Below are 213,850 nucleotides of genomic sequence, written 5' to 3'. Positions count from 1 at the left end.
GAGATTGGAGTGTGGCCTGACTCAAGCGACGGAAGAAATTCGTCTCGCTGGTCGGCCGTGAGAGATCTTGTTTGCGGCTATCGTGGCCGCTTGTGAGATATAAGATACCTGCCTGTGTGTACTCATGTATAGGCTTGTTGGCGTGATTTTGGGAAGTTTTTATTTAGAGGAAAACGGGCGAGAAAGTCGGTTTGTAACTAGAAAAGAGGACGCGCGATGAGGAAGGAATTTAACCGCGTAATCCGCGGTTCACTTCTCTTGGAATGTGAGAGAGCGGGTACCTGATTCGCACGCCCAAGCGGACTTGGGCGTGGCACCCGTTGGATTGGGGTTGTTGGTGAGTGTTGGGCGTGGGGAACGGAATTGGTTGGTGGTTTGTTGTTGTCTGGTCTGCGTTCTTATTCTGTGTGTCGCCCAAACGGTAGATTTGTCTTGCGATGAGCAATCGGCCTTACCGGAAGACCCCTCACATTCGGTCGCAGGTCGCTAGCGGTGTAGTCAGTGGAAGCAGGATGCCGAATCGATAACTGTTGGGCCGCTACCCGCGGCGCATTGGGACCACCCATTGCCAGCTAACGCCGATCTCCCCCATGTCCTGCTGAGGTTCCGTCGTGAAGAAGTCGCTAAGTATTGTCATTCCGGTTCACAATGTTCAGTCGAGCATCGGTGCCGAGGTGGATCGTTTGTTAGAGATCGTGTCCGATCTGACGACCGATTTCGAATTGATGATCGTCGACGACGGTTCGACTGACGGCACCGAAGAAGTGCTGTACGAGATTTCGTGCCGTTTTCCGCAGGTCCGTTCGCGCCGCTACACCCCGCAGCGTGGCAAAGCGACTGCGATTGATCTGGGCGTGGCCGCGGCTGCCGGCGAGGTGGTGATGATTCAGGATATGGATCGCAAGCTGACGACCGAAGACATTCAATCGCTGTGGGCGATGCACATCGACGCTTCGATCGCTCACGGCGCTGCCGTCCCGCAACGGCCTGCACGTCAGGTGCTGCCACCGACGCTGGTTGTGCCCAAGCAAACCAAGCCAGCTAAACCGCTGCTGCCTAACGATCCGCAGCCGCTGCCGCAAGACCTGCTCTCGCGACTCTCGGACTGGGGTGCGGATATCGCCGAGCTGGAATCGCTTACGGAAGTTTCGCTTCCCGCAGAAGAAGTCACCGCGGCCACGCAGGAAGTGGTTCAGCCCCCTGCACCGCGTTTGAAAATGCCACGATTCCTGCGACGAATTCAAGAATTCGCGACCGGCGAATAACAGGCAATCTGAGAAAGGTTTTCCGCTTGTCCAGATCCTGTCCCTTACAGGTGGAGTTGCGGCGAATTATTTTCCGATAAATGTGGTAAAGTCTTGATTCGATCGGAACCATTCGATAGAATCAGCCAGTGCCTTCAAAATGTTTCAGGCGATATTTTCCTCATTTTCCCACCATGGCGAACTTTCCGGCATTGAGTGCTGAAGAGGTAGCCCGGGCAGCTTCGGAATCATTCCGATGCTTGAAGCGTTTTCAGGCATACTTATCACGAAGTTCGGTCACGTCCTGTTTCTCCTCGAGGGCGTAACTAGACTTCCAAACTAGGCTTGGCAGACGGGACTAGGCACCCCAGCCAAACGGCCTTGGTTCGCAGTAAACGGAACAGACAAGAAGCATTCCAACAACCCTTGCACTTAGCGCCCGCGCGCTGATTGGTAAGATTGCTGTTGTGTAGTCTTTGCGTTGCTACTGACTTTGGCCCTGCGGCAGTCGGTCAAGCCTCCGGAACAAGGGAGGACTTCTCATGGCAACGGTTCCATTTACTATGGATCCCGCGGTATACGCGTTCGCGCCTTCCGAGATGGGCAACAGGTCCCCTCGTAAGCTGCATCGCATCCGCGAACTTCGCAAACAACAAGGTGTTTCGCTTCGCACGGCCTCCAGAAAGTTGGGCATGCCCGCTTCTCAGGTGCGTGAAGAAGAGAAGCCTGACACCGATCTATTGGTCTCGCAACTCTCGCAATGGGCTGACATCTTGGATGTGCCGATCGCGGACCTTCTGGAAGAACCCCAGAACAATCTTTCGTCGCCGATTCGTGAACGTGCCAAGCTGGTGCGGATCATGAAAACGGTCAAGGCAATTTCCGAGCGGACTCAGGAAGCCAACATCGGAATTCTGGCCGAGGTGCTGGTCGATCAACTGGTCGACTTGATGCCGGAACTGGCCGAAATCAATGCCTGGAACAATGTCGGCCAGCGTCGTTCGTTGAACGATCTTGGTCAGATAGCCGAACGGCGTATTTCCTGCGATTCCATTATCAGCGCGATGCGAGACTAACGCTTCTGTCGCGCTTCGATTAATGAACTTTCCCCTGGTACCCAGGCTGCTCGGATGCGGCCTGGGTTCAATTATTTCTTGCAAGCGGCGGGCGCTACACCAGGTCTTTCAGATGGAAGTGAAACTTGCCGAGCTTCCCCCCGTAGTTGCCGGCCGAAATGACCAGCACTCCTTCGGTGGCGGCGGCATACATGGCCGTTTTCATTCCCAGGGCGACGGCCTCTTCGCTGGTACCATCCAAGACAATCTCCAGCACGCAGTTGGCACCTTCGACCACTTGGGATTCGACCCGCCCCCGTAGCGTGGGGCAGTTGGTGTCGGAGGTCGAAGCCCTCAGACTCTTATACTTCGAGCCCACTTTGCTGCCGCTGCGAGCCACGCCGCCGGGAAACGGCGCGATAATATCGGCCAGCGGAGCAAGGGCCTCGATCGCCTGGCGAGCGGCGGTTAGCGCCAACTTTTGATCGACGGCCTGAAAGATGATGTTGCCGCCGGCGACCCCTTTCTCGATGCCGAGCGACTCGACGCAGAAGAATTCGCCATCCATGACGGGAATCCGCCAGTAACGTGTGCCGGCGATGACTTTGCTTTTCTGGAAGCCGTCGCCAAAGTAGCGAAGGGATTTGCCCAGCGGCATCCTTTTTTCAGCCGCAGGTAGACCATCGAAGACGGCCGTCGACGCGCAGGTCATCACGCACTGGCCGACCCGTTTGGTGATGGCTTTGGCCAACGCATCGGCCGAGAAACCAAAGGCCAGCACCGAAGCGCCGGGGCGGCCATCAGGCGATTCGTCTGGGGAAAGGAGTCGTTCGACACCCACTTCGGCGTCGCAGGCTATCACGCTGCTGCCGTAGCCGCAAGCTTCGTGGGTGGCGGCCTGCAGCCAGTGGTCGTCGAAGGCGGTGATAATCAGCCGCGTGTAGACCATGCCGAACGCTTCAGCGAAGGTGTCAACGATCTGCGTGTTGCCAATCTGCACAGGTGCATTCCCCGGGATCTGGATGAATTCGAGACGTTCTATCTTCCCCCGCCTTGCAGGCATTGCCAACCCCGCACCGCCGGCGGGCTGGGTAACCAAATCGTCGCTGGCGATCTACAATAGGGTAACCCATAGCATCTTTCCCTCGCAGAATCTCCGACCTTGATGACGAACGAACAAACGCCCAGGCCCCGCGCCGCCGTGATTGGTGGTGGTATTTCCGGACTTGCCGCCGCGCATCGCCTGATGGAACTCAACGGTTCGCTGGACATTCATGTCTTTGAAGCCGATAGCCGTCTGGGTGGCGTTCTGCAGACGACCCACACCGACGACGGTTACCTGCTGGAAAACAGCGCCGATAACTTCATCACCAACATTCCGTACGCGCTCGATTTGTGCCGCCGCCTGGGAATGGAAGAAGAACTGCTGCCAACCAACGAATCGCTGCGCAAAGCATATGTCGTGCGGCGCGGCAAGCTGTACCCTGTGCCGGAAGGATTCGTCCTGATGGCCCCGAGCAAGATGTGGTCGGTGATTACGACCCCGATTTTAAGTTGGGCAGGCAAGTTGCGGCTGGCCAGAGAGTACTTCGTTCCCAAGCGAGAAGATACTTCCGACGAATGCCTGGAGTCGTTCGTCACGCGTCGCTTGGGGAAGGAAGCGTACGAACGTCTCGTGCAGCCACTGATTGGCGGGATCTATACGGCCGATCCGACGAAGCTCAGTATTCAGGCCACGCTACGGCAATTTGTGGAGATGGAGCGAAAGCATGGGAGCCTGATCAAAGCGGCCCAGCACAATAGCAGCGAGAACGGTAAGAAGAACGAAAGTGGCGCGCGGTACTCGATGTTTGTCGCGCCCAAGCAGGGGATGGGGCGTTTGATCGAGCGGCTGACGCAGCGACTGGCCGGTCAGACGATTCATTTGAACACGCCGGTCTTGGCCGTCGAGAAAACGGACGACCATTGGACCGTGCGAACACCGGATGAAGCGTACACATTCGATGCCGTCGTCATGGCGCTGCCAGCTCCGGCGGCGTCGAAAGTTCTTCATGCGTTTCCCATGTTGGGTGAGAACCTGGAAGCGATTCCGTACGCCGGTTGCAGCGTGGCGATCCTGGCCGTGGATGAGAAGCAGATCGCTCGTCCGATTTCAGGCTTTGGGTTTGTTGTGCCTGAGATCGAACAGCGGAAGATCCTGGCCGGCAGTTTTTCCAGCGCCAAGTTCCCTGGGCGTGCGCCGGACGGAAAGGTGATCATCCGCGTTTTCGTCGGGGGGGCGTGTCATCCGGAACTGGCCGACCTTTCGGACGACGAGATGAAGCAGGTCGTGCTGAAGGAACTGGGGGAACTGATTGGCTTGAGCGGAGAGCCTGAGAAGTTTCTCGTGACGCGGTGGATGGGGAAGATGCCGCAGTATCACCTGGGGCATCTCGACCGGGTAGCGATGCTCGAGGCGGAAGCGGCTCGGCTGCCTGGCTTCCAACTGGCCGGCAATGCGTACCGTGGCGTGGGGGTTCCGCAGTGTATTCAAAGCGGCGAGCAAGCGGCTCAGCGCGTGTGCGATTACCTAAGCGGACGCTAGGTTGATGCTCGATACCTGGCCGTCGAAGAAGTTGATGTCGAGGCCGGCATGTTCGTCTTTGGCTTTCTGCAGTGCGTTGAGCGCTGCTTCGGGGTCGTCGTTGTATTGCCGGGCGAACTCTTGCTGATTGGTAGCGGATTGGATTGCGGCGGTCTGAGCGGCGATTTCGGCGAGCAGGCGTTGGGCTTCTTCCGATTGCTGGAGCAAACCTTTGGCTTGTTGGGCAAACGCGTCAGCGCCGTCGACAGCGATTTCGCCGTTGGGATTGATTCGCAGCTGGAACGAATCAGGCAGCTCTTGTCCTGCTTGATGGAACGTGCGGCGAAGAAGGTCTTCGAGCTCTTCCAGCGAACGGCCGAGCTGGTCCTGGAGTTCGCCTGTGTTGCTGCCCAGCAGACCGCTGGCGGCTAGAAACGATTCAAGCGAGGACTCAGCAGGGGCGGCCGTTTCGGGGTTGGTTTCCCCTTCCCCTTGAAACAGCGAGAAGACCCCAGCGGAAAGTTGCTTCGCCGCTCCGGCCGCCATTGATGCGGCGCCAATTCCTAGTGGTAAAGCGGTCGCAATATTCATCCGCGCATCCCTGCAGTAATGACAGCCCCCCGTCATTCATGATATCGGCCATGCTGGCATGCCGACTTTAACGATTAGTGGGTTTACAAAGGGGGTAGGCTACGGCTGCGGACCAGCGTGGTCAAGAAAAAGAAAAAGTTCCCATTACCTACGATTGCCAGGCAATCCAACCTCTCGCTGGTATCTCAGGATACCCTGCCCCAGAATGAGGTGACTCTTAGGTAATGGGAACAAATTCTATGATTGATAAGCGAATTCCGGAGTTAATGATTGGCGAACCCAATGGTTACTACTACGGGAAGTCGCAATTTTTTTTCTGATAACTTGGTTTATCGAGCAGATTACCCCCCAACTTGAACAGCGTCAAGAAAAATCCCCCAAAAATGGTGTGCTAAGGATGGCCCAAGCGGCACTGCGCTTGGATTAGGGGCCACTAGACTTAGGCTGCTACGAGCGAAGGGTGGAAAGCTTCCACTTCGCGTAGTTGCAGAATATTTCGGTAAAGGTCGACATATTGTCGCGCGGCGTCGTGCCAGCAGAAGCGCGAAGCCGCTTGCTGAAGCAGGCTGGCGTACTCAGGCGACGCGTTATACGTTGTCATGCCGCGATGATAGACGTCGAGCATGTGCTGAGTGTTGAAGTCGTCCCAGTAGAACGCTCGCTGGCCGCCGATCTCTGGCAGGCTCGTACGCCGCGCCAGGAACACAGGCTTGCCGACCGTCATCGCTTCAATCGGCGGCAGGCCGAAACCTTCGGTCAGTGAAGGGAAGACAAATGACTCGCAGTTCTCGTACAGCCACTGACGCTGCTGGTCACTGATAGGTCCCGGAAGCATCACGCGATCCGAGAGTTGTAGCCGCTCGATCGTGCGTCGCATTTCAGCGGCGTATTCGGAATCGTTCTGTCCGGCGATGACCAACTGATGATTGGGTAATTGCTGAATGAGGTCGAGCAGGACGTGGAAGTTCTTTTTCCGGTCGATGATCCCGATGCTGAACAAGTACGGACGGCTGGCGTTGATCCATGCCGGCTGCTCGGCGGGCAGCTTCGATACATCGGGCCGGCCGTTATAGATGACCTGCAGTGGCTTGCCTTGCAGGTCGAAATAAGACTTCACTTCACCGGCGACAAACTTCGAGATGACCGTGACAGCATCGGCGCGTCGAATCAAGCGAGCGATACGACGATGCTCACGCTCGATTTTCGGGCCCTTTTTCTCGCGTAGGTAGTTCAGATCGTGAATCGTCAGCAAGACGCGGGTCTTGGGATTCAATGGAAGGTACTTGGCTTGCTGATGCGTGGCATGCCACAGAGCGTATTCGGGCGCACGCCCTATCTGCGTCCAGCGATACCAACGTTGGAAGATCTCTTTTCGCCAAGGCTTCGCTTCCAAGACATCCGGCGTCCCGAAATCATTCATTTGGGCCGCGGTGACGAAGGGGATTGGTCGCAGGCCGCGGTTGCACATTTCCGTGGTCAACGCATGTCCGAGATTGCGGGCAAATTGCCCCAGCCCGGAACAACAGTTCCGAGACTTCTCGAGATCGAGGACGATACGTGGTGGTGGATTGAGCATGAAGTCGCGTTACCAAGAACGACAGCCTGCGTCGTTCGCCTTTTTCATGAGATAGCAGTGCTGGTGATTTCTTGCAGCTGGCCACCTCGTTGTCTGGAAAAAGGAGGTGCAACATCAATAAATGTTGATGAAATCGCATCTCCCAGACGACGAGAGAGTACCTGTTTCATCGGCGATGTGGAATAGCGATATGAGTCAAGTAATGGGCGACGGTAAGATCCGCAGTATCGGACTGCAATCACAATAACTGTAAGAAGTTAACAACCTGGGCCGGCGAACACCCCCGCACGCTTGGTTCTGCTCTGAAAATAGGGCAGAATAAGACCTTCTACTCGTCCTAGTTCTCTGATTAACCCCCCCTGACATCAACGCTCTCCTGAGGATTTGCCCCTGTGAATATCTACCTGGGAATCGATATTGGTACTTCCGGCACCAAAACTATCGCCATGGCGGAAGATGGATCGATCTTGGCCGATGCCTCTGCTAGCTACCCGGCATCGCATCCCAAACCCCTCTGGAGCGAGCAAGACCCCGAACTGTGGTGGAAAGCAACGGTCAAAACGGTCAAGAAGGTCGTCCAGCTAGCAAAAGCCAAGCCTGAAGATGTCAAAGCGATTGGTCTTTCGGGGCAGATGCACGGATCGGTCTTTCTCGATAAGAACGACCAGGTCATTCGCCCAGCCCTGCTGTGGAACGATCAGCGCACGGCAGCCGAGTGCGCGGAAATCGAATCCCGCGCCGGCGGTCGTAAGAAGCTGATCAAGATGGTGGCCAACCCGGCTCTGACCGGCTTCACCGCTCCCAAGGTGCTCTGGCTGCGGAACAACGAGCCCAAGAACTTCGACCGTCTCAAGAAAGTGCTGCTGCCCAAAGACGAGATCCGCCGCCGCTTGACCGGCGAGTACGCCACCGAGGTGAGCGATGCCAGCGGCATGCTGCTTTTGGATGTCTCGAAGCGGGCCTGGTCGACCGAACTGCTCTCTAAGTTGGAACTCGACCCCGATCTGTTGGGCAAGGTTTACGAATCGGAAGACGTGACCGGCAACCTGACCAAAGAGGCTGCCAGGCAGTTGGGGCTGACAACCGATTGCGTGGTGGTTGGCGGGGCAGGGGACTGTGCGGCCAACGCGCTGGGCAACGGCGTGGTCAAGAAGGGGATCCTGGCCAGCAGCCTGGGAACCAGCGGCGTAATGTTCGTGCATAGCGACGAAATGGCCGCCGATCCGGAAGGACGTTTGCATACGTTCTGCCATGCCGTTCGTGGCAAATGGCACATGATGGGGGTCACGCTATGTGCCGCCGGAACACTGGAATGGTTCGTGCAGAAGTTATGTGCCGAGATGCGCGGGCCACGCGGCAAGAGCGATCCTTACTCGGCGCTGATGAAGGAAGCTGAAGCGATTCCTGCCGGCAGCGAAGGATTGATGATTCTACCGTACCTGGCCGGCGAGCGGACGCCACATGCCGATCCGGATGCCCGCGGATGCTTTATCGGGATCACGCTGAAGCACGAGCGAGCGCACCTCGTCAGGGCCATCATGGAAGGGGTGACTTACTCGCTTCGCGAAAGCCTGGAAGTGCTGGACCAGATGAAGATCCCTGTTCGCCAGGTCCGCGCCGGTGGTGGTGGTGCCAAGAGTGCGTTCTGGCGACAGATGCAGGCCGATGTATTTGGCAAAAAGGTTGTTAAGCTGAATGCAGAGCAAGGGCCTGCGTTTGGTGTCGCCTTGTTGGCGGCGACCGGTGCCGGTGCTTATAAGAACATTCAAGAGGCCTGTGCGGCGACGATCAGCGAAGTGGCGGAAACGACGCCTGATCGCGCGGCGAAGAAATACTACGATAAGGCGTTCCCGGTGTATCAAGATCTGTATCGGTCGCTGAAAGCGGACTTCAAGAAGCTGGGGAGCCTCGGCGACTGATCTCGTTTGAAATGAGGTGGCGACATGACGTGCCGATTTTACCGCGAGCAGGAGGTAAGCCAACTGCTCGACATGGCCACGGCCATTGAAGTGGTTGACGAAAGTTTTCGACAACTCGGTACCGGTGGAGCCGAAAACATTCCGCGGCATCGCGCACGCGCCCCAGGTTTCGTCCTGCATGGTATGCACGCGGCGGCTGAATACCTGGGGACCGCCGGGTGGAAGATGTACACCACCACGCGGATCGGGGCGAAGTTCATGGTCGGTATCTACGATATCGACAGTGGTCAGATGATCGCACTGCTCGAGGCCGACAAACTCGGCCAGATGCGCACCGCCGCTTCATCCGCGGTCGGGGCTCGTTATCTGGCCAGGAAGCCGGTAACGCAGCTGGGCCTGTTCGGTACCGGTTGGCAGGCCGAGTCGCAGTTGGAAGCGATGGCGACCGAGTTTCCCCTGACGCAGGCCTTCGTCTACTCGCGCGATCAAGAGAAACGCGAGTCGTTCGCCGATCGCATGTCGGAAAAGTGCAAAATCGAAATCGTACCGGTGCATGACCCACGCGATGCGGTGGAAGATCTACCGCTGGTCATCACCGCCACCACCAGCAAGCATCCCGTCTTCGATGGCAACCAGTTGGCCGAAGGGGCTTTGGTGTGCGCGATGGGGGGCAACTGGGCCTACAAGCGAGAGGTGGATGTCGTCACGATCCGCCGCGCCGACAACTGGGTGTGCGACTCGATCGAGGCCTGTCAGGGAGAGGCTGGCGATTACCTGCTGGCTCAGGAAGAAGGCTACTTCGACTGGGACGCTGCCGTTTCGCTCTCGGACGTAATCGCCGGGACGGTCATCGGCAGAAACAATGCCGACAGCATTGTGGTGTATAAGACGGTGGGCCTGGCCGTTCAGGACGTGGCGCTGGGAACGAAGTTTCTGCAGCGCGCAGCGGAAGTGCCGGGATTGGGAACCGACTTGCCGTTCTAGCGAATCTCTTTCGCGGGGTTTTGGGGGACTTCCGCGACCGATTCTTTGGGCTGAGCTGGCTCGGGAGGCGTCTGCTCGGTTTCCGCCGAAATCGATTCTGCTGCCGCGACGCGCAGTTGAACTTCCGATGCGTAGCGTGTCGCTGGCCGGCTGCATTGCAGCTCGGGGCGAATCAGGAACTGGCCTGCTTCTTTGGTCTCGACCGTGACCGTCAAGCGAACGCTTTGGCCGGCTTCGATGGTCAATGGATCGAACAACGCTTGCCCCGGGGCGATGCGTCCGGTGTGCCCTTCGACTTGGATTGGCTCGATCCCTTCCGACATGTTGACTACGGCCTGAACCAGGTCGCTCGGCTTGTCGCTCAGGTTGGTGATCTCGATGCCGTATTGGACGGGCTTACCTTGGATGACGGTAGCTGATGGGGTGAAGATCTCCATCTTCAACGCGTCGACGGGATGCTGCATCTTCTCGGAGGCGAATTGCGACTTCACTTCTCGCTTGACCGGTTCGGTAGCCGCGACCTGTGGGGCGGGCGGCGCGGGGAGCGCGGTCCAGGTCACTTCAACCGAGTCGCTGGCGATCGATTGCAGCAGCTTCCAGTCTTCAGCCGTCACCAACAGCGAGTTGGCGGCCGGGACCTGGTTTTCGGTATCGATCACGACGGCAACCTCGCCGAGCGAGAGCTTGGTGACACCTTCGATGGTTTCAGCGTTCAGCTTGGCGTTTTCAGGAATGGTGATCGAATGCTGTCCGATGGCCATGTGTCCGGCGTAAAGCTGGCCGACAGCCACGCGAATCGATTTCGAAGGCAAGTCAACATGCAGGGTGATGGGGCCTTCGAGCACTTTGATCGAGTCCCCAGGCGTTGGGTTGTAGTCGTCGGCCCACTGGTTGATCGATCGCAGGAAGCTTTCGGGGATGTTGTGCTCTTGGGAAACTTCTTCCAGGCTCATGCCTGGGCGAAAGGTCAACGCTGGCTTGGCCAGATGCTTGTTGGGAGCGAAGATCACGGTCTTGGCGAGTTCGTTTCCTTTGGCCAGGACTTGTTCGCGCTGAGGATCGGTGAGATCTTCGCGATAGGCCAGGCGTTGAATCTGAGCGAGTGCGGTAGCCCAGGTGAATCCGGCTTCCGATGCTTCGATTTCGGCCCAGGCATCTTCAAAGGAAAGGGCCTGTGGCGTGATGTCTTGGGGTGCTGGGGCTTCCGCTTCAGGGGCCGGCGTGCTGACGGTTTGGGTAGCGGCATCCGCCGAGAAGCGACTGCCCGGATTGGTAGCCGGGGTGTTGGCAGAAACGGGGATCACCGGAAGCGAGTCAGGCTGCTTTTCGAGCACGGGGTTCGCAACGAACTGGTCGGCCGGCTTGGCTTGTTCGGTCGTCAGGACCGTCGGCACTTCCTGGACGCTTATCTGGCTGCGATTCTCGGCGAGTTCCGCAAATGCTTCTTCCGAGAACAGCGGTGCCGTGTCGGGACCTTTGGCTTCACCTGAAGGAGATGAGGCCATTTGATTGCGGTAGATCACGTAACCGTTGTACGCAACACAGACTAAAAGTCCCACGATCAATAGATTACGAAGTACGGACACGGCATCCTCGGCTGGAGCGAGTTTTATCGAAATAATTGCGCAAGTTGGTGTGCTGTATCAAATTCTCAAAAGTGCATCCAGACCAATTGGGGGAGAAATTGCCGGCAAATTCGGACGAGCCTGCCCCAGGCCGATAAAATCCATGGCAGGAAATGGCATCTTCTTCTAGGATTAAGGTGTTAACGATCACTTCTCCTTCCTTGCCAACCGGTGAGCATGCACCGACCTGCCCCTACCGCCGACTGGTCTTCGCCAAAGTTGCCTGACGGAGAAGGTGCGCTAGCAGAGCCAGCACATCACGAAAGTTCCTCGGGGTGGCTTCGCTTTGAAACGATCCAAAACTCGGCTTCGTTTCTGGTGTCGCTGATTTTTCATTTCTCGCTGGTCATGCTGTTGGCCATGTTCACGATCATCGATCCGCCGACCAAGCAGATTGAACTGGTGATGGTCGAGCCTGAGGTGGAAGACCGCGAGCGTCCGCTGGAGATCGAGCTTGACGAGTCAGAGAAGATCGCCAAGGAAATGACCCTTGCCAATCTGACCACCCCCGAGCAAGGGATGGAAGGAATGGTCGAGGCATCGCTCAAAGCACCTCAACTGGAATTGCCACCGACTGAGTTCGCCAACGCCCCCCTGGTGGCGCTGCAAGCCGAGGCCTTTCTGACCAAGGATGTCGATTCGCTCATCGAAGACATGCCGGTTGGGACGGTCGGCTCGGTGCAGGCCGTCGTTGGTGACTACCAGGAAGCGATGGATCAGATCTCGCAAGAGTTGATCTGGATGCTCTCCAAGAACAAGGTTCTGGTCGTCTGGCTGTTCGATCAGTCGGAAAGCATGAAGGATGACCAGGCGAAGATTCGTCAGCGAATTCATCGTATCTACGCGGAAGTGGGACTCAGCGAACATGCCAAAGGGGATGCGTTGACCACCGGCGTGGCGAGTTTCGGGCAAGGTTTCCAGCTGCATACCAGGGCCCCCACGGCCGATCCTGAGGAAGTGGACGAGGCGATTGCCGCGGTGCCGATCGATCCGTCGGGCGAAGAGATGTTCAGCTCGGCCGTGGCCGAAGTGCTGACGCTGCATCGCCGCTATGCCAAGATCGCCGATCGCAAGATCGCGCTGATTGTCGTGACTGACGAAAGTGGCAACAGCGATGACAATGAAGGCCGCCTGGAGAAGGCGATCTCGATTGCCCGGGCGACTGACACGCGGGTATTTATCCTGGGACGCGAAGCGGTCTTCGGGTATCCGTTTGCCCACGTGCAGTGGATGCATCCCGAAGAAGGAACGATCCATCTATTGCCGGTCGATCGCGGACCGGAAGCGGCATTGATTGAACAGCTACAGACCGATGGTTTCGGCAAGCGGACCGATGCGCTGACCAGCGGTTTTGGCCCGTTCGAGCAGGTCCGCATGGCCAAAGAAACCGGCGGTATCTTTTTCATGCTGCCTGGCGAAGAAGCCAACATCAACAACGCGATCGATCGTCGCTACGAACCTAAGACGATGGACATGTATCGTCCGAACCTGAGTTCACGGATGGAGCAGGTCGGCGAGGTGAAAAACGATCCCTTGAAAACGCTGGTTACCAAGATCATCTACGACCTGAATCCGTATCAGGAAAGCGTGGCGGACGTGATCGAGATTCAGCAGGTTTTCAGTGGTGACTTGCAGCGGTTTCGCCAACAGGTACGTCAGCAGCAAGCCAAGATGATCACCTATATCACGTACCTGGACCGAGCGATCGAAGCGGCGGAGAACAATCGTAACCTGCGAGACGACTCGACCTCGCTGCGTTGGAATGCCAACTACGATTTGCTATATGGTCAGCTGTTGGCCTATCGAGCACGCGCGTTTGAATATGGTGCCTACCTGACGAAGTTCGCGGATAACCCGCCGGCTCCGCCGCAAATGCCGGCGTACATGGAGTTCCGCGGTTGGCGATTGGCCACGACCGACGAGCTATCGGCCCCAGACAAGACGGAAGCGGACATCTCTCTCTCGCGAGATGTGCTGCAGTTTGTCATGCAAGAGCACGCAGGAACCCCGTGGTCTACACGCGCCAGCTGGGAGATCAAACGTGGTTTTGGTGTGAAGCTGGAACCGATCTTCTTCGATACCCGCCGCATCAATCGCCCGCGGCCCGGCCCTCCGGGCGGACCACCACGGATGCCGGTGCAGATCCCGAAGCTCTAATTCGAACTGCACCCGAATTTGTTAGCTGAGCTGCGAGATGGCTTTCCAAAGTTTCGGCGGAGACATGGGCAGCTTGAACATGCGTGCCCCGCACGCGTGATAGATGGCCGATTGCACGGCTGCCGGGGGAGGCACGATCGGCGTTTCCCCTACACCGCGCACACCGTAAGGATGATCGGGGTTGGGGACCTCGACGATGATCGTATCGATCATTGGCAGGTCGTAGCACGTGGGCATGCGATAGTCTAGCAGCGAGGCGTTGGCCATCGTGGCGTCGTCGCGATAGAAGTATTCTTCATTGAGAGCCCAGCCGATGCCCTGTACGGCTCCCCCTTGAAGCTGTCCTTCGACGTAGCTGGGATGAATGGCCTTGCCGGCGTCTTGAATGGCCGTGTAACGAAGGACACGCACCTTGCCGGTCTCGGGATCGACTTCGACGTCGCAGATATGCACGCCGAAACCGTTGGTCGAGACATCCTTCGAGATCGAAGCCCTGCCGACGACCGGCTCGCCGATCTCGGGTAGTTGCTCGGCAAGTTCGCGGAAGGTGATCTTCTTGTTATCGCAGCCGACAAAAGTGCCACTGTCGAAGCGAACGTCTTCCACGTCGCATTCCCAGAGCGTGGCCGCTCGCTGGCAAAGCTGTTTGCGTAGATCGAGTCCCACTTCATAGGCAGCCAGCCCGGTGGCAAATGTGGTGCGGCTTCCGCCGGTGACGTCGGTGTAGCCGACGCTATCGGTGTCGACCACCTTGGGGTGAACGTCTTCCGCGGCAATGCCCAGCGTTTCGGCTAGCTGCATGGCGATCGACGTGCGCGTGCCGCCGATGTCGGTTGAACCTTCCAGCAGGTTGACGGTGCCGTCGGAGTTGACCGTGGCCGAGACACTCGACTTCAGGCCGATGTTGAACCAGAAGCCGGCGGCGATGCCACGGCCGCGGTGTTTGCCTTCCAGCGGTGTGTTCCAGTGGTCGCTGTTCTTGGCAGCTTCCAGGCACTCGATCAGGCCGACTCGCGGATAGATCGGGCCATCGACTCGGCGTGTTCCTTCCTTGGCGGCGTTCTTCAGACGCAGCTCAAGAGGGCAGATGCAAAGCGTATCGGCCAGTTCGTTCATGACCGACTCGAACGCGAACGCGGCCTGCGTGGCACCCGGCGCGCGGTAGGCCTGGGTCTTGGGTTTATTCAAGCAGACGTCGTAGCCATGCACCCGGGCATTGGGCAGCTCGACGCAGCTGAAGACGCACATGCAGCCAGGTCCGATCACGCCGCCAGGGTAGGCTCCGGCGTCGTAGGCCAGGTAAGCATCGCCAGCAACAAGCTTGCCCTCTTTAGTCGCACCGATCTTGATTTTCATGTACGAACCCGGCGTGGGGCCGGTGGCTTCCAGAACCTCGTCCCGCTGCATGACCATCTTCACCGGTCGACCACACTTGCGGCTCAGCAGTGCCGCCACGGGTTCCAGGTAAACGGCGATCTTGCCGCCGAATCCGCCACCAATTTCGCACGGGGTGACGGTGACGCGGGAAAGAGGGATTTGCAGAAGCTCGGCGACCTGCTGGCGACAGGTAAAGGAACCTTGTGTGGAGGTCCAGATCTTGAGTTTGCCATCTTCGTTCCAGAGAGCGATCGAATTGTGAGGTTCGATGTAGCCTTGGTGGACCGTGGCCGTTTTGAACTCGCGCTCGATGACAACATCTGCCGATGCCAACGCGGCTTCGACGTCCCCTTGCTCGAACTGAAGATGCGTGGCGATGTTGGTTGGTTTGTCTCCCTTGGCACCCATGTAATCGGTGCGCAGGTCTTCGTGCAGAATCGGCGCGTCGTCCTGCATCGCATCCTGCACCCACAGCACGGACGGAAGCGTTTCGTACTCGACCTTGATCAGCGACAACGCCTCTTCGGCGATGTGAACATTGCGAGCAGCGACGGCCGCGATGGCATGCCCTTTGTACAGGGCCTTGTCGATGGCCATGCAGTTCTCGCTCAGGTCGGCCAGGTTGACTGCCCCTTCGCCGAGGTGGGCGATCTTGTCCTTCAAGTGCGGCCAATCTTCGCCCGTGATGACAGCGAGAACACCATCGAGGGCCTGGGCGGCAGAGGTATCGATCGACAAGATCTTGGCGTGCGCGTGAGGGCTACGCAGGATCTTGCCGTGTACCATGTCCGGAAAATGGACGTCGTTGGTATAGATGGCCCGGCCGGTGACCTTGTCGGTTCCGTCATGGCGGATTGGTCGCGTGCCCAGAACCTTGTACTTCTTGTCGCTATAGGAAATCGGAGATCCGTTCATGGTGGGCTTTCCTATTGTTGCTGCTGGGCTTGCTGTTGATTGGTTTGGTTTGGCTGCGGGTTCTGCTTGGGCGTACTGCCTGCCTGAATGCGTTCAGAGGCAGCTTGAACGCTGCGGACGATCTTGTCGTATCCGGTACAGCGGCAAAGGTTGCCGGCCAGGGCAAAGCGAATTTCTTCTTCGCTGGGATTGGGCTTCTTATCGAGTAAGGCCTTGGCCGCCACGATGAAACCCGGCGTGCAGATACCACATTGCAACGCCGCTCCTTCCAAGAAGCATTGCTGAATGGGATGTAGTTCGCCCCGGTTGGCGATCCCTTCGATGGTGGTCAGCTCGCGACCTTGTACTTCGACCGCCAGCACAATGCAGCTGTTGACCGGCTCGCCGTCGAGCAGCACAGTACACGCGCCGCAGTTGCCGTTGTTGCAGCCTTCCTTGGCACCGGTCAGTTGCAGCGAGTCTCGCAGCACTTCCAGCAAGCTCTGCCGCGGCTCGCAGAGGAAATCGTAGTTCTGGCCATTGATCGTGGTCGAGATGGCCATTTTCGCAGGGGCTTTACCTGGCATGGTGGGACTTTCCCGTAGAGGTGGATCAGCGTGGATGATGGGAGACGACCTGGCCAGCGGCGCGAAGCAGGGCCGTGTGAAGGGTTCGTTTAACAAGCACGTAGGTCAGCTGCTGGCGGAATTCAATCGTGCCACGCATGTCATTGATAGGGGTTGCCAAGGTGGCTGCCTGGCGAGCAACGTCTTCGATTAACTCGTCGCTCGGAGTCTGGCCGATCAAGGCATCTGCCGGCTGAGTGGCCAAGATCGCTTTGGGGCCAACGGCACCCAGCGCGATACGAGCGGTGGCGATCGTGCCGTCGTCGGCAAGTTCGATGTAAGCGCCGGCACTGGCAACGGCGATGTCCATTTCGTAGCGCGGAATGAAACGTTCGTAGGCGGAACCAGACGTTGGCCCCAGCGGCAGAAGCTTCAGCGAAACGAGTAGTCCTTGGCCATTCATGACATTCTTGCCAGGTCCGGTGCAGAACTCGCTGACGCAGCAGGTTTGCGTGCCGGTGGGTGTCGCGTACTCGACTTCGGCCCCTAAGGCCAATAGGGCCGGTACGCTGTCGGCAGCCGGGGAAGAGTTGCACAGGTTACCGCCAATGGTCGCGCGAGATTGGATCTGCCAGCCACCAATGATTTGGGCCGCATCCAGCAGTGCCACGTAAGGGGCCGCTGGCTCGCTATGCAGCAGCTGCGAGCAGGTTACGGCGGAACCCAGGCTAAGACCACCGTCAGCGGTCGTTTTCAACTGGGTAAGTTCCGGGATCTGTTTGATATCGATTACATGATCGGCATGTCGCAGGTTCTCGCGCAGTTGAACCAGCACATCGGTTCCACCGGCCAACAGCACCGACTTTCCATCGGTGGAAGCGAGAAGCTCAACTGCTTCGTTGACACTACGGGGCGCATGGTACGTGAAAGCTTGCACGCGAACTCCGTTTCTTGACAGAGAAGGTTGGGGCGAAGGAGCAGGGCAGGGGCCACCGCTGGTCATGGTTCGCCCTCAATATCGAGGGTTCCCGATCGAGTGTCAAGCAAACGAACTGGCCGTGAGAAAGATCGAGCGACTACTCGTCGTCGTTGATCAGGAAGCGGGCCGAAGAAAGACCGTAACGCTTTTGATTGGCTTCTTCCCGTGATATGTCCGAGGCGGCGATCTCGTCTTGCTGGATGGGGAGCTCGATCATCGTGGCGTTGGCGGTTGTATAGTCGTCTGCGTAGCCCATCTGCTGCCGGTAGTACTGGTCGGTCATGGGAATCGGATCGCTTTGGGTCACACCCAAAAGACACGCGACATCGAGCATGGTGCCGGCAATGAAGCGGCCAGGGCCGAGAACCGCATTGAAAAACATGAGCGAGCGATTCCAGTCGTCGGAGATATGAAAGGGATCGTCGACCATTCCACCCACCCAGCCGAGGTTGTCGGTGTTGGCCTCAGGAATAAAAAAGAAGGCCAGGCCGACATAGATCAATGCTATTCCCGCAGCGACCACTACGCTGTGCCAGCCAGTCAGGGGCAAAAAGTGGAAGGGGAGCCAAAACAGCCCGGCGGCCATCAACGAGGCAGCAATCAGCTTGAAGAAGACAACCCACTCGTTTCGCTGGGCGACGTGCTCGGTATTGAGCTCGACATTGCCAACGGGCTGGGGATCGTACTGTTCGCACCAATATTCGTAAAAGCTCATTGCGTACCGGTCATCTGAGGGGGCACTGGGCTTGGCGGTCGGACGGCAATGTAAACCTATCCCACAAATGGCGGAGAGGTGGAGAATTGATCGTTTTTGAGAAGGAATCTCAATCCGGCCAAAAGTTGTTTTTTTCGGCCTGGAGGAGGGGAATTTTGATTTCGGGAAGATTACCATGGTGCGGATCGGGCGGAATCGATCGATTTTGCCAATTGCATGTTTAGCCTGCTTGTGCTGGAGTTTGTTGAAATGAAGCGATTTATGCTCGTGATGATTGGGTTGTTGTCGGTGACCCTGCTCAGTGGTGTTGCCGTAGCGGATAAGGGCAAAGATTCCAAGTACAGCACCGAAGAGATCATGAAGAAGGGCTTCAAGGGTGGTCTGGTCGCTAAGGTCGCCAAGGGCGAAGCCAGCGAAGAAGACCAGAAGCTTGTGATCGAGATGCTGGAATCGTTGGCGAAGAATCCTCCTCACAAGGGAAGCGAAGAAAGCTGGAAGGAAAAGACCTCCGCTTTGTTGGCAGCCGCCAAAGACACCGTCGAAGGTAAAGAAGGCGCTGACGCCAAGTTGAAGAAGACGATGAATTGCAAGGCTTGTCACGACGAGCACAAATAAGCAATCAGCAACAAGTTTATTGAGATTCGGGATAGGGCCCTGGGCGATGTTTGCCGAGGGCCCTATTTCATTGGTTGCGAATCTTTGCGGTGTGCTGTAGCCTAAACGGATTACCTCGCTTCTATTCCCCCCGCTATAGCCTAAGGAAATTGTTCTCCATGAATCGTTTTTGGATTCTCGGTATTGTTCTGCTTGCCCTTCCGCTTTGTGTCGGATGCCCGACGAGCACTCCTACCGATGTCCCCGAAGGGAATGGGGGAGCGGCCGCCGCACCTAAGCCAGAAGCAGACGATCCGGAAGCGGTGGCAACGCTGGAGAAATTGGGGGGCAAGCTGACCAAAGATGGCAACGGCAATGTCACCCGCGCTGACTTCTCGGCCGTGGTGGTCGAGGATGACAACGTCTTTCAGCCGATCGAGAAGCTCAAGCAGCTTCAGGTCGTTAAGTTCTACGGCGCTGAAATCACGGACAAAGTCACTTCGTTCATGAAGGAACTGACCGAGCTTCGCGACGTCGATTTCTCGAACTGCGTGATCACGGACGACGGCATTGCCAACCTGACCAACTCGAAGAACCTGAGCGTGTTTGGTCTTCGCCGAAACAATATTTCCGATAAGTCGTTGGAGATCATCGCGACTAGCTTCCCCAAGGTTCGTAACCTGGACGTGCGTTACTGCAATGTTGGTGACGAAGGGATGAAGTTTGTCGCCCAGATGAAGGACTTGGAAGTTCTGCGTACCGAAGGCGCTTTTATCAGCGACGAAGGAATGGCCCACCTGGCTGGCCTGACCAAGATGCGTTTCTTGAACTTGCGTGACAAGAAGATCACCGATAAGGGGATGGCGTACCTGTCCGGCATGAAAAACCTGGAAACGCTGGAACTGAACGAAGTGGCTTGCTCGAACGAAGGGCTGTCTTACATCAAAGATTGCGTGAAGCTGAAGAAGCTGCACCTGTTCCGCACTAAGGTCACCGACGACGGTATGCAGTACCTGACCGAGATGAAGGACATGGAAGATCTGAAGTTCCGTCAATCGCAGGTTCGTGGCGAGCAGATGGAAAAGCTTAAAGGGATGACCAAGCTGAAGGACCTGGACGTCAGCGAAACCCCGTTTACTGACGACGGCGTGGCCGTGGTTGCGACGTTTGAAAATCTGGAGTCGCTCAATCTCTGGAACACATTCATCACCGATGACGGGCTCGCTCCGATCAACAACCTGAAGAAGCTGAAAGATCTGGATCTGCAAAACTGTGCCCTCAGCGATGCCGGCGTGAAGCACCTGGAAGGGATGACTTCGCTGACCAGCTTGTCGCTGAAAGAGAACAGTTCGATCTCGGACGAATCGATTCCAGTCATCAATACGCTCACCAACTTGAAGACGTTGACTCTGAACTTCACAGGCATCTACGACGACGGCGTCGACAAGCTGAAAGAAGCCAATCCGAAGCTGGAAGTGAGCTTCTAAGCTTTAGGGCATCGCCAACAGAAAAGCCTCTGTGGTATTGGTTCACAGAGGCTTTTTTTATGCGCTAAGCGTCTGCTTTCTTTCTCAGCGTTCGCAGGGCGCGGTGCGTGATCCGCTGGGTGTGCTTCGAGTTGGTCTCAGAGAGCCAGCGATCGCAAAGGTTTTCGACAAAGTCTGGCCGCGTCTTGCTGGCATCGTTCAGCCAGTTCGCGACCGAGTCTTGCACGTACTTGGTTTCATCTTCACGGCAATACTCGAGCAGCGGCTCGGCGATCTCCGGCTGCTGTTTCAGTGCCGAGATATGCTTCGTCCAAACGCCGCACGGCCGAGAGAGCTCGATGGCGAATCGCCGCATGAGGTAGTTCTTGTGCTTGGCAAATGGATGCAGCTTCTCGATCTGCGAGACGATGCCATCGGCCGCTGGGACGCGAACAGACATCCACGCAATTTCTCGCACGCCCATGTTCGCATCGGTGGCAAACAGCTTGGCTCGCTTCAGCCGCTGGGCGAACGTTAACTTCGCGTTGGCGGCATCCATGTAGGCAGCCCAGTTGCGAAGGATATCGCTGGGGTGCTTGGCCAATTGCTCGTAGACGGTTTCCCGGTGGGCGTTACCTTCAAGCGAGGCGTGAAAGACTTTGCCCGTCTCAGCGAGTCGCTGCATGACTCCTTCGCCGGATAACTTTTTGATCGCGGCAGCGATCTGTTTCGCCGGCGCGTCATCGAGAGCGAGCTGCGACCTGGTGTGGCGAAACAGCTTGGAGTGATCGACAACGAGAAACTCGACCAGGTTGACCGTTTCGATCTCGCCCCGGTTGAGCGCCGCCACGACGTTCGACGGAATCTCGCTCCGTCGAACGGCACCTTTGCGGGCTTTTAAGACTTCGAGATCAGCCACAGCATGGCCTCTTTCGCTTAGCTACCGACGGTCGAATCGAACACGCGGACCGATTCCCAGTTCTCTTTGTTTTCTTCAATGAACTGGAGATGACGCTCGGCGACCTGGTAGGCGTTTTGCGATTCGAGCGAATCGAAAATCACGTGAAGCGCTACCTGGAAGGCGCGGTCGTTGACGGGACGATTCAGTTCTTCGGTCAAGACGCCAGCGGCAAAGAAGACGCAGCCAGGGTGACCGGAAAGGTATTTCTGGCAAGCCTTGACCAGCTTCAGTTGGGCCTCCGGCGACTTGTCTTTCAGCGTGAAGTAAACGTTGTGGGCGATCTGCGTCAAATTTTCCATGGCAGGCAATCGTCTTCTCTAGCGAACATTAGGGGGATTTCGTCAAGCAGTGCAATGTACCTAGCCGTCTGGCCGATCACAACGCAGGCGCATGAAAAAGGCCGTGGTCATGACCACGGCCTCGGTTGTTTGTCAAACGCTGGGCGAATTGAAACTAGTCATTCCCACGGCGGCGTGAAGTGCCGATCCCGGCACGTTCCAGCAGCGACTTGCCGAGGATCTCTTCGGCAACGTTCACTTCTTCTGGTGGTGGTCCGGTAGCACCCAGTTCGATCGGATCGTATTGCAGTTCGTACTCGTGCTTGGCAATCGAGATCGTGCTGCCTGGATCGATTCGCTTGTCGGTGTCGCGTACCCGCTTTCCGTTTACTTTCGTGCCGTTGCGGCTGTTTTGGTCTTCGACGAACCAATAGCCTTGTTTGATATAGAGCTGACAGTGATTGCTGGAGACATTGGCGAAGCGTAACACGACGTCGTTCGACTCGCGGCGGCCCACCAAAAGGGTCTTCTTGAGCAGAGGAATCGGATCTCCCCCGCCAACGGGGATTAGCTCCCCATATTTCTGGGACATTCAGGTGCCTCGTTCCGGTTGTGGCTAGATGATATGCCTAAAATTGATAAGAATGGCCACTCTCACTTTATCAGTTCCTTAACATGAGTCAATATTCATCAACAAGGTTTGATGTGTCTGTTTCGGTAGAACACGGGTGGCGCGAGGCGGGGCTTCGTTACTATGCCTACAGTTGGTATCTTCGGCAGCGTTTTGGCGAGCGCATCCAGAAGGTAAGTCTCGACGCGAAGTTCACCTGCCCGAATGTTGACGGCACAGTGGCCAAGGGGGGGTGCACGTTTTGTGACAACCGCAGCTTCAGCCCCAGCCGCCGCGAGCCCATCCGCGATATTACCGATCAGCTGGCCAACGGCATGACTCGGCTCAAGCGGCGGTATAAGGTCGATAAGTTCATCGCCTACTTCCAGCCAGCCACCAACACGTACGCATCGGTAGATCGACTCCGTCCGCTGTACGAACAGTCGATCGATCACGAAAAAGTGGTCGGTCTCAGCATCGGGACGCGGCCTGACTGTGTCGGGCCAGACGTGATGGACCTGCTGGAGGAGTTTGCCGGGCGAACCTATCTGACGGTCGAGTACGGCATGCAAACGATTCACGATCGCTCGCTCGATTGGATGAATCGCGGCCATCATCACGACGCCACCGTCGATGCGATCGAGCGTAGCCGCGGGCGTGGTTTCGAGATCTGTTTGCACGTGATTCTGGGCCTGCCGCACGAATCGCATGAAGACATGATGGCAACCGCCGCGGAGGTTGCCCGGCTCGATATTGATGCCGTAAAGATCCACAATCTGTACTGCGTGAAGAACACGAAGATGGCCGACCAGGTTGCTTACGGCGAAGTGAAGCTGATGGAGCGGCAAGACTACATCACCACGCTGGTTGACTTTCTGGAACGCATTCCGGCCAACGTGTTGGTCGAGCGAACCATCGGTGACGCGCCGCCTGACTATTTTGTGGGACCGAGTTGGTGCCTGGACAAGTCGGCCGTGCTGCGAGCGATCGATGACGAGCTAGTCCGCCGCGATACGTGGCAAGGAAAGCTGTGCGAATCGAGTTAGAGTATCGATCACGCTTCGCGAGTCATCGCGCATAAAAAAGACCCGAGTGGATCGGTAAGCCGGGTTCTGTCCTGTAGCGAACTACAGGGATAGTCATTCCTCTACGGCGTGAATTGCTCCACGTCTCTAGCAGCGTACCCGGCGGTAGATGACGGGCCGGACGAGCCCGTGTCGTGCTGCAAGCAACACGAATTCCGCCTGTTTGCCTTGCTCCGGGTGGGGTTTACCAAGCCAACTGAGTCACCTCAGCTGCTGGTGCGCTCTTACCGCACCATTTCACCCTTACCGTTCCCCGAGGGGACTTAGGCGGTATCTTTTCTGCGGCACTTTCCCTGATCTCACGACCGGTCGACGTTATCGACCACCCTGTCCTGTGGAGCCCGGACTTTCCTCCCGCTGGCGGCCAAAATGACGTCAGCCGGCGACTATCTGATCCACTTGAGTCAATGCTTAGCATAGGTGAGCGGCCTGAAATTGGCCACGTACCTGGCCTCAAAGTGATCCTATAACGACGGAAGTCGGGGGAAAAAGTTCGTTCATCTATGGAAATTTCCCGCGAAAACATCCTCTGAATTCATTAGAATATCAACTCGGACCCTCCTCATACTCCTCCTTTTCTCGGGACAACTTGCATGATGCGCGCGATGCACCTTTCTGTTGGGCTGGCTGGCCTTCTCGTTGGTATGGCTTTGGTTTCTGCGGCCGATGCGCAACAGCGCGTGTACGAGCTACGCACCTATACGACCAACGAAGGAAAGCTAGAGAACCTGCATGCCCGGTTCCGCGATCACACGATGGAACTGTTCGAGAAGCAGGGCATGCAAAACCACATTTATTGGGTTCCCACCGAAGGGGAAGGGGCTGATAACACGCTCGTTTACATCATTTCGCACGAAAACCGCGATGCCGCCAAAAAGAGCTGGCAGGGCTTTCTGAGTGACCCAGACTGGAAGAAGGTCGCCGCCGAATCGGAAAAGGATGGTAAAATCCTGGCGAAGAAGCCGGATGCCGTTTACATGGAACCGACCGACTTCTCGCCGCAAAATTTTGAATCGGCCGACGAGCCAAGGCTGTTCGAGCTACGTAAATACACCACGGCAGAGGGTCGTTTGCCAGCTTTGCTGCAGCGGTTCCGCGATGGTGAGTTGAAGCTGTTCGAAAAACAGGGGATGACCAACGTTGCTTATTTCACCCCGGTCGAAATGCCGAATACATTGATTTATGTCGTTGCCCACAAGGATGCAGCGGCGATGAAGAAGGCCTGGGACGGTTTTCGCAACGATCAAGAGTGGCAACAATTATGGGAGCAATCGACTAAGGACGGAAAGATTGTGATCAAGGTTGATCGCCAGGTCTTACGTCCCGTGGATTACTCGCCTATGAAATAATTAGCAGAAGATGCCCCCCCAGAATATCGGGAAAAGGGGGTGGCAGAAATCTCGTTCTCAGGCAGAATTAAACCAGTAGCGTCTTTTCTCCGGGATTGTCAGACTTGGTCTGGCGACCACTAGCGAAGGTTCACGAGCAGATGAAGATAGGATTTCGCTGCCGTCATTGCCATCAAAAGCTGACTATCTCGGTATCCGCCGCAGGGAGTCGTCAAAAGTGTCCCCGCTGCCTGGAAGAAATCGTCGTTCCTGCCCCTCCTTCGCAGCCATCGAACGATCACCCCGGAGCCACACAGCACCGGGGAGATCCGCTCAGCGAAGCGACGTCGACTGAAACGTGGAAGTCCACGCCACAGCGTACGCTACGGCTCCCTACGCAGCGTGCCGAGCACTTCGAGAAGTGTTCGCCCCTGAGCGTTCCGAGCTTTCCCGAAGACGGTTTGCGGATTCTTAAGTCGTTCGGGCCACCGGTCGAAAAGACCAAGCCCACATGGACCTACAAGCTGGGCGTGGCGGTGGTGGCGCTGGTGATGATCACGTTGCCGCTGATCTATTTCACGTTTGTCGGCAGCATCTGTTACGCGACTTATTGGTACTTCTCCCAAGGTCAGTACTGGCTGTTTCCTGGCATGGTGGGGCCGCTCCCTTACTTCGTGGGAACAGCGATCGCGACGATTAGTAGCGTAGTGGTTTTCTTTCTGCTCAAGCCAATCCTCGCGCGTCCTGCGAACGTGGCCCGAACGCGGAGCATTACCTCGCAAAGCGATCCAATGCTGTTCGCGTTTGTCTCGCGCGTGTGCGATGTGGTCGGCGCGCCGTTTCCCTCGCGAATCGATGTCACGTACGACGTCAACGCATCGGCCAGTTTTCGCTCGGGCCTGGGAAGCATCCTCAAAGGGAACGACCTGGTTCTGACCATCGGTGTGCCGCTTGTCGGCTCGTTGACCATGCGGCAGTTCGCTGGTGTACTGGCCCACGAGTTCGGGCACTTCGGCCAGGGAACCGGGATGCGGCTGACCTATATCATTCGTTCGATCAACGAATGGTTTGCGCGGGTTGTCTTTCAACGCGATGAATGGGACAGGTGCCTGGACATGCTGTGCGGGCCCGAGTTCCTGCCGTTGTCGGTCATTACCTGGCCAGCGCGTTCGTGCGTGTGGTTGTCGCGGCAGTTGCTGCGATTGCTGATGAATATCGGCCTTCTCGTGGGCGGATTTCTGCTGCGAGAAATGGAATTCGATGCCGATCGGTACGAAGCACGCGTTGCCGGAAGTAACGAGTTCGCCGAGACCAGCTGGCGGATTCAGTTGGCCAGCTATGCCTGGCTGCATGCTCAGTCGCAGATTTCGCAGCTTGCCGAACGCGACATCCTGATCAATGACGTGGCGCTGCTGGTGCGGCACCATATTGCGAGCATGTCGGACGCGATCAAAGAGCAGATCCACCGCGACATCAAGTCAGGCAAAAGCGGGCTGTTCGATTCCCATCCGTGCGAAGCGGCTCGTTTTCAAAACGCCCAACGCGAGAACGCCCCTGGTATTTTCACGCTGGACGAAGACGCCACGAAACTGTTTGCCGACTTTGAGTCGATGGCCAAAAACGTGACGTGGGATCTGTACTGCCAATATCTGCGCCGCAGCGTGAAAAAGAAGACTTTGCAGGATACGCAAACGGTGCTGATGCGGTATCGAATTGGTGTGGGCACGGTCCGCCCATGGAATGAACCCGACTACTATTAGGCATCTTTCTGGCCTACAATCCTTATCAACGTGAGGTGACTAGAGCCTGTTTCGAAGCGGAAATATGGTTTCGAGACCGGAATTGAAAAACGCTCCTCTTGATTGACGACTGAGATCTATTCCGCGAGTCAGGCATGCCTTCGAAAGCACAACCGGTCAAGCTGCCGATCATCGGATGGCGCGAGTGGGTACAACTTCCCCAGCTCGGGATTGCCAAGGTGAAGGCCAAGATCGACACCGGTGCCCGATCTTCCTCGCTGCATGCTTACGATCTGAAGTATGAAGAGCGGGAAGGCAAGCAGTGGGTGCGATTCAAAGTCCACACACGTCAGCGCAGCACAAGCGAAAAGGTCGAGGCCGAAAGCCAGGTACTTGAGTTTCGCAAGGTCCGCAGCTCGAACGGCCAGGTAACCAAAAGACCGGTGATTCTGACGAAGGTCGAGATTCTGGGGCAATTGTTCGAGATTGAACTGACCCTGGCCAATCGCGATTCCATGGGCTTTCGCATGCTGTTGGGTCGTGAAGCAATCCGAGGACGCATTCTGGTCGATTCGGGGGCCTCGTATCTGTCAGGCGTCCCCAAACGGCTCAAAGGGAAGGGGGGGACAAAGGCCAAGGGCACAAAGCGACCATCTGTTAAGACTGAAAACGATGCCACCTAGCATTTCGGTTGCCTCACGTCAAAATGTCTCTACCATGACGTTAAAGGGGAGCCACCTTTCCCGGCGTCAAGTCGCCCCTATGGGCGGCCCAGAATCAAACTCCTGTCGAGATGGAAGCGCGACGCGATGAAGTTAGGAATTCTTTCCTGCAACCGGTTTTGTTACAGCACGCGCCGCTTGCGTGAAGCCGCTGAAGAGCGGGGACACGAAGTCAAGGTCCTCAATACACTTAAGTTTGCCATCGACCTTGAAAAGGGTGAACCGGACCTCTATTTTCGCTCGAAGCAGCTCAGCTCGTACGATGCCGTTCTGCCGCGGATTGGGGCTTCGATTACCTACTTCGGTACCGCCGTCGTGCGGCAGTTCGAACAGATGGATGTCTTCCCGGCAAACAGCTCGTGGGGGATTACCAACTCGCGCGATAAACTGCGCAGCCTGCAGATCCTCAGCCGCCACCACATCGGGATTCCGCAAACAACCTTCGTGCGCGACCGGGCCGACATTCTACCGGCGATCGATCGCGTGGGTGGGGCTCCGGTGGTGATCAAGCTGATCGAAGGAACTCAGGGGGTTGGCGTGATTCTGGCCGACTCGGTGAAGATTGCCGAGGCCATTATCGAAACGCTTCACAGCACCCGGCAGAACGTCCTGGTGCAGAAGTTTGTGAAGGAAAGTCGCGGCCGTGACGTTCGTGCTTTCGTGGTGGGAGACCAGGTGGTGGCCGCCATGCGGCGGATTGCCCAGGGAAGCGAATTCCGCAGCAACGTTCACCGAGGGGGCCTGACCGAAACGGTCGAGCTAGACGAACGCTACCGCGAAACGGCCGTGCGTGCCGCTCAGATTATGGGCCTGCGTATCGCTGGTGTCGATATGCTGGAGAGCGACTCGGGGCCTCAAGTGATGGAGGTGAACTCGTCGCCTGGCCTGGAAGGGATCGAACGCTGTACCAAGCTCGACATCGCCGGTGCCATTGTGGATTACATCGCCGCTCAGGTCGATTTCCCTGAGATCGATATCCGCCAACGCCTGACCGTTAGCCGCGGCTATGGCGTGACCGAGATCCACATCCCCGAAGGCTCGGAATACTGTGGCAAAACGATCGACGAGTCGGGCCTGCCTGACCACGACATCAACGTGCTGACCCTCTATCGCGGCACGTCGGTAATCCCGAACCCACGCCTGAAGCGAGTGCTGGAACCAGGAGACCGCCTGCTGTGCTTTGGCAAGCTGGATGCGATGCGAGGTCTGATCCCTGAGAAGATCATCAAGCAGCGACGACCGAAAATCAAGAAGCTGTCGAAGGCTGCCTTAGAAGGCAGTTAATTCAAAGCAGTCTGATCTGTCTGCTACACCTATGCCACTGCCGAGTGCGGCAGTGGCATGGCTGTGCTCTGCTATCAAGCGTTGTTTTTCTCGCCTGGCTCATTGCTCTGACTTGGTAAACGCGATGTCGTCTAGATAGAACATCACCGGTTTGCCTTGTCCGCCGAGAGTCCAGTAGAAGCCTGTTTTGATTCTTCCGGCGTTGTAGCGAACGAGGGGGATTTTGAACGATTGCCACTCTTTTTTCAGCGTGACTTCGATCTCGCCTTTAGCGGTATCGTAGAACGGCTTGTCGCGATCGATCAGACCGAAGCCGAACTTGACCTTCTCGCCACCTTGCTCGCCGCGGGCCCAAAACTCAAGCGTATCTGCGGCGCTCAGATCGAAGCCGCCAGGTCGATCGCCCCAATCATTGGCGGGACTTTGCCACACAACGCCACCCCAGCCATCCCCTTTATTGTAGGTGACTTGGAGACACGTTTTGCCGGAGTGAGGCTCGCTCGTCGATTGCTCGTTCAGGTGGATCGCGGACGCTTCTCCCATATAACCAGCAGGAACATAGGGAGAACCATTCATGTCGTCGGCGTAGATGATGAAGGGAACCGGAACCTTGCGGCCTCGGGCCAGGTCTTCCATTGAGACCTCTCCTGCGACTTTCAGCGGTACGTTCGCGACCGCACCGCCACCGTCCCCATCGTGAACGTAAGCGAACAGTCGATACCTGCCCGGAACTTGCGGCATCTTCACGGTCGCGCCGGTTGAGCTGGCCTTGGTGATCGCTTCCGGGAAAGTGGGTGGCGCTGGGCGATAGTCTCCCATCGTGTTGAACTCGTCCATCTCGCGGAATAAAACCCATTTGACTTGCGGCTGCTTTCCTTCCGGATCGACAACTTTCAGGCGGGCCTCGATGGTCGTGTTCGGCTCGGCGATTGGCTTGCCCACGACTTCCAACTGATCAATCCGCGGGCACAAATTCGCCGGTGGCTGGCCGGACCAGGCCTCGGTCATGGCATCGACGGCAGCCACCTTCGTTCCATCGGGTAGGAACATGCCGAACCACGTTGCGGTGGCTTCCTGTTTAAAACCCCATGTGAACGCGAACGATCCGAGGCAATGGGGATCGGCTGCCAGCTTCTGGTAGGCTGCGCGATAGATGTTCGCTTTCTCGGTACTGCTTAATTCCGGCGGAACGCCCCACTCGTTGTTTTGAATCTCCCACGTACCCGGCGGGCCGAATTCCGTGACGACATACGGCTTTTCGAGTCTGGCCTTGGCAAACCGCTCGGGAATCGATTGCACGCCGCCGTAACTGTTGATTCCGACGATGTCGATGTCAGGGCAGTATTTCTTGATCGACGGCAACTTGTCGCCACCGATCTCGGCAATCACGGTCATCGTGGGATGGTGCGGGTCGATTTCGCCGATCATCTTGGCGATATCGTTCACGGCTTGCCAGACTTGCGGATCGGTGGTGGCTTCGAAGCCTTCCATTTCGTTGCCGACACCCCACAAAAGCAGAGCCGGATGGTCTTTGAACTTCAAAACGGCTGCCTTCGTGTCGGCCAACTGCTTGGCTACCTGGGCAGGGTCTTCGTAGTTGAATCCATGTCGGGCATGCCCTAGCCAGATTCCCAGGGCCACTTTCAGGCCATTTTTCTGGGCTTCGTCCAACCGGGCCTCAGTATCGTTGCCGATGCCCCAGGTACGCAACGAGTTCGCACCTGATGCGGCGAGTAGCGCTTGGTCGCCATCCCCACCGGCTCCTTTGATAGAGAACGGCTTTTGATCGACGAGAAGCTGAAACCCATTCTTGGTCTCGGCAATCTTCACCTCGGCAGCACTCAAACGTTGGGTTGCCGTAAAGGTTAGTAGGAATGAGAGAATCCAAAGCCACTTCATCAAAACTTGCCTTCCGCGAAAGCTTAACTCCAGGACAGACAGCCTGGGATGGGACGAGATGTGTCGGATTATTCTCGTTAGGGCAGCTTGCCAATGTCAAGAAATGGGGCAATTTTGGCCCGTTTCGGGGGTGATAAGGCGAGTTGCCAGACCGGGGATGCGCTAATCGTTAGCGTCTTGGTCGATCGCACGAATAACCCGGCAAGGATTGCCAGCGGCGAAGACATCCGGCGGCAAGTCTTTCGTCACGACACTTCCCGCGCCAATGACGGTTCGGTCGCCGATTGTTATGCCTGGACACAGGATCGCTCCGCCGCCGATCCAGACGTCGGAGCCAATCGTGATGGGTTGGCCAAACTCTTCCTTACGGCGAAGCTCTGCATTCATTGGGTGCGTAGCGGTGTAGATCTGCACCGATGGCCCAATCAGCGTGTGGTCGCCGATGGTGACCCGGCAGACGTCCAGCACGACGCAGTTAAAGTTGAAATAGACCTCCTCGCCCAGGTAGATGTGACTGCCGTAGTCGCATCGAAACGGGGGCTCGATGTGGGCCGAGTCTCCTCCGGAACCGAGGAGGTCGGTAAGAAGCTGCTTGCGGGCGTTGGTATCGGTGCGGAGATCGTGATTGAGCTGATAACAAAGGGCACGAGCCCTGGTGCGGGCCGCGACCAGTTCGGGATCGTCTGCCCGATACATCGCGCCGCGGAGCATCTTTTCACGTTCGGTCGGCATGGGGAGTTCTCGATATCAGATCCATCGGCGCATAAAAAAAGCTCGCAAATCAAACTGATCTGCGAGCTTTTGAAGGTGGAGGATAACGGGATCGAACCGATGACCTCTTGCATGCCATTGTCGGCGACCTTGGCTGATTCCCGAGGATTTTGCATTTCTTGTACCTAATTGGGGTGCTGGTTTTGATCGAATTAGGTACAACTCATTAGGTACCGACCTCTTCCACTGTACCAAATGTACCTAATTTGTTGGCCGGGATTGTCCCATGAATTACGCCGAATACTGCAAAGCCAATGGCATTCCCCTTGACCTGACACCACACACTCCACGCAACTGCTGGAAAAAGTACAAGGGAGGAGATACCTTCTATTTCAAGCATCCGCTGACGAAGGAGGGATACCGTGCGGCATTGGAGGAATGGATTCTGACCAAGGCCAAATTTAGTGGTGAACGACCGAATGCTCAGGTGTATCAACACCATCAAGAACTGTTCGGAAAGGTCGTTCAATACTACGAGGCTTTTGGAACACCAGCCGATGAGCGTGCATTACACAAGGATGTTACATCGTTCCTAGAGTTTCTGGCCGAATGTCTGACCCAGCCATATCTGTCAGACACCGTTACGGTAATGCAGTTCTTCAAGGATCATCCAGCGTTCAAGGCAGAATTCATGGAACTGCCTTATTCCTCACTTGGAATGCCAATCTACGATCTGCCAGAGAAATGGAAGGATCGTATTGCACGAATGGAACCCATCAAGTTGGACAAGGTTCCTCAAACCGTCAGTCATTGGGTGGATGCTTATTTGGATCGTGTCAAGGATCGTTTAGCCCGCAAACGATCAGGTTCGAACCGAGGACATAAACTAGCCAACTTCAAAAACTATGCCGACCTGCAAGCACACATTTCGATCATAAATAACGACTACGTGGAGGCATACCATCGGCATTTGGAGAAAAGTGCATTGGCGACGGATTCCAAAAAGGGATATTTCGCCACCTTCAAGATGATGGTTCGCTGGTGTGGTCGCCAAACACAATGTGACCTGACAACACCAAGCAACCTCGACAGCAAAGAGTTTGGGTTTCACGAACCCAAGGGCGTTGGTCGCAAACGAATGGAAAAGAAGAAGCTCCTTTGGAGCAAACAAGAATTCGATTTGGCTTTGATGCTTCCCGAGCCATATCGCTGTTATTGTTTGTTGATGCTCAACTGCGGTTTTCGACATGTTGATATCTCCGAATTGCAGCATGGAGATATCCACTGGGAGGAAAGTCGAATCGTCATCCAACGAAATAAGCTGAACCAATTGGCAACGGCACCGGTGATCTCGTATCCACTGTGGGAGAAGACAATCGAAGCTATCCACGCAGCACGTGAGAACATGCCAGATGATCCAACCTACGTGTTTCGCAATGAAAGCGGCGGACCTATCGAAGGTGCATTAAAAACGTGGTGGACCCGCAATAAGCATGATCGCCATCTTGGACAGAAACGTTTGGATATGCTTCGCAAAACTGGCAGCACAATTATTGCCAAGTGGGATCGAATGTTGGACGAGCTATATCTCGGTGAAGCCCTTGGCACGACAGCCAGAATTCACTACAGCTTCACTGATGGAGAGCCATGCCAGTCGTTGGACAAAGCTATCGCACACCTCGGAGCACAATTTGGTCTTGCCGAAGAACCAACGCAGACCGTTGAGCTTTCTGCCGCAGCATTGGAAGTGCTCAAGCAAATTCAAAAGACTGGCAAAGCCACTAAGAAGGCAATCGCCTCACTTCAGCAATTGGACCTCTAACACCCGCAAGTCTCCTGTAACCGAATTCAACGATTGCAGGAGGGCGCTATGTGCTACCAGAATTTTGATGTCACGATCATCGAAATCTTATCGCTCGTTCCGGCTCGGATTTCCGGCGAAGACAAGGATGAATTTTCTGAGGACCAGCCGGTCGGTATCATGACGATCCGACTTGCTCCGCAGCATCGATGGGATTCCGCCAATGTGGCCATCACTCAGAGCCAATTGGTTCGTCTTCGAGACGACATCAATGATTTGCTGAATCATCCTGAAAGTTGGCTCTATTTGCCGTCTGACGACGAGCAAGGCTGCCCGTAAAATAGGCAATTCTTCTGTAGAAATCCTGAATAACAACAGAAGACTTTTCAGTTAATACAGATGCAAAAATAGGGTATTTCGGAGAATTTTCCGAAATATTTTCACCCGGCGTTTGCAGTCTCAACCGCCGATTTAAGGGGGTGTTTTCTGTTGTTATGTCTGTTGTTAATCGATTTAACAAATAGACATTCTCGAATGTTTCGCTCCAATAAAGCCTGATTTGGTAACGAATTACGGTTATTTTGTAGTGCGGAGTACGAGAAGTGATATCGACATCTAAGGGGAAGATGCCCCCAGTCAGGAAACAGTCCAGTGGAGAGCCGTTAGGGGATGTAGAGGATGTTAACCCTCAACCTGACAAGGCGCAAGTTGCTCGCATTGAGTGGATTGTCGAAAAGGGAGCGGCATCCAACTACCGGCAACTCGCAAAGCGGCTCTCCGAGTCCGGCGATCTTTATCGCAACCAGCAGGATGGGCATGGGCTTATTCACGTCCTTCCTTCCGGCTCGACTCGACTATTGAGTAAGGCGGCGGAACTTGGTCCAGTGATAGTAGACCGAGTTCGGATGCGGGTCGTCAAAGAGGGCAAAGTCGTTAGTGAGTTACCCACGTCGGCCCACCTTAATGGGATGCTACGATCCGAGGAGTTCCTTCGGCAATTCCTGCCCGTGGATGAGGTAACTCAAACGCCATTCTACTTGGATGACTTCTCATTGGTGCAACCGGGCTATAACGATGGCGGATTAGACAATCGAGTTCTCTTTGTCGGGGAGACAAATTCCGTTGCTGAATCCACCGAGACAATTCAACGGTTTCTCGATGTGATGGCGTTCGCAACGAATGCCGACAGGACGAATGCCGTCGCCGCAGGCCTGACCGTGCTTCTTCGACGGCATTGGCGAGGGGAAAAGCCGTTGGTCCTTCTGACAGCGACCAAGAGCCATTCTGGCAAAGGAACGGTCACTGATTTCATTAGAGGCAGTGTTCCCAAGACGGACATCCTCTACGAATCAATCGACTGGCCAATGCAGTCTCAACTTCAACGGCAGATCGGCATCACTCCTGACGTTGGCATGATCGTCATCGACAACGTTCGACTAGACAGTTCAGGTGGCAAAGCGAAATTCATTCGCTCTGGTTTTCTGGAGAGCTTCGTCACGAATCCCGAGGTAATCTTGTCCTGTCCCGGAGCAGGGGAGCCACTACGACTGGACAACAAGTTCGTCCTGACGATCAACACGAATGACGGTTCACTCAGCCCTGACCTCATGAACCGCTGCCTGCCAATTCATCTCGACCCACAGGGTGACGTTCATGACCGACCAACTCCCATCGGAAATCCGAAGCTTGAGTTCCTTCCGCAGAACCGAGATCAGATCGAAGCGGAATTCCGAGGAATGATCGAGCGTTGGAAGAAGGCTGGCTGCCCCGAGGATGTCACTGCAAAGCACCCCATGTCTCGCTGGGCGAGAACCATTGGCGGCATCTTAAAGGTAAATGGATTCACTGATTTTCTCACCAACTACGGCACTCGCAAAACTGCCGACGATCCACTGAGAGAAGCATTGGCGATTCTTGGCACAGCGAAGCCGGGTAAATCACTTCGTCCCAGAGAATGGGCGAAACTTGCCGTCAACGAAGGCTTAGCTCGAACTTTGTTCTCTCCTACAGAACGGGATACGGATCGTGGCCGTGAAAGAGCGATTGGCGTTCTGTTGAAGCGACATCTCGACGTGACCTTCGAGATCGAGACAGAGCAAAAGTTGTATCACCTTCAAGTCGAGGGTGGATTTCGTCGCTGGCAGCGAGGCAAGAATCCTCACACTCGTTATGTGTTCACCGTGTTGGACGAAGCCGAAAAGCCCGTTGAGGGTGAGTGAATGCCATAGGGGTCGCTCCGCGACCCCTATGGCTAACAACTCATGATCCAATTCTAAATTTTCCCGAAATCACTTCGCTGTCACGGCATAGACGGTGACTGCTGGCGAGCAAAGTCGAGGCTACTTCGCAATGACTGCAAATGACGATCCGTACCGAATATTCCCCAAGGCAACACCAGAACAGCGAGCCGAACTGGCATCGTCCATTGAGGCGGTTGGGTTACGAAATCCTGTCGTCATCGACGAACACAAGCAGGTGATTGATGGCCATGAGCGTCGAGACATTTGCATAGAGCTGAAACTTGATTGGCTGGCCGGCGCAGATGTACGAATTGGGCTTAGTGATCCTCAAAAGAAAGCACTCGCCATCGACTTAAACATGTGGCGACGACCACTCAATTTGAGTCAAAAGCTTCGCGCAGAACTAATTGAGGTGTATCTGATTGCCAATCCGCATCTTTCGGAAACGGTAGTTGCAGAGATATTCGCGGTGAACCAATCGACCGTTCATCGAATAAAGAAGCGACTTATGCAATTGCATAAGTTGTCACCGGTAACCTCGACAATTGGGAAAGACGGGGTTGAGCGAAAGGTTGGCAATCGTGACGCGCGTTTGATCCTAAAAAGCGAAAGAGAGTTCGATAATTTGGGGCCAAGCCTCCAAGAACTTGCTGGTGATCTGCACGGACTCGTTCGCCGTCCGATGAAGCTCCATAGCATGGCGAATCGAAAACGGAAGTTGCAGGAAGTGACGGAGGTTTCTGCGCTACCTCCAAGCATTGACCTGAGACACTGCGATTTTCGGGACTTGGAAATCGAAGAAGGAAGTGCTGATCTCGTACTAACCGATGTCGTGTGGTCAGCAGAATGCACCAAGGATTGGCGTGATTTAGCGAGACTTGCGACACGCTGGTTAAAGCCAGAATCACTCTTTGTAACGATCATCGGTCAGGCCGGAATGTACAAATTCGTGGATGCAGTGCGGGACCACCTTAAGCCTCGCTGGACCATCGCTATTAGGTTTAAGGAGGCTCGACGGTCTCGCACCAACGGAATCATCGAACATTGGCGTCCTGCGTTAGTAATGGGCAGAACCGGCAACGAACCACTGTATTGCTGCGACCTGATCGAGATGCCCAGCTTTGCGAAGGACTACCACGATTGGCAGCAATCTCTCGATGTCGCCATGGAATTAATAAGACGATTATCAAGACCGGGAGCGACAATCGTTGACCCTCACCTTGGCACCGGGACTAATGCCGTGGCAGTCTCATTGGCTGGGGAAGGTCGCACGTTTATTGGCTGCGACATCGACGAGAACCAAGTGCGAACTGCAAGATACCGGGTGGCAACTGAGGGAAACGTGGGCGTTGGCGACAGCATTACTGAGACAGAACCAGACGTAATTGTTGGTTAATCGCATTCAGTTAGGAGGTTCAAAATTGGGAACACGGTCAATGATCGATTTGCCACGGCGGAATTCAGAGCCAGTTGATACAGCGCAGGACCTGCGCAGGCATGGCGTTGAAATGAAGGCGGATGGCTCACCAAGTCAGTCTGCTTTTCAGAGCATTAGTTCTGCGGCACACGGAACAAAGCAGGACAGAGAGAATCAAGACAAATTGATGCACAGAACAAACAACGAAATGCAGGACTTCAGAAGAACAACGAAGAGCAGCACAGGACTCGGTTGCTGGTATCGAGTCAGGATCGCACGACATAGCTCAAACAGAGAGGACTGAATCAGAAGTGAAACATACGACGGGAACGTTCTGGAGAAAGTGCCAGTACCACCACAGTGAGACAAGGTAGCAATGGAAACTACTGGATTACTTCCGGGGGCGAAGCCCCCAAATCGCCGCAGGCGAAAAACCTCGTCACCGTTAAGAGGTTTCTTAAAAGAAGGTCTTTCTTATATGTTCCTTACATTTACTTAAAGTGTTACATCTTTGTGCGGTTTTGGGAAAACTTTGGTCACTCAGCGGAAAAGTGTTGTCACGCTCAATGGGAAAACTTTTGTCACTTGTTGGAAAACTTTACGCAGTGCAAATAGATACCAATGCACCTCAGAGAAAGGAGAACAATGAAAGCACTGAAGAAGTTGGCTTATCTCAAACTGCTGAATATCCCCAAGGACAGTCTGTTCTGGGACTGCCTCATCAAGGCAAAGCAATCTGCGATGTTTCAGGAGCGGTTGGTATTTAGTGGTTTGGTCTCATGTGACCGAAACGAGATTCCCGCATCAATTCGGAGACTTGCCAAGGAAACCTGCCTGTCTCCACAAACCGTCAAGGCCTCACTGAGGAGTCTTGGTGACTTGGTGATTAATAAGGACGGAGTGTGGTCCCCGATTGAGCCAGATCACTCGTGGTTTCGAAAACTGAGCGATCCCAACGTCCAACATTGGAGCGACCATTTCAGCTACGTCAAGCTCTTTCTGCCTATCAAAGGAGCCGTGGTCGATTATCAAGATGCGAAGCGAAGGTTCGGAGTTTATCACGCAGCGGTCTATTCACAGATTGTTAGCCTCGCTCGGGGAGGCGACTCGGCCACTGTGCCGGAAACTGCATTGAGTACCCAGCTAAGTGGGATCAATCGTAAGACCATTGCCAGCGTTCTGAACGATCTCGACTATCTGGGCCTTATTAGCCGAGAGCGTTTCGGACGAAACCTTAAGTTCTATCTGCTTCCGCTTGCTACGGAGCATCTCAGTTTATTCCAACAAGCCCCGCAGGGAGAAAAGCTCGCCGTCAAGAAACCCAAGCCACCCGCTGACCCCAACGTTTACGAGTTAAAGGGAGATGGTCTCGATGAGTACCGTGAGCAATGTCGTGGACTCATGACGCAGAGTTACGCCGAGAAGGCAATTGATATGTCCTACAAGATCGGTGAAAGCTTTGGTGACTTCTGCGGATTTCTGAGCGAAACCAAGAAATGGCACGAGGACAATCGGCTCAAAGGCAAGATTACGGTGGGCCATATCGGTCGGTTTCTTGTGGCTCGATATAACGCACGCTTCAAAGAATTCGCACGGCGTAAATCTGAGGCAGAAGCCTTGGAATACCTCCGTTCAGATGAATTTCAAGAGAAGGTGCAAGCTGATGAAAAAGCTGCTGCCGCCGATCCTCTACACGAGAGGCACATTTTTCAAATCGAAAGCATCACGTCGAGAGTGCAGTTTGATCCAAATCCGGTTACCAACTATCGAGCGGCACAGCGTGTGATTGTAGAGCTTGAACGCCATTTTGAGCCGTTCGTCAAAGAGGAATACGAAGCTGTCGAACTAAAGTCTGCGTTGACGAGAATTGTCCGGCTCCATCTTTGCCACGCACTGGCGAAAGTAAATAGGCATTATCAGTCAGATTCGTTCGCATCCCTAGAGGAATTCATTGAAATCATTAATCGAGGATTGCGATCTCTCAAGGTACGGATGATCCCGGAATTTACGTTCGATTTGTCGAACCACGAGACTTCAAAGGAACCGAAGAATGAAGCTCCAGTGCATAAATAGGATATGCAGTGGAGAGACCTTTACGACACGGAAGAATGGCAACGAACAAGAGAATTCGTCTACGAAAGGCATGGTGGCAAGTGTCACATCTGCGGCAATCCCGGACGTGACACTCACCACCTTCGCTATGACCAAGGCTTCTACAATCCAGACTATCTGATCCTCGTGTGCCGTCCTTGCCATCGGATTTGGCAAGGTGATCCACCAAACCATTTGCCTGATTCCAATCACAAAAAGCCAGCCCTGATTCGCGTCGCCGAAATTGCCAGAGCTTTGAAGAGCTTGGTACAGGTCTACAATCCCAATCGCGGCCTTTGGGAATGGGTGCCGAAGACTTGGCTAGAGGATTCTCCTTGTTAGGTTTCCTGATGGAAACGGCGTCCAACGCAAGTTCCGCTTACTCACTCCGAAGCGGTCTCTAAGTGCAGGACCAACTCTGCCAATTTCTGGAGTTTGTCAGTTTCAACTTTCGGCCCGAAAGTTGAAACTGCAATTTGCTTTTTCTTAGGTGCCCGCTGCACAACGCCGAATTTTGAGTCTGAAAATCAGAATCAAATCGCGTCCCTATCTTGCTTACGAGCCAATTTGACCGTGGTTACCGCACTCATCCTCAAGACAAAACGAACTTGTCTTGGCACCATTGATGAATCGCACCATATTCATAACTACTGCACGACATTACATGTAATTTGTCAGTAATAAATGAGGCACCATATATGAACAGTGCAGTAAAGTGTCCTGACTGTGGCGTGTTGCCGGGACAGTTCCATCGCGAAGACTGTGACATCGAACGATGTACGGCTTGTGGTACACAGCGAATATCCTGCGATTGTGATGAAAGTATTCGCAGTCCATGGAGCAGTGACGCAGTTGAGAATCTTTCTGATCTTAAGGAGGCCCCAAACAATGAGTAGCACCACAAGCAAAGACAAGTCGCGACACGGTGTCGTTGAAGGAGTTCACCATACAGTTAAAAGACGGCTGGTCAGAGGGAAGGAATGTGCCACCGCTGACATCCTTTTGCGGCCATCGCAACTGGAAGCCTATGCCGCGTTAAAGCAGTCTGATTACGGTATCCTAAACGCTCCAACTGGATGGGGAAAGAGTGCCGTTCTCTGTACGCTCGCAGGGGACGACCTGCTAACGAATCCAGAACGCAAAGTGGTCTTCTGTATTCCGCAGAGAGTCATTGCGAAAGGGTTTGTCGGTGAAACTCGCATCGAGGTTCCCGGCCATGGCAAGCTCAACTGGAAGGTTGATCATGATCTCTGTGGCGACTCAACGAATAAGATTCAACAGATTCATCGTTTCCTGTTGGAGCCCGCCATGGCGTCGGTCTCTGGCAGAATACTCGTCACAACTCATCAAGGGCTGGCGATTGCATTTGGAAAGTTGCCACCAGACCAGTTCGTCGAGGCTATTTTCAATACAACTTTTGTAATTGATGAAGCCCATCATGTTCAGGCTGCGGAGCGAACCGGCAATCAGCTTGGCGAACTGGTCACCAAGATTGTGGACTGCGATGAACCGTCAACACGTATTCTGTTAACCACTGCCTATTTCTTTCGTGGCGACAAACTGCCGATCTTGCAAGATCGGCAGTTTGAATTGTTCCAACGTCATCTGGTACCGTTCGACGATCACTGGCGTAATTTGAAATATCTGTCGTCTTATCGGTATGATTTTGTCGCCTTCAAAGGAACCGTCTGGAAATCGTTGGATGGTCTGCTCTCAGAGAGCCAAGAGCCGACAATTATCTATTGTCCCCAAGAAGGACACCGTCTGTTGTTGGGCAGTTCCAAAGAAACGTTCACGAAGCGAGTTATCGATCTGATAAGGCGAAAGTTCGGAGCGACATTATGGACTCCGAAATGGAAACCGAGTCGTCCAATTATTCTCGATCTTGTCGACACCCAGAATCGCGCCGAAAAAGTGAAGTTTGCGATGGAGCATGGAGATAAGATCGCCGTAATTCTTACGGTCGGTATGTTTCGCGAAGGTGCCGACTGGCGACAAGCCCAGCGCGTCATTGACTTGATTCCTACCGGATCAGACCAAGATCGCAATCAGCGATTCGGCCGCCTCATTCGTGACCATCCCGAGAAGCAGTCCGTGAGCTACTTTTCATTCTTCCCACAGGTAACCAGTCACAAGGATGGAAAGCAACGCGAAGAGTTGACCAGACTCTATGCACATTTTCATGCATCACTCGTGCTTGAGAATGCTTTGGCTCCGATCAATGTGATGCCAAAGACCCAGCACAAAGGAACGAAGAAGAGTGAAAAGGAAAGGCCGACCAACCTGTTGGGGCAGTTCAATGAGCAAACCCAAGAGGCAATTATCAGTGATTGTCACGAGGCATTGCTACAACTGCATACCGAGGCCGACTCGTCAGGTGCAACCGTACCGTATGGAGATGCTAGAGAGGCAATGATTCAGGTGCTTAGACGCCACGGAGTCACTCAAAATGAGGAACCGCTCGCCAAGCAGGTGGTCCTCATGCTTCGGCGACGCGTGAACCTCAAACTGCCGGTTGCTGAACTCGTTAAGGCAGGTTTCGATAAGGTATGGTCAACGGAAGCTCTTGATGGCATCCGACTTTATTCTGCCGGGTTTGGTGGTCCTGATTCATTCGACGAAATTCGACGGGTCATTCTCGATGTCTTCAACTCCCAGTGGCTGGATATGTACCAGCAGATCAGAAAGCTTGTCGCCCTGCCAACTCCCCAGCATCACGCCTACTGGTGGATTCAAAACAACAAGAGCTTCTATCGCGATGGTCGACTCTCCGAGGAACGCGTCCGCCTTCTTGAAGAAATTCCATGGTGGGAATGGCAACGCACCGTTCGTGATCGCTGGAATGAACAATTCAAGCAATTGAAAGGGCTTGAAAATTGTCCGCCAGCCGGAACCAAAGAATACGACTGGGTACGGCATCAGCGACGAATGCAAGAGAAGAACTCGCTTCCAGCAGAGCGAAAACAAAAGCTGGAATCTATTCCATGGTGGACGTGGAACAATTATTCGCGGCAGTTTGATGTCCGATTGGCTCAGCTACGACGACTTCGTCGCTTCCCAAAGTCCCGCACGCCTGAGTACGAGTTCGCCAAGTATTTCCGCAGGCGAAAGCAGCAGGGGAAACTTGAACAAGAGCGGATCAAGGAGTTGGAAGCGATTCCGTGGTGGTCATGGTAAGTGCAGTATCTGCCTACTGATTCAGGCCGCAAACAGCAGCACTTACGAAAAAGTTCCGAGAACGATACTACGTTAAGACACAAAAACAACAGCATAAAACATCAGAAAGATTCACGATGGATAAAGCATTACAGCCAAACCAACACCAAGAAGAAAACATCGTTAACCAAAACAAAGACACCCCTAGCAGCCCATATATTCAGCCATTTGAATGTGCGGAATGTGGTGCTTATGGAGAACGAAAAATCGAAAACGCAGAGCCTTGGCAGATCAAACAAGCCAAGAATGGAAGACTGCCCTTCAAGGACGAGACATTTGGGGAACTATGTGAATCCTGTTTGGATTTGAGAGAACCAACAGGCTGTACCGTTTGGGAGGAGGTTCGTTGCGAGATATGCGGCGTGCGGGAAAGAGTAACTATTGAGAATGCCCCTAAGCAACTCGTTCAGGAAGCAACACCTGATGGGCAGATCGAAAACTCCGGTATCTATCACTGCAACTCTTGTCAGGAAGTGGAGCGATTGTGGAATGCATGGGAAGATGCCATTTGTATTTTTCCCTACTGTGATATGTCGGATGTCGCGAATCTTCTTCCAAACCTTAAATCTGAAGACAAGGATGAAGACACCGCCCACGCAGATCGCGTTACCCACGCCATGCATATTGTTTTGGAGCAATGCAGTCACGTTGTATCGCGATGCCTCGGTGTAGATGATCCTTTGGTGGAGCATTTTCCCCGCGTGTCAGGTGTGGAGAACATCCCACCGAACCCCAAAAAGATAGGTGGGATCGAAGGTGAAGCAACGAACTGTCTTGGCGATGTACTCGTCGCACTCCAACTCTTGAAGAAGATGATATTGCAGAAAGAAAAAGTACCATCGGAGTTCAAGTGACTGCTCAGGAAAGCAAGCCCTGATACAGCATGGAACTATACGTGACGGCAGTTAGTGAACTAGAGTTACAGCCCTCTGATTCCTAATCCCTTTCTTTGAATCAGGCCACGCGGAGATTCTTGAACACCGTTTTATTGGAATGGGGCATTCAAGACTGATTTCGTGCGTTTTGACGACAAACAGATAATGCCATGCTTATGTATTGTTGTGTCCCGATAATATGTTTGGTCTACGCAGTTTAGTTGGTACGTCAATATGCGCTCAACGAGAAATTTTCAACGTCTTACACGAAATACCTTGGAAAACATTTGACTACCCCACAATTGGCCGGTCAAATACCTCTTCGTAAGGGTCGCTACAGCAGTGTCGGCAACTCCCGCAGGCAACACTCACTGAAAAATTGATTGAAGGGTTGCTCTTCTCGTGCCTCGTCCAACTTGTCAACGCGAATCTGAGTCGAACATGTTGAATAGCTTTACATGGTTATTCACGTTCTTCACTCTCTTGCAAGCTTTCGGCTGTGCTAAGCAGGATGAATCGCTGACGCAACGCGGTTTCGTTGAAACCGAGTTCACCGACAAAAATGGACAGAGCCACACTTATCTTGTTTTCGTCCCTTACGACTATGAGCCTGACCAGAACCGTCCATTGATTCTTTTCTTAAACGGAAAAGGGGAAAATGGAGACGATGGATACTGGACAATCCACAACAACTTTGGGATCGAGGTTTGGGAGATGAAACGTCATTTCCCATTCGTTTGTGCGATTCCCCAATGCCCAGATGAAGCGGGCTGGACCCGAGAAAATCTCCTGCGTGCTTTTGACTTTGCAGATGAAGTCGAAGAAACGTACGGAACCGACAAAGATCGGGTCTACATCACTGGTGTTTCTCAAGGAGGTCAAGGAGTCTGGAATGCCCTCGGAATAGCTCCAGAGCGTTTCGCCGCAGCAATTCCTCTTTGCGGAAGCCCAAGTGTTGATGCCGAGACCATCGCAAAATCAGGAATTCCGATTTGGAATCATTGCAATGAACAAGACAAACCAGCCTTGGTTGAGGCCAACCAGCAAATGCACATGAACTTGCTGAAGTTAGGGGTAAGTCCTCTCTATTCAGAATACAAAGCATCGGGACACAACTGCTGGGATCGTGTCTATCGCTCTGCTCCAGTTTACGAATGGATGCTAGAGCAAAGACGGACAGATAATCGCAGTAGTAAAATGTTTCGATTGTTCTCTCCAAGCGAAATTGCTTCCAATTGGGTGCCCCTTGGGAATACACCGTGGAGGATTGCTGACGAGCGAGTTCATCCGCCTGAGGACATTGATTTCAAAGCTCAGGACATGTTAGTTAGCGATAAGGCGTATAGCCAGTTTGAACTTCATTTGGACGCTTGCCTTGGAACTGAAAGCAAGGGATGTCGTTTGGGGTTAACGAGCCATGCGTCAGAAGACCGCGACACGCCAACGCTCGAAGTGGTTTTGCCTCTGGTTGACCAAGGAGTCGGCGAGGTGCGATCAAGCGATGGAATGTGGAAAGCTGCTATTGAGCCGATGGCCCAGCGACAACTTTTGAGCGACTATGCCAATGATATTCGTTTGTCATGGCAAGAAAAACGATTGAAGCTGTACATCAACGGATGTCTGGCTGCTGACGTCTCAGTGCCAGACGAAATCATCCACGAAGGATCAGTGACTCATCCAACGTTAATGTCCGACCACGACGTAGGTTGGCAAAACATACGTTTGAAGACGCTGGATTCGATTTAGTACGCAGACGCTTGTTGGGATCAATTGATGCTTGCATCAACGGTATTACTGTTATCTCTTTTCGCCGCTGATGCGGAAGAAGGCACTGATCTGACCCGGCCTGAAGGCCGTGTTGAGCAGGTAGTGGACGTTTGGCGTCGTCGTTCCGAGGCGTTTGCAGCAGGAGAAGTGGAATGGGAATACAGCCATAACTCGTTTGGGAGATTCGAATCCTATTGGGTTCCTTTCAATGTCGAGGCAGATTCTCCTCTTCATGCCACCTTTCAGTTTTTTGAAGGTACTACACAGTACCGCAGTCAAAGCACTGATTATCCCTTGCTGGGAAATAGGTTTTCAAAGACAAACGAGCGAGAATATTATCGATCAGCATTACTATCTCAATTCTCTGAGAAAGACACAGATGCTCTCAAGCAGTTGGATTATTCCATCACGTTGACTTCGGATGGGCTACGGCATTCATGGAAGGATTCTGAAACGGAGCAGTCTGAATATCCTCGAACCATTGTTTTGCCCCAGAGTGCGATTTCGTCGATTGATTCGTTGGCAGGCGTTAGCGGTTTTGCCTCGGATTCGCACGATCATCTGTCTGGTGTCCCTTCTTCCGTCTTGCACCAGCTAAGCACGCTTCCCTGCCTGCTTACGTTCCGGCCTTTTATGTTCGACAGTCGGCTGACGGAAATCTCGAAAAGTGTTGAACTGACGAGAGGCGACAATCCTTTCAATAGTTCATTGATTTCGCTAACGTTGGCTGCGGATAGTTCTGATGAAAACAGTCTTGATTGGAAGTTGCTCTGTGACCCTGATTTAGATTTTTCTGTAGTGCGGATGCTGGGATCAGAAAGTAGCAAAACAATCGTTCAGTGTGATGTGTCTTATGACAAGCATGCGAGCGGGTACTGGATTCCACTGGATTGGACGGTCCAGATTATTGGGGACGACCCGTCGTTTATTCGACAGATTGCAAGATCCAGCCGAACAAAGCTTGAACTTTCCAAAGCTAAGACGCAAGAGATTGATGTTGCCACCATACCGAGCACTTGGATAAACGACTTTGCTGCCAATCAACATTTCCTCGTAATGGACGATGGTAGTCATTGGCAAATTCCCGACGGCAAAGCCTCTTGGCTTTCATATGAACAGATTGTCGCCATGTCGCATGGAGAAACACCGGCAGGTGTCACGACCGATTCAGGCTGGCCAACCAAAAGACAGATTATAGCGGCACTGACGCAATGGCCTGGGCTTCTGTTTCCCTTATCGATTTTGGGTGGGGGCATGTTTATGGCCATACGATTGCTCGCCCCTAAAGCGACTGACGCACAGAATGTTACGGCCACAACAGAAGAGGATTGAAGCACGATGTCCGTTTTTTAGTGCTCGCGATGGCTTATCCCAATTCACCATCGGAACACCCCACGTACTTCGTTGACCGTGAAGCGTTGAATCGATTCGATGTAGGACTTTTCCTTTAAAGAACTAATACGACGGTATATTGGAATTCGAGCATGAATCAGCCTGATCCGAAATGGTACCTACTCGGTGTCGTCGTCTTGGCTTTCTTTGCGATCCAAATTCCGCGTTGGTTTGATGGCCCCGCCTACTCACAGGAAGAATGCCTTCAGGTTTGTAAAGATGCGTTTGCACGGTACCAATCACTTAAAGCGGCAAAGGCTCCTGAGGCGGAATGGGAAGCATTTCATGGCGAGGTGTTGCCTCGTCTTGATGCGATTACGAAAGATCATGAAGAAAACGTCACCATGACAAGCACCCGAGACGGGGCACGGTCTCTTATTTATCAAGTTGCAAAATACAACCTGCCTGAATTAATTAGAAATAAGAATGATACAAAAACACTACAACACTCAAGTGACATTGATAAGCAGTTAGCACAAGCTGAAAAAGTCATGCTTGCCCCTACCACACCCGCAAGGCCAAACAAAAAGCCTAAAACAAATTCGAGTCAGGGTTGGGATCCCGTCATTGTGGCGATTTTAATCGGCGATCTGGCAATCGCGTTAGTTGGCGGAGGGTTTTGGCTTTGGCGGAGTTAGTCATGCCCGACTTGTTTGTCGTTGTTGGCGGCGCACTTCCGTGTCAGCGAGATCGATTCGCATTTTCTCGCCAAGCCGGAAAGACAATGCAAAAACGACCAATGGAAACTTAAATAATGGATTCACGAGCAACCACAAATCGAAAGGTGAGGGTTCACTTTGCTCTCCAACTGGCAATCGTGATTGCTTGCTGGACGGGAGCGAACGTGGTTGCCCTTGCTGCGATTGATGCCTATGAATTCCATCAGGTGTGCCGAGAAATTGGACTGTCACCTGACATTGCGAATGCGTTTCAAACGGTTTCGCTAAATCTTTCATCTCGAAACTTTCCGACAAGAAATTCGGTTAATTACAAATTGCTCACACCTGAGCCAAGCGAAGCAGGAAAGAAATATCCCGTCGTCCTTTATCTGCATGGGGCCGGGGAACGGGGCAGCGATGGTATGCGTCCTCTACGTTCCTTGCCATCCAAGCTTGCCTCGGATGACTATCGAAAACGTTTTCCTTGTTACCTTGTTGTTCCTCAGTGCCCAGAGGGTACTAAGTGGAACTATCGCGGAGAGTTGTATCCTCGTCCACGCGATGAGCTGGATATAGTTTGGGCTATTTTGCAGGATGTTCTTCAAAGAGATGGTGTAGACCCGAATCGTGTTTACGCCATTGGCTTTTCAATGGGGGGATACGGAGTTTGGGAGCTTGGTTGTCGCCGTGCCCGTGCATTGGCTGCAATTATCCCAGTTGCCGGAGCCGGAGAACCAGAAAAAGCAAAGCACCTCCTTGGTCTGTCAATTTGGGCGATCCACGGACAAGACGATGAAGTTGTCAATGTCGAAGGCACTAGGAAAATGATTAAGGCTGTGCGTATCGCAGGTGGCAATCCTAGATACTCAGAGATTGCAGGAGTTGGTCACAGAGCGTTGAGTCCCTCGCTAGAAGAATTGGATGAATTACTTCGTTGGTTATTTGAGCAGTCACGAGAACACACATGAACGTCGACGCCTGCTATGTAGCAGACCATATTCTAAATGGTATCCACTTGGCGCGATCGCTCTCGCATTCACAGCAATCCCAATCTCACACTGGTTTCGCAAAAACGCTTATGTCAACGGAGAGTGCTATCATATACTCACATGAAGTCATGTGAAATATTTTGCGATGAGTGATGCAGCAATATAACTCTCTAAAATGAAAGGCATTTCAACCTTAGTTCATTTCGGTTAACTACGATAACACTTTGGCAAGCACTTCGGTTTCGTCAGAATGCTAGGCACAGAATTACTCAGGTTATTCAGCAAACAGATATCCTATTAATAATTGATTTCCGAAATCCATATCGCCCGAACTGCTGATTGGATTGATAGCGTGTTGAAGGTTCCATGAAACACAACGTGTACATAACAATCAATGATACGCCGTGCGCAACTATCTTCAAAAGTATCGCGAAAGCAGGTCGTCCTGTTCGAGTGAAGACAAGACGATTATTCTTGATTGTTGCGATATGTGCAGCATGCGTAGGTGCTGGATGCACCAAACGACTTAAAAGCAATGAGTCTCACATTGCTAAAAACGATAGTCGATTGCAGGAGAATGACGTCCGCGTCTATTCGCATTCGTTTGGCATTGTGAAGCCCCATGAAAAGCGTAGACATAGTTTTATAATTACTAACGACTCAGATCACCAATGGACATTGAGCGATATGGGTTTGACATGCAGTTGCACGGTTCCAGAAGTAGAATGGCGCACCATTCCTCCCGGTGCCTCTGTGGATATTAACGTCACTTATCAGGCGGATGGAGGCAGCAAGGATGATCACCGTTTCGTAACCGTACATTTTTCGGAGCCAACAGCCCCTACTTTGAAGTTGAAGATAACAGCCTTTGTGCGTGATAAGGCTGTTCCCATCCCTGCCACCTTGACGGTTGATGTGCCCTCTGGTCAACAGTGCAATGAGGAATTCTTTCTAAATGTCTATGATGACCATGACTGGGCAAATGTTGTGGTGACGAGTTCAGTGCAATGGATTCATGTGGTTCCTCAGCTGGCATACACAGGCAGCTTTCAATATGGAAACGATGCGTCAACTGGCCCTCAGCAAAAGTGGAGATGCGTAGCTCGCATCGATGCCGATGGACTTGCCCCGGGAAGGCATTTGGCAACCCTTACTGTACATCCGCCCATGGAAGGGGAGAAAAAAGTCGATATCCCCATTTCGTTAAATGTTCAGAAGCCAGTTCACGCCATACCGGACACACTGTTCTTTCACAATCTTCGAGTGGGTGTGGAATCACAAGAAGTGATAGAAGTTGTTGCTCACACAGCAATGAAGTTGTCTTTAAGGGATATTGAAGTGACCCATACACTTGGCGATGGATTGAGGCTTGAAGTCCGGGAGGTTCAGCCAGACCAATTTGAACTGCAAGCGACGATGGCTTCCAGCGTGCCAGGGATTAAGAGAGGACAGATTACCCTGAGGATTCCTAAGATAGATGCAGAATTGGCAATTCCTGTAATTACGAGAACGGCAACAGAGTCATGACATTTTCAGGGCCATCCCCTCAAGAGAAAGTAACAATCGCATGTGCGGTATGTGCATTACTGTTCATTCTAGCGACCAATGCGACTGCCCAAGCTGAAGAGTCATCAGCGAAAGACACGCTGCCAATCAGCAGTGTGATATGTGGACCAATAGCAGTTCGTCAAACACTGATGCATTATGGAATCAGTGAATCACTCCTTACGCTTTTCGATGAAATTCGGCCTAGTCGATCTAATGCTGGCTCTAATTTACATTCCATTAGCGATTCCCTTGCCAAACGGGGGATCCACGCAAAAGCCGCTCACATTGGAAGCGAGGTGCAGATTGACTGGGACTACCCGGTAATTGTTCATCTTACAGGTGATTCTTCTTCGTCCGGTCATTTTGTCGTTTACCTTCCATCAAAAGACAAGGGTAAGATCTGCCAACTCGACGGGAACGGCAGGGAAAGAATGGCAGACTGGCGCACAGCCGCTTCAGAACGATCGGGGGTTGTTCTGCTGACCGCGCCATCGAAGCCGACGGACTGGAATGCAGCGTTTAAGCCTGATCTGCAACAGTCTTGGATCACTTTATCACTTTACGCAATGGCGGCGACAATACTGTCTTTGTTTGGCATTGCAGCATTTTTAAAAAAAGGATGAGCTATGATTCGTTTGCATTTATGGTGCTTGGGTCTAGGGGTTGTTTTCATCTCCGCTGGGGCCCTCATGGACTCCCGGCATCGTTCGCATGTGAGCTATCTCAGCGATAAAGAGCAAGGTGAGGTTTGGGGTGGACAGGGAGCGTGCTACATCAGTGCCGATTTCTCTTGCGGCATGGACGCTACCAACTGCCCTGCTGCTAATTGTGTACGCAATGCAGGAACACTGGAATGGGAGTGCGATGCAAGTAGAGTTGACAAACCCATTTATGAACACTACGGGGACGCCGCGGGACCGACTATAGGCAAAGATGCACTCACCGCTGGTGTGGATACACCATGTAATATTTTTTACTACTGCGGATGCGATACCACTGTTATCGGCACTCCTCCTTGTAGCGGTGACGATTCGCATGTACGTGACAATGACGAAGCAGTTAGCGCAGAATTTATAAACTATAAAGTAGATTGGGAGAATGGTAATTATTGCCCAGATATTGGTGAATGATCTTTAGGGTTGTTTCAAAACCCTAACACAGGTAAAGATTTGCGTCATGCCTACCATGGAAAGAGTGCCCTCAATGGCTGGTAGGCGTGGAGCCTTGCTCACTAAGGATCAGTGGGAGATGGTTAAACCTTTAATTCTGGAGGTCTCGACAACCCGCAGTGGTGAAAGGTTTCGGGCCGACGAGCGGGCCTGTTTTGAAGGCGTTTTTGTGAGTGATTCGTAGCAGGCTCATCGGCAGGATCTGTCGGGTTGGTATTCGACGCCAAGCACTTGTTGGCGACGATTTAGCCGAGGAGGCAGGTGTCTTCGTCGATATGCGGTATACCTTCATTGGTGAACTCGATGAGCAAGCTCGCATTAACTGCAATGAGATCTTCATGGGCGGCAACTTCCATAGGCTTGTCGTGCGTACGCACATCATTCGTGGATTTACCAAACCTTCATGCACGTAGCGTGCGAGATAATTTGCTTACGTAGGCTTTGAATCAGTTTTCAGGGAACATAAATTGCGATGAGAAAGCAACCACGAAGTATTGCTGCACAGTTCCGGTGCATAAGGAATGCGATATTCTGCCTATTCGTTGCAGGAGTCCTGCAACTTCCGACAATATCGCTAGGTGAAACGACGGCTGAGCTTCAGCAATTTATAATTGCTGGAATGAGAACTGAGCGGCAGCAGCTCAAGAGTGGAGCTTATACGGCAAACGGAAAATTTTCAGTTAAGGAGCCAGGAAGCCCCGCAGTCTCGGGGGAAATGTCTTTAAAAGGATTCTTTGATGCCACGCAGGACAAATTTCGTTCCGACAGCAAGCGTCCAGCAAGAACGATGCCTAGCGCAGACGCAAAGGATAAGTGGAACGCCACTTCACGGAAGGTGGTTTCCACCCCTGATATGTCGCTTTTTTATAATGAGAATTTCGACCGGCTAGAAGTTCATCAGCCCGGAGTCCTCGAACTTAGCTCAATGCCAAACACGGAAGGATATCTAGATGTACGCGTATTGGGGATTACCTCTTTTAGTCATCTATTCAAAAACAGAACAATTCATGACAGCTTCTCCGAACTAGAAAAGGCTCCTGCCAGTGAATGCATTGATGAGGGCGAAGGAATTTACAGAATAGTCTGGATCACAGGCCCCGAAGATCGCCGGTTTACGATTTGGGTCGACACGCAAAATGGATTCACCCCTATTCGTCTACAGTGGCAGTTTTATAAGATCGGTTCTAGCGGCGAGTGGTTGGATCCATTTGAGGTCCATGAAATTGGCTGGCGTCAAAGTAGCAGTGAGTGGGTGCCAACATCGTACCGCATGAATACTCAGATCGCGCTGCCAAGTCGCAGTAAACCTGACAAATTGGAGAATGGCACACCAGCCACAAGAGAGATTCACTACGATCTTTCGTTCAATTGGAAGTCAATTAATGAACCACTCGATGACACATTATTTGAATATGAATCCATGGAGCTACCGGTTGGCACTTCCTTAGTAGATGCGAGATCAGGAGACAGGGAACGTCTCGGTACCACGGGAGTGGCATCGGGGCAACCCACAGCCCCTGAGGTGCGCACAAGGTCACCATGGGTCTGGCTGCTAGTTATTGGAAATGTTTTGTTTGTTATCGCTGTCATAGCGTATTTTGTAGCTCGAAGCCGAAGGGCCTGACTGACACCGGCTGTAGAGATTTGTCACAGGCTTAGGTATTGCATGATCGGCATGTTGAGTGATCGCCCACGCTCAAACGGGAGCAGAGAGGGCGATAGCTTCGGGTGCGATAACAGGTGTCCTTTTTGAGTTCCCTAATCACTTTCCATACTGTGCCAATTGTAATATCGTGTTGTGCGGTGTACCTAGTGTGGGCGCACGTCCTACCGTTTCTGCATTTCTTGCTCCCTAGTGATGTTAACTACTCTAGTCCATATTTTCTGAGCCCGAAGCGGAGTGGTAGTGTCTCGCGATGAATACTAGGTCCGAGGAAGGTGCGTCACGTTATTCTAGCTTAAGCCGCAATATCTGGATTTCCATAAGCCTGCTATTGGCTAGTCACGTTGGCTTGTTGATCTGGTCTGCATCCGTACACAGCCCGAACATGAATGAACCATGCCATATGGTTGCTGGGCTTGCACACTGGAAGTACGGACGCTTCGACCTTTACAACGTCAATCCTCCACTTATTAGAATGGTCGCGACGCTTCCAATTTTAGTGATAGGAACTGAAACAGATTGGTCACAATGGAATACGCCACCGCCTATAAGGTCCGAGTTTTTGGTTGGTCCAGATTGGGTGGCAGCCAACAGGGAGGCCGCAATCTGGCAGGTGATGCTCGCGCGTTTCGCTTGCATCCCGTTCAGTGTAGCTGGAGCACTTGTTTGTTTTCTCTGGAGTCGCGACCTCTACGGCAACATTCCGGGCCTCTTGGCTTGCTCGCTGTGGTGCTTTTCCCCCGCAATCTTAGGGAATGCATCTTGTATTACGCCAGATGCACATGCGGCAGCGATTGGGGTAGCAGCAAGCTATGCATTTTGGTGCTGGTTACAACGCCCCACTTGGTCAATTGCAATGATAACTGGGGTGCTACTTGGACTCACGCTGTTATCCAAAATTACATGGATCCTCCTTCTGCCTTTGTGGCCTCTTATGTGGGTCTTTTGGCAGATGACCGATAGTTATCTCTGCCTCGAAATGCTTCTGAGTAGAAGCTTCCTAAGAAATGCTGTACAATTTAGCCTTATTGTGGGGATAGGTGTAAACGTGCTTAATTGCGGCTACGGCTACGATGGCACATTTCATCTCCTGGGTGAATTCAAGTTCTTTAGTTCGACTCTTAGTGGGAAAGCAGACGGGCACGGCAATCGCTTTCAAGGGACGCCTCTAGCGTTATGCCCAATACCATTGCCGGATCAATTTGTTTACGGAGCGGATATCCAAAAACACGACCATGAAAAACGTCCTACTGCATATCTGCGTGGTCAGACATTCAATCATGGAGCGTGGTATTTCTACATATATGCGCTATTGGTGAAGATGCCGTCCGGGGTTATTGCGTTGATGATAATGACAGTTGGACTGAAGTTGCTTTTTGCATTTCAATGGTATCGCTTGCGGGATGAGTTCGTCTTGCTTGCGCCTTCAATTATAATTATCGCAGCTGCAAGTAGCGATCGCGACTATACGGCGCATATGCGATATATCTTGCCATCTGTACCATTTGCATTTATTTGGATTTCGCAAATTGCAGGGACAGCGTTTAAGTTCCAATCTGAAAACGGCAAGCCATTGAGTATAGGCAACTCGTACACATCTAGGCTGATAAGTGACCATTGGTGTGCAGTCAGGCAAGGTGTTGTTGTACTGACTAAATGCCTTGCCACTATCTGTGTCCTCTCCATAGTTGGAAGTACGCTGTGGCATGCCCCCCACTGGCTTTCATATTTCAATGAGTTTGCGGGTGGTCCAGCCAATGGATATCGACATCTAGCCAATAGCAATTGCGATTGGGGGCAAGATTTACTGTATTTCAAGCAGTGGCAGGTGGATCACCCAGAACTTTCTGATGTTGGCTTAGCGTACTATGGAATGTTCCACCCTCATGACATCGGTGTCGAGTTTATCGATGTGCCTGTTCAAATTGCTTCAAATGACGAGCTGAACCTTCACGGTGGATGCTTCGACAAGCCTACAGGGTGGTACGCAGTGAGTGCTAATTTTGTAACTGGACATACTTCGTGGGGATATCGTGCCAACGGCTCAAGGGTGTACTACCAACGACCGTACTTTGGCTGGTTTTCCCGCCTTACTCCAGTTGACCGTGCAGGGTATTCTATCTTGATTTACCATGTTACAGACGAGGACCTCAAAAGGCTTGATGAGGAAGGTGTCAGAATTATTTCACCCCAGTGTAATGCCTTTAAAGAGCAGATTGAGTGGGAGTGGAAGTCTCCGTAGTGCGACAAGTGTGGTGATAAAGTGGCCTTTCGCTCCAATTGGTCACCATCCTGCTGAGAGAACTCTATTTACTCAATCTAGGCTATGGCTTTGAGGGCAATTGGGTGATTTTGAGTTCATCTCGCACACCTTGGGCGGGCCAGATGCCCACAAGGTTACGGGAAATCGATTCGAAAAACTTGGCTGGCGAGTGTTCCCATTCCTGTTCCTGCTATTGTATCGTCCGTCAAGTTGTCGGAATCTGAAATTGGGCCCAAGGGCCCCGAACTCGAAACTGGCTGGTATGCCGTCAGCGTCAATCATCTGTACGGCTATAAGCACTACGAAAACGACGAACCCGAATACACATATTTCCAGTTCGAGCCTGTGGCCAAGGCAGGGCATTCGATCTACATCTATCGGAATGGACCGGAGGAGTCATCAGCTAAATAACAAGCGGGAACTTGGCTTCATTCGTGTTTTGAGATGGATTTGCCTTGTTGAAAACCAATCTTCCGCTTTCGCCTACCCGGCCAGATTGGGTGGCAGCCAACAGGGAGGCCGCAATCTGGCAGGTGATGCTCGCGCGTTTCGCTGCTAAATTATCAGGCATGAGCACCAAGCAAAACAACCTGATCGCTGTAGCCCGACTCAGCATGAAGCTGGCGGCTAAGTTCATGCGGCCCTATTCGCACGAGCAGGCACCCAAGCGGTACACGCAGCCGCAGTTGATGACCTGCCTTGTCCTGAAGGCGTATTTAAAGACGACGTACCGGGGTGTGATCGAGATCATTGATGCCTCAGATAAGCTACGAGAATCGATTGGTTTTGCCGGGCGTTTGCCGAATTACTCGACGCTGAAATACTTCGCCGATCGTTCTCAGGTGACCGAGATAGCGGATGCCATGCTGGTAGAAATCGTCAAGAATTTCGCCCCAGCGGAAGAGGAAGTGGCGATCGATTCAACCGGCCTGGAAACCACTTCTGCCAGCGTTCACTTTCGAGCCCGTAGCGGCAGCAAGCGAAAGAAGTTCGTCAAGTTGTCGGTCTGCGTGCTGGTCGGGTCGCTTCTACCAGCAGGCATGGTTTTGAGCTGGGGCCCTGGCAACGACAAGTGCGAAGCGATGGAGTTGATGGGCAAGTCGGCCCAGGCCATCATGCCCAAAAAACTATTCGCCGACGCAGGCTACGATGCCGACTGGGTTCACGTCTTCTCCCGAGAGGTTTGGAAGGCAGAAAGCTGGATCCCACCGGTCACACACCGGCGAGACGGAACGCTTGGCGGCGAATATCGCCCGCTGATGACCGAGGAAAACCTCAAGAACTCAGGCTACACGAAACGCTGGAAGGTGGAATCGTTCATGAGCGGGCTGAAAAGAACCGTAGGTTCGACCCTTTCCGCGAGAAAGCCAACAGCCATGATGACCGAAGCCGCCCTAAAAGTCCTGACCTACGCCCTGCGGCGTTAGCTGGGAAAGGTTAACGATGTTGGGTGTTCAACAGAGCAAGATGGATTGTAAACGTTCGAGTTATGGGTGAGAATGTGAAATTGCCAGCCCAACTATCATGCCGTCTGGGCATTTACTCTTGCAGGTAAATTACACAACCAATATCGATTGACTTCTACGCCTCCTCATCCGTCCGCGTTTCTTGATATTCGAGTCCACGAAGAGGATTCCCTCCGTGGTTTGACTGCTTTTTGCGCGGGATATGAATGCGATGAATGGAGAGCAGAGCAGTTGGCATACCACCTCATTGAATGGCTCCCTGAGTTTGCCCTTACGCACAAAGAAATAGAAACACTCGGTCCTCATAATGTGGTTCGATTGTTATCTAAAGCAGCAGAGGTGATCTACAACACCAGAACTGCTTCGGCAGAACACGCCGACAAACGCGGCGAAATCGGAGAGATCCTGCTCCACATTGCTATTCGGCAAGTGTTTAAGTCAATTCCTGCGATTTCCAAGTTTTACTACAAGGACTCGGCCAACAATACCGTCAAAGGTTTTGACGCGGTCCATGTTGTTGCCACTTCTGACGAACTTCAATTGTGGTTGGGAGAAGTCAAGTTTTATAAAGGCATCTCGTCCGCGATTCGAGATGTGGTCAAGGAGATCGACGAACACACAGAGCGAGACTACTTGCGTTCCGAGTTTAGCCTCATTGCCAACAAGATCGATGATTCATGGCCTGTGGCCGACCGTCTTAAACGGCTCTTGGACAGGAATACATCTCTCGACGAAGTGTTTTCTTCCATGGCGATTCCCGTCTTTCTAACTTACGAGAGCCGAGTGATACGAGACTCAAATGCCGTAACGGAGGAGTTTCGGAAGAAGTTTGATAAAGAAGTGAGGAAGCACTACAAAGCATTCTCGGATAAAAACCTTCCGCCGGAGATCAAGATTCATTTGTTCCTACTTCCGCTTAAACTGAAGTCAATGCTTGTAGAGGCATTCGAAAAGAGGTTGAAGTCATGCCAGTCAATCAGCGGCTTGTAGATGATTTGCTCGGGCGTCTCAGCTCGGTTGACCAAATCGCGACAGACCCCTTCGCGGTCGCTTCTGATCTTTGCCGTTTGGTAAGTCAGGATAGTGATGCTGCTGAGACACACGAACTTGTCCTTCGTGCGATGGAATATCGTGAGGCATTTGGAGACTCTACCGTGATTCTTGACGGTTTGCTCAGGCAAATCGGACTTTTTCCATACCTTGATCCGAATACGCTTTCCCTTGGTGACGCGATTGCTTTGGAAGCACATCGTCCGTCAGACATGGGCGATCAAATCGTATTTCATCGGGCACAGGGACATGTCTATCGACTTCTCTTAGAAGGGGAAAACGTCGCACTTAGTGCCCCAACAAGCTTTGGAAAGAGCTTGATAATTGATGCGATGATCGCGTCGGGAAAGTACAGCAATATCGTAATCGTTGTCCCGACACTTGCTTTGATTGACGAAACTCGTCGTAGATTGGCTGAACGATTTCGAGATAGTTACAAGATCAATACACATCCTTCGCAAACGCGTGGCAAGAAAACGGTGTTTGTATTGACTCAAGAGCGTGTGCTCGAAGTAGAGAATTGGTCGTTCGTAGACTTTTTCGTGATCGATGAATTTTACAAACTTGCTCCTCAGAGAGAAGATGACGACCGAGCGGGACTACTGAATCAAGCCTTTTACTCTCTGGTTAAAAGTGGGGCTCAATTCTATATGCTTGGCCCGAATATCAGTGGAGTTACCGAACAGAATCACTTGCGAATCGCACTGAAATTCATCAAAGAGCCACATTATCACACGGTTGCCACTCAAGTGCATCGAATGAAGACTGGCAGTGATAACTTGGAATCGCTGGTCGATCTGTGCAAGACTCTTGATATGCCCACGATCATTTTTTGCAGGTCACCTAGCCGAGCCTCTGAGGTTGCTCGCCGTCTTGTATTCGAAGGGTTGGGTGAGAGAAAAGCAAATCTTGCAGAAGCCTCCGATTGGATTGGGCGACACTTTCATCCCGAATGGCATTTCCGAGAGACGCTGGAAATGGGGATTGGCGTCCACCATGGTCGAATCCCACGGTCATTGGCCCAATTTGTCGTCCGAAAATTCAATGATGGCGACATTCGCTTCTTAGTGTGTACGTCAACGCTAATTGAAGGGGTTAATACGAAAGCTAGAAACATCATTGTCTACGACAATCGTATTAATCGAGAGCAAATTGATTTGTTCACCTTCAACAACATCAAAGGGCGTTCGGGAAGAATGTTTGAGTATTTTGTCGGTCATGTCTACGTGTTTCATCCAGATCCTCAAACGGAATTGCCCTTCATTGATGTGCCGGTTCTTTCACAATCGACAGACGCATCTGACTCTCTGATTGTGCAAATGGATGAAGATGATTTGACGGAGGAATCACGAAATCGTCGTGCCAGATTTCTCAACCAATCATCACTGTCGTTCGAAGTGATTCGACTGAATCGTGGTATCGACCCCGACAGACAAATTGCGGTTGCTGAAAGAATTGCTGCGGGAAGTTCTCAGTACAAAAATCAATTCGCGTGGTCAGGATCGCCGAGTTTTGACGAACTCCGGCAGATGTGCGAGTTAATCTATGAGGAGTTTGATGGGCGTCGACTGGGCGGAGGGTCTGCTCGTTCCGCCATGCAACTAACCATGATGATTCGCAATCTGCGAAATCGACCAGCCACCAGAGAACTAGTTGAGCAACAATTTCAATATTCTAGTTCGTATGATGAGGCGGTAACGCGAGTCTTGGACTTTCTTCGGATGTGGGCAACCTTTCACTTTCCTCGATTTTTGCGCGCCGTGGGGAACATTCAGCGAGATGTGTTAGAGCGGGAAGGTCGCCGTTCGGGTAACTACGACTGGTTCGCAGGTCAGGTCGAGAGCCTCTATTCCGATCCAGTCCTACAAAGCTTAGAGGAATACGGAATCCCATTTGACACGTCGCGCAGACTGGAAAACCGGTTAGCCACAAGGGGTGATCTCGATGCATCATTGGATCGTTTGTCTCAGTTGGATGTCACAAGTTTAAACCTTCATGATTTTGAGAAAGAGTTGCTCGATGACGCAATTCGCCACCTTTAGGTCAGGTAGAGGCCGGTAGGCAATCCGCGAGGATTCGCGAAGACACACTTCAATGAGATCAAGCACAGAAAGGCCAAAGGAATTTATGTTGGCAAATTTGTTAGCAGCGATCTTGCCTGTGGGCTTGTTGTTTCTTGGAGTGGTTTGCGTACTTATTCCAATGCTGCTTTGGAGGCGTTCTGTATCGAGACACAAGCGTGAGTCACCTTTGACTCGCAACATGCTTCGCCCTCCCGGATATTCGCTGGGATTGAAAGTAGATGATCTCTCGGAAGAGATTTCGTTTTACCTTCTATCGATTATGGCTGCTCCTGTCTTGCTCTTCTCGCTTCACATAAGCCAGTCCTATTTTGGTGGAGAGCCGGAGTCCTATGTTCGTGCCACAGGAATGTGTCTGGTCGGATTAGTCATTATCTTGTTCATTGCTCGCCGTCTGAATCAACTCTTGAAAGAAAGACGGCAAAAGCGTCTTGGTTTCGAGGGTGAGATGTTTACAGGCGAAGAACTCAATCAACTGATGCTCAATGGCTGTAGGGTATTTCACGATATCGAGTTTCCCTATGGAAATATCGATCATGTGGTCGTCGGCAAGAGTGGTGTCTATTCAGTGAACACTAAGATGCGAGGAAAGCCAAAAGTTGGTGAGGGACGTGCCGAGGTGATCGTGGATCATGACAAGGAAGTCATTCGATTTCCAGATTGGGATTACAAAATTCCTGTTGCTCAACTTGAAACCGAAGCGAAATGGCTTTCTCAGTTTTTAACTTCTTCGACTGGTGAGTCGATTGCTGTGGAACCGATGCTCGCACTTCCCGGATGGTATATCAAAGATAGGATAGGGCGCGGGGCTGCATTCGTGTTCAACCCACAGAGCCCAAAACGGTTCTTTGTCCAGAACCGCCAAGTTCTGACGGAAACCCAAATCAAGAAGATTACTCATCAACTCGAACAACTTTGCCGGAATGTGAAACCATCGTTCCGAGAAGACAAATCTTGGAGTTCTAAGCAGATCGCAACGAGTAAATCGTAACCTGCAAAAATTGTCGTGAAGGATGATCGCTTGGGTGATAGAATTCGGGCATGAACAATTCCGATCCAGAGCATATCGATCCGAACAATATCCAGTCAGGTCCGATTCGTAATGATTCGCTGCCACCTGAATTGCTTGAACGAATTCGGGCCGTTTATGATGTCATTGGTAAATACATCAGCAACTCGCTGGAACAGTTTGAAATCGGCTTCATGCGAGATACGAGTCCCGAGGATGAAGTTATCATCTGGAGCAGCATTGCGGCAGCTTGGCTGGACTACCATGAGAAGTATCTTGGTGATGAGCTTCTCTCGGACGAAGAAGAAAAGAAGTTGATCGGGACATTAGTTGCGATCTCTACTGGCGTCGAAAATGTAACTGTTCTCCCTGTTCCTCCAGATGTCGGCAAAAAGCTGCTCGATTGTTACGACGGGCTTTCTATGGAGTGAGCGTCTTGTTCTTCTAGCTCGGCGTTCCTTCGATGTTGAGACAGCCGTTGTGGGATCACGCATGCCCTTCATGGTTGAACTCTTCAGCAGTGACAATGCTTCACACCACTTTTTCGCATTTGCGAATCTAATGAAAACCGCTGGGTGACTACAGAATTGACTCCTATACCACTTTTGCCCACTGCCGAAATGACTGGTCGAAAAAGTCGATAAATCGCTGTTCGACGTCATGCCGAATCGGAGACAATCCAAAGAATGAAGTTCCTCTCTGGCCGTGGCCAAAGTAGCGGGCTAAGCCTAAATCGTGCCCGTTGGTAGCAAATGCCTTGAATTGAAGGGTTCCACAATCCGCAACCAAGCCGACGAAAGTTCGCCCCAGCACTGTGCCTAGCGACGAGTCGTAGAACTTGCATTCAATTGCACCATATAACTTGCGAGTTGCTGCAAATGAACTTGGCGACTGTCTGATCACTTCTGCTGCTGCATGGTCGTATACCGACACATCCACTTCATGGATCGCTTCAGAGCTACCTACGTATTGTACGTCTGCATGAAGTTCAAATTGTTTTTCGCCCAGATGACAAACAACGTAGGCAAAATCCTGAGTATCTGAACCAAGTCTACCGTGCCCGCCACGAAAAACAGCGGGATCTGGATTCGGACCTGAAATTCGACCATGGATAATAGCTGTACCCCCAGCTTGTCGCACGGCTGTTGCAAGGCATGAAAGTACATACGCTTCAAATGCATGTTCTCGCGAGGGGCTATTTAGCTGAAGGATAGCGGGAACTGAAGGTAGATCCAAAAGAGTCGATATTGCATCCATCAGATCGTTGAGCGTAGCCATTATGCTATCTCCGGCATAGAGAGTTTGAGCGTCCCAGAAATCTCAACGACCTTCCGCAAGGCTGTTTGAAGCTTCTTGCGTTCTTCCTGTTCCATCGTCGGCACGTCGATTCTATCAACGCCAACTGTATTGTCTTCTGGCATCCACTTTACTTCACTAACGTCAAAGGTGTCTCGAATCGCCTGTACAACGAGGGGCGTTTCCAGAGAACAGACGAGGTGCTCAAGAGCCACGGCGAGACGCTCCTCCCCGGACATCTGGCGTAGAAATTTATCTGACGAACCTTCGCTTCCAGCAAGCACCACGCCGCGAGCAACGGCTATGCGAATATTGGTAGCTAACTCTTCTTCCCCCATTCGATTAAGCAATGAGAGCGTTTTATCGTACACGGATTCGTGGTCCAAATTGTCCGCTGACATTCAATAACTCCTCAGACTGGCGGTGTGTGTCTGTGATCTTAGATTTGCGATCTCCCCAAAGTCCACATGCACCACGCGAAAATGCATCTCGTCAGTTGTAGAAATGGTGAGGTAGTTCGCTACTTCTGTATTTGAGACGGATTTTCCACTGCATTCCTCCAAGGGTGTGTGATTCCCTCAAAATAACGGCATAGCATTGGTAAACGCTACCAAGGGGCACTATGATTGTCGACTAGACGTTAAGCTGGGATCTACAGGAAGAATCGGCAACTACGGCAGACATTAGAGAATCATCATGACACGTGAGTTGATGCCATCTATTTTGGATCGGGAGATTGATTCGCAGTCCAATGACGCGTTTGGGCACAGTCACTTTTCGCTGGCTCTTGAGAGCTTGATTGAGGCCAATGACAACCATCCACCGTTCAGTATTGGGCTTCTTGGAAAATGGGGCAGTGGCAAATCTTCGATAAAGTCGATCTATCTTGCCACGCTAAAAGATAGAGGTGGTAATGGACGAATTTTCCCTGTCACATTCAATGCGTGGCGATATGGAGGTGAGAATCTAAAACGTGCTCTTTTGCGCCACGTCTATTTAGAAGTGGGTGGTGATAGAGGTGCATTAAATGATGCTCTGTTTAATGCCTTGCAAGAAACGGTCAAAAAGCCACTCAACTGGGGAGAGGTTTGGGCCGAGTTCTATGAGCGAGTTGTGTGGCCCTGTATCCAGTTGGTGATCGTAGCTCTAGTAATTGCAGTCGCTGGAAGTTATATCGCCCAAGCCTTTTCCCTAGATAATCCATGGACTTCCGCTTCTGTGATGGGAGGAATCACGGTACTTGGTTGGAAACTTATCGAATTGCTTCCCAAGCTCAACAAGACTCTCCTTGCTCGTACAACGCCACTCGTGCGTATCGATGCTCCCCGCTCAAGTTCAGAACAATTTGAAGAGCTTTTGATTGGTCAGATTTCCAATTTCAAAGCAGGAGTAGTCCTGAAAGGTAAAGGCAAAAAGTGCGAACGATTGGTGGTTTTCGTTGATGACCTTGACCGACTCTCGGCAGAGGAAATGGTTGCCGGTCTGGATGCAATCCGAACTTTTATGGAAATCCCGATTGGAAACACGGGCATCGGAATCATATTCGTGATCTCTTGTGATGAAGATCGAATTGCTGAAGCACTGTACAGAAGTAAGTCCACAACAACGGATATGCCGGGGGCTGTGTTCAACCGAAGTGACGCCCGTAGATACCTTGATCGTATATTTCAGTTTCGTCTTGAGATCCCTGAGCTACCGAAGCGCGATATAAGAGCATTTGCGACGCACCGCCTCAAATCGGACGTACCGGAGATCATTTCCGATTTACAAAAACAAGGAGTTCCGCTCGAAAACGTAATTGATCGCATGATTCATGTTGGCGTCGAAAGTCCTCGGAATTGCCTTCAGATCCTGAACTCGTTCGTGCAATGCTGGTGGATTGCGAAGAAGCGAGAAAAGATTGGCCCCGGAAGTGAGCTGGCTGGAGGGCTTCAGCAGGGGGCCGTAACAAATCACCCTATGGCGTTGGCTGCTCTTTCAGCGTTACGCGTGGACTTTCCCGATTTCTTTCACCATCTCGTAAAGGAGCCTTATTTGGTGGAACGATTTACGGGAGTTTTTGTGCGAGGTGAACCTCTCAATGAACAACCGGAGTCTACCCGAAATATTCTATCCCACTACGCAATGTCCGACGGCGAATTGCTACCACAATTTCGTCAATTGAAGAGGTTTTTGAGCAGTTTGTCCGGGCTTCGCTGGCCGGATTCTTTGCTTCCGCTACTTCAGTTGTCCCAAGATCCAATTACTCGGAGTCACGGTGACAAGGCCGTACCTCTATACGAGGCTTTTGTCTCCGATGACAGCGATGAGGTGTTGAGAATTCTGGGGCGCGAGGCTGATAACAGACCATTGTCAGTAGCAGAAGTGCGGCTACTTAAGGACATGGTTGATGACCTTGAAAGGGAAACCCCTGTTCGTCGCGACAATGCCGCTGCTTGTATCGCTCAACTAGCTAATCGACTTCCAGAAGGAGAGGCTCACCACTTGCTTAGTCCGTTGGCGCGTAGAATATCGCACTCTCCTGCATTACGGAATCGATTGGGAATACCAAAAATACGGAACATTCTTCCACCTTTAAGTTCAGATGACCGAAGGGACGTTACCGACAAGATCGTTGCTGACTTGCTTTTAATTGAAGGCGATACTGAATTCCGGCTAGAAAGCGGTCAGGCACCTCAACTAGATGATGCCCTTCAAATGGTACGTGATGCGAGTGAACTTGCACTTTGGGTACGAAGCGTTGACGGTTTGACACCAGCAACCGATGAGCAACTCCTTCGCTGGTTAGAGATTCGCAGAGTCGGCGTTGATGGGCGTGAGGGGAGTTTGTCGTTCACTGACCTTGAGAAATGGGTCACTGAATACGACAGCACACTCCTAGTTTCTCTGAAGGATCGTTATACAAGCCTTGTGATAGAACAGTTGGAGGCCGAAGCTTTAGACGATCTTCCAGTCAAGGCAATGCTTGAAAAGAGTAAGCGAGTTTTTGACTCGCTATGGGAGGAAGGTCAAGATAGCCGATTTGTCTTGTGGCAGCAGCTAACGCAGTTGGCTTCCGTTAGAAACGAGAATGCCGTGCAACTTGCATGGAGCACGATGCTAGAGCACCCTGATGCACCCGACGATAATGACTTGTCGCGATTTGTAACCTCACTTGCATCGCGACTCCAAAAAGACGCAGAGGATGATGAGAATTGGCCGCTTGATTGGGAAACGGGAGGGGACGCTCTCATTTCTCTGGTTAAGAACCGGCAAGCAAGCTTGGATACCGAATCACAAAAAGAACTTGCTGGTTTAGTTGATGCATGGTCACGGCATGACATTTGCGCCCGACACGCTTGCGAAATGATTAACATTCTTCGAGAGATTGATTCTAGCGAGGCTGCGACAATCGTTGAAAATTGGATCCAACGACTTCTTACGGATTTACCCAATGATTGTGTTGACTGGATTGTCACACACTTCTCGTCGGACTGGACGGATCATCAACGTCAACAAACGGTGAAACGCCTCACAACTCTTGTCAACAACGAGAACATTTCCGAGGAGGAGGCTCAGCGATATGAGTTGATAATGGATTCCTTTACGGAAGACTCACTACAGTCTCCTCAACTAGTTTCGCACGTTACAAATCTTTGCGCGCAGCTTAGGGATCGTACAAGCAACCCCAATCAGTATGTGAACAAAATGTTCTCAGTGGCAGCGTCACATTTGCATCTTGCTGATTCCGCTGTAGCGGGCGATATGCTGCAACAACTGTTCACTTCGATTCGCGGGACTCGATCACTCTTTCGTTGGGCTCACGGAGAGATGATTGGTCATTGGATCCAACCCAGTGCTTCAACTGCGACCTATGCCCCAATTCAACTCTTCGATGAAGGATTAAAGGACGCGAACAATTCGCCAAGGTCAGAAGGTACAGGAAAACTGCTCAAGTCGCTTTATTCAATTAGCACACTCAATGTTGAGATTCCCGATGCATTGGCAAAATTGGCAGATGCGTCCTGCAAAGTATGGCCAAATGATTCCGATGTAGTAGTTGAGATTCTCGGGAAAATCCCCTTCGTGCCGACGGCAGAAAGTGTAGCATCTTTGATAGCAAGCGTTGAGGTTGAGTCAGAAGATGATTTGAAGAAGCTAGAAGACGTTTGGTCGCTATTGGCAGACAAATCAGATCTCAATGATTGCTTTAGGACAGCGAAAGCTATTCTTCAACGACAGCCGGATAACTCATCTGAATATTCCGATCTCGGGTTGAAGTTATGGCTCGATGCAAATGGCGATAAGCAAGCGGACGTTATCGCGCAAACGTTTAATGACGAACTGACGGACGAGCAAAGAAGGCGACTTTGGCTTCAAGTTGATGAACGCAGAAATTATTTGGGACATGAATTTGTCTTGTCTCTCATTCCCAAAGTGCTTGGCTTCGAAGACTCTCCTCAGACAGCAAACACCGTTGTCGATTCTCAATTGAGGCTGGCAGAGCTATTTTCCAGTAAGGCCGAAAAATACGACCTTGGAAAATCGCTTTTGAATTCCTATTTGTCTTCCGATTCGATAGAGATTAAGAGGCGATTATTAAAGTGGGTTAAGTCGCTGAAAGTTGATGAGGTTTTAAAGGACCTTCCGGATTTGGGGGGCGTAACGGAAGAGGCTCTTGATCTCCTGAAGGAAGAGTTTCCTCGCTCTCGGCATTTAAAACGCATGTAGCGAGAACGCGCGTTAAAAGTCTTCCCATGTTTCGCAATTCGAGTGATCAATAAGTTCATAAACTGTATTTGACAAAGGCGTGCTCATTGTGGAATCCCGAAAGAACGTTTGCGAACACGAGTTGAGAGGATATGTCGTTCAACTAAGAGACGCGATTGAACAAGCAAAACTGAATCATGTCGATCCCAAGCCATTGTTATTTATTCATCACTGGCCGAGCAACTGTTGTGACGCTCCATATCTGTTTCTGTGGCTTTACTCGCAAGGGTACCGTCAGATGCAGAGAAGGTGTGCCGACGTACGAGAATATGGCAAAGGATTCGATAGACATGTCTGGATGGTTTTAGACGGAATTAGTATTGATATTACTGCAGATCAGTTTCCCGGAATTTCAGAAAAGGTCATCGTAAGTCGTCAATCCGAGTGGCATGATTCTCTCCGTCTAATTAGCGAGGAACCATGGGCCTTGGGTGGAGAGGATTGGTTGTATCAAAAGCACTTGGAGATCGAAACTGGAGAGAGTTTTAGAAATTGTCTTCTAAGATACTTACTAAAACGTTGATGAAGTTGCTTTTCCACGCGGGTGTTGCGACCAATTCGTACCCGAGCGATTCTGAATGCCGGTCTCGCTGAAAATTGAGACTTCTTCTTCAGAACAATGCCTGTGCTACATCGGAACAATCAGGCACGACTCGACTTAGGTTGTGATCCCCTCTTCATGTTTCCACTCTCAATTCAGCGATCTCATTATTGCTAATCTCAATCCCGCTTCTCCTCGTCGCAAATCTCATGAAATCTATTCTCCACGCCTAGTTCGGTATCACTCGACACCCGCAACGTCACCGTCAACCAATCACCCATGGAGACGGCGATGTCCAAAAACAGCCAAATTCGCACCGAGATCACCAACCGCATCATCGAAGCACTTGAAAGTGGCAACCTTCCGCCTTGGAGAAAGCCGTGGGCGAATGATGCCAACGCAGGTTTTCCCCGAAACGTGTCGAGTCAGCGTAGCTATTCTGGCGTCAATCCGCTTCTTTTGACGCTGGCGTCCGAACGTCACAATCTCCAGTCTCGTTGGTGGGCAACCTTCAAAAAGTGGGACAATCTCGGTGGCAAGGTGATGCGTCGTCCCAAGGATGTTCCTTCGGGGCAGTGGGGGACGAAGATCGTCTTCTGTGCTCCGATCAGTAAAACCAAGATCGACGACAAAGGTGAAGAAGTCGAAGACAAGTTCTTCATGCTGAAAACGTACACAGTTTTCAACATCGATCAGATCGAAGGCGATCATCTGGACTACTTGCGAGTAGGAATCGGCGACGACACCCGTAGTGGTGATATCGAAACCTTCGAGCGTGCCGATGCCGCAATCGCCGCTACGGAAGCCGATATTCGGTTCGGTGGAAATAAAGCGTTCTACGATCCACTTTCTGACCACATTCAGGTGCCTCGCCGAGAACAGTTCAACGGTTCAGACTTCTACGAAACAATTCTGCACGAACTGGTCCACTGGACTGAGCATAAGGAACGTCTCAACTGGGATCGTACTACTAAGGGCGACCATGCGTATCCACTTGGCGAATTGATCGCTGAGATCGGAGCCTGTTACCTCTGCGGCGAACTCGGTGTGCCGATGGCTGATCGAATCGAAAATCACGCCTCCTACCTAAAGTCGTGGCTTTCAGCGATGAAGCAGGATGCCGGATTCATCTTCAGGGCAACGAGCCAAGCATCCAAAGCGACCGACTACATCCTGTCGTTTTCTCAAGAGCCAGCCGAAGCCGTCTCCGAAGAGGCGACGGTTTAACACCCGCAAGTCTTTCGTCCTGATCGGGACAGCCGAGCAGTGGCATAGGTAGGTGAACTAACGAGGGCCTCAGTTTCGACACCGAACAATCCAGTTGGACCGCTTTGCTGAACTGGCCAGCAGCCGAGCGACCACCCAACGGAAAATTGCGAAGTCTCGAAGCCCTCGTGGATCACCTGCTTTGCCTTGCTCGGTCTTTCTCAATCTAAAGGAGCGGATGTATGGCAGATGATCGATACCTTCCCGGATTGCCAAAGCGACGACTCGTCAAAGACGTTCGCTCGCACCTGTGGCGATGCGGGATTCGTCCGAGAGGGGAAGCATGGCTGGCAGCTTGGCTATGGGCCGATGCAATTGCACGCAGCTACTACCACAATCATTGGCCCATGGCGTCGGAGATCGCCACGCAGTACGTCCTTCTTCTGCTCGCCCAGATGAGTGAAAGCTGTTCGCTACGGCTACCATATCGTGCAGGTGACGTGATGCCAGACAAGGTAGCAGAATTGCTCGCCGAATCGCCCCTAGAGCAGCTAAGAATCGAAAACAGAAAGCGGCGAAAACGATAGGACAATAATTTAGCCAACACCCGCAATCGTCCCGTCAACAGAACGCAACCTGATGGAGACAAACATGGGCAATCGATTTGGTGAACATGACCTTGAGGATGCGGCAAAACAAGCCGCTGGCAACTGGAAGCGATTCGAGTGCTTCGGTTGGTATCGGGAGAGTGAAATCGATGATCCAGAAAACTGGGCGACTATTTACACACACTACCGAGACAGCGGTTTGCTCGATCAAAGCAATGCATCCATCATCTCCAAGGCTCTCGCACCGTACACGGATGACGACATTCCAACAGTTGTGATGGAGAGCCACAACCACTGGGTGGTGGGTTACATCGATGGCTTTTCGATCCGAGTTTACGACACCCGTAACCAGATCACCGAAGCCTTTCGTGCCTACCACCGTCTGGCTGAGCGGATGGCGACCTATCCGATCCTCGACGAGGAAGATTACTCGGAGCGAGAACTCGATGCCGTCATCGAAAACATCACCAATGCCGCATGGCGGCTGAAGGATGATTACGAACTGCCCGAGGGTTGGGAGTGGGGGGCGTACCACTGGTTGTCGGAAAACGAATCAGGAGAGATCGAAAATCGAGACGACCAAGGCGGCTATCCGAGCGAGGAAGCTCTGCGAAGAGCTTTCGATGCACTGGATTACGTCTGCACGGAACCAGCCACATGACACCCGCAAATGGGAAGCAACGAACGAACCAACAAGGAGCCAATTATGGATTTCCAAGATTCCAACTTTCCAGTTTCTCAAACCATGACTGCCTTGGAACAACGTCAGCAACTTCTGTCGCATCACGTCCGGCTGTTGGCTCGTAAAATGAGCCATGCTTTGTTCGTATTTGGAGCAACTGGCGGTTTGGGGAAATCCAAGATCATCCTCGAAACGCTTGGTGAAGTTGGGATTGAACCGGTCTTAATTAACAGCCATATCACGCCGCTCGCTCTGTACAGCACGCTTTTCACCCACCGAGATGACGAAGTGATCTTTTTCGATGACGTGGACAGCATGTTCTCCAACATGGCTCACCTCGGCTTGCTTCGTTCTGCATTGTGGGGGAATCCGAGGGTTGTCACCTACGGTTCAAGTCAGATGCCTGACAACTTGCCGCAGAGCTTTGAGTTCACATCTCGTTGTATTTTTGCCGCCAATGTACTGCCGATGAAAAACGACGCTTTCAAGGCGGTTCTGTCTCGTTGCGATCAATTCGAATTGTCGGCCACGAATCTCGAAGTGATCGAGATGATGCGGACGATTGCCGCCAACGGCTTTCAGGGGGTGACACTCGATGAAGCGGAGTCGGTGATCGACTTCATCGAGCAGCACGCCGAAGATCGGCAGTTATCACTTCGTTTACTGGGACCAAGTTTAAGAAAGCTGAAGTATGCCCGAGACGAGAATATCGACTGGCGACCAATGATTAAGAGCCAATTGCAGTCCCTTGGTCGGAAGCAAGTCGCCACCAAGAGACTCGACAACAAAAGTGTGGACGCCAAGGTGTTGAGGGACGCAGTTCGCAAGCATCCAGACTCGGTTGGCGATCAGCAGGAATATTGGTGTGGCAAAACAGGGAAATCCCGAGCGAGCTTCTATCGAGTTTTGTCCCGGCATCGATCTGAGGCAGAAGCGGGATAACACCCGCATCTCTGACAGAACGAACCAACTCAATCTATTAGGGATATTTCAAATGCCCCAGATCACTGCTACCGCCACGTTCAATGGATTGCTTCTGAAGAATCTTCCGGTCGTCAATCCGGGCGACTGGTTTGGAAAGACGTGGATCGTCGAGATCGGCGGCTCCTACTTTCCATTGTATTTGATTGTGGAAGCCGACAGCGTTTGCGGCGTGATAGACGAACTGGCTGAGAGTGAAGAACATGGCCACCACATTGTTGTCCTGCCTGAAGACCTCGGGGACTACGACCTCGAATCCTGCCACTATGGCCCATCTGGTCAGGTTCTCGACCTCGATCACCTGATGATCTACGGGACCGAAGGAAGCAACCAGCCATTCAAATGTCGCTACCACGGCGATCATCTACCAAGCGAAGGAGTCGAGCCAACCGAGATGAATGATTGGCTCGAAGTCTAACACCCGCCAGTCAGTCATCTATCCAACAAGTATTCATCTGGAGTTCGGTCATGATCGATTCAGTTCGACCTCGATTTCGCATAGGCACAGTTGTGGCAACGCCGGGTGCATTGGAAGCAATGGAGAGAACGGGAACTGCGCCTCACGAACTAATTGGTCGCCACGGCAAAGGCGACTGGGGAGATGTTTGTGAGGAAGATTCTGAAGCCAATGAGATTGCTCTTAAAGATGGAGCGAGAGTTCTCTCCGCCTACCACTTGAAAGATGGCACGAAGCTCTATGTCATCACCGAGGCAGATCGCTCGTCCACTTGCATACTGTTGCCAGAGGAATATTGAACAACACCCGCCATCCGTTTGTTCAATTCACACCCTTACTTTGGAGACAGCAAATGGACGACTTTCTCGATCAATTCATGGAAGATCACATTAACGGCGGTTATGGCGACATCCTCGACGAACTCAATTCCGAGGAATACGACGACTTTCCCGAAGACGTTCATGAGTACGACTTTGAAGAGCCTTGGGACGACATCCTCGCCCAACAGGAGCTAGAGGACTTCGAGCAAGCCGACGAGTATTTCGGCTACTTCGGCGACGATGGGTTCATCATCTAGTTCTTCTCATTCGATCTCAGCACCCGCTAAGCCGATGCGGGAAGTCACGGTGACTTCTCGCATCGGTTTCTTCATTTCTTGGAGAGATTCTTCATGGGCTGGACCTATCCATACGTCAGTTCTCGCAAGCAACTCATTCAGCAACGAGTTGAATCTTGGGAACGTGAAAACAACGGTATCACGATCACGACGACCTGCCTCGCTCACTGTTTCCGAGGCGGTCGCTTCTCCGGCGTCCTTTGGGCAGTATGGAAACGCAAATTCACGAGTGACGGCAAGCCTGTTGAACCGGATCAGCGATGGATCAGTTGTGACTTGATTCGATACCACAGCGGCGAGTGGGGCTACAAGGACATGGAGGAATCTATGCTTCCCTATTACTACTCATGTCCTCAGAAGTACCTCGATCTCGTACCGCTCGAACAGTACGGCGGGAACGTCGAATGGCGAGAACTCGTGAGACAACACCACGAAAATCAACGGGAAAAGCGACGGCGAAAGCGGTCGCAGATGTCTCATGTATGACACACCCGCAATCTGCTTGTTCCAACACATTGCCTTTTCATTCGGAGATCGACATGACTGACTCAACCGAATCCATCCGCCGCCAACAAGTCGCCGAGATCAACGCCAAACCCGGCAGTCGTGAATATGTTGCCGCCAAGCATGGCGAGGTATGGAATACGTCGGAACTTCAGCGGGATTTTGAAGTTCTCGGGTTTCTGGCTCCCTATTGTGTTGTCCGCCGCCGATCCGATGGAGTGAAGGGAAACATCATGTTTCAGCACAATCCTCGCCTCTACTACGGATTCCAACCGGAGTAGTCAGTCAAGCGTGCTGTGGGCGTCATGGAGGATGCCCATCACACCCGCTAACTTGAACGATGGGAGACAAGACCTTGAATCGACAAAACCACAACCCATTGCAAAAATTCTCCAAGCGTCCCAAAAGCCTCCGGTAGTGGAGGAACTATTTTGCCAAGGGAACAAAGCAAGCTTGGCGAAAGTAACACTCACTAGACGCTCTGCAAGGACACCGAAATAGATTCCTCGTGGACAATCTCACGCTGTTGCGGATCGAAACCGAGGACCAAGACCGTCTGTGGATGTACATCTGGACGAAGGCCGAAGTGTTTGCGTGCTCTTGTGCAATGAGACTTCACTGCACGGGAATTTCCGACGAGAACTTCAATCAAGAATTTGTAGCCAAGGATATCACCAAACGATGCTAGTTTCTCAATATCCTCCCGGATACTTCGAAGTGGGTTCGTTGTCATTTTGAATTCGAGTACCGCAAAGTTTGCCCCCATTTTGCTTGTCTTACGGTGAATCAGAAAGTCGGGACATTTATTGAGATTGCGAATGTCTTGATAGCATTTATTGACTTCTGCTTGTATCACAAACTTCTTCCCCTCTGGCCACGTTTCATTGCCCCAGCGACATCGAGCCTGATGGTAGAACTCATAGGCGAGGGGGCGTTCCTGAATTTTCTGATTCTCCAACGTTGGCATCTTGGCTTCGAGATAGCGTAATTCTCCATAGTTTACCCGTGACAAGGAAATGTTCTCCGGTGCCATATTGGTCAGGCATTCTTTGACGAACGACAGGAAGCCACTGCTCATTCCGATTCTCACTTTCACAGTTTCCGAAAGATTCTCTGAGAACGTGAAAGTGTAAATTGTCACTAGTCTACAGAACAACGGTGATTTCAGCCAATAAACGTCAATGCTTTCCTTCCCTCGCAATGTAACGGCTTGCCTCTAAAAGACTGTTTACACCCGCAACTTGCTCGAACAGTACGACGAACAAAGCCAGCGGGGAGCCATTATGTCGAAAGACACTGCCATCTACTGTAGAGTGTCAACTCGGGACCAACGCCACGCAAGCCAAATGCCTGACCTCGAACGCTGGGTTGCCTCGAACGACAGCAAGGTCATCTGGTACGAGGACACTTTTTCGGGCCGAACGATGGATCGCCCCGGAATGTCCAAGTTGATGGATGCTCTGCGGCTCGGGAAGCTGGAGCGGATCGTCGTTTGGCGTTTAGACCGGCTGGGACGAACCACCAAGGGCCTATGCGATCTCTTTGATGAGCTTCAGGAGCGACAGGTCGATCTTGTGAGCCTAAAGGATGGATTCAATCTTTCTTCACCTGCCGGTCGTTTACATGCCCGCATCCTTGCCTCAGTCGCAGAGTATGAGACGGAAATCAGAGCGGAGCGTGTTGCCGCAGGGCAAGCCGTTGCTCGCCGCAAAGGCAAGAAGTGGGGAGGAAGCAGGAAAGGATGGCGATGGAAAGTCACTGACGATCAAGTAAATGCGATCCACGAATTGCAGTCTGGTGGCAAGCCCATTGCTCAGATCGCCAGAGTGACTGGACTTTCAAGGCCGACTATCTACCGTGTACTGAAGGAGGTTGATCCAATCACACCTACATCTAAGTTATGACAAACTCCTACTGGCCAAACTCGATTCCGTCCCCGTCCATAGGCATCGACCTTGATGGAACGATTGACGAGGCACCAACCTTCTTCCGACTGCTCTCGCATCGGTGGCCGGGCAGGGTTTTCATCATCACATTTCGTGATGACCGAACGAAAGCCGAGCAACGACTTGCTGAGTTCGGCATTCGTTACGATGAGCTTGTATTGGTGACATCGCTCGAAGCCAAAGCAGACGTGATTCATAGGCTCGGCATCCTGATTTACTTCGACGATCAGGATGAAGCGATCCAGCACGTTCCACATCAGGTCAACGTCTTCAAGATTCGGAACGGCGGCAACTTTGACTTCGATGTGAACCGTTGGCTGTATAGCGATAGGACCGGAAGGCAGGTGTGATTCGTTCGAATCCAAGAACACCCGCATCAATCTCGGAGAGGTGGTTAGTTCGACCGATTTACTGAGTTTATCGGCGGAGGGGGCAAGTGTGTTACAAAAATTGAAATGGAGAATTTGCGATCAAAAAGGGTACATGCTTATTCCCGAGAGATGGGCTATTGCCGTATAGCAGGTGTTTCTTTGTATGTGTGCTCGCTCTGCCGAATCGAAACGCTTGCGCAGCCTTTGTTGCAAAAAGTGAAATGCCCGGAATACCTGATTGCCAAAGACTCGTTTAAAGTTATCTTCAAGGGTCCAAGGCCAAAAATACTGGGCTGAGTTTTTCTTTTTCGTAGTAAGGGGCGGCACCTGAGAATGAAGGAGTTTCTTCACTACGACGATGTGCTTTCCGAGATCGATGGACAAAGGGCTTCGTTGTTACTCGGCAACGGATTTAGCTGCGCAATTCATGACGGTTTCCGATATGACAGTCTGTATCGACTCGCAGTGGAACAGGGGATGCCAAGCACTGCTGCTGCGTTGTTTGAGCATTTCGGTACGACCAACTTCGAAGCGGTCATGCGATTGCTAGAAGACTCGCAGTGGATAGCGTGCCATTATGGAATTCTTGCTCGGGATCAGGGGAATCTACTCACTGAAGACCTTCAGAAAGTACGAGAGTCTTTGATTGCCGCCATTACTTCAACACATCCTGCAAATCACTATTGGCTTGACGAGCCAAGAAAGAAGAGTTGCTGTCAGTTTCTTGGGGCCTACCACGACATCTATTCCCTTAACTATGACTTGCTCCTTTACTGGGTGTGCCAATTCAGTAAGCCAACCAAGGTTGACGGATTTGGTTTCCCAAATGGCCAAAACGATAATCCACCGTATTTAGTCCTGTCACAACCAAGAGACCAGAAAGGCTGGGTATATCATCTTCATGGAGCATTGCATCTCTACACCGTGGACGGGGAAACGAGAAAGCACCGTTTCCACTTTCAGCGGCGTCCGCTTCTGGAGGTAATTTGTGACGGAATTCGGCAGTCAGAGTATCCTTTGTTTGTAGCTGAGGGTACTGCCAAAGAAAAGTTGCGTCAGATTCGTACAAGTATGTACTTGTCGATTGGCTTTCGTCAGTTTCAGCAGGCAGAAGGAACGCTTGTAACCTATGGCCTCTCATTCGGCGAAAGCGATGACCATATTTCTGACGCCATTGCGGCAAACTTAGGGATCAAACGACTATACGTCGGCCTATATGGAGAGGCAGATTCGGTCAGCAATCTTAGGACACAAGCCGCAATCAAAAAGATCGAGGATGGGCGTAAAGCGGTCTCATCCAGATCAGCGTTGACCGTTCGATACTTTAACGCTGAATCAGCATTTGTCTGGAATCGAGACTTTGAGGATGCGCAGTAAGGGCGAGGGAATTGGAATGCAAGGGCGATCAAGTTAATCCTTCGGCTCCTCAGAATCGAACCGAAACAGACTGCGGACATAGTGCGCAATCTTTAGCGGAAGTTGGATTCGGCCATCAGTAATTGTGATCCCTAGAGTCACGACTATGAGTTCGCTCGCAAGCTTTAAAGCCTTCAGCGAATCAGTTTCCAAGGCCGACTCGTCTTCAATCAAAAAGTGAAGATACTGTCTTCGTAGTCCCCGAAGTTCGGTGAACTTGCTTGCCAAATCAGCATCCACATCGTCGAGGCCTTCGAGCACTTTGACTCGTTGATCCTGTCCCATTTTATCGAAACTTCTTCCGAACAAGAGCTTCTGCCGATCTTTATTAAGAGGCTTGCCGCCGATTTCCGTTTTAAGCATTTCAAATCGCCACAAGGCAACCATCTCTCCAACGAGACCTGCTTGTGCAATACATGCCACCGGCATTTTAAGGATGAAGCAGTTTCTTGCTTCGATGAGTGGCCGCAACACGTGGTTAATAATCGTTGGATGATTTGGTACAAGCCCCAGTCTATCGAGTTGCTTTGAGGCTTTTCTGTATCGGGATCGAATTGTTTCGAGAGTGTCGGAATCTTTGACTATATCGCCAAGGAGTTCTAAGGACAGTTCGCTGTCTTGCGTGCAGTCGGTTTGTCGCTTTGCGATCTCATCAAGAGACAGAATCATTAGCGGCTTTACCAGTACCTCAAATGTGGCTTCATCATCCATTTTCTGAACTCAACGCTTTCTCGCTTCAGCGTGAGCAAACTTGCGAATCTAAATATGTCGCTCACCGCAAAAATCGTGATTGATTGACAATAAGGAGATGGGTGGGCACGTCATTGTTCACAGGCAAACGAAAGATTCTTTCACGAAAACACAAACTAACCCAATTTGGTCATCTCTTCACGTATTTCCCGAAGTCTCTGAAGTATCGCCAGAATGTGTCCACTCTCGAACATGGCGGCGAGATGGCCTTCGCAAAATCGATCCCCTCGCACGTGCGTCGTGAACAGTTTTACCACAGTGATCGAATCAACGGATCGCAAACTTTCGGGATGCTTGATGTAGAGTTCCGAGTCCTTCCACTCTGTCCAGTCAAACTTGGGAGTTACCCAGTCGTTATCGTAGAGGGCCTGAACAAAATCTTGCACGATGTCGCTTCGCCGAAAATAGGGGTAGCCAGTTGCAGAATCCTTTTCGTGAGTCCCGGCGACAAAGCCGTCTTGTTCGAAGTGATCCAAGTAGGGAAGAATCGCATCGATCTGTTCAATGGTCGGCTTTTCGAGCATGGAGTCGGCCAACTCCGAAGTGAAAGTGAATTGGTAGTTCGTCGGACAGTTTAAGCATAAGCACCCGAAGGACTTCAAAGCTAGTGAGTTGATTGGCAGCGGCGTTGTTTTGGTTGCAAAAGTTGTAATGCGTCAAAACGAGTGGACACAGTGGCCATCCTAAGAGTTATTCAGTCAAAAAGCTTCGCAAAATTTCCGGCGAGTATTGTCTCCAAGATTGACTTAGAAATACTGAGCGGATTTTCATTTCCTGAAAATGAAAAAGCCGCCAGAGAAATTGCTCTCGACGGCCAAATAACAATCAGATCACGATTTGATCTCACTCGAATTCTATTATCCCATCGGTGCCAGTCACGCTGTGTCGTGATGTCTCTTGGCCATGGCTTGCACAAATGAATTGCAACAGGTCTCCTTCTTCCGTCGCCATGAGAATTTGACAGCGATTTTCGTTGCCGTCCTTGTCGATGTAGACAAGATAATCTTCTTCTCGATGAAGAATGGTGTCAAAGTCGTTGATCCTTGATGGTTTGCCGACTTTCAGTTCTGCGAAGGTAGCGCAACTCATTTTTGTCTTGTTGTCCAGCTACCCTATTGTTACCCCAACAAATCCGTACAAAGAACCTGCATTGCGTTCCGTGGGCTGCCATATTCGATCGCCGACAACGGCGTACTGTTCAGCTTGAAGGACGTTTCATGCAGCGAGAGATCGACTTCCCCCAGAAATAGCTTGGATGCCAAGATATGGTCATTCATCGAACCCGTGATAGAACGGCTGAACGCCTTTGAAAAGACAACTGTTGCCGACGAGGGAGCGACAAGTTTCTGGTACACAAGGCTCAATCCATCCTCTTCCATGACTTCTCGGATCGTACTTAGCATCCTGTCCAGAAAACGCATGTCATCCGAAATTCCACGACCATAAAGCACCGCCGAGTAGAGCGAGGCGGTGTTGGTAACGAGGATGTATTGTGTCCGAGCAACCGTGAAAAGGTGGGCACTCCAATCGGCCAAGGGATTGGAGTCGAGAGGATAAGACTTGGTTGGCGAAACGTGGATTTTCTTTCCCAGCTTTTGGGTCAGGCGAACGATCATGTGAGGCAACTTTGATGATAGGAATTCCTCAAAACGCTTGGTTGCATTCTACCAATTTCCGCTTGGCGGAAGGTAGGCTCAAGCTTTGAATTGCGTCCCATGAATTCCACCGTAATGGAGTGACTCGAAAGCGTCCTTACGACCAATCTATTCTGTGATGATCGTATCGAACGGCAATGGTTTTTCTTCCTCGTCGATCTTCAGCATGGGATTTCGAAGATGAATCTCTGCATTGAGCGGTGAGATCACGATGTGACCGGTAGTGCTTTCCGCCTTGGCGACTGCATTCACTTTAGTGTCATTCACCTTGACGGTGATGTTCTTGTGCTTATCGCAAGTGATCTCCAGTTGGTTCCACTCGCCAGACTTCATTTCTGCTGGACGGAGGGGAACGACTTTGCGTCCATCTCGTAGTTGTCCAAGCGGAAGTTCCACCTTGAACTGTTCAGTTGGCAGGACCATTTCGCCGACGCTCTTGGGATTCAGCTTGATTTCGATCCCATGGGGAATCTGTTGAGTCCAATCTTTTGCCTCGGGATTGGGAGGTGTCGAAGCGATAGCGATGAATGGGTTGGCTTTAAGATTGTCTTCAAGGAACTGAAATTCAACTTTGAACGTGTATTCGGAGTATTCCGTGAGACTTGAGATGCAGAAGCCTCCAGCGTTCCCGTTGACGACCAATCTACCGTCACGAGAAACAACAAAAGCTCTTTGGGGATCGACCCCTTTATTGAAGGTGTCGTAAAATCGCCAACCGCCTTGCTTGCTTCCAGCGGCGGCAACCTTGGTGACGATGGCAAGTTCTTTGTGGTATTCAACGATGGCTTTGTCACCGGGAATCAGAGCCGAATATTCTGCCGCTTCATCTGCAATAGTGATGACCGCTTTCCTGCTCAGATCGAGTTCAGTCGTTTTGCCGTTGTAGTCGACAATGATCGTTCTCTTCTCGGGATTCACCGACTTGATTTCCACTTCGACTTCAACGGTTTGGGCAAAACAAACCGTCGTAAAAAGAGCTAAGAAGGTAACAGTAAGTGCGATGGTTGTTGGTCGTATCATGGTTCTTTCTCAGTGAGGATTGAAGGTGTGTGAACAGTGGCAGCAGATCACAGAATTTTGAAAGTCTCCGGGATTCAGTTCCTTAACGAACTGGTGGCAGTTGGGACACGGGATTGCCACCAAGGCTTCTGGAATTGGCAGTTGTAAACCAGTACGTCGTCATCAATGACGGCTAACTTTGATGGCGATGTTACCGGATTGTGTGCTTCCGTCTTCGCAGAAGAAGGTGATTTCAAGATCGTCACCACGGTGAAATTGCGGTCGTTCAACTTCCCGTGGAATATCGACTATCACCGGGAATCTTGTGTTCGGCGAATCTGAATAGACCCAGCATTCCACAACATCGATATCGGGAATGTTGAAGACTTCCCGCTGGATTGGACTGCCGGTGTTGATGGTCTTGTCGTAAGCTACCTTCATGCGAACCGCTTTCCCCTTGAACTTTGAGGGGTTGTCTCCAAACTCTACTCGTTCGTCTGTTGAGTTGCCGAACAGTTCCGCTGCCTTCAACTCCATTGGAGTGCTTGCAGCAAGTGCCCGATCACGCTTGGCTTGGTTTTGCTGATGTGCTGCGAGCACTTTCTTTCCTTCGTCCGACTGAAGGTTGATGACCAGATCAAAATTCTCGGCCCGTTCCAACATCTTTAACGCCGAACTTCGATTGCCCTTTTGTGCTTCGAAGTCGATCAGTCGCTCCAACACTAGCGAACGATTCGAGTCTGTCATGTGGAAGAAATGCTTATCGTTTAGGTCTCGATAGACAGAGATCGCTTCCTCCGTACTTCCTTCATTCCAAAGTGCATTGGCATCAGTGATGAGGTTAGCTGCTTGAGCCCGGTCTGCCTGAGAAGACAACATTCCAAAGACGCCCATAAGGAAGAGGAAGCCAATGATTCCACCAGTCCAAATCCATTTAGTGGTTGCCGACCAAGCAGGGACCAACCAGAGCAGCAACAAGCTCACCGGAAAGCAGCAGGGAGTCAGGAGTGGGATGGTGATGTAGCAAAGGATGTCCTTACTATCGACCGATTTCGAGTCACTCGGTGCTTCTTCAACCAATGCGACTTGCTCCGGGAATAGCCCCTTGACCTTCTCGGCTTTAACCCACTTTTCTTGTCCCTCTCGCATGACAAGCGTATTGGGATGAATTTTGCCTTCGTCTGCAAGCTGTTTCAGTGTCCGGGAATCAACAGGACCGTATTGTTTCCCGTCCTGCTTGTAATACCAATTATTCTTCATTTAGCTGGCCTTGGTTGTTGAGGTTGTTGGTAAGAGTGGATGCTTGATTTGCCTGACTGGGATTCTGAATTCGGAAAGCAGCCGACCTGTTTCACGTTGGGACTTCGAGGTCGGATTCCCACGACGAATATGGAGAAAATGTCTGCGAACAGTTCCAGCAGATCACCAGCCCATTGAAGTCTCCGGGAGAGATTTCCCAGACGACCTCATTGCAGAAGGGACAATGGCAGCTTTGCCGGTTGCCATTATTTAGATAAAGATGCTCCGGTTCGTTGAGTACACCCAAACGCTGAGCATCGGCATCGGTATTGAAAGGAGGCGGGAGAAAATCCAAGTATGGATCGCCGCCCGTATTGATGAATTCTTGATACTGGGGATCGTTGCCGAAGAGAACGAAGCCGACCAGCCGCACCACTGCCCACACGAATAGAACCAGCAGGCCAATACCGAGAACGGCACCAAGAATGAACGGGCCAATTGTCACTGCCACGCCAAGGGCGGCTGCGGCATGAAAGAGTGTCACGCCAATAGACCATCCAAGCAGTCCGAATCGACCGAGGATGGCAAGCTTGGATGTTCGGGGGCTTTCGCTCATGAAAACACTCTCGCAGTGATAGTGGATGTTCGTTGGCATCCTCTACTTGCGGGTGTCATGGGCGCAAAAAAAGAGGAGCGACGAACCAAGGCCACTCCTCACACCGCCGCCAAGCGGTCACAAGAATAGCGCAAGGCCGTCGCCCCATAACGGGGCGACCGCACTTGCACATGCCTCTTGTGAATTCGAGGACCCAAAGGCCCAAGTTGGCGGTTTTGTGAGGAAGCCGTGTGCAGACGTTCGCACGTCGATCAAATTGTTAGGTGGTGACTGGCCACTTTTGGGTCAGTGTTTCTCCATGTGAAGTCAGTAAACGCCATCAAGCGGATGGCGAACCTAATATAGTCGAGACCAATCCGAGGTGCGAGAAAGGTCGACCGGTGTTGAGGTCGATTGAATGTAGTGAAGCAACCGGTTTCGATCTGAGTCATTGTGATGCCGTAGCGGAGCGATATGGCTCAAGCTCGACACGGGAGGATTGCACTAAATCGAAAGCTTGTCCCTAAATGCGACTCAACTTCATCAGTTGGTTTGGTACTTGGCGTGAAGGATTAGGTACAAATCCAATTCGGTACAAATTAGGTACAGCCTCGGCGCATAAAAAAAGCCCTAAACCGTTGTGGTTTAAGGCTTTTCAAGTGGAGGATAACGGGATCGAACCGATGACCTCTTGCATGCCATGCAAGCGCTCTCCCAGCTGAGCTAATCCCCCAAGTTGGGACAAAAGTCGGTGGAATATTCCCCACGACTCTTGCGTTCTACTTTATCGGCAACAAGTGCCGTTAAGTAAAGGGTTAAAATTACCAATCGACTCGCAGTGTGTCAACAACCGGTCACCGCAGTTTGGTTGTAAGTTACACTATTGATAAGATTTCCGCCGAATTCAGACTCTCAATCGACCCTGGTAAGGGGCTGACGACTGCCTTTAGGAACAACAGGACACGCGTGAAAAAGCATCTGATTACCGTCCTGAGAATCCTTGTACCGGCAGGCATTTTGGCCTACCTGTTATGGACCATTGGTAGTGACCCGGAAAGTGCGGAGTCGGTTCGCCAGATCTTCAGCAGCAAAACCCGGTGGGGTAATGTCGCGATTGGGTTTGGATTTGCCTTGCTGGCACTTTCGTGCACGTTTATTCGCTGGTATCTGCTGGTCATCTCGGTCGGGATTCCCTTCTCGCTGAAGGATGCGTTTCGCCTTGGGTTCCTGGGGTACATGTTGAATTTCGTGGGCCTGGGGGGCATTGGTGGCGACTTGTTCAAAGGCTACGTCCTGGCGAAGGATAACCCGACTAAACGCCCCGAAGCGGTCTCGACGATCTTCATGGACCGGCTGATCGGGCTGTATGCGTTGTTCATGGTCACTTCCCTCGCGGCGCTCAGCCTCGACCTGGAAGGCTCGCAGCCAGCGATTCGCTCGATGGTTTACGTCGTCCACGGTGTGACGATCGGCGGATTTCTGGGGTTGTCGCTCGTCTTCCTGCCAAGCTTTGCCAAAGGATCGTTTCGCGAGTTCCTGGAAGATCTGCCGAAAGTTGGCGGGGCATTCAAGCGAACCTTCGCGGCCGTGGGCATGTATCGTCGTCACCCCAGGTATCTGGTGTTCATTGGCCTGTTGAGCTTAGGGGTGCATTCGTTCTTTTCCGTGGCCGTGTACTTTCTGGCATCGGGGCTGTTTGAGCGGCACCCGTCGCTGCTGGAGATGATGGTCATTACGCCGCTGGCGATGGTCTTCGCCGCGATCCCACTTTCGCCAGGGGGCATGGGAACGTTAGAACTCGCGGTTACCGAGCTTTACGTGACCGTCCCAGCTGAAGAGTTCAGCAAAGCCAACGGAATAACCGTTGCTTTAGGGTTCCGTGCCATGACGATCGGCCTGGCGTTTATCGGGGCGATCTTCTACTGGACTAATCGAGCTTCTGTCGACCAGTCGATGGCCGAGGCTAACGCCGAAGAGGAGACGCTGGAGCATTTGGCTGAGGGAGTGGACGAGCCACTTGAGCGGTCTCAGCAACCGGAGCCGCGTTAACTTCCTGGCCGTCGATTGTGATACGAGCATCTTTCTGGAAGGTCGCCGGAGCGGTGTTTTCCAGCAATGTCGATTCGATCACTTCTGTTTTAGAGAACCCTTCACCACGAAGCTGAGCGGTTCCGTTATCGCCTAACAGCGATTTGGTAAGCGTTGCACGCGAAGCACCTCCAACCGAGACGCCGCTACGTCCGTTACCACGCGAGGTGATGCCAGCGAGTTCAACATCATAGCAATTGCTATGCACGTTGATCCCATCAAGTTGGAAGCCTTGAACGGTCAGATCAAGAATCTTGACGTTGCGTACTTCGTACAGCGTGATCCCTGTGCGATGCGCCGTGTAGCTCAAACGGTAGCTGCCTGGGCCGCGATCCTTTTCAGCACAAAAGAAGATCATGCCATCGAGCAAGCACCATTCAAGTGGTTGGAGCGTGTCGAGTTCCCCCATATCCTTGATTGCCACGCGGGTAGCCGGGCGGTCATCCAGATAAAGCTGGTGGTAGCTCTTGTAGGTTGGGGCGAAGCAGTAGACGTTCCCTTGCACGTGTTTCCATCCCTCAGGTGGAACGGGTGCACGTCCATCGAGAATGGCACCGTTGCCTTCAATGGTCAAAGGAGAGAATCCCCAGCCGCTGTTGTTTCCGCCTTGCAGGGTGATCGATTCCTTGTACGGAACACCCGTGTTGGTGAGGATGATGCGATCCCCTTTTCGCGAAATTCTCAGGGCCTTGGCGATCGAAGCGATGGGGCCGTTTTCACCCTCTGAGAAATGCGAGGAGTTCCCACGGTTACGATCGTCGCCACGCACATTGTCGACGAAAATATCGTCACCGCGAGCGGGCGAGGTCAGGAGGATCAGGGTTAGGGCGAATGCGAAAAAACGCATGAATGTCCACTCAATCGATGTAATCGTCAAATTCGGTCCAGATTTACACGCCCCATCATGCCGTGCTTGCCGCGTGATTTCCACAGGGAAACCGGACTTAAAACCAAAAACGTATCCCCGAGACAAACCCATCCAACTCAATCCCCTCCAAGTTGGTGTATTGATACCCCGCGAACACTTCGGCCCGTTTCCACTGTGCACCTAGGGTCGAACGAATCCGAAACAGATCCGCTGACCCGACTTTACCCAGGTCCATCTCGGTCGACCAAATCCATGGTTTGCCGATATAAACGTCGTACCCTGTCGTGAAATTGATCCCGAACTCGGAACCATTTCGGTCTTCCAGCAAGTTAGTTCCGAGTCCGAAACGAAACTGGCTGTGATATCCTTGCGGGGCCCGGAACGTAAAGTTCAGGTCCCCCATGGTCAGTTGATCTGTCCCGCCGGAGGGGATGTTCTCGAAGTACTCGTCCCACTGCATGTCGATGCCCCAGCGACTGGTACCTTCGACCAGCAGTTTGGTACCGACTCGCGACAGGTTGCCGAAGTCCGTTCCATATTCAACCGATCCGCGGATCGATGTTGTCTTGCCAACGGTGACCCACTCGTCTCCCATCAGCATGTAGCCAAACTCGTGCTGATAGGGGTAATCCGAAAAATACCCCGGTGGGCCATATATCGTGTACGTAACTTCTTCCCCCGATGCATTGATGCAGCAGACCGTGCGCTGATCGGGGATCATCGCATCGACTGCGGCGATCGTTCCATAAAACAGCAACGTTCCAGCAAGTTCCCCCAATGCCGAACTGGCATCATCACCGCAGTCGTGATGATGATCTCGGTCTCGACGCTTGGGTTTAGCCTCTTCACTACGAGGTGGATCGGGATCGTCGGTTCGGCTCTCCCCAGCGGCTGCTGAAAGTAATCCGCCTGCCTGGACGCGCGTGGTAATCATTGGCAATACCACGATCGAGACGATCAGGCTCAATGCCAGCGTTTTTACCATGCGAAAAGTCCTCGGCCAGTGGAGAGAGCACATCCTATCCCATGGCGCGCAGCCACGATGCAGGATTCCGAGCGCGGCAACATTACGAAGCACCTGCGACTGGGTCAAGGCGAGTTTGACTAAGGCTACTTACTCGCGGAATCAACGCTGCTAGCGTGAAGAACCTTAAATCGCAGGCGGATCTGCTCGATCGATCCGCACGTCAGATAGACGGTGTACTGGTGCTGCAGGCCTGGCGTCAAAGCGAATTCCTTGATCGGAGCGACATACGAGCATGCCGAGTTGGCCTCTTGATAGCGGTAGCATGTCGCTTTCTCGATGCCGGGGACATAGAGGCCAATGCCGATATCATCCTGGTTCACGTAGGCAACCCAGTTCTCGTTCATGGTGACCGATTCATTCGGAAAGCTTGGCTTGCGGCGGTGTAGCTCTTCACCGGTCCATGGTGAGTTTCCGGTATACGTAACGAGCGTGTCGTACTCGGCGTGTACGAACACCGCTGGCAGCTCTTGTTGTCTTGGCTTGTGTGTTTTGTTTCCGGCGTAGTTCATCTGGAACTCGATCTTCGCGAAGTAATCTTCCAGCGAGATCGTTTCGGTCATCGTGACTTCGTCCAACAACTGTCCGCCAGCCCAGTTGCGGGGCGTGATCTTGGCGAAGAGGGTCTTATCGTTGCTACGAAACTCCGTCACCTTGCTGGGCTGATTTTGGTAAGAGCCTCCCTGGACGGGGTTATAGACCCACGGCTTGTCGACCCACTTCGAGTCGTCCGGGTCGCCATAGTAAGACTGTTGAATGAAACGACCGGTGTCGAAGTGATCGAGAAGGTTCTCCTGAGAACCTTTGGGAGCGAAGTATCCGATGCAGGCCCCACGCGATTTATCGACGCCGATCCGCAGGTAGTAGTTATCGAGGTAAGCCCACTCTTCCGCGGATAAAATGGGCGTGAATGCCAGAGAAACCAGGATGAAAAGGACGACGCCACGTGTGTTCACTGGTAGTCACGAGTTGGGTTAACGGTACGATTGAGGGATTGCCAGAACGTTCCATCTTACACAATCAGCCATGGCCCGCATTCTTTTGACCTCGGGACCGACCCGACAATACATCGATCCTGTCCGTTACCTGACCAATGCTTCCAGTGGGCGAATGGGATGCAGCCTGGCCGAGGCCGCCGTGGCTGCCGGACACGAGGTCGTGATCGTCTCAGGCCCTGTCACGGTTACCTACCCAAGCGAGGCGACCGTCCATTGGGTCAACACGACCGACGAAATGCTAGCTGTCGCGCAGGAGCAGTTCGAGAACTGCGACGGCCTGATCGGCGTGGCGGCACCGTGCGACTACCGACCAGAGTTCGTTCAAGGGCAAAAGATCGCCAAGACAGGCCAGCCGCTGATTCTACAGTTGATCGAGACGCCGGACGTCGTCGCAACGCTGGGTGCGGAAAAGAAGCATCGCTGGGTGGTCGGTTTCGCCCTGGAAACCGAGGATCGTCGTTTCCGGGCCCTGGTGAAGCTGGAAAAGAAGAGCTGCGACCTGATGATCTTGAATGGCCCCGAGGCGATGAACAGCGAAGAGAACCATGTCGAGGTGCTTGCCAAAGATGGCAGCGTGGTCGCCACTCTCGAGGGAAGCAAGCCTGAAGTGGCCACGCAGATCATGCAAATCGTCGGCCAGCGGTTAATCAAGCCGTAACACATCAGGGATCCGCGTCGGTTTTCCTTCGCGCGTAATGCAGGCGAGCAGCGTTTTGCCTTCAACGACGAGATCTTCCTCGCGACGGATTTCGTATGCCAATTCGATCCGGGCTCCCTTGGCTTTCACTGTTTTCACCGTGACTTGCAGTAGGTCATCGAACTCGGCCGGCAAGTGGTAACGGCACTCGACATCGCGGACCACCAGCAGTGTGCCGTCGGCTTCCATACGCTTGTAATTGAAACCACCCGCACGCAGCATTTCGGTGCGAGCCAACTCGAAGTAGGTGATGTAGTTGGCGTGATGCACGCGTCCCTGGGCGTCTGTTTCCTGATAGCGGACGCGGACTTCGATGGTGTGTTCTGTCAGCATATTCCCACGTTTCTTGCAGGGCCTTGGCGAAAAGGGTCGAGTTTTGCCACCCCACCTGTTGGGGCGAAGATTGACCGAACCCTAAGCCTTTTTTATAGTTGCGGTTGTTAACTGCCAATTTCGTTTTAGCATGATTGGGGCACTATGAGTACGGGAGCCGGCTCCGGTACCAATTTCAGCACCATGCGAGGTCGCGATTACCCCTCGCTGCGCCAGTTCACCGTTTTTCTGGAAAACCGCGTCGGGCAATTGCTAGAGATCGTCAGGCGCTTTGAAGGTAGCAACGTTCGCATTGTTGCTCTTTCCATTAACGATGCCACCGAATGTTGTTTTGTTCGTTTTCTGCTGAGCGATCCCGAAGGGGGACGCGAGATCCTGGAGCGAGCTGGCCTGGCTCTGATCGAATCGGATCTGATCGGTGTCGAACTGCCTGCCGAAAAACAGCCCCTGTTACGGGTTTGCACGGCCCTGCTTCAGTCGGAAGTGAACATCGTTCAGGCGTACCCACTACTTTACACGCCTAACAATCGTGCCGCTGTCGCATTGATGGTCGACAACACCGACATTGCGATGGACACCCTTCTGTCGCGGAACTTTAAGGTCCTGACCGAGGACGATTTGAAGTTCGACGACTAGTTCTTTCGTAGGGCTGCCGCTGCGAAAAAACCGTTAAAATCGCGCCATCAGGTCCGAGAACCGGGCTTCTCGTCGACGAACCTGCTGCCTGGGTGCCAAAGATGGAGCTTTGTCCGATAGAATTCACTGCAAGATCTATCGGAAGTTATCCGTACCCCCTACCCGCCATCGGACACTGGCAGCCGCATGATTCACGTTCGTGATCTCGTCAAGTCGTACGACGATCTCCAACTCGGAAAATTCACGGCAGTGGATCACATCAGCTTCTTTGCGATGCCTGGTGAGATTTTCGGTCTTTTGGGTCCTAACGGTGCCGGGAAGACCACGGCGCTTCGTATTCTGAGTACGGTTCTCGAGCCCACTTCCGGCACGGTACAAATCGCCGGATACGATGTCACCACCGAGCCTGCCATGGTGCGGCATAAAATCGGTTTCATGTCGGCCAATACGGCTGTATACGACCGGATGACGGCTTGGGAGATGGTCGAATATTTCGGCAAGCTGTACGGCCTGCCTGATCACGAACTGCATGACCGGATGGAAGAACTCTTCCACCGCTTGGGTATGCGCGAGATTCGCGACGTGCTGGGGGCGAAGATGTCGACTGGCATGAAGCAGAAGGTTTCCATTGCCCGGGCGCTGGTGCATGATCCTCCGGTGCTGATCTTCGACGAACCGACGCTGGGGCTCGATGTGTTCGTGGCGCGTGCTTTGGTTCAGTTGATCTCGGAACTGCGCGACCAGGGGAAGTGCATCATCTTTTCGTCGCACATCATGCGGGAAGTCGAGAAGCTGTGCGACAAGGTGGCCATCATGAATCGAGGCAAGATCCTCGCCGAAGGGACCATCGACCAGTTGCGAACCGAATACAACCAGCCTGATCTGGAAGAGTTGTTCTTCCATCTGATCGGCGAGCCGGATGGAATCGCCAACTAACGGCAGCGAGAGCAAGGAATGAACTGGGACAACGTCAAACTGATTCTAAAGCGAGAACTGCGTGATCAGGCGCGTGATCGCCGTACGCTCTTTTCTGTGATTGGTTTGCCGGTTCTTTTGTATCCGCTGATGGGGCTGATGGTATTGCAGGTGATGCAGTTCCGGACAGCCCACCCAACGCGGCTGCGCGTGATTGGCCTGAGTGAACTGCCAGGCACGCCTGACTTGTTTGTGCCATCGGTCCAAAAGGAAGGTGAAGTTAATGACGATTCGGCTTACGAATTCTCGCCGATCCTTTTGCAAGATGCCGGTGTGACGAGCCACTTCGAGATCGAAGCCACAGAGGCATCCGTCGACCCAGCGGTGGTCGAGAAGACGGCGAAAGAAACACTGGAGGCTGATCGGCTCGATGCGATCATCTACTTTCCGCCTGGCTTCAAAGAGCGGATGGAAAGCTTTCAAGATGAAAAGAATGATAAAGAGTCGAAAGCTGAGTTTCCCTCGCCGCAATTGATCACCAATTCGTCGGACGAGCGTTCGAAGCTGGCCGACGGCCGTTTGCGGCAGATCTTGCATTCGTGGCGCGAAAAGCTGATCCAGCACAATCTGGAAGCCAACGATGTGCCGGCGGTGATTACCGATCCATTCAGTTTCGGCACGCTCGATCTTTCCGAAAAGCCGCTCGATCAGTCGTCCTATCTTTGGGCGAAGATTTTTCCATTCATCGTGGTCATCTGGGCACTGACCGGGGCGTTCTACCCGGCGATTGACCTTTGTGCCGGCGAAAAGGAACGCGGTACGCTTGAAACGCTGCTCTCCAGTCCTGCGCTGCGATCAGAGATTGTGGCCGGCAAGTTACTGGCGATTATGACGTTCAGTATCGCGACCAGTGTGTTGAATCTCGCGAGTATGGGGTTCACGGCCAGCTTCGTCATGGGGCAGGTCGGCGGTGGCGAGATGGCATCGCGGCTTAACTTCGGTCCTCCTCCGATCTGGTCGTTGGGTTGGCTGTTTCTAGCCCTGATCCCAATGGCCGCTTTGTTTAGTGCCCTGGCCCTGGCGATCGCCACGATGGCCCGTAGTAGCAAGGAAGGGCAGTACTACCTGCTTCCCTTGTTGATGCTCAACTTGCCGCTGGTCGTGTTGCCGGTGCTGCCCGATACCGAATTATCCTTCGGCACGTCGCTGATTCCTGTGAGCGGGATGTCGTTCTTGCTCAAGGCGTTGATGGAAGGGGATTACACCAAGGCGGCCACCTATGTGCTGCCGGTGCTGGGCGTGACGGCGTTTTGTATTTGGGTGGCCATTCGCTGGGCGATCGATCAATTCAACAACGAGTCGGTCTTGTTCCGCGAAAGCGAACGATTCAGTCTCCAGGCATGGCTCCGCAAGATGTGGCGTGATCGTCAGGACACGCCTACCGCGGCCGGCGCGTTTGTGATGGGCATTTTATTGCTTGCGCTTCCGCACATGATCGGCAAATACGTGATGCCGGTACCGGGCCCTGATGGCAAACTGAGCCTGGCTTCGCTGGTGCAGTACATGCTGACCAATCAGATCGGCTTGATCCTGCTGCCGGTACTGATCGCTGCTTGCATCTTTACTCGTAGCGTGAAGAAGACCTTCTCGCTGCGGTTATTGGATGCCCGCGTTTACGCTGCCATATGGATGGCACCGATCCTGGCAATCTGTTTGCATCCTTACGCGATTTACCTGCGTGAGATTATCCAGAACATGATTCCAATGTCGAAGGAGCTTCAGGATCAGTTGCAGGACATGCTTGGCAGCACAGCCGAACTTCCGATCGTGGGGATCTTCCTCTTGTTTGCCATCTTGCCGGCGGTTTGTGAAGAGTTTGCCTGCCGTGGATTTATCCTGTCAGGCATGCGTCATATCGGACATAAGTGGGCGGCGATTGCGATCTCGGCGATCTTCTTCGGGCTGATGCACGGAATTCTGCAGCAGTCGATCCCTGCTACGATTTTTGGCCTGATGATTGGTTTCCTGGCGGTTCAGTCGCGAAGCCTGTTCCCAGCGATCCTGTTCCATGCCACGCATAACAGCCTGGTGTTCGCCCAGGGGATGATCACGACGGAAACGATTGAAGAGAATCCTTGGTTGAAGGTGCTTGTTGCCACCGCGACCGAGATGCCGGGCGAAGCACGTTATCAACCGATCTTTGTCTTCCTGTGCGGGATCGGTGCCGTGGCGCTGGTGGGGATCTTTGCCCGGATGCCGGCGGAACTGTCGTCGGAAGAACGCCGGCAGGAAGCACTCAATCACCAAGGCGTATTCCGCTCGGCGATTGGCAACCGTAAAGATAGTAGTACTTCGCCTTAGTGTTAGCTGGGGTTTGCCCAAGCTGGCGGTGGTGCCTGGAAGGTTACCATCTCGGCCGTTTGCGGATGACGGAAACGAACTTCCCAGGCATGCAGGCACATCGGTGGTTCGTCGATGTCGAGCGTCTGCTTCTCTTGCATGACCCCGTCGCGCTGGTACATCGGATCTCCCACGATCGGGAAGCCGAGGTGCCAAAGGTGCAAACGAATCTGATTCGTACGTCCGGTCTTGGGAGAGACTTCCAGCAGGGCTGTTCCATCTTCAAAACGCTGGCGAACGACAAAGTCAGTGCGCGATGGCTGGCCACCTTCTTCGACGCGGCGGCCACCACCTCGAACGCGTGACGTGCCGATGGGTTCGTCGCAGATGAATTCGTCTTCGGTCGGATGACCATAGACGAGTGCCAGGTAACGCTTTTCAACCCGGCCTTGCTCGAACTGCGGCTGAACCTGGCGGGCAACCGCGCTGGTACGAGACAACACGGCGACGCCGGTCGTGTTGGCATCGAGGCGATGAGCGATGCGTAGCTTCTGCGGATGGTAAACCTGTTCCAGGAAGCTGATCAGCGAATTCTTGTTAAAGCGTCCGCAGGGGTGCATCGGCAGGGGAGCCGGCTTGCTGACCACGACGAGCCCCGAATCTTCATACAGAATCTGAATATCGGTGCTGACGTCCGGTTCGGTTGTGCCAGGGTATCGCTGCTCGAACAACTGGCCGGCAACCAATGGAACGGATGGATCGGCCGCGCGGTACTCGACCAGGCGTTCGTCTTGATGATGTATGATCTCGACCAGCAGTTGCTGGGCGACCATCTTTTCCCAAAAACCTTGCGAGGCGGCAGGCACCTTTTCGGCCAGTACCTCGTACAGCGTCTTCCCTTTCTGGTCAGACGAGATAAACAGACGTCGTGTATTGGTGTAAGGGATGCTACCGGGCAGGGGAGTGGTGACTTCGATCAGCTTGGTCTGCCGCTTGGCAGCCACTGCGGCCATCGTTTCCTGGGCTGACTTGAAACAATGGGGGCACGAATCACCAGGAACATACAGCGGCGAGGCCTGCTCTTCTGTCGTCAGGGGGGTCTGGCAGACAAAGCACTGGGCAACTGCCGACTCTTGTAGCCGGGGATCGACGGCAACCCGTTGATCGAAGACGAAGCAGTCGCCTTGGTAGTGATCTCCGCCAACCAGTTCGAAGTACTTCAGGATGCCCCCTTCCAGTTGGTACACCTCGTTGAAGCCGGCCTGTTGCATGAAGGGGCCCGCCTTTTCGCAGCGAATTCCCCCGGTGCAGAACATCACGACCGGCGTACTCTTGGCTTCTTCTGGAAGGCTAGCGACTGCCTGGGGAAAATCACGGAAGGTATCGATTCCGGCCGGCACCGCATTTTGGAACGTACCGACTTTCACTTCGTAGTCGTTGCGTACGTCGTACAAGAGGAGGGGCTTCCCTTCATCGAGCCATTGCTTGAGCTGCTGCGGCGGAAGCTTGGGGGAAGTCCGCTCGGCGGGTTCGATGCCGTCGATGCCGAAAGCGATGATTTCCTTTTTGATCTTCACCAGCATCCGGCGAAAAGGCTGGTAGCTGGTGAAGCTCTCTTTGGCTTCCAGCTTCTCAAGGCCAGGAATCTTGCGAAGCGATTCCAGCAACTTGTAGACATTTTCATCCGGGCCGGCCACGAAGAGATTGATCCCTTCGGTGCTGAGCAGGATCGTTCCGCGCAGATCAAGCCGTCGGCAAATTCGGCGCAATGAATCTCGCAGCGGCTTCAAATCCGATAGCGAAGCGAACAAATAGGACGAAATGTTCAGGACTGGCCCGGCATCAGGCTCGGCGGTTGTCGTATTCATACCGCAAATTATCTTTGGTATCCCATTTTTCGCAAACGGGGGAGACACAAGAAGCCGCGGCTATTGAGGCATTTCTTCCAGAGTGACCCGTAGCGGGAGGGCCCCTTTGGCCTTCATTACGGGATCTGGGCCGCGCGAGATCACTTGTTCACGCTTCAATTCGGCACCTTCCAGGGTTCCGCTCCAGACAAGGCTGCGACCTCGTACGTGGGCTTCCTGGGTCAGAAAGAAGCATTTCTCCAATTCGTAACCAAAGACCTTGCGCAAGGTCTCGATAACGAATTCAAACGTGTTGATGTCGTCGTTATGCAGGATGACACCGTAAGGTGGCTGGCGTCGGGGTTTGTTCTCGACGATCGACTCAGGGGTGGCGACGACCGTATCTTCGCTGCTCATGGTTCTTTAAAAAAATGCTGCCCGGGGAAATTACAGGTTTCGGCGATATCTACCGTTGTAATGACCAATTCGGCGGATGCCAAAGGAAAACAGTCCACGGCTTTCCGCGAAAAGACACAAAAAAAGGGCCGGCAGGTTCGCTTTGCGAAAATGCCAAGCCCTTTTCGTCCTCAGCCGCAATCGAATTCAAGTGCGCTGCCACTCCGGCGGATGGGAATCATCACGCAGAAGCGGCGCGTTTGAGCGCGTTTATTGCCTGGTGGCGCTGACCATCCGACGAGCGGATTGTTCCACCTGGCTGGGTTTTCTCGAATCGAGCCGGGCCACATGCTCACCCGCATTGCGGCCCCAGGCGGCTCGGATGTTTAGTCGTTCGGGATCATCGAGTCGTCGATGACCTGCAGCAACTTCGAGATGCACAGCTTGTTCATGCTGGTACGTCGCGAGTGAGCTTCCACGCGAAGGGCTTCGTGCAGGCTCTTTGGCAGACGCACGGTGATCACGCGGGTTGGCTCCTTCGATTCGTTCTGAACGTTGGTGCGTTCACGGAGCTTGACGATCATCAGCTGGATTTCGCCGTACTCTTCGGACTGCTCGAACTTGGTGAACTCTTCTGGTTGTGGGAACAGGCGATGAACGACCCCTTCGACACCCAGGATTTCACGGAAGTAGGTAACCCAATCCGGTACGCCACGGAAGAAGTCACGAGCGATACGAACGCATTCGGCCTTCTTCTCGTCGAAGGTCGCGGTTGGGGCGACGTTCAGTGCTGGGCCGGCAGGAGCAGCTGGTTGAACCGGTGCTTGTGGCGTGCCGGTGAAGGTCGGACGCGAGGTAGCGTAGACGCTTTCGCTGGCTGCTGTCTGCTGCGAGTGATACTGCGGCTGGCTGTGCTGCTGGGGTGGGAAGGTAGTGTTTGGGTAAACCGGACGAGTGGTTGGCTGCGACTGTGGGTACGAGTTGCCTGGATTGTATTGGGACATGTGCGAGGCTCCTTCCTGGAAACGACTGAGGACTTTGGACACCGTCGTGGCTGTGTTCGCCACGCGATGTGTAACGGTATGCCAGAATCCTGTGTTTCAAGTCAAGAGCAGCGTAGAAGTGACTGCAATGCAAGCACTTACGACCGACAGCATTGCATGCACAAACTGAATGCAGTGACGCGACTTTTTTGGGCAGAGGTGGTCGTGCTTAAGATTTAAGCAGAGGCAAAAGTCGCACCAAGGAAGATGTCCTTCGGAGGCCTGCTAATTTTTCCCAAAATAGTTCTAAATAGTTCCCCGGAGCGGGTTTTCTCGGGAGATTCGCGCAAAAGAAAACCCCGCCGCGTGTTCGCGGCGGGGTTTGTTTCGTGAGAACCATGGTTCTGAGGGGATTTGTTACCTCTGGAGGCCATATGGTTCTTCGGTCCTCGCTCGGTCTCTCTTCCTTGGAAGAGGGGAGGACGCTAGGCTCGGAGCCTAGCCTGCTAGCTTCTCGGCGCACTTTTCCAGGAGCTTGCGAGTCAGGATGATCCCTTCGATCTCGCCAGGATTGCCTCCTTCCCATTCGACGCCAACATAGCCGTGATAGCCATGCTTGTTGACGACGATGTCCATCATCTTGAAGTAGTCGGTGTTGGTCTCCAGGCCTTCATCGTTGAATGCGTGCGACTTGGCGCTGACGGCCTTGGCAAACGGCATCAGCTCGTCGACCCCTTTGTAGCGGTCATACATTTCGTCTTTGCTGACGCGGAAGTTGCCGAAGTCAGGCAGCGTGCCGCAATTGTCCATGTTGACCGTCTTCATGACGGAGGAGAGCCATTCGCCATTGGACGACAGTCCGCCGTGGTTTTCGACGATCACGTTCAGGCCCAGGTCCTTGGCGTATTTGCTCAGTTCCGAAAGGCCGTCGGCTGCCAGCTTGATCTGTTCTTCGTAGCTACCACCGCTTTGGGCATTCACGCGGATCGAGTGGCCACCGAGTATCTTGGCGGCATCTGCCCATTTGTAGTGATTTTCGACGGCTTTCTTGCGTTTGGCTTTGTCTGGGTCCCCTAGGGCTCCTTCGCCGTCGACCATGATCAGCAGTTGCTTGACGCCGTGGTCGTCTGCTCGCTTGTTCATTTCGGCCAGGTACTTTTCGTCCTTGGCTTTGTCCTTGAAGAACTGGTTGACGTATTCAATCGCTTCGATGCCGCATTCTTCCTTGGCGGTCTTGGCGAAGTCGAGGTTATCGAGCTTGCCGCTACGGATCGTGCGATGCAGCGACCATTGGGCGAGCGAGATCTTAAACGGGGCTTTCTTGTCCGCATCGGCTGCGAGAAGATGTGGGCCGAGGGTCAATGCGGCGCCGGTGGCAGCCATCGATTGCAGGAATTGGCGTCGACCGAATTGCCGTTGCATGGGTGTCTTCCTCAGAAGGTGGTGGATTAATGGTGAACTTTTGGCAAGGTTAAACCTCTAGTGTAGTTTAGAAGACGGAGCATATCGCGACTACTTGCCCGGGAAAAACGGGCGAAAATAGCTGGTCCCATGTCAGGAAATCTTGCCATTAGGGGGTGTGAATGCACCTTCGCTACGGCAACGGGGCTGGTTAGAATTACGGAAGAGGCTGCTGGCCATGTTTCGGCAGCCGCGAGAGGTACCCGTGTGGCCGACCAGTTCCCTGCGTCGGTTTCGGTCAAGGAAAGGAAAAGCAGGCACCGCTTGTGACAGAACGAGATCGTAAACAGAGCGTCGCTCAGGAAAATGCCATTCTGGTTAAGCTGTTGGATCCATCGATTCAATATTCCGACGATCCGCTGGAAGAATTGGATGGATTGGCGACCACGGCCGGAACGACCGTGGTTGGCAAGCTGACTCAGCGACGCGAAAAGCCGGATCCGGGGACCTATCTAGGTAAAGGGAAGATCGAAGAGTTGTCTCTGTGCGCCGAAGCTTCAGAAGCCGACGTCATTATCTTCGATAACGAGCTTTCGCCGGGGCAGACTCGCAATTTAGAGCGGGAAACCAAGCGGAAGGTGATTGATCGTACTGAGCTTATTCTCGATATCTTTGCCACCCATGCCCAAACGCTCGAATCGCGCCTGGCGGTCGAGTTGGCTCAGCTTGAGTATTCGCTTCCTCGCTTGAAGCGGATGTGGTCCCACTTGGACCGTATCAAGATGGGGGTCGGGATGCGTGGTCCTGGTGAAAAGCAGTTGGAAGTTGACCGCCGGTTGGTTGAGAAACGTATTCGCGATTTGAAGGATGACTTGGAGAAAGTGGCCAAGCGTCGCGAGCGCGAAGTGGCCGCGCGGAAAGAGTCAATGACGATCAGTCTGGTGGGCTATACCAATGCCGGTAAAAGCACGCTGATGAACGCGTTGACTTCGGCCCAGGTACTGTCGGCTGACATGTTATTTGCCACGCTCGATACACGAACCCGGCGTTGGCGATTGCCGCACTGGGGGCCAGTTCTGCTGAGTGATACGGTTGGTTTCATTCGCGACTTGCCGCACCGTCTGATCGCTTCGTTTAAGGCCACCTTGGAAGAAGCTAATCAGGCCGATCTTTTGCTGCACGTAGCCGATGCCAGTAACCCCGAAGTCGAGCAGCAAATCGCCGCGGTTTACGATGTTCTGGAGGAGATTGGGATCGAGCAAAAGAGCACCCTGCTGGTGCTGAATAAAGTCGATCGGATCGAGGATCCTCGGCGATTAGAGCAGCTTCTGATTCGCTTTCCGTATGCGGTTTCGGTCAGTGCCGTATCGCGGGAAGGGCTCGATAAGCTGGCGATCGCCGTGAGTGATGCGCTCAGTAAATCGTTCTCGGATGTCGAGATTGAAGCGGCTGTCGATAACGGCAAACTGGTGGCCTACCTGGCCAAGAACGGCGAGATCGTTTCCAAGCGATATGGGAACGAAAAGTTATTCGTGCACTGCCGTATTCCGACCGCCCATTTGGGACGTATCGAGAACCAGAATCCGGATGCCGTGATTCGCCCCTATCAGTACACTTCCGACCCGGAAGAGTCAGGTGCCGTGGGGGATGTCGCCTGATGCGGCGGAAGCTGGATGGCCTGCGGATTCTTATCACCGGCGCGTCTTCAGGGATCGGCCGCGCCATGGCGATCTTGGCAGCAGAGGCCGGGGCCAAGTTGCTGCTGACTGCCCGCCGTGAGGATCGCTTGGACGAGCTTTTAGAGGTTGTGCACGCCAAGGGGGCGGATGCCAAATATGTGGTTGGCGACGTTACCGATCCAGCCATTCGTCAGAAACTTTTCGAGAAGGCTCAGCACGATTATCAAGGGCTCGATGTGCTGGTGAACAATGCCGGCGTGGGGGCATATGGCAGCTTCGCGGATGCTTCGCCGGAACGTCTGCGGCAGCTGATGGAAGTCAATTTCTTTGCCCCGGTTGAGTTGACTCGGCTCTTTCTGCCGATGCTCGAAAAGGGGAGGACGCCGGCCATTTGTAATATCTCTTCGGTCCTCGCCCATCGAGCCGTTCCAGGGAAGAGCGAATATTGTGCTAGCAAGTTTGCATTGCACGGTTTTAGTGATGCGTTGCGAGCGGAATTGTCGAGTAAAGGGATAGACGTAATTTTGGTCAGTCCCAGTACGACCAGCAGCGAGTTTTCCTCTGCGGTGATCGAGAAAAAAGGGAAGGCTCCGGCAGTCGGGAAGTTCGCCAGAACTCCACACAATATTGCCGTTGCGGCCTTGCGTGCGATTCGCACCGGGAAGCACGAGGTCATTCCCAGTAAAACGGGCTACGCGATGGTTCTTTTGGATCGCTTGTGGCCGTCTCTAGCGGATTGGGCCGTTGCCAGATTTGGTTAGTTTTGGCCAATCAAAACTGCGACACGATTTTGATTAACCAAAAAGCCTGTTCGGCTCGGTAATTCTCGAATGGGGCAGCACCTGATTTGCCCTATGAATGTACGGCCTGTTGGCCTATTTTCTGTGGTCAGTTGGGAGCGAACTATCAGATGCCTGGCGACGTAAGGATTCCATGTCTTCAACTCACCCTGTCACGGTGATGTTCCTACTTCTTTTCGCGGATCGCCAGGGGTCCGAAATAGTTGTCAGAAACCTTAAGATTAGTTATGCTGAACGCTTGATCGGTGTCATTCTTTTCGAAGCATAATCATGACCATTAGTGTGTCGTGTGTAGTTTCTTGAAGTGTGTTCTTGATCGCCCACCTTTCCCGCCGCCTATCCAACTCTTTTTCAAGACAAAGGCTGAAGCCATGACGATTCGCAAGACTCGCCGCGAGTTTCTCGAAGATTCCATGTTTGCCGCCGCAGCTGCTGCTGCGTTTGCCGCTCCAACTTCGTTGATCGCAGCCGAAAAGCAGAGCAAGAGCCCCAACGAAAAACTGCACGTCGCCGTCGTCGGTTTGAATGGCCGCGGTAATGCCCACATCGGTGGATACACCAACCGAGACGACGTGATTATTACGCACCTGTGCGATGTCGACTCGAAGTTCCACGAGAGCAAGGTCGAAGGGGTTGCTAAGCGTCAGGATGGTCACAAGCCGAAGTTTGAAACCGACCTGCGTAAGATCCTCGACGATCCTTCGGTCGATATCGTTTCGATCGCGACGCCGAACCACCTGCACTCGCTGCAAGCCATTTGGGCGCTACAGGCCGGTAAGGACGTTTACGTTGAGAAGCCAGTGAGCCACAACGTGAGCGAAGGTCGCCGCGTGGTGGAAGCCGCTCGCAAGTATGAACGCATCTGCCAGGCTGGTACCCAAAGCCGATCGAACCCAGGCATGATCGAAGCGATTGAGTTCGTTCATAGCGGCAAGATCGGCGACGTGAAGGTTGCCCGTGGTCTGTGCTACAAGCCCCGCAAGAGCATCGGTCCCAAGGGCAACTACGAACCACCGCAAACGGTTGATTACAACCTGTGGCTCGGCCCAGCTCAGATGCAGCCGGTAACGCGTCCACAGTTCCACTACGATTGGCACTGGCAGATGCCCTTTGGCAACGGTGACCTCGGCAACCAGGGGATCCACCAGATGGACCTGGCTCGCTGGGGCTTGAACGCCAACGAGCTGAGCAACGCCGTCATCAGCTACGGTGGTCGTTTCGGTTACGAAGATGCCGGCGACACGCCGAACACGCAGGTCGTGGTGCACGACTACGGCGATCGCTCGCTCGTGTTCGAGGTCCGTGGCCTGGTTTACGACAAGAAGCTGAAGGAAAGCAGTGTCAGCTACAAGGGCTCGAAGATCGGCGTGATCTTTGAAGGTACCGATGGCTACCTCGTGATGACCACCTACCATTCCGGTTCGGCCTTCGATAAGGATGGCAACAAGATCCGTGACTTCAATGGCGGTGGGGACCAGAACCACTACAACAACTTCATCGAAGCAGTTCGCAGCCGAGAAGTTGACCACCTCAACGGCGACATCCTGGAAGGTCATCTTTCCAGCGCTCTGTGCCACACCGGGCTGATCTCGTACCAGATGGGTGAACAGGTTTCGCCGGCAGAGTGTCTGGAACGAATGGAAGCGATCAAGACGACTGAAAACGTTCGTGCGACCATGGAACGTGTTCAGGATCACCTTCGCGACAATGGCGTGAACATTGATAGCGAAGGGGTCACGCTCGGCCCAATGCTGGCCTTCGATCCGAAGACTGAAAAGTTCATCGGCAACGAAAAGGCCGATCAATACCTCAGCCGCGAATGCCGCAAGGGCTTTGAAATTCCAGCTGAAGGCAAGGTCTAACGGATCGAGTCAGTTCGATACTCTAAAACGCCAAGCCAAGTGCTTGGCGTTTTTCTTTTCTTGTCCTCTGTGGCATAGTCATTAATGCCGGGCGTTTGGGTACTATGTTGCGGGTACCAGGCTCGCCGCTCTCCCCCAAAGGGCGCAGGGACAGGATATAATGGTGCCATGAATCCCTCGACCATTACTCCGCCGTTTCGCATCCTTTACGAGAAAGGCCCGTGCATTTGTGTGCAGAAGCAGGCCGGGCTGCTGACGCAAGCGCCTCCGGGGATCAATAACCTGGAGACGCAGCTGCGCGACTTCATCAAGCAGCGTGAAGAAAAGACAGGCAACATCTACCTGGCGATTATCCACCGACTCGATCGACCAGTCTCGGGAGCAATCGTCTTTTGCCGTAACGTCCGAGCGGCCCAGCGTCTGGCGGCTCAGTTTCGCGAGCGAACCGTTCATAAGACATACTGGGCAATCGTAGAAGGCCATCTCGACAGCAGGGCAGGGGAATGGACTGACTACGTCCGCAAGATACCTGATGTGGCAAAGGGAGAGATCGTCGAGGCTTCGGCCGAAGGGGCAAAGTCAGCTAGTCTCTCGTATCGCGTACTTGCCCAGTCCGATGCTCATAGCCTGCTGGAAATCGAACTGGGGACGGGGCGTTATCATCAAATTCGCCTGCAATGTTCGGCGCGAGGTTTTCCAGTTCTCGGGGACATGCTCTACGGAGCATCGGAATCGTTCGGACCGAAGGTTGAGGACACGCGGCATCAGCATATTGCGTTGCATGCCCGGCGGCTTCAATTTCGCCATCCGATGGTGGACGAGCAGGTCGACATTACTGCGCCGCTTTCCGCTGCCTGGGAAGAGTCGAGCATTTGGCAGCAATTGAAGCAGCAGTTGGCTGGGGAGGTCACGTCATGAGGCGTCGCTATCGCGCAGGTTGGGTTTTCACGATGTGTGGTGCTCCGATTCAGGATGCCACCGTAACGGTCGAAGACAGCCAGATCGTCAGCATCGAAGAAACAGGCATCTGGCACGACGCCATCGACCTGAGCCAATGGGCCATCATGCCCGCTCTAATCAATGCACATACGCACCTCGAATTCAGCAATTTGAAACATCCCTTGGGAACGCAGGGCATGACCTTTCCGCAGTGGATCACGGAGGTGATTCGCTATCGGCAAGGTTTCGGCGAAAACCTGGCCATTGAGAAGGCGCAGGCTATTCGTAGCGGGCTAAAGCAATGTGCCGAACTGGGAGTCGGGGTCGTGGGTGAGATCGCGACGCTTCCCTTGATCGAAGCCGCCTACGATCGGCCCGATGTGCAGGTCGTTTCGCTCTTAGAGATGCTTGGGCTCGATCGGGATCGCGAACAGGAACGGTTAGTTCAAGCTCGCGAGCATGCGATCTACCCTTGGTCGAATGAGAACGTGACCCCGGGGCTCAGTCCTCATGCACCTTATTCAGCCGGCATGGGTATGATCCAGCAGTGTGTCCAGCTATCGCGGAAGCATCAATTGCCACTGGCGATGCACCTGGCGGAATCGCTCGAGGAGCTGGAACTGCTTGAGCAAGGGACCGGACCGTTCCGCGGGATGCTCGAGAATATGGGGCTATTTCAAGAGAGAGACTTCCCCGGTGGAAGGAAGCCAGCGGACTATATTAAGCTTCTGGCCCCTGCGTACCGAGCGATGGTCGTGCATGGGAACTATCTTGCTGAGCCGGATATTGCGTTACTCAGGCAGTACAAAGAGACGATGAGTGTCTGTTATTGTCCACGCACCCATGCCTATTTCCATCATGATCGCCACCCGCTGGAAACGCTACTGGCCGATGGCATTCGCGTGGTGCTGGGGACCGACTCGCGGGCCTCTTCGCCCGATCTCGACATCTGGGCGGAAGTCCAGCACGTGCGTCAAACGTTTCCGGATATCCCGGACGAGCAACTGTTGCCGATGGTGACACGCGATGCGGCAATCGCGCTGGGCGTGGAAGACTCGTTCGGGACGATCGATGCTGGGCAGAAAGCGATGGTATCGGCATTCCACATCGGTGCCGATTGTTCGGACGTCCTCGCTGCAATGCTGGGAGGACGTCCTCGATTGTGGAATTTGGGAGTTGGTTTAACGCAACTCGACCTTGCCACTGCCTGAGGTGACTTTGCCGATCTCGAAGACGTCGCAGCCTCCTTCGGCCAACATTTTCTGCACGCTGGCGGCGTAGTAGCTGCTGGCGATCACGACCAGGCCAATGCCCATGTTGAAGACGCGAGCCATTTCGGCGTCTTCGATTTCACCCAGTTGTTGAATCCACGGGAAGACCGGTAGGTCGGGCCAACTTCCCTTTTTGATCTCGACGTCGACATTCTTGGGCAGAATACGCTCCAGGTTTTCCTGTAAGCCACCGCCAGTGATATGGGCGATGCCATGCACGACGTTCTTGATTTTGTAATGGGAAAGAACGTTACGAACCGGTTGGACGTAAATCTTGGTCGGCGTCAGCAAGGTTTCGCCGATCGTTGCTCCGAGTGCTTCGATGTGATCGTCCAGGCTGAGACCAGCGATATCAAAGACAACCTTCCGAACCAGGCTGAACCCGTTGGAATGGACGCCGCTGGAAGAGATCCCTAGGACCACGTCTCCTTCGGCGATCGCCTTGCCGTCGATCAGGTGCTTGCGGTCGGCGACGCCAACGCAGAAGCCAGCCATGTCGTAGTCGCCCACCTTATAAAGGTCGGGCATGATGGCCGTTTCGCCCCCAATCAGGGCGCAGTCGCTGTCGACGCAGCCATTGGTGATGCCGGTGACCAGTTGCTCCAGCAATTCCGGATCGTCTTTCCCCATCGCGATATAGTCGAGGAAAAACAGTGGTTCGGCACCACAGCAGATCGCATCGTTAACGCACATGGCGACCAGGTCGATACCGACGGTATCGTGCTTGCCGCTATCGATGGCCAGCTTGATCTTCGTGCCTACACCATCGGTGCAGGAAATGAGGACCGGGTCTTCGTACTTCCGAGCAAACAGGGCGTTGTCGAAGTCGAGCTTGAAAAGCCCTGCGAAACCGCCGTCTAACTGCATTACCCGCGGCGAGAACGTCCGCTTTACCAACCGGGGAAGACGGGACATCGATTCTGCGTAAACGTCTAGGTCGACGCCGGCATCTTTGTAGGTGGCTTTTGCCATTATGATTGTCAATCGAAACGGGGGTTTAGCATCCAGAAACGACGATTTTCGACCCCACTGCCAGGATTGTCAACGCACCCGCTTTCTCGTCCCCTCGCCCCTATGGGGAGACGGTTAGGGTGAGGGGCGAAATTGGTACAAGCTTCCCTACCCATACCCTTAGGTAGTACGAAGGGCTCTCGTGTGAAAGATTTCCGGAAATTCTTTGCCGAGGAGGTATGCCAAGGATTTGGGCATTATTTGCTCGGCGACTAGCATCTAGAGAGGGGGCCGTGTTCAACTGGGGCTTACTGAATGATTAAAATAGACCGGCAAAATCGGTGAAATGGGAAGAATAATCATAGGCGGCTCCGATTTCCCTTTCCCATTGGCCCGAACATTGCGGTTAACGCGGACAATCCGGGGAGACTGATTGCCGACGCATTCTTAGTCATCCCAGATGACGCCGTCGGCAGGTTGAACTCCTTCGAATCAGTAAACTCTACGCAGGACCTACGCCTTAGCCCTAAGCTATTATTTCGCCAGATGATGCATCACGTGTTTTGAAGAAAAAAAATTGGTTTTAGGAGGGGCGTCTTCTCCGGTCTGCTGCGAATTGGGTGGTAGTGTTTCAGCACTATCATTCAATCGAGGTCTTAGGAGGTTAGATCGGACAGTCGCCTATGCTTATGGTTCATCCGCATCCGGAGCTGCAATTTAGTCACGTGCTTCCTTATGGAGCCATCCTGCACGAACGCGGCGTACGGTTTGTTGTATTCAGCCGATCCGCCACGGCGATGCGACTATTGCTTTACAAAAACGTCGATGATCGCGAACCAAGCGAAATCATTGACTTCGATCGCGAGACCGATCGATGGGGAGATATCTGGAGTATCTTTATTCCAGGCCTGTCGGCTGGTCAGCTCTATCACTTTCAAGCCGAAGGGCCGTACAACCCCGACGAAGGCATGCTCTTCGACGGTCGTGCCCGGCTGATCGACCCTTACGCCAAAGCGCTGGCTGGAACCTTCCAGTCGGCTGACGACGGTATCATCCGTCCGCCCAAGTGCGTGGTGGTCGACGAAAGCTTCAACTGGGAAGGGGACCGCCACCTGAAGCGGGACCTCAGTGAATCGATCATCTACGAGATGCACGTCAAAGGGTTCACCGCGCACGAATCGAGCGGCGTGGAGCACCCAGGCACGTATCGTGGCGTGATCGAGAAGATCCCGTATCTCAAGTCCTTGGGGGTGACCGCGGTCGAGCTGATGCCGATCCACGAGTTCCCCATCATGGACATGATGACCGGGAAGACGCCGACCCGCGGCAACTATTGGGGTTACGACTCCATGGCTTTCTTCGCGCCACATCGTGGGTACGCGGCAAGCAAGACGCCAGGCGGTCAGGTTCGTGAATTCAAGGAAATGGTCAAGGCCCTCCACCAGGCCGGCATCGAGGTCATCCTCGACGTTGTTTACAACCATACCTGCGAAGGGAACGAGAAGGGGCCGATCCTCAGCTTCAAGGGGCTCGAGAATCAGGTCTATTACATGCTGGCCAACGGCGGTCGCGAGTATAAGAACTACTCTGGCTGCGGTAATACGGTCAACGGTAATCACCCGATCGTTCGTGAGATGATCTTTAACAGCCTGCGTCACTGGGTGCACAACTACCACGTCGACGGCTTCCGTTTCGATCTCGCATCGATTCTCAGCCGCGATCGACAAGGTAACCTCGTGGCCAACCCGCCGCTGGTCGAAGCGATTGCTGAAGACCCGATGCTGGCCGATACCAAGATCATTGCCGAAGCTTGGGACGCCGCCGGTGCTTACCAGGTTGGATCGTTCGCCAACTTGCGTTGGGCGGAATGGAACGGCCGGTACCGCGACGACATCCGCAGCTTTTGGAAGGGGGAACCTCACAAGCTCGGGGCGCTTGCCACCCGTCTGGCTGGTTCCAGCGACCTATACCAGGCCGGCGGCCGTCAGCCGTACCACAGCATTAATTTCATCACCTCGCACGATGGCTTCCCAATGAACGACCTTGTGTCGTACAACCACAAGCACAACGAAGCGAATGGTGAAGGCAACCGCGACGGCGACAACCACAACCTGAGTTACAACTATGGTGTGGAAGGTCCGACCAAGCGAACGAGCATCGAGAAGCTTCGCCGTCAGCAGATCAAGAATATGTTCTGCACTCTGCTGATGTCACAAGGCGTGCCGATGATTCTGATGGGTGACGAAGTTCGTCGTACGCAGCACGGTAACAACAATGCCTACTGCCAAGACAACGAAATCTCGTGGCTCGACTGGTCGCTGGTTAAGAAGAACGACGAGATGCGTCGCTTCGTCCGCGCATTGGTCGCATTCCGTCGTGATCAGCCTACCGTGCGTCAAAAGCACTTCCTGGGTGGATTCCCGACGGGTCGTCGAGGATTGTATGACGTCAACTGGTACAACAACCTGGGTACCGCTGTCGATTGGGATAGCGGCGACTCAATGCTGACCTGCTTGTTCGCAGCACCGCAAAAGGACAACGACCCAGAGAACATTGGTCGCGATGTCCTGCTTCTGATGAACGGAAGTGCTTCGCCACAGCAGTTCATCCTGCCACCAGTGGCGAAGGGAACTAGCTGGCGAATGTTTGTCGACACGGCAGCCACTTCGCCAAGCGACGTCTACCCAGACCTCAACGGCCCGCGTCCGCCAGCAGCCGGCAAGTTTGTCATGCCGGAACGTAGCGTGCGGATTTACGTGGCTTCGCGATAAGTTCGCGGAGAACTACAAGACGATCGAAACAGGCGGCCTGGAAACGGGTCGCCTGTTTTATTTTGAAGAGGCTTGGGAAAGCGTGCGCTGGCTGAAGACGGTTCTGGCTTCGAGCAATTCGAGAGAAGATCTGTAGCGTCACGGTGGCCTACACGACCATTCCTACAGTTCTTATTTCAGGCATTCTGCTATTTGTTGGCCATGAGAGCTGTTTAAGGTCCACCTGTCTTAATGGATAGGCTGAAGTTGAGGTGCCGCTCTCCTGTTCGGACTGAGCTTTGCAGACCTGCTGAAAAGGTCATTTGGTTGCCAAGTAACTCAAAGTCGCTATGTCCCGCGATTCCGATATTAGCTTCTCCTTGCGGTAGAAACTCACTGTAGATAGATGTTGAATCAAAAATAGGTATATCAACCTTCTTTGTGAGTTCCAGTCGACCTTTTCCTCCGACTCGTGCCTTCGTACGCCATGTCGCATCCGATGCTATAAGATTTACGTCTGACTTTAGGGTCAAGTCCTTTGCTAAATTCCAATGGGTTCCTAGTGACCAATCTACCTTCCAGGTACCTTTGGATGGCTGCCACTCCAAGCCATGGTTCTTGATCTGAAAATCGCCCACATGATAGACATTGGAGAAAGCACCGTCATAGACCGCTTGCGGCAGCATTGCCAAGGTGTCGTTGCCTGTTCGCTGGGCCAAGTCGACCGTTCCTGCCAAAATCGCACCACTAAACAGGACGGAAGCTACCGGTACCATTAGGAACATATCGCCGTTATCCCATAGCTGTACCGTTTCGCTGCAAAACGTGTTTATGAATTCGGAAGCAGCGTCCTTGAGTTGTTGTCCCGCTTGGGTTCTCATCAACGCTTTGCCGCCTTGGGTTTTGATGACTTCTTTAGCCGACCGCTTTTTGCCAGGCGTGAATGTATGTTTCCCTGCAGACTTATTGGAAACGTTCAGCGAGGCGTTGTAAGTTAAATACTGCCGACTGTAATCGTCCCAAATATCCGTCCAGAGCTTTTTTTGTAAGAGAGCCTGGACGATGATGTTCTTATTATGGATTCGCCAGTCACGGATTCCGTTTGCATATTTTAAGGTGTAGTCTTTGCCGTCGATCGGATGCTTGTAGTGTTTCTCTCCGTAGTTAATGGTGATTGGGATATGAAAGGTCGTGGGGTCAGCAACAAAACGAAATAGAAAGGCATCTAAGCTCTTCTTAACATTCACGCCAGCTTCGTTGAGCTTGTTTGAAGCATCGTTACCCGCTTTGCCGTTTTGTTTCGGGCTCGTGGGACTTTCGTTCGGCCGAGTTTGTCGTAGCCCTCGCGATCGAAGCTGCTTTTTGTCGTCAAATCCTGACATAACGGCGACCTTGACCTCAGTCTAATAGTGGAATTCAGATGGGGAAGCTAATCGGATTCGTATCACTGAAGACAGGGGCTTGTTTTCCAATTACATAACCCGACTTATTGATCAATGATTGTCGATGGGTAGTTTACTCAACTTGGTATGTCTGTGGCGAGTCTAAGATTTGTGAAAAGGCATGATTTTGATTAGCAACTTTCTCTGTGATCTTTTGACTTAAAAACAGAGGCCTCCACTAGTGTTTGACTCAGTCGCGCATGACGAGTCAACTTAGGGGGTAACCGCATAGAAACTAATCTCCTTCGCTTTTTATACCTGGACACTCTCATGGCATCTCGATTGGCATTTTTATTGACTCTGCTCCTCCCAATTTCGATTAGAGCAGAACACCATTTTCCCAAGGTGGTTCTGTCGCAAGACGGCAAAGATTTTCATTTACAAGGAACCGAAGCGGCATTCTATGTCTGGGGCGTGAACTACGATCACGACGGCGATGGCAAACTGATTGAAGACTATTGGCACGATGACTGGGGGGTGATCGAAGAAGATTTCGACGAGATCAAATCGCTAGGGGCCAACGTCGTACGTGTGCACTTGCAGCTTCCCAAGTTCATGAAAACGGCCAGCGAACCCAACCAGAAGAATCTTAAGAAGCTCGCCGACCTGGTGAAGCTGGCCGAATCAAAGCAGCTCTATCTGAACCTGACCGGACTAGGGTGTTATCACAAGCAAGATGTACCGGCCTGGTACGACGAGTTGAACGAGGCCGATCGCTGGCAGGTTCAGGCTAACTTCTGGAAGGGTGTTGCTCAGACCTGTAAGGACAGCCCGGCCGTCTTCTGCTACGACTTGATGAACGAGCCAGTGCTAGGCGGCGGGGCCAACGCCGATCAATGGTTGGTCGGGGAACCACTCGGCGGCAAATATTTCGTCCAGCGAATCACGACCGATGCCGCCGGCAGAGACAACAAGGAGATTGCCGCGGCTTGGGTGAAGAAGCTAACAAGTGCCATTCGCGAAGTCGACCAGCAAACACTCATCACCGTGGGAGTGATTCCTTGGGCTCACGTGTGGCCTAATGCCAAGCCCCTGTTCTACAGCGAGGAAGTTGGCGGGCCACTCGATTTCGCCAGCGTGCATTTCTATCCCGAGAAGGGGAACGTGGAAAAGGCGATCGCAGCATTAAAGGTTTACGATGTCGGCAAGCCCCTGGTGATTGAAGAATTCTTTCCCTTGAAATGTTCGCTAGAAGAGGCCGAGCAGTTTCTTGCTGAAGCCAGGCCCATCACCGATGGGGTCACCAGTTTTTATTGGGGGACCACCCAAGAGGAATATGAAAAGGCCGGTACCATGCAGGGAGCGATCCTGGCGAAGTGGCTAGAGCGTTTTCGCCAGGGTGCTCCTGAGGGTTCCAAGTGATTCGCTTTACTTGCCGGTTCCCAATTCACTCTTAAGCAGTTCCAGCAACAAGGTCCACGACTTCTCGTCGGCTTCCTTGTTGTACTGCATGCCTGGGTTGCCGTGTTTGCCGGCGTCTTCGACGGTGAAGCTGTGGACCGCTCCGGGGAAGGCCACGAAGTTGAGATCGACATTCGCGTCCTTCAGTTTCTCCTGGAATGCGTTGATCGAATCCTGGGAAACGAAACTGTCATCGGCACCATTACATACGAGGACCTTCGCCTTGATCGCTTTAGCCTGTTCTGCGGACGGTGTTGGTAAAGCGGCATGGAAGGTGGCGATCGCGTCGATATCGGCACCGGTGTAGCCTAGCTGTAATGCAGTCGAACCACCGAAACAGTATCCGATCGCGGCGATCTTGGCGGCATTGCACTGTGGCTGCTTCTTCAGGACATCGAGCGCGGCAACGGCTCGCTTCTGCCACTGGTCGACATTGGCGCGAACCGTGCCAGCCATTTGACCGGCGTCTTTGGGGTGCTCCACGAACTTGCCATCGCCATACATGTCGGCGGCGAAAGCAACATAGCCAAGCTCGGCCAGCATCTCCGTTCGTTTCTTGGCGTAGTCGTTCAGCCCCCACCATTCATGAAAGACAACCACCCCAGGCCGCGGACCTTCGACGGCGTCGTCGTAGGCAAGATATCCGTCGAACGTTTTATCGCCGACCTGGTACTGGATGACCTTGGTTTTGACTTCGGCGTTAGCGATGGAAGTGGTCAGGGCCAGGATCGCAAGGGACAAGGCGAGACAGCGCATGGTGTTACTCCACAGGTTAGAAAGGGTAAAGCCGACCGCGATCCCTGCGGCAACATAGCAAACTCAATTTGTTTATATCAGATTCACATGACGGCTTCTGTCGCATCGTAGTTTGTATTGCGAATCTTTTCGCAGCTATTAATTTCCTTGACGAAACCACATAAAAGAAATATATAAAAGCGAAAAAGGATAGGCCTTGTCCTGTCAGGCAAGGCTTGATTCGCTTCGCTCTACGTTGGCAACTCAGTCGTTTCTCTCGCTGCTCTTCCCTCCTTCAGAAAACGAGAGTCTGCTCATGGTTGTTATTTCGCAAAACTCCTCGCGCCGCGCTGCATTCACATTGGTAGAACTTCTGGTCGTGATCGCGATCATCGGTGTACTCGTCGCACTGCTCTTGCCAGCGGTTCAACAAGCACGTGAATCAGCTCGGCGGATGCAGTGTTCAAACCGAATGAAACAAGTCGGACTGGCGCTGCATAATTATCACGACACCCACGGTGCGTTTCCGGCGCTGCAGATGCAGGTGACTCCTTCGCGTCCAAGCGGATTTGTTGCGTTGCTTCCGTACATTGAACAAACGGCCGTTTGGGATAATGCATCCGGCGCAAGTCCGGCCTTTGGGGCGTCCGACTGGAACCCCGCCGAGCAAAATACATTGATTCCAGAACTGCTGTGTCCGTCTGATCCCTATTGGCAGTCTCGGGCTGGCGTTAATGGTCGAAAACCGCGGAGCTATCACTTTTGCATGGGAGACAGCGTCCGCAACAATCATACCGACAGTTCGACCAAGCGAGGCATGTTTATCACCCAGGTAAATCTGTCGTTCAAAGACATCGTTGATGGGACGAGCAACACCTTGGCCTTGAGTGAAGTGGTGGTTGGTCCGAATGAGGTAACGCGCACCATGAAAGGGAACGTCGCCGTCACGCCAGGTATCAACACGAACCCATCGAGCCCCGCCGACTGCTGGGCGGCCCGAGGGGTGAATGGTCAAGTCGACCCAGCCGTGGGAGTCACGGCAGAGTCGTACGTGCACCGCGCCCCTGGTAGTCGCTGGGCAGAAGGGAGGTCATTCTTCACCGGTTTCAGCACCGTGCTACCTCCCAATTCGCCACGGTGTACCATTGCCCATAACGACGGGACTTGGGGGATTTGGACTCCCAGTAGTTTTCACCCAGGCGGAGTCATCTGCGGCCGTGCTGACGGCTCGACTCAATTCGTGCCAGATACTATCGATTCCGGAGATCCGACTGCCACGGAAGTCACAACCGGTCCCAGCCCCTACGGTGTGTGGGGGGCGCTGGGCTCGATCAATGGTGGTGAAGTCCCGTCCCTCTAGCCTGTTAGTCACCCAAGAGTTCGCTCATGCTTCGATTGATCTGCGCAGCGATTGTTGCTGCGGTTTGTGCTATTGGCTGTTCCGCATCAGACGATTCCGGCTTGCCTAAGCGTGTACCGGTCAAGGCAATCGTCATGTATGAAGGAAAGCCCGTCGAAGGTGCTACCGTTACATTCGGTAGTGCCGAGATACGGGGTGCCGTGGGCAATACGGACAAACAGGGCGAAGTCACGTTGTGGACGTACGAGCCTGGGGATGGCGTTATCCCCGGGAAGTACACGGTGGCAATTCGCAAGCTGGAAGTTCTAGCTTTGCCTGACCCCGAGCAGGTCAGCCCCGAAGAGTACTCAAAGGCCATGCGCGAGATGAATCGCGCCTTGAGTGGGACACCTAAACACTTAGTACCCAAAAAGTACAGCAAGCACGAAACGAGCGAACTCACCGCCGAGGTCGTCGACGGCGGTGAGAACATATTTACGTTTGAACTAGAGGACTGACCGAACTACTTCTTCACTTCGTCCAGACGCAGCACTTTGATCGCCAGTTCTTCGAGTTGCTTGCGATCAACCGTGCTTGGGGCTTCGGTCATCAGGTCGGCGGCACGCTGCGTCTTGGGGAACGCGATGCAGTCGCGGATGTTGTCCAGGTAACCGAACAGCATCACCCAGCGGTCGATACCCAGGGCGATACCGCCGTGCGGTGGAGCACCATACTGCAGGGCGTCGAGCAAGAAGCCAAAGCGTCCCTTGGCGTCTTCTTCCGTCATGCCCAGCAGACCGAAGACTTTTTGCTGGGTCGCGTTGTCGTGGATACGAATCGTACCGCCGCCTGCTTCACTACCGTTGATCACCAGGTCGTAGGCCAATGCGCGGCACTTGCCGGGATCGCTGTCGAGAAGTTCGACGTCTTGCGGGCGTGGTGCAGTGAACGGATGGTGCATCGCGACCCAGCGTCCTTCTTCTTCGTCGTAGTCGAACATGGGGAATTCGACCACCCAGCTGAAGTGCATTGCCTTGGGATCGTACAGCTTCAGTTCGGCACCCAGCTTCTTTCGCAGGCCATAAAGTGCTTTGCAGGTCACTTCAAACTTGTCAGCGACGATCAGGATTAAATCGCCAGGCTCGGCGGCGAAACGCTCTTTGAATTTGGCCAACAGTTCCGGAGTGAAGTTCTTCGCGATGGGCGAGTTGAGAGTTCCGTCGGCTTCGACCTTGAACCAGGCAAGCCCCTTGGCACCGAAGTCGTCTTGGACCATCGAGGTCATGTCGTCGATCAGGCGGCGCGAGTACTTATCGGCAGCACCCTTGGCGCACATACCACGAACACGGTTGCCAGCGTCGGCAACGGCTCGGAAAACGCGGAACTCGGCTTCGGCAGCCAGGTCGGTTGCGTCGATGATTTCCAAGTCGAAACGCAGGTCCGGAGCATCGTGGCCGAAGCGTTCCATGGCTTCGTCGTAGGTCATCCGCGGTAGGGGCCCCGTGACGTCGACGTCATGAACTTCCTTGGCAACTTTGGTGACCAAGCCATCGATGATGCCGATCACGTCGTCCATTTCGCAGAAGGCCATCTCGAGGTCCAACTGGGTGAACTCTGGCTGGCGGTCGGCGCGAAGGTCTTCGTCGCGGAAGCAGCGGGCAACCTGCACGTAGCGGTCGTAACCGGCCATCATCAGGATTTGCTTGTACAACTGCGGCGACTGCGGCAGTGCGTAGAATTCACCATGGTGCACGCGGCTGGGAACGAGGTAGTCGCGAGCCCCTTCCGGCGTGCTGCGGCCGAGAATCGGAGTCTCGACGTCGATGAATTGTTGTTCTTCGAAGTAGTCGCGCATCAGCTTGATGATCTTGCTGCGCAGCATCATCGTGTTTTGCATCTGCTGGCGGCGAAGGTCCAGGTAGCGATGCTTCAGACGGAGGTCTTCCCCTGGCATGTCTTGCTGGCCAGGAAAGAACGGAGGCGTCTTGCACTTGTTCAGAACGACCAGCTTCTCGACCTTGATTTCAATCTCGCCGGTGCTCAGCTTCGGGTTCACAGTCCCATCGGGGCGCGGATCGATCTTGCCAACGACCTGGATCACATCTTCATTGCGAAGGGTTCGCGAAAGCTTCTGCGTTTCCTCGCCGCTGTCGCTACTGAAAACCACCTGGGTCTTGCCATATCGGTCGCGAAGATCGACAAACAGCCCGCCGCCGTGATCGCGGTACGAATCAACCCACCCAGCCAGGGTAACGGTTTGGCCGACGTCGGATTTTCGTAATTCGCCGCAAGTGTGTGTGCGATACAAGGTTCTGTTCCTCGCTGGAGATCAGGACAGCGTCGATGTGAAGGGGGGAAATCGAGTATTTTAGACCGACAAGGCCCGAATGCCTAGATTGGGCTTTCCGAGCGAAATTTGGGTAAAGGGGACAGAGATATGGCCCAGAGGGCACAGTGGGGAGGGAATTGAACCTCGGATAACACGGATTTGGGGAGAAATGAACGGCAGCACCCACTTTCTGTTTATTCTTATCTGTGTTGATTCGTGTCGTCCGTAGTTGGTCCCCCTCTGTGTCCACCACTGTGGCTAAATTCACCTTAACGATTTTAACGACCGCTTCCCTCATCTGGCTGCATCAGGTATACCGGCGCTCATGAGTGAACTCCTTCAAATCCCGGAAGTGGTTGGGTTGCAGTCTCGATCCGATGTGATCCGCATCCCTCCTGACATGGACGTCCCATTGACCGATCGGGTTCGGCACCTGGTCGATACGGCCGAATTTCGTCGGTTGGTCCATATCAGCCAATTGGGACTGGTGTCACTCGTTTTCCCGGCGGCCCATCACAGCCGATTCGAGCATAGCCTGGGCGTTTACCAGACCATGCTGCTGTACCTGCAGCGATTGGCCCATGTGCCAGAGTTCGCTGAAGTCATTGAAACCAAGGATGCCGAATTGATGATCGTGGCGGCCTTGCTGCACGATCTGGGGCATTGGCCCTTCTGTCATCCGATTGAAGACATGCGATTGGCGGGCGTGCCGCAGCACGAACTGTTCGCCAATAGCTTTCTGCTGGAAGGAGAAATCGCCGACTGCTTGCGAGATGATTGGGGGATCAACCCTCGCGATGTCGTCAGCTTCCTGTCCGAGAAGGGACGCACCAACAAGATGAAGCTCATGCAGAGCATCATCTCTGGGCCAATTGATGTCGACAAGCTTGATTACTTGCAACGCGATAGCCTGCATGCTGGTGTCCCCTATGGCCGCAACTTCGACCAGCAGCGTCTGATCGCCAGCCTGTGCGTTAGCCAGGAAGGGGACAAGCTTGCCCTGACGAACAAGGGTCGTACGGCCGCCGAGATGATGGTCTTTGCCCGCTACGTGATGTTTAGCGAAGTTTACTGGCACCACGCGGTTCGCAGTGCGACCGCGATGCTGCAGCGGGCATTTTTCATGCTGCGTCCGCAGTTGGAACTCGATTCCCTGTTTCGCCTGACCGAAAGGCCGATGATCGAGGCCATGCTGGAAGCGGCCGGCAATGGGCCTGCTCGCGATTTACTGGATGGGCTCTTCGGTCCTTCTCGTCGGCTCTATAAGCGTCTTTTCGAGTACTCACATTTTGATCATCCCGAACTGTTTCATCAGATTGCCCGGCGTCCTTATGACTGGCTGGTCGACCTGAGCGATCAATTCGCGACGACATTGTCGCGGCATTTGTCACGTCGGGTAGCACCCCATGAGATCTTGATCGACGCGCCGCCGATCAAGTTGGAAGTGCAATTCAATATCGATGTGCTCGACCAGAAGACAGGCAAGTACCGAGCCTTGGGCGACGTATCGCCGATGGTCGAGACGCTTGCGAAGAGGCAGTTCGACGACTACGTCAAGAAGGTGCGGATCTTTATTCATCCGCGACTCGAGGATTCGATCGAGAGTGACTCTGCGATCGAATCCTTGTTCGTCGATACGGTTCGAAGCATGTTCCCTGAAACGGGCTAAAAGTTGGCGTTACTTTGATTTCAATTCAAAGTTGTGCTCGAGTGAGGAGCTACTGACCTCCATCGTGAGTTCCGTTTTTTGGTTGTACTTCTTTGGAATGGCTTCGGTGGTGACCTCCTCGGTGGGGCTGTCTGCGGTTCCGTAGGTCTTCTTTTGGCCAACAACCTTTGGCGAGTTGATTTTGACCGCCTTGCTGCCCAGCGTAGTCATTACCGAGTACTCACCGTTCTCGATTGACCCTCCTTCGACGCCACCTTTGCCGTCGGTGGCTTCGACGGTGATCTTCCCTTTGCTGACCGGCTGGCCATCCAGGGTCACTTTGCCGGTTACTTCGACCAGGTCAGAACGCCCTGAGCCGCAGCCGACTGCGATCAGTAAAAGTAGTGACAGCCCAATGCTGCACGCGAGTAATTGATTTATCCTCATGGTGCGAATCATCCTGAGCGAGTTGAGCGATTGATTGGTGGCCAGCGACAGAAACTAGTTGAGTGATTGGGTTTCTTTCCCTTCCATCGTGCCGGCGGCCCGCCAGACGTCGATGGCAATTGTTTCGCTGACGAAGTGCACTGAACCGTCCCCCATCAAAACCTGAACACCACCAGGGTGTAGGCTGCGGGCAGCGTGATGCTCGTTGCCACCAACACATGGAAGTCCGATCTCCGGTTTATCGACACACCAGGCCGACGATACCACGTCGGCAGCCGAGGAATTGGGGGTCGACACGGTCATGAATCCACCGCCGGCTGCGTCGTCGTTGAAGGAATCGCCACGGTGGTCTGGCTCGGAGTCGTTAGGGTGGGCTCGCAGTTCCGACATCAGCATTGTGTTGCTAAGGCCATCGGTGAAGCCAGAAAAGTCACTCGTGCGCGGCGTTTCTCCAAGTGCCCCCTGGCTTCCTTCGAAACCGAAAGGAGCCTTCAATGCTTCAGTTGCCGTCGAGCTACCATTGGGAATCGTGACGTTTCCGTAGTTCACAGCATAGTGAACGCGGCAGCGCCAGTAGGCGTCGGACGTGTTCATTTTGCCGCCGTTCATGCTTGGGCAGTAGTAGAACTCGACCGGCTGGGCCAAGACACCATCAAACGTGTTTTGAATGATGTTCGGCGTGTCGTAGAACGGCTTGTTGTAGTCGTATGCTTCGGCCAGATTGTTCTGCTCGATATAAGGCCATAGGCTCACCACCCATGTGTGCCGCTTGCCGTTACTGTCGTTGGTCGCACCAAACGGCAGCTTGCCGACGGTATCGTGATAGTTATGCATTGCCAGGCCCCACTGTTTCATGTGGTTGGTGCACTGCATCCGTCGAGCAGATTCGCGGGCCATTTGAACGGCCGGAAGCAGCAGCGCGATGAGCACTCCGATAATGGCAATAACCACCAAAAGTTCTACCAGAGTAAAACCGCGAGAAGAGGCCATGCGTACCACGGTGCTGTTCCTTGTGGCAAGTGATGAAAAGTGAGGACAAGCGTGGAAAGATATCGCCAGTCTTCCAGCCAAGTGGTTAAACCGAGATTCTTCTAGAAAAAACGCTTACAAGGAAAATCGTAGCGATTGTTTCTCGGTAGTACAAGAATAATTGCCACAATGTCTATTTCATTGGGGCTATGGTGCACCAAGGAGGGCTCAAGAGGCCATGGCGGCTTGGTCGTAGCGGGCCAGAAACCAGCCTTCCCCCAGCGAGACACTGCGAGACAGGTGATGTGGCTCGAGCAGTCCGCCTACGAAAGATTCCGGTTGGCTGCCAGGGGGATGCCATTCCAGCCAGACACCTCGTTCGTTTCCTGAAAGCTGAAAGCGAATGCCGCCAGCATCGCTTCGTTCAATGCTGCTGAAAGTTGGTCCGGACTGAGCCATCGGTGGAGTCGTGAGCAAAATGAGCGTCTGTGGCTTGCCTGCCGGGTAGGCCATAAACGGCCCGAGATTATCTCGCTCGCCATCGTTTCTGGGCCAGTCCTGTTGAAGCGACTGCACAATCGGCTGGAAAGCGGTGACCTGAGAGTCGATTCGCAACTTCTTTCCAGCCCAAATCAATTCATCCCACCCGTTAATCAAACCAAGCCAACAACATCCCAGAGAAAGAACAACCATCCAGGAGGAAAGGGTGCGGTGCCCGCGAGAGCCCATCGTCATGCCAAGGATCAGCATTGCTAGGCTCACGGTGCCGATCACCACCATGAAACCCAACACAAAGATCTTCCATTGGGCGGCCAGCGAATGGGCGAACTCGTCGAGGTCGGAGCCATCCTGGTGCCATCCCATCTGGAATTCGAGATGCTCCCACGTAGAAGAAAAGCGGGCGTCCCAAACAATCCAACCCGCTAACAGCAGAAGGACACCAGCATTTACCAGCCAAAGTGCAAGCGGGTGATGTCCGATCGACAGATCACGCAGCCAAATGATGGTCGCCGAGATGCGGAACCACCGTGAGTGCGTCGGGAACTTGTCGGCAGGAGCATGCATGAATGCAGAAAAGGCCTGGAGCGATGTTTGGTGAAGTTGATACCTAAGTCACCCCTCACACTAGCCCTCTCCGCTAAGGGGAGAGGGAACAGGATGGGCATTATTTTGTGACGGTGCCAGAGGGCTGGGTGGAGTCGGCATCGCAGTAGGACAGGGCCATCAGTGCAAACGCAGTTGCCAGGTTCTTATCGTTCTCGAACCAGCGACCGTTTTCGTTGGACCACGAGCCATCTTCGTTCTGGCGTTTGGCCAATTCGTCGATCAACTCTTCGCGCCAGTTGTGGGTTTTACCCTCGGCGTCGGTCACTTCCGTCAGGCCAGCCGTACCCAAACCAGCGGCGAACGTGTGGTAGTAGTAGAACAAGCCGGCGCTCCCCATGCCTGGATTCTGTTCGACGCTGTAGTTATTGGTTACCCATTCTGAAGCAGCCTTCACACGCGGGTCGTCTTTGGTCAGTCCGGCATAGATCATGCTCTTTAGGCCCGCGTAGGTCATCGAACCGTAGCTGCGGATGCCGCCGTTTTCGGTAAAACGCTCCGGGGAAGTGGAGGGATCGATCTTCTCGCGTGGGATCTCATAAAAGAAGCCACCATCGTTCACTTTGCCGGCGAACTCGGTTGTGTTGTACTTGCTTTCCAGGTTCTGACAGCGCGAAACAAAGACCAATGCACGTTGGATCGCTTCGTCGTCGGCTTCACTGCCTGTATCGATCAACGCTTCGACCAGGTAGCCGGTGTTGGAAAGATCAGGGCGGCCTGCACCACCATATCCAACACCCCCAAACCAGACGTCTTCCTGCTCAACTTCTCCCTTGCCATACTGCAGTCCGGTGACGAACTCGCGGGCCTTTTTAAGTGTTTCGTTGTAGCGGCCATCGGCGTTGGCTTCTTTGAAGCAGAGCATCGCCACGCAGGTTTCGTAGTTGCGCAAGCGACCGTTACCGTAGATCCCACCATCTGGCTTGACGAAACCTTCCAGTGCTTTAAGCCCTTTCACGACGACCGCATCTTCAACGGTCTTTCCGCTACGAAGCGCACCAGTCACAGCAAGAGCCGTGAGGCCGGGGCCTGCCTGAGCTGTAAAACTGCCATCAGGGGCCTGCCCGTTTTTCTCAAGATACTTCAAGCCACTGGCGACGATCGTATCGAGCTTCTTCTGAGACTCACTCGAAATGGGACCATCCGCAGCAAACGCGAAGGAACTGATGGCTAGCATCAGGCAGGGAGAAATTCCAACGAAAACACGACGGCAAATGTTCACGGTAACCTCTTTGTTCAGAGCCAGTAGGAGCGCGCTGTTCCTCAATCAGCAAAGGCCATGCCAGCAGGCTAGGAACCACGTGAAATGAATGAAACCCGACAGATTTCACCTTAGCGATCTGGATAGAATTCTGGCGTGTCGCTGGGGTCGACATGGATGTCGCTTTAAGCGACATGCCGGCAGGGGGCTACTCCTTCTCATCAATGCGCCGCGTTTGTCTCTTGGCATCGAGTAGTCGGTCGAGGTAGCTCCGTTCCTCGTTTACTTCGAGACCCTGCTCTTTGCCGCTCGGCGGAAGCGTTTCATGTGACTTGGCCGGCGATTCGGGGGTATGAGCTTCTATGACCGCATCGTCAAAGGTCACTTGCCAGTCTCGATTCAACTTTTCCTTTTGGGCCTTCAAGCGATGGAGTGATTCGACAACAGGAGTCTCGGAAAGGGGGTGATGCCGGATGCGTGCCCACAGCGTCCCTACCCAGGCAAAGCTCCACAGTACCCGGCGGTTCGCAATATCGAGTACGAATAAGCCAGCCACCGTCACCAGCACCAGGTACCAGATCGGACGTTGGCTGCTGGCCTTGGGAAGATCGTGGCGAAACGGATTCGTGTCCATCTTGGCCAACTGCTCTTGGGTCATGTCTAAGTTAAACACCTCACCAGGACGGCCGCCGGGGGGCGTTAACTCGGCGAAACGTTGGAGCAGCGGTAAGTTGTCGGACTGTTCCCGAAACTCTTGCGTATTTTGCACGTTCACGCCGATGCGAAGTGGTGTTTGCCCTGGTCCTGGCGAAACAGCCAAGAAGTGTGGGCCGGCATGTTGGGCATCGAATTCGGCCTCGTACCGTCCTGGAGCGACTTGAACAAATGCCTCACTCACGAGGTCGGATCGAGGTCCGACGCCACTTAGCTGCGGTGTGGCGAAGTTGACGAAGTTGCCTTGGTCGTCGAGAGCGTTCAGGATGAGCTTTACCTTTTGACCTTTGACTTCCGATGCAATCAGGTAGTTCTCGGAAGGGCCGGTCGTTCGCATGCACCAGCGAATCATCTGCATCAGCAGCTTTTCGTTTCCTTCCCAGCCGGTCCAGTTGGTTGTCCATCGCTGACCAACATCACTCGTCCAGCAGACGCTTCTGCCGATACCATACTGCCAGGCAGCGAGCAGCGCGTTGGTCTGCCCTGTAGGTTCTGGCGAGGTCAGAAGCACGTCGACCAGCGGACTATCCTTGGGGGTTGTCATCACGTAGCCGGAAAACGGTGGGACAGCGGATGGTATCCCTTTTAGTATTTCATGATGTGCGACAACTTGCGGAATGATGCCACCAGGCTTCTCGAAGACCAACGGGCGAGCGACACGTCGCGTTTCTTGCATGAAGATCCGTGGAATCGCCTTGGGCGAAGTCACCTGATAGAACTTGCCCCGACCAATGGCGGCAATCTGGTTCAGCAGGCGGACGTCGGCGTCTTGTCCCACCGCGACGGTGGACACCGTGATTCCGCTCTTTTCGATCTGGCGTGTCAGATTGCCAAAGTCCGCTGCGGGGGTTTGTCCGTCGGTCAGGACGATCATGTGTTTGACTGCGGCTTCATTGGCTTGCAGTTGGCGAAACCCGTCTTCCATCGCCGGGAACATGTTCGTTCCACCACCGGACGAAAGACGTGAGATCATCTGCGTGACGAACTGACGATTCTTAGCCGTTTGAAGTGGAACCGTACGCGAGGTGGTGGAGTCGAATGTCGTTACTCCGATGTAGTCGTGCGGACCGAGAGCACGCAGCGACTCACGCGCTGCTGCTTTGCACCAATGGATTTTCTCGCCATCCATGGAACCAGATTTGTCCATGACAAGCATCAGGGCCCCAACCGGAACGACTTTGGCATCTTTGATCTGGAAGTCGAGCGGCATCGCTTCTTCGATCGGTGTGTTCGTCCAACCGCCGGCACCATAACTGTCGGGCCCGCCCAGCATGATCAGCCCGGCACCCAGGCTTCGTGTGTTGTCGGCGAGCATCTGCATCTGGGCATCGCTGAAGGCCGTGATCTCGCTGGTATTACCGCTGCTGCGTGCAACGTTGCCAAGGATGACTAGATCGTATGGCTGCAGGTCGGTTAGCTTGGTGAAGAGCTGATCGCTGGGTTGGATCGTGACTTTCAAGTCATTCCTGCGCAGCATTTCAGCGAACCCGTCAAACTCGTCGGGACGCGACGAATCAACGATCAGAAGAACCTGGCCGGGTGATTCGATGTGCGTAAATGAAGAGGCACGGTTGTTCTGCGTGAACCCATCGACCCCCTTTAGCTCTGGTGTGAACTCGGCTTCGTACGTGTAGAAACCACCATCGGGTAAGTTGTCCTGAAAGGAGAAAACACGCGTCCCGGGTTCCAGTTCAATTTGCTGCTCGATAACAACTTGATCTCGTCCGTTGCCGCGACGAACGACGCGAAGTTTACCGACAACCGGTTTGCTCGCTGACTGTGGGGCCCAATGAACTCCAGGACGATTGTTCAACACGACCTGCACAGGAAAGGGAGTCTTCTCTCGCATCTTGGCTGGCGTCGTGATTTTTTCAACATTGATTTCCGTGCGTGTCTGGGAAGTAATCGGGACGACATCGATGCCAATGCCTGCCTGGCTTAGTGATCTTGCCGCCGACATGGCATTGCCGAGCGTTTCCTTGCCGTCGGTTACAATCACGACGCGTTTGGCCGCATCGGCCGGGAACGCTGCCTGGGCGAGTTTCAGTGCCGCTTCCAGGTTGGTCTGTTGTGGATCGATGGATGTCTCTATTTTCGATCGCAGAAACAGGTCGCCGGACCACGGTGGGATTTCTATCGCTGCGTCGCCACCAAAACTGATCACACCGACACGGTCGTCAGGCACTTGCTGGCGAAACGTATTGGCGGTCGAGCGGACGTAATCGATCACATTCTCAAGACGCTCAGGTGGGATGCTGAGCGAACGATCGACCAGGTAAATTACTGTCAGGCGATCATTCGTGCGAACCAGTTCAACTTCAGCCAAAGTCAAAACGACGAGAATGCAGAGAACACTTCGCAGACCGTTGGCCAACAACCAACGCCAGCGGTTACCCATAGCCAAGCCATTCCAGGATACCCACCACAACGCAGGGATAATCGCCAATAGAAGCAGAAAGATAGGGCGTTCTATCGAAAACTGAAGATCCGTCATTCCGCGTCTTTCGGTTGATTAACGTTCGGTATCCCATGTGTCCCTATTCTACGCCGATGTTGGAAAAAAACAGACTTGCTGGTCAAATTGCCAGGACTATGCATTGGTTTGCTGTGGGCAGAACAAGACATTTCGCTACGATAGACGGCCCAAAAGGAACTCCTGGAAATAGTAGAAGAGAACGCCATCCAGTTAAAACAAGTCATTACGTAGATGGAATCATTGAAGCGAGAGAGCCAGATGGAACCAAGAGTCAGCTTGATTACGCTGGGTGTAAAAGACCTGCAGCGATCGCTTGAGTTCTATCGAGACGGACTGAGGCTGCCTACCTCGTGGAACGGTGACCAAGGCGTGGTCTTCTTTCGAATGACTGGAACGTGCCTGGCTCTTTATCCGCTGGATAAGCTTGCCGAGGACGTGGGGGGAGATTGGATCGGGCAACAGCGTTCCCGATTTACAGGCATCTCGCTGGCTCACAACGTGCGAGAGAAAGAGGACGTCGATCGAATCTTGACGCAAGCTGAAGCAGCCGGTGCCAAAATCGAAAAGCCGGCGCAGGACACCTTTTGGGGTGGCTACGCCGGCTATTTTTCGGATCTCGACGGGTACTTATGGGAAGTCGCTTATGGAGCGTTTGACTTCAATGAAGACGGCAGCTTAAAGATTCCCTAAGGGCGTTTGGCTCCCTTTTTCATCTCATCGAGCGTGAAGTCAATTTCATTCTCGCCTGATTCCACCACAGCAGCCAATTCCGTTTGCGTGTTGTACTTAGGTGGAAGGATTTCTGGTTGCCAGCGTGCTTCACCGGTTTCTGGATTCTCGATGCGGTCTTCGGTGGTAATTGCAACCTGGTGCTTACCAACCAAAGCGCCCCATTCCTTACCCATGAAATTCAACGTGTATTCACCGGCCTGATTGGTCTTTCCGTAAGAAGGCCGACCACTCTCGGGTTGAAACCGAACCGTTGCATCGGCAAGGGGTTTGCCTTGTAGGGTCACCTTGCCGTGCACGTTGCCAAAGTCCAAGTCTGGTCGCCCGCTGAAACAGCCAAGCGTTGTTATCAGAGCGAAGAGCATTGCCAATCGCCATACCATGACGGATCTCCCGAATAGAACTTCTAGAAACGCATGCATTCCGTCGACTAGTACTCGCCGAGAGTCTTGCCGTCGGATCGATTCGAGAGATTCTGGTAGATATTCTGATCGATCGTCTCAGGCAGGAAGTGAACGCTGCCGTCTGCGAATGCGAACATCGCTCCGCCTGGGTGCAGGCTGCTGAACCAGTGACGGAACTGCCAATTGGTGGGTTCCGGCTCATTGAGCGGATAACCGGTGCATCCAGCGACTTCCATGGAACCGTAGTAGCCACTGTTGTCTTGGTTGCCATTGGTCGTGCCGGCCCATTGGGTGTAGGTCGTGTTTGTGTTGAACGGCAGCTTGAAGTGACGTTCGCCGATCATCATGGTGTTCGAGGAACCGTCTGTAATATCGCGGAACGCATACCCCTTTACACGGTCGGTAAAGATACCGGACGCCGAGGCGGTGGGACCTTCGTCATAGTAGTACACACGAGGACCGGTGCCGTTGACGCCTGGGTAGCTCGATAAACCGAGAGGTGCCCCAGCGACCGCGCGGGGCGAAGCGTCGCTCGTTCGTGCATCGGATGGGCAATTGAATGCTTCGAGCGACTGTCCCAGAATCTTCGGCCCCTGAGTCGTACCGGCGGCATCGACTAGCCGCTGTTTACCAACCTGAAGCGTATCGTAAATATTGGCCTGCTCGATCATTGGCAAGATCAGTGCACTCCACGCCCAGGCCGCATCCGTCGCGGTTTCTTCCCGGACGATCATTGGCGGAAAGCTACCGTGGGTGTCGTGATAGTTGTGAAGTGCCAATGCCAACTGCTTTTGATTGTTCGAGCAAGACATTCGCCGGGCGGCTTCACGTGCTTGCTGGACCGCAGGAAGTAAAAGAGCAATGAGCACGCCAATAATGGCGATCACCACCAACAACTCAACCAGGGTAAAGCCTGGCCGCTTACGATTCAGAGTCATAGCGATATCCGTACGAAGAATGAAACAACGAAAGCACTTGGCGCATGATGAGAAAGGCGTGGGGCGCAGATGCTAAGGGAAAAGGCGTAGGAATTAAATCGAATTAATTCTCAAAAACAATGTGTTTCTATACCTTCTTTGTAACAACATCCCGCGATATCAACTAGCAGAAATCCGAGATAATTCGTTCATTTGAAAACGTATGAAAAAAAAGGCACCCTTGGGCATTGAGGAAGGTTGCTGGTGATTAGGCCAGTGCGGCAAGTCGAACCAAGGAGCAAATTCGCTAGAAACAAAAAACGCATGGTCGTAAGGACTATGCGTTGGGTAATTGCCTGGAAAGTAATGCGATTACTTCTTCGGGCGATCGATCATAAACTTGACGGGCTCATCTCCGAGGGGCACCGTAACGTTAAGATCCGTCGATTTGTATTCGAGGTAACGCTTGTGCACGATCGGCGAATAGTTGCCTTTGGCATCGGGTTCCATCACGCCTCCGAGTGTCACTTTATACGTTCCAGCCGGCAGGCCTTTCACGACGGAAAAGTTGCCTTCGCTGTCGATCGGTGCGATATCGGAATACTTCCCGTCGTCGAAGATGAGTTCTCCCTGTGCCATAGGAGTTCCATCTGCGTACTGAACTGTGCCGAATACGGCGTTTTCTGTCTGTTGGCTACATCCCATCCCGCCAATAAGCAGCAGGAGACAAGCAGCAAGAAGGAGTGTGCGTTTCATGAGTTCGACCCTCGCATGATGTTGTGGTTTGATTTCTTGACGCCACAGAGCCCCTGGGGGAGACTCCGTGACTGTTTATGCAAGGTGTGACTAAAACTCGCCAATCACATTGCCATCCATAGCATTGCCCAGGTTTTCCAGGGTGCTTTGCGAAATGTTGGTCGAAATGCCTCGGACCGATCCGTCACCCAGAACAAACTGGGTAATGCCAGGATGCCAGCTTCCGTGCCCCTGCCCGTTGTCCGGTCGAGCGTTGTCATTTGGACCTCGCCCTAGGCGGAGACGAATAGAACTAGCGACCGAAAACTCTCGCCATCCGTCGGACGAGTAGAGGAACGAACCATCGGCACCAGTCGAGCCGCAACAAACGCCAACCTGATCTTTGCCAAGCCCCTTTTCGCCAAACATCAGGGTGTTGCTTAGACCGTCCGTGACGCGTGCGAACGAGTCACGCGGATTCGCTTCGCCACATGGGTTATTGTCGCCAGGGCTGGTAGGAATACCAACTCGCAGAATGCTCTTGATGTCGTTCACATGCGAACTGTCGTTTGGGTTGTGGTAAGCGTTAAACACGGTGCTGGACGAGTCGTAACCGACGGCACCGTAGTCGCTCCATGGGCCCTGCTGGCCACCCGAGTCTTTCATCTGGACGCCGCTTCGACGTGAAGGGCAAGTCATGTACGAGATCGAACTGACACCTTCCTTCTGTTGCTGGGTGAGGTTCGCAAAGATCACGTCTTTCCAGTTGTCGGTATTAACGGCATGCAGCAACTCGTACTGGGCGTTCTGTTCAGCGAACGGCATTAGGTGTACCCAGACACTGTAACCTTGTTGGCAATTCACCAACGGAGGCAGTTTGGTATACGTATCGTGGAACATGTGGGTCGCCAAGCCGATCTGCTTCAGGTTGTTCGAGCACTCGCTACGTCGAGCGGCCTCACGAGCCTGTTGCACCGCGGGCAGAAGTAGCGCGATCAAGACACCAATAATTGCGATCACAACCAACAATTCGACCAGAGTAAAGCCTGATCGCAAACGAGAAGACTTCATGATGCATCTCCCTCCGAGAGCCCAACGGCATGCGCAATGACACAACAAACAATAAATGAATGATAGACATGAGGCCGCCTGTGCCCTCTTATTGGTACCAGGCAAGTAAGAGCATATTTATGCACCTCACATACGTTATTTTGCGCTTTCGATGTCTAGGTAAAAAGGCCAGAAGATCTTTAAGAGTTGTCGATGTAAAGCATATGAAGTCTAAAATTGCGTTCTTTGGTGGTGGGTGCCCATGCCCAATGTAAGTACACCCTTAATCTCTAAATTTGGGGGCCACTTACGGCAATTTCAAAATTGATGTCTCGTGGTTTTTGGGAATTATTTATGCCTCCTGCTGGGATCCCAGGCCATTGCATATTGGGGATATGCTTGGCTCATGGATTAGCGACGTAGCTAAGCGTTCTCGGTAAACCGCGAGCAAAAAGTTTTTGTTCTTAATGCATTTTCGCGCATTGATTCTGGAAACTTAGCCGAGAGGACAAGTCGCTGCCCAACTCTTGCTTTTGGTTAGAACGACCAGATCCGCGGTATCAACGTGATGGACGTAATGGCGATGAGAATCGCCAGTGGAATACCTGACTTGAGATAGTCGCGCGGTGTGTAGCCACCGGGTCCCATGACCATAAGATTGGTTTGATAGCCAATAGGGGTAAGAAAGGCCATCGATGCTCCGATAGCGATGGCCATGATGAATGGTCTCGGGCTCAAATCGCTTTGCTGGGCGATGGCTACCGCGATCGGAAGCAGCAGCGCCGCGACCGCCGTGTTGGTAATCGTTTCGGTAAAGACAACCGTCAGCAGATAAATCACAACAAGCAGGACAAACGGATTGGTACCGACCGCGGAAACGAGTCCCTCTGCGATCATCTGAGCGGCACCACTTTCCCAAAGGGCATTGCCCAACCCCAGAGCCGCAGCGATTGTCACGATGACCTGCATGTCGAGCGCACCACGCGCTTCAGATGCGGAAAGACACTGGGTCAAAATCATTAGGCCAGCGATTGTTAACGCAGCGATCGCGGGGCTGCCCCAGCCGCCAGCAAATTCAAAACCGGAAAACACCGATGTCAGGCACAACCAAAGGATCAGCAAAATCATCAGGCCGCCGGAAATAAGGGCTCGGTCGTGACGCCGAGGTTCGGCATCGTCTACGCTACTGACCAGGTAGAAATCTCGATTGTTTCGATGTTGGGCAATGAAGTCCGTGCGAGTTTGCAGCAGTAAGGTGTCCCCTACCTCAAGTTCGATATTGCCAATCTTGTTGGGTAGGCGTTGCCCGTTGCGATGCACGGCGACAACCGCCGCGTTGTACAACTGACGGAAATTCGCCTTTCTTACCGTCGTACCGATCAAGGGAGACGAAGGACTCAAGACGACCTCGGTAAGGTGACGCTGGACACGCGATTGGGGGTGGAACTCGTAAGTCCTGTCGGCGGCGGGAATCAGCCCGGGGATTTTTTCGAGGTCGACGATCGTGTTCACCAGTCCAGTGAAGACGAGTCGATCGCCAGAGCGGACGAAGTCGCGCGGAGTCACCGGCGTGATGATGTCGCCCTCGCGATCGATTTCGATGAGGAACAGTCCATGCAGATTGCGCAGACCGGCCGCTTCGACCGTTCGGTCGATCAACGGGCAATCGGGCTGAACCATCATTTCTACCAGGTATTCGCGTTGCTGGTCCCCCAACATTTCCATGATGTCTCGTTTACCGGGTAGAAATCGCTGCCCAAGCACCAGCATGTACAAGCTACCGACGAGTGCACATGGAATCCCGATCCAACTGATTTCAAAGAAGCCCATCGGTTGCACGTTGGGGAGAATCTTCTTGCGATTGGCAAGACGTGTTTCCAGTGCAGGGCGATCATCAGGCTTGGCTGCTGTGATCTTGGACTCGAGATCTTTGATTTCGTTCTCAACAATCACGACGCTGTCGCGTAGCTTTTCATTCACAACCAGTGTCGTGCTTGTACCGATCAGCGTGCAGACACCTCCCAGGATGGTCAGGTAGCTCAGGGGAAGCAGTAGTTTGGAAGGGGACAGATTTCGCTGCCGGCACCAGTCGAGAATGACCGGCATCATCATGGCGACCAGAGCAGTATTCAAAACAAACGCGGCCGAAACCACGATTGGGCCAGTGAGCCGGAGCAGGGCAGAGCGTTCGTTTGTCGCGCGACCGAGGATTTTTCCCCCGATCCAATCCAGCACACCTGTCTTTCGAAGTCCGGCCGAGACCACCAGCAACGCGCTGATGGCAATCACTGCCCGACTAGCGAAGCCACTGATTGCCATCTGTGGGGAAATGACCCCGGCCAGCGTGACAAAGCAGAGTGCCAGAAGGAACAACAAATCGACTGGGACACGTCGTGCAAATTGAATCGCGAGGAATACTCCGAGAGTGGTAGCGATGGCAATCCAGGGATGTGCAGCTTGCAGGAATTCCATGTCGGCGAGTTGTTGTCCGGACGCTGACCGTCCGTCAAAGGGGTGAATTGAAAGCGAATCGTTATTGTCGGGAGGAACCCGTGGGGCGGTAGTGGGGCTTCTTTACGTTTTTTCGACCAAAGAGGGGGAGCAGGCCCTGTGAAAAAAGGTGCGGAATGTGACGGCACCAGGTTCTTACAAAGTGCCCTAGTTATCCAATGGGCCTAATGGGTTCATTTTGAATTCGTCGATACCCTAGTTTAGCTAAATTACCCACCAAATACGCGAGGCAAGGATTGCCTGCCTTTGCTAATCGCGTTCTTTTGAAAATACTCTGGGAGGATACAGAGAAATGACTTGCCGTATATTTGCCGGACTGGCCGTTCTGATCGCATTAGGATTCTGTGCCAGCTTCGAGGCGAGAGCGGACAAAATTGTGGACGCAAATCATGTTGTCAGCGTTCAGCTCAACCCTGAGTTTCATCCGGAAGTGGAATTTCGCATTGCGGAAGCCCTGAAGAGGCCACCAATCGATTGGAGCGTGGCTCGTGATCATACGTTCGCGGAAAAATCGGAGCCAATTCAGCAGAGAGAACTTGCTGCAGAGATGATCTCGCAATGGGAAGCCCTTCTGGCAAACCCTATTTATGCGAACTTTGACGATTCGATCAACGCACACTTACGATCGATCATCAAAGCCGAATTCGCCGCCCAAAAGGGTCGTGAACGGGTAGTGGCAATCGAGTCGGAGATTGCATGGGATGATCTGCCGCAAGTTAATACAGGCGAAGAGGTTATGGCCTTGATTGCGATGGATGAGTCGAAATTCCCGCTCGATCCGTACGGATACGATGAGTACAACAACTACTTCGAGCCAGAAATTTACGACTGGTTTGTATTCGTAACGGATGACCTGACCGTTGTTTACGTCTACGAAAACAGCGACGTTCTGCCTAGCAAAGTGGATCCGGTTCTGTTGGCCGAACAGAACGCCCAGCCTGTAGTGCCTGAATCGTTTCAAGTCTTTGTAAGAGAACAGGTTCAAGCAATTGCTTCCGGTGAAATTGCCGTCAGCAAGTTGTTCTCGGCAATCCAAGAGCGTTGGACGGCCATCACACAGCCGATTGCCATTGCGTCCCTCAGAAAAACGGAACTGCTGCCGGCCCATCGTGTCTCGCAGCTACAAGATTTACTGCGATTTTAGTAAGTCAATTGCTGAACGCAGTTTATGTTGTATTATGCAAGGGAGCATGTGCTCCCTTGCGACCGTTTTGGCATGGCAGATTACCTCAATGTGGGGATGCCTGCAGGAACGACCCGTTTCATCTATTTTCTCAAAATGTTAATCCAGCTAAACTTAAGCGGATTCGATGTTTTTTGGTGGCAGTATTTGCAGGCGGGAAATAGAATTAGGATCCAGACTGGGCGGTAATCCTTGCGCTATCCTTATTTGAGGAGCAGGTGCAGTTTGTGGATTACCTGTTTACAGCCAGCTGACCTGCGACCATTTCGGAACAGAGTCGCAACGAACAACACTTCTCACCATTTCTTTTTTGGAGTTTCGACTATGCCTAAGCGTGAGCACTTCGAGCAGTGTCTCTCGGCATTTTTGGCAATCGGGCTAGCCGTTTTGATGGTGGCTCCCGCTGCGGCGGGCGATGCCACTCGCGTCGCAACCTATCAGCAAACTGCCGGGCCCCGCTACTTCGCCATGAGTGTTTCTCTTGATGAGAAACCAGAAGCCAGCCCATCGGAAGTTGTGGTGGTGGTTGATACTTCTGCCAGCCAGGCAGGCGTTTACCGAACCGATTCGATCGCCACCGCTAAGGCGCTGATGGCTTCGTTGCCATCCGATAGCCGGGTTCAACTTTTTGCTGGCGATATCATGGCCGTTCCGATGACCGGCAGTTTCGTTTCGCCTCAAGGCAGTGAAATCTCCGAAGCATTCGCCAAGTTGGAAAAGCGTGCTCCTCTGGGGGCGACTGACCTGGAAACTTTGATTGAAGACGCTGTTTCGGTCTTCACGAAGTCTGGCAAATTGAATCGCTCGATTGTCTATATCGGCGATGGTAATAGCAAAGCAAATTTCCTCTCGCCGACTGAGTTAGAAGAAGTCGTTGGCACGCTACGCCGCAACAAAGTGGCGCTGAACTCGCTGGCAATTGGACCAGAGCGTAACATCGAAGTTCTGGCTACCTTGGCAAATCACTCCGGCGGCATGGTTGAAGTTGATAATCGCGAAACTCCATCGGAAGAAGCTGGCGTTCGCTTGGCTGCCGCCGCGACCACGCCGGTTATCTGGCCAGCTTCGGCCAAGTTCTCGGCCAACGTAGTTGAATCCTTCCCAAAACAATTTCCGCCGCTGCGTGCGGATCGCGACTCAATCGTCGTGGGTGTGCTCGACACCGATGGCGTAGTGAGCGTCGAAGTTAAAGGTAGTGGTGCTTTCGCTCGGACTTGGACCGGAAAACCAGAAGCTACCAATGATGATCAGGCCTACTTGCCGCAGTTGATCGAACTGGCTCGTAAAGATGATGGACTGAACCTGCCGACAGTGGGTTCCGGCGGTCTTCGCGAAACGGCCAGTGTGTTGATGGCTTCCGCCGACCAATACGCAAAGCTGGGTGGTCAGGCTCTCGCTGCTGGCGACAAAGTTGGTGCTGCACGTCTGGCACAAGCCGCCATGGAAATCGATCCAGGACATCCGCGGGCTCAAGCTGTCGCCAAGGCGGCTGCTAAGTCCGATGAAAAGACGAAGACCGAAGAAAAGGCTCCCGTTGATCGTGGTGCCTCGGTCCGTCGTATTCCCGTTCACTTTGTGGCTTTCCAGAACGATGGATCGGACGATTCGGCCGCACCGCTGACGCTTGGCGAAGATGACGGTCAGTTTCTGAATGAGGTTGATCTGAACACCATTCGTAGTGCTCGTATCATCGAAGCAGAAGTGACCAATCGTTTGGCCGCTGCTCGTGGTCGAATGACCACGGATCCTGATGGGACACGCAATGCATTGAAGCTGCTTCTGGATAACGTCGAACGTGCTCCAGATCTCAGCCCAGATGTGCGTGCTCGTTTGCGTAACCAGATTATCGCCGCAATTCGTGAATCGTCTGCCCGTGCGGTGGAAGTGGAAGCTCGCCGTGCAGAGGCAGCCGAGCGAGAAGCGATCGCTCGTGAACGCATCGCTCTGACCGAGCAGCTACTTCGTGACGAAGAACGTGCTCGTGTCATCATGGAAATGTTTGATGCGTTGATGGACGAAGGTAAGTACAGCGAAGCCCTGCTCAGTGCTCAAGAAGTCCGAGCGATGGACCCTTACAATCAGGCTGCCGTCGCAGGCGTTGAGATTGCTACCATCGTCGGTAACTATCGTTCGATCACGGCTCTGAAGGAACTGCGATATCAGCGATTTGTCGACACGATGTTCGAAGCTGAAAAGTCCAGTGTTCCATTCCCAGACGAACCACCAATCGTCTACCCAGATGCTGAATTCTGGGAAGAGATTTACTATCGTAAGGAAAAATATGGTTCGGTCGACTTGGCTTCGACGGGAAGTGCCGAGCAAAAGATCTTCCAACAACTCGAATCCGAGACCAAGATCCAGTTTATCGACACGCCGCTGGAAGAAGTGGTGGGATATCTGAAGCAGTTGCACGGTATCGAAATTCAGATCGATAACCGAGCACTGGAAGACGTTGGTCTATCTACCGACACGCCTGTCACCCGTAACATCGAAGGTATTTCGCTTCGCTCTGCTCTGCGTCTGATGCTGAAAGAATTGGACCTGACGTACATCGTGGCCAACGAAGTGCTGATGATCACTACTCCAGAAGAAGCCGAGAGCGAACTGATCACGAAAGTGTATCCAGTGGCCGACCTCGTGCTGCCAGTTTCCGCTCAGATCGGTACCCTTGGTGGCGGCGGTAACGGCGTCGGCGGTGGTATCGGCGGTGGCGGTGGCGGTAACGGCTTTGGCGGTGGCGGCGGTAACAATGGTTTCGGCGGCGGTGGCGGTGGTGTGTTTGCCGTGGCCGACGAAAAGGCTGTCTCCAAAGTCGAGGACGTGAAGCCCGCACAAGAGCCAGCTGCTGACGCTTCGTCCAAGCCGGCTGAAGCCCAGCAGGAAGCTTTCATTCTCCAGGTCAACGAAGGCGAAACTCGGCTTCAGGCGTGGGAACGAGCTTTTGATTCGCAAGCCACGATTCCTGCAGCTGCCGTGCGAAGCGAAGTTCGTCGTGCGATGGCCGCCAAGCGTTACAGCGATGTGACCGGGGTCATTCAACTCGCTCTGCGTGACGGTCAGCTTCAACCTTGGATGTACGAAGCAATGGCCCTGGCCATGCAATTGGACCATGCTCCAAAGCAAGACATCGAACGTGCTTTGATGAGTGCAATCGATTTCTCGGGTGGCCCGAATCACATGCTGGTCGTTGCACAGTTGATGACGCGACTGGACCTGGATGCCCGTGCGTTAAAGCTTTACCAAGACGTCTCCCAAATGGAGCCGCTGCGACCTGAACCCTATTCCTGGGGCTTGGAAGCTGCAAAGCGTCTGGAAGACGAAGATGCCATTCGATGGGCCTGTATCGGTATTCTCTCGCAGGAATGGCCGAAGGAGCATCTCGATATCCGTCAGGAAGCTTTCAATACTGCGAAAGCTCAGCTTCAGAAGTTGCTGGCGGAAAAGAAAAATGACGTGGCCGAACGGTTCAACGAAAGCATTCGAGAAGCACTCGTTCGCGATGCGATCGTAAAGGTGACCTGGTCGGGCGAATCGGATCTCGACTTGATCGTCGAAGAGCCTAGCGGAAGCGTCTGCTCGCAGCACAATCCTCGAACCATCTCGGGCGGTATCTTCCTGGGCGATGCTGTTTCGTCCCTGGCCGATGCCGGTACTGATGGTGCCTACGAAGTCTATGTTGTCCCCAAGGGTTTCAAGGGTGACTACAAGATGCTCGTCCGTAAGGTCTGGGGCGATGTGACTGCCAGCAAGATCACAGTGGACGTGTTCACCAACTACGGTACTGAGGATCAGCGCCACGAACGTCAGCAGTTGCAGCTTGGCAAGGACGGTGCTCTTGTGACCTTCACTGTGCCGGAAGGCCGCCGGAAGGAAAGCCTGTCTGAACAGCAGGTTCAGGTTGCTGTAGAGACTCAAGCGGCTATGACTCGCGAGTTGATCGCTGCCAAATTGAACAATGCCGCTGAAGGCTCGACTGCTTCGGAAGAATACGTTGCCGATGTTGAGGAAGGATCGAACGATTTTGTTCGTCGCGTCCGAAACTCGGTGGGTTATCGTCCTGTGATCACGACCCTTCCGGAAGGTGCAAACTTCTCGGCATTCGCCGTGGTTTCGGCCGACCGTCGCTATGTGCGATTCAATGGTACGCCGTTGTTCTCGTCGATCGGCGAAGTGACCTCGTACACCTTCCAGGGTACGAACACGGGGGCCATGACCAATACCAACGTCAACTAGTTTCGCTGGTTGGCCCAGGGGCAAAATCTTAGAAGATTGAGCCCCTAATTACGAATTAAGCCGGGTAGTGCGTCGAGCGAGAGATCATCGACCTGCCCGGCTTTTATTTTTTCTACGGCGATGGCACCCAGGACCGCGTTGTCTGTGCATAGATGCATAGGAGCGATCAGTAGCTCGCCACCGGCTGCGGCGACTTCTTCTTCTAGTGCCGCACGGAATCGCTTGTTGGCCGCGACGCCCCCTCCTACGCAGATCCGCTGAATTCCGGTCTTCTTCATGGCCTGCATCGTTTTACCAACCAGGCAGTCGATGACCGCCTGTTCAAAGCTGGCAGCAATGTCCGCTTTACGCTGGTCGTCAATTTCCAGCGACTTGAAGTTGACTGCACCAGGGCCAGCGATTTCGTAGCGTACGGCTGTCTTTAATCCGCTGAAGCTGAAGTCGAGACGCGAAGAGTCGTTTAGAAACGGGCGAGGAAACGCAAACGCTTTGGGGTTACCGTTCAGAGCACACTTCGAGAGCGAAGGGCCGCCTGGGTAGGGAAGGCCAAGCATCGAAGCGACTTTGTCAAAGGACTCACCAGCGGCGTCGTCGATCGTGCCCCCCAGTGGTTCGAAATCGAACGGACTCTTGCAGTGGTAAATCGTCGAGTGGCCGCCACTGATAATCAGCCCGATGCAAGGGAAAATCGGCTTTTGGAAGGCCACCTGGCAGGCATAGATATGCCCTTGGAGGTGATTGATTCCGATCAGCGGCTTGCCGAGCAGCCAGGCCAGGGTTTTGGCTGCCGTAACGCCCACTAGAAGTGAGCCAGCAAGACCTGGCATGTTGGCGACCGCAACGGCATCGATATCTTTTAGTTCGATATCGGCTTTCCGGATTGCCTCGTCGATGACGGGCAAGCAGCGTTCCAAGTGGGCTCTAGCCGCGATTTCTGGAACGACGCCGGCAAACCTCTGATGAAGCTCATCCTGCGAGGCGACGACCGAGGATAACACCTGGAGATCATCGGTAATAACGGCGGCTGCAGTCTCGTCGCAGGTCGATTCGATCGTCAGGATTTTCATCGCTTGAGCGTGCGGTTCAGGAAGATGAAATCTCCGCCTTCAGTTGTTCAAGCCCTTTGCTTAATACCGGGTCGATTTCCGAAAGATCCGGTTGTGGGGCAGGCGGGTGTGGAATGATCGTATCCTGATCCCGCAAGCGACGGTAGGTATGGTAAGCCACTTTCTGTTCACGGCTCATCTTTACGTCCATTCCGTCGTCTGGGGAAACGCCCCACTTGTCGCTTTCGGTATCCCCTTCGAATCGGTGGATCTTTTCGCCACTGGGACGCTGATAACCGGCTGTCGTAAGCTTCAGGGCGCTTTTGCCTTCCTCGAGTTCAATGATGTTCTGGACGCTTCCCTTGCCCCAGCTTCGTTCGCCGATAATCGTTGCTCGGTCGTGGTCTTGCAGGCAGGCCGACAAGATTTCGCTGGCACTGGCGCTGTAGTGGTCAATCAAGACGACCATCGGAAAATCGGGCAAAGTTCCTTCCTTTTCGGCCGTCCAGACACGTTTGGGGGAATTGCGTCCCTCGGTGCTGACAATCTTTCCGTCTTCGATAAACATGTCGCAGATCTCGACCGCTGAAGTCAAAAGACCGCCAGGGTTAGACCGTAGATCGAGTACAAGGCCCTTCATGCCGTCATCCAGCAGGCGTGTAATTGCCTTATGCAGATCATCGGCAGTGTGGCGGCTGAATGCAGAGACCCGCACGTAGCCGATCTTGTCGGCATGATCGAACATGTAGTCCCAGTTTCCGCCTTCCAGGCGTTCGTCCCCCATCACTGTTTCAATCTGGACCATTTCGCGACGGACGCTCACCTTTTCGCTCGTGAAGGTACTGGGGTGATAAACGGTCATGGTGACTTCGGTTCCCACTGGCCCTTTCAGCTTCTTAATCGCATCGTCGATCGAAAGGCCCTTGGTCTCTTCCCCTTCGATATGGGTAATGCGATCACCAGCGATAATCCCCGCTGCGTAGGCTGGCGTACCAAACAGTGGGCTGGTCACCACCAGGTGCCCGTCCCGGGTTGAAACTTGAATGCCGATACCACCGAACTCGCTGTCCACGCCAGTCTTGAACCGTTCGAGGTCTTCCGGTGCGATGTAATTGGAATAGGGATCGAGCTTAGAGATCACGCCTCGAATGGCGGCTTCCATCAGCGCTCGACGATCGACGTCCTTGACGTAGTTTCGGTCGACCTGATCAAGCGTATCCGCGAACAGTTGAATTAGCTCGACGTACTCTTCGTCGACATTCGCATAGACATTTTCAGGATCAGTGGGGGATTCGCTTTTAGCGACTTCCGCGGCGGATAAGAAGTTGGACGCTCCGAGGGTAGCAATCAGAACGAACAAGAAGCGGTATTTCCATGGCATGGAATGACATCCTCACCTGAATGACTGATGGACTAGCGCGAATAGGGTTCAGCTGCGCGCAAGTATGACCTGGGAGAAATTATAGGACCCAGGGAAAAATGCGGCAATTGAAAGACTGATGAGCCGGTGATTAGAAGTCGTACCAGATACCGAATCCGATTTGCTGCTCAAAATTGTTGTAGAACGAATTCTGAGTGCTATCGCCGTTGTGATAATGAAGCCCCATGCGTAGGGTACGGCCTGGAATGTCCCCCACCCAGGCCCAACCAGTTTGCACGACAAAGCTTCCGCCGAAATTTACTTCCTGACGTAGATGCGTACCCACGGCCAGGAAAGGTTCGCCCCAAGGGCCGGTTCGCTCGTTGGGAGCCCATTCAACACCGAATTGGAATTCCCAGGGGTCGGCGACTAAATGGTAGAACGCCCAGCCCACTTCGCCATAGACTCGCAGCTTGGTAGTGAAGTAGTAGGAATGCCCAAAGATGAGCAGGTCGTGTGCGTAGTTCAGGCGGTCATAGCCTGGGTTCTTCAGCAGGAACTCGTCACCCAAGTGAGAGCTTAGGTGGTAGTAGCCGAATCGCGAGCGATGGCGTGGATTGTCGGCGTAGCTCCAGGTGAGCTGAGTGCCGGCACGAAAATCCACTGATCGAACGTCGACGTCCTCGGGAATGTCAAGCCGAACGTGAGCAGAGCCTTCGACATCCCATTGAATACCGTCTGAAAGAAAAGACGAATCGCGACCGTATCGCAAAACACCAAAACGACCACCCAGATTACCGTCGAGCATCGAGTTATCGTCGGTGATTTTGATCAGTTGTGCTGAGAGGCGAGATTCTTTCTGTCCAGTCAGATATGACTTATAGACCATACCAGCAGGTAAGATAGACCATTCGTATGGGGCATCTTCTTCGACCATCGCGAGTGGTCGTTCGTAGTATGAATCTGAATAGGTAGGCTCGATCCACTGCGACTGACCGGGACCTGGCTGATTGATCATCGTCAGGCCACCATTAATGATTGGCTGTCCCAACGGATTTTCGTAGGCGACCGCCTGGATTTGAGGTGCCCGCTCATCTGTGGGAAAATCGAGAATGGGTTCCAGGTACTGGGATCGTTGGCCCGGAAATATGTTCGTCGGATCAGGCCAGGCAAGTCCGGTCTGCGCACTAGCCAGTGAAGGCAGCGCGAGACTGCTGAGAATCAGAATGACTATGAACCGGACGTGAAATATCATCGCAAGGTGGGGAGTACCTGATAGCATTTTGTTTAATACATCCGCGATAACCATGCTTATCGGCATAATCGGGTACCGAGGATGACAGCGAAGTGTAACGAGGTGCAAGGCGGACCCCAAGATCACTTTTTATCAAAATAGTGCATCGGTAAACTAAATCTGATCCCCCGTTTTTTTAAGGCAAGAAACGTCTTCCATGGTTCTCTTAGAATTCAGTATGTCTCCGCTTAATAAGGGAGATTCCGTGAGCGAATACGTCGCGCGAAGTTTGAAAATAATCGCTGCTAGCGGACTCGATTACCGTTTGCATGCGATGGGCACTATCATCGAGGGGGAAATCGAACAGGTGCTAGCGGTGTTGCAGAAATGTCTAGAGGCCATGTCTGAAGACTGCGATCGCATAACCTGCACAGCCAAGCTGGACTATCGCCGAGGCTACCAAGGTAGGCTCGATTCGAAGGTGAATAGTGTCTTGGAAAAGGTGGATGTGCCCTTGAAGACGATTCAAGCTTCCAGCAAATCGGAATAGAAATCGGCCCAAGTATGGATACACCTGAAGTAGACGTTTGTGTGGTGGGAGGCGGAATTATCGGCCTGGCGACCGCTTACCAGATCACGCGTCGTTTTCCCGATCATCAGGTTATCGTTCTGGAGAAAGAGAAGGTGCTCGCGCAGCATCAGTCTGGTCGTAACTCCGGTGTGTTACATTCAGGCATCTACTACAAGCCTGGCTCGTTGAAATCGATCAATTGTCGCGAGGGGCGATTGGCGATGCAGAACTTCTGCGAGCAGCATGATATTCCACACGAAATCTGCGGCAAGGTAATTGTCGCGACCGAAGAAAGCGAGCTTGGACGCCTGGATGATATCTACCAGCGGGGGCAAAAAAATGGGGTCGATTGCGTCAAGTTGAATGTCGATCAACTGCGGGCCATTGAACCATATTGCCGCGGAATTGCAGCCGTCCAAGTTAAAAATGCCGGCATTATCGACTATCGTCGCGTTTGCTTTCGGTTGTGTGAACTCATCCTTGAACACGGCGGCGAGATTCATACGAATACTCGCTTGCTAGGCGTTACGCACGTCAAAAAACAGGTAATTCTCGAAACGAACAACGGAGCATTTCAAGCGTCGCTGGTGGTCAACTGTGCTGGGCTGCAAAGCGATCGAGTCGCCAAAATGTGCGGCCAACAGCCCGAGGTGAAAATCGTTCCATTTCGAGGTGAATACTACGAGCTTTCCGAGAAGGCACAGCATTTGTGTCGAAATCTGATTTACCCGGTACCGGATCCTGCGTTTCCCTTCTTGGGTATCCATGTCACGCGGACAATTTTCGGAAGTGTCGAATGTGGCCCGAACGCGGTTCTGGCATTTGCTCGCGAAGGGTATCGAAAATGGGATGTCAATTTACGGGATCTTTGGGATGCCGTCGGGTATCGTGGCCTTCATAAACTTGCCGCGAAACATTGGAGTGTCGGCTTCGAAGAGATTCGACGATCCTATTTCCAGTCAGCCTTTCTCGCCTCGCTGCAACGCCTTGTTCCTGCCGTACGTGCTAAGGACCTGATCGCTGCCCCGGCTGGTGTGCGAGCACAAGCGTTACGTAAGGATGGATCATTAGTCGACGATTTTGTTATTCAAAAGGAAGGCAATTTTATCCACGTTCTCAATGCTCCGAGTCCAGCTGCGACCGCTTCTTTGAATATTGGTGCCTTTATTGCCGAAAAGGCGGCCGATGTTTTGGATGCGTAGGCGTGAACCTTCAGGCGACCAATGGGGACTAATGCGTTCAAATAAGGAAATGAACGGAATAAAGAGGAGACGTCATGAATCGTCGTCAATTAACGCAGTTGGGAGTTCCGGAATACGCTTTGACCGAAGCAGTTAAAGCCGTATCGAGCGCCGCGACCACGCATGGCCTGCGCGGTGCCGATTTAAAGCGGCAGGTGAAGGAAGTTCTCGCTGCGCCGAACGCGTATGTGAACGATCCTTGCTACGGTCCGTTGGCCGCTGTGTTGACGGAAGACCCGACTATCGAACCACTGCGTGAAAAGGTTGACTACCGTACCTGGGGTGACGACATCGACGAGATGGCTCATGCGCAAATGCGCGAAGCCTGTAAGTTGCCATACGTTTCGGGTGCTGCTCTGATGCCGGATGCGCACGTGGGATATGGCCTGCCAATCGGTGGTGTTTTGGCCATGGAAGGGGCTGTTGTGCCGTACGCGGTTGGTGTCGACATCGCGTGCCGCATGAAGCTAAGCGTCTTGGACACGAAGCTGGAGTCGCTTGATTCCCGGTTTGAGGACTACTGCCTTGCGCTCGAAAAGGGAACGCGGTTCGGTGTCGGTTCGGTCCATCAGAAGCCGCAGCAGCACGACGTGATGGACGAAAACTGGAACATCTCGAAGGTGACTCGCCAGTCGAAGGACAAGGCATGGCAGCAGTTGGGAACGTCCGGTTCCGGGAATCACTTCGTGGAATTCGGTGTGCTGACGATCAGCGAAGGCGATGTATCAGATGATTCGTTCGATTTGAAACCAGGCGAGTACGTTGCACTGTTGAGCCATAGTGGAAGCCGTGGTGCAGGCGCGGCCGTTTGCAGTACTTATAGCAACATTGCGCGCACGAAGTTGCCGAAGAAGTACGAAGCATTGAAAAATCTGGCGTGGTTGACGCTGGATAGTGAAGAAGGTCAGGAGTACTGGGAAGCCATGAACCTGATGGGACGCTATGCGGCGGCAAATCATGAAGTGATCCATCGCCTGGTAAGTCAGCTGGTTGGTGCTGAGATTGTTGCTGGAGTCGAGAACCATCACAACTTTGCCTGGAAGGAAATGCACGCTGGACGTGAAATGATTGTCCACCGCAAAGGTGCAACCCCGGCCGGTAACGGAGTGCTAGGTGTTATTCCAGGTTCGATGGGAACGCCTGGGTTCGTGGTGCGTGGTAAAGGAGAAGCGAGTAGCTTCGACTCTGCGTCGCATGGCGCAGGTCGGTGCATGTCGCGGAAGAAAGCGAACGATACGTTCCGCATTCAGAACACGCGACAGGAACTAAAGGCCAAAGGAGTGCACATTCTATCCGCCGGTTCCGACGAAGTACCGGGTGTCTACAAAGACATCCACGAAGTGATGGCTGCTCAGAGAGATCTGGTCGACATCATAGGACGCTTCGATCCGAAGATCGTTAAAATGTGCGGAGATGGAAGCCGGGCCGAGGATTAACTCGGCCTATGGCTTCACTTCTGCTAACTTGCCACTAGTCGATTTCTGGAATCGGGGCATCCTTTTCGATCTTTTCCCCTTCCCAAATAGCGATTCCATCGGTGTAGGTCAACACACGATGCTGGCTACCGGGAGCTGGCATCTTACTTGTCGCCGGCAGGAATTTGCTGAGATCTTCGATGACTGCCGCGTACTGCTTGTCGCTGGCCAGGTTGGTCCATTCGTTGGGATCGGATCGCATGTCGTACAGTTCCTGCGAGCCATCGGCGTACTGGATGAACCGCCAATTCTCAGTGCGGATCCCATGGTTATCATGATTGTGGGTTGTGATGGCAGGGAATTCACGCTTCGTGCCGGCATCGTTTAATTGGGGCGTGAGCGAATGTCCTTCCAGGCCGTCAGGCTGTTGCAAACCGGCCAGGTCGCTCAGCGTTGGGTAAATGTCAAGCAACTCGGCAGGCTGGGTGCAACGCTGGCCTTCGGTAACTCCAGGACCAGCGAAAATAAGGGGCACGCGGGTACCGTCATCCCACAAGGTATTCTTGCCCGTGATCTCTTTCTCGCCGATGTGCCAACCATGGTCCGACCACAGAACGATAACGGTGTTGTCGGCGTATCCGTTTTCTTCGAGCGCTGCCATCACGCGGCCGATCTGGGCATCGACAAAGCTTGTGCATGCGAGGTAGCTGCGTGTCAAGTTCTTCCACTGATCAGCGTCTTTTAGGAACTTCAATCGAGGTTCCGGCAGCTTCCAGTGCAAGTACCAGCTAAAACGTGGCGTATCCGCGCGGTCGTCAGCGATGATCTCAGGCACTTTTAGCTCGTCTTCGGGATAAAGATCAAACCACTCTTGGGTCGCATAGCACGGGACGTGAGGCAGGAAGAAACCGACCGACAAGCAAAACGGCTCTTTGGGTTTCTCATTCAGCGTTTTGACTGCCCAAGACGCTACCTGATAGTCTCCTTTGTCTTCATCCTTGTGTGGGAAAACGCCCCAGTCGACTAGTGGATGGGCAGCGGGTGTGTCTACTAGTTTCTGTTTGGGTCTTGCTCCTACCGAGGCCGGTGGACCGAGGACTTGGAATTCCTGGTCTTTCCCTTTGCGGCCATACCCGCCGTGATAAATCTTTCCGGTCGAATAGTTGGTGTATCCATTGGCATGAAGATGCTGCGGTAGTGTGACCAGGTCCGCTAATTCTGGTACGTCTCGAAACCAAGGAGAAAGTCCATAGATGCCCGTCGACGAAGGGCGACGGCCGGTCATTAAGCTCGTACGCGAGGGATTACATAGAGGGGCCTGGCAATGAGCATTCAGAAACACAGTACCGCGTGACGCGATGCGATCGATATGCGGTGTTTGGGCCTGGGGATGTCCACCCAGGCAGCCAATCCAGTCGTTCTGATCGTCGATCGAGATGAACAGGATGTTGGGCTTCTTGGCTTCATCTGCCTGGGTTACGGTCGAGAAAGTAAGGATCAAAAGAATACTAAAGCAGAGAAAGTAACGCATGTGGTTGCTCTGATTGTCGGAGGAGTAAAGGGGAATTCGGAGAGAGGAATTCACATTTTAAACCATCCGAGGCTGGGAATCGAGCAACCAACCACATTCCGGCTTCGAATGAAAAAAGGCTCGATATCATTGGATATCGAGCCTTTTCGTTGTCTGTTGTTGGATCAGAAGCCGTTATTTTCCGGCTCCGATTTCCTCGCCCGTTGCATTTAGGGTTGGTTCTAGTTCGGCGTAAACCTTGTCGAAGATTCCATTCGAGTAAGGCAGAGCTGCATTTTCAACCCATGCCGAAGCACGTGCCTGTTGGTCGGGAATGTGCAGCATGTTGTAAGGGCGGAAGTAGTAGTAAGTCTTTGGGTAAGCAACATAGGGAATGTGTGGCGTCATGTTGCCTGGTGCGTGCCAAGGCGAAGGCAGGCAGTGGCGAGCGTAGAAGCCACCATGTCCGTGACCGCATCCATGGCATCCACCATGACATCCGCCCTGGCAACCCAAGTTGCAGCCATGAGCTTTGTGGCAACCGCACGAATTGCAGCCGCTGTCACACGAGCTTTCGCACGAAGTGTCACATCCGCAGCTGCCTACAGTGTAGTCTGCTTCTGCGTTGTACGAGCTACTGATCGTGCTTTCATTCATGCTTTGCAACTGAATGGCCTTTGGGGGCGTCGGCATCGACTTCGGGCTGACGCTGTCCGACGGAGAAACGTCTTGAAGCAGCGAATAGGCTCCCGTGTTGGAAACGGTGGCAATGGTAATTGGCTTTTTCACCACCGTTCGATTGGGTTCATAACCCACGGGCTTGATCAAGCCACCGCCAGTTTGCTGGCTTAATTGCGATGCTGGCATGACCCCCAGGATAACTACAACTGGTTCGGCCTGCTCGGCTACTACGGGTTGCTGAAGCTTGACGACGGGGGCAGGTTTGCCACCATCGGCACCGAGAAGTACAGCAGCGATAACAAAAACGGTGGTCATGGGAACTCAACCTTTGTTGGAGGATTGAGGAATTTGAGTTGGTGTCATGCGCAATCCATTGCGTCGTAGTAACGTTCGGCATTTTTCGAACGGTCTCTACGAAATTATCGTCTCGTCCGTTTTAGTTGATGCAATTGACCCATATTAACTCCGGATAATCGTTATAGATAATAAACAGAGTCTAATTGCAACTCCGTAACTGGTGTATTTGGCCTTACTCCATAGTGGGGACAATTCACGAACAATTTGCATCAGGGGCAAATACGGCTCAACTAACACAATCGGAATATCCGAAACCATAAGTGATCTACGTTCCGCCCAGACATCGGGTGGCGGGCGAGAATGACCCATTTACAAGCAGTCTTGCCGATCACGACCGTTCCCAACCAGCGTATGTGGTGGTAGGTATCCCATGAAAAGTTTATTCCAACTAACAATTCAGTATGGCGGTCGAACCGCTTTCGCAGCGGCCATGGCAGGGGTCTTTTCCCTGATGCCCGCAGTCGCTCAAGCGCAGGTCGCAGCTGAACTACCAGGCCCGCGAGACGAACAACTTATCGAGAAGCCTAGTGAATCGGTTTTGATGAAAGAATCAAACCTGATCCAAGAGGTCCTCGAGCCGGAACTGATCTTCCGTGTCGAGCCAACCCGATCGAAGATTCTGAAGACGAAGCTTCCGATGACTCGGGTGGCCATCACGAGCCCAGACATCGTGGAAATCAACGAATTCAGCACGACTGAAGTCGAAGTCATTGGCTTGAAGGCCGGTGAAACCACCATGACCATCTGGTTTGCTGCTCCAGATGGAACTTCGACCGTTCTTCGCTACCTGGTAAAAGTAGCGGCAAACAGCGAAGAGCAACGACGTGCCGAAATTGAATACGGTAAGCTTGAAGCTCGTCTCAATGAGCTGTTCCCCAATAGCATCGTTCAACTGATTCCGGTTGCGGATAAGTTGATTGTTCGTGGTCAGGCCCGCGACGCCCAAGAAGCTGCTCAGATTATCGCCGTTCTCGGCGGTCAATCGGTTGACCAGGGGGGTAACCTCTCCATGGGAGCGAACCTGGGTACGGCGGCAGTTCTTCCCGGTGCGGAAGATCTGAGAACCACAAGTATTATTGACTTGCTTCAAGTTCCTGGCGAACAGCAGGTCATGTTAAAGGTTCGGATTGCAGAACTTCAGCGTACCGCTGCTCGAAACCTTGGTTTCGACTTCAAAGTCAGTGGCGATAACTACGACGTGGCCCATATCATTGGTGCCGGTGCTGGTAATCTGACCGCGATTCTGGATGGTGGCGACGTCGAACTGTTCCTGCAGGCGACCAGCAGCAACGGTATGGCGAAAATTCTGGCCGAGCCGACGCTGGTTACGATCAGCGGTAAATCGGCCAATTTCATCGCTGGTGGTGAGTTTGCTGTGCCAACTGCCGTCGGTGTGGGTGGTATTGGTGCCGTATCGACTACCTTCCGAGGTTTCGGTACTCAGCTCGCATTCACCCCGACCGTTCTCGATAAAGACAAGATTCGCCTACAGGTGGCTCCATCGTTCAGCTCGATCAACTCGAGCAACTCGGTGGATGGTATCCCCGGTCTTGATATCCGAGGGGTAACGACTACGGTCGACCTGCGAGAAGGCCAATGGCTTGCAGTTGCTGGTTTGATCCAGGACGAACAGGCCGGCAGCCGAATTCGCCTGCCAGGGCTTGGTGATATTCCTCTGATCGGTGCCGCTTTTGGTCGTCAGACCACGACTCGCGAAGAAACCGAATTGGTGGTTCTGGTCAGTCCCGAATTGGTTCACCCAATGGAAGTCGAACAGCTTCCACTGTTCCTGCCAGGTACGGACGTAACCGATCCAACCAACAAAGAATTCTTCTGGCATCAGCAGATCGAAGGTCGTCCTGGTTACGATTACCGAAGCACGGTCTGGCCAGCGATGCGACACCAGATTCTTCACGAGAATCACGAGATCTTGAAGGCTCAGCGACACTCTCGCAAAGCCAGCCGACACTACCATGAGTGCGAAGATTACTACATCTCCGGACCGCAAGGTTTTTCCAACTAACTAGGCCCCAAGGTGGCAAGACCCAGCACCTTTTTCGTTCCCGTGACGAATCCAATTTGAGGATAGCCAAGATGACCCTATTCAATCGAACTGCTGGAGGCCTTACGCTCGCCCTGGTGGCGGCTGGCCTGGTTGGTTGCCAAGGACCAGGTCGAATCGACCCTGCTCCTCCGACCATGTTGGGTGCCTCGGTTGATGAAATGAACCGCACTCAAGAACTCAACGCTGAAGCCGCCAAGTACGTGGTTTATCAGCACGAGTTCGAGCCTAGCTTCGTGGAAGGCAAAGGCGAGAAGAACGCTTGGAAGCTTAACGGCTATGGCGAAGATCACTTGAAGCAGATCGCTGCGAACCTGCTTCGTGGTGACGAACTGCCAGTGGTTGTCGAGCGAAGCCAGACTTCACCGAAAGCCGGTACCGACTACGAATACCCGATTCACTTCAACGACGAGCTCGATGAAAAGCGTCGACGTTGTGTCGTGGCCGCACTCACTGCCATGGGGGTTACTGACGCCGAATCACGCGTCGTTGTTGCCCCTGCCTTCTCGGAAGGTCTAATGAGTAGCGAAGCTGCTGCAGCTTACCAACGTGGCATGAACTACGGCCGCGGATATGGTGGGGGCTACGGTGGTTTTGGTGGGGGCTTCGGCGGTGGCTTTGGCGGCGGCTTTGGTGGCGGCTTCTTCTAAACGAGGAAGCCAGCCTGGCGGCGATGGACTTTGAATTTGCGACTTTTTGAAATGACGAGCCGAATGAACTACCGAGTTATTCCGCCAATCGTAATGATCGCATCGTGCCTGGTACTCAGTGGCTGTGCCACCAACCGATCAGGCATGGGGTCCATGTTCGCTATGACAAAGCCAACGATTGAAACCAACTTCACCCAAGAGATGAGCTTTGCTCGCCTCTCAGAGCGAAACGGCGATAACGTCAAAGCAAAGAAACTTTATCGCCACATCCTGTCTGAACAGCCGGAGAACCGTATTGCCCTGCATCGCATGGGAGTCATCTCCGGCAAGGAAGGTCAGTATGACGAAGCCGTCAGATATCTGACCCACGCCACCACGGTTGGCGACCCGTCAGCTGAATTGCTGTCGGACCTGGGCTATGTGTACTATCTGCAGCATAACCAGGAACTTGCGAAGACAACCCTGGAACGTGCTCTGGCCGAAGATCCCGACTACGAAGCGGCTCGTACCAACCTGGCCATCGTCTACGCCGAGTTGGGGCAATACGATATTGCTTTGAGCCACTTCCGCCAGGTTTCAAGCGAAGCAGAGGCGCTCTCCAACTTGGCTTACATTCAAAGCCAACGCGGCGACCTCGAACTTGCCCAACGCAACTACAGCCGTGCCCTCGATATCGACAAGCGTCTGCGACCAGCAGCCGAAGCGCTCATTCAGATTGCTCAGATGACCGGTGACGTCCAGGACCGTCCGAACGTTCGGCCTCATGTCGTTCCTTCGCAAGAGCAGCCAAAGCAGGAAATGGTTGCCCAGACGAGCCCAGCGATTCCGGCGGCATCACAGTTTGCCCCAAGCACCAACACGGTCGCTGCCACCACTCCTGAATCGGCAACCAACAACCCACTTCGTATGGCATCGCAATCGACCGTTCAGCAGGTGCAATACAGCAGCGGGGAAGCGGCGCAGGCTCCGACCTCTTCTGGCAATGCCTCGTTGACGATTCCTACCCAAACCCTGGGTGCAAGCCCGGCAGTTTACCAGATCTCTGACCAGCCAGTTTCATCGAGTGTTCAGCAGCCGCCACGAGCATCGACTTCAATCGGTGCCATGCAGTCTGCATCTGCTGAGAACTTCAATCAGCAGATCATGAGCGCCTTACAAGCCGCTTCGACGAAGTAGGTTTAGTTGTTGCCGGAAGAAAAGATACTATTCTGGCGATCTGGCGTACTGGAAACTGAAGCCTGAGTGGCCGATTGATTCAGGGCCCCGCCCGGTGCCGTTTCACGCATCGAGAAGTTCCGCAACTCCATCACCGCCGGGCCCAAAAGCAGCACGTAGATCGGTGGTGCCAGGAAGAAAATCACCGGGAATAGCAGTTTGATCGACGTGCGATTTCCTTCTTCCTCCGCACGCTGGCGGCGAGTTTCTCGGATGCTGTCGGCAAACTCGTGGAAAGCATTGGCCACATTGCCACCCAACCGCTCGGCATGATGAATCATGGTCGAAAGTGCGGTCACGTCCGGGTCATCGACACGTTTGGCGAATTCTTTCAACGCATAGTCCAGCGAACGGGCCGACGCCTGGCCTTCTAGGATCGTTAGCTCGCAAGCCAGGTCGTTGTGCGAGTTTCGCAATTCGCGGCTTACGTGAGCGATCGCCCGCTGTAGCGGCATACCAGCCGATACGGTCATCGTTACCATGTCCAAGCCGTCAGGAAGCCCGTAGCGAATGCGTTGGACGCGAGCCGATGCGGAAGTCGACAGAATAATTCGTGGCAAACCCCAGATCAGCAGCATCACGATTCCACCCACGATGAAGTAGAACTGTTGAGCGGCTGCCCCATCATCGATGGTCATCACCAAAGCCGCGGCGACGAAGATAAGCCAGGCAAACACGGCCGCATTACGCAAAGCCAGGTAGTCTTCCGCGGCATATTTACCATAGTGGCCAGCTTTGACCAGTTCCGACTGAAGCTTGTCGCGGCTTTCGTTGGCGATCGGAATCATGTAGGCAAAGAGCTTCGTGAACACCCCCAGCGACTTACCGCTGGAAGCTTCCAGGTAGTCTTGGGCTTTATTACGCCCCAGCCAAAGCATAAGGCTACCTACCAGAAATAGCAGAATGCTAATTCCGAGAAAGGCTCCGACAACTTCCAAGCTTAGTGGCATACGAAAACTCTTCGATTAATAACGGCTACGTAACATGCGGCTGACGATGAACAGGCCGATCATCTGAGAAATGGCGGCACCGATCAGCACCAGGCGGCCCGTTGGGTTGTTCCACAACGAACTGCTGTATTCCGGCTGGGCAAAGAACAGGTACAAAAACAGCAGCGGTCCCAAGCACGAAATGATGAGGGCCGTGATACGACCGGCACCGGTGACGCTCTTGAGTTGGCGATGATAGCTCATGCGATCGCGGATCACGCTGGACAATCGTTCCAAGGTTTTCGGCAAGTTACCACCGGCATCGCGGTGAACGCTCAGGGCTGAGGCGAAAATGCGAACGTCCATGGTAGGCACGCGATAGGCGAAGCTCTTCATAGCCACCGACAGCGAGAGCCCCATCTCCAGGTGCTTGGCAATGCGGCGGAACTCGCCGGCAACCGGGTCGTTCACCGAATCGCCGATCATCACCAAGGCCTGGTCCAGGCTTTCCCCTGCACGAACGGCACGGGCCAGCAGATCGATTGCCGAGGGAAACTGCTCTTCAAATTGCTTCATTGCTCGCTTGTAGGCGAGGGAAAGGATGACGAAGCAGACGATGATTCCAAACAGGCCGGCAACCACGGAGTACAGCAAGTCTTCAGTGAAAACAAAGACTGCCATACCAGCGGTGATGCCGATCAGGATGAACAGCAAGGCCGCCATCGTGATACTGGTGTTCATGCCGGTCATGTAGATGGCGCGTTCCAGCCACACGTCAAATCGGTCGACGGCGCTGGCGTCGGCTTCTTCGGTGCGGGAAGGCAGCTTCTTCAGAAGCGGAGAGGCCATCAAACGAGAGTCACGCGAAACGAACAAATCGCGGACACCCATCAGCAACGCGCCGAGTGCGGCGGCCATTCCACCGAACACTAAGATCGGCAGCGAATTGGCATTCAGTGCTAGGGCTAGTTGATCCACGGTCAGAACTCTCTCTGAAGTGCGATGATTTAGGTGGTGGCCTGGAAGATGCTGGTGTCGATGCTGACGCCCGATTCCAGGAACCGATCGACACACTGCGGTTGGTAGCCGGTGGCGACGAATCGACCGGTTGCCTTGCCGTCGGCGTCGAGTCCTTGGTGCTCGAAACGGAAAATGTCGTTCAGTTGGTACTCGCCTCCTTCGGTCCCGGCGATTTCGGCGATACGCATCACTTTGCGCACGCCACCTTTGAGACGTGCCACGTGAACGATAATCCGGATACCGCTGGCCACGTAACGGCGAATGACGTTTACCGGCAGTTCGTAGCCAGTCATGGCGACCATCATTTCCAGACGGTGCAGAGCATCCACGGCATCGTTGGCGTGAATGGTGGTGAGCGACCCTTCGTGACCGGTGTTCATGGCTTGCAACATGTCCAGGGCTTCTGGCCCGCGGACTTCGCCCACGAGGATCCGATCGGGTCGCATACGCAAGCTGTTGCGAACCAGGTCACGCGGGGTCACAGCCCCTTGGCCTTCCGAGTTCGCCGGACGCGTTTCCATGCCAACCACATGCGCGTGTTGCAGCAGAAGTTCGGCCGAATCTTCGATCGTCACGATACGTTCGTCGTCTGGGATCGACTTGCTCAAAGCGTTCAGCATGGTCGTCTTACCGGCACCCGTACCGCCCGAGATCATGAAGCTGACGCGACCTTGCACGGCAGCTTGCAGGAAATCGACCATCTGTTGATTGATCGTTTCGTTTTCCAGTAGTTTTTCGAGACGCAGATGTTCGACACCAAAGCGACGAATGGAAAGCTTCGGGCCATTGAGCGCCAGAGGCGGAACGACCGCATTGATACGCGATCCGTCTGGCAGTCGCGCGTCGACCATCGGGCTGACTTCGTCGATGCGGCGACCGACACGGGCCACCACGCGCTGGATGATCCGAATCAGGTGGGCGTCGTCGGCAAATACGATGTCCGACTTTTCCAAGCGGCCGAAGCGTTCCAGGTAAACTTCGTGGGCGTTGTTCACCAAGATATCGCTGATCGCCGGATCGTCCATCAGTACTTCCAGTGGACCCAGGCCGAAGACTTCGGCTTGCAGTTCTGCCAGCAGCCGCTCGTGCAGGCTCGGATCGATCTTGGGACGATAGTCGCGAATGACTTCCTTCGAGAGGTTCTCGACGTTGGCCCGCATCCGCTCGTCGTCGATTCGGGCGACCAGCGAAAGGTCCAGCGATTCGACCAGCTTTTCGTGGATGTCCGACTTCAGACGCTGGAAATCGATCTCGCTAAGAGGCGTTTCCGACTTGGGCTGAGAAGAGGTAAATCGAATCATGGCCGGGCCAGTTGGGAAAAAAGGAAGATCAGGCCGCAAGCCCTGATTGGCTTGCGGCATCGTCGGTGCAATCGCGGTTATTTCACGGCGTCTGCATTGGCGGGCGGATCGGCCTTGGCCTGCTTATTCAGGTTTTGCTTGGCCAGTTTCTCTGGATCGAAGTTCGCGCGGAAGCGTTCGCGGAATTCAACCTGCGAGATGTTGTGGCCGCGATAAACTTCAATGCGTTCGCGTGCGACAGGACGATTGAGCAGTTCGTCCATGGTCATCCCGGCAAACTGGGCGTTGGCGTCGACGTCGTCTGGGTGACGCAGGGCCAGGGCCATCGTGCCGCGGTTTTCGACCACTCGCAGGGCGACCGCTTGATCGGGCGTGACCGAGAGAGTGACCGAGGTACGCTGCTGCGATTCGCGCTGACCGCGGACGTTTCGCATTTCAGTAGTGGTGCTGTTGACGGCCAGAACCTTGACCCCTTCCAGCAGGCTGACGGTCATTTCCGGCAGGTTCTCGTCAGAGTCTTCTTCGCTGCGGAACAGAACATCAACCCAGGTGCCTGGCGTGGCGAACATGTCGACGGCTTCGTCCGCGGCGACCTTGATGGTCACGGCACGCATGCCAGGATCGAGACGCTCAACAATGTTGGGGCCCGTCCCTTCTGGGTAAAACAGGGGCGTGTCGAACGAAGAGCCCTTGGGCAAATCGACCCGCAAGGTACGGCCGATGATGTCCGAGGTGCGCGGCATGTACGAGGCCGGCAGACCCTGCTGACGAAACTGTTCGGCGGTCATCTTGTGGATGACGATATCGCCCATCGTCACGACACGGCCGGCCGTCAGGTCCATACTGGCCCGCGGCACGGTGTACATTTGCGGTGCGTCTACCGCGGCGATCGTTTGGGGTTTTTGCATGTTCTTTTGGACGATGTACGCTCCCAGCAGTCCAAACATGACTGCCACGACGCCCAAAAGGAGTGTTCCCGGACTTACCCTCATTGCTCGTCTACTCCGAGTATGTGCGAGTGAATTCGCAGCGACTATTGAATTAGTTTTCCAGTGTAATTGGCGATCCCGTCGTGGCTACCCATTTCAACGTGAATAGTCCCCCCAGCACGAGCCAGGCAGAGATCGTTGCGGGAATCGCGTAAGGAATCAGTCGCCGATCAGCCAGCGATTGAGGCTTTTTCGCATCAATCAACCGCGCCGAACCGGTGACCAGACTCCATATAAACACGACAGCCAGACTAATCGCTGCGATCAGTCCGCTGCCGATAAAAATTATCAGGATGGCTTTCCAGCCCACCCAAGCTCCGAGCGCTCCCATGAATTTGACGTCCCCGCCTGCACCACCTCCGATGGCGAACAAGAGGAACAGGATGCCAAATCCCACGCCAAAACCGGCCAGCGAAAACAGGAAGCCCCCCAGGGCTCCTTGGTCGGACAGAGCTCCAGAAACGGTATGGAAAATCAGACCGAGCGCGAAGGCACTGACCGTCAGCCAATTCGGCAATTTGCGCGTCTTCATGTCCCAGGCAGCACCGGTGGCGGTGTACGCAGCGACAAACAGCAAAATGATGATTTGTGGGATCATGGTTGTGGGATGCTCGAAAAACAACATTCGGACGTTTCACACGCCTTAAGTCAGGCTGTGTTCGACGCTAAATCTCCGTGATGTAAATCTCTTAAGGGTCCAACACAGGCTGACCTAAGGAATGGCGGTAAATTCCCAAGGTCAAGTTCGTGCGAGTTCAGGCGACCAGGCCGGAGAATTGTTCCAGCCTGGTTCGCCGTTAACTCGTGTGGTCGTTTTGGGCGTGCACTATGTGTCACGCGAAAACAACCAATTCAGCATAAACAATTGACTTAGTTGCCAGTTGCATTGCTACCAACAGGGGCACTGGTGCCTTCGTTGATTGGACCGCCAACGTGTTCGATGCAGTTGTCATCGGAGTCGTTGGCGTCTTCTGGACCATCGCAGAAGTCGGTCATGTCGGTGTAGTCCGAACCAGCGACAGCAGCCGAGTGACCAATGATGGTGTAGTAGCTGTACGACTGGTTGACGTCTTGCAGGGCGCCAGCAACGTCGGACAGTTCGCTCGTAACGGCGTCACGAACGGAGGCCAAACCAACGATCAGACCCAGAACGGCAATCGTGGCGACCAGGATCAATTCAGCGGAGACAACGAAACCAGCTTCGTCGTTCCACAAACGCTTCATGAGACTCATTAGGAAGTTCTCCATAGGGGAAAAACACACGAAAAAAAGGTCTTCCCACTGCTGACGTGTCCCAGGTCGACCGCCTCGACCTGATTGCTGCCTAAATGTGGGAAGGTTCACTCCAAAACAAAAAGTGATTTGGTTACGGAAGGGTGCCAGCTGGGGTAGGAGCTGGGCCTTCTCCGACGGTTGGGACCGTAAATACGATTCCAGCGGACGGCGCACCGTTGGGATCTGTCAACGTGGGTGCCGGATCGTTGTATCCCGCAGCACATTGGAAATCCTCGGGATCCGTGAAGTCGCCGTCTTTGTTGGTATCAATTTCAATCGAGTAGGAAAACGATTGGTCGAGTTGATCGAGGGCTGTCGCCGCGTCGCCGAACTCTTGGGTAATTTGGTTTCGGATCGCGACGCCACCAACGATCACGCCCAGGGCAAGGAGGGCAATGATCAGGATGACCGAAATGACAATACTGCCACGTCGGGCCGATCGATACGATTTCGCGACAACCAGCTTAGGAATGCGAGTATTCATTAGGGAAATACATCTCCTTCGTTATAGATCGTCGTGTCCACTTGAACGCCGCCGGCATTCTCCCCATCGCCAGGGTCTTCTGCGTCGTCGTACTTGTAGTTGCTGAACGAAGCACGCGACCGAACATAGGTTTGCGTGCCCATCATCCCATCAGGAATCTGGAAGTCGCGAGCAATGGTGACTTGCTCAGCACCGGTGACCCCATTCGTGCCAACGGAAATAACGGGTTCCTGGGTCGCATCTCCTGGACTCGCCAGGATCGAGATGCTGTAGGACTGATCCAACGCACCCACCGCAGCGCTCGTGTCGCCAAGCTCGAAACTGATCGAGTCCCGCAGGGTTGCCAGACCGACAATCAATCCTAAAACCGCTAACGTCGCGACCAGGATCAGTTCGGCCGAGTTCACGAACCCGCCTTCGTCGTTCCAGATTTTCTTCAGCGTACTCAACATGGCATGACACCTATTACAAAGGGAACTCCGGCGTTATCCGTTCGCACCGGTTTGTGAATTCTTCAGGGGAGTTAACTCATGCGGGAACTTGCCCCGCCATAGGCACAGGGCTCGGCCCACGTGCGTGAGAAACGTGTAGTTTTTGACAACCGATTCGGCTTCCATCTGGTCGATTTCCACGACCAGCCACTGAGCACCGCGTACGACAACTTCTCGTGGTGGCAGGACTTCTTGAGGAGCGATGGCCCACCACTCGAGCGCGTGACCGGTGGCCAGGATGCGACGCATCGTCGGGCCGCCAGCTTCCATCTCTTGGGCAGGGCGGGTTGCATCTTCCCAGTTCTCGTCCCAATAGCCTTCAGCCGATTGGCTTTTGACCAGGCGAGCGGTCGCTTCGCTCAGGTGAGCGAGAATCTTCGAGCGGGTTTCGGCTTCTCGGAAAAGCTGAGCCTGATCGTCGAACTGCAACAGCATGGCCAGGGCGTACAGGCGATGGTTGCCGTAGCAAACGCCGTCGACCCAGTCTTGCCGCATCAGCCGATCGGCCAGGATGTCGAACGTGATCAGCTCGCCATCTTGCGAAACCCACTGCGTTGGTCCGGTGGCATACGAGGCTGCCACGACCGTCGTCCACTCGTATTCCTTCTGATTCAGGCGGAAATCGAGCATCGCCGCGGTCAGCAACTGCTTGACCGTCAGGGAAGCGGTTTCATCTTTCATGTGGATGGGGAAATCCAACGGAATGCCGATCTCGGCCAGCGTGCCCAGGGTGTGGTCAACGTGGCTGGCGGAAGATTCCCCTTCTTGCGTGCGGAATCCAGGGCCGAATTCGCCGTTCAAAAGAAGCGGGAGGGCGTCGCTACCCCAGTGGGCTGCGTACACGTTTTGATCGGTCAGCATGGCGACCATTTCGGCACCACTCAGGCAGTTGGGATCTTCAAACGTCGCTTCCTGCCCCCAGCAGCGTAGTGCGTGATCGACATGGTTGATCTTGGGGCGTTCGTGCCGCAGTTGCGGACGAAGCTTGAACATGGTGGCCGTTAGCTGTTGGTCGGTGATCACGTGCGGCCAGTTGTACTTCAACGTGACGTTGCGTGGTTCGTTTTGCAGTGCCGGGATAGCAGGGACAGGGCGGGGCAGGGCAGAGACGGCTGCGGCTGCAATTCCGCCAATCAGCAGAACCTGCGAAGCGACGAATACCAGGCCCGCCTGGGCGATACCGCGATGTTTGTATGGTGACTGAGGCATTACTTACCGCTCCTTCGCAAAATGAGGGAGAGGTCGTCCTCGAAGGCGATTTGCCAGTGGTCGTGGTTCTCGCGAACTGATTCGAGCAGTGTCGACTGGTTCTTTTTGTCGATAACAAACGTGTTGATGGCGTATCGATCGGCGATCTTGGACCAGGTCACTTCGCCACGGTTGAGCTTGTTGTAGTCGAACTTGGCTTGCTGAGGCAGGTAAGCCATGGAAGTGGTCGCGTAAACATCGACCCGTCCCCCTTGTTGGCTTTGCAGTAAATCACCCCAGGTAGCCGGCGCGAAGACGAGCCCGTCGACAGGGTTTTCGCGGAGGTAACGTGTCGCGGCGACCGGAGTCGCGTCGTCGAACAGTTCTCCAATCGTCCGAGCCTGGCCGCCGAGCACTGCCTGGCTAAGTGGCGAGATGGCGAAAGCGATCCAGCACAGCAGTACTGCGCCAAGTGTGTAAGCGAAACGCAGCACCGGTGGCTTGGTGTTCGACTCGTCGCTTGCCTCGACCGGAACGGGAGCAGGATCGGAAGCAATACCCAAGGCTGCTTGAGCCCGTGGGATTAGGGTCAAAACGGCCAGCGGAGCAAACCATACGACCTGCGCGGCGAGCGGAAGCGTTATCAACCCAAAGATTGATACTGTAAGGACTTCGGCAATTGGGAGCGGGCCTTGATGCTTGCGAAGGATTACTCCCAGCAAGATGATTGCGACCACCCAGCACAGCCCGGTAATGCTGGTGATATCGAGCGAAACGCTCTGCAGCGACCACGCCTGGAAGACTTCGGTCCAGAGGCCGATTCCCAGCGGAGTCAGCAGGGTCGCGAGGACGCAGAGCTCAAGCGTTACGGCCGCGAATCGGAAGTTTCGATCCTGGAAAAGGCTATTCCAGTGGAAGTTGTTTTGCAGCAGGGTTGACGCGGAATTGCCCAGCCAAACGACGGCCAACAGCGCGATGCCGACAAAGACCGTAGCGTCGAGATTCGCCCACAACGTGACGAGGGCAATGGTTATCCCGCTTTGGAGAAGCGAGGCGTTGGAACTGCCTCGCAGCGAAAGGATGATGAGCCCAATCCAAAGTGGCAGGATCAACACCTGGGAACTTCCAAGTCCCAGCGAACTCCAGATAAACAAAGCAAACCAGAGCACCCCCAGCCCTGTCAGGAGCGAATTGCGGGTAGCTTGCCACAGGTTGATGCTCAGCAGCACAAGGGAGATCGAGGCCAGCAAGGTGGTAGCCCAGGAAATTGCTTCAAGCGATTGTCGGGCAACAATAGCCCAGAAAACACTGCTCAACCAGGAAGTCTCGCGATAAGTCATTCCCTGCGAGAGTGACTGCGTGACATCGTTTGTCGGGAGTTGCCCATCATGGAGGATGGCTTCACCCCGGGCTGCAAATAGCCAAGTGGTGTGTGACGTCAGCGGAGTAAAGCTAAGCAGCACGAACAATACGCACACCAACCCCACGACCGACATGTGTCGCCAGGTGAGCACGAACCGATCACTGAGCAGGGATTCCAGCTCGTATTGATCCGTATTCAGGGTTGTTTCGTGGTAAGTGGACAAAGTGCCAACAGCCAGTGGGGTGTGCTGAGTGGCATCCATGCTGAATAGTGATTCGCGAATCCGTGCGAATCACGATGGTTCGTTAAGGAGTTGGTAAGTAGGAATCTCTGAAAGCCGTAGCACGATGAACGAGATAGCGGCCTGAGACGTCGAACTTCATATTGCTTAAAACATTAGGAATCGGTGTGCTATCGACTTCGATGGTGACCTGCACGATGACTTGATCTGGATCGTTGAAACCTACTGGATCGGCCGGTGCTGGAAGCACCCCCAAGTCGCCCAGTGGTGTTTGAATGACCGTATTGCCAACGTCGTCATACTCCCACACATCGACCCGTACGCCGGGTGTTGCCAGGCTTAAGCTGTGGACGGAAATGACCTCGTTGACCACGTCGGTTGCAATGATCGTGGTGGTTTGGGTACCCGTCTTTTTGGCGATTTCACGAGCCGCTTCTTCGGCCGCGTGCTGTACGTTTTGGCGGACCGTAACCGTGGGACCAAGCACAAAGAAGGAGAGTGTTGCAATCAATAGAACCGGAAAGAGCAACAAGACTTCGAACACCTGAATGCCGCGTCGAGCTCTTCGTACCCCGGAATGTGGAATAGATTGCACCAGCACGCTCCCCCGAAACGCCTGTGAGGTTTTACCGCCAGATCCTCTTGATAAGAGGATCTTCTACGGAGTGAGACTAGTAATAGCTTCTGCTAATTCCAGCAGTTCGTTCAGAAGAGATCCGCGAACGGTAGCTAAACCAGCGATCACACCAATACCGACGATGGTGAGCAAAAGCAGGTATTCCACGAACACACTGCCCCGACAATCACCCGCCAGCTGTCGAATTTGCTTGTTAAACCAGGTCATGGTTGATCCTATTCCCATGAAGAAGTGCTGCCTGTCCTAGGTCATAAAATGATTACAGGCTTTAAGAAAAGCTAGTAAATTCCCAGGAACTTTTTCGCTTGGGCGGACTAGTTTGTATAGTCAATCCAAGTGGAACACGATTCAGTTTAAAAGCACAAAACCTTGTTTCAACTAGCTAACCCTGGTATTTTGAAAAAAATACAATGAACCGAGTAAATTCATCGAGTGGGTTGTTTGGGGTAAATGATCGGGCAATTGCCGAAGTGCCGCATTCTGTTTGGCAAACTGGTTGGTGGTGATTATAGGTAGAGCTATCATCACGAAATTGGGGGGAGTTCGTACATCCATGGTGCAGTTTCGCAAATCGAAACGCCGCGCGGTCAGCCTATTAGAGATCATCATCGGGCTTCCGATCGTTCTCATCTTGCTGTTTGCCGTGGTCCAGTTTGGATTGCTGCAGAGTAATCAGCAAACGCTGAAGCAGGCGAGTCGGGCTGGAGCTTTGGTGGCGGCGAACATGGAAATCGATGGAACGGAAGTCGTGCCAGACGCAGAGATTGTCAACGCCATCGACCAAGTTCTGATCCAGGGAGGCATTCTGTCTTCCGGTGAATCGATTGCGACCGTGGGGGACGTTCAGTTGAACTACGCGGTTTATGACCCGACGATCCCTGACCCGATCTCCGACGAGATCGACTTGAACGGTGGGTGCGATCCTCCGCCGACGACTTATCCCAACTATCACTATGTTCAAGTGACTGTTTGCATTCCCGCAACACGTCTGGCACCTAACGCGATGGCCTGTTTTGGCGTTGATTTTAGCGGGCGTGATGCAATTATGACGAGCCTTTTTCGCCACGAGCGATCTCGCATCAACCCGATTGTTGTTAATCCCTAGCCCCTAGTATTTCCCATGCACTGGATAGGTAGATCGATCGTTCTACTTGCGATGCTGGTAATCGTTGCGGCGATTTTCTGGCCCGATGCATGGCGCACCGATCGTACCAGCCTGCCCAACTCTCCGACGGCTGAAAGGGAGGCTGAAATCCCGGCGTTCCCAGGGATATCTTCCGAGATGCCGTCGACTTCCGAAGACGATAACCCTCACGTATCGGAAATGCAGAATCCGCTGACGCGGTCTCTCGATGGCATGTTGGCCTCGCACGGCGAAGTATTCAAAGACTCGGAAGGCGGCTTGCGAGACCAACTCGAAGACGCGGATCGACGCCTGACCGGTATCAAGTCCGATATCCGCAGCGCGATGCGGAATGCAAATCGTCAGGTCCGTGTTCCTGGTCAGAATTCGCCGTTGATCATGATGGTAGTGCTCGAAGGCGTGACCAAAGATGATCTTGGTTTCTATAGCCAGCCGGGTAAGACTCCACTTCTAGAGTCGTTAGCAGAGCACGGTACGGTTTTCGAGTCGTGTTATGCCGGCCCTTCAGTCGATATTGCCAGATTCATGCTGATGACGGGGTCTGGTCACAGTAAAGGAAAAGCTCGGAATAACTACATTGCCGACATGATGTGGAATTCCGGCTACCGAGCCCTGCTCATTGACGGCACGAATTGGATGACCAGCTACGAGCGTCGACAGTACGATGAAGATGTTCAGGCCGAAATCGACCCGAAAACAGGTCTTCCAACCAAATTGATCTTCAATGACGCGGAAGCGAAGATCGTCGCGAATCAGAATGAAACGGCAGAAGACGACATCTCTGCGACAGATCTTCTTGTGGGGCAGTCGCGTGAATTACTGATGCATCGTCCCTCGAATCGTCCGGTTTATGTCGAGTTTCATTTTGCCGTAACGGCAAGCGATCCGAAAACACGTGCAAGCCAGATCGCTGAAATCGATCAGGCAATCGGCCGGCTATTCCATGCCGTGCATACCGTACGCAGCGGACGTTCGATGGTCATGATCGTGGCTGGGCTTCCAGCTGAAGACCAGTTGAAAGGGGCTAGTGTCCTTAGTGAGAGCAATCTACAGGTTCCACTGATGATCTACCGGTCGCACAAAAGCAGCGTCGCTAAGATTTCAGAGCCATGTGGTTTGCTAGACGTACTTCCGACCTTGGCCGATCTGATAATTAGTAGTCGAGTACCGCGACACAACGGTATTTCGCTGCAGCCTTGGATGGATGGCAAGCCGACATCGAGCCGCCGTTTCCGCTGGAGCAATCCCAGCGATGAAGATCAGTTCGCGATCCGACAGGGACCGTGGAAGGCGATCTTCGGGCCTTCCGAGCAACTCTTCTTTCTGCCAGACGATCCACGTGAAACAAACAACGTAGCTGCTCAGCATCCCCAGGTGCTTGAAGGGTTGTCTGACAGTGGGCCGAATCGAACCAAGATGAACTTCTAGAGCACCCTCTTCATGACGCAACTCCATCGACGATTCGACTTCTTGAGCAAGCGCGCCAAGCGTGGTGTATCGCTGCTGTGGATTATTATTGCCTTTCCTGCACTGATCTTGTTCTTGGTTTTCGCCGTCGAGATCGGCAACATCTGGTTAGCTCGGCTTGAGCTGGAGCAGAGTTTGGAAGCAAGTGCCTTGGCAGCGGTTAAGGAGTGGGCCGAAGGGGGGATGGATACGAAAGATGCACGTATTATTGGAAATGATTTTGCGATCGCGAATCCAGTGCGAGGTGTACCCGTTGATTTGACGATGCAGGTTCTAAATGTCGACTTCGATGGCGACCTCAACTACGACATGAACCAGATCAATGGAAACAAAGTTTGCACCGATATCAGCGACTATGGAAATTACTTACAGAGCGGTGTGTTCGTGTTCGGAGTGATTCGAGAGACCGAAGGCCCCGTTGGACCGCCTGCCGGGAGTGTCATTTTTAACGCAGCCATGTCCCCAAATTGTTCAACGGGGGGAGTGCTTGTGGATGCCACTGGGGAAGGTAATCTCAATACGCAACATAACGAGTGGGGAATCTCCTTCCTGGCGACAGAGGACAATTACAACACGTCGTTGCGGATTTGGCGGGTTGAAATCGATGTCGACTCTGACGCAATGAATCCGAGCAATTACCATTTTCAAGTTGGCTCGGCTCAATTGGCAGTCGACGGCACGGACCCCTATAAAATCAACTACACGACGGGTATGCAAACCCCGCTATTTCAGACAAATAACAACTTTCTGACTGGTCGTAACACGACCGTGGCTTTCTCCTACTTAGGGGACACGCTTCGACTTGATTTTTCTAGTTCTGGCCCCGATACAAACCTGGGACTGGCTCCAGGCGAGCGTATTCGATTTGGTGCGAATGTCTTGGACGGTACCAGCCAGGTTGATGGTACCGAAGTCGCCGATGTTACCGAGGTTCGTGTCTACTTTTCAACCGGAAACGTGCAGAATGCCACCCCAGAAATTGGGATCATGCTCCAGGATACAACCGGTGGTGCGACGGCTCAGTGTCGAAAGCGAGCCGAAGATCGGGCACCTGTATTAGATGCCTTGATGCAAGAGCACGTCGTGGGGCACGAATTGCCAATCATCGATTTGCCATGCCCTCCTAACTCCGGCGTCAAAAATGGTCAGTCGTGGGTGCAAATTGGCGGGGGAGGGGCTGGGTTACCGTTTGCAGTACGTGCCCAAGCTACAATTGGTGTTCAAAGCGTGGTAAAGTCAATCTGTGGTTTCGACCTGGGACCGTGGGGCGTTAGCGCTAAGTCAACGGCCTATTACGACTGCGAAACACGCGATCCCAAGCTAATTCGTGTGGATGTATTTGAGTGCGTTGATCCTATGAATTGAACCTAGGTCTTCAAGGTGATCCTTTTTCATCATAGGAATCCATGAAATACGCGTCCGCAATCTTGCTCGTTTCGCTTCTTAGTCTCGAACTAGGATGTCAGCAGCAGGAAACGATTGCCGCTAGTCCCGACGCAGAACGGGCAACCGATGCGTCTCGTGCGGCAACAGTAACCTACCCCGTTGCCAACTACTCCTTCACCGATAGCCAGATTGATTCGCGGATTCTAGCGGACATCACATTTCTGGCCTCGGACAAACAAGAGGGACGCGGGCCGTATTCCAAGGGTTTACAGGCATCTGCGGAGTACATTGCCGAGCAGTTTGCCAGTGCTGGGCTCGATACCAAGCTGATTGAAGGAAAGCCCTTTCAGGTCTTTGCAACTCGCGAGCGGGTTGAGTTGGGACATAATAACCATCTGACGCTCAAGTCCGCCGACGGAAAGTCGCGTGCCGTGACCGGTGATGACTACCGGCCACTTTCTCCGAGCACCGTCGGTGCGATCGATCTACCGCTGGCATATGCCGGCTATGGGATTACCTCGCCGCGCGATGGCTATGATGACTACGCACAGTTCGATGTAGCTGGCAAAGCGGTGATCTTGCTGCGGCACGAGCCAGACCAGGCCGGCAGCACGCAAAAGTTCGCTGGCTCGGGCAATTCTAAGTTTGCCTATCTATCGACCAAGATTGTCAACGCGATCGAGCATGACGCGGCTGCGGTCATTTTCGTATCGGACGAGGCGGGAATTAAAAAGGAGAAAGGGGCGGAAGACAAGCTGCTTTCGTTCCAGATCCGTATGCCCAAGGAATTTGAGCCGAAGATTCCTATCTTTCACATGAAACGCTCGGTGGTGGACGCCTTGCTGAAAGAAGCGGACAAGCCTTCGTTGTCGGAGTGGGAAGCCAGCGTCGACAAAAGCTTGCAGCCGAGTTCCTTTGACCTGGGCGGTGCCCGTGTAACTGGCGAAGTTGAAATCGAAACGTCAGATCGAACCCAGCAAAACGTGCTTGGTGTACTCCCGGGCAAAGGAAAGCTGGCTTCGGAAGTGGTCGTCGTAGGGGCTCACTACGATCATCTCGGGTACGGCGGATCTGGTTCTTTGGCACCTTGGACACGCGAAATTCACAACGGAGCCGACGACAATGCTTCCGGGACGGTGGCCTTGTTGGAAACGGTGCGGCAATGTGCGGCGTGGAAGGGCACTGACCGGCGGACGATGCTATTTATTGCTTTCGGTGCCGAGGAACAGGGGCTAATTGGAAGCGAGTACTACGTCCGCCATCCACTGTTCGCGATTGAGAACACGGTGGCGATGCTCAACTACGATATGGTCGGCCGTTTGCGAAAAGACCGTTTGACTGTCTACGGACACAACACGGCCGAAGAGTTCGAACAGTGGATCGATGAAGCAGCCGCCAAGCACGCCATCACCATCAATAAAGTTCCAGGCGGATATGGTCCGAGCGATCATGCTTCGTTCTACGGTCGCGGGATTCCGGTGATGCACGACTTTACCGGTTTCCATTCGCAGTATCATCGCCCCAGCGACGATGTCGAGCACATCAACGTGCCTGGCATTCGACAGATCGTCGCGATGAACGTCGATATCCTTCAGCACCTCGTAAAAGACAAGATTGTGCCCATCAAGAATGCCGGGGGATCGATGCTCGATCTTTACTTTGGTGGTATCGGATCAGGCGGTCAGCCGGATAATGAAGAAAAGAAGGAGGGCGGCAAGCGGGCTCTTGGTGTTCAGGTGGGGGATCCACAGCCTGCTGGTATTCCGATCATTAAGGTAACGCAGGGCAGCGCGGCCGAAAAAGCTGGCCTTCGTGGCGGTGATATCTTGGCCGGTTGGGGAAAGACGAAGATCACGTCACTCGATGAATTGAGAGCAGCCGTTCGGGCAACCCAACTCGATCAGAAGATTCCTGTGCGAATCATGCGTGGCATGCTTGAATTGGAACTGGAAGTCGAGTTCCCTGAGTAGACTCGGTGCTTGAGTACCGCAAGCAAAGCGATTAGGCTGATTTCTCTAGCCTTGCCCCTTTCTTTCATCCCCCCCCTCCAATCAAAGTGAATCTCGCCATGATGCGATTGCTTTTCGCGCTGACCATGTCTTTCTGTTTGCTGACCGCAACCTCTTGGGCTCAAGACGAGCAGTATACGACCGGCCCCGATGCTGAACGAAAAGAAGGAGTTCCGCAGGGAACCGTAACGAAGCACGTGTGGGACCAAAGCGAGATCTACCCTGGTACGGTTCGCGACTACTGGGTGTATGTTCCCAAGCAATACGAGAAGGGTAAACCGGCCTGCTTGATGGTGTTTCAAGATGGAGCTGGTTTCGTGAACGAAAAAGGGCAGACACGCGTACCAGTTGTCTTTGACAACCTGATTCACGCAGGCGAAATGCCGGTAACCATTGGCGTTTTCATTCAGCCAGGCGTTGTGCCTCCGGCGAAGGAAGGCCAAATGCCCCGCAAGAATCGAAGCTTCGAATACGACACCCTCAGCGATCAATACGTGCGATTTCTGCTGGAAGAGATCTTGGCGGACGTAGGCAAACAGTACGACATTTCAAACGACCCTAAGCATCGCGCCATTTGCGGCAATAGCTCTGGCGGTATTTGTGCTTTCACGGCCGCCTGGGAACGCCCTGATTCGTTTGGCAAAGTTGTCAGCCATATCGGCAGCTTCACCAATATCCGCGGCGGGCACGTTTATCCGGCGGTCATTCGCAAGACGGAAAAGAAACCGATTAAGGTCTTCTTGCAAGACGGCAGCAACGACCTCGATAACCTGCACGGCAATTGGCCGCTATCCAATCAGCAAATGGCTGCGGCACTCAAGTTCGTGGGATACGATTACAAGTTCGTTTACGGCGAAGGCAAGCATAGCGGTCGTCACGGGGGAGCGATCTTCCCAGATACGATGCGTTGGTTGTGGAGCGATGTGGTAACGCAGAACTAGTTTTCTGGGTGATCTTTCTACCAAATGCCGTGGAGATGATGACGATGCGTATCCTGCTTTCCTTAGCTCTGCTTTTTGCTTGTGCCCAATGGACGGTCGCCCAAGACATGCCCCTAGCCGACGTCCTGATCCCAGGGCAAGACTGGGAACTGGTGGCCGATGGGTATAAATTCACCGAAGGCCCTGCGGTCGACGCCGATGGGAATCTTTATTTCGTCGATGTGCCAAATCAGTTGGTCCTCAAGATCGACCACGGAACGAAGCAGGTAAGCACCTTCTCTCAAGGGCAAGGTGCGACCAGCGGATTGATGTTCGGTGCCGACGGCCGCTTGTATGGCAGTCAGAATCGTGACCGCCGAATCGTGGTCTTCGATGCCGCCGGCAAGATGGAGGTTATCGCCGACGACCTGGGTGCCAATGATCTGGTTGTTGCCAGCAATGGCAATATCTACTGCACCGATCCCAAGGGGCATCAGGTCTGGCTCGTGCGTCCGACCGGCGAGAAGAGGGTAGTCGCGACGGATATTACGTCACCCAATGGAATCATCCTCTGGCCGGACGAAGGGACGTTGGTTGTGGCCGACTCGGCAGGCCAGAACCTGATTGCCTATCGTGTAGAACTGGACGGATCGCTACGCTACGGCGTTCCGGTTTATACCTGTCGCGTCAAGGAAAAAGATGCTCCCAGCCGTGCCGATGGCATGACGGTCGATTCGGCTGGACGTTTGTACGTGGCGACGGAGGCGGGCCTGCAGATGTTCGACCCGACGGCGCGGATCAGTGGCGTGATGCACAAGCCAACCGAGCAGTTTCTTTCCAACGTCGCGTTTGCCGGACCGGAACTCGACTGGCTGTATGTCTCGTGTGGTGGTGGGATTTATCGCCGACCCACACAAGCGACAGGGGTGCGATATGGTAAAGTGAAAGCAGACTAGCTTTTACCAATCCCGTTCGCATTTGAAGTGTTCATGAATCCATCGAACCCCAGTGAGCCGCAGGAAGCGGACCAACCGCAGTCATCGATGTCGTCGCGGTGGATTCAATTTGGGCTGATCGTGCTGTTGTTCTTTCTGTTGGTCGGGCCTCTCACGCCGGAAGTCAACGAACCGCATTATCTTTCCAAGGCTCGGCACTACTGGAATCCGGCGTGGTGCCCCAACGATCATTTCCTGAACTCAGGAGACGCGCACGGCGTCTTCTATTGGAGTTTCGGTTGGATCACTACTTGGGTCTCGTTTCCTGTCGCCGCTTGGATCGGTCGACTGATCTGCTGGGGAGCGATCGCTTACAGTTGGCAGCGGATGATTGCGAAGATCGACCCGCGACCTTGGGTTGGTTTCTGGGCGATCGTGGCAGGAGCGGTGGGGGTTATCTATCTTCACATGGCTGGCGAGTGGCTGATCGGCGGCGTCGAAGCAAAATGTTTTGCCTATGCCTTCGCTTTTTGGGGACTGGGAGATGTATTGTCCGATCGCTGGAACCGAGCGTGGATCATGCTGGGAATTGCCAGTGCATTTCACGTGCTGGTCGGCGGCTGGATGGTGGTCTGCTTGATGTTCTGTTGGTTGGTGTGTCCGAAGCAGCGTCCCTCGCTCATCTCGATTTTGCCAGGCCTATTTGTCGGGGGAGCGATTGCCCTGATTGGTGTCGTTCCGCTGTTGCTACTAAACCGAGGTACGAGTCCGGTCGAGAGTTCCTGGGCCAGCTATTACTACGTTTACGAACGTTTGGCGCATCACCTCGTGGTCCATACCTTCGCGTGGGAATTTAAGGTGCGATTCTTCCTGGCGGCAATTGCCTGGGCGGCCACTGCCTGGCTTCTTCGAAACGACGACAAACTTCGCATCTTGAACGGGGTAGTCGCCGGGAGCGTTGTGTTGGTTTTCATTGGCATCGCCATCGATCAGGTATTCTTCAATGTTGTGCAGGACTGGCTGACGGCAACCAAACTGCTGCGGCTCTATTGGTATCGCATCGCCGATGTCCTGGTGCCGTTGGCCTTGGCAATCAATGTCGTTGTGCTGTTTGGCAAGTATCGGCAGACAACGCCGCGAACGGCTGGGGCCGTGATGGTCGGTTTAACACTGCTGGTTTTGGTGGGCATGTTCTCTCGAATTGAAGAACGCTGGACGGCCACGGCGAGCCCTGCCGATCTTAGTAGCTTGGTGACCAACCCTCAGGACTGGGCCGATACCTGTTATTGGATACGAGACAACACGCCACCGGACGCGGTCTTCCTGACGCCTCGCTTGCAATCGTCATTCAAGTGGTATGCCCAACGTGCCGAGGTGGTCACGACCAAAGATGTCCCGCAGGACGACCTCAATCTTCTGCAGTGGCGAGAACGCCGCGGCGATACGCATTGGCGGAGCTTTCATAACCGGGAAACCCTGAGCCTGGCTGGCCTGACCGAAGACGATCTCCGCGAACTTTCCCAGAAGTATGGAATTCGATTTGTAGTTGTCGATCGGGACTTGGCTCGGAAAGATGGTATATCCATCTCCTGGAGCTTCCCGCGAGTGTATCCTGCCAGTGCCGATCAAAATTCCAGCTACGAAGTTTATGAGATTCCCGACGAAGAAAACTAGCACGCAGCGGTGGGTGCGATCACTGGCTGAGGCCCTCGGTACTTCCGAGATGGTTTTTCCGCAACTGCGGCACTCGGCTCCTAATCTTTCGTATGGTCGGCATAAGGCTCCGGCCTATCCCCGGGCACGCCAGGCCGCGAATCTGATCCTCATTTATCCCGGCGAGCAGGGAAACTGGACGATCCCGCTCATGATCCGAGCGGAAACCGAAGGGATTCACGCCGGCGAGATCGCTCTGCCTGGGGGAAGGTGCGAGCCGGGGGAATCCGCAATGCATACGGCGTTGCGGGAATTTCATGAGGAGACCGGGCACCTGGTTTCGCCAGATGGGGTTCTCGGTGAGCTTCCCCCCACGAATGTTTGGGCAAGTAATCATCAAGTGCGAACCTTTGTAGCCTTGCAGCACTCTTTACCCGTATGGAGCCCCGATCCGTGCGAAGTAGCGGGGCTCATCTTCTTACCCCTTACGCATTTGATGGATTCCAGGAATTTCGGCATGCACCAGGTTACCCGCCGCCGCGTCCAATTCTCTGCCTTGCACCTGAATGTCGATGGACATCGCGTGTGGGGTGCGACGCTGCGTATGTTGGTCGAATTGGGGGAAGCCCTCACTTCGGCCAAATAAGTGCTCGCCGAATTGCCTGTCTTGGTTAGGACGGGCACTTCAGGTTCTGTGAATTCATCTAGCCCACTGGTTGGGGCCTCCCTCTGTTCGCAGGCGGGTGGTCCTTTATACTAACCGGTCGGTTCTCTCTTTTGACACAAACATTGGGCTGCATGCCATGACGGTACGTGTTGGTATTCTTGGGGCCACCGGTTACACGGCTCTGGAATTACTGAAAATCTTGGTTCGCCATCCCGAGGTGGAAGTCACCGCGCTGACAACTCGCCAGGAAGATCGTCCGCACCTTAGTGCCATTCACCCGCAGTTTCATAAGGTGCTCGACCTGCACCTGGAAAACTGGGGCCCGCAAGAGGTGGCCCAACGGTGTGACTGCGTCTTCGGCTGTTTACCCCATGCGGCTTCCGCTTCGGTGATTCCCGAGTTCCTGGAAGCAGGCCTGAAGGTGGTCGACTTGAGTGCCGACTATCGGCTTAACGATCCTGCGGTTTACACCCAGTGGTACGGTGGCGAGCATCCCGATGCCGAGCGAATGAAGACCACCGTTTACGGTCTGCCAGAGCTCTTTCGCGAAGGGATCGCGGAAGCACAACTGGTAGCCAACCCAGGTTGCTACCCGACCGGCGTATCGCTGGCGCTGGCTCCACTGCTGAAGAATGGTCTGATCCGTGCCGATGGTATCATCGCCGACTGCAAAAGCGGTGTCAGCGGGGCAGGGCGGACGCCAAAACTGGGGACGCTGTACCCTGAGTGCAACGAAAGCTTCTCGGCCTATGGTGTCGGTACCCATCGCCACATGCCAGAGATCGAACAAAACTTGACGGTCTATTCGGGCAAACAGGCCAGCGTGATTTTCACACCGCACTTGGTTCCGATGGATCGTGGAATTCTGAGCACGTGTTACGCGCTGCCAGATCAAGATGCCTCTGAAAAGGAATTGCTTGCTTTGTTGGAAGAGACGTACGCGAGCGAACCATTCGTCCGCGTGCGTAGCGACTTGCCGGCGACCAAGCATGTCTCGGGAACGAACTTCTGCGATATCACGGTTCGTCGCGTGAAGGATCGCGTGCTGACGATTTCGGCGATCGACAACCTGATCAAAGGGGCGTCGGGGGCGGCCGTTCAGAATTTCAATTTGATGTATGGTTTCGCGGAAACAACCGCACTGCTTTGATTGGTAGATGAAGGAAGATTGAGGATGACTTCGCCTATTCCCGCTGGTTTTCGACTCGGTGGCTTTCACTGCGGATTGAAGCGAAATCCGAACAAGGAAGACCTGTCGCTGATTGTCTGCGATGAAGACACCGTCGCTGCGGGCGTCTATACGACCAACCTCGTTGTGGCTGCTCCTGTGGTTTGGGACAGGGCACGTACGCCTTCTGACAAAATTCGGGCCGTCATCACCAATTCGGGCAATGCCAATGCCTGCACCGGTGAACAAGGGGACAAAGACAACGCCGAGATGGCCGGCATCGTCGCCAAGCAGTTTGGTGTCTCTGCCGATCAGGTTCTTACCATGTCGACAGGCATCATCGGACATAACTTGCCGATGGAAAAGATTCGAGCCGGGCTCGAGGAAGTCTTCCAGCGACTGGGCAGCGATGAAAGCCACTTCGACACGGCAGCCCGTGGTATCATGACCACCGACAAAGGCAAGAAAGTGGCCTCGCGCCAGTGCGAAGTCAACGGAAAGCCTGTCAAACTGATCGGCATGTGCAAAGGGGCTGGCATGATCGCTCCGAACATGGCCACAATGCTGTCCGTAGTGTTGACCGATGCGCAACTGAGCCCGCAGCAGGCCAAAGAGATTCTGTCTGAGGTGACCGACAATACGTTCAACTGCATTACGGTCGATGGCCACCGCAGCACGAACGATACCCTGTTGCTTCTGGCCAGCGGCAAGGCAGGCACCGGCGAAATCTCTGGAGGGGCTCTCGAAGGATTCAAAGCCGAACTACAGCAGCTTTGCGAAGACCTGGCGAAACAGATCCCAGCCGATGGGGAAGGTTCGACTCATTTGATCGAGATCAACATCGAAGGTTGTGCCAACCGAGAAGACGCCTTCCGAATTGCCAAAACGGTTGCCGACAGCGCGTTGGTTAAGTGCGCTATTACCGGTGGGGACCCGAACTGGGGACGAATTGTCTCGGCCGCTGGATACTCCGGCGTGAAGTTCGACCCGATGGGCTTGGAACTACGAGTCAACGGGCACCTTCTTTATCAGAAGGGTACGCCAGTCAAGTTCGACGAAAAAACGGTCAGCCAGTCGATCAAAGACAGCTTTGAAACCGACGTTACCCTTCGCTTTACCGAAGGCGACACCAAGTTTCGCTACTGGTCGAGCGATCTGACGGTGGAATACGTGAAGTTCAACTCGGAATACCGGACCTAAGGAGTAACCACCACGGATTACACGAATAGGCACCGATGAGAGGAATGACCAGGCCGAGCTGGTTCTCTTATCAGTGCTCATCCGTGTAATCCGTGCTCTCTCCTTACCCTCTTTTCTTGTGGCTTCAGGCGGTCCACTTTTGCTCACTGCTAGCATAAATACGTCTTTGCGCAAAATGCCGTGCTCGCTACACTCTCGCCACGGCATGAAATAGGGCCGTATGAAGTTCCCAACGCGGTATGGATATCCCTTCATGCATCGCCACGTCTACGCACCGCTATGTCCCTGAGGTATTCGTCTGCAATGACCAAGGAAGCTCGCAACCGTAAGCTGACTACTGTAATGGTAGTCAAGGATGAAACGGATTTGATCCGCGAGACGCTCAATAGTGTGCGTCAGATCGTTGATGAGATCGTGCTGCTAAACATTGGTACGACGGATGCCATTTCGTCGATTGCCAGTGAGTTTCAGGCCCGCGTCGTCGCCCATTCGTGGCAAGACTCGTTTGGCGAGGCACGCAATGCGGCTCTCGCGCACGTGACCGGCGAATGGATCCTGTGGCTTGATCCAGGCGAAACAATCGACTCGGATGACGCCGCCAAATTGCGGCAGTTCGTCAACAGCCAGGTCGATATCATGACGGCCTACGTACTGCTAGTGCGGGCACCACAAGCCCCAGGCACCATCGGCAGCGAACAGATCGGCCAGGTTCGCTTACACCCAAATCACCCAGGAATTCGCTACGAAGGACGTGTACGAGAACACGTGATTCAATCGCTTGCCGAGTGTGGCATGTCGATTGAAGCCGTTCCGTTTCTTGTGCAACGCAACCTGATCGAGAGCGATTCCGCCTGGAAGATCCGACGAGCCAGTCGCGATGCCAAGTTGGTCGAGCGCGAAATCAAAGAAGCAGGACCGAGTGCTCGCCTGATGATTTGCATGGGCGAAGCGGTGCAAACGCTCAACGATCAGGCCAACGCACTGATGTTCTACGAACAGGCCTGCCGCCTGTCGGAACATGGATCGGCCGAGATGCTCGAAGCTTTCTACGGTATCCTGACTGCACTCGATGGCCGTCCAGACGGCCTCGATACCCAGATTCAAACCTGCATGACGGCATTAGAGATCTTCCCTCTTGACGCTCAACTGCTGTGTGCCGTGGGTGGCTATCTGCAATCGAAGGGGCATCTCGACTTGGCGCGGCGTTCGTTTGAAACCGCGTACAAGCATGGTCAGATCAACCTCGAAACATGGCACATCGACGACATCGATGAAATCGCCGCGTCGTGCCTGGCAATCACAACGCACGCAGTTGGCCGGGAAGAAGACGCTGAGCGTATTCTGGTAGAAGCCTTGGTAGATTGCCCTCGCTCGGTGCGATTGCGTCGGCAGGTGATCGAAATGCACGTCAAGCATGGCCGTCGCCAGGAAGCGCTCGCTGAACTGGAGAAACTTCCGGCCGATTATCCCAAGGTGGAATCGCTACGCAGCGCCGTTCGCGGTGCGGCACTAGCTTCGCAGAATAACTGGATTGCTGCTCGTCCTTATCTGGAAGCAGCGTTTCGCCAGGGTTCGCGTGAACCATTGTGCCTGCGTTGGTATGCCACCACGTTGGCAGCGCTCGACGAGCCAGAGGCATCGCGCGACGTCCTGAAGGCCTGGAAGGAACGCGATCCTCACAATTCGGAGCCAGATGAACTGCTGCGAGCACTGTTCACTGGGCCGAAGATCCGTCCGACGGCATCCAGCAAGGCGGGCTAGACCTCACGTCTGCTCTTTCGTCAGTACATGAAAAAAGGCCTCGCATATACGCGAGGCCTTTTTAGTTTGACTTGGCTACGATGGCCAGGATCTTACGAACGACCGACGCGGTTGAGCACCGTCGTCAGCGTTTCACGGAGAACCGCTCCGCTACGTCGCAGGGCCTGGATTTCTTTCGGCCACAGGTCGAGCTGGTAGGTCGATTCCACGCCGTTCTTGCCAACGACGGTGGGCACGCTCAACGCAACGTCGCGAATGTCGTAGCAGCCATTTTGAATGCTCGAGATCGGCAAGATCTGGTGGCTATCGAGGGCGATCGCATCGACCACATCGCGAATGGCGATCCCGACGGCAAAGCCAGCTCCACCCTTCTTCTTGATCACTTCGGCACCAGAACCCTTGGTGCGGGTAAATAGTTCGTTGGCCGCATTGGGATTCCAGCCAGGGAACTTCTCGAGCGGCAATCCGTTGACCGAAGCGGACGACCAAATCGGCACCATGCTGTCGCCGTGTTCACCCAGAATCAATGCTTTGACCTGCGTAGGAGGCAACTTGCAGTGTTCGGCGATCAGAGCTCGGAAGCGAATCGTATCAAGCTGCGTTCCCAGGCCAATCACCTTGTTGGTTGGCAGGTCCAAGCGAGTCGATGCCAGGTAGGTCAGAATGTCGACCGGATTGGAAACGACGAAGACGATTGCGTCCTTCTTGTAGCCAACCTTCTTGATCGAATCGAGGATTGTCAGAAACAGGTCGACGTTGCGATTGATCAGGTCCAGGCGGCTTTCATCCGGCTTGCGACGCAAACCGGCCGTGATGCAGATAACGTCCGAATCGGGGATGTGTTCGTAGCTTCCGCTGGAAATGATCTGGTCTGCGGTGCTGGGGCTGCCGTGCAGCAGGTCCAAGGCCTGACCGCCGGCCAAGTCGGCGTTGACGTCGAGCAAGGCGATCTCGCGGACGATACCGCTGCACTGCAGGGCAAACGCGGCACACGAACCAACCAGGCCACCGCCACCGATGATGCTAACTTTCATGGTTACTCTCTTCGAACAATGGGGTGGATTAACGTTGCTTCGACAACTCGGCCATCACACGCTGGGTGATCATCTGGATCAGGGCTTCCTGGTCCGACGAGCCAGCCCCAGCCGCAGGCTTCTTGGCGTTGGGGCCCATTGGCTCCGGAGCACCAAACGCACGACGCTGCACGTGCGAGTCTTCCCAACTATCGCGGAAGATGTCATTCGCGCAGATGTCGCAATCTTTGTACTCTTCGGTGTTGCGAGGATCTTTCCAGCCCCACTTGTCCTTCAGGTCAAGCAGTTCACGCGACTTCTTCTCGTTCAGAAATTCGACATGACCCAGCTGCTTGGCCAGGATCAGCATGCGGCAGTAGGCGTCCAGGATTTCGGTCCACCAGTAAGCACGTTCCACCGTCTCGCCGTAGCTGACGGTCCCATGGTTGGCTAGCAGGATGAGATTGGTGCGATCGACGAACGGAATGATCGTGTCGGCGAACGACTGACCGCCAGGCGTTTCGTACTTGGTGATCGGCACGTCACCCAGGAAGACTTCCACTTCCGGCAGAACGCACTGCGGAATCGGTTCGCGTGCGATGGCAAACGCGGTCGCATGTGGCGGGTGGCAGTGCACGACGCTCTTGACGTCTTGTCGCTGCTTGTAGATTTCAAGGTGCAGCAGAGCTTCGCTCGAACGTGGCTTGCTGCCGGCGATCTGCTTGCCGGTCATGTCGATCGTGGAGATGTCTTCCGGCTTCAGAAAACCTTTGCAGTGCATTGTCGGCGTGCAAAGGACTTCGTTTTCGCTGATGCGAACCGTGATGTTGCCATCGTTAGCGGCGGCGAAGCCTTTGTTGTAGATTCGCCGTCCAATATCGCACATGTCTTGTTTGATCTTGTGAACGTTCGTCATGCCGATTCGTATCTCGCAATCAAGGGGTACGTTTGTTGATTCGTCTCATTCCTGTCCCGTCGCCCCATCAGAGAGAGGGGACAGGAATGCCTATTTCTTCAGTCGATAACGGATATCGACCGTATCTAAAATGGCCGCGTTGTACGCGTCCACTGGCTTCATGTCGGGGTAAAACGGTTGGGCCGCTTCGCCCCCTTCACTTAACGCGATGTAATTGTCTTGGCCGGCTCCCAGTTCGTCGTAAACGACGAGTAGATCGTCCAGCGGCGTGTTTTCGTTTTCGATATCGCTCAGCATCATGGGCACGGCCAGCTTCAGCACGGCACCCTGAAATTCAGGAACCGAACGGCTGAGTGTGACTTTTCCGATGATCTTGGCGATACGCATTTGGCTTCTCGTTACTTAATCCAGTTGGGACCAGCGGTTCCGCGGAGGTTCCACAAGGTCGTCAGCAGTCGCGGGACATCCGAGTCCTGCCATTGGCCAGGATGGCAAACCACCAGGTTCGCCCCCAGGCTTTTCGCGGCGGCCTGCCAGTCGTGACTTCCGCACGCGACCATGGCACGGATGCCGCTGGTGCGATTGGCTGCCGCCACGGCCAGTTCCGGCTGTTCGGAAAGGATCACCGCCATCTGGTCACTTTTGGCCATGGCGATAGCCCGATCTACGGCCTGATTCAGGCTGCCTACTTGTTCGGTACGGGCGGTAGACTGCCAGGCAGTGGAAACCGACTGCTTGGCGGCGTTGACCACCGCTGGTGTCGTCTGCTTCTGACCGCAATCGGTTTCATCGATTCGGCGAAGCTCGACTCCACGTTGTTTTAGTTCATCTTTCACCGCCGGCGTGACAACCGTTTTGGTCGGCACGCACAGCACGGTGATCGAATCGTTCAGTTTGCCCTTCAGTGTTTCGACGGTCACAAGCTTCACATCCAAGCGAAGTTCGCCGGTTGTGGCTGTTGCCGTCACCGTTGGCGGCGCGGCGGAACCTTCTCGCATGAGTCGCTCGACGACCATGCGGACGATTCGTTCGATATCTTGGCTACAGAAGTTGGACTGCACGTTTATTCGTCAATAATGCCGATCACCGTCCAGCGGACAGGCGTTCGGGGGTAGTTCAAAAGTTCGGAAGTCGATTTGCCATCGCTGGTGATCATCACCAGTTCGCCTGGCCCGGCGTTGACGGCATCGACCGCGACCAATGGATGGCCATCTGGGGTGATGTCGTCGGTTTGCATTGGCTGCACAACCAAAAGTTTCCAGCCCCGCATCGACACGTGTCGAACTGTGCTGGTGGCCGTACCGACCACGCGTGCCGTTTGCATAAAGGACTAACCTTTCGCCGGATGGCCCAGGATGCACAAATCGTCAATCAGCGAGCAGCGTCGTTCCCGCGTGAACGTAAGCGGTGTGGTAACGCCTTCGCCGGTTGGGGTGGCGATCGAGAACGAAATGTAACCTTCGCCTCCGACGCCCAGTGCCGCGGCACAAGGCCCGTTCTTCACAAACAGCGTGGTGTCCATTACGCGACCCATCTTGGTCATGTTGCGGACATTGTTGCTGTGAATGATGGCCGTGTGGCGGAAACCATGTTCGTAGTAGCGTGCCTTGTCGATCGCTTCGTCCACGTCGTGGCAGCGAACGAAAGGAATGAACGGCATCATCTGTTCGACAGGGACGAACGGGTTGTGCTCGTCCGTTTCGCCGAAGATGAGTTCCACGTTCGGCGAGATATTCTTGCCGGCGGCTCGTGCGAGGACGGCCGCGTCTTGGCCGATGAATTCCTTCGCGGCCACTAGTTTCTTTTTGCCGGGATCGCCGTATTCGGTGATCGCGACCGAGGTCAGGCGGTCGACTTCACTTCCGTTCAAGCGAACGGCACCGGCTCGTTCCATGGCTCGCATCATCTCGTCGAAAACCGAATTCACGACGAAGACTTCTTTTTCGGCGATGCACAGCAGATTATTGTCGTACGCGCCACCTTGAATGATGCAGCGAGCCGCACGATCAAGGTCGGCCGTTTCGTCGACGACAACCGGTGGGTTACCAGGACCAGCAACCACGGCTTTCTTGCCGCTGTTGAGGGCCGCACGGGCAACCGCCGGACCGCCGGTGACGCAGATCATGGCCACGTCGCGGTGGTGGAAGATCAGGTCGGCCGATTCGAGGGTTGGTTCGGCAATCACGCAAATCAGGTTGTCGATGCCCAGATCGTCGTAGATTGCCTTGTTGAAGCGACGAACCCCTTCCGCGGCAACCTTCTTGCCGGATGGATGCGGGTTGACGACCAGCGTGTTGCCGCCAGCGATCATGTTGACGGCGTTGCCGGTGATCGTCGGAAGCGAGTGCGTGACCGGAGTGATACAGCCAATCACGCCGAACGGGGCGTGCTCGATCACGGCCAGGCCATGGTCGCCGCTATAGACTTCGCTGCGGAGGAACTCGACGCCAGGCGTCTTGCGGCCCAGCAGTTCCAGCTTTTCGATCTTATGAGCGAGACGACCAATCTTCGTCTCGTTCATTTCCATCGTGCCCAGTTCGACCTTCTGGTCGATCGAAATACGGCGGATGTGATCGATGATTCGCTTGCGATCTTCGATGGTGCGTTCCGAGAGCTTTTCAAAAGCTTCGCGGGCAGCCCGGACGGCCTCGTCGGCACAGTCAAAGATCCCGTAGCGGCCAGTGAACCCAGAGGTCACCGGTGGAGCATTGCCCACTTCGGCCAGTACCTGGGCCACTACGTTGCGAATGATGGATTCGTCAAAATGCATGATGTTTATATCCTCGCGTCAGCGCGTGAATGTTGCGGCAGACTAGCTTTCCGATTCTTCCTCGGTGGGCTCGTCCTTAGTTGGCGTCGGCTCAGGCGTAGGTGCCGGCTTTGGTTCCGATTTGGGTTGTGGCTTCGGGGCCGGTGCTGGCTGGGCCTTGGCTTGCGGCTTGTCGGTGTCTTCGTTGCGGTCGTAGACACAGAAGCTTTCAACCTGGGCACGATCGACAATGCCGATCACGACACAATCGATCGGAAGGGACTTGGTTTCCGGAGTCAGGCGGGCACTGGAACCTTGGGTAATCAGTACGAAGTCCCCCACACCGCTACCGAGCATGTCGACAGCGACGAACGTTCGGCCGGTCGTTACCAGCGACTGGCGATCTTTCGATTCCAGTCGATACGGTTCGACCACAAGCAATTTGTGGCCGACCATCGTGTCGACTTTCTGCGTGGAAATGACCGATCCGGTCACTTTGGCGATAAACATTTTAGGTCGACTCCAGCAACTGCCGGGTTTGACGAGCAACGATGATTTCCTCGTTGGTCGGAATGACCCAAAGTTGCGTTTTGCTGTTTGCCGAATGGAACGAAGCCTCTCCCTTGGCGGAATCGTTTTTCGCTTCGTCCAATTCGATTCCCAACTCTTGCAAGTTGGCACATACGTCCTTGCGTAACTGCTTACCGTTCTCTCCGATGCCTCCGGTAAAGACGATCGCGTCGGCTCCGCCCAGTTCGACCAGCATCCCGCCGAGGTATCGGCGAACTTCGCTGGTGAACATGTCCAAAGCCAGTTGTGCGTCGGCATTGCCGTTGGCTGCGGCCTGTTCCAGGTCTCGCATGTCGCCGCTGAGGCCACCACTGAGACCCAGTAGTCCACCTTGGTTCCCGATATGAGCAAGCACTTCGGTCAGGCTCTTACCGGTACGTTCCATCAACAGCGGCAGGGCATAGGGATCAAAATCCCCGACCCGGTTGTTCTGCGGCAGACCCGTTTGTGGGCTCATGCCCATGGTCACAGCAACGCTCTCGCGATTCTTAATCGCGCACAAGCTACTGCTTCCACCAAGGTGGCACGAGATGACTCGCAAATCGTCACGCCCCAGAATCTCGGCGCTTCGCGTCGCGATGTACCGATGGCTCGCACCATGGAAGCCCCACTTCTTGATCTGGAACTCGTCCGACCAGGCTTTAGGGATGCCGTAGTAGCGATTGCGATCGGGAATCGTTTGATGGAAGCCCGTTTCAAAGGCGGCAACTAGCGGAATTTCCGGAAGTTGCTCGGAAAGTAATCGCATGGCGGCGATGTACGGCGGGTTATGGGCCGGGGCGACTTCGTTCATTTCTGCCATCGCAGAAAGGACGTCGTCGTTAACCCTTTGCACGCCTGATACACGTCCACCGTGGACCGCTTTAAAGCCGATCGCCGATACTTCGGCGGCGTCTTTCAAGCATCCGTGTTCTGCGTCGGTCAGCTGCGAAAGGCATTTGCGAACGGCCACGGCATGATCAGGCATGTGATCCGTGACTTCTTCTTTCCAATCGCCAATCTGAACGCTACAGGAACTTTCTGGAGATCCAATTCGATCGATCCCGCCACGGGCCAGCTGTGTTTCGCTGTCCATATCGAACAAGCGATACTTGAAGCTGGTCGAGCCGAGATTTGCTACCAGAACCTTCATCTTTAGGACTCCTTTCGCTGGGGATGCTCCGCGGACTAGCGGCTTACGTTTGGGGTCGGTTTAGCTGAAGTAAACGTCAGCCAGGCCTTCGGCTGGACGAGGCAGGACGTGGCTGCCAGCCAGTTCGCCGACTTGCTGAGCGGCATTGGCACCAGCTTCGACAGCAGCACGAACGCTACCGACGTCGCCACTGACAACCGTGGTAACCAGACCACCGCCGATGTTGACGCGTTTTACGATCTTCACGTTGGCGGCCTTCGCCATGGCGTCGGTCGCTTCGACCAGGCCAACCAAACCTTTGGTTTCAATCAAACCAATTGCGTTTTGCATGGAAAATTTTCCTTAGCGGATGTTTTGTAAGTGGGGAGGGGACTATTCAGTCTCGATGACCTGCTTGACCGGTGGCGGCAGAACGATACCGATGTCTTCGTGTGGTCGTGGAATGACCTGAACGCTGACAACTTCGCCCAAACGGCCAGCTGCTGCAGCACCTGCATCGGTGGCGGCTTTCACTGCGGCGACGTCGCCGGTGATGAAAGCGGAAACCAAACCGCTGCCAACTTTGTCCCAACCAACGAACGTCACGTTGGCTGCCTTCAACATTGCGTCGGTGGCTTCCACCAAGGTCACAAAGCCCTTGGTTTCAATCATGCCCAACGCTTCCATTACTTTCGCCATGGGGTTTTATCTCCCGAACAAAAAAGGAAACCGTTACTTCATTTCGCACCTGAAAGTCAGATGCGATGTCTTCAAAAAAACAGGGGTCATAAAAACGCTCTCGCTGGCCTCGGGAGAGGACTCACAGTGGCAAATCAGTGAGGCCAACGAAAGCGTAGTTAGTTCTAGTGTTTCGCTTTGCAGCCGCAGGGCTCTTTCTTCAACAGAGCGATCTCGGTCGCTGCATCCAGGTTGCACGCGTTGCCTTCATCGGTATCGATGTGGACTTCCAGTTTGCTGACCCCGTCGGCGCGGACGAGCAGGTCTTCAAACGTGGTGGTGCAACCAAGCGAGGTGATTCGGAGGTTCATGCGATCGCCGTTCTTCACACCGTAATAATCGGCGTCGCTGTTATTCATATGCACGTGGCGTTCGGCGCGGATCACACCTTGATCGAGCTGAACAGCTCCCTTAGGACCAACCAACACGCAGCCCGGCGTGCCGTCGATCTTGCCGGAAGCCCGCACGGGAGCTTCAATGCCCAGGGAAATTGCATCGGTGAAGGCCAGTTCCACCTGGCTGTAATCGCGTGTCGGACCCAGTACGCGAACCTTTTCCAGCATGCGGCGACGCGGACCGACAACCATCACGGTTTCTTCCGCGGCGTAGAAGCCGTCTTGGTAAAGGTCCTTCATTGGAGTCAGCACGTGACCAGGACCGAACAGGGTTTCGACGTGGGCATCGGTCAGGTGAATGTGACGAGCCGAAATACTGACCACTAGCTTCGGTTCAGCCGAAGGGGCAGGGGCCTGGGCAGGAGCACCACCTTGCGAAAGGACGATCTGACGAACGATCCGTTCGATGGTGGCATGATCGAGATTCAGCGAGGAACTCATTCGTATCAAACCCTTGTTGGGGTTAGCTTGCTTTGGGGGAAATAGGGCGGTCGATGATCGCCATCTCGGCAGGGGCGACGATCAAATCGACTCCGGCGTCCTGGACCTTCTTTTGCCAGGCTTCCGAAATTTCGTGATCGACCACCAGTTTGTCGACTTCCGAAAGCTCGCACATTTGAGCGAGGCTTTGTCGGCCGAACTTGGTGCTGTCGGCAACGATGATCACTTCGCCGCCAGCTTTCATCATGGCTCGCTCGGTTTCGACGAGCAGGAGGTTGCTGTTGTACAACCCGTGTTCGGTTATCCCCGCGACGCTGAGCACGGCACGCCGAGCACTAAGTCGCGAGATCATTTCATTGGCATAAGGCCCCAGGGAAACGCCTGTGGCACTATGCACGTAGCCACCCAGCAGGATCAACTCGGTGGTTGGGCTGGCCATGAACAAGTTGGCCACCGGCAGCGAGTTGGTCACAATCTGCAGGGTTCGCCCGACCAGCATCTGGGCTAGTTCGTACGTGGTACTTCCGCCGTCGAGAATGACCGTATCGCCTTCTTCGATCAGCAGGGCCGCGGCCTTCGCGATCTGCCGCTTCTTGCTCCACTGCATTTCGTGGCGAAGTTCAAAGTGGGGCAGATTGGGAGAAGGGCCGGTGTAAAACACACCCCCATGCGTCCTGCGAGCCGACCCGGATTCTTCCAGCAATTCCACATCGCGGCGAATCGTCGATTCCGAGACATCCAATTCCTGAGCAAGTTCCGGCAACGAGGCAAAGCCTCGCGACCGAACCAGGTCCAGAAGTCGCGTGCGTCGGGCGTCCGCTTGCATGTGGGAGGGAGATGGGGTCAGTGGGAGAGTGATAGCTAACTTAGTCGAGTTAAAACACCTAGATTATGCATCCCGCATTGCCACTAATCAATCAGATCATGGCATATTTCTTTCAAAATTTACGTTCCCAGGCAAGGTTCTGACGGCGCTGCTTTCCGTAAAACGGAAAAAAGCCCCATATATGCCATGATTAGGACAATCGATACGCGAGATTGCGGACTAAAGTCCAACAAGCGTTCATGAATGAAAGAAAGATTGCATTATATGAAAGAATCGCGTCAGTCTCTGCATGTGAGATACTAGGAAGGCAGCACAAAGTTTAACGCCATAAATGTGCTAGCAATAGGTCCCTGGCCAGGCGAACCCTTCCGGGGGGAACGCTTATTGGGCCGGCTGGACGATAACCTGGCGACCGGACACAGATACCCGTCCCTCGGCAATGGCGGCAAGAGTAGCCGGGTAAACCTGGCACTCGGCATCGAAGACACGAGCCGCAAGATCCGCAGGCAGGTCGCCGGGAAGGACATCGACGACGCTCTGGGCAATGATAGGCCCATGGTCGTAATGGTCGTCGACGAAATGAACCGTGCAGCCACTCACCTTCGCCCCATGCTCGATGACGGCCGTATGGACGTGGGTTCCATAGAAGCCAGCACCGCAGAACGCGGGAATCAAGGAAGGGTGAATGTTGACGACACGATTGACGAAGTCGCTCGGCACAGCCACCTGCTTGAGGAAGCCTCCCATGACGACCAACTCGGCTTGTTGCTCACGACAGGCCTGAAAGATGGCCTGCGAAAAGTCGACTTTGTCGGGGTGCTGAGCGACGGTGATCACCTGGCAGGGGATGTACGCCTCGTCTGCGTAGGTCATTCCCTTCGCTTTGCTGCTGCTGGAGATCACGAGAACGACCTCCAGCGGAAGTTGATCTTCGCGGATTCGCTCCAGCAGGTTACGCAGTGTCGTTCCACCACCGGAAATCAATACGGCGATCTTCAGTGGATTGGCCACGGTATGTTTCGACCAGGTCGTCATCGGCTGCGTTATGCCTGCTTTACGAAAATGCGAACTTCGCTGTCGGCGATCTTGGTTTCGATTGGCTCGATGCCACTGATTGCCTTGGGCTCTACCGTGGTCGCGAGGGTTTCTGCCTGAATGTAGTCGGCGTAAGCAGTCACGGCAGACTGAACGTCCTGCGAATCGGTGACCACGCCGACTTCAATCTTGGCAGTATATTCCAGGTCTAGCTCTTTACGTTTGTCCTGGATCAATCGCACGAGATCCTTGACGTAGCCTTCCTGGATCAGTTCTGGCGTCAGCTCGGTATTGAGCACGACCACACACAACTTTCCTTGTGCGGCTGCCCACCCTTCTTTGGCGGTCAGACGAACCTGGATGTCGTCGTTATCGAAGGTGAGCGATTCCCCTTCGATGGTCAGTGTGAACGCCCCATCGGTTTGCAGGGCATTGAGCAGAGCGGCGGCGTCGGTCTGGCCGAGCACCTTCTTCACGTTGGGCATCAACTTGCCCACGCGTGGGCCCAGCCGCTTGAAGTTCGGTTGGATCTGGTAGTTGATGTACTCGTCCGCTTCCTGCGTGTATTCGACCGCTTTCACGTTGAGCTCTTCGCACAAGATCGCGCTGTGCGACATGAGCCACTGGCGATGCGTGTCGTCGGCCAGCACCACTTCGACCTTGCTCAGTGGTTGGCGAACTTTGAGCTTCTCGTTCATGCGTGCCTGACGTCCGAGCGACGCGATTTCACGCAGAAGTTCCATGCGCTGCGACAACTGCGTATCGATTGCCGACTGGTCGACGGTGGGGAAGTCGCACAGGTGAACGCTACGCTTCGCTTTGTCACCGAAGACGCCGGCCAGGTTCTGCCAAAGCGTTTCCGACAGAAACGGAACGAACGGTGCAATGACCTGGCAGGTCGTCAGCAAGCATTCGTACAGCGTCCAGTAGGCGTCCAGCTTGTCGGCTGACTCTTTCTCTTTGCTCCAGAAACGATCGCGGCTGCGGCGGACGTACCAGTTGGATAGCCCGTCGACGAACTCGTTGATCGCGGCACACGCGTTGTAATTGTCGTACGCATCCATCCGCTCGGTGACGGTCTGAATGGTGCGGTTCAACTCGCTGAGTACCCAGCGGTCGAGCTCGCTGCGCTCGGCCACCGGCCGGGCACCCTTTGCGCCAACGAAATGCTTCGCCAGGCATTGGTCCAGGTCGCCAGCCGAGGTTTCAGGCTCGAAGCCGTCGATATTGGCGTAGATGGTGAAGAAACTAAAGACATTCCACAGACGCAGCAGGAACTCAGGGATGCTGTCTTTGATCGACTGCTCGTTGTAGCGGATCGAGGTCCAAGGAGGCTGATTGGCGTACAGATACCAACGCAACGCATCGGCTCCGTACTTGTCGAAGATCTCGTTCGGCTCGCGATAGTTTCGCTTGCTCTTGGACATCTTCTGACCGTCTTCACCCAGCATCAAACCCAGCACGATGCAGTTTTTGAAGGGATGCGGATAAGCGTGCGGCTCCGTCTTGCCATCTTCGTCCTGGCCGAACAGCAGAGTGCTGATCGCCAATTGGCTATAGAACCAGCCACGCGTCTGGTCGATCGCTTCGCTGATGAAGTCGGCTGGGAACTGGGCCTGAAAGTTCTTCTCGCCTTGGTGTGGATAGCCCCACTGCGCGAACGGCATCGCTCCGGAATCGTACCAGCAGTCGATCACTTCCGGCACGCGCCTCATGCGTGCACCCTTGGCAAATGGCGAATCGTAGGTGATTTCGTCGATGTACGGCTTGTGGATCTTCAAGTCGTCGACCAGATCGGGGTTCTCGGCTTTCGCTTTTTCCCAGACTTCGAATCCGGCGGCACCTGGCTTCTCTTGCAATTCGGCGTAGCTGCAAACGGCCTCCGCTTTGCCGGTCTCCTGGCAAACCCAGATCGGCAGCGGTGTGCCCCAGTATCGCTCGCGCGATAGAGCCCAGTCGACATTGCTTTCCAGGAAGTTGCCGAAGCGGCCATCTTTGATGTGCTCAGGCAGCCAGTTGATTTGCTGGTTGTTGGCCAGCATCTGATCTTTGAACTTGGTGGTGCGAATGAACCAGCTTTCCCGCGGATACTGGATCAGCGGATCTTCTTCGGCGCGCCAGCAGAACGGGTAGTCGTGCAGATACTGATCCAACAGGAAGAGGACGCCGCGTTCCTTCAACTCGCGCGAGATGTCCTTGTCGGCTTCCTTGACCCAGCGTCCTTTGTAGTCTGGGGCTTCGTCGGTGAACTTGCCATCGGGACCCACGGCACAGATCAGGGCCGGGCCTTCGCGATCTTCAAATCGGGCTTGTTCGTTGGCCAGCACTTCGTAGTCGACTTCACCAAAGGCGGGGGCCTGGTGGACAACACCCGTACCGCTGTCGGTTGTGACGAAGTCGGCCGCGACCACGCGCCAGGCGATGTGCTGCTTGTCGCCAGACTTCAGCGTACCTTGCGTGTTACCCAGGTCTTTGTAGTAGTAATCGAACGGCGGTTGATAACGCTTTCCAAGTAGCTCACTTCCCTTGGTTGTGCCCAGAACTTTCCAGGTGCGTTTGGCCTTGGCAGCGATCGCTTCCGCAAGAGCCTCGGCGACGATCAACTTCTCGCCAGTTTCTTCGTCTTCGACCGTGGCATAGTCCAACTCGGGGTGGACGGCTGCGAACTGGTTGCTTGGCAGGGTCCAAGGAGTGGTCGTCCAGACCAGCAGGGCGGTGTTTTCTTCATCGAGCAGAGGAAAACGGACGAAGACGCTCGGATCGGCTACTTCGCGGTAGCCTTGGCCGACTTCGCCGCTACTCAGTGCGGTACCCCCTTGGGCCCACCACCAGACGATTTTATGCCCCTGGTAAAGCAGACCGCGATCGTACAGGTTTTTCAGCGACCACCACACGCTTTCGACGAAGCTCTTGTGGTAGGTGACATAAGCGTCGTCCAGGTCGACCCAGAAGCCGAGTCGTTCGGTCAGCCGACGCCACTCTTGCATGTAACGCCAGACGCTGGCCTGACACTTGTGGATGAACGGTTCGACGCCGTAGTTTTCGATCTCTTCCTTCGAGTGGATGCCGAGCTCTTTACAGACTTCCACTTCGACCGGCAGACCGTGCGTATCCCAGCCAGCTTTTCGCTCGCAGTAATACCCACGCATGGTGCGATAGCGCGGGAAGACGTCCTTGATCGCCCGCGTCAGGCAGTGGCCAGGGTGGGGCATGCCGTTGGCGGTTGGGGGACCTTCGTAAAAGACGAACGGTTCGCTCCCTTGCCGAGCCTCGAGCGACTTCTCGTAAATTTGATTCTGTTGCCAATACTCGAGGATTTTGGTTTCCATTGCGGGAAACGAAACGTTCTGCGGGATGCTTTCAAACATCGATTCTCATCTTCCTCGAGCGGTCACATCGTGAAAGAGTCGCGTGCTCTCTCACAAGAATTCCTTCAGTTCACACGAAACGTGGGCTGGATATCTCCCAGCCCACGACAGAAAGGACGTTAGGCTTACGCCTCGGGTTCAGGCAGACGACTTAATCGTCGTCCCCTTCTTCCTCTTCCTCCCCTTCTTTTTCCTCGTCTTCTTCGCGTTCTTCGTCATCATCGAAGAACTCTTCGTCGAGGTCTTCATCCTCGTCGTCGTCCATCAGATCGTCGTCGAAGGAATCGTCGTCGGTTGGGGTTTCGTCCTCGAATTCCTCGAAGTCTTCGTCGAAATCATCGTCGAAGTCGTCCTCGTCGAAATCCTCTTCCATTTCTTCTTCATACTCTTCGTCGGTTGCTACAATCGAACCGGAGTAAGGGCGAGGGAAGTTTTCGTCTTCGAGGGTCATGTCCAGGATTTCTTGGGGCATTGGAAACCTTCGGGCGTTTCTTATCGTGCTGCGGGCACGGATATAGGGAGCTCGTTCACCAGGAACCGAATCCTGAAATTAGAAAAGCCAGACCCCTACTACGTCAACCACCTACAGCACGAAAACATTGTTGTCTGAAGCATTTACGGTGATTACGGATGAATTTGCCCCCAGGTCAAGTCGTTGCCGTTTGTCTGTCTACCGGTGGAATTCCGCGGCTTCCGGTCGAATCGGCCTATTTGGCCGAGACTGGCTTCGAGAATGATGGGCATCGTTACGACGAGCATTACGCCCCCCAGCGGGCGGTTACCCTCTTTGGATTTGCTTATCTTGATCAACATGAACGAGATGCTCTCGCGTTTCCGCCGGGCAGTGCAGGCGAGAATATCACGGTAAAACGACTCGACTTAAGCCTCCTGAAGCCGGGAACGCAACTTGCCGTGGGCAAAGCCGAAATTCGACTGGAGAAGCCCTGGAAGCCCTGTCACTTCAAAGATGCAACGACCGGTCGCACCGAGCCGAACGATTCGCAGTGGAAAGGATGGTTTGCCAGCGTCGTACGCGAGGGAGCCATTCAACCGGGCGATCCCATTGAAATCGTTTCCAAGTAGGACTTCGCCCGGTTTGGGCTGAGCGGTAAAGAAACAGGCCTCGATAACTTGTCGTTACCCAGGCCTGTTAGGTGTCGAGTTCGGTGTCCCAGTAAGCTTCGCTAACGAACTTACTCCAGGACTCGATGCGGACGCGTCTGGCCGCATATACCGGAGTCCACCTTGGCCGAATGGGTTCCTTCCGCATCGGCATATGAGCCTCGGCGGGGGTCCGGTTCGCCTTGCGATGGTTACAGTCGACGCAGGCCAGCACGCAGTTCTCCCAAGAGGACTCGCCCCCTTGGCTACGCGGGACAACGTGGTCGATCGTAAGGTACTCGCTGCCGGGCCGTGATCCGCAGTACTGACACATGTACTGGTCCCGCTTGAACACGTTGCGACGACTGAACGTCACCGTGTTTCGCGGAATGCGATCGTAGTTGACCAGCGAGACAACTTCCGGGATCCGCACCTTCAAAAGCTGCGAAGAAATGAAAGGCTCGTCCTTGCCTGGGGCCAGGTTCGACCAATCCTCCCACGTGTACAGCTGGTAGCTATGCGGGTCGACAATCCGAGCCGTTCCGCAGAAGACCTGCGTCAACGATCGAGCTACCGAGGCCACACCGACAGGCTGCCAGTTGCGGTTGAGGACCAGCGTAGGCCGCTCCAAAAGGGCCGACATGAATCTATTCTCTCCCTCGTCGAAAAGGCAGCCGATCGGAATCGAACCGAACGTTCTTTCCATCAAGTGCAGCGGAAAGACCTCGCACCACCGAGCCACGGCTACCGAAGTAACGATAAACGACTAAAAGTCACAGGGCTGGGAAGGGACATACAAGCTAGACCTTCAGCGCGTGCGTCTGGTGGTCCAGCGTGTAAAACCTTCAACATAACATAGTTCCGGCCAATAACGCCAATATTTCAGGCTGCGGATTCCACGACCATTTTGACCGAACCAGCGGAACTGTAGGCAAATTGTGTTAAGGGGGTACGAAGGCTTTCGTAATTCGTGGGAAAAATGTCGATAACCTGTCGATGGTTACGATCGAAAGTTCTCCCTGGGGCCTTCGTTTTCCTGGGCAAATTGCCACATCTCCATTTGCTACATAAGACCGAAAACATGGGCCTGGGTTCACATTTGGATAGAAAACTGCTGGGGAGAGAGGACAGGGCACGTTAAAATACAGTCCTTCACTTCCCCGCCTGTCGCACACATCTAATTCCGAGTCCCACCGATGAGCTTGATGCTTCGATCTATTTCCCTGGCCGCTACTTTGCCGTTTGTAATTGCCATGAGTTCCGCCCTGCCTGCCCAGCAAGACAAAGTCATCTACGACGAAGCCGACGTACCGGGGTATTTTCTGCAAGATCCGCTTTTGAAAGGGGATGGTCACGACGTTAAAGATGCCGAGGATTGGGAGAAAGTCCGCCGTCCGGAAATCTTTAAACTGTTCGAGGACATGGTCTACGGTAAGGCACCACCTGCCCCCGAAAAGATCCACTTCAAAGTAAAGGAGTCGTCAGACGAAGCGTACGATGGCAAGGCGAAACGTCGCCAGGTTGCGATTCAATTGACGGACGATCCCGATGGGCCGGTCCTGAATCTGCTGATCTACTTGCCCAAAACCGATCAGCCAGTGCCGACGTTCTTGGCTCTCAACTTCTATGGAAATGCTTCCATCAACAACGATCCGGCCGTGTTTCTGCCGACCAGTTGGTTGCGGGATAATAAGGAGAAGGGGGTCGAAAACCATAAAGCCACCGAAAAGTTACGCGGTTCGAGCAGTTCTCGTTGGCCGGTCGAGATGATCCTGGATAAGGGTTACGGCTTGGCAACGGCCTACTACGGCGATATCGATCCCGACTTCGACGATGGTTTTGAAAACGGCATTCATCCTTTCTTCTCTGGTGGTGCCAAGCCAAAGCCAAGCGAATGGGGTAGCATCGCTGCTTGGGCCTGGGGAATGAGCCGTGCGCTGGACTACTTACAGCAGGACAAAGAGGTAGATGGCTCCAAGGTTATTTCCATGGGGCATTCCCGGTTAGGCAAGACGGCCCTCTGGGCAGGAGCGACCGATTCTCGATTCGCCGCCGTTATCTCGAACAATTCCGGCTGCGGCGGGGCGGCCCTCTCGAAGCGAGCTTTTGGCGAGACCGTCAAACGCATCAACACGAACTTCCCACATTGGTTCTGCGATAACTTCACCCAATACAACGACTGGGAAAAAGCTTTGCCGGTCGATCAGCACGAATTGATTGCCTTGATCGCTCCGCGGCCGTGCCTGGTGTGCAGTGCCGAAGAAGACCGCTGGGCCGATCCACGCGGCGAGTTTCTCTCGGCCAAGCATGCCAGTCCCGTTTACGAATTTCTGGGCGTTGAAGGGCTGAAGGCCGACGAGATGCCAGCGGTCGACCAGCCAGTCCTTAGCCGTTTGGGCTACGTGATCCGGGCTGGTGGGCACGACGTAAAGCCCATCGACTGGCAGCGTTACATGGAATTTGCCGACGCACATGTGCGGGGCAAGTAACCGCCATCTGGCGGCACGTGGGGGGCATTTGGTAGAACGGTAATTCACCTTGAACAGACGAAGGAGCCCCACGTGAAACTGATTGTCGCCGTGATCCAACCGACCAAGCTGGACAGTGTTCGCACGGCCCTGGCTGAAATGGCCGTCGAGCGATTGACCGTCTTCGACGCCGAAGGGTACGGTCGGCAGCGTGGACAAACGGCGACGTTCCGCGGGATCGAGTACCAAACGAACCTGCTGCGGAAGGTGATCGTGGAAATTGCCGTGAACGACGACTTCCTCGAAAAGACGCTCACCATACTGGAGAACGTCTCGCGAACCGGTCAGGAAGGCAACATCGGCGACGGAAAGATCTTCGTCCTGCCGATCGAGCAGGTCGTGCAAATCGGCGGCAAAGAAAAAGGTCCTTCGGCGGTCTAAAACAATCTATTAGGTAAGTCCCTTGATTCTCTACTTCACCGCTGATTTGATGTCGAACTCGCGCGTTTCCGGGCCTGCCAGGGCCAATGGAATTCCCTTGCGGGTCATTGCTTCCAAGGGTGGAATCCTGGAAACGATCGACGATGACACGACCGCTCTGCTGGTCGACTTGAATCCGCCTGCCCGCGATGCGATTAGTACGATCCAGGAAGCCAGGGCTGCCCATCCCGACCTGCGCATCATGGTGCATGGGCCCCACGTGCAGGTCGATCTGCTAGCACAAGCCCGCGAAGCCGGAGCCGAGGTTCTTACCAACGGCCAGTTCCATCAGCAGGTCGATGCGATTCTCACTAAGTTGGCCGAGCCAGCTTAGTTCGTGTCATTCTCGGTCGAATCGTCCTCAGGCTTCGCTTCGTCTCCGCCCAGATCTTTGTTGAGCGCTGGCATGGCGAAACGTGGTTGGTCTTCGTCGAGAACGATCTCATCGATCTCGGCCTGGTCGACATCGCGGCGAAGTAGAAGGTAGATCCCTGCGAACACGGCAAAGAAGTAGCCGAACATGTACGCCGGCACCAGTCGTTCGACTGCGTGGTACCAGAAACGCCAGATTGGCCCGGCCACGCTATGCGTGAAGATGGCTTCGGTCTGGTCCATGCCTTGCCCCCAGAGCAGCCCCGTTGAAAGTGCCGCCAGCGAGGTACCGACCAATAGGCTGATTGCGAAAAAGCCCACCGAGCCCCCGAAAAATGCCACCATCAGATATAGCAGATAGTGGAATGGACGCTGGGTGACGTAAGCATAGCAGCGGCTCAAGGCGTCGAAGTGGTCAGAGCATTCCGTGCTGATCGCACCCCACATTAAGGGCCAGCCCAGAATAAAGGGGACCACCAGCATGCCGATCCCCAACGAGACGAAAACGGCGATGAAGCCGAAAATGCCGGTGACCACAGCAGCCCAGGGGCCCAGCCAATTGATCAGGCCGAACACCAGCAAAATCACCATCAGCATGGTGACCCCTACCATCGGGAAGATGGGGGACAGGAAGTAGCTGATAAACTTGCGCAGCGAGTGCGCTAAAGCTCCTTTCAGTCCGCAGCGATCATTAACTGCGAACTCCATCGCCGCGATTCGGGAAATGGCTCCGCCAAAGATCGCGAACGTGGCGATGTACCAAAGGGAATAGAACAGGAAGGCGACTAAGCCGCCAAAAGTTGGGTAGGGGAAGATCTGACCAAAGGGGTTTTCGCCACTTAAGCCCTCGCGGACAATGTCCAGGAAGTTGGTCGGAGACGCTGCCACGGCAGGCCCGGCACCTTCAGCGGCCCAACTGCCAAACAGACTCAAACCGATCCATTGACCGATCGCCAGAACGCAAACGCCCAGATAGGCCAGCAGCAAGACCCGTAGATAGAACCCGATGAGGGTTGCCCGAAAGAGGATCAACCAGGGAAAACATTCGTGCCACGAAATGCCTCGTAGTAGACCGCGATCCTCCGACATGCAGCTAAACTCCTCATCGCCCTACGGGTAATTTTGAGCCCGAATTATAGGCAGAGAAGCAGCGTATTAAAACGTCACTCTCACGAATCTTCATCGTCGAGAGAGCGATTTGCCTGCTCTTCGATATGCTTTTCGATGTCGACGGGAAGCGCGTGTTCCTCGTCGAGCCATTGTCCCAGATCGATCTGGCGGCATCGTTCGCTGCAAAAGGGCATTGCCGGGGTGTAGTCACTCTCGAAGTGATGACCGCACGTGGGACAGCGTAAGGTAGCCATCGGGGCCTCCTTGCATGCTACGAGCTAATCAGACGATTTGCTCTTCGATTCACTCTTGGCTGGCTTGGACGATTCGCTGCTCTTCGAGCCCTTTTCGGCGCTCTTCTTGTACGAATCGCTGCGATAGTCCGTGATGTAAAACCCGGAACCCTTGAAAAGCAAGCCGCCACCGGTGCTGAACAGCCGGCGCAGTTTCTTCTTCTTGCACTTGGGGCACTTCGTCAGAGGATCGGCCGAGATCGACTGGAATTCCTCGAATTCGTGTTCACAAGCATCGCACTTGTATTCGTAGGTGGGCATTACAAGACAGGCTCCAGGTAGTTTGAAGTTTACAGGATTCAGTTTTCAGTGAAAAAAGGGCAAGCCTCGACATTCTGAACACTGAAAACGGAAAACTTGCTCACGCTAAATAATACTCTTCTCGGCCAATTAGTCAGGCGATTTCGAAACAATTACCTGGCTGGCCCGAATACAGCGATCGAACAGTTTGTAACCCTGCTGGGCCACCATCAAAACGGTGTTGGGCTCGACGTCGGCACTGGGCTGCTGCATGATCGCTTCGTGGAAGTTGGGATCGAACGGCTGGCCTTCGGCTTCGATCGGTTCGCAGCCACGTTTCTTCATTGCTTCCAGCAGTTGCTTTTCGACCAGCTTGATGCCATCGATGATGCCACCGGCTTGCTCCGAGCCCTCGGCCGATTGCAACGCACGCTGCAGGTTATCGACCACCGGCAAGAGGTCGGTCAGCAGCGGTGCGTTGGCAAACTTGAGCTCGTCGTCGCGCTCGCGGCGGACACGCTTGCGGTAGTTTTCCAGGTCGGCCTGGGCCAGCAGTACGCGCTTCTCGGCGTCGACCAGATCCTGCTTTAGCTTCTCGACCTGATCATCGGCGCTGCCGAAGAATTCGTCGGTCGACGCATTCCCGTCAGTCGCTTGCGACTGGGGGGCTTCAGTGTTTGGGTCCTGCGATGGATCCTTTTCGGGATGTTCTGCAGACACGCGCTAAACTCCTTGATTAGCTCTTCTTCTTGATCTCTTTTTCATCGGTCGATGCGAACAAGTAGTCTCGAATCGATTCGAGGAACGACTTCCGATGAGGACTGACGTTGGTGTGTTCGTATTCGGCCAGTTCGCGAAGTAGTTCTTCCTGCTTCGGATCCAGCTTTTTGGGGACTTCAATATACGTCTGCACGTACAAGTCGCCGGTACCGCGACCGTGCGGATCAGGCATGCCTTTGCCACGCAGTTTGAAGACTTCCGACGAACCAGAACCAGCCGGCACGCTAAGCGTGGCTGGCCCGTTGAGGGTCGGAACTTCAATCTCGCTGCCGAGCACGGCCTGCGTGTATGTAATGGGCATTTTCAGGATCAGGTGATCCCCCTCGCGTTCGAACAGCTTGTGCTTTCGAATCGAGATGTGGCAGTAACAATCCCCCGGAGGGCCTCCGTCGGGGCTTGGTTGTCCTTCGCTGGCCAGGCGAACTCGCATGCCGTCGTCGACACCGGCCGGGATGGCTACGTTGATGCTCACTCGCTGGGTGGTGAACCCGTTACCGCGGCAGTCACCGCAGGGATCGGTGATGATGGTTCCTTGGCCGCCGCACGAAGGACACGTCGTTTGCACCCGCAAGATGCCGGCTTGCTGCACGACTTGTCCTGCACCACCGCACCGGCTGCACGTTTCCGGCTGCGATCCTGGCTTGGCACCACTGCCGCTGCATGTCCCACAAGCGACACGACGATCGACTTGAATTTCGCGATCGACGCCGGTTGCCGCTTCCTCGAGATCGAGCGTGACTCGAACCTGGATGTCGGCCCCTTTGCGAACGCGACGACGACCCCCTCGGCCCCCGCCGCGGCCGAAGATGTCGCTGAAAATTCCTCCGCCGAAAATATCGCCGAATGCTTCCATGATGTCTTCTACATCGTGGAAGTTAGCCCGTGCACCACCTTCGACACCGGCATGGCCGTACTGATCGTAGCGAGCCCGCTTCTCGGAATCGCTGAGAACTTCGTATGCCTCGGCAGCTTCCTTGAATCGGCTGACGGCTTCCTCGTCGCCAGGATTTGAATCCGGGTGATACTTAATCGCCAGCTTGCGATAGGCCTTGGAAATCTCGCCGCTCGATGCGGAGCGTTCGATTCCCAGGACTTCGTAGTAGTCGATTTTGGTAGCCATCGTCTCCTCACGTAGGCGGCGGTAGAAACAAAACGGGCTGGTCCCCGGAAGAGATTCAGCCCGTTGATTGATTTCGTCTCCGGCGGCAATGGGCAACGCTCATTGCCGCCGTATTGGGTTGACGCAACGTCGGCTTAGCGAATAACGCCTTCGGCCGGACGCTTGCCGTTGTCTTCCAGGTTGGTGACCAACGCTTCGGTCGTCAGCAGCAAGCCCGAGATGCTCGCGGCGTTGCTCAGTGCGGTACGCACGACTTTGGCAGGATCGATGACGCCGGCCTTAACCATGTCAACGTATTCGCCCTTGTAGGCGTCGTAACCGAAGTTGACCGACTTCTGCTGAACTTCGTCGACAACCACGTTGCCGTCGATGCCGCAGTTGTTGGCGATCTGACGCATTGGAGCTGGCAGAGCACGCAGAATGATGTCGACACCGATCTTTTCGTCGCCGCGGGCCGAAGAACGGGCCTTTTCGACCGCTTCGATCGCACGAACCAGAGCGACACCACCACCTGGCAGAACGCCTTCTTCAACGGCTGCACGGGTTGCATGCAGGGCGTCTTCGACGCGAGCCTTGGTTTGCTTCATTTCAGCTTCGGTTTCAGCACCGACCGAGATGACAGCCACACCACCGGAAAGCTTGGCCAGGCGTTCCTGGTACTTTTCACGATCGTATTCGCTGTCGGTTTCTTCGATCTGACGCTTCAGTTGACCGATACGCGATTCGAGTTCCTTCTTATCGCCACCACCTTCGACGATCGTCGTCTTGTCCTTGGTGATGTTGATTTTCTTGGCGCGGCCCAGCTGGTTCAGTTGAACCTTGTCGAGCGTGATGCCCAGGTCGTCGCTGATCACGGTACCACCGGTCAGAACGCCCATGTCGGCCAGCATCGCCTTGCGACGATCGCCAAAACCAGGAGCCTTGACGGCAGCGATGTTCAGCACGCCACGCAGACGGTTAACAACCAAAGCGGTTAGGGCTTCCCCTTCGATGTCTTCCGCGACGATCAACAGCGGCTTGCCGGTGTTGCCAACTTGTTCTAGCAGCGGAATCAGCTCACGCAGGTTGCTGATCTTCTTTTCGTGGAACAGGATGTAGGCGTCTTCCAGTTCGACGTCCATTTCGGACGGACGATTGATGAAGTACGGCGAGATGTAGCCCTTATCGAACTGCATACCTTCGACGTATTCAACGGTCGTTTCGCGGCTCTTGCCTTCTTCAACGGTGATAACGCCGTCTTGGCCGACGCGGTGCAGGGCTTCGGCGAGCAGTTCGCCGATGGCACGGTCGTTGTTGGCACTGATGGTACCGATGTTCGCGACGTCTTCCTTGCTGTTGACCGGCTTGGCCATGTTCAGCAGGAAGTCTTCGGCAGCGGCAACAGCCTTTTCAATACCACGACGAATCGCGGTTGGGTTGCTACCGGCGACGATGTTGCGAAGACCTTCCTTGAAAATCGCACGGGCCAGAACGGTGGCGGTCGTCGTACCGTCACCAGCCACGTCCGAAGTCTTGCTGGCGACTTCGTTGACGAGCTTGGCACCCATGTTCTCGAAGCGATCTTCGAGTTCGATTTCCTTGGCGACGGTCACGCCGTCTTTGGTTACCGTCGGGCCGCCGTACGACTTGTTGATGATCACGTTACGGCCGGTTGGGCCCATCGTGACGGCGACAGCGTCGGCCAGCTTGTCGATGCCCTTGAGCATCTTGGCTCGGGCATGATCCTCGAAAAGCAGTTGTTTTGCCACGCTAAGAATCCTTATGTGATAAAAACTGAATGCGGTTTAGGACAGATCCGAAAGGCTGGGCTTAGTCGTTAACGACCTTGGCCAGGACTTCGGTCTCGCGAAGGATCTTGTACTCGACGTCATCGATTTCGATATCGCTGCCGCTGTACTTGCCGTAGATGACTTCGTCGCCAATGGCCACCGAAAGCTCGGCTCGGCTGCCGCTATCCAGCAGCTTGCCAGGACCGACTGCCAGGACCGTGCCACGCTGTGGCTTTTCCTGGGCCGAGTCAGGCAGAACGATACCACCGGCGGTGGTTTCTTCCGCTTCCAGCGGCTGAACAACAATGCGGTCATCCAAAGTGCGAATCTTCAGACTCTTCGCCATGGGTGTTTATCCTTAAAACTTATTCAGGGGTATGTTTGATGTTTTGAAACGAATATTGAAAGGTTCTGTGCAATTCAGGCCGGAGCGTGAATTACATCATGCCGGGCATGCCCATGCCGCCCATTCCTGGCATGCCGCCCATGCCACCCATTCCGCCGTGGTCATGGTGATCGTGATGATCGCCCCCTTCGTCTTCGCTTGGGATTTCGGTGATCAGCGAGTCGGTCGTCAGCAACAGGGCTGCCACGCTCGCGGCGTTCTGCAGGGCAGTGCGAACCACCTTGGCAGGATCGATCACGCCAGCGTCGACCAGGTCTTCGTAGTTGCCGGTATCGGCGTTGAAGCCTTCGGTGGCCTTCTTCTGCTGACGGACGCGGTTGACAACCACGCCACCGTCCAGGCCGGCGTTTTCAGCGATCGTTCGCAGTGGGAATTCGAGAACCTTGGCGACAATATCGGCACCTAGCTTTTCGTCACCTTCGACGGCCAGCTTCTTCAAAGCCTTTTCAGCTCGGAGCAAGGCGATACCACCACCAGGAACGATCCCTTCTTGCAGGGCAGCCTGGGTTGCGCTCTTGGCGTCGACCAGCAGGTCCTTGCGTTCCTTCATTTCGGTTTCGGTAACGGCACCACAGTTGATCTGGGCCACACCGCCGGCCAACTTGGCCAGACGTTCTTGCAGCTTTTCACGATCGTATTCGCTGTCGGTAGCTTCGATTTCGCTGCGGATCTGAGCGGCGCGACCTTCGATGTCCGCCTTCTTGCCAGCACCACCCACAATGACGGTTTCGCCTGAGGTCAGCTTGACCTTCTTGGCACGCCCCAGGTTGGAAGTCTTGACGCTTTCCAGTTCGATGCCCAGGTCCTTGAAGATGGCGGTACCACCGGTCAGGGTCGCGATGTCACCGAGCATGGCCTTGCGGCGATCGCCGTAGCCAGGAGCCTTAACGGCAGCCACGTTCAGAATGCCACGCATCTTGTTGACGACCAGCGTTGCCAGAGCTTCGCCTTCGACGTCTTCGGCGATGATCAGCAGTGGCTTGTTGGCCTTGCTGATAGCTTCCAACAGCGGAACCAGCTTCTTAGCGGCCGAGATCTTTTCTTCAAACAGCAGGATGTAGCAGTCGTCCAACTCGACGGTTTGCGAGTCTTCGTCGGTGACGAAGTGCGGCGAGAGGAAACCGCGATCGAACTGCATCCCTTCAACGAAGTCGACGGTCGTTTCGCTGCCGCGGCCTTCTTCGACGGTGATGACGCCGTCTTTGCCAACCTTCAGGAAGGCTTCGGCCAGGACCTTACCGATCGTCGGATCATTGTTACCGGCGATGGTGGCGATCTGTTCGATCTGCTTCTTGCTCTTTTCGTCGATCTTGGTGGACGACTTCTGCACGGCTTCGCCGACGGCTTCGGAAGCCTTCAGAATGCCACGCTGCAGAGCCATGCCGTCGGCACCGGCGGCCAGCATCTTCAGACCTTCGCGGAAGATACCTTCAGCGAGAACGGTTGCCGTGGTGGTACCGTCACCAGCAACGTCGTTCGTCTTGCTGGCAGCTTCTTTCACCAACTGGCAGGCGAGGTTTTCGTAGACATCATCCAGTTCGATGTCTTCGGCAACCGTCACGCCGTCCTTGGTGATCTTGGGGGAACCCCAGCCTTTGTCCAGCACGGCATTGCGACCACGCGGACCCAACGTGCTCTTCACGGCACGTGCCAGCTTCGTTACGCCGGCCAAAAGCGGCTGTCGCGCTTCATCTCCAAAGACCATCTGTTTTGCCACGTCTGGAATCCTCCTCTTGTGGGATGAACTGGTTTCAATCGGCCTGGCTCGTATTGGGGTGTCCCACGGACTTGGGCGAGCTCGGTTGGCCGGTTTATTCCATAACTTGGTGATTAACCGTTGATTTGTTTGTGTCAGAGCGAGCTGCAAATGCACCCTGGGTGCAGATTTTGGCAGACTCTCTCTGAGATGGGCCTATAGATGCAATTGCCGTGCCGAGATGGCAAGAGAGAATCGCAAGTCACATAAATGAAACGACTTGCGATTCGCAGGACATTTAGAAATGTCGTACCAGCAGGTTCCCTTGCCAATTTGGCAGGAATGCTAAACCGAGGCAGCCTGACCCAGCAGGGAGAGAACCCCTTCGGCCACCGTATGCCCCGATTGAGGGTTCTGACCGGTAACTAGCCGATCCGCTGTGACGGCAAACGGGGTGAACGGCTGCTGGGCCTTCTGGTAACTGGCCCCGCGTTTGACCAGTTCTTCTTCGGTCAGGTAAGGGACATGGTCGATCAGTTCGGCCAGCCGTTCTTCCTCATTTGAGAAACCGGTGACCTCGCGTCCTTCCAACAGGTAACTTCCGTCGGAAAGTTGAATGTTCAGCAAACCGACCGCACCGTGGCAAACCGAGGAAACAACCCCGCCAGCTTCATAGATTTCTCGGCTGATCCTTTGCAGATACTTGTTACCGGGAAAATCCCAGATCACTCCATGCCCGCCGGCATAGTAAATGGCCGAGTAGTCCGCCGGATCGGTCGTCGGGGCGGCCAGCGTATTGCCCAGACGATTCATGAACTGGTGGTCTTCGTAATACTCCCAATCGACCGGCAAAGCCATTTCGCCCAGACTCATCGGGTCGATTGGCGTGTAACCACCTTGGGGGCTGACGAAATCGACCTGGCAGCCTGCCTTTTCGACCGTATCGACAAAATGGACCGCCTCACCCAGCCAAAGGCCCGTGGGACGATCCATTTCAGGGTATTTCGAAACATTCGTCACGACGACGAGAATCTTCTTGTCGCTCATGGTGACACTCCTTGTTCGAGAGAAGAGAAGCTCAGAAAAGTGTGGCCCGGCTTCTTCCAATTTAACAAGTTGTGTCGTTCAATCGAGGCAATTACATGCCGGGTCGGAAATCGTCGTCGTCTTGCACGCTGTGCAGGAACTGAGCCAACAGGTTGGCTGCGTGATCGATGTCGTCCAGCGAGATCGTTTCGACGGCGCTATGCATATAGCGGTTAGGAATTGCCACCAGGCCAGCCGCGACACCGCCACGGGTCGTTTGAATGGCGTTCGAGTCGTTTGGGGCTGCTTTGCCCAGGGCCGCCATCTGGTAAGGAATCTTGTTTTCCTCGGCGACTTCGATCAGCCGTGACACAACCTTCGGGTTCATGTTTGGGCCACGGAAAATGACCGGACCACGCCCGAGGTAAACTTCCCCGCGTTCACCCCGATCGATCGTCGGGCAGTCGGTCGCATGGGTCACGTCCACAGCAATCCCGATGTGCGGGTCGATGCCATAGGCACTCGTTTTGGCCCCGCGCAGGCCAATTTCTTCCTGGACCGTGGAAACGGCGTATGCCGCACATTTCTTATCGCTGAACTTCCCATACCGGCGAGCCGCTTCGATCACTACCCACAGGCCGGTCGTATCGTCCATCTTGGGACCGAAGGCCAAGTTGTTTTGCATCTTCTGCATGCCCAGTTGCAGGGTGACCGGATCACCCACTTGAACGAGCTTCTTCGCTTCGGCCTGATCTTTGGCCCCGATATCGAGCCATAGGTCTTTCAGCTGGATGGGTGCTTTTCGCTCGGCATCGGTCAGCAGGTGAATTGGCTTGCGAGAGATCACCGCCGGGAGTTCGCCCTCGTTGGTCCAGATCGACATCTTCTGGCCCACCAGTTGAACGGGATCCCAGCCGCCGATTGTCTGGCACCGGACGAAACCCATTTCGTCGATCTGGGTAACCAACAGTCCAATTTGATCGCAGTGGCCGGCCATCATTACGCGGACGTTGCCGCCTGAGTTGACCGAGGCAATCACGTTGCCGTGGTAGTCGGTCTCGACGTTATCGGCGAACTGGGCGGAATATTCCCGCACGACATTCTGTACCGGAGCTTCGTAGCCAGAGGGGCTCGGAGTGTTCAACATACGCTCGAAAAACTTTAGCGGCTCAGACTCCATACTCGCAACGGCTCCTTAGTTAGCTTCCGGAATGTGAAACGAATTTACTGCGTCTATCGTCTATCATTGTCTAATAGGCACGCCGCGCAGATAATGCCCTGCGCGTCAGCACACATAACGGCAGTCTAGGGGATAGGTGCGTTTGATGGAACCGATCGATCTCAAGGAATACGAGTGGAAAACCGTGATTCGTCCAATGCGCATCGAGGACTACGACGCGCTGGTCGAAATGCAGAGGGCCTGCTTTCCCGGTATGGAGCCCTGGTCGAAAGAGCACATTGAGAGTCAGCTCAAGATTTTCCCGAAGGGGCAGATCGTCATCGAAATCGACGGTCAGATCGCGGCTTCGTCCAGTAGCTTGATCGTGCAGAACGACCCGAACATCGCCTGGCACAATTTCAAGGCCGTCTCTGACAACGGGTACATCCGTAACCACAACCCCAAGGGGGATACGCTGTACGGAATCGAGATGATGGTCCATCCCGAATACCGCGGGCTCAAGCTCTCGCGTCGCATGTACGATGCCCGTAAGGAGATGTGCCGCGAGATGAACCTTGCTCGCATGATTATCGGTGGCCGCATTCCTGGCTATCACAAAGTGGCCGACAAGATGACGGCTCGCGAATATGTCGAACGGGTGGTTGCCAAAGCGGAATTCGACCCGGTCCTTACTGCCCAGACGGCCAACGGCTTTGCCCTGCAAGGGCTCATTCCGGACTACCTGCCCAACGACAAAGCTTCGTGCGGGTATGCCACCTATCTGGAGTGGCTCAACCTCGACTACAAGCCGGGTGCAAAGCGGCGATTCCATCACCTGGTAGAACCAATCCGCATTACGGTGGTGCAGTACGAAATGCGCGCGATCCGCAGCTTCGACGAGTTCGCCCAGCAGTGCGACTTCTTCCTGGACGTCGCATCCGATTACAAGTCCGACTTCATCCTCTTTCCGGAACTGTTCACCACGCAGCTGCTTTCATGTGTAGAACCAACCCGGCCGGGGCTGGCAGCTCGCCGTCTGGCCGAGTTCACCACCGATTACCTCGAGTACTTCTCGGAGCGGGCGATCAAGTACAACGTAAACGTGATTGGCGGCAGTCACTTCGTGCTGGAAAACGACACGCTGTATAACATTGCCTACCTCTTTGGCCGCGATGGTTCGATCGGCAAGCAGTACAAAATTCACATCACCCCTAGCGAGCGGAAGTGGTGGGGGATCGAACCCGGCGATAAGGTCGAAGTGTTCGATACCGACTGCGGCAAGGTCGCCATTCAAATTTGCTATGACATCGAGTTCCCCGAACTGACGCGAATCGCGGCCAACAAAGGGGCCGAGATGATCTTCGTGCCGTACAACACCGACACGCGGCACGGTTACCTCCGCGTAAAGACCTGCGCCCAGGCCCGCTGCGTCGAGAACCAGGTTTACGTGGCGATTTCAGGGTGTACCGGCAACCTGCCGTTCGTCGAAAACGCCGATATCCACTACGCTCAGTCTGGCGTCTTTACCCCGTGCGATGCCGAGTTTGCCCGCGATGGCATCGCCGCTGAATGCAATCCGAACGTCGAAACGATCGTCATCCACGACGTCGACCTGGAACTGCTGCGGCGTCACCGATTGGAAGGCTCGGTCCAAAACTGGAACGACCGCCGCAAGGACTTGTACAAGGTCCAGTACCTGGAAGATGGCGAACAAGGATACGTGTAAGAGACGTGCGGGAGCAACTTTAGCTGTGATTCGGCCGCCCCTCCGGGGCTCAAGATTACTTCTCCAAGCGAACCTCCGGAGCTGCCATCGGTATGCCTACCGGCACGCTAATCTTCTTTTTGACCTGGTTGGCGTACTCCAGGAGTTCCGGCGAATCGGCAACAAGGTTCACCGATCGCGGAGCGTCCAGGTCGTTGGCTGCCATGGCCATTGCTTCGGGCATGTTCATGAAGCGACGGACGTTCATGAAGTAGGGGCCTTCGCGATGGTCGAGCGGTGGATTGCGTAACGTTAAATCACCAATCGAAGGCTCGAAAATGGCAGCATAAATGGCCAAGGCAGCCATCTTGCCGCTGGCTTCTACGTCAACGTGTTCCGTTGAAGTTGAGCGGAGAATTTCTTCGGCCGCTCGGCGAATATCCCACACCTGCATCGCGTCATGTGACTGGCCCAGAAGGAGATATCGACGACGCAAATGAATTTCAGGCTTGGTGTCTTGAGTCCACTGAGTCGGGCCAATACCCCGAGGCGGCAGGACGAAAATGGTGTCGTACTTGTCCGCATTGGCGATCGGCAATGCGTCTCCGTTTCCTTCGGCGAACGCTTTCCATTGTTTCCAGCCGGTATCATCAACGACAACGAGCTTACCGTTTGGGAAAGCCGTTCCTGCGGCCCGCTTGGCTCGTAAGACAAGCAAAGGAAGCGAGACATTCTTTTGGGGATAAAACTGGCAATCAGTGTAGGCCATCCACTCTTTCAACTCGGAAGGCCCCCCGAGACGAATGCCTGATTTTCCAGCTTCCGGCCAACCAGCAAATGATTTCGTTGCCAGAAGCTCTTTCCACTCGCCTGACATTTGCTTCCACTCGGCACGCGTTGCCGGAACTTTCGCTGGCTTGGCGGCAGCCACAAACGTCTCTTCGATCTTCGTGTTAATCTCGTCTTCAGGAATCTTATCGAAGACCTTCAATTCTTCGACTTCAAATTTAGGGGTCGCCACGTCGGTGATCGGCGGTGCGGCTCCCTGCAGGTGCTGCCGCAGCCAGTAGAACGCCGGAATGCGCAGAGGCTGCGTATCGGCATGGCCCCCTGGTAGAATCGTCAACGCCAGGTTCGGTGCTTTACCGTACAGCTGATAGATCTTCCGGGCAGCCAGGTGAGTTCGCTCGACCCCTTCTAGCGGAAAGATCGGGTCGTAGTCGGTATTGGCGATCATCAGCGGACGCGGGGCGATCAGCGCCGGCAGCAGAGGGTAGTCGAAGCCGTACGTGTTGACCCAGTACATGCAGTCGCAGTGGCCCGAGACCACCCCATTGACCACGTGATCTTCCAGGTCGGTGATGCCTGCAACGGGGACGGCAGCCTTGATCCGTTCGTCGATCGCGGCGATGTACCAACTGTAAGCTCCGCCACCGCTACGCCCGGTCACGCCGATTTTCTCCGGATCGACGTCATCCCGCGATTGCAGCAGGTCGATGGCCCGCACGCAGTTCCAAGCTTCGACCCCGGCTGGCGTGTAGCCACGGTTGGTCCACCATTGGCCGGAGTCGTCATAGAGACCTCGGTGTTTCCCTTCGATTTCTCCCAACTGCAGCGTATCAAGCGTCAGACAGACGAAGCCATGCCGGGCAAACCAGGCCCCGTGATGCTGGTAATGGGACTTGTTGCCGTAGCTGATGCCATTCTTAACGACCCGGCCGTGCCCGCACACATACAGCACCGCCGGAAGCTTTCCTTCGACCTTTGCCGGGCGATACAGATTGGCCGTAACGTACAGGCCAGGACGCGATTGGAAATGGATTTTTTCAACGACGATTCCATCGCGCTCGATGGTGCCGGTCGTGGTGACTTTCAGATCGGTCTTTTCGGGCCAGGGATCGAGCCCGAGCATTTCCTTGAGCTTCTGCTGATACTCGCCACGCTTGGCCTGCCAATCTTCCAGCGACTTGATATCAGCCAGCGGAGCACCGGTCATGTTTGCGGTCTCGGCTTGGAAATAGGCTGCGACCTGCTTGTCGCCAGGCGAGAGTTCCTCACCCGTGGCAAGCGGTGTGATGATGGCAAGAACAAGCAGAGTAACAAGGGTGCGCATGGGCAGGATCTCCGGAAGGAAATAACTTCGGTGGGAGTCTCATCATGCCCCTTTCGCTGGCCTGCGTCAAAAGGAATTTGGCCCACTGCACGAAAAAAGGCCAGGACTTCCAGAGGAAGACCTGGCCTTTGTGATGTCACGTGTCATTCCTGGCGATTATTCGCCGAGGAGTTCTTTGATCTTCGGCGTGACGGCGTCGGCCCACAACTGGTAACCCTTCTCTTTTGGGTGCAGCAGGTCAGGCATGATTTCCTTGGGCAGCGTGCCATCTTCGGTTAGGAAGATGTTGTTGATGTTCAGGAAGGTGACGTAGTCTTTGTCCTTCATCTGCTTTTCGATAATGGCGTTGGCACCGTCGTTCAGTTGACGCAGTTGATCTTCGGTCTTGGCACCACGTGGGAAGATGGCCAGCAGCAGGATCTTGGTTTCCGGGTGCTTTTCGTGCAGCTTTTCGACAATCGCTTTCACGCCGGCAGCGGTGTCTTCCGACTTCTCTTTGCGGTGGCCGGTGTTGTTGGTGCCGATCATGATGACGGCAACTTTCGGCTCGTAGCCATCCAGTTCACCATGTTCGAATCGCCACAGGACATGCTCGGTGCGATCACCGCCGTAGCCCAGGTTCAGTGGGTGCCACTTTGCGAAGTTTTCGTCCCAGGTCTTCTTGCCGGAGCTTTCCCAGCCGTGGGTGATTGAGTCGCCGATGAAAACGACGTCGACCTTTTCGGCGTCTTCAATCGCTTTCAGCTTTTCTTCGTGACGCTTCACCCACCACCCTTCGCGCGGAACAGGCTTCAGGGCTTCGATTGGTTCCTTCGTGGCGGCATCTTGAGCCCAGGCCGGCATGGCCAGGACCAGGGTGAGCATCAGGCAGGCAAAACAACGCATCGTCTATCTCCTGGGGAAAAGTAGGTAATCTTCAGGTGAGTCAGCTCGGCGGGGTTACGGTTTGCCGAATCGTCTAGTCTCTCTGACACGCCGCCGCGGGTCAATTCCTTGAGCCGTAATTGCCCAGTAAGGGAGGTTTTCGGTACTTAATTTCCCATTTGGGCCCTGAAAATGGCCGGGCCGATTGACGAAAAAGGGCGTATTCCTTACATTGTGGGGTTTCCAGATCAAACAAATTCGACGCCTAGAGTGTCGATTACCATTTACCTAACGAAATCCCACTAAAGGAACTGTCGCGTGCCGGTTATTAACGAGCGCCATCAGGAGTTGAAGCGTCGACGTCATCGCAAGAAGGTTTACGCTAAGTTCAAGGCCAAGTTGGCGAAGAATCCATCCAACGACGAAAAGCGCAAGATCGCCGGCAAGCTCCGTAAGCTGACTCCAGCTGCGGAAGAACTGATCCAACGCTGGGGCCTCGACGTCTAAGCGACTCGGTCCAGCAAGCGAGATTGAAAAGAGCGGAGTCCCATGGCTCCGCTTTTTTGTTGCGCGAGTTTCATCTCCCGTCGACCATATGGATTCGCGGGTAGCCCGCGGTTGCTTGCAACCCGGGGAGGCGAAGCCGACAGGAGGTGCCTGTACGATTCGCCTGGTCCTAACAGAAAGAGCTCTATTCGCTGCGTTCCCCAGGTTGCAAGCAACCTGGGCTACCCGGTGCCCGGTACGTATGGCTTGGGATGATGTTGCTCTAGCCGGTTGCCAGGTGCTTCTCAATTGCCTGGAAGATCTCGTCAGGCTCGGTCATTCGGCCGGTTCCTTCGACGCGGCAGCTTTGCCAGCCGCTGTCGGGGCCGATCATCTGGACGCCATCTTCGACCAACTGCTGAACGTTGCGCTGCACGGCGGGATGGGCCCACATCTCTTTGTTCATCGCGGGACACATCATGACGTCGCCGGTGAACGCCAGGTAGAGGGTGCTCAGCAGGTCGTCGGCCAAGCCGTGAGCAGCCTTAGCCATGAAGTCGGCCGAGGTCGGCACGATGCATAGTAGATTCGCCCGGCGCGCAAGTTCGATATGCGCGCCAAGGGGCATCGCGTCGTCAAAGAGCTCTGTGTGAACTCGCTTTCCCGACAGCGCGGTAAGAGTCGCCGCGCCGACAAAATGATGGGAAGCAGGGGTCATCACCACGGTGACGTCGACATCTGCTTTGACCAGTTGGCTGACCAACGCAGGCGTTTTGTAGGCGGCAATCCCGCCGGTGACGCCGATGATGACCGTTCGCTGGCTCACAGTTCGTCGCTCATCATCGCATCGAACGACTTGATCATCACGTCGCTATCTGCGGTGGTGCGAAGTTCGTTCGAGGTGTCGAGGAAGATCTTATCCTGCTTGATCTCTTCCAGCACGATTTCCATCTTGTTGTCAGAGTTCATGTCGACCAGCGGACGGCTACCGGCATTCAAAGCCACCAGACGCTTCTGGATCAGGGTCGACAGCTTAAAGCGACCACCCACCTTCTTGATGATGAATTCTTCTTTCAGTTCTTCGAGCATTGCTCCTCCTTTTCCTGACGGATAATGTCTGCAAGTTGTGCGGCGGTTTGGTCGGCGGCACCAAGTCGGTTGGTCACGTGATAACGATACCACGCGGACGCTTCCATCTCTTTCTTGGCCGTTTCCAGTCGCCGCTGGATGGCTTCTTCTGTTTCGGTGCCTCGGTCGCGGAGTCGGCGTTCCAGTTCTTCTGCCGACTCGGGACTAAGGAAAATCGTGACGGCTTCGGGGTACTTCTGGGCTACCTTGGCGGCACCTTCGACGTCGATTTCCAGCAAAACGGATACGCCTTGGTTCAGCCGGGCTTCCACTTCGCTACGCAGGGTGCCGTATAGGTGCCCTTTGCGGAAGACCTCGACGTACTCCAAAAACTCGTCGGCATCGATCCGCTGCTGAAAGTCTTCCTTGGGAAGAAAATGGTAATCGATACCATTCTGCTCCCCGGCTCTCGGCTCGCGGGTCGTTGCGGAAATACTCAGTTCGATGGGGGGCTGCCCCAAAGCCAACAGCTTGCGCACCACGGTCGATTTGCCGACGCCTGACGGCCCGGACAAGATGACCAAATTGCCTGGTGTGCTGCCTGTCATATCACTCGATGTTTTGGATTTGCTCGCGGATCTTCTCGATGGCGGTCTTCATCTCGACCACGCCTCGGGCGATCTCCGCGTCGTTGGCCTTCGAGCCGATCGTGTTGGTCTCGCGGAAAATTTCCTGCGTCAGGAAGTCGAGCTTTCGCCCGGCCGATTCTTCCTGCGTAAGGAACTTTTCAAACTGACCCAGGTGGCTTTTCAGCCGGACGATCTCTTCGGAAATGTTCACGCGATCGGTGAAAATCGCCACTTCACGCAGGAGCGTCGCCGGGTCGACCGTTACGTCGTATTCTTCCAGGACCTTGTTTACTCGCTCAGTCATGCGGTCTCGATAGCCATCGACCACCAGTGGTGACTTGGCTTCGATCGATTCCAGGTGCGAGGCGATAATCGCGAGGTTCTCGCGAAGATCCTTGGTCGTGTTCTCTCCCTCGGCCCGCCGCATCGCGTCGAACTTCTCGAGGGCCACTTTCAGTGTCTTTTCAATTACCGGCCAGGCATTGAACTGCTCGTCGTCGGTGTTGGTGTTCTCTTGCACCACGCCAGGCAGTTGCAGGACGGAATCGAGATGGGGTGTCTCCGACAGGCCCACCTTCGCGCCAACCTGGTGGATCTGGTGCATGTAGCTTTCCAGCACGGCCGTATCGATGCGGTACTTGTCGGCGGTGACGTCTTGCTTGAGCCGCAGGTTGATCGTGATGGTGCCGCGGTTGATGTGTTTCCGCGTGACGCTCTCGATCTGCGATTCCAGCCCGCTGAACAATTCGTTGCCACGCACGGCCAGCTTGAAGTAACGGTTGTTCACCGAACGCACTTCAACCGATACGGAGACACCTTCCGCGTGCAGGTGGGCATCGCCATATCCGGTCATGCTCAGCAGCATGGTTTCTCTCTTCGCGAACCCGCGAGGCTAACGTGAATTGGTCGGGAAGGTAACGAACAAAACTTCCCTGACGTTTTGCCGAGGGAAGTTTCGCAGAGTGATCCGTTGCGACTGAGCGTACTACTCAGCGGGCTTCTCTTCGGTCGCTGGGGCTTCCGGAGCGGCGGTTTCAGTCGGAGCGGAATCCGCTGGGGCGGCATCGGCAGCAGGTGCTGCGGCATCCGCGCCACCTTCCGCTGGTGGTTCCAGGTCGGCCGGAGCGGCATCGCCTGCGGCAGGAGCGGCGGTATCTGGTGGGGTCTTTTCGTCCGATGGAAGCGTCAGCGAGGGACCACCGTCGCCAGGAAGCGTGTCGCCTGGCAGACCGGTCGCCGCACCACTGCCACTACCGGTCAGCTTGCTCGCACCCGAATCTTGCAGGCCCATCGTGGCGAAGATGCACAGCAGAATCCAGAAGACAGCCACAACGACCGTGATCCGGGTGAACATGTCGCCGGCTTTCGCACCAAAGGCACTCTGGCCGCCAGCACCACCCAGGGCACCGGTCAAGCCGCCACCACGACCGCGCTGCACGAGCACGACCAGGATCAGGAAGACCGATGTCAGCAGAAGCAGGGGGCCGAAAATGTACTGCAGAAACCCGAAAAGGATGGGACTGGTCATGATTGGCTACTTATGAAAACGTCCGTGTCTGGATTCAAAAGTGGGATCGCTTCATGAGCAGATCCCGACGGGGAATATGGGGGAAACGACTAGCCTTTCGCTCCGGCAATAATGCCCAGGAAGCTGTCGGCTTTGAGCGAGGCACCACCAACCAGGGCACCGTCGATGTTCGGCTGCGAAAGGAGTTCGGCCGCGTTGTCCGGCTTAACGCTTCCGCCGTACTGAATGCGAACCGACTCGCTGACGGTCTCGCCATACTTGGCGGTCATCAAAGCACGAATGCCGGCGTGCACTTCTTCGGCTTGCTCCGGCGTAGCGACCTTACCGGTGCCGATGGCCCAAACAGGTTCGTAAGCGATAACAACCGAATCCATTTGCTTGGCGGTCACACCAGCCAGGCTGCCGTACATTTGTTCGGCGACCACGTCGGCTGTCTTGCCCGATTCACGTTCTTCGAGCAGTTCGCCCACGCATACGATCGGCGTCAGGCCAGCAGCCAGAACGGCATGCACCTTCTTGCAGACGTCGGCGTTGGATTCGCCAAAGATGTGGCGGCGTTCGCTGTGGCCCAGGATCACGTACTGGCAGCCGATGTCCTTGGCCATGTCGGCCGAGATTTCACCGGTGAAAGCACCCGAGGCTTCGTGGTAGCAGTTCTGAGCACCGACACCCACTTTGCCGCCGGCCGCGGTGGCAATGGCATCGAGGTAAACAGCAGGAGCACAAACGGCAACTTCGACCGCGTCGCCGGCCGTATTGCCTTCAGCAACGGCTTGCACCAATGCGACCCCTTCGGCCTTGGTGGTGTTCATTTTCCAGTTGCCAGCAATGAAAGGACGTCTCACCCTTCGTTCTCCCTTCGGACCGCCTTGGCCGATGAAATAGCAATGACTCAGATTGCTCTAAGTCGTGATGTCGGTTCACAATGAAACCCAACAATATAACAGAGTGCTTGCATGGTCGTCGAGGTCACCTACGCCCCCGTAGGAAGAACTATTCCTGGCTCGTGTCCCCAAGCCGTCTCCCCCACGGACGGGGGCAAGGGGGCCGGTGGGCTTAAGTCCCCTTATACGCAGCTTGTCGTCTTAATTGACCGGTTCGGTCTTCTGGTACGAGCCTAGAATCTCTAACCGCAGGGCCTTCTTTTCGAGCGAACTCACCGTGCGGCGGATCTTCAGTTCGCTGCAATGCCCCTCCATTTCCACGAAAAACAGATACTCTTCCGGGGAATTGGCCACCGGGAACGACTCGATCCAGGTCAGGTTCAGCCGGTTCTTTTTGAAGATGTTCATCGCGTCGGCCAGCGCCCCAGGCTTATGCTCTGTCTGGAAGAGCAGGGCCGTCTTGTCGTTGCCTGTCTTGGGGCCCATCTCGTGCGAGATCACCGCGAAACGCGTGATGTTGTTCGGGTTGTCCTCGATGTTCGAAGCGATCGTCTCTAGGTTGTAATTGATGCCTGCGGCACGACTTGCGATCGCGGCGGCTCCTTCCTTCTGGGCGGCCAGTTGGGCGGCGGCCGCCGTGCTGGTCATCTCAATCGGCCGAGCGGCCGGAAGATGCTTGGCCAGCCAATTACGACACTGAGAAAGGGCCTGAGGCTTGCTGAACACCTCTTTGATGTCCTCGCGTTTGCACTTGGCCAGCAGTTGATGGTGGATGTGCAGCTTCACCTCGCCGCAGATCTTGGCCGGATGTTTGGCGAACATATCGAGCGTGTCGGTCACCCGGCCGTCGTTGGAGTTCTCGACCGGAACGAGCCCGAAATCGGCCTGATTCCGCAAGATTTCCTCGAAAACGGTCGCGATCGTCGCGACTGGGCTATAGTCGGCATTGGCCCCGAACTTTTCGACCGCGGCCTGATGCGAGTAGCTGTATTGCGGTCCCAGATAAGCAATGCGCAGTCGCCGCGAAGCACTTCGGCACAGGCTCAAAACCTCTTGCAGTACCGGCGAAACTGCCTCGCTCGACAGGCTCGTCTTATTCGATTTAAGCAGCTTCTGAAGCTCGGTCTCTTCGCTGCTAAGCTGCTGCTCGATTGTCTTGCCCGGCTCGGCCTGGACCAACTTCTGGCAGGCATCGACCCGTTTGGCCAGCAGTTCAAGGATCTGCTGATCCATCTTGGCCAGCGATTTCTGCAGATCGATCGAAGAGGTCTTACGGGGTGTCTTGGCCATCGGGCTGTGCCTGGAATATGAAAACTAGGGCATCCAACCGGTAAAGGCCTGATGCAGGGGAATCACGTTGTAGGGGGGACGCGGTTATGAGGCCGCGAGCCTTGCGAATGACGTTGTGTCTAACGCATCATAACTTATCTATTTCCGCCGTAAATCTAGCTCACAAGAGACTTTGTGGCAATTCTCTGCCATTTTGGCAGAGAATCTCGGCCAAGATCCGTGGCATTCAGCGATTTTAAAAATCATTGTCGCTGTAAGTGTTGTTATACCTATTGGTTACGCGCATTTCAGTGGCTTGCTGGACAGTTTTGGCATACCTCTTGCAATTAGCTGGGTCAACCTCAGGCCACGGTCAGTCCCGGCATGAGTGACACATTGACAGCTTGACCTGGGCGGCCTGCTCAGGCTCACAACATAAAACGTCTCACGCCTTTTACGGCGCGAAATTTACGAAAGAAAGAGGTGACCACTATGGCACAAGGCGAAGTGATTATTGGGATCGACCTCGGTACCACCAACTCGGTGGTCGCGGTCATGGAAGGTTCGGAAGCCAAGGTGATTCCGAACGCGGAAGGAAGTCGGCTCACACCGAGCGTCGTTGGCTATACCGACAAAGGGGAAGTCCTTGTTGGCGAACCGGCTCGTCGTCAGGCGGTGACTAATCCTACCAAAACCGTTTACTCCATCAAACGATTCATGGGCCGTCGTCACAGCGAAGTCGGCTCGGAAGAGAAGATGGTGCCCTACAAGGTCGTCGGTAGCGCAGACGAATACGTCAAAGTTCAGATCGGCGACAAAGAATTCACCCCACCGGAAGTTTCGGCCAAGGTTCTGCAAAAGCTGAAAGCGGCCGCCGAAAGCTACCTGGGGCATAAGGTCAGCAAGGCCGTGATCACGGTGCCTGCTTACTTTAACGACGCTCAGCGTCAGGCAACCAAAGACGCCGGCCAGATCGCCGGGCTCGAAGTTGCTCGTATCATTAACGAACCCACCGCAGCCGCTTTGGCTTACGGCTTGGGTAAGAACAAGGCCGAAAAGATCGCCGTGTTCGACCTCGGTGGTGGTACGTTCGACATCTCGATCCTGGAAGTCTCGCCACCGGAAGATGGCGACGACGGCGGTCGAACCGTATTTGAAGTGATCAGCACCAACGGTGATACACACCTCGGTGGTGACGACTTCGACGAGAAGCTGATCAACTACGTGGCCGAGCAGTTCCAGAAGGACAACGGCATCGACCTGCGTAAGGATCAGATGGCTCTGCAGCGTTTGCAGGAAGCCTGTGAAAAGGCCAAGAAGGAACTCAGTGGCCAGGCCTCGACCGATATCAACCTGCCGTTCATCACGGCGGATGCTTCCGGTCCGAAGCACTTGCAGCTGACCATTACCCGCAGCCAGTTCGAGCAGATGACCGACGACCTCATCGAGCGTTGTCGCATTCCGGTCGAAAAGGCCCTGAAGGATGCCAACCTGAAGCCCAGCGATATCGACGAAGTCGTGCTGGTCGGTGGTAGCACGCGTATCCCGAAGGTTCAAGAGATGGTCAAGAAGATCTTCGGCAAGGAACCACACAAGGGTGTGAATCCGGACGAAGTCGTTGCCGCTGGTGCTGCGATCCAAGGTAGCGTGCTGGCCGAAGGTGGCCGTAAAGACGTGCTGCTGTTGGACGTCACGCCGCTCTCGCTCGGTATTGAAACGCTCGGTGGTGTGTTCACCAAGTTGGTCGAACGCAACACAACGATTCCGACCGAGAAGAAGCAGACCTTCAGCACGGCCGAAGACAACCAGGCTGCGGTGACCGTTCGCGTGTTCCAGGGTGAACGCCCGATGGCTGCCGACAACCGCTTGCTCGACGAGTTCAACCTCGACGGTATCGCTCCGTCTCCGCGTGGTATGCCACAGATCGAAGTCAAGTTCGACATCGACCAGAACGGTATCCTCAACGTGGGTGCCAAGGACTTGGGTACCGGCAAGGAAATGAAGGTTGAAATCAAGCAGAGCTCGGGGCTCTCGAAGGAAGAAATCGATCGGATGCAGAAGGACGCCGAAGAACACGCCGCCGAAGACAAGCGGAAGCGTGAACTGGCCGAAGCTCGCAACGAAGCCGAATCGAACTGCTTCCAACTCGAGAAGCTGATCAAGGACGCCGGCGACAAAATCTCCGACAACGACAAGGCTCCGCTGGAAGCTGCGATCGGTAAGGTTCGCGAAGCTGCCAAGGGAGAAGACGTCGAGAAGATCAAGTCCGCCATCAGCGAACTGGAAGCTGCTTCGCACGCGGTCAGCAAGATCCTGTATGAAGCCGCCGCCGCCAACAACCCAGAAGCTGCCGCCGGGGAAGTCCCCAGCGGTGAAGCCAAGGGTGGCGACGACGACGCCATCGACGCCGAGTTCGAGGTCAAGAAGGACTAACCTTCACCGACCAGGCGATGCTCGGAAAAAAGCCCGAGCATCGCGAACTTTAGTTTGTGATAATCAAGGGCTGGGGCCGCAAGGTACCCGGCCCTTTTTATGGACTGACTCAGCCAACCGAAAGTTCTAGCCCCAGAGGGGCGATCGAATGTAGCCAAGTGAAATTGCCCCTGGCTACACTCGGCCGGGACTCCGGCAATTGAGGGAAAAGGAGAGAAGAGGGAGCAACCACGGATGGGCACCGAGAGTCACGGATATGAATTAAGACGGAACGATCGTTAGATCAAACCGTCAGCCCCAAAGGGGCGACCGTTAATAGCCAGGGGCGGAAGCCCCTGGTAAAAATCCCAACAAATGTAAGCCCCAACGGGGCGTCCGAAGCAAGGACTCGAAAAGATGCCTCAATCGTTCGCCTGCGTTTACGCTCACTTGATCTTTAGCACGAAGAATCGCGAGCGAACGATCAAGGGAGAATGGGCTCCACGTTTGAATGAATACCTGGTTGGAATCCTTCGCCAACGCAAATGCGAATTACTCGCGGCCGGGGGCGTCGAAGATCACGTTCATTTGTTGATCTCGATGTCGAGAGAGATTGCGATTTCCGATCTCGTTCGCGACGTGAAATCGATTTCCAGTCATTGGATTCACACGACCATTCCTGGCTCGCGAGCGTTTGCCTGGCAACAAGGTTATTCCGTGTTTTCGGTGAGCCAATCAGGCCTGGCAGACGTAAAGGACTATATCGCGCGTCAGGAAGAACATCACGCGAAACGCTCCTTTAAGAACGAGCTATTAATGTTCCTGAAGAAGCATGGCGTTGAGTATGACGAACGGTACATGTGGGATTGATCGGGCATCGTTCGGACGCCCCTTTGGGGCTTGCGATACTTGGGACTGCACCCAGGGGCTTCCGCCCCTGGCTATTAACGGTCGCCCCTTTGGGGCTGACAAGAAGATGAGAACAATTGGATCGGTTCTCCATCGTTCTGACTCCAAACTGAACACTGACTCCAAACTGAACACTGACTCCAAACTGAACACTGACTCCAAACTGAACACTGACTCCAAACTTTAAACCACAACTCGGAGTGCCATTCCACAACACCCGATTCAAAATAAAAGGAAACCATCATGACCCCACGATTTGATAAGTACACCATCAAAGCTCAGGAAGCCGTTCAGCTGGCTCAGCGAATGGCTACCGACGCACGCAATACGGCTCTTTCGCCGCTCCACTTGCTCGCGGCCCTTCTGAAAGAAGATGGCGGTATCGTTCGCCCTCTGCTGGAAAAGATCGGTGCCAGTCGTGGGCAGTTAGAGTCGATGGTTAAGTCCGAGATCGGACGACTGTCGACGGTAACCGGCGGCGATGGCCAACTGCGTCTTTCGAGCGAACTCGATCAGGTCTTTCAGGCCGCCCAAAAGCAAGCCGACACGATGAAGGACGAGTTCGTCTCGACCGAGCATCTGATGCTCGCCCTGACCCAGGTTGCCTCGAAAGCGAAGGACCTGTTGCAGGTCAACGCCGTCACCGAGAAAGACATCCTTGCCGCCCTGCGGGAAGTGCGAGGCAACACGCGCGTCACTTCCGAAAGCCCCGAAGACACCTTCCAGGCACTGCAGAAGTACGGCATCGACCTGGTCGAACGAGCCGAAAAAGGAAAGCTCGATCCGGTTATCGGCCGCGACGAAGAGATCCGCCGAACCGTGCAGGTTCTCTCGCGTCGGACCAAGAACAACCCTGTGCTGATCGGTGAGCCTGGCGTCGGTAAGACGGCCATCGCCGAAGGGCTCGCTCTTCGCATCGTGCAAGGGGACGTTCCGCAAAGCCTCAAGAACAAACGCGTCATCGCGCTCGACATGGGTGCGCTGGTCGCTGGGGCGAAGTTCCGCGGCGAGTTCGAGGAACGCCTGAAAGCGGTGCTGAAGGAAGTTCAAGACTCGCAGGGCAGTGTCGTGTTGTTCATCGACGAACTGCATACCGTCGTCGGTGCTGGTAAGGCCGAAGGGGGGGCCGATGCGGCGAACCTTTTGAAGCCAGCCCTGGCTCGCGGCGAGCTGCGGTGTATCGGTGCGACGACGCTCGACGAGTACCGTCAGTACATCGAAAAGGACGCGGCCCTCGAGCGGCGTTTCCAGCCGGTGTACGTCGGCGAACCTTCGATCGAAGACACCATCGCGATTCTGCGTGGCCTCAAGCCTCGCTACGAAGCGCATCATGGCGTGAAGATCAAGGACTCGGCCCTCGTTGCCGCGGCAAAGCTTTCCGATCGATACATTACCGATCGATTCCTGCCTGACAAGGCGATCGACCTGGTCGACGAAGCTTCGAGCCGCCTGGCCATCGAACTGGAAAGCGTACCGGCGGAAATCGATCAGGTGCAGCGTCGTCTGACGCAGTTGCAACTGGCCGATCGTCAGCTGGCCGAAGAGACCGAAGAAGGTGCCATCCAGCGTCGCGAAGAAATTCAAGACGAGATGGAGGAGGTCAAGCGTCAGTTGGCCAGCCTGCGTGAGCAGTGGGAAGCCGAGAAGCTCGGTATGGGAGACGTCGCGCAGATTCGCGAAGAACTGGCGGCCACCGATCTCGAGTACTCTCGCTTGCATTCGTCCATTCAGGAAACGCAATCGGCAGGGCAGCCTGTGTCCGAAAGCGATTACCAGAAGCTGTTCGAGTTGCAGAAGAAACACGATGCACTCGTGCAGCGGATGGAAACCGAAAGCGAAGTCGAGAAGGACGAAACCAAGAGCGAGCGGCGTCTGCTTCGCGAACAGGTTACCGAGGACGAGATCGCCGAGGTGGTCAGCCAATGGACGGGCGTTCCGATTGCCAAGATGTTGGAAACGGAACGAGCCAAGCTATTGGTGCTCGAAGAACGTCTGCATCAGCGCCTGGTCGGTCAGGACGAAGCCGTGGTGGCCGTGGCCAACGCGGTGCGTCGTAGCCGCAGCGGTTTGCAGGCCGCCAATCGTCCGGTCGGTTCGTTCATCTTCCTGGGCCCCACCGGCGTAGGTAAGACCGAACTGTGCAAGGCATTGGCGGAAGCTTTGTTCGATGACGAACACGCGATGGTCCGGATCGACATGAGCGAGTACATGGAACGTCACGCCGTGAGTCGACTGATCGGGGCACCTCCCGGATACGTCGGTTACGAAGAAGGGGGCAAGCTGACCGAAGCCGTTCGGCGGCGTCCTTACAGCGTGATTTTGCTCGACGAAATCGAGAAGGCCCATCACGATGTGTTCAACATCCTACTACAAGTGCTGGATGATGGCCGCTTGACCGATAACCACGGTCACACGGTCGACTTCACCAACACGATTGTGGTAATGACGAGCAACATCGGCAGCCAGGCCATCCAGCAGATTGCCCAGGAAGGGGGCAGCGACGAAGAAATTCGCGATGCCGCCCAGGCCAATCTGCGCACGAAGTTTTTGCCGGAGTTCCTCAACCGCATTGATGACATCATTGTCTTCAAACCGCTGGTGAAGGAGCAGATTCGCAGTATCGTCGATTTCCAAACCCAAGGTCTGGCTCATCAGCT

Annotated in this window: 190 protein-coding genes, 1 tRNA gene, 1 other RNA gene and 1 pseudogene (1 of these 193 only partly in view); 93 read left to right on the top strand and 100 right to left on the bottom strand. The window is 54.2% G+C overall.

Annotated elements, in window-relative coordinates:
• Window positions 1-611: 611 nt before the first annotated feature.
• On the top strand, window positions 612-1,265 hold the full coding sequence (locus C5Y96_RS19220; protein ID WP_105356665.1) for a glycosyltransferase family 2 protein: 654 nt from the start codon (window positions 612-614) through the stop codon (window positions 1,263-1,265).
• Between the two features lie 521 nt (window positions 1,266-1,786).
• Window positions 1,787-2,320 (top strand): helix-turn-helix domain-containing protein, encoded by a 534-nt coding sequence (locus tag C5Y96_RS19215; RefSeq protein WP_146115726.1) that lies wholly within the window; start codon window positions 1,787-1,789, stop codon window positions 2,318-2,320.
• 94 nt (window positions 2,321-2,414) lie between these two features.
• Here the strand turns inward: C5Y96_RS19215 and fhcD are convergent, their stop codons facing one another.
• Window positions 2,415-3,323, bottom strand: coding sequence for a formylmethanofuran--tetrahydromethanopterin N-formyltransferase (fhcD, locus tag C5Y96_RS19210; protein ID WP_409994428.1), 909 nt, complete (start codon window positions 3,321-3,323; stop codon window positions 2,415-2,417).
• 141 nt (window positions 3,324-3,464) lie between these two features.
• On the opposite strand from fhcD, the gene hemG reads away from it, so the two are divergent.
• Window positions 3,465-4,883: a protoporphyrinogen oxidase gene (gene hemG, locus C5Y96_RS19205; RefSeq protein ID WP_105356658.1), complete on the top strand. Its 1,419-nt coding sequence runs from the start codon at window positions 3,465-3,467 to the stop codon at window positions 4,881-4,883.
• Here the strand turns inward: hemG and C5Y96_RS19200 are convergent.
• Window positions 4,869-5,453, bottom strand: coding sequence for a hypothetical protein (locus C5Y96_RS19200; RefSeq protein WP_146115725.1), 585 nt, complete (start codon window positions 5,451-5,453; stop codon window positions 4,869-4,871). The genes hemG and C5Y96_RS19200 overlap by 15 nt on opposite strands.
• A 439-nt stretch (window positions 5,454-5,892) precedes the next feature.
• On the bottom strand, window positions 5,893-7,029 hold the full coding sequence (locus tag C5Y96_RS19195) for a glycosyltransferase family 4 protein (protein ID WP_105356654.1): 1,137 nt from the start codon (window positions 7,027-7,029) through the stop codon (window positions 5,893-5,895).
• Between the two features lie 392 nt (window positions 7,030-7,421).
• On the opposite strand from C5Y96_RS19195, the gene xylB reads away from it, so the two are divergent.
• Both xylB and C5Y96_RS19185 read left to right on the top strand, forming a co-directional pair.
• On the top strand, window positions 7,422-8,948 hold the full coding sequence (gene xylB, locus C5Y96_RS19190) for a xylulokinase (RefSeq protein WP_105356652.1): 1,527 nt from the start codon (window positions 7,422-7,424) through the stop codon (window positions 8,946-8,948).
• Window positions 8,949-8,972: 24 nt separating this feature from the next.
• The gene (locus C5Y96_RS19185; protein WP_105356650.1) at window positions 8,973-9,932 is read left to right on the top strand and encodes an ornithine cyclodeaminase family protein; all 960 of its coding nucleotides are present in this window, start codon (window positions 8,973-8,975) and stop codon (window positions 9,930-9,932) included.
• Here C5Y96_RS19185 and C5Y96_RS19180 read toward each other — a convergent pair.
• Window positions 9,929-11,518, bottom strand: a complete 1,590-nt coding sequence (locus C5Y96_RS19180; protein WP_146115724.1) for a hypothetical protein — start codon at window positions 11,516-11,518, stop codon at window positions 9,929-9,931. The two genes, C5Y96_RS19185 and C5Y96_RS19180, sit on opposite strands and share 4 nt — an antisense overlap.
• A 216-nt stretch (window positions 11,519-11,734) precedes the next feature.
• On the opposite strand from C5Y96_RS19180, the gene C5Y96_RS19175 reads away from it, so the two are divergent.
• The gene (locus C5Y96_RS19175; RefSeq protein ID WP_105356645.1) at window positions 11,735-13,714 is read left to right on the top strand and encodes a vWA domain-containing protein; all 1,980 of its coding nucleotides are present in this window, start codon (window positions 11,735-11,737) and stop codon (window positions 13,712-13,714) included.
• Window positions 13,715-13,735: 21 nt separating this feature from the next.
• Here the strand turns inward: C5Y96_RS19175 and C5Y96_RS19170 are convergent, their stop codons facing one another.
• From C5Y96_RS19170 to C5Y96_RS19155, 4 genes are all read right to left on the bottom strand, one after another.
• The gene (locus C5Y96_RS19170; RefSeq protein ID WP_105356639.1) at window positions 13,736-16,006 is read right to left on the bottom strand and encodes a xanthine dehydrogenase family protein molybdopterin-binding subunit; all 2,271 of its coding nucleotides are present in this window, start codon (window positions 16,004-16,006) and stop codon (window positions 13,736-13,738) included.
• Between the two features lie 11 nt (window positions 16,007-16,017).
• The gene (locus C5Y96_RS19165; RefSeq protein ID WP_105356637.1) at window positions 16,018-16,572 is read right to left on the bottom strand and encodes a (2Fe-2S)-binding protein; all 555 of its coding nucleotides are present in this window, start codon (window positions 16,570-16,572) and stop codon (window positions 16,018-16,020) included.
• A 25-nt stretch (window positions 16,573-16,597) separates the two neighbouring features.
• A complete protein-coding gene (locus C5Y96_RS19160; RefSeq protein WP_105356635.1) occupies window positions 16,598-17,488 on the bottom strand; it encodes an FAD binding domain-containing protein in 891 nt (296 codons plus the stop codon).
• 139 nt (window positions 17,489-17,627) lie between these two features.
• Complete coding sequence (locus C5Y96_RS19155) at window positions 17,628-18,245, bottom strand: hypothetical protein (protein WP_105356632.1); 618 nt, start codon at window positions 18,243-18,245, stop codon at window positions 17,628-17,630.
• Window positions 18,246-18,461: 216 nt separating this feature from the next.
• On the opposite strand from C5Y96_RS19155, the gene C5Y96_RS19150 reads away from it, so the two are divergent.
• Together C5Y96_RS19150 and C5Y96_RS19145 are read left to right on the top strand one after the other, a co-directional pair.
• The gene (locus tag C5Y96_RS19150) at window positions 18,462-18,860 is read left to right on the top strand and encodes a hypothetical protein (RefSeq protein ID WP_105356629.1); all 399 of its coding nucleotides are present in this window, start codon (window positions 18,462-18,464) and stop codon (window positions 18,858-18,860) included.
• 158 nt (window positions 18,861-19,018) lie between these two features.
• Complete coding sequence (locus C5Y96_RS19145; RefSeq protein WP_105356627.1) at window positions 19,019-20,326, top strand: hypothetical protein; 1,308 nt, start codon at window positions 19,019-19,021, stop codon at window positions 20,324-20,326.
• A gap of 64 nt (window positions 20,327-20,390) precedes the next feature.
• Here C5Y96_RS19145 and C5Y96_RS19140 read toward each other — a convergent pair whose 3' ends face one another.
• From C5Y96_RS19140 to C5Y96_RS19130, 3 genes are all read right to left on the bottom strand, one after another.
• On the bottom strand, window positions 20,391-21,224 hold the full coding sequence (locus C5Y96_RS19140; RefSeq protein WP_105356625.1) for a DNA alkylation repair protein: 834 nt from the start codon (window positions 21,222-21,224) through the stop codon (window positions 20,391-20,393).
• Window positions 21,225-21,241: 17 nt separating this feature from the next.
• Window positions 21,242-21,565, bottom strand: a complete 324-nt coding sequence (locus C5Y96_RS19135) for a Dabb family protein (RefSeq protein WP_105356623.1) — start codon at window positions 21,563-21,565, stop codon at window positions 21,242-21,244.
• A 154-nt stretch (window positions 21,566-21,719) separates the two neighbouring features.
• On the bottom strand, window positions 21,720-22,136 hold the full coding sequence (locus C5Y96_RS19130) for an FHA domain-containing protein (RefSeq protein WP_105356621.1): 417 nt from the start codon (window positions 22,134-22,136) through the stop codon (window positions 21,720-21,722).
• Between the two features lie 113 nt (window positions 22,137-22,249).
• Between C5Y96_RS19130 and C5Y96_RS19125 the strand changes: the two genes are divergently transcribed.
• A complete protein-coding gene (locus C5Y96_RS19125; protein WP_233199018.1) occupies window positions 22,250-23,200 on the top strand; it encodes a TIGR01212 family radical SAM protein in 951 nt (316 codons plus the stop codon).
• Window positions 23,201-23,239: 39 nt separating this feature from the next.
• Here C5Y96_RS19125 and rnpB read toward each other — a convergent pair.
• Window positions 23,240-23,641, bottom strand: an RNA gene (gene rnpB, locus C5Y96_RS19120) — RNase P RNA component class A.
• 191 nt (window positions 23,642-23,832) lie between these two features.
• On the opposite strand from rnpB, the gene C5Y96_RS19115 reads away from it, so the two are divergent.
• The 4 genes from C5Y96_RS19115 (at window position 23,833) to C5Y96_RS19100 (ending at window position 28,312) form a co-directional block, all read left to right on the top strand.
• Entirely contained in the window at window positions 23,833-24,588 is a 756-nt protein-coding gene (locus C5Y96_RS19115) for an NIPSNAP family protein (RefSeq protein WP_105356617.1), read from the top strand.
• A 140-nt stretch (window positions 24,589-24,728) separates the two neighbouring features.
• Window positions 24,729-26,327 (top strand): M48 family metalloprotease, encoded by a 1,599-nt coding sequence (locus C5Y96_RS19110; RefSeq protein WP_105356615.1) that lies wholly within the window; start codon window positions 24,729-24,731, stop codon window positions 26,325-26,327.
• 134 nt (window positions 26,328-26,461) lie between these two features.
• Window positions 26,462-26,989, top strand: coding sequence for an ATP-dependent zinc protease (locus C5Y96_RS19105; protein ID WP_105356613.1), 528 nt, complete (start codon window positions 26,462-26,464; stop codon window positions 26,987-26,989).
• Window positions 26,990-27,115: 126 nt separating this feature from the next.
• Window positions 27,116-28,312, top strand: coding sequence for a RimK family alpha-L-glutamate ligase (locus C5Y96_RS19100; protein WP_105356611.1), 1,197 nt, complete (start codon window positions 27,116-27,118; stop codon window positions 28,310-28,312).
• 99 nt (window positions 28,313-28,411) lie between these two features.
• Here C5Y96_RS19100 and C5Y96_RS19095 read toward each other — a convergent pair whose 3' ends face one another.
• Together C5Y96_RS19095 and C5Y96_RS19090 are read right to left on the bottom strand one after the other, a co-directional pair.
• The gene (locus tag C5Y96_RS19095; RefSeq protein WP_105356609.1) at window positions 28,412-30,211 is read right to left on the bottom strand and encodes a glycoside hydrolase family 2 TIM barrel-domain containing protein; all 1,800 of its coding nucleotides are present in this window, start codon (window positions 30,209-30,211) and stop codon (window positions 28,412-28,414) included.
• A 162-nt stretch (window positions 30,212-30,373) separates the two neighbouring features.
• On the bottom strand, window positions 30,374-30,943 hold the full coding sequence (locus tag C5Y96_RS19090; RefSeq protein WP_105356607.1) for a sugar O-acetyltransferase: 570 nt from the start codon (window positions 30,941-30,943) through the stop codon (window positions 30,374-30,376).
• A 265-nt stretch (window positions 30,944-31,208) separates the two neighbouring features.
• Here C5Y96_RS19090 and C5Y96_RS19085 point away from each other — a divergent pair, with 265 nt between their 5' ends.
• The 22 genes from C5Y96_RS19085 to C5Y96_RS18975 all read left to right on the top strand — a co-directional run bounded on the left by C5Y96_RS19085 (window position 31,209) and on the right by C5Y96_RS18975 (window position 60,049).
• Window positions 31,209-32,744, top strand: a complete 1,536-nt coding sequence (locus C5Y96_RS19085; RefSeq protein ID WP_105356605.1) for a phage integrase SAM-like domain-containing protein — start codon at window positions 31,209-31,211, stop codon at window positions 32,742-32,744.
• Window positions 32,745-32,792: 48 nt separating this feature from the next.
• The gene (locus C5Y96_RS19080; RefSeq protein WP_105356603.1) at window positions 32,793-33,062 is read left to right on the top strand and encodes a hypothetical protein; all 270 of its coding nucleotides are present in this window, start codon (window positions 32,793-32,795) and stop codon (window positions 33,060-33,062) included.
• Window positions 33,063-33,325: 263 nt separating this feature from the next.
• Window positions 33,326-34,942 (top strand): hypothetical protein, encoded by a 1,617-nt coding sequence (locus tag C5Y96_RS19075; protein WP_146115723.1) that lies wholly within the window; start codon window positions 33,326-33,328, stop codon window positions 34,940-34,942.
• Window positions 34,943-35,072: 130 nt separating this feature from the next.
• On the top strand, window positions 35,073-36,359 hold the full coding sequence (locus C5Y96_RS19070; RefSeq protein ID WP_105356599.1) for a ParB/RepB/Spo0J family partition protein: 1,287 nt from the start codon (window positions 35,073-35,075) through the stop codon (window positions 36,357-36,359).
• Window positions 36,360-37,025: 666 nt separating this feature from the next.
• On the top strand, window positions 37,026-38,453 hold the full coding sequence (locus C5Y96_RS19060) for a hypothetical protein (protein WP_105356595.1): 1,428 nt from the start codon (window positions 37,026-37,028) through the stop codon (window positions 38,451-38,453).
• Between the two features lie 906 nt (window positions 38,454-39,359).
• Window positions 39,360-41,648, top strand: a complete 2,289-nt coding sequence (locus tag C5Y96_RS19050) for a DEAD/DEAH box helicase family protein (protein ID WP_158261322.1) — start codon at window positions 39,360-39,362, stop codon at window positions 41,646-41,648.
• A gap of 116 nt (window positions 41,649-41,764) precedes the next feature.
• Entirely contained in the window at window positions 41,765-42,541 is a 777-nt protein-coding gene (locus C5Y96_RS19045; protein WP_105356583.1) for a hypothetical protein, read from the top strand.
• A gap of 462 nt (window positions 42,542-43,003) precedes the next feature.
• Window positions 43,004-44,308 carry a prolyl oligopeptidase family serine peptidase gene (locus tag C5Y96_RS19040; RefSeq protein WP_105356581.1) on the top strand — a complete coding sequence of 435 codons (1,305 nt, stop codon included), beginning with the start codon at window positions 43,004-43,006 and terminating at the stop codon, window positions 44,306-44,308.
• Window positions 44,309-44,335: 27 nt separating this feature from the next.
• A complete protein-coding gene (locus tag C5Y96_RS19035) occupies window positions 44,336-45,661 on the top strand; it encodes a hypothetical protein (protein ID WP_105356579.1) in 1,326 nt (441 codons plus the stop codon).
• A 152-nt stretch (window positions 45,662-45,813) separates the two neighbouring features.
• Window positions 45,814-46,359 (top strand): hypothetical protein, encoded by a 546-nt coding sequence (locus C5Y96_RS19030; RefSeq protein ID WP_105356577.1) that lies wholly within the window; start codon window positions 45,814-45,816, stop codon window positions 46,357-46,359.
• 116 nt (window positions 46,360-46,475) lie between these two features.
• Window positions 46,476-47,348 (top strand): dienelactone hydrolase family protein, encoded by an 873-nt coding sequence (locus C5Y96_RS19025; RefSeq protein ID WP_105356573.1) that lies wholly within the window; start codon window positions 46,476-46,478, stop codon window positions 47,346-47,348.
• A gap of 387 nt (window positions 47,349-47,735) precedes the next feature.
• Window positions 47,736-48,896 carry a DUF1573 domain-containing protein gene (locus C5Y96_RS19020; protein ID WP_105356572.1) on the top strand — a complete coding sequence of 387 codons (1,161 nt, stop codon included), beginning with the start codon at window positions 47,736-47,738 and terminating at the stop codon, window positions 48,894-48,896.
• Window positions 48,893-49,540 carry a cysteine peptidase family C39 domain-containing protein gene (locus tag C5Y96_RS19015; RefSeq protein WP_105356570.1) on the top strand — a complete coding sequence of 216 codons (648 nt, stop codon included), beginning with the start codon at window positions 48,893-48,895 and terminating at the stop codon, window positions 49,538-49,540. Before C5Y96_RS19020 ends, C5Y96_RS19015 begins: the two co-directional genes overlap by 4 nt.
• 3 nt (window positions 49,541-49,543) lie before the next feature.
• Window positions 49,544-50,047, top strand: a complete 504-nt coding sequence (locus tag C5Y96_RS27130) for a hypothetical protein (protein WP_146115722.1) — start codon at window positions 49,544-49,546, stop codon at window positions 50,045-50,047.
• Window positions 50,048-50,558: 511 nt separating this feature from the next.
• The gene (locus C5Y96_RS19010; protein ID WP_105356568.1) at window positions 50,559-51,710 is read left to right on the top strand and encodes a hypothetical protein; all 1,152 of its coding nucleotides are present in this window, start codon (window positions 50,559-50,561) and stop codon (window positions 51,708-51,710) included.
• Window positions 51,711-52,134: 424 nt separating this feature from the next.
• A complete protein-coding gene (locus tag C5Y96_RS19005) occupies window positions 52,135-53,991 on the top strand; it encodes a glycosyltransferase family 39 protein (RefSeq protein WP_158261321.1) in 1,857 nt (618 codons plus the stop codon).
• Window positions 53,992-54,222: 231 nt separating this feature from the next.
• The gene (locus tag C5Y96_RS19000; RefSeq protein ID WP_105356563.1) at window positions 54,223-54,423 is read left to right on the top strand and encodes a hypothetical protein; all 201 of its coding nucleotides are present in this window, start codon (window positions 54,223-54,225) and stop codon (window positions 54,421-54,423) included.
• A gap of 158 nt (window positions 54,424-54,581) precedes the next feature.
• Window positions 54,582-55,439 carry a transposase gene (locus C5Y96_RS18995; RefSeq protein WP_158261320.1) on the top strand — a complete coding sequence of 286 codons (858 nt, stop codon included), beginning with the start codon at window positions 54,582-54,584 and terminating at the stop codon, window positions 55,437-55,439.
• Window positions 55,440-55,586: 147 nt separating this feature from the next.
• Window positions 55,587-56,468 carry a DUF1837 domain-containing protein gene (locus C5Y96_RS18990; protein ID WP_105356558.1) on the top strand — a complete coding sequence of 294 codons (882 nt, stop codon included), beginning with the start codon at window positions 55,587-55,589 and terminating at the stop codon, window positions 56,466-56,468.
• Window positions 56,444-58,570 carry a DEAD/DEAH box helicase gene (locus C5Y96_RS18985; RefSeq protein WP_105356555.1) on the top strand — a complete coding sequence of 709 codons (2,127 nt, stop codon included), beginning with the start codon at window positions 56,444-56,446 and terminating at the stop codon, window positions 58,568-58,570. Before C5Y96_RS18990 ends, C5Y96_RS18985 begins: the two co-directional genes overlap by 25 nt.
• A gap of 85 nt (window positions 58,571-58,655) precedes the next feature.
• Entirely contained in the window at window positions 58,656-59,600 is a 945-nt protein-coding gene (locus C5Y96_RS18980) for a nuclease-related domain-containing protein (protein ID WP_158261319.1), read from the top strand.
• Between the two features lie 50 nt (window positions 59,601-59,650).
• The gene (locus tag C5Y96_RS18975; RefSeq protein ID WP_105356552.1) at window positions 59,651-60,049 is read left to right on the top strand and encodes a hypothetical protein; all 399 of its coding nucleotides are present in this window, start codon (window positions 59,651-59,653) and stop codon (window positions 60,047-60,049) included.
• A 163-nt stretch (window positions 60,050-60,212) separates the two neighbouring features.
• Here C5Y96_RS18975 and C5Y96_RS27120 read toward each other — a convergent pair whose 3' ends face one another.
• Both C5Y96_RS27120 and C5Y96_RS18960 read right to left on the bottom strand, forming a co-directional pair.
• Window positions 60,213-60,896 carry a hypothetical protein gene (locus C5Y96_RS27120; protein WP_146115721.1) on the bottom strand — a complete coding sequence of 228 codons (684 nt, stop codon included), beginning with the start codon at window positions 60,894-60,896 and terminating at the stop codon, window positions 60,213-60,215.
• Window positions 60,896-61,315: a hypothetical protein gene (locus C5Y96_RS18960; protein ID WP_105356544.1), complete on the bottom strand. Its 420-nt coding sequence runs from the start codon at window positions 61,313-61,315 to the stop codon at window positions 60,896-60,898. The genes C5Y96_RS27120 and C5Y96_RS18960 overlap by 1 nt, the downstream gene beginning before the upstream one ends.
• Window positions 61,316-61,610: 295 nt before the next feature.
• On the opposite strand from C5Y96_RS18960, the gene C5Y96_RS18955 reads away from it, so the two are divergent.
• From C5Y96_RS18955 to C5Y96_RS18910, 10 genes are all read left to right on the top strand, one after another.
• Complete coding sequence (locus C5Y96_RS18955; RefSeq protein ID WP_105356541.1) at window positions 61,611-65,624, top strand: P-loop NTPase fold protein; 4,014 nt, start codon at window positions 61,611-61,613, stop codon at window positions 65,622-65,624.
• 871 nt (window positions 65,625-66,495) lie between these two features.
• Window positions 66,496-67,431 carry an ArdC family protein gene (locus tag C5Y96_RS18950; protein WP_158261318.1) on the top strand — a complete coding sequence of 312 codons (936 nt, stop codon included), beginning with the start codon at window positions 66,496-66,498 and terminating at the stop codon, window positions 67,429-67,431.
• A gap of 221 nt (window positions 67,432-67,652) precedes the next feature.
• Window positions 67,653-67,997: a hypothetical protein gene (locus tag C5Y96_RS18945; protein ID WP_105356537.1), complete on the top strand. Its 345-nt coding sequence runs from the start codon at window positions 67,653-67,655 to the stop codon at window positions 67,995-67,997.
• A 64-nt stretch (window positions 67,998-68,061) separates the two neighbouring features.
• Window positions 68,062-68,679, top strand: a complete 618-nt coding sequence (locus C5Y96_RS18940) for a hypothetical protein (protein WP_105356535.1) — start codon at window positions 68,062-68,064, stop codon at window positions 68,677-68,679.
• 45 nt (window positions 68,680-68,724) lie between these two features.
• Window positions 68,725-69,642 carry a hypothetical protein gene (locus C5Y96_RS18935; RefSeq protein WP_146115720.1) on the top strand — a complete coding sequence of 306 codons (918 nt, stop codon included), beginning with the start codon at window positions 68,725-68,727 and terminating at the stop codon, window positions 69,640-69,642.
• Between the two features lie 52 nt (window positions 69,643-69,694).
• On the top strand, window positions 69,695-70,099 hold the full coding sequence (locus tag C5Y96_RS18930; protein WP_105356531.1) for a hypothetical protein: 405 nt from the start codon (window positions 69,695-69,697) through the stop codon (window positions 70,097-70,099).
• Between the two features lie 50 nt (window positions 70,100-70,149).
• On the top strand, window positions 70,150-70,437 hold the full coding sequence (locus C5Y96_RS18925; RefSeq protein WP_105356529.1) for a hypothetical protein: 288 nt from the start codon (window positions 70,150-70,152) through the stop codon (window positions 70,435-70,437).
• A gap of 53 nt (window positions 70,438-70,490) precedes the next feature.
• Entirely contained in the window at window positions 70,491-70,715 is a 225-nt protein-coding gene (locus C5Y96_RS18920) for a hypothetical protein (RefSeq protein WP_105356527.1), read from the top strand.
• 93 nt (window positions 70,716-70,808) lie between these two features.
• The gene (locus C5Y96_RS18915) at window positions 70,809-71,240 is read left to right on the top strand and encodes a hypothetical protein (protein WP_105356525.1); all 432 of its coding nucleotides are present in this window, start codon (window positions 70,809-70,811) and stop codon (window positions 71,238-71,240) included.
• A gap of 53 nt (window positions 71,241-71,293) precedes the next feature.
• A complete protein-coding gene (locus tag C5Y96_RS18910) occupies window positions 71,294-71,539 on the top strand; it encodes a hypothetical protein (RefSeq protein WP_105356524.1) in 246 nt (81 codons plus the stop codon).
• Window positions 71,540-71,730: 191 nt separating this feature from the next.
• Here C5Y96_RS18910 and C5Y96_RS18905 read toward each other — a convergent pair whose 3' ends face one another.
• Window positions 71,731-72,336: a hypothetical protein gene (locus C5Y96_RS18905; protein WP_105356523.1), complete on the bottom strand. Its 606-nt coding sequence runs from the start codon at window positions 72,334-72,336 to the stop codon at window positions 71,731-71,733.
• Between the two features lie 205 nt (window positions 72,337-72,541).
• Between C5Y96_RS18905 and C5Y96_RS18900 the strand changes: the two genes are divergently transcribed.
• The 3 genes from C5Y96_RS18900 (at window position 72,542) to C5Y96_RS18890 (ending at window position 74,952) form a co-directional block, all read left to right on the top strand.
• Entirely contained in the window at window positions 72,542-73,162 is a 621-nt protein-coding gene (locus C5Y96_RS18900; RefSeq protein WP_105356522.1) for a recombinase family protein, read from the top strand.
• The gene (locus C5Y96_RS18895) at window positions 73,159-73,554 is read left to right on the top strand and encodes a hypothetical protein (RefSeq protein ID WP_105356521.1); all 396 of its coding nucleotides are present in this window, start codon (window positions 73,159-73,161) and stop codon (window positions 73,552-73,554) included. The genes C5Y96_RS18900 and C5Y96_RS18895 overlap by 4 nt, the downstream gene beginning before the upstream one ends.
• Before the next feature lie 354 nt (window positions 73,555-73,908).
• Window positions 73,909-74,952, top strand: a complete 1,044-nt coding sequence (locus C5Y96_RS18890) for a DUF4917 family protein (RefSeq protein WP_105356520.1) — start codon at window positions 73,909-73,911, stop codon at window positions 74,950-74,952.
• 33 nt (window positions 74,953-74,985) lie between these two features.
• On the opposite strand, the gene C5Y96_RS18885 is transcribed toward C5Y96_RS18890, so the two are convergent.
• The 8 genes from C5Y96_RS18885 to C5Y96_RS18850 all read right to left on the bottom strand — a co-directional run bounded on the left by C5Y96_RS18885 (window position 74,986) and on the right by C5Y96_RS18850 (window position 80,962).
• A complete protein-coding gene (locus tag C5Y96_RS18885) occupies window positions 74,986-75,702 on the bottom strand; it encodes a hypothetical protein (protein WP_105356519.1) in 717 nt (238 codons plus the stop codon).
• A 155-nt stretch (window positions 75,703-75,857) separates the two neighbouring features.
• On the bottom strand, window positions 75,858-76,265 hold the full coding sequence (locus tag C5Y96_RS18880; RefSeq protein ID WP_105356518.1) for a DUF6508 domain-containing protein: 408 nt from the start codon (window positions 76,263-76,265) through the stop codon (window positions 75,858-75,860).
• A gap of 319 nt (window positions 76,266-76,584) precedes the next feature.
• The gene (locus tag C5Y96_RS18875) at window positions 76,585-76,830 is read right to left on the bottom strand and encodes a hypothetical protein (RefSeq protein WP_105356517.1); all 246 of its coding nucleotides are present in this window, start codon (window positions 76,828-76,830) and stop codon (window positions 76,585-76,587) included.
• Window positions 76,831-76,859: 29 nt separating this feature from the next.
• Entirely contained in the window at window positions 76,860-77,357 is a 498-nt protein-coding gene (locus C5Y96_RS18870; protein ID WP_105356515.1) for a DUF6933 domain-containing protein, read from the bottom strand.
• A gap of 147 nt (window positions 77,358-77,504) precedes the next feature.
• Window positions 77,505-78,416, bottom strand: a complete 912-nt coding sequence (locus tag C5Y96_RS18865) for a family 16 glycoside hydrolase (protein WP_105356512.1) — start codon at window positions 78,414-78,416, stop codon at window positions 77,505-77,507.
• Between the two features lie 162 nt (window positions 78,417-78,578).
• A complete protein-coding gene (locus C5Y96_RS18860; RefSeq protein WP_105356510.1) occupies window positions 78,579-79,655 on the bottom strand; it encodes a DUF4339 domain-containing protein in 1,077 nt (358 codons plus the stop codon).
• Window positions 79,656-79,746: 91 nt separating this feature from the next.
• The gene (locus C5Y96_RS18855) at window positions 79,747-80,250 is read right to left on the bottom strand and encodes a hypothetical protein (RefSeq protein ID WP_105356508.1); all 504 of its coding nucleotides are present in this window, start codon (window positions 80,248-80,250) and stop codon (window positions 79,747-79,749) included.
• A 639-nt stretch (window positions 80,251-80,889) separates the two neighbouring features.
• Window positions 80,890-80,962: transfer RNA gene (locus C5Y96_RS18850), tRNA-Ala, on the bottom strand.
• Between the two features lie 233 nt (window positions 80,963-81,195).
• On the opposite strand from C5Y96_RS18850, the gene C5Y96_RS18845 reads away from it, so the two are divergent.
• Window positions 81,196-82,278: a lysylphosphatidylglycerol synthase transmembrane domain-containing protein gene (locus C5Y96_RS18845; protein ID WP_158261317.1), complete on the top strand. Its 1,083-nt coding sequence runs from the start codon at window positions 81,196-81,198 to the stop codon at window positions 82,276-82,278.
• Here C5Y96_RS18845 and C5Y96_RS18840 read toward each other — a convergent pair.
• The 3 genes from C5Y96_RS18840 to C5Y96_RS18830 all read right to left on the bottom strand — a co-directional run bounded on the left by C5Y96_RS18840 (window position 82,193) and on the right by C5Y96_RS18830 (window position 85,165).
• Window positions 82,193-83,164: a right-handed parallel beta-helix repeat-containing protein gene (locus C5Y96_RS18840; protein ID WP_105356504.1), complete on the bottom strand. Its 972-nt coding sequence runs from the start codon at window positions 83,162-83,164 to the stop codon at window positions 82,193-82,195. The genes C5Y96_RS18845 and C5Y96_RS18840 overlap by 86 nt on opposite strands.
• Before the next feature lie 97 nt (window positions 83,165-83,261).
• A complete protein-coding gene (locus C5Y96_RS18835) occupies window positions 83,262-84,170 on the bottom strand; it encodes a hypothetical protein (protein WP_105356502.1) in 909 nt (302 codons plus the stop codon).
• 125 nt (window positions 84,171-84,295) lie between these two features.
• Window positions 84,296-85,165 (bottom strand): hypothetical protein, encoded by an 870-nt coding sequence (locus tag C5Y96_RS18830; protein ID WP_105356500.1) that lies wholly within the window; start codon window positions 85,163-85,165, stop codon window positions 84,296-84,298.
• A gap of 70 nt (window positions 85,166-85,235) precedes the next feature.
• On the opposite strand from C5Y96_RS18830, the gene C5Y96_RS18825 reads away from it, so the two are divergent.
• On the top strand, window positions 85,236-85,865 hold the full coding sequence (locus C5Y96_RS18825) for a phosphopantothenoylcysteine decarboxylase (RefSeq protein ID WP_105356498.1): 630 nt from the start codon (window positions 85,236-85,238) through the stop codon (window positions 85,863-85,865).
• Here the strand turns inward: C5Y96_RS18825 and C5Y96_RS18820 are convergent.
• On the bottom strand, window positions 85,851-86,237 hold the full coding sequence (locus C5Y96_RS18820) for an acyl-CoA thioesterase (RefSeq protein WP_105356496.1): 387 nt from the start codon (window positions 86,235-86,237) through the stop codon (window positions 85,851-85,853). The two genes, C5Y96_RS18825 and C5Y96_RS18820, sit on opposite strands and share 15 nt — an antisense overlap.
• A 144-nt stretch (window positions 86,238-86,381) precedes the next feature.
• On the opposite strand from C5Y96_RS18820, the gene C5Y96_RS18815 reads away from it, so the two are divergent.
• From C5Y96_RS18815 to C5Y96_RS18805, 3 genes are all read left to right on the top strand, one after another.
• Window positions 86,382-86,873, top strand: coding sequence for an acetolactate synthase (locus tag C5Y96_RS18815; RefSeq protein WP_105356494.1), 492 nt, complete (start codon window positions 86,382-86,384; stop codon window positions 86,871-86,873).
• Between the two features lie 186 nt (window positions 86,874-87,059).
• A complete protein-coding gene (locus C5Y96_RS18810; RefSeq protein ID WP_105356492.1) occupies window positions 87,060-87,809 on the top strand; it encodes an ABC transporter ATP-binding protein in 750 nt (249 codons plus the stop codon).
• Window positions 87,810-87,827: 18 nt separating this feature from the next.
• Window positions 87,828-90,149 (top strand): ABC transporter permease subunit/CPBP intramembrane protease, encoded by a 2,322-nt coding sequence (locus C5Y96_RS18805; protein WP_105356490.1) that lies wholly within the window; start codon window positions 87,828-87,830, stop codon window positions 90,147-90,149.
• Window positions 90,150-90,151: 2 nt separating this feature from the next.
• On the opposite strand, the gene C5Y96_RS18800 is transcribed toward C5Y96_RS18805, so the two are convergent.
• The 4 genes from C5Y96_RS18800 to C5Y96_RS18780 form a co-directional block, all read right to left on the bottom strand.
• Window positions 90,152-91,996, bottom strand: coding sequence for an RluA family pseudouridine synthase (locus tag C5Y96_RS18800; RefSeq protein WP_105356488.1), 1,845 nt, complete (start codon window positions 91,994-91,996; stop codon window positions 90,152-90,154).
• 60 nt (window positions 91,997-92,056) lie between these two features.
• Entirely contained in the window at window positions 92,057-92,392 is a 336-nt protein-coding gene (locus C5Y96_RS18795; RefSeq protein ID WP_105356486.1) for an ATP-dependent Clp protease adaptor ClpS, read from the bottom strand.
• Window positions 92,393-92,757: 365 nt separating this feature from the next.
• Window positions 92,758-93,375: a toxin-antitoxin system HicB family antitoxin gene (locus tag C5Y96_RS18785; RefSeq protein WP_105356482.1), complete on the bottom strand. Its 618-nt coding sequence runs from the start codon at window positions 93,373-93,375 to the stop codon at window positions 92,758-92,760.
• Between the two features lie 477 nt (window positions 93,376-93,852).
• Window positions 93,853-94,776, bottom strand: a complete 924-nt coding sequence (locus tag C5Y96_RS18780) for a TIM barrel protein (protein WP_105356480.1) — start codon at window positions 94,774-94,776, stop codon at window positions 93,853-93,855.
• Window positions 94,777-95,081: 305 nt separating this feature from the next.
• Between C5Y96_RS18780 and hflX the strand changes: the two genes are divergently transcribed.
• The 5 genes from hflX to C5Y96_RS18750 all read left to right on the top strand — a co-directional run bounded on the left by hflX (window position 95,082) and on the right by C5Y96_RS18750 (window position 101,246).
• Entirely contained in the window at window positions 95,082-96,413 is a 1,332-nt protein-coding gene (gene hflX, locus C5Y96_RS18775) for a GTPase HflX (protein ID WP_105356478.1), read from the top strand.
• Window positions 96,413-97,195 carry an SDR family NAD(P)-dependent oxidoreductase gene (locus tag C5Y96_RS18770; RefSeq protein ID WP_105356476.1) on the top strand — a complete coding sequence of 261 codons (783 nt, stop codon included), beginning with the start codon at window positions 96,413-96,415 and terminating at the stop codon, window positions 97,193-97,195. Before hflX ends, C5Y96_RS18770 begins: the two co-directional genes overlap by 1 nt.
• Window positions 97,196-97,605: 410 nt before the next feature.
• Window positions 97,606-99,096 (top strand): Gfo/Idh/MocA family protein, encoded by a 1,491-nt coding sequence (locus C5Y96_RS18760; protein WP_105356472.1) that lies wholly within the window; start codon window positions 97,606-97,608, stop codon window positions 99,094-99,096.
• Window positions 99,097-99,264: 168 nt separating this feature from the next.
• Window positions 99,265-100,014 carry an RluA family pseudouridine synthase gene (locus C5Y96_RS18755; RefSeq protein WP_158261316.1) on the top strand — a complete coding sequence of 250 codons (750 nt, stop codon included), beginning with the start codon at window positions 99,265-99,267 and terminating at the stop codon, window positions 100,012-100,014.
• Window positions 100,011-101,246, top strand: coding sequence for an amidohydrolase family protein (locus C5Y96_RS18750; protein WP_105356468.1), 1,236 nt, complete (start codon window positions 100,011-100,013; stop codon window positions 101,244-101,246). Before C5Y96_RS18755 ends, C5Y96_RS18750 begins: the two co-directional genes overlap by 4 nt.
• Here the strand turns inward: C5Y96_RS18750 and purM are convergent.
• Window positions 101,217-102,278 (bottom strand): phosphoribosylformylglycinamidine cyclo-ligase, encoded by a 1,062-nt coding sequence (gene purM, locus C5Y96_RS18745; protein ID WP_105356467.1) that lies wholly within the window; start codon window positions 102,276-102,278, stop codon window positions 101,217-101,219. The two genes, C5Y96_RS18750 and purM, sit on opposite strands and share 30 nt — an antisense overlap.
• Window positions 102,279-102,940: 662 nt before the next feature.
• Between purM and glgX the strand changes: the two genes are divergently transcribed.
• A complete protein-coding gene (gene glgX / locus C5Y96_RS18740) occupies window positions 102,941-105,028 on the top strand; it encodes a glycogen debranching protein GlgX (RefSeq protein WP_105356465.1) in 2,088 nt (695 codons plus the stop codon).
• A gap of 212 nt (window positions 105,029-105,240) precedes the next feature.
• On the opposite strand, the gene C5Y96_RS18735 is transcribed toward glgX, so the two are convergent.
• The gene (locus tag C5Y96_RS18735; RefSeq protein ID WP_105356463.1) at window positions 105,241-106,389 is read right to left on the bottom strand and encodes a hypothetical protein; all 1,149 of its coding nucleotides are present in this window, start codon (window positions 106,387-106,389) and stop codon (window positions 105,241-105,243) included.
• A 330-nt stretch (window positions 106,390-106,719) separates the two neighbouring features.
• Here C5Y96_RS18735 and C5Y96_RS18730 point away from each other — a divergent pair, with 330 nt between their 5' ends.
• Window positions 106,720-107,811 carry a cellulase family glycosylhydrolase gene (locus tag C5Y96_RS18730; protein WP_105356461.1) on the top strand — a complete coding sequence of 364 codons (1,092 nt, stop codon included), beginning with the start codon at window positions 106,720-106,722 and terminating at the stop codon, window positions 107,809-107,811.
• 6 nt (window positions 107,812-107,817) lie between these two features.
• On the opposite strand, the gene C5Y96_RS18725 is transcribed toward C5Y96_RS18730, so the two are convergent.
• Window positions 107,818-108,606, bottom strand: a complete 789-nt coding sequence (locus C5Y96_RS18725) for a dienelactone hydrolase family protein (protein WP_105356459.1) — start codon at window positions 108,604-108,606, stop codon at window positions 107,818-107,820.
• 295 nt (window positions 108,607-108,901) lie between these two features.
• On the opposite strand from C5Y96_RS18725, the gene C5Y96_RS18720 reads away from it, so the two are divergent.
• Window positions 108,902-109,945, top strand: coding sequence for a DUF1559 domain-containing protein (locus tag C5Y96_RS18720; RefSeq protein ID WP_105356457.1), 1,044 nt, complete (start codon window positions 108,902-108,904; stop codon window positions 109,943-109,945).
• A gap of 26 nt (window positions 109,946-109,971) precedes the next feature.
• Window positions 109,972-110,442, top strand: a complete 471-nt coding sequence (locus tag C5Y96_RS18715; protein ID WP_105356455.1) for a carboxypeptidase regulatory-like domain-containing protein — start codon at window positions 109,972-109,974, stop codon at window positions 110,440-110,442.
• 5 nt (window positions 110,443-110,447) lie between these two features.
• Here C5Y96_RS18715 and aspS read toward each other — a convergent pair whose 3' ends face one another.
• Window positions 110,448-112,232, bottom strand: coding sequence for an aspartate--tRNA ligase (gene aspS, locus C5Y96_RS18710; RefSeq protein WP_105356453.1), 1,785 nt, complete (start codon window positions 112,230-112,232; stop codon window positions 110,448-110,450).
• A 346-nt stretch (window positions 112,233-112,578) separates the two neighbouring features.
• Between aspS and C5Y96_RS18705 the strand changes: the two genes are divergently transcribed.
• Window positions 112,579-113,922: an HD domain-containing protein gene (locus C5Y96_RS18705; protein ID WP_105356451.1), complete on the top strand. Its 1,344-nt coding sequence runs from the start codon at window positions 112,579-112,581 to the stop codon at window positions 113,920-113,922.
• A gap of 9 nt (window positions 113,923-113,931) precedes the next feature.
• Here C5Y96_RS18705 and C5Y96_RS18700 read toward each other — a convergent pair whose 3' ends face one another.
• From C5Y96_RS18700 to C5Y96_RS18680, 5 genes are all read right to left on the bottom strand, one after another.
• Window positions 113,932-114,348 carry a hypothetical protein gene (locus C5Y96_RS18700; RefSeq protein WP_105356449.1) on the bottom strand — a complete coding sequence of 139 codons (417 nt, stop codon included), beginning with the start codon at window positions 114,346-114,348 and terminating at the stop codon, window positions 113,932-113,934.
• 54 nt (window positions 114,349-114,402) lie between these two features.
• Window positions 114,403-115,338, bottom strand: a complete 936-nt coding sequence (locus C5Y96_RS18695; RefSeq protein WP_105356447.1) for a DUF1559 domain-containing protein — start codon at window positions 115,336-115,338, stop codon at window positions 114,403-114,405.
• Window positions 115,339-115,545: 207 nt separating this feature from the next.
• Window positions 115,546-116,382: a hypothetical protein gene (locus C5Y96_RS18690; protein ID WP_105356446.1), complete on the bottom strand. Its 837-nt coding sequence runs from the start codon at window positions 116,380-116,382 to the stop codon at window positions 115,546-115,548.
• Window positions 116,383-116,482: 100 nt separating this feature from the next.
• Window positions 116,483-117,598 (bottom strand): prenyltransferase/squalene oxidase repeat-containing protein, encoded by a 1,116-nt coding sequence (locus C5Y96_RS18685; RefSeq protein ID WP_105356444.1) that lies wholly within the window; start codon window positions 117,596-117,598, stop codon window positions 116,483-116,485.
• Between the two features lie 232 nt (window positions 117,599-117,830).
• A complete protein-coding gene (locus C5Y96_RS18680; protein WP_105356442.1) occupies window positions 117,831-120,830 on the bottom strand; it encodes a VWA domain-containing protein in 3,000 nt (999 codons plus the stop codon).
• Window positions 120,831-121,070: 240 nt separating this feature from the next.
• Between C5Y96_RS18680 and C5Y96_RS18675 the strand changes: the two genes are divergently transcribed.
• Complete coding sequence (locus tag C5Y96_RS18675) at window positions 121,071-121,502, top strand: VOC family protein (RefSeq protein ID WP_105356716.1); 432 nt, start codon at window positions 121,071-121,073, stop codon at window positions 121,500-121,502.
• On the opposite strand, the gene C5Y96_RS18670 is transcribed toward C5Y96_RS18675, so the two are convergent.
• The 5 genes from C5Y96_RS18670 to C5Y96_RS18650 all read right to left on the bottom strand — a co-directional run bounded on the left by C5Y96_RS18670 (window position 121,499) and on the right by C5Y96_RS18650 (window position 127,119).
• Window positions 121,499-121,924: a carboxypeptidase regulatory-like domain-containing protein gene (locus C5Y96_RS18670; protein WP_105356440.1), complete on the bottom strand. Its 426-nt coding sequence runs from the start codon at window positions 121,922-121,924 to the stop codon at window positions 121,499-121,501. The genes C5Y96_RS18675 and C5Y96_RS18670 overlap by 4 nt on opposite strands.
• Before the next feature lie 47 nt (window positions 121,925-121,971).
• The gene (locus C5Y96_RS18665) at window positions 121,972-122,883 is read right to left on the bottom strand and encodes a DUF1559 domain-containing protein (protein WP_105356714.1); all 912 of its coding nucleotides are present in this window, start codon (window positions 122,881-122,883) and stop codon (window positions 121,972-121,974) included.
• Between the two features lie 351 nt (window positions 122,884-123,234).
• A complete protein-coding gene (locus C5Y96_RS18660; RefSeq protein WP_146115719.1) occupies window positions 123,235-123,618 on the bottom strand; it encodes a carboxypeptidase regulatory-like domain-containing protein in 384 nt (127 codons plus the stop codon).
• 90 nt (window positions 123,619-123,708) lie between these two features.
• Entirely contained in the window at window positions 123,709-124,668 is a 960-nt protein-coding gene (locus C5Y96_RS18655) for a DUF1559 domain-containing protein (RefSeq protein ID WP_105356436.1), read from the bottom strand.
• 516 nt (window positions 124,669-125,184) lie between these two features.
• Window positions 125,185-127,119, bottom strand: a complete 1,935-nt coding sequence (locus C5Y96_RS18650) for an SLC13 family permease (protein ID WP_105356427.1) — start codon at window positions 127,117-127,119, stop codon at window positions 125,185-125,187.
• 331 nt (window positions 127,120-127,450) lie between these two features.
• Between C5Y96_RS18650 and C5Y96_RS18645 the strand changes: the two genes are divergently transcribed.
• Together C5Y96_RS18645 and C5Y96_RS27625 are read left to right on the top strand one after the other, a co-directional pair.
• Window positions 127,451-128,302 carry a hypothetical protein gene (locus C5Y96_RS18645; RefSeq protein ID WP_105356425.1) on the top strand — a complete coding sequence of 284 codons (852 nt, stop codon included), beginning with the start codon at window positions 127,451-127,453 and terminating at the stop codon, window positions 128,300-128,302.
• A gap of 363 nt (window positions 128,303-128,665) precedes the next feature.
• Window positions 128,666-132,574 carry a hypothetical protein gene (locus C5Y96_RS27625; RefSeq protein ID WP_105356423.1) on the top strand — a complete coding sequence of 1,303 codons (3,909 nt, stop codon included), beginning with the start codon at window positions 128,666-128,668 and terminating at the stop codon, window positions 132,572-132,574.
• Window positions 132,575-132,618: 44 nt separating this feature from the next.
• Here the strand turns inward: C5Y96_RS27625 and tsaD are convergent, their stop codons facing one another.
• The 3 genes from tsaD to C5Y96_RS18625 all read right to left on the bottom strand — a co-directional run bounded on the left by tsaD (window position 132,619) and on the right by C5Y96_RS18625 (window position 136,235).
• Complete coding sequence (tsaD, locus tag C5Y96_RS18635; RefSeq protein WP_105356421.1) at window positions 132,619-133,641, bottom strand: tRNA (adenosine(37)-N6)-threonylcarbamoyltransferase complex transferase subunit TsaD; 1,023 nt, start codon at window positions 133,639-133,641, stop codon at window positions 132,619-132,621.
• Between the two features lie 16 nt (window positions 133,642-133,657).
• Complete coding sequence (locus tag C5Y96_RS18630; protein ID WP_105356419.1) at window positions 133,658-135,001, bottom strand: S41 family peptidase; 1,344 nt, start codon at window positions 134,999-135,001, stop codon at window positions 133,658-133,660.
• 130 nt (window positions 135,002-135,131) lie between these two features.
• Complete coding sequence (locus C5Y96_RS18625; RefSeq protein ID WP_233199016.1) at window positions 135,132-136,235, bottom strand: DUF1207 domain-containing protein; 1,104 nt, start codon at window positions 136,233-136,235, stop codon at window positions 135,132-135,134.
• Between the two features lie 196 nt (window positions 136,236-136,431).
• Here C5Y96_RS18625 and C5Y96_RS18620 point away from each other — a divergent pair, with 196 nt between their 5' ends.
• The 3 genes from C5Y96_RS18620 (at window position 136,432) to C5Y96_RS18610 (ending at window position 139,462) form a co-directional block, all read left to right on the top strand.
• Complete coding sequence (locus tag C5Y96_RS18620) at window positions 136,432-136,764, top strand: MTH1187 family thiamine-binding protein (RefSeq protein ID WP_105356417.1); 333 nt, start codon at window positions 136,432-136,434, stop codon at window positions 136,762-136,764.
• Between the two features lie 14 nt (window positions 136,765-136,778).
• Complete coding sequence (lhgO, locus tag C5Y96_RS18615) at window positions 136,779-137,987, top strand: L-2-hydroxyglutarate oxidase (RefSeq protein ID WP_105356415.1); 1,209 nt, start codon at window positions 136,779-136,781, stop codon at window positions 137,985-137,987.
• Between the two features lie 74 nt (window positions 137,988-138,061).
• Window positions 138,062-139,462, top strand: coding sequence for an RtcB family protein (locus C5Y96_RS18610; protein WP_105356414.1), 1,401 nt, complete (start codon window positions 138,062-138,064; stop codon window positions 139,460-139,462).
• Window positions 139,463-139,496: 34 nt separating this feature from the next.
• Here the strand turns inward: C5Y96_RS18610 and C5Y96_RS18605 are convergent, their stop codons facing one another.
• Window positions 139,497-140,972, bottom strand: a complete 1,476-nt coding sequence (locus C5Y96_RS18605; protein WP_105356412.1) for a sulfatase — start codon at window positions 140,970-140,972, stop codon at window positions 139,497-139,499.
• A 174-nt stretch (window positions 140,973-141,146) separates the two neighbouring features.
• Window positions 141,147-141,947, bottom strand: coding sequence for a hypothetical protein (locus tag C5Y96_RS18600; RefSeq protein ID WP_105356410.1), 801 nt, complete (start codon window positions 141,945-141,947; stop codon window positions 141,147-141,149).
• 412 nt (window positions 141,948-142,359) lie between these two features.
• On the opposite strand from C5Y96_RS18600, the gene C5Y96_RS18595 reads away from it, so the two are divergent.
• From C5Y96_RS18595 to C5Y96_RS18585, 3 genes are all read left to right on the top strand, one after another.
• Complete coding sequence (locus C5Y96_RS18595) at window positions 142,360-144,012, top strand: type II and III secretion system protein family protein (RefSeq protein WP_105356408.1); 1,653 nt, start codon at window positions 142,360-142,362, stop codon at window positions 144,010-144,012.
• A 71-nt stretch (window positions 144,013-144,083) separates the two neighbouring features.
• The gene (locus tag C5Y96_RS18590; protein WP_105356406.1) at window positions 144,084-144,701 is read left to right on the top strand and encodes a hypothetical protein; all 618 of its coding nucleotides are present in this window, start codon (window positions 144,084-144,086) and stop codon (window positions 144,699-144,701) included.
• A gap of 63 nt (window positions 144,702-144,764) precedes the next feature.
• Window positions 144,765-145,877, top strand: a complete 1,113-nt coding sequence (locus tag C5Y96_RS18585) for a tetratricopeptide repeat protein (RefSeq protein WP_105356404.1) — start codon at window positions 144,765-144,767, stop codon at window positions 145,875-145,877.
• 2 nt (window positions 145,878-145,879) lie between these two features.
• Here the strand turns inward: C5Y96_RS18585 and C5Y96_RS18580 are convergent, their stop codons facing one another.
• From C5Y96_RS18580 to C5Y96_RS18525, 12 genes are all read right to left on the bottom strand, one after another.
• Window positions 145,880-146,866 (bottom strand): type II secretion system F family protein, encoded by a 987-nt coding sequence (locus tag C5Y96_RS18580; RefSeq protein WP_105356402.1) that lies wholly within the window; start codon window positions 146,864-146,866, stop codon window positions 145,880-145,882.
• Window positions 146,867-146,881: 15 nt separating this feature from the next.
• Complete coding sequence (locus C5Y96_RS18575; protein ID WP_105356400.1) at window positions 146,882-147,823, bottom strand: type II secretion system F family protein; 942 nt, start codon at window positions 147,821-147,823, stop codon at window positions 146,882-146,884.
• 29 nt (window positions 147,824-147,852) lie between these two features.
• The gene (locus C5Y96_RS18570) at window positions 147,853-149,166 is read right to left on the bottom strand and encodes a CpaF family protein (RefSeq protein ID WP_105356710.1); all 1,314 of its coding nucleotides are present in this window, start codon (window positions 149,164-149,166) and stop codon (window positions 147,853-147,855) included.
• A gap of 77 nt (window positions 149,167-149,243) precedes the next feature.
• On the bottom strand, window positions 149,244-150,158 hold the full coding sequence (gene cpaB, locus C5Y96_RS18565; protein WP_105356398.1) for a Flp pilus assembly protein CpaB: 915 nt from the start codon (window positions 150,156-150,158) through the stop codon (window positions 149,244-149,246).
• 49 nt (window positions 150,159-150,207) lie between these two features.
• Window positions 150,208-150,753 carry a prepilin peptidase gene (locus tag C5Y96_RS18560; RefSeq protein WP_158261314.1) on the bottom strand — a complete coding sequence of 182 codons (546 nt, stop codon included), beginning with the start codon at window positions 150,751-150,753 and terminating at the stop codon, window positions 150,208-150,210.
• A 272-nt stretch (window positions 150,754-151,025) separates the two neighbouring features.
• Window positions 151,026-151,388 (bottom strand): Flp family type IVb pilin, encoded by a 363-nt coding sequence (locus C5Y96_RS18555; RefSeq protein WP_199188736.1) that lies wholly within the window; start codon window positions 151,386-151,388, stop codon window positions 151,026-151,028.
• A 133-nt stretch (window positions 151,389-151,521) separates the two neighbouring features.
• The gene (locus tag C5Y96_RS18550) at window positions 151,522-151,914 is read right to left on the bottom strand and encodes a hypothetical protein (protein WP_105356394.1); all 393 of its coding nucleotides are present in this window, start codon (window positions 151,912-151,914) and stop codon (window positions 151,522-151,524) included.
• On the bottom strand, window positions 151,914-152,366 hold the full coding sequence (locus C5Y96_RS18545; RefSeq protein ID WP_105356392.1) for a hypothetical protein: 453 nt from the start codon (window positions 152,364-152,366) through the stop codon (window positions 151,914-151,916). Before C5Y96_RS18545 ends, C5Y96_RS18550 begins: the two co-directional genes overlap by 1 nt.
• Before the next feature lie 33 nt (window positions 152,367-152,399).
• Entirely contained in the window at window positions 152,400-153,614 is a 1,215-nt protein-coding gene (locus C5Y96_RS18540; protein WP_105356390.1) for a hypothetical protein, read from the bottom strand.
• Complete coding sequence (locus C5Y96_RS18535) at window positions 153,614-155,218, bottom strand: hypothetical protein (protein ID WP_105356388.1); 1,605 nt, start codon at window positions 155,216-155,218, stop codon at window positions 153,614-153,616. Before C5Y96_RS18535 ends, C5Y96_RS18540 begins: the two co-directional genes overlap by 1 nt.
• A 43-nt stretch (window positions 155,219-155,261) precedes the next feature.
• Window positions 155,262-155,792, bottom strand: a complete 531-nt coding sequence (locus C5Y96_RS18530; RefSeq protein WP_146115717.1) for a hypothetical protein — start codon at window positions 155,790-155,792, stop codon at window positions 155,262-155,264.
• A 63-nt stretch (window positions 155,793-155,855) separates the two neighbouring features.
• A complete protein-coding gene (locus C5Y96_RS18525) occupies window positions 155,856-156,041 on the bottom strand; it encodes a hypothetical protein (RefSeq protein ID WP_105356384.1) in 186 nt (61 codons plus the stop codon).
• 346 nt (window positions 156,042-156,387) lie between these two features.
• Between C5Y96_RS18525 and C5Y96_RS18520 the strand changes: the two genes are divergently transcribed.
• From C5Y96_RS18520 to C5Y96_RS18470, 11 genes are all read left to right on the top strand, one after another.
• Window positions 156,388-156,939, top strand: a complete 552-nt coding sequence (locus tag C5Y96_RS18520; protein ID WP_105356382.1) for a TadE/TadG family type IV pilus assembly protein — start codon at window positions 156,388-156,390, stop codon at window positions 156,937-156,939.
• Window positions 156,940-157,116: 177 nt separating this feature from the next.
• Window positions 157,117-158,406 carry a sulfatase-like hydrolase/transferase gene (locus tag C5Y96_RS18515; RefSeq protein ID WP_158261313.1) on the top strand — a complete coding sequence of 430 codons (1,290 nt, stop codon included), beginning with the start codon at window positions 157,117-157,119 and terminating at the stop codon, window positions 158,404-158,406.
• A 42-nt stretch (window positions 158,407-158,448) separates the two neighbouring features.
• Window positions 158,449-159,810: a TadE/TadG family type IV pilus assembly protein gene (locus tag C5Y96_RS18510; RefSeq protein ID WP_158261312.1), complete on the top strand. Its 1,362-nt coding sequence runs from the start codon at window positions 158,449-158,451 to the stop codon at window positions 159,808-159,810.
• A gap of 41 nt (window positions 159,811-159,851) precedes the next feature.
• Window positions 159,852-161,801: a M20/M25/M40 family metallo-hydrolase gene (locus C5Y96_RS18505; protein ID WP_105356376.1), complete on the top strand. Its 1,950-nt coding sequence runs from the start codon at window positions 159,852-159,854 to the stop codon at window positions 161,799-161,801.
• A 98-nt stretch (window positions 161,802-161,899) separates the two neighbouring features.
• Window positions 161,900-162,781 carry an alpha/beta hydrolase gene (locus C5Y96_RS18500; RefSeq protein WP_233199014.1) on the top strand — a complete coding sequence of 294 codons (882 nt, stop codon included), beginning with the start codon at window positions 161,900-161,902 and terminating at the stop codon, window positions 162,779-162,781.
• A 44-nt stretch (window positions 162,782-162,825) separates the two neighbouring features.
• Window positions 162,826-163,716: an SMP-30/gluconolactonase/LRE family protein gene (locus tag C5Y96_RS18495; RefSeq protein ID WP_158261311.1), complete on the top strand. Its 891-nt coding sequence runs from the start codon at window positions 162,826-162,828 to the stop codon at window positions 163,714-163,716.
• Window positions 163,717-163,749: 33 nt separating this feature from the next.
• Window positions 163,750-165,369 (top strand): DUF6798 domain-containing protein, encoded by a 1,620-nt coding sequence (locus tag C5Y96_RS18490; protein ID WP_105356372.1) that lies wholly within the window; start codon window positions 163,750-163,752, stop codon window positions 165,367-165,369.
• A 13-nt stretch (window positions 165,370-165,382) separates the two neighbouring features.
• Window positions 165,383-165,994, top strand: a complete 612-nt coding sequence (locus C5Y96_RS18485; protein ID WP_158261310.1) for an NUDIX hydrolase — start codon at window positions 165,383-165,385, stop codon at window positions 165,992-165,994.
• 148 nt (window positions 165,995-166,142) lie between these two features.
• Window positions 166,143-167,165, top strand: a complete 1,023-nt coding sequence (gene argC / locus C5Y96_RS18480; protein ID WP_199188741.1) for an N-acetyl-gamma-glutamyl-phosphate reductase — start codon at window positions 166,143-166,145, stop codon at window positions 167,163-167,165.
• A 24-nt stretch (window positions 167,166-167,189) separates the two neighbouring features.
• Window positions 167,190-168,383 (top strand): bifunctional glutamate N-acetyltransferase/amino-acid acetyltransferase ArgJ, encoded by a 1,194-nt coding sequence (argJ, locus tag C5Y96_RS18475; protein WP_105356365.1) that lies wholly within the window; start codon window positions 167,190-167,192, stop codon window positions 168,381-168,383.
• Window positions 168,384-168,686: 303 nt separating this feature from the next.
• Window positions 168,687-170,144: a glycosyltransferase gene (locus C5Y96_RS18470; protein ID WP_158261309.1), complete on the top strand. Its 1,458-nt coding sequence runs from the start codon at window positions 168,687-168,689 to the stop codon at window positions 170,142-170,144.
• A gap of 92 nt (window positions 170,145-170,236) precedes the next feature.
• Here the strand turns inward: C5Y96_RS18470 and C5Y96_RS18465 are convergent, their stop codons facing one another.
• From C5Y96_RS18465 to C5Y96_RS18430, 8 genes are all read right to left on the bottom strand, one after another.
• Complete coding sequence (locus C5Y96_RS18465) at window positions 170,237-171,178, bottom strand: lactate/malate dehydrogenase family protein (RefSeq protein WP_105356361.1); 942 nt, start codon at window positions 171,176-171,178, stop codon at window positions 170,237-170,239.
• A 28-nt stretch (window positions 171,179-171,206) separates the two neighbouring features.
• Window positions 171,207-172,073 carry a class II aldolase/adducin family protein gene (locus C5Y96_RS18460; RefSeq protein WP_105356358.1) on the bottom strand — a complete coding sequence of 289 codons (867 nt, stop codon included), beginning with the start codon at window positions 172,071-172,073 and terminating at the stop codon, window positions 171,207-171,209.
• Window positions 172,074-172,163: 90 nt separating this feature from the next.
• A complete protein-coding gene (locus tag C5Y96_RS18455; RefSeq protein ID WP_105356355.1) occupies window positions 172,164-172,460 on the bottom strand; it encodes a EutN/CcmL family microcompartment protein in 297 nt (98 codons plus the stop codon).
• An 11-nt stretch (window positions 172,461-172,471) separates the two neighbouring features.
• A complete protein-coding gene (locus tag C5Y96_RS18450; RefSeq protein ID WP_105356352.1) occupies window positions 172,472-173,134 on the bottom strand; it encodes a hypothetical protein in 663 nt (220 codons plus the stop codon).
• A 2-nt stretch (window positions 173,135-173,136) separates the two neighbouring features.
• The gene (locus C5Y96_RS18445) at window positions 173,137-173,397 is read right to left on the bottom strand and encodes a EutN/CcmL family microcompartment protein (RefSeq protein WP_105356342.1); all 261 of its coding nucleotides are present in this window, start codon (window positions 173,395-173,397) and stop codon (window positions 173,137-173,139) included.
• Window positions 173,398-173,403: 6 nt separating this feature from the next.
• On the bottom strand, window positions 173,404-174,843 hold the full coding sequence (locus C5Y96_RS18440; RefSeq protein WP_105356340.1) for an aldehyde dehydrogenase family protein: 1,440 nt from the start codon (window positions 174,841-174,843) through the stop codon (window positions 173,404-173,406).
• Window positions 174,844-174,885: 42 nt separating this feature from the next.
• A complete protein-coding gene (locus tag C5Y96_RS28045; RefSeq protein ID WP_105356337.1) occupies window positions 174,886-175,332 on the bottom strand; it encodes a EutN/CcmL family microcompartment protein in 447 nt (148 codons plus the stop codon).
• A 1-nt stretch (window position 175,333) separates the two neighbouring features.
• The gene (locus C5Y96_RS18430) at window positions 175,334-176,524 is read right to left on the bottom strand and encodes an acetate/propionate family kinase (RefSeq protein WP_105356335.1); all 1,191 of its coding nucleotides are present in this window, start codon (window positions 176,522-176,524) and stop codon (window positions 175,334-175,336) included.
• Between C5Y96_RS18430 and C5Y96_RS28185 the strand changes: the two genes are divergently transcribed.
• A complete protein-coding gene (locus C5Y96_RS28185) occupies window positions 176,506-176,592 on the top strand; it encodes a PEP-CTERM sorting domain-containing protein (RefSeq protein ID WP_105356332.1) in 87 nt (28 codons plus the stop codon). The two genes, C5Y96_RS18430 and C5Y96_RS28185, sit on opposite strands and share 19 nt — an antisense overlap.
• Here the strand turns inward: C5Y96_RS28185 and C5Y96_RS18420 are convergent.
• The 7 genes from C5Y96_RS18420 to C5Y96_RS27460 all read right to left on the bottom strand — a co-directional run bounded on the left by C5Y96_RS18420 (window position 176,585) and on the right by C5Y96_RS27460 (window position 183,778).
• On the bottom strand, window positions 176,585-176,854 hold the full coding sequence (locus C5Y96_RS18420; protein WP_105356329.1) for a BMC domain-containing protein: 270 nt from the start codon (window positions 176,852-176,854) through the stop codon (window positions 176,585-176,587). The two genes, C5Y96_RS28185 and C5Y96_RS18420, sit on opposite strands and share 8 nt — an antisense overlap.
• A gap of 42 nt (window positions 176,855-176,896) precedes the next feature.
• Window positions 176,897-177,202: a BMC domain-containing protein gene (locus tag C5Y96_RS18415; protein WP_105356327.1), complete on the bottom strand. Its 306-nt coding sequence runs from the start codon at window positions 177,200-177,202 to the stop codon at window positions 176,897-176,899.
• Window positions 177,203-177,366: 164 nt separating this feature from the next.
• Window positions 177,367-178,077 (bottom strand): phosphate propanoyltransferase, encoded by a 711-nt coding sequence (pduL, locus tag C5Y96_RS18410; protein ID WP_105356324.1) that lies wholly within the window; start codon window positions 178,075-178,077, stop codon window positions 177,367-177,369.
• Between the two features lie 22 nt (window positions 178,078-178,099).
• A complete protein-coding gene (locus tag C5Y96_RS18405; protein WP_105356322.1) occupies window positions 178,100-178,903 on the bottom strand; it encodes a DeoR/GlpR family DNA-binding transcription regulator in 804 nt (267 codons plus the stop codon).
• Between the two features lie 381 nt (window positions 178,904-179,284).
• The gene (purN, locus tag C5Y96_RS18400) at window positions 179,285-179,938 is read right to left on the bottom strand and encodes a phosphoribosylglycinamide formyltransferase (protein ID WP_105356320.1); all 654 of its coding nucleotides are present in this window, start codon (window positions 179,936-179,938) and stop codon (window positions 179,285-179,287) included.
• A gap of 8 nt (window positions 179,939-179,946) precedes the next feature.
• On the bottom strand, window positions 179,947-183,306 hold the full coding sequence (ileS, locus tag C5Y96_RS18395; RefSeq protein WP_105356318.1) for an isoleucine--tRNA ligase: 3,360 nt from the start codon (window positions 183,304-183,306) through the stop codon (window positions 179,947-179,949).
• A 151-nt stretch (window positions 183,307-183,457) separates the two neighbouring features.
• Window positions 183,458-183,778, bottom strand: a complete 321-nt coding sequence (locus C5Y96_RS27460; RefSeq protein ID WP_158261308.1) for a hypothetical protein — start codon at window positions 183,776-183,778, stop codon at window positions 183,458-183,460.
• A gap of 158 nt (window positions 183,779-183,936) precedes the next feature.
• Here C5Y96_RS27460 and C5Y96_RS18385 point away from each other — a divergent pair, with 158 nt between their 5' ends.
• Window positions 183,937-184,389 carry an MOSC domain-containing protein gene (locus tag C5Y96_RS18385; protein ID WP_105356316.1) on the top strand — a complete coding sequence of 151 codons (453 nt, stop codon included), beginning with the start codon at window positions 183,937-183,939 and terminating at the stop codon, window positions 184,387-184,389.
• Between the two features lie 67 nt (window positions 184,390-184,456).
• On the opposite strand, the gene C5Y96_RS18380 is transcribed toward C5Y96_RS18385, so the two are convergent.
• Together C5Y96_RS18380 and C5Y96_RS27455 are read right to left on the bottom strand one after the other, a co-directional pair.
• On the bottom strand, window positions 184,457-185,050 hold the full coding sequence (locus C5Y96_RS18380) for an HNH endonuclease (RefSeq protein ID WP_105356705.1): 594 nt from the start codon (window positions 185,048-185,050) through the stop codon (window positions 184,457-184,459).
• Between the two features lie 26 nt (window positions 185,051-185,076).
• Window positions 185,077-185,155, bottom strand: a pseudogene (locus C5Y96_RS27455).
• Between the two features lie 457 nt (window positions 185,156-185,612).
• On the opposite strand from C5Y96_RS27455, the gene C5Y96_RS18375 reads away from it, so the two are divergent.
• The 3 genes from C5Y96_RS18375 to C5Y96_RS18365 all read left to right on the top strand — a co-directional run bounded on the left by C5Y96_RS18375 (window position 185,613) and on the right by C5Y96_RS18365 (window position 187,689).
• On the top strand, window positions 185,613-186,896 hold the full coding sequence (locus tag C5Y96_RS18375) for an acetylxylan esterase (RefSeq protein WP_199188735.1): 1,284 nt from the start codon (window positions 185,613-185,615) through the stop codon (window positions 186,894-186,896).
• 72 nt (window positions 186,897-186,968) lie between these two features.
• Window positions 186,969-187,316, top strand: coding sequence for a P-II family nitrogen regulator (locus C5Y96_RS18370; RefSeq protein ID WP_105356314.1), 348 nt, complete (start codon window positions 186,969-186,971; stop codon window positions 187,314-187,316).
• 22 nt (window positions 187,317-187,338) lie between these two features.
• The gene (locus tag C5Y96_RS18365) at window positions 187,339-187,689 is read left to right on the top strand and encodes a hypothetical protein (RefSeq protein ID WP_146115716.1); all 351 of its coding nucleotides are present in this window, start codon (window positions 187,339-187,341) and stop codon (window positions 187,687-187,689) included.
• Here the strand turns inward: C5Y96_RS18365 and C5Y96_RS18360 are convergent.
• The 10 genes from C5Y96_RS18360 to C5Y96_RS18315 all read right to left on the bottom strand — a co-directional run bounded on the left by C5Y96_RS18360 (window position 187,686) and on the right by C5Y96_RS18315 (window position 197,347).
• Window positions 187,686-188,816 carry a hypothetical protein gene (locus C5Y96_RS18360; RefSeq protein WP_105356310.1) on the bottom strand — a complete coding sequence of 377 codons (1,131 nt, stop codon included), beginning with the start codon at window positions 188,814-188,816 and terminating at the stop codon, window positions 187,686-187,688. The two genes, C5Y96_RS18365 and C5Y96_RS18360, sit on opposite strands and share 4 nt — an antisense overlap.
• Before the next feature lie 80 nt (window positions 188,817-188,896).
• A complete protein-coding gene (gene yacG / locus C5Y96_RS18355) occupies window positions 188,897-189,091 on the bottom strand; it encodes a DNA gyrase inhibitor YacG (protein ID WP_105356308.1) in 195 nt (64 codons plus the stop codon).
• A 24-nt stretch (window positions 189,092-189,115) separates the two neighbouring features.
• Window positions 189,116-189,391, bottom strand: a complete 276-nt coding sequence (locus tag C5Y96_RS18350; protein WP_105356306.1) for an FmdB family zinc ribbon protein — start codon at window positions 189,389-189,391, stop codon at window positions 189,116-189,118.
• Between the two features lie 129 nt (window positions 189,392-189,520).
• The gene (grpE, locus tag C5Y96_RS18345; protein ID WP_105356304.1) at window positions 189,521-190,090 is read right to left on the bottom strand and encodes a nucleotide exchange factor GrpE; all 570 of its coding nucleotides are present in this window, start codon (window positions 190,088-190,090) and stop codon (window positions 189,521-189,523) included.
• Window positions 190,091-190,106: 16 nt separating this feature from the next.
• Window positions 190,107-191,270, bottom strand: a complete 1,164-nt coding sequence (dnaJ, locus tag C5Y96_RS18340; protein ID WP_105356700.1) for a molecular chaperone DnaJ — start codon at window positions 191,268-191,270, stop codon at window positions 190,107-190,109.
• Window positions 191,271-191,404: 134 nt separating this feature from the next.
• Entirely contained in the window at window positions 191,405-193,018 is a 1,614-nt protein-coding gene (gene groL, locus C5Y96_RS18335) for a chaperonin GroEL (protein WP_105356302.1), read from the bottom strand.
• 61 nt (window positions 193,019-193,079) lie between these two features.
• Window positions 193,080-193,385: a co-chaperone GroES gene (gene groES, locus C5Y96_RS18330; RefSeq protein ID WP_105356300.1), complete on the bottom strand. Its 306-nt coding sequence runs from the start codon at window positions 193,383-193,385 to the stop codon at window positions 193,080-193,082.
• Between the two features lie 91 nt (window positions 193,386-193,476).
• A complete protein-coding gene (groL, locus tag C5Y96_RS18325) occupies window positions 193,477-195,162 on the bottom strand; it encodes a chaperonin GroEL (protein ID WP_105356297.1) in 1,686 nt (561 codons plus the stop codon).
• A gap of 324 nt (window positions 195,163-195,486) precedes the next feature.
• A complete protein-coding gene (locus C5Y96_RS18320) occupies window positions 195,487-196,188 on the bottom strand; it encodes a type 1 glutamine amidotransferase domain-containing protein (protein WP_105356295.1) in 702 nt (233 codons plus the stop codon).
• 91 nt (window positions 196,189-196,279) lie between these two features.
• Window positions 196,280-197,347: a M42 family metallopeptidase gene (locus tag C5Y96_RS18315; RefSeq protein ID WP_105356293.1), complete on the bottom strand. Its 1,068-nt coding sequence runs from the start codon at window positions 197,345-197,347 to the stop codon at window positions 196,280-196,282.
• Window positions 197,348-197,492: 145 nt separating this feature from the next.
• Between C5Y96_RS18315 and C5Y96_RS18310 the strand changes: the two genes are divergently transcribed.
• A complete protein-coding gene (locus tag C5Y96_RS18310; protein WP_105356291.1) occupies window positions 197,493-199,052 on the top strand; it encodes a bifunctional GNAT family N-acetyltransferase/carbon-nitrogen hydrolase family protein in 1,560 nt (519 codons plus the stop codon).
• A gap of 55 nt (window positions 199,053-199,107) precedes the next feature.
• Here C5Y96_RS18310 and C5Y96_RS18305 read toward each other — a convergent pair whose 3' ends face one another.
• Together C5Y96_RS18305 and C5Y96_RS18300 are read right to left on the bottom strand one after the other, a co-directional pair.
• On the bottom strand, window positions 199,108-201,144 hold the full coding sequence (locus C5Y96_RS18305) for an alpha/beta hydrolase (RefSeq protein WP_105356289.1): 2,037 nt from the start codon (window positions 201,142-201,144) through the stop codon (window positions 199,108-199,110).
• Between the two features lie 156 nt (window positions 201,145-201,300).
• Window positions 201,301-202,029 (bottom strand): platelet-activating factor acetylhydrolase IB subunit, encoded by a 729-nt coding sequence (locus C5Y96_RS18300; protein WP_105356287.1) that lies wholly within the window; start codon window positions 202,027-202,029, stop codon window positions 201,301-201,303.
• Window positions 202,030-202,326: 297 nt separating this feature from the next.
• Between C5Y96_RS18300 and C5Y96_RS18295 the strand changes: the two genes are divergently transcribed.
• Window positions 202,327-202,515 carry a DUF6800 family protein gene (locus C5Y96_RS18295; protein ID WP_105356285.1) on the top strand — a complete coding sequence of 63 codons (189 nt, stop codon included), beginning with the start codon at window positions 202,327-202,329 and terminating at the stop codon, window positions 202,513-202,515.
• Between the two features lie 262 nt (window positions 202,516-202,777).
• Here C5Y96_RS18295 and C5Y96_RS18290 read toward each other — a convergent pair whose 3' ends face one another.
• From C5Y96_RS18290 to pheA, 7 genes are all read right to left on the bottom strand, one after another.
• Window positions 202,778-203,320: a flavoprotein gene (locus C5Y96_RS18290; protein ID WP_105356283.1), complete on the bottom strand. Its 543-nt coding sequence runs from the start codon at window positions 203,318-203,320 to the stop codon at window positions 202,778-202,780.
• Window positions 203,317-203,583 (bottom strand): DNA-directed RNA polymerase subunit omega, encoded by a 267-nt coding sequence (locus C5Y96_RS18285; protein WP_105356281.1) that lies wholly within the window; start codon window positions 203,581-203,583, stop codon window positions 203,317-203,319. Before C5Y96_RS18285 ends, C5Y96_RS18290 begins: the two co-directional genes overlap by 4 nt.
• Window positions 203,568-204,170, bottom strand: coding sequence for a guanylate kinase (gene gmk, locus C5Y96_RS18280; RefSeq protein ID WP_105356279.1), 603 nt, complete (start codon window positions 204,168-204,170; stop codon window positions 203,568-203,570). Before gmk ends, C5Y96_RS18285 begins: the two co-directional genes overlap by 16 nt.
• Before the next feature lies 1 nt (window position 204,171).
• Entirely contained in the window at window positions 204,172-205,056 is an 885-nt protein-coding gene (locus C5Y96_RS18275) for a YicC/YloC family endoribonuclease (protein ID WP_233199013.1), read from the bottom strand.
• Between the two features lie 120 nt (window positions 205,057-205,176).
• Window positions 205,177-205,719 carry a preprotein translocase subunit SecG gene (secG, locus tag C5Y96_RS18270; RefSeq protein ID WP_105356277.1) on the bottom strand — a complete coding sequence of 181 codons (543 nt, stop codon included), beginning with the start codon at window positions 205,717-205,719 and terminating at the stop codon, window positions 205,177-205,179.
• Between the two features lie 89 nt (window positions 205,720-205,808).
• Window positions 205,809-206,564, bottom strand: a complete 756-nt coding sequence (gene tpiA, locus C5Y96_RS18265; RefSeq protein ID WP_105356275.1) for a triose-phosphate isomerase — start codon at window positions 206,562-206,564, stop codon at window positions 205,809-205,811.
• 240 nt (window positions 206,565-206,804) lie between these two features.
• A complete protein-coding gene (gene pheA, locus C5Y96_RS18260) occupies window positions 206,805-207,893 on the bottom strand; it encodes a prephenate dehydratase (RefSeq protein ID WP_105356273.1) in 1,089 nt (362 codons plus the stop codon).
• A gap of 471 nt (window positions 207,894-208,364) precedes the next feature.
• Between pheA and dnaK the strand changes: the two genes are divergently transcribed.
• The 3 genes from dnaK to clpB form a co-directional block, all read left to right on the top strand.
• Complete coding sequence (dnaK, locus tag C5Y96_RS18255) at window positions 208,365-210,305, top strand: molecular chaperone DnaK (RefSeq protein ID WP_105356272.1); 1,941 nt, start codon at window positions 208,365-208,367, stop codon at window positions 210,303-210,305.
• A gap of 396 nt (window positions 210,306-210,701) precedes the next feature.
• Window positions 210,702-211,154: an IS200/IS605 family transposase gene (gene tnpA, locus C5Y96_RS18250; RefSeq protein WP_105356270.1), complete on the top strand. Its 453-nt coding sequence runs from the start codon at window positions 210,702-210,704 to the stop codon at window positions 211,152-211,154.
• A 282-nt stretch (window positions 211,155-211,436) separates the two neighbouring features.
• Window positions 211,437-213,850, top strand: partial view of an ATP-dependent chaperone ClpB gene (gene clpB, locus C5Y96_RS18245; protein WP_105356268.1) — the 5' portion only. The gene runs 259 nt beyond the window's last position; the window shows 2,414 of its 2,673 coding nt (coding positions 1-2,414); the start codon lies at window positions 211,437-211,439; its stop codon lies beyond the right edge, outside the window.

The organism is Blastopirellula marina (assembly GCF_002967715.1).
GTDB lineage: Bacteria > Planctomycetota > Planctomycetia > Pirellulales > Pirellulaceae > Bremerella > Bremerella marina_B.
The sequence above is the reverse complement of the archived record's forward strand: the minus strand, read 5'-3'. Positions and strand labels throughout refer to the sequence as shown.

Bases quoted from the DNA above. Each gene is read 5' to 3' on its own strand.
- C5Y96_RS19215 (WP_146115726.1), top strand. From the start codon at position 1,787: ATGGCAACGGTTCCATTTACTATGGATCCCGCGGTATACGCGTTCGCG.
- hemG (WP_105356658.1), top strand. From the start codon at position 3,465: ATGACGAACGAACAAACGCCCAGGCCCCGCGCCGCCGTGATTGGTGGT.
- C5Y96_RS19200 (WP_146115725.1), bottom strand. From the start codon at position 5,453: ATGAATATTGCGACCGCTTTACCACTAGGAATTGGCGCCGCATCAATG.
- C5Y96_RS19195 (WP_105356654.1), bottom strand. From the start codon at position 7,029: ATGCTCAATCCACCACCACGTATCGTCCTCGATCTCGAGAAGTCTCGG.
- C5Y96_RS19185 (WP_105356650.1), top strand. From the start codon at position 8,973: ATGACGTGCCGATTTTACCGCGAGCAGGAGGTAAGCCAACTGCTCGAC.
- C5Y96_RS19175 (WP_105356645.1), top strand. From the start codon at position 11,735: ATGCACCGACCTGCCCCTACCGCCGACTGGTCTTCGCCAAAGTTGCCT.
- C5Y96_RS19170 (WP_105356639.1), bottom strand. From the start codon at position 16,006: ATGAACGGATCTCCGATTTCCTATAGCGACAAGAAGTACAAGGTTCTG.
- C5Y96_RS19165 (WP_105356637.1), bottom strand. From the start codon at position 16,572: ATGCCAGGTAAAGCCCCTGCGAAAATGGCCATCTCGACCACGATCAAT.
- C5Y96_RS19155 (WP_105356632.1), bottom strand. From the start codon at position 18,245: ATGAGCTTTTACGAATATTGGTGCGAACAGTACGATCCCCAGCCCGTT.
- C5Y96_RS19150 (WP_105356629.1), top strand. From the start codon at position 18,462: ATGTTTAGCCTGCTTGTGCTGGAGTTTGTTGAAATGAAGCGATTTATG.
- C5Y96_RS19145 (WP_105356627.1), top strand. From the start codon at position 19,019: ATGAATCGTTTTTGGATTCTCGGTATTGTTCTGCTTGCCCTTCCGCTT.
- C5Y96_RS19135 (WP_105356623.1), bottom strand. From the start codon at position 21,565: ATGGAAAATTTGACGCAGATCGCCCACAACGTTTACTTCACGCTGAAA.
- C5Y96_RS19130 (WP_105356621.1), bottom strand. From the start codon at position 22,136: ATGTCCCAGAAATATGGGGAGCTAATCCCCGTTGGCGGGGGAGATCCG.
- C5Y96_RS19115 (WP_105356617.1), top strand. From the start codon at position 23,833: ATGATGCGCGCGATGCACCTTTCTGTTGGGCTGGCTGGCCTTCTCGTT.
- C5Y96_RS19110 (WP_105356615.1), top strand. From the start codon at position 24,729: ATGAAGATAGGATTTCGCTGCCGTCATTGCCATCAAAAGCTGACTATC.
- C5Y96_RS19105 (WP_105356613.1), top strand. From the start codon at position 26,462: ATGCCTTCGAAAGCACAACCGGTCAAGCTGCCGATCATCGGATGGCGC.
- C5Y96_RS19100 (WP_105356611.1), top strand. From the start codon at position 27,116: ATGAAGTTAGGAATTCTTTCCTGCAACCGGTTTTGTTACAGCACGCGC.
- C5Y96_RS19095 (WP_105356609.1), bottom strand. From the start codon at position 30,211: ATGAAGTGGCTTTGGATTCTCTCATTCCTACTAACCTTTACGGCAACC.
- C5Y96_RS19090 (WP_105356607.1), bottom strand. From the start codon at position 30,943: ATGCCGACCGAACGTGAAAAGATGCTCCGCGGCGCGATGTATCGGGCA.
- C5Y96_RS19085 (WP_105356605.1), top strand. From the start codon at position 31,209: ATGAATTACGCCGAATACTGCAAAGCCAATGGCATTCCCCTTGACCTG.
- C5Y96_RS19080 (WP_105356603.1), top strand. From the start codon at position 32,793: ATGTGCTACCAGAATTTTGATGTCACGATCATCGAAATCTTATCGCTC.
- C5Y96_RS19070 (WP_105356599.1), top strand. From the start codon at position 35,073: ATGACTGCAAATGACGATCCGTACCGAATATTCCCCAAGGCAACACCA.
- C5Y96_RS19060 (WP_105356595.1), top strand. From the start codon at position 37,026: ATGAAAGCACTGAAGAAGTTGGCTTATCTCAAACTGCTGAATATCCCC.
- C5Y96_RS19050 (WP_158261322.1), top strand. From the start codon at position 39,360: ATGAGTAGCACCACAAGCAAAGACAAGTCGCGACACGGTGTCGTTGAA.
- C5Y96_RS19045 (WP_105356583.1), top strand. From the start codon at position 41,765: ATGGATAAAGCATTACAGCCAAACCAACACCAAGAAGAAAACATCGTT.
- C5Y96_RS19040 (WP_105356581.1), top strand. From the start codon at position 43,004: ATGTTGAATAGCTTTACATGGTTATTCACGTTCTTCACTCTCTTGCAA.
- C5Y96_RS19035 (WP_105356579.1), top strand. From the start codon at position 44,336: ATGCTTGCATCAACGGTATTACTGTTATCTCTTTTCGCCGCTGATGCG.
- C5Y96_RS19030 (WP_105356577.1), top strand. From the start codon at position 45,814: ATGAATCAGCCTGATCCGAAATGGTACCTACTCGGTGTCGTCGTCTTG.
- C5Y96_RS19025 (WP_105356573.1), top strand. From the start codon at position 46,476: ATGGATTCACGAGCAACCACAAATCGAAAGGTGAGGGTTCACTTTGCT.
- C5Y96_RS19020 (WP_105356572.1), top strand. From the start codon at position 47,736: ATGAAACACAACGTGTACATAACAATCAATGATACGCCGTGCGCAACT.
- C5Y96_RS19015 (WP_105356570.1), top strand. From the start codon at position 48,893: ATGACATTTTCAGGGCCATCCCCTCAAGAGAAAGTAACAATCGCATGT.
- C5Y96_RS27130 (WP_146115722.1), top strand. From the start codon at position 49,544: ATGATTCGTTTGCATTTATGGTGCTTGGGTCTAGGGGTTGTTTTCATC.
- C5Y96_RS19010 (WP_105356568.1), top strand. From the start codon at position 50,559: ATGAGAAAGCAACCACGAAGTATTGCTGCACAGTTCCGGTGCATAAGG.
- C5Y96_RS19005 (WP_158261321.1), top strand. From the start codon at position 52,135: ATGAATGAACCATGCCATATGGTTGCTGGGCTTGCACACTGGAAGTAC.
- C5Y96_RS18995 (WP_158261320.1), top strand. From the start codon at position 54,582: ATGAGCACCAAGCAAAACAACCTGATCGCTGTAGCCCGACTCAGCATG.
- C5Y96_RS18985 (WP_105356555.1), top strand. From the start codon at position 56,444: ATGCCAGTCAATCAGCGGCTTGTAGATGATTTGCTCGGGCGTCTCAGC.
- C5Y96_RS18980 (WP_158261319.1), top strand. From the start codon at position 58,656: ATGTTGGCAAATTTGTTAGCAGCGATCTTGCCTGTGGGCTTGTTGTTT.
- C5Y96_RS18975 (WP_105356552.1), top strand. From the start codon at position 59,651: ATGAACAATTCCGATCCAGAGCATATCGATCCGAACAATATCCAGTCA.
- C5Y96_RS27120 (WP_146115721.1), bottom strand. From the start codon at position 60,896: ATGGCTACGCTCAACGATCTGATGGATGCAATATCGACTCTTTTGGAT.
- C5Y96_RS18960 (WP_105356544.1), bottom strand. From the start codon at position 61,315: ATGTCAGCGGACAATTTGGACCACGAATCCGTGTACGATAAAACGCTC.
- C5Y96_RS18955 (WP_105356541.1), top strand. From the start codon at position 61,611: ATGACACGTGAGTTGATGCCATCTATTTTGGATCGGGAGATTGATTCG.
- C5Y96_RS18950 (WP_158261318.1), top strand. From the start codon at position 66,496: ATGTCCAAAAACAGCCAAATTCGCACCGAGATCACCAACCGCATCATC.
- C5Y96_RS18945 (WP_105356537.1), top strand. From the start codon at position 67,653: ATGGCAGATGATCGATACCTTCCCGGATTGCCAAAGCGACGACTCGTC.
- C5Y96_RS18940 (WP_105356535.1), top strand. From the start codon at position 68,062: ATGGGCAATCGATTTGGTGAACATGACCTTGAGGATGCGGCAAAACAA.
- C5Y96_RS18935 (WP_146115720.1), top strand. From the start codon at position 68,725: ATGGATTTCCAAGATTCCAACTTTCCAGTTTCTCAAACCATGACTGCC.
- C5Y96_RS18930 (WP_105356531.1), top strand. From the start codon at position 69,695: ATGCCCCAGATCACTGCTACCGCCACGTTCAATGGATTGCTTCTGAAG.
- C5Y96_RS18925 (WP_105356529.1), top strand. From the start codon at position 70,150: ATGATCGATTCAGTTCGACCTCGATTTCGCATAGGCACAGTTGTGGCA.
- C5Y96_RS18920 (WP_105356527.1), top strand. From the start codon at position 70,491: ATGGACGACTTTCTCGATCAATTCATGGAAGATCACATTAACGGCGGT.
- C5Y96_RS18915 (WP_105356525.1), top strand. From the start codon at position 70,809: ATGGGCTGGACCTATCCATACGTCAGTTCTCGCAAGCAACTCATTCAG.
- C5Y96_RS18910 (WP_105356524.1), top strand. From the start codon at position 71,294: ATGACTGACTCAACCGAATCCATCCGCCGCCAACAAGTCGCCGAGATC.
- C5Y96_RS18905 (WP_105356523.1), bottom strand. From the start codon at position 72,336: ATGAGCAGTGGCTTCCTGTCGTTCGTCAAAGAATGCCTGACCAATATG.
- C5Y96_RS18900 (WP_105356522.1), top strand. From the start codon at position 72,542: ATGTCGAAAGACACTGCCATCTACTGTAGAGTGTCAACTCGGGACCAA.
- C5Y96_RS18895 (WP_105356521.1), top strand. From the start codon at position 73,159: ATGACAAACTCCTACTGGCCAAACTCGATTCCGTCCCCGTCCATAGGC.
- C5Y96_RS18890 (WP_105356520.1), top strand. From the start codon at position 73,909: ATGAAGGAGTTTCTTCACTACGACGATGTGCTTTCCGAGATCGATGGA.
- C5Y96_RS18885 (WP_105356519.1), bottom strand. From the start codon at position 75,702: ATGGATGATGAAGCCACATTTGAGGTACTGGTAAAGCCGCTAATGATT.
- C5Y96_RS18880 (WP_105356518.1), bottom strand. From the start codon at position 76,265: ATGCTCGAAAAGCCGACCATTGAACAGATCGATGCGATTCTTCCCTAC.
- C5Y96_RS18875 (WP_105356517.1), bottom strand. From the start codon at position 76,830: ATGAGTTGCGCTACCTTCGCAGAACTGAAAGTCGGCAAACCATCAAGG.
- C5Y96_RS18870 (WP_105356515.1), bottom strand. From the start codon at position 77,357: ATGATCGTTCGCCTGACCCAAAAGCTGGGAAAGAAAATCCACGTTTCG.
- C5Y96_RS18865 (WP_105356512.1), bottom strand. From the start codon at position 78,416: ATGATACGACCAACAACCATCGCACTTACTGTTACCTTCTTAGCTCTT.
- C5Y96_RS18860 (WP_105356510.1), bottom strand. From the start codon at position 79,655: ATGAAGAATAATTGGTATTACAAGCAGGACGGGAAACAATACGGTCCT.
- C5Y96_RS18855 (WP_105356508.1), bottom strand. From the start codon at position 80,250: ATGAGCGAAAGCCCCCGAACATCCAAGCTTGCCATCCTCGGTCGATTC.
- C5Y96_RS18840 (WP_105356504.1), bottom strand. From the start codon at position 83,164: ATGCGTTTTTTCGCATTCGCCCTAACCCTGATCCTCCTGACCTCGCCC.
- C5Y96_RS18835 (WP_105356502.1), bottom strand. From the start codon at position 84,170: ATGGTAAAAACGCTGGCATTGAGCCTGATCGTCTCGATCGTGGTATTG.
- C5Y96_RS18825 (WP_105356498.1), top strand. From the start codon at position 85,236: ATGGCCCGCATTCTTTTGACCTCGGGACCGACCCGACAATACATCGAT.
- C5Y96_RS18820 (WP_105356496.1), bottom strand. From the start codon at position 86,237: ATGCTGACAGAACACACCATCGAAGTCCGCGTCCGCTATCAGGAAACA.
- C5Y96_RS18815 (WP_105356494.1), top strand. From the start codon at position 86,382: ATGAGTACGGGAGCCGGCTCCGGTACCAATTTCAGCACCATGCGAGGT.
- C5Y96_RS18810 (WP_105356492.1), top strand. From the start codon at position 87,060: ATGATTCACGTTCGTGATCTCGTCAAGTCGTACGACGATCTCCAACTC.
- C5Y96_RS18805 (WP_105356490.1), top strand. From the start codon at position 87,828: ATGAACTGGGACAACGTCAAACTGATTCTAAAGCGAGAACTGCGTGAT.
- C5Y96_RS18800 (WP_105356488.1), bottom strand. From the start codon at position 91,996: ATGAATACGACAACCGCCGAGCCTGATGCCGGGCCAGTCCTGAACATT.
- C5Y96_RS18795 (WP_105356486.1), bottom strand. From the start codon at position 92,392: ATGAGCAGCGAAGATACGGTCGTCGCCACCCCTGAGTCGATCGTCGAG.
- C5Y96_RS18785 (WP_105356482.1), bottom strand. From the start codon at position 93,375: ATGTCCCAATACAATCCAGGCAACTCGTACCCACAGTCGCAGCCAACC.
- C5Y96_RS18780 (WP_105356480.1), bottom strand. From the start codon at position 94,776: ATGCAACGGCAATTCGGTCGACGCCAATTCCTGCAATCGATGGCTGCC.
- C5Y96_RS18770 (WP_105356476.1), top strand. From the start codon at position 96,413: ATGCGGCGGAAGCTGGATGGCCTGCGGATTCTTATCACCGGCGCGTCT.
- C5Y96_RS18760 (WP_105356472.1), top strand. From the start codon at position 97,606: ATGACGATTCGCAAGACTCGCCGCGAGTTTCTCGAAGATTCCATGTTT.
- C5Y96_RS18755 (WP_158261316.1), top strand. From the start codon at position 99,265: ATGAATCCCTCGACCATTACTCCGCCGTTTCGCATCCTTTACGAGAAA.
- C5Y96_RS18750 (WP_105356468.1), top strand. From the start codon at position 100,011: ATGAGGCGTCGCTATCGCGCAGGTTGGGTTTTCACGATGTGTGGTGCT.
- purM (WP_105356467.1), bottom strand. From the start codon at position 102,278: ATGGCAAAAGCCACCTACAAAGATGCCGGCGTCGACCTAGACGTTTAC.
- glgX (WP_105356465.1), top strand. From the start codon at position 102,941: ATGCTTATGGTTCATCCGCATCCGGAGCTGCAATTTAGTCACGTGCTT.
- C5Y96_RS18735 (WP_105356463.1), bottom strand. From the start codon at position 106,389: ATGTCAGGATTTGACGACAAAAAGCAGCTTCGATCGCGAGGGCTACGA.
- C5Y96_RS18730 (WP_105356461.1), top strand. From the start codon at position 106,720: ATGGCATCTCGATTGGCATTTTTATTGACTCTGCTCCTCCCAATTTCG.
- C5Y96_RS18725 (WP_105356459.1), bottom strand. From the start codon at position 108,606: ATGCGCTGTCTCGCCTTGTCCCTTGCGATCCTGGCCCTGACCACTTCC.
- C5Y96_RS18720 (WP_105356457.1), top strand. From the start codon at position 108,902: ATGGTTGTTATTTCGCAAAACTCCTCGCGCCGCGCTGCATTCACATTG.
- C5Y96_RS18715 (WP_105356455.1), top strand. From the start codon at position 109,972: ATGCTTCGATTGATCTGCGCAGCGATTGTTGCTGCGGTTTGTGCTATT.
- C5Y96_RS18705 (WP_105356451.1), top strand. From the start codon at position 112,579: ATGAGTGAACTCCTTCAAATCCCGGAAGTGGTTGGGTTGCAGTCTCGA.
- C5Y96_RS18700 (WP_105356449.1), bottom strand. From the start codon at position 114,348: ATGAGGATAAATCAATTACTCGCGTGCAGCATTGGGCTGTCACTACTT.
- C5Y96_RS18695 (WP_105356447.1), bottom strand. From the start codon at position 115,338: ATGGCCTCTTCTCGCGGTTTTACTCTGGTAGAACTTTTGGTGGTTATT.
- C5Y96_RS18690 (WP_105356446.1), bottom strand. From the start codon at position 116,382: ATGCATGCTCCTGCCGACAAGTTCCCGACGCACTCACGGTGGTTCCGC.
- C5Y96_RS18685 (WP_105356444.1), bottom strand. From the start codon at position 117,598: ATGCTAGCCATCAGTTCCTTCGCGTTTGCTGCGGATGGTCCCATTTCG.
- C5Y96_RS18680 (WP_105356442.1), bottom strand. From the start codon at position 120,830: ATGACGGATCTTCAGTTTTCGATAGAACGCCCTATCTTTCTGCTTCTA.
- C5Y96_RS18675 (WP_105356716.1), top strand. From the start codon at position 121,071: ATGGAACCAAGAGTCAGCTTGATTACGCTGGGTGTAAAAGACCTGCAG.
- C5Y96_RS18670 (WP_105356440.1), bottom strand. From the start codon at position 121,924: ATGGTATGGCGATTGGCAATGCTCTTCGCTCTGATAACAACGCTTGGC.
- C5Y96_RS18665 (WP_105356714.1), bottom strand. From the start codon at position 122,883: ATGACTCTGAATCGTAAGCGGCCAGGCTTTACCCTGGTTGAGTTGTTG.
- C5Y96_RS18660 (WP_146115719.1), bottom strand. From the start codon at position 123,618: ATGAAACGCACACTCCTTCTTGCTGCTTGTCTCCTGCTGCTTATTGGC.
- C5Y96_RS18655 (WP_105356436.1), bottom strand. From the start codon at position 124,668: ATGAAGTCTTCTCGTTTGCGATCAGGCTTTACTCTGGTCGAATTGTTG.
- C5Y96_RS18650 (WP_105356427.1), bottom strand. From the start codon at position 127,119: ATGGAATTCCTGCAAGCTGCACATCCCTGGATTGCCATCGCTACCACT.
- C5Y96_RS18645 (WP_105356425.1), top strand. From the start codon at position 127,451: ATGACTTGCCGTATATTTGCCGGACTGGCCGTTCTGATCGCATTAGGA.
- C5Y96_RS27625 (WP_105356423.1), top strand. From the start codon at position 128,666: ATGCCTAAGCGTGAGCACTTCGAGCAGTGTCTCTCGGCATTTTTGGCA.
- tsaD (WP_105356421.1), bottom strand. From the start codon at position 133,641: ATGAAAATCCTGACGATCGAATCGACCTGCGACGAGACTGCAGCCGCC.
- C5Y96_RS18630 (WP_105356419.1), bottom strand. From the start codon at position 135,001: ATGCCATGGAAATACCGCTTCTTGTTCGTTCTGATTGCTACCCTCGGA.
- C5Y96_RS18625 (WP_233199016.1), bottom strand. From the start codon at position 136,235: ATGATATTTCACGTCCGGTTCATAGTCATTCTGATTCTCAGCAGTCTC.
- C5Y96_RS18620 (WP_105356417.1), top strand. From the start codon at position 136,432: ATGGTTCTCTTAGAATTCAGTATGTCTCCGCTTAATAAGGGAGATTCC.
- lhgO (WP_105356415.1), top strand. From the start codon at position 136,779: ATGGATACACCTGAAGTAGACGTTTGTGTGGTGGGAGGCGGAATTATC.
- C5Y96_RS18610 (WP_105356414.1), top strand. From the start codon at position 138,062: ATGAATCGTCGTCAATTAACGCAGTTGGGAGTTCCGGAATACGCTTTG.
- C5Y96_RS18605 (WP_105356412.1), bottom strand. From the start codon at position 140,972: ATGCGTTACTTTCTCTGCTTTAGTATTCTTTTGATCCTTACTTTCTCG.
- C5Y96_RS18600 (WP_105356410.1), bottom strand. From the start codon at position 141,947: ATGACCACCGTTTTTGTTATCGCTGCTGTACTTCTCGGTGCCGATGGT.
- C5Y96_RS18595 (WP_105356408.1), top strand. From the start codon at position 142,360: ATGAAAAGTTTATTCCAACTAACAATTCAGTATGGCGGTCGAACCGCT.
- C5Y96_RS18590 (WP_105356406.1), top strand. From the start codon at position 144,084: ATGACCCTATTCAATCGAACTGCTGGAGGCCTTACGCTCGCCCTGGTG.
- C5Y96_RS18585 (WP_105356404.1), top strand. From the start codon at position 144,765: ATGAACTACCGAGTTATTCCGCCAATCGTAATGATCGCATCGTGCCTG.
- C5Y96_RS18580 (WP_105356402.1), bottom strand. From the start codon at position 146,866: ATGCCACTAAGCTTGGAAGTTGTCGGAGCCTTTCTCGGAATTAGCATT.
- C5Y96_RS18570 (WP_105356710.1), bottom strand. From the start codon at position 149,166: ATGATTCGATTTACCTCTTCTCAGCCCAAGTCGGAAACGCCTCTTAGC.
- cpaB (WP_105356398.1), bottom strand. From the start codon at position 150,158: ATGAGGGTAAGTCCGGGAACACTCCTTTTGGGCGTCGTGGCAGTCATG.
- C5Y96_RS18560 (WP_158261314.1), bottom strand. From the start codon at position 150,753: ATGATCCCACAAATCATCATTTTGCTGTTTGTCGCTGCGTACACCGCC.
- C5Y96_RS18555 (WP_199188736.1), bottom strand. From the start codon at position 151,388: ATGAGTCTCATGAAGCGTTTGTGGAACGACGAAGCTGGTTTCGTTGTC.
- C5Y96_RS18550 (WP_105356394.1), bottom strand. From the start codon at position 151,914: ATGAATACTCGCATTCCTAAGCTGGTTGTCGCGAAATCGTATCGATCG.
- C5Y96_RS18545 (WP_105356392.1), bottom strand. From the start codon at position 152,366: ATGTTGAGTACGCTGAAGAAAATCTGGAACGACGAAGGCGGGTTCGTG.
- C5Y96_RS18540 (WP_105356390.1), bottom strand. From the start codon at position 153,614: ATGCCTCAGTCACCATACAAACATCGCGGTATCGCCCAGGCGGGCCTG.
- C5Y96_RS18535 (WP_105356388.1), bottom strand. From the start codon at position 155,218: ATGGATGCCACTCAGCACACCCCACTGGCTGTTGGCACTTTGTCCACT.
- C5Y96_RS18525 (WP_105356384.1), bottom strand. From the start codon at position 156,041: ATGACCTGGTTTAACAAGCAAATTCGACAGCTGGCGGGTGATTGTCGG.
- C5Y96_RS18520 (WP_105356382.1), top strand. From the start codon at position 156,388: ATGGTGCAGTTTCGCAAATCGAAACGCCGCGCGGTCAGCCTATTAGAG.
- C5Y96_RS18515 (WP_158261313.1), top strand. From the start codon at position 157,117: ATGCCGTCGACTTCCGAAGACGATAACCCTCACGTATCGGAAATGCAG.
- C5Y96_RS18505 (WP_105356376.1), top strand. From the start codon at position 159,852: ATGAAATACGCGTCCGCAATCTTGCTCGTTTCGCTTCTTAGTCTCGAA.
- C5Y96_RS18500 (WP_233199014.1), top strand. From the start codon at position 161,900: ATGATGCGATTGCTTTTCGCGCTGACCATGTCTTTCTGTTTGCTGACC.
- C5Y96_RS18495 (WP_158261311.1), top strand. From the start codon at position 162,826: ATGCGTATCCTGCTTTCCTTAGCTCTGCTTTTTGCTTGTGCCCAATGG.
- C5Y96_RS18490 (WP_105356372.1), top strand. From the start codon at position 163,750: ATGAATCCATCGAACCCCAGTGAGCCGCAGGAAGCGGACCAACCGCAG.
- argJ (WP_105356365.1), top strand. From the start codon at position 167,190: ATGACTTCGCCTATTCCCGCTGGTTTTCGACTCGGTGGCTTTCACTGC.
- C5Y96_RS18470 (WP_158261309.1), top strand. From the start codon at position 168,687: ATGACCAAGGAAGCTCGCAACCGTAAGCTGACTACTGTAATGGTAGTC.
- C5Y96_RS18465 (WP_105356361.1), bottom strand. From the start codon at position 171,178: ATGAAAGTTAGCATCATCGGTGGCGGTGGCCTGGTTGGTTCGTGTGCC.
- C5Y96_RS18460 (WP_105356358.1), bottom strand. From the start codon at position 172,073: ATGACGAACGTTCACAAGATCAAACAAGACATGTGCGATATTGGACGG.
- C5Y96_RS18455 (WP_105356355.1), bottom strand. From the start codon at position 172,460: ATGCGTATCGCCAAGATCATCGGAAAAGTCACACTCAGCCGTTCGGTT.
- C5Y96_RS18445 (WP_105356342.1), bottom strand. From the start codon at position 173,397: ATGCAAACGGCACGCGTGGTCGGTACGGCCACCAGCACAGTTCGACAC.
- C5Y96_RS18440 (WP_105356340.1), bottom strand. From the start codon at position 174,843: ATGCATTTTGACGAATCCATCATTCGCAACGTAGTGGCCCAGGTACTG.
- C5Y96_RS28045 (WP_105356337.1), bottom strand. From the start codon at position 175,332: ATGTTTATCGCCAAAGTGACCGGATCGGTCATTTCCACGCAGAAAGTC.
- C5Y96_RS18430 (WP_105356335.1), bottom strand. From the start codon at position 176,524: ATGAAGGTTCTGGTAGCAAATCTCGGCTCGACCAGCTTCAAGTATCGC.
- C5Y96_RS18420 (WP_105356329.1), bottom strand. From the start codon at position 176,854: ATGCAAAACGCAATTGGTTTGATTGAAACCAAAGGTTTGGTTGGCCTG.
- C5Y96_RS18415 (WP_105356327.1), bottom strand. From the start codon at position 177,202: ATGGCGAAAGTAATGGAAGCGTTGGGCATGATTGAAACCAAGGGCTTT.
- pduL (WP_105356324.1), bottom strand. From the start codon at position 178,077: ATGAGTTCCTCGCTGAATCTCGATCATGCCACCATCGAACGGATCGTT.
- C5Y96_RS18405 (WP_105356322.1), bottom strand. From the start codon at position 178,903: ATGCAAGCGGACGCCCGACGCACGCGACTTCTGGACCTGGTTCGGTCG.
- purN (WP_105356320.1), bottom strand. From the start codon at position 179,938: ATGACGACCTGGTCGAAACATACCGTGGCCAATCCACTGAAGATCGCC.
- ileS (WP_105356318.1), bottom strand. From the start codon at position 183,306: ATGTTTGAAAGCATCCCGCAGAACGTTTCGTTTCCCGCAATGGAAACC.
- C5Y96_RS27460 (WP_158261308.1), bottom strand. From the start codon at position 183,778: ATGCCCCAAGAAATCCTGGACATGACCCTCGAAGACGAAAACTTCCCT.
- C5Y96_RS18385 (WP_105356316.1), top strand. From the start codon at position 183,937: ATGAATTTGCCCCCAGGTCAAGTCGTTGCCGTTTGTCTGTCTACCGGT.
- C5Y96_RS18380 (WP_105356705.1), bottom strand. From the start codon at position 185,050: ATGTCGGCCCTTTTGGAGCGGCCTACGCTGGTCCTCAACCGCAACTGG.
- C5Y96_RS18375 (WP_199188735.1), top strand. From the start codon at position 185,613: ATGCTTCGATCTATTTCCCTGGCCGCTACTTTGCCGTTTGTAATTGCC.
- C5Y96_RS18360 (WP_105356310.1), bottom strand. From the start codon at position 188,816: ATGTCGGAGGATCGCGGTCTACTACGAGGCATTTCGTGGCACGAATGT.
- yacG (WP_105356308.1), bottom strand. From the start codon at position 189,091: ATGGCTACCTTACGCTGTCCCACGTGCGGTCATCACTTCGAGAGTGAC.
- C5Y96_RS18350 (WP_105356306.1), bottom strand. From the start codon at position 189,391: ATGCCCACCTACGAATACAAGTGCGATGCTTGTGAACACGAATTCGAG.
- dnaJ (WP_105356700.1), bottom strand. From the start codon at position 191,270: ATGGCTACCAAAATCGACTACTACGAAGTCCTGGGAATCGAACGCTCC.
- groES (WP_105356300.1), bottom strand. From the start codon at position 193,385: ATGGCGAAGAGTCTGAAGATTCGCACTTTGGATGACCGCATTGTTGTT.
- C5Y96_RS18320 (WP_105356295.1), bottom strand. From the start codon at position 196,188: ATGAGCGACAAGAAGATTCTCGTCGTCGTGACGAATGTTTCGAAATAC.
- C5Y96_RS18315 (WP_105356293.1), bottom strand. From the start codon at position 197,347: ATGGAGTCTGAGCCGCTAAAGTTTTTCGAGCGTATGTTGAACACTCCG.
- C5Y96_RS18310 (WP_105356291.1), top strand. From the start codon at position 197,493: ATGGAACCGATCGATCTCAAGGAATACGAGTGGAAAACCGTGATTCGT.
- C5Y96_RS18305 (WP_105356289.1), bottom strand. From the start codon at position 201,144: ATGCGCACCCTTGTTACTCTGCTTGTTCTTGCCATCATCACACCGCTT.
- C5Y96_RS18300 (WP_105356287.1), bottom strand. From the start codon at position 202,029: ATGCGTTGTTTTGCCTGCCTGATGCTCACCCTGGTCCTGGCCATGCCG.
- C5Y96_RS18285 (WP_105356281.1), bottom strand. From the start codon at position 203,583: ATGCTCGAAGAACTGAAAGAAGAATTCATCATCAAGAAGGTGGGTGGT.
- gmk (WP_105356279.1), bottom strand. From the start codon at position 204,170: ATGACAGGCAGCACACCAGGCAATTTGGTCATCTTGTCCGGGCCGTCA.
- C5Y96_RS18275 (WP_233199013.1), bottom strand. From the start codon at position 205,056: ATGCTGCTGAGCATGACCGGATATGGCGATGCCCACCTGCACGCGGAA.
- secG (WP_105356277.1), bottom strand. From the start codon at position 205,719: ATGACCAGTCCCATCCTTTTCGGGTTTCTGCAGTACATTTTCGGCCCC.
- pheA (WP_105356273.1), bottom strand. From the start codon at position 207,893: ATGGCCAAGACACCCCGTAAGACCTCTTCGATCGATCTGCAGAAATCG.
- dnaK (WP_105356272.1), top strand. From the start codon at position 208,365: ATGGCACAAGGCGAAGTGATTATTGGGATCGACCTCGGTACCACCAAC.
- tnpA (WP_105356270.1), top strand. From the start codon at position 210,702: ATGCCTCAATCGTTCGCCTGCGTTTACGCTCACTTGATCTTTAGCACG.